The organism is Endozoicomonas sp. 2B-B, from assembly GCF_053470045.1.
In genome coordinates, this window is record NZ_JBLZMU010000001.1 from 1,570,857 (window position 1) to 1,801,542 (window position 230,686).

Consider the following 230,686-nt stretch of genomic DNA (forward strand, 5'->3'; position numbering starts at 1 on the left):
ACCAGATACCACGGCGGGCAAGAAACCTGTAAAGTGAATGTGCTCGGGGAGGATGGTCAGCAGCGGTTATGTGGGCAGCTCTGCAAGAATGCCAGAGCACTGGCATACCACAAAATTAAATACCACGGCAAGCAAGAAACCTGTAAAGTGAACGTCTTCAGGGAGGATGGTCAGCAGCGGCCATGCGGGCAGCTCTGCATGAATGCTCAAGCCCTGTCGAGACACAAAAGCAGATGCCACACCGGGGAGCAAACCTGTGACTCAACCAAGATAGGGGAGGATGGCCAGCAGCGACCCTGCGGGAAGGTCTGTAAAAGTGCTGCTGCCTTGTCGGATCACAAAAGTAAATACCACTGCGGGCAGCAAAGCTGTAAAGTGAGCCTGGTTGGGGAGGATGGTCAGCAGCAGCCATGCGGGAAAGTCTGCAAGAATGCCAAAGCTCTGTTGAGACACAAAAGAAACGCCCACAGAGAGCAACAACACTGTAAACTGACCATAATCGAGGATGGCCAGCAGCAGTCGTCAGGGGAGGTCTGCAAAAAACCTGAAGTTCTATCAGATCACGAAAGAAAAGGTCGAAAACGCAAGCCTGCTGATCTGGTCGAGGACGATGAACTCAGTCCTCCGAGAGGTAAAGTGAATAAGTTTAATTACCAGTGGAAGCTGACGGACTAATACCTGTCAACGCCCCGGGAGCTTATCGGGCTTAAGCGTCCTCTATACAGAGTCGCCCGCGCTATTCCCGTTCAGACTCCCAGGGGGGACAGGAGTATGATGTTTGAGCGTTTTAGCAGAAGCCAGGTTTATTTCCCTGATCTATCCTTCCTCTCTGTAAACCGGAATGCAGAGATAGAATTATTAAACACCCACCCTTTGCGACGCTGCTGTCACTGCTACTGTCGTTGTCTGTCATCTGTCAGGCCGGATCGTTGACAAGACGTTTTATTGTCGAGCTTGAACAGGATGCAGGCTCCCCAAAACAAAACTCTTCTGTAAAACGTGACTGGCATACGTTGTCGGGCAACCCATCAGATGTTGCCCACATAAACGACTATGAAGAACCATATTTGCCACCTGATAAAAGACGACATAGTTCATCTTGTTATGGAATGGAAAAGACCAGCATTGAGTCGATTTCGTGGCAATGGCTTTACGCTTCGAATCTGCTGATTGCTTATGGACTGTTCGTTACCACAAAAGTGACCCTCATGAGTGACGAGCCTTATTTATGGCTGCCTTTGGAAGTGCCTGTCGCTGTTGCCTGGCTTTTTAAAAACTATTGGAACCCTGATATACGGCTGTTTAGCCCAATTGAACAACAGGCGACATCTTTGTTGATACGCTGGGGGGAACGGCTTGCAACCATCATCACTGTGTTTGGTTCTGGAGAGAACTCACCACAATACCAGTCGTCAGAATCATCCAGCCAGCAAGCCACAAAAGCCACACTGCCGTCTATAAGCTCTTTTATCAGGCCCCTGAATAATGACTATAGCGGCGGAAATGGAGGCGATCAGCAACACCAGCACACCCTGGGTTTAAATTGTTTTATTCATCCCTGTCATGGCTTTTGTCAATTGCAGCCCCTGTCCGATAGCAGCAGGCCCGCTGAATGGCCACTGAATACCATGGAAAGCTCATGCGTTCACCAGACTACTGGACACTGCTCAAGTTGTATGAGGCATTTTGATCCTGAATATGCTGCGGAGTTCCGTCAAAACCCTCTTATCAATACATTGCATGAACTTTCTGACATTCAGCTCCTATTGGATTCTGATCCACTATTTGGTGGCAGTGATGGTAACCTCACAGACTTAATCCATGATGCCATTGACGCTCCCGGGTCACTCAATGATGATGTGCCAATGCTCGGGCATCTGTCTTCCATTGCCGATGATATTGCGGTCATTAATGGGTCACTCGATCTAGAGCATCTTTTCAAAGAAGACGAGCAGGCCTTTACGCTTAGCCCTTCAGAAATACAACAAACCACCGCTGAGTCATCCGAATTGGCGCAAAGCCAACCTCATCTTTCCCGGACAGGCGCAGTAAAGGCTAAAGCCGAAAGAGCTCAAAAAGCCTGTGAGGTGACCGTGGTCGGGGAGGACGGCCAGCAGCGGCCATGCGGGAAGTTCTTTAAGAGTGATGGAGCCCTGGCGAATCACAAGAGCAAATACCATACCGGGCAAAAAGTCTGTGGTCAGAGCGTGGTCGGGGAGGATGGCCAGCAGCGACCATGCGGTAAGGTCCTTAAGAACATTAAAGCCCTCTGGGGCCACAAAAGTAAATGCCACAGCGGGCAACAAACCTGTAAAGTGATCGTGTTCGTGGAGGGTGGTCAGCAGCGGCCATGCGGGTGGCTCTGCAAGAATGCCAGTGCACTGAATTATCACAAAACTAAATACCACAGCGTGCAACAAACCTGTGAAGTGACTGTAGTCGGGGAGGATGGTCAGCAGCGACCATGCGGGAAGGTCTGTAAGAATGCTGGAGTCCTGTCGAGCCATAAAAGTGAATACCACAGAGGGCAACAAATCTGTAAAGTGACCGTGGTCGGGGAGGATGGTCAACAGCGGCCATGCGGGAAGCTCTGCAAGAATGTTAAGACCCTGTCGAATCACAAAAACACATGGCACACCGGGCAAAAAACCTGTGTCTTGATTATGGTCGGGGAGGATGGTCAGCAGCGACCATGCGGGAAGGTCTGTAAGAATACCGTAGCCCTGTTAGACCACAAAAGTAATTACCACAGCGGGCAAGAAGCCTGTAAAGTGAACCTGCTCGGGGATGATGGTCAGCAGCGGCCATGCGGGCGGCTCTGCAAGAATGCCAGAGCACTGAGATATCACAAAATTAAACACCACAGCAGGCAAGAATCCTGTACAGTGAACGTGTTCAGGGAGGATGGTCAGCAGCGACCATGCGGGCAGCTCTGCATCAATGCTCATGCCCTGTCGATCCACAAAAGCATATGCCACACCGGGGAACAAACCTGTGACTCAACCGTGATAGGGAAGGATGGCCAGCAGCGACCATGCAGGAAAGTCTGCAAGAATGCTAAAGCCCTGTCGAATCACAAAACAAAAGTCCACAGCAAGCAACAACACTGGCAGCTAACCGTAATCGAGGATGGTCGACAGACGGTCTGCAAAAAACCTCAAGTTCTATCAAATCACAAAAGAAGAGATCGAAAACGCAAGCATCCTGTGGGCGAGGACGATGAACTCAGTCCTCCTGCAGATAAAGTGAATAAGTGTGATTACCAGGGGAAGCTGACGGACTGATATCTATCAACGCTCCGGGAGCTTATCGGACTTAAGTGTCCTCTGCACGGGGTCGCCTGGACGGGGTCGCCTGGATGCGCTATTTTTTGTCAGACTGCCAGTAAGCATAGGAGCAGGATTTTTGAGGCTTTTGACAGAAAACATATTTATTTTCTTGATCTATCCTTCCTCTCTGTAAACCGGAATGCAGAGATAGAATTATTAAACACTCACCCTTTGCGGCACTGTTGGCACTGCTACTGTCGTTGTCTGTCATCTGTCAGGCCGGATCGTTGACAAGACGCTTAATTGTCGAGCTTGAACGGGATGCAGACTCGCCAAAACAAAACTTTTCTATAAAGCGTGACTGGCGTACGTTGTCGGGCAACCCACCAGATGTTGCCCACATAAACGACTATTCAGAACCAGATTTGCCACCTGTTAAAAAACGACACAGTTTATATGGTTATGTCATAGAAAAGACCATCATTGAGTCGATTTCGTGGCAATGGCTTTACGCTTCGAATCTGTTGATTGCTTACGAACTGTTCGTTACCACAAAGGTGGCTCCCATGAGCGCCGCCCTTTATTTATGGCTGTCTTTGGAAGTGTCTGTCGCTGTTGCCTTGCTTTTAAAAAACTATTGGAGGCGCGATACACGGCTGTTTAGCCCGATTGAACAACAGGCGGCATCTATTATGCTGACACGTTGGGAGTACCGGTTTGCAACCATCACCGCAGTGTTTGGCTCTGGAGAGAACTCACTACAATACCAGTCGTCAGAATCATCCAGTCAGCAAGCCCCAAAAGCCACCCTAACGCTTATAAGCTCTTTTATTAACCCTCTGAATGATGACTATAGCGGCGGAAACGGAGGCGATCAGCAACACCTGCACACTTTGGGTTTAAATTGTTTCATTCATCCCTGTTATGGCTTTTGTCAATTGCAACCCTTATCCTTCGGTAAGCCCGCTGAATGGCCCCTGAATACCCTGAAAAGCTCATGCGTCCACCTGGCTACTGGACACTGCCCAGGTTGCATGAAGCATTTTGATCCTGCATATGTTGAGGAGTCCTGTCAAAATCCTTTTTTCAATACATTGCATGATCTTTCTGATATTCACCTCCCGCTCGAGCTTGAGCCAACATTTGAAGGCATTGATGATCACCTTACAGGCTTAGTCCAGAATACCATTGACGCTAACGGGTTACTCAATGATGATGTGCCAACGCCCGGGCATCTGTCTTCCAGTGCTGATGATTTTGCGATCATTAATAGGTCACTCGATCTACAGCGTCTTCCTAAAGAAGATGAGCCTGCCTTTAAGCTTAAACATTCAGAAACACAACAAACCACCTCTAAGTCATCCCGATTGGATCAGAGCCTACCTCATCTTTCCCGGACAGACGCAGCGCAAGCTAAAGCTGACAGCGCCCAGAAAACCTGTGAAGTGATCGTGTCAGGGAAGGACGGCCAGCAGCGGCCATGCGGGAAGGTCTTTAAGAGTGTTCGAGCTCTGGGGAATCACAAAAGCAAGTGCCACACCGGGCAAAAAGTCTGCGGTCTGAGCGTGGTCGGGAAAGACGGTGAGCAGCGGCCATGCGGGATGGTCTTCAAGAATGTTGGATCACTGGAGAATCACAAAAGCAGATACCACACGGGGCAAAAAACCTGTGACCTGACCGTGGTCGGGGAGGACGGCCAGCAGCGGCCATGCGAGAAGGTCTATAAGAATGCTCGAGCCCTGTGGAGTCACAAAAGCAAATGCCACACCGGGCAAAAAGTCTGTGATCTGATCGAAGTCCGCAAGGACGGCCAGCAGCGGCCATGCGGGATGGTCTTCAAGAATGCTGGATCACTGGAGAATCACAAAAGCAGATACCACACGGGGCAAAAAACCTGTGACCTGACCGTTGTCGAGGAGGACGGCCAGCAGCGGCCGTGCGGGATGGTTAGCAAGAATGCTGGCGCCCTGGCGAATCACAAAATCAAATGCCACACCGGGCAAAAAGTCTGTGATCTGACCAAAGTCGCGAAGGACGGCCAGCAGCGGCCATGTGGAAAGCTTTGCCAGAATGCTAAAGCCCTGGCGGATCACAAAGGTAAATACCACAGAGGGCAAAAAGCTTGTGCAATGATCGTGGTCGGGGAGGATGGTCAGCGGCGACAATGCGGGAAACCCTTCATGAATGCTAACAGCCTGTTATATCACAAAAGAAGAGAACACTCCGGGCAACGAACCTGTGAAGTGATCGTGTTCGGGGAGGATGGCCAGCAGCTGTCGTCTGGGACGGCCTGCAAAAAACCTCAAACCCTTTCCTGCAACAAAAGAAGAGATCGAAAACGCAAGCCTGCTTTGGGCGAGAACGATGAACTCAGTCCTCCGGGAGGTAAAGTGAATAAGCGTGATTATCAGGGGAAGATGACGGACTGATACCTGAACGCCTCTGGAGCTTATCGGGCTTAAGCGTCCTCTGTGGTCGCCTGGATGGGGTCGCCTAGATGGGGTCGCCTAGATGGGGTCGCCTGGATGCGCTATTCCCAGTCATACTCCCAAGGGGCACAGGAGTATGATTTTTGAGCGTTTTGGCAGAAAACATGTTTATTTTCTTGATCTATCCTTCCTTTCTGTAAACCGGAATGCAGAGATAGAATTATTAAGCACTCACCCTTTGCGGCACTGCTCTTACTGCTATTGTCAATATCTGTCATCTGTCAGGCCGGATCATTGACAAGACTTTTTATTGTCGAGCTTGAATGGGGTGCTGACTCCCCAAAACAAAACTTTTCTATAACACGTGACTGGCGTACGTTTTCGGCCACCCCATCAGATATTGCCCACATAACCGACAATGCAGAACCAGATTTGCCACCTGATAAAAAACGACATAGTTCATCTGGTTATGGAATAGAAAAGACCATCATTGAGTCGATTTCGTGGCAATGGCTTTACGCTTCGAATCTGCTGATTGCTTACGAACTGTTTGTTACCACAAAAGTGACCCCCATGAGTGGCGAGCCTTATTTATGGCTGCCTTCGGAAGTGCCCTTCGCTGTTGGCTGGCTTTTAAAAAACTATTGGAAGCCCGATACACAGCTGTTTAGCCTAATTGAACAACAGGCGACATCTATGTTGACACGGGGGGATCACCGGTTTGCAACCATCACCGCAGTGTTTGGCTCCACAGAGAACTCACCAGGATACCAGTCGTCAGAATCATCCAGTCAGCCAGCCCCAAAAGCCACACTGTCGCTTATGAGCTCTTTTATTAGCCCCCTGAATAATGACTATAACGGGGGAAACGGAGGCCATCAGCAACAGCTGCACACTTTGGGTTTAAATTGTTTCGTCCATCCCTGTCATGGCTTTTGTCGATTGTACACCGTATCCGGTAGCAGTGAGCCTGCTGAATGGCCCCGGAATACCCTGGAAAGCGCATGCGTTCACGTGGCCATTGGATACTGTTCAAGTTGCATGAGGCATTTTGATCCAGCATATGCTGGGGAGTCCCGTCAAAACCCTCTTTTCAAAACATTGAATGATCTTTCTGACATTCAGCTCCCATTCGATTCTGATCCACTATTTGATGGTCACCTTACAGGCTTAATCCAGAATACCATTGACGCTACCGGGTCACTCAATGATGATGTGCCAATGGTCGGGCACTTGTCTTCTATTGCTGATGATTTTGCGGTCATTAATAGGTCGCTCGATCAACAGCGTCTTCTGAAAGAAGACGAGGTTGCCTTTACGCTTAACCCTTTAGAGACACAACAAACCACCTCCAAGTCATCCCAATTGGATCGCCAACCTCATCTTTCCCGAACAGGTGCAGTAAAAGCCAAAGCCGACACTAGTCAAAAAACCTGTGAGTTGACCGTGGTCGGACAGGACGGCCTGCAACGGCCGTGTGGCATGGTCTACAAGAATGCCAGATACCTGGCGAATCACAAAAGCAAATGCCACACCGGGCAAAAAGTCTGTGAGCTGACCCTGGTTGGGGAGGACGGCCAGCAGCGGCCATGCAGGAAGGTCTTTAAGAGTGCCGGAGCCCTGTCGAATCACAAAAGCAAATACCACCGCGGTCAAAAAAACTGTTACCTGGAAGTGGTCGGGGAGGACGGCCAGCAGCGGCCATGCGGGAAGATCTTCAAGAACGCAGGAGCCTTATCGAATCACAAAAAAAGTGGAGAACACTCAGGGCAACGAATCTGTGAAGTGATCCTGGTCGGGGAGGATGGCCAGCAGCGGCCATGCGGGAAGCCCGCCAAGAGTGTTAGAGCTCTGTCGGATCACAAAAATAAATACCACAGAGGGCAACGGACCTGCGAAGTGATCGTGTTCGGAGAGGATGGCCAGCAGCGGCCGTGCGGTGAGCTCTTCGAGAATGCCAGAACCCTGATAGATCACAAAAGAGAAGAACACTCCGTGCTACAAACCTGTGAGGTGATGGTGGCCGGGGAGGATGGTCAGCTGCAGCCATGCGGGAAACTCTGCAAGAATTCTATAGTCCTGGCAAACCACAGAAGAGGAAAACACTCCGGGCAACAAACTTGTAAAGTGATCGTGTTCGGGGAGGATGGTCAACAGCGGCCATGCGGGAAGCTCTACAAGAATGCTAAAGCCCTATCGGATCACAAAAGTAAATACCACAGAGGGCAACAAACCTGTGAAGTGATCATGTTTGCTGAGGATGGCCAGCAGCGACCATGCGGGAAGGTCTTCAAGAGCGCTGGAGCCCTGTCGGATCACAAAAGAAAATACCACAGCGGGCAACAAAGCTGCAAAGTGATGGTATTCGGGGAGGATGGCCAGCAGCGATCATGCGGGAAGGTCTATAAGAGTGCTCTAGCCTTGTCAGAACACAAAAGCAAATACCACAGCGGGCTACGAAGCTGTAAAGTGATCGTGGTCGGTGCGGACGGTCAGCAGCAGCCATGCGGGAAACTCTGCAAGAATGCCAGAGTCATGTGGCATCACAAAAGAAAGGCCCACAAAGAGAAACAAAACCGTAACCTGACCTTAATCGAGGATGGCCAGCAACGGTCGTCCGGGTCCGCCTGCAAAAAACCTCAAACCCTGTCGTATCACAAAAGAAGAGATCGAAAACGCCAGCCTGCTTTGGGCGAGGACGCTGAACTCAGTCCTCCGGGAGGTAAAGTGAGTAAGCGTGATTATCAGGGGAAGCTGACGGATTGATACCTGAACGCCCCTGGAGCTTATCGGGCTTAAGCGTCCTCTGTGGTCGCCTGGATGGGGTCGCCTGGATGCGCTATTCCCAGTCATACTCCCAAGGGGCACAGGAGTATGATTTTTGAGCGTTTTGGCAGAAAACATGTTTATTTTCTTGATCTATCCTTCCTTTCTGTAAACCGGAATGCAGAGATAGAATTATTAAGCACTCACCCTTTGCAGCACTGCTGTCACTGCTACTGTCGTTGTCTGTTATCTGTCAGGCCGGATCGTTGACAAGACGCTTTATTGTAGAGTTTGAACGAGATGCAGGCTCCCCAAAACAAAACTTTTCTATAAAACCCGACTGGCATACGTTGTCGGCCAACCCATCAGATATTGCCCACACAAACGACTATGCAGAAGCAGATTTGCCACCTGATAAAAAACGACATAGTTCATCTGGTTATGGAACAGAAAAGACCATCATTGAGTCGATTTCCTGGCAATGGCTTTATGCTTCGAATCTGCTGATTGCTTACGAACTGTTCGTTACCACAAAAGTGGCTCCCATGAACACCGACCCTTATTTATGGCTGCCTTTGGAAGCGCTTGTCGCGTTTGCCTGGCTTTTAAAAAACTATTGGAGGCCTGATATGCGGCTGTCTGGCCCGATCGAACAACAGGCAACATCTATGATGACACGGGTGGATCACCGGTTTGCAACCATCACCGCAGTGTTTGGCTCCACAGAGAACTCACCAGGATACCAGTCGTCAGAATCATCCAGTCAGCCAGCCTCAAAAGCCACCCTGCCGTCTATAAGCTCTTTTATTAGACCCCTGAATAATGACTATAACGGGGGAAACGGAGGCCATCAGCAACAGCTGCACACTTTGGGTTTAAATTGTTTCGTCTATCCCTGTCATGGCTTTTGTCAATTGTACACCGTATCCGGTAGCAGTGAGCCTGCTGAATGGCCCCGGAATACCCTGGAAAGCGCATGCGTTCACGTCGCTATTGGATACTGTTCAAGTTGCATGAGGCATTTTGATAAAGCATATGCTGGGGATTCCAGTCAAAACCCTCTTTTCAAAACATTGAATGATCTTTCTGACATTCAGCTCCCATTCGATTCTGATCCACTATTTGATGGTCAACTTACAGGCTTAATCCAGAATACCATTGACGCTACCGGGTCACTCAATGGTGATGTGCCAATGGTCGGGCACTTGTCTTCTATTGCTGATGATTTTGCGGTCATTAATAAGTCACTCGATCTACAGCGTTTTCTCAAAGAAGACGAGGTTGCCTTTACGCTTAGCCCTTCAGAAACACAACAAACCACCTCTAAGTCGTCCCTATTGAATCAGAAACCATTTCATCTTTTCCGGACAGGTACAGCAGAAGCTAAAGCCGACAGCGGTCAAGAAACCTGTGAGGTGGTCGTGGTCGGTAAGGACGGCCAACAGCGGCCATGCCGGAGGGGCTTTAAGAGTGCCAGAGCTCTGTCGGATCACAAACGCAAATACCACACCAGTCAAAGAATCTGTAGCCTGACCGTGGTCGGGGAGGACGGCCAGCAGCGGCCATGCGGGAAGGTCTTGAAGAGTACTGGAGCCCTGGCAAATCACAAAAGCTCATACCACACCGGGCAAAAAGTCTGTGACCTGACCGAAGTCGGGGAGGGCGGCCAGCAGCGGCCATGCGGAAAGCTTTGCAAGAATGCTAAAGCCCTGACGGATCACAAAAGTAAATACCACACTGGGCAACGAACCTGTGAAGAGATCGTTTTCGGGGAGGGCAGTCAGCAGCGGCCATGCGGAAAGCTTTGCAAGAATGCTAAAGCCCTGATAGATCACAAAAGTAAATACCACAGAGGGCAACAAACCTGTGAAGTGATTGTGTTCGGGAAGGATGTTCGGCAGGGGCCATGCGGGAAAATCTGCAAGAATGCTATAATCCTGGCAAATCACAAAAGAAGAGAACACTCCGGGCAACGAACCTGTACAGTGATCGTGGGTGGGGAGGGTGGTCAGCAGCGGCCATGCGGAAGGGTCTTCAAGAGCGCTGCTGCCCTGTCGGATCACAAAAGCAAATACCACAGCGGGAAACAAACCTGTAAAGTGATCGTGTTCGGGGTGGATGGTCAGAGGCGGCCATGCGGGAAGCTCTGCAAGAATGCTAAGGCCCTGATGTATCACAAAAAAACATACCACAGCCGACAACGAACCAGCAATGTGATCGTAGTCGGGGCGGATGGTCAGCAGCAGCCATGGGGGAGAGACTGCAAGAATGCTAAAGCTCTGTTGAATCACAAAAGAAACGACCAGAGCGAGCAACAAAACCCTAAAGTAACTGTTGGCCAGCAACGACCATACGCGACGGTCTGCTACTATCCACGATGTCTGTCGGATTACAAAAGGAGAGGTCGAAAACGCAAGTCTGCTGATCTGGACTAGGACGATGATCTCAGTCCTTCTGCAGATAAAGTGAATAAGTGTGATTACCAGAGGAAGCTGACGGACTGATACCTGTCAGCGCCCCGGGAGCTTATCGGCTTTAAGCGTCACCTATGCGGGGTCGGCCTGGACGGGGTCGCCTAGACGCGCTATTCCGAGTAAGATTCCCAATGGGCACAGGAGTATGATGTCTGAGCGTTTATGCAGAAACCAGGTTTATTTTCCTGATCTATTCTTCCTCTCTGTAAACCGGAATGCAGAGATAGAATTATTAAACACTCACTCTTTGCGGCATTGCTGTTACTGCTACTGTCGTTGTCTGTCATCTGTCCGGCAGGATCGTTGACAAGACGTTTTATTGTCGAGCTTGAACAGGATGGAGGTTCACCAAAACAAAACTTTTCTATAAAACCTGGCGGGCATACGTTGTTGGGCAACCCATCAGATATTGCCCACATAAACGACTATGAACAACCAGATTTGCTACCTGATAAAAAACGACATAGATCACCTGATTATGGAATAGAAAAGACCATCATCGAGTCAATTTCGTGGCAGTGGCTTTACGCTTCGAATCTGCTGATTGCTTACAAACTGTTCGTGACCACAAAAGTGGGACCCAAGATCGCAACTCCTTATTTATGGCTTCCTTTAGAAGTACTTGTCGCTGTTGCCTGGTTTTTAAAAAACTATTGCAAGCCCGATACACGGCTGTTTAGCAAGATTGAACAACAGGTGACATCTATAATGACAGTGGGGGATCATCCGTTTGTAACCATCACTGCAGTGTATGGCTCCGGAGAGAGCTCACCGCAATATCAGTCGTCAGAACCATCCGGCCAGCCAGCCTCAAAAGCCACCCTGCCATCTATAAGCTCTTTTATTAGACCCCTGAATAATGACTACGACGGTGGCAACGGAGGCGATCAGCAACACCTGCACACTTTGGGTTTAAATTGTTTCATTCATCCTTGTCATGGATTTTGTCAATTGCTCCCCTTGTCCGAGAGCAGTGAGCCCGCTGAATGGCCCCTGAATACTCTGGCAAGCTCATGCGTTCACCTGGCTACCGGACACTGCTCAAGTTGCATGAGGCATTTTGATCCTGCATATGCTTTGGAGTCCCATCAAAACCCTTTTTTCAATACATTGCATGATCTTTCTGACATTCAGTTCCCGTTCGAGTCCGAGCTACCCTTTGATGGCATTGATGGTCACCTTATAGACTTGATCCAGAATGCCATTGACGCTAACCGGTCACTCAATGATGATGTGCCAATGCCCGGGCATCTGTTTTCTATTGCTGATGATTTTTCGGTCGTTAATGGGTCACTTGATCTACAGCGTCTTCTCAAAGAAGACGAGCTTACCTTTACGCTTAACCCTTCAGAGACAGAGCAAAGCATCTCCAGATCATCCCAATTGGATCGCCAACCTCATCTTTCCCGAACAGGCGCAGTACAAGCTAAAACCGACACTAGTCAAAAAACCTGTGAGTTGACCGTGGTCGGGCAGAACGGCCAGCAACGACCGTGTGGGACAGTCTACAAGAACGCCAGATCCCTGGCGAATCACAAAAGCAAATGCCACACCGGGCAAAAAGTCTGTCAGATGACCGTGGTCGGGGAGGAAGGCCAGCAGCGGCCATGCGAGAAGGTCTTTAAGAATGCCAGAGCCCTGTCGAATCACAAAAGCAAATACCACCGCGGTCAAAAAACCTGTTACCTGAGAGTGGTCGGGGAGGACAGCCAGCAGCGGCCATGCGAGAAGGTCTTCAAGAGCCCTGGAGCCTTATCGAATCACAAAAGTAGAGAACACTCCGGGCAACGAACCTGTGAAGTGATCCTGATCGGCGAGGATGGCCAGCAGCGGTCATGCGGGAAGCTCGCCAAGAGTGCTAAAGCCCTGTCGGATCACAAAAGTAAATACCACAGAGGGCAACAAGCCTGTGAAGTGATCATGTTTGCTGAGGATGGCCAGCAGCGACCATGCGGGAAGGTCTGTAAGAGTGCTGGAGCCCTGTCGGATCACAAAAGTAAATACCACAGAGGGCAACAAACCTGTGAAGTGATCGTGGTCGGGGAGGATGGTCAGCAGCGGCCATGCGGGAAGCTCTGCAAGAATGCTAAAGCCCTGTCGAATCACAAAAGTAAAAACCACAGAGGGCAACAAACCTGTGAAGTGACTGTGGTAGGGGCGGATAGTCAGCAGCGGCCATGCAGGAAAGTCTGCAAGAACGCTAAAGCCCTGTCGGATCACAAAAGAAGAGATCGAAAACGCAAGCCTGCTGATCTGGACGAGGAACTCAGTCCTCCGGGAAATAAAGTGAATAAGTGTGATTACCAGGAGAAGCTGGCGGACTAATACCTTTCAACGTCCTGGCAGCCGCCTTTTTGGTCAGGTTATCAGCGACCTGACAAGTTGATCAGGTAAGAAAGAGACTTTGAACGTCTCTTCAAGTGGTCATTTGCCTTCCAGATTGGTCGAACGCTGGCTTCACCGCCATCGCTGACAGCAGTCATGGAACGAGTACTCCAACGAGTGGCATTATCAGTTTTACCTTCTGCCGCCAGGAGTATGATTTTTGAGCGTTTTGACAGAAAACAGGCTTGTTTTCTTGATCTATCCTTCCTCTCTGTAAACCGGAATGCAAGGATAGAATTATTAAACACTCACTCTTTGTGGCACTGCTGTTACTGCTGCTGTCGTTGTCTGTCATCTGTCAGGCCGGATCGTTGACAAGACGTTTTATTGTCGAGCTTGAACAGGATGCAGGTTCCCCAAAACAAAACTTTTCTATAAAATCTGACTGGCATACGTTGTCGGGCAACCCATCAGATATTGCCCGTATAAACGACTACGAACAATCATATTTGCCACCTTGTAAAAAGCGAAATAGGTCACCTGGTTGTGGAATAGAAAAAACCATCATTGAGTCGATTTCGTGGCAATGGCTTTACGCTACAAATCTGCTTATTGCTTACGAAATGAGCGTGACCACAAAAGTGGCAACCAGAATCACCACTCCTTATTTATCGCTTCCTTCAGAAGTGCTTGTCGCTGTTGCCTGGTTTTTAAAAAACTATTGGAATCCCGATACACGACTGTTTGGCATGATTGAACAACAGGTGACATCTATAATGACAGAGGGTGATCACCGGTTTGCAACCATCACTGCAGCGTTTGGCTCCGGAGAGAACTCACCGCAATATCAGTCGTCAGAATCATCCAGCCAGCCAGCCCCAAAAGCCACTCTGCCACTTATGAGCTCTTTTATCAGCCCTCTGAATAATGACTATAACGGCGGAAACGGAGGCGACCAGCAACACCTGCACACTTTGGGTTTAAATTGTTTCGTCCATCCCTGTTATGGCTTTTGTCAATTGCACCCCTTATCTGGTAGCAGTGAGCCTGCTGAATGGCCCCTGAATACCCTGAAAAGCTCATGCCCTCACTTGGCTACCGGACACTGCTCAGGTTGCATGGGGCATTTTGATCCTGCAAAAGCTATGGAGTCCCGTCAAAACCCTCTTTTCAGAACATTCAATGATTTTTCTGACATTCAGCTTCCATTCGATTCTGGTCCACAATTTGATGACATTGATGGTCATTTTGCAGACTTAATCCAGAATGCCATTGACGCTACTGAGTCAATCGATGATGATGTGCAAATGCTCGGGTATTTGTCTTCCATTGCCGATGATTTAACGGCCACTAATGGGTCACTTGATCTGCAGCGTCTTCTTGGAAAACACGAACTTGCCTTTACGCTTAATTCTTCAGAAACACAGCAAACCACCTTTAAGTCATCCCAGTTGGATCAAAGTCAAGCTCATCTTTCCCTGACAGGCGCACTACAAGCTAAAGCCGACAGTGGTCAAAAAATCTGTGAGTTGACCGTGGTCCTGAAGGGCGGCGAGCAGCAGCCATGTGGTAAGGTCTTTAAGAATGCCATAAGCCTGTCGAGTCATAAAAGACGATGCCACACCGGGCCAAAAGTCTGTGACCTGACCGTGATGAGGGAGGACGGCCAGCAGGGGCCATGCGGGATGGTCTACAAGAATGCTGGATCCCTGGTGAATCACAAACGCACATTCCACACCGGGCAAAAAACCTGTGATCAGATCGAAGTCGGGGAGGACGGCCAGCAGCGGCGATGCGGAAAGATTTGCAAGAATGCTGGCGCCCTGTCGGATCACAAAAGTAAATACCACAAAGGGCAAAAAACCTGTGAAGTGATCGTATTCGGGGAGGACGGTCAGCAGCGGCCATGCGGGAAGCTCTTCATGAATACTAACTGCCTGGAATATCACAAAAGAGAAGAACACTCCGGGGAACGAACCTGTGATGTGGTTGTGGTTGCGGAGGACGGCCAGCAGCGGTCATGTGGGAGGCTCTTCACAAATACAAAAAAACTGAGGTATCACAAAAGACAAGAACACTCCAGAAAACGAGCCTGTAAAGTGGTCGTGGTCGGGGAGGAGGGTCAGTTGCGGCCATGCAGCAATCACTGCAAGAATGCTGTAGCCGTGTCAAAGCACAAAAGAAGTTACCACAGCGGGCAACAAACCTGTGAAGTGCTAGTGGTCGGGGAGGATGGTCGGCAGCGGCCATGCGGGAAGCTCTGCAACAATGCCAGAGCCTTGGTGAACCATAAAAGAGGAAAACACTCCGGGCAAAAAACTTGTGAGATAATCATGTTTGAGGAGGATGACGGGCAGCGACGATGCGGGAAGGTCTGTAAGAGTGCCGGAGCTCTGTCAGACCATAAAAGAAACTACCACAGCGGGCAAGTCTGTGAGGTGATTGTGTTCGGGGAGGATGGTCAGCTGCGGCCATGCGGGACGTTCTGCAAGAATCACAGGGCCCTTATATATCACAAAAGCAAATGCCACAGCGAGCAGCGAATCTGTGCGATCCTGGTCGGAGAGGATGGTCAGCAGCGGCTATGCGGGCAGCTCAGCAAGAATGCTAAAGCTCTGTCGATACACAAAAGCACATGCCACAGCGGCGAAAAAATCTGTGACTCAACCGTGACCGGGGAGGATGGCCAGCAGCAGTCATGCAGGAAGGTCTTTAAGAGTGCGATAGCCCTGACGAGTCACAAAAATAAATGCCACACCGGACAGAAAAGCTGTGACGTGACTGTGGTCTGCGCTGATGGTCAGCAGCAGCCATGCGGGAAAGTCTATAAGAATGCTCAAAGCTTGTGGTCTCACAAAAGAAGTGCCCACAAGAAGCAACAAGACCCTAACCCAGGCGTAATCGAGGATGGCCAGCAACGAGCGTCCGTGATGGTCTGCAAAAAACCTCAAGACCTGTCGGATCACAACAGAAGAGATCGAAAACGCAAACCTGCTGATCTCGACGAGGATGGTGAACTCATTCCTGCAGCAGATAAAGTGAATAAATGTGATTATCAGGAGAAGCTGACGGACTGATACCTATCAAGGCCCCGGGGGCTTATTGAACTTAGGCGTCCTCGCTAGGAGCCTGACCGAGAATAGACTGCCCTTCGCGGCAACTGCTCCTGCGTTGCTCTAGCTCCTGCATCCATGCAGTCGTGCGGCGGCAGCAAATTGGTCTGAAAATCCGCTTTTGTTCGTCAAATAGCTCGCTATTCTCCTCACAAAACCAAATTTTCATCCTCAATTTTCTGCCGTCCTCGCTACGGGGTCGCCTAGACGGGCGCTATTCTCGGTCAGCCTCCTAGGAGCCTGACCGAGAATAGTCTGCCCTACTGCGGCGGCAGCAAATTGGTCTGAAAATCCGCTTTTGTTCGTCAAATAGCTCGCTATTCTCCTCACAAAACCGAATTTTCATCCTCAATTTTCTGCCGTCCTCGCTACGGGCGCTATTCTCGGTCTAATGGGATGGTCCGCCCCTCCTAAACGGCTTCAAATGAGCCAAAATGGAGTTAACCATTTAAACAGGATTAACCGGAGCGAACCACCCATGACTATTTCAGTACTTGGTATCGATATTGGCAAGAACAACTTTCACCTGTTTGGTGTTGATGAGCAGGGTAGCAAAGTCATCAGAAAGAAGTCGTCCAGGAAGAACCTTCTAGAGTACGTGGCAAATCTGGAGCCATGCATTATCGCTATGGAAGCTTGTGGTGGTGCTCACTATTTGGCTCGGTTATTCAAGAACTATGAGCATACTGTCAAGCTGATTTCACCTCAATTTGTCAAGCCTTATGTCAAGACCAACAAAAATGACTACAACGATGCTGAAGCGATTGCAGAAGCAGCTTCACGGCCCAGCATGCGTTTTGTACCTGTTAAAACGTCAGAGCAGCAGGCCTGGCAACTTCTGCACCGCTATCGTCAACAAGCGGTTGATCAGAGAACTGCCCTGGTTAACCAGATCCGGGGGTCACTATTGGAAGAAGGTATTGTAGTTGCCCAGGGTATTGGTAAAGTTCGTGCACAGCTTCCACGAATTCTGGAAGATGCTGAAAATGGACTCCATTCGCTGACTCGTGAGCTGCTACATGGTTTATCAGAAGAGTTGGCCAGTCTTGACAAGCGTATTCAACAGTATGACCAGAAAATTCAGGAGCTAGCAAAAAACGACGACGAATGTCGTCGAATGATGACTATGCCGGGTATCGGAGCCATCACTGCCACAGCATTGAAGGCAGCCATTGGTGATGCGACGTATTTTAAATCTGGTCGACACCTTGCCGCATGGATGGGATTAGTTCCAAGACAGCATTCCACAGGCGGTAAGTCAGTCCTGCTGGGCATCAGTAAACGGGGTGATAAATACCTGCGCACATTATTGATACACGGCGCACGTTCGGTACTCCACTGCCTCAAAAATAAGGATGACCGCTGTAAAAAATGGGTTAGCCAACTTAATGAGCGCAGCAATCACAACGTTGCCGCCGTTGGTCTGGCTAATAAAATGGCTCGGATTGTCTGGGTCATCATGACCCGAAATGAAGTTTACAAGGCTGCATAATGAAGTAAAGGCGGCAGCGGCAAAGTAAAGCATAAGCTTAATCAAAGGGGACCCCCCCGCAGATTGCGATGAGCATGTACAGTTGATGGCAAACAGGTAAAAACCGGCAACCTGAAACCTGATAGGAGCCTTGACCCTTGAGGCCGTCGGACTGATAAGGCCAGGTTGCGCGGATACCCATCAGGGCCAGAGGGTTAGACCTCATGAATAGGCCGTATATATGATTGCAGTTATCTTTGTTTGCTAATTAACAAAACAGGCTCTTGCAAAACGGGGCGGACCATATAAGGCTCCTAGGGGGTCGCCCGGACGCGCTATTCTCTGTCGGTCTCCTGGTTGAGCGCCGTAAAAACGCAAAAAAGCACATCGTTAAGTATGTAAAGATCCCATGCCCTGCAGGGCAAATTCTGTCAGAATGGCGCACTTCTTCGACTATGCTTTTTCCAGCTGTGACTAACGAATTGGCGAAAACTATGTACGTGGCAGACACTCCTCCGGAAACGGTTGATGATGTAGAACGCATTCTCCTGGTGGATGACAACCCTACCAACTTGCAGGTGCTGCTGCAGACCCTCAGTGGACGAGGCTACAAGCTTCTTATTGCGAAAAACGGTGAAAGTGCTGTGAGGATTGCTCACAAGGCCAAGCCAGCGCTGGTTTTGCTGGATATCATGATGCCAGGCATGGACGGCTATGAAGTGTGCCGTCAGCTGAAAGAAGATCCGGCTACCAGCAATATTACCGTGATTTTTCTATCAGCCCTTGATGACACCAAGGACAAGGTTCGAGGTTTGGAAACGGGTGCCGTTGACTTTATCTCCAAACCTTTTCAGGCCGAAGAAGTGATTGCCCGGGTAGAAACCCAGCTCAAGATACATCGACTGGAGCAGGCGCTTTCTGCCCGCAATCGACAGCTTGAAGCTGACAAGGCCCGTATTCTGGAAAGCATGAACGAAGGTATCTTTGGTCTGGACAGCAGGGGGCGAATCACCTTTGCCAATGCAGCCGCTTCCATTATGACGGGCTGGCCCATGGACACCCTCATCAGTCGTAGCCTGATTGAACTGATGCTGGATGAAGCCGGAGAGGAAGCACGCAGTCTGCATCTGGCTCCTATTCAGGAGGCATTGAGTAAAGGGGTCAGCATAAGGGTGGACGATGCACTCTTCTGGCATAAAGAGGGCTCATCATTCCCGGTCAGTTATTCATGCACTCCCATTATGGAAGAGGGACAGCCCAGCGGTGCCGTGGTGGTCTTTACTGACATCAGCAGCAAAAAGCTTGGACAGGCAGCGTTGCAGAAGGCTCTGGACGAACTGGAGACCCAGAAGGAAAAACTGACCCATGTTTCCCGTTTGAGTATCATGGGAGAGATGGCCGCAGGTTTTGCCCATGAAGTGAACCAGCCTCTGACCGCAATTTCCAACTACGCTCAGGTAGCCAAGCGCATGATGGTCAGGCTGGAACATAAAGACGACGATGTTTACGATTCACTTTATGAGGCTATGGACAAAATTAATATTCAGGCCCGTCGTGCCGGTGAGATCATTGCCCGCATTCGCTCATTTGTTAAAAAGCCTGATCACGTTCTGGGTTGTGTCGATCCGATCAAGCTGATTAGCGATACCGTCAAGCTGGCTGAGGTGGATGCTCGAAATAACAGTATGGAAATTCATACTGAGGTGGCTCAGAACCTGCCAGAGGTGAAAGTGGACCCGGTGCAGATTCAGCAGGTGGCTTTGAACCTGATTCGCAATGGTATGGAAGCCATGAGAGATCAGGACACCCGGGACATAGGTGTCTGGGTTAAGGCAGAGCAGATCGATGATCGGTTCGTCAAGGTATCCGTCATTGACCGGGGTTATGGACTGGCTGCTGATGCAGAAGAAAAACTGTTCACGCCTTTCTACACCACCAAGTCAGATGGTATGGGGATCGGTCTGACCGTTTGCCACTCGATTATTCAATCACATGGTGGACGACTGACGTTCAATCGTCACCCTGAGGGCGGCACTATTTTTGAGTTTACAATGCCGATTGCCTGACTCCCCTCGCTCCATCTCTTAAATGGCAACCAAATGATGGGTGAGCAGGAGGAGAATATGAGCCTTCGGTCGGGCAATTATGCGAGAGGACTTCATAATAAATGCAGTTATCATCGAAACATACAAAAATATAACCTCCGATCAAGGGGGAAACATACGACGGTATGCAATAGTGTCGGCCATCGGGATATGACCGGGTCCATAGATATTTACCAGTTTCTTTCTGAATATGTCGAAGGATATAGTGTTTTTCCCTCACTTGATGAAAGACCCCCAGTTCACATAAGACTGTATCTGGTAAAGCAGGTTGTATAAATAGTGCAAATAATATGAGAATAGTTTTGATACTTCATACTCCCTCTGTCTGAAGCCATCAAGATAGCAGACATTTGCACTGCGACAACTCGTTGGGAGAGCTTCACAACTCTGCTTTTCCCACACCTCAGGCTATGGGATCACGTAGCATCCTGATTCCAATCAATTTGCATTCAGGATTAAAGCTGCTTCGATCGCACTTAGCAGCAAAGGCTATGCTATCGGGCGACGCTGGGTAAAATTCAGAAAGTTTGCTGTCCAGGGGTACTTTGCTGTCCAGAGGTACTTTGCTGTCCAGAGGTACTTTGCTGTCCAGAGGTACTATGCAGGCATAGCAGCATTCCTGTATAACCGTCGGCAGGTTATAATGCCCGGCTGAACAAGGAGCACGCAGTGACTGAACAGGTAACAGAGTACATGCATGAACTGGGCAAAAAGGCCCGGGAAGCCAGTGCACAACTAGCCAAAGCGGATACTGGCCTGAAAAACAGAGCTCTGCTGGCGATCGCCACTGAGCTGGAAGCAACTCGACCGCTACTGCGTGAAGCTAACGCTGTGGACCTGGAAAACGGGCGGGGGCGAGGGCTGGATGCAGCATTGCTGGATCGCCTGGAACTGACAGATGCCCGCATTGATACCATGATCGAGAACCTGAATCAGGTGGCTTCGTTGCCTGATCCAGTGGGTACGATTGATGACCTCAAATATGTACCCAGTGGTATTCAGGTGGGTAAAATGCGAGTCCCTTTGGGGGTTATAGGCATTATCTATGAGTCTCGACCCAACGTAACCATTGAGGCTGCCAGTCTCTGTCTGAAATCCGGTAATGCTGTGATTCTGCGTGGAGGCAGTGAGTCAATTGCTTCTAACAAGGCGATTGCCCAATGCATTCAGAAGGGCCTGGTATCGGCTGGCTTGCCAGAAGCAGCGGTTCAGGTGGTAGAGACCACTGACCGTGAAGCAGTGGGAACTCTGATCAGTATGCCCGAATATGTAGATGTCATCGTTCCAAGGGGTGGCAAAGGTCTGATCGAACGTATCAGTCGTGATGCCAGGGTGCCTGTTATCAAGCATCTGGATGGCATTTGCCATGTTTATATTGATGATCTGGCAGATCGGGAGAAAGCACTGGCCATTGCTGTGAATGCCAAAACCCACCGCTATGGTGTATGCAATGCCATGGAGACCCTGCTGATAAACAGGGCTGTTGCGGCCGATATACTGCCGGAACTGGCTCAGCGCTTGCGGAAATTGGGGGTTGAGCTCAGAGGCTGTGCAGAGGTTTGTGACGAGGTTCCGGATGCTTTGGCCGCCACCGAAGAAGACTGGCAGACAGAGTATCTGGCACCGGTGCTATCCATTAAGTTGGTCGCTGATATGAATGAAGCTATCGAGCATATTAATCGCTATGGCTCTCATCATACCGATGCGATCATCACCGAGAGTTATACCCGGGGCCGGGACTTCCTGAGAGAAGTAGACTCCAGCTCTGTTATGATCAATGCCTCTACCCGGTTTGCGGACGGCTTTGAGTATGGGCTGGGTGCTGAGATTGGTATTTCAACGGACAAAATTCATGCCCGTGGTCCTGTGGGGCTGGAGGGGCTGACATCCCGGAAATATGTAGTATTAGGCGATGGTCATATCCGGAAATAACGAATTGCCATCACTCAAGGTGGCGGTTAATTATGGTACATAATAATCACTGGTTAGGTACTTAGGTACTTAATCAGCAAACAATTATGACAAAAGCCTGTACAATTCATGGTCAGGCTTTTGGTTTTTTATCGAGTTCTAAAGAGATATATGCAATCTGAACAACTGAAGCAACTGGTCATTGATGCTATTGAAGAAATGAAAGGTAACGACATTACCTCTCTTGATGTTTCCGGGCTGACCAGCGTGACCGATTACATGATTATCGCCAGCGGTACTTCCAACCGTCATGTGAAGTCTGTAGCAGACAATGTAATCGATAAGTGCAAGCAAAATGGTGTTCGTCCACTGGGTACAGAAGGCCAGGAGAAATCCGAATGGGTTTTGGTCGACATGGGTGACGTTGTAGTGCATGTTATGATGCCAGCTACCCGTGCATTCTATGATCTTGAACGCCTCTGGGAGGCCAGCGAGGAGCAGCGGGCTACAGAGCAGTCCTGATGCGTGTTCGTCTGATCTCCGTTGGCTCGAAAATGCCACCCTGGGTTGATGAGGGCTACAGGGAATACAGTCGTCGCCTGGGTTCTGACCTCAAACTGGATCTGATTGAGATTCCGTTGAACCGGCGCGGCAAGGGTGCTGACATCAGTCGCCTGCAGGAAAAAGAAGCTGGACAAATGCTGAGTACAGTCGGCCAGGGTGACCTGATAGTGACCATGGAAATCACAGGGAAGCCCTGGTCGACGGATAAACTGGCAGACAATATGGGAGGGTGGATGCATTCTGGCCGAAATGTCAGCCTCATGGTCGGAGGGCCAGAAGGGCTTCATCCCAGTGTGATGGCCCGGGCCGATCTCAGATGGTCGTTATCGCCATTGACGTTACCTCACCCCCTGGTCAGGGTCGTTGTTGCTGAACAGGTCTATCGTGCCTGGAGTATCCTCAAGAATCACCCCTATCATAAATAGACAGTTATACAGATGCCGGTGAATACCTTAAAGGACCACAAAGCAGAGCAACGGATTGTCAGCATTCGAGTCTGGTTAGCACTGGTCTTCACGATCCTTTTAGTCATGGTGCTGATTTCCAGACTTTTCTATCTGCAGGTGGTTCAATACGATGAACTGGCCACCCAGTCGGAAGAAAACCGTGTTCTTTTGCAGACAGTGCCTCCGGTTCGGGGACTGATCTATGACCGAAATAACCGATTGCTGGCAACCAACCGCTCCAGTCAGACACTGGCTATTGTTCGGGAGCGCGTAGAAGATCTTGATCAGCTGCTCGACGAGATTGCCCGGTTAATTACTGTTACCGAGACTGAGCGCAGTCGTTTCCTGCAGCAGATAAAACGACGCAGGCCTTTTGAATCGGTCCCCCTCAAATTTCGGCTGAACGACGAGCAGGTTGCGCTGATTGCTGTAAACCAGTTTCGCCTGCCGGGTGTCGAGATTAATGCCGAACTGGTTCGTGAATACCCTGAAAGCGACGCTTTCGCCCATAGTGTCGGTTATGTGGGGCGAATCAACGAGCGTGAGTTAAAAAACCTCGATCCGGCTCTCTATAACGGCACATACACTGTCGGTAAGATCGGTCTGGAACGTTTTTATGAGCCTGTACTCTTAGGTAAGCCGGGCTACCAGGAAGTTGAAGTCAATGCCCGTGGTCGGGTGACCAGGGTTCTGAACCGGGTTAATCCCATCCCTGGCAAAGATTTGCAGCTGTTTATTGATACCGATCTGCAAAATGCAGCTATTCAGGCAATGCAGGGAAGAAGGGGGTCCGTGGTGGCTCTGGATCCCAAAACTGGTGGTGTCATGGCTATGGTCAGTAATCCGGCGTTCGATCCCAATCTGTTTGTGACCGGAATCGATTACGCTACTTTCAATGATCTGAATACGGACATCGAAAAGCCGCTCTATAATCGTGCGACATTGGGTGAGTACCCGCCGGCTTCCACGATCAAGCCTCTGGTAGCTCTGGGTCTGCTGGACAATAACGTGGTGGATAAGAATGACAAAATCTATGACAAAGGTTGGTTCCAACTTCCGGGCAGTGAGCACCGTTTCCGTAACTGGAACCGTAAGGGTGACGGCTGGATTGATCTGAATCGGGCAATCCTGCGTTCCAACGATACTTTTTTCTACAAGGTGGCTGAAAAAATGGGGATTGACCGTCTCCATGATTTTCTCAGCCAGTTCGGGATGGGGCGCAGTAGCGGTATTGACATTCATGAAGAAAGAGCAGGTTTGCTGCCTTCAACAGAGTGGAAACAAGGCGCTTATGGTCAGCCCTGGTATCCCGGGGAAACGGTGATTGCCATCATTGGCCAGGGCTACATGCTGACGACTCCCATGCAATTAGCAGAACTGGTTACCCTGATTGCCAACCGGGGGAAACATGTTGAGCCTCGTCTGGTGAAAGAAGACATTCCGGAATTGCAAAGCCCCGAATGGGGGGACGACATTGAGCTGGATGACCAGCATTGGGGGTTGGTCATCAATGCTATGGAAAAAGTGGTCAGTTACAATCGGGGCACGGCTTACTGGCGAATTGGTCGTGGCCTGAAGTATCGAATGGCAGGAAAAACAGGTACTGCCCAAGTGGTCAGTATTCCTCAGGGTGAAGAATATGATGCTGAGAAACTCAAGGAATTCGAGCGGGACCATAGTCTTTTTGTGGCCTTTGCGCCTGTTGAAGATCCCCAGATAGCGATGGCTGTGGTATTGGAGAACAATAATGGTGCTGCCAACATAGCCCGGGAGGTGATGGACTTTTATCTCCTTCCCAAACTCGCCAGGGCCGAACAGGAGAAAACCAGTGCTGAAAACAAGGGGACCGCACAATGACCGGCCAGGATTTTGTTCGTCAGCTGAATGAAGGACAGGGCTTTCACAGGGCACCGGACTGGTCAGAGCGTCTGCATATCGACTTTATGCTGACAGGGTTTGTGGTCATTGTTTGTGGAGCCGGTCTGTTCGTTCTATACAGTGCCAGTGGACAGGATATGAGCATTGTTATTCGACAGGCCGTCTATATGCTCATTGGTTTTGTTGGAATGATCATCATTGCCCAGGTTTCACCCCGACTGCTGATGCGGTTGTCACCATGGATATATGTTGGCGGTGTCATTCTCTTGGTCGCTGTGCTGTTTCTGGGCATTCATTCCAAGGGCGCACAGCGTTGGATTCAATTGCCTTTCATACGGTTTCAGCCCTCAGAAATCATCAAGCTGATTATGCCGATTGTGGTGGCGAGTTATCTTTCGAAACGACAGTTGCCACCTTCTCTAAAAGATATTGCGCTGGTACTGATTCTGATTGGTATTCCGGTCGTGTTGATTGCCAGGCAGCCCGACCTGGGGACCTCCCTGCTGATTGGTGCTTCAGGTCTGTTTATATTATTGCTGGCCGGGTTGAGGAAACGGCTGATTTTTTCTGCCATTATGCTGGCTGTTCCTTCTGTTTGGGGCTTCTGGCACTTTGTCATGCTCAATTATCAGAAGCAGCGGGTATTAACCTTTCTCAATCCCCAGAGTGATCCCTGGGGTGCGGGCTGGAATATTATCCAGTCAAAAATTGCCATAGGATCGGGTGGGCTATACGGCAAGGGCTGGCTTTTGGGAACTCAGTCGCATCTGGATTTTCTGCCGGAAAGTCATACTGATTTTATTATTGCAGTGCTGGCAGAAGAGTTCGGCCTGATGGGATGTCTGGTTCTTCTGGCATTATACGCACTGATTATTGGTCGAGGCCTGTTTATAACGCTCAAGGCTCAGACTCTGTTTGGCAGACTGCTCGCAGGTAGTATTACACTGACGTTTTTTGTCTACATCTTCGTTAATATTGGTATGGTGAGCGGCCTGCTCCCCGTGGTCGGGGTACCTCTGCCTCTGGTCAGCCGGGGAGGGACCTCGCTGGCTACTCTGATGGCTGGCTTTGGTCTGTTGATGTCGATACACACTCATAAAACATTTCTGGGGCAAAGTCGATAATCACAGAGAAAGCTTTTTTCCATAAGTTATGCCAGTTGTGCTTTCTAACTCCCGTGATGAGCATGGAGATTGTTATGCAGGCTTGCTGGCTCTGTTTTACGTTAGATGCTGTTTGCATGAGCTATAATGAGAATCGACCCGTTTTTCGTAGGGTCTGGAATGTTCGTCATGCGACCACTTCAGTCTAAGGGCATCCTGCGGGCAATGACTATTGCCGGTCAGGTCAATGTCCTTCACAAAACTCTTTCTCCCTTATCAGACTCTGACAGGCAGGAAGACTCTCCGGTGAGTCCCTGCCGCAGGGAGCGGTATCTTAAGATCCTTTCAATCTCACGGGAGAGTTCCTTATATCGGTTTTTCTGCACTGAGAAAACGACATTTAACTTAAACTGCGCCGGTATGCTAGTTGTCTCTTCATGACTGCTGTAGAGTAGAGGTTATCCCGTATGAAGTTATATCAGCTAACGACATTCACTTGAGTAGTAGCAGGGAGGGTTTATGGCCTTAAGAATGGTAAAAGAATTTTTAGGACTGCCGACATTTCGACTCATGACGGCGGGCATATTATTCAGCGGCTGTCTTCTTTCAGGATCGGTAACGGCCGGTGCTGAAAAGGTGGTCGATAATCAGCCTGACTATGCACTTCAACCGGAGGTGAAGGCGTTCATTGATGATCTGGTGAAGAACGAACAGTTTTCCCGTAAGGAACTGCAAGACATTCTGGGTAAGGCAAACAAGTCTGAAAGAGTGCTTGAGTTGATCAGCAGACCTGCCGAGAAACGTCTGGAGTGGAAAGACTACCGGAAAATTTTCATGACCCCGGAGCGAGTAGACCTTGGCGTGGACTTCTGGGAGGCTCACGAGAAAACACTCTCAAGAGTTGAAAAAGAGTATGGTGTGCCTGCAGATGTTATAGTCGCCATTATCGGAGTAGAGACATACTATGGTCGACAGACCGGTGGGTTTAAGGTTCTTGATGCTCTTTCTACCCTGAGTTTTGATTACCCTCCGCGAAGCAAGTTTTTCACACAGCAGCTGAAGGAGTTTCTGATTCTGACCCGTGAGCAGGAGCTGGATGCTTCAGACCTGACCGGCTCTTATGCCGGAGCCATGGGTATACCCCAGTTTATGCCCTCCAGTTACAGGGCTTATGCAGTAGATTATACCGGAGATGGTCAGTCCAACATCTGGAAGCATGAAGAAGATGCAATTGCCAGCGTTGCTAACTATCTCCGGGAAAACGGCTGGAAAGTTGGCAAGCCTATTGTCAGTAAAGCTAAGGTTACCGGAACCAAATATGAGAAAGCTGTGTCTGATTCGGTCAGACCGCAAAAAACTCTAAAGCAGCTTGAAGGTTCTGGCTGGCATCCTGAAGCTCTTTTACCAGAGACCGCCAAGGCAGCTGCTATCAAGCTTGAAGGTGACAAGGGGCCGGAGTACTGGCTGGGGATGCATAATTTTTATGTCATCACGACTTATAACCGCAGCAAGCTTTATGCAATGGCGGTTTATCAGCTAGCAAGTGATGTAAAAACAGGCTATATAACATCAGCGTCAAAGTCTGCGAAGACATTAGCAGGAAAGCAGTCTGAATAGTCTGATCCTCCCGGTTCATCAGTGAAGGTACCGTTTTTATGCCCGAGTCATAAAAACGGTATTCTTTTTTGCCTCGCGGGTATTCATTCAGGCTCCTGATCTCAGGCAGAATAACGTAAAAGCACCCTATTTTATGAAATCGATAATCAGAGCAAGATCTATAGCAGGAAGCCTTCTGGGACTCACCTTTCTCCTCTTAAACGGTTGTGTCACCGTTGAGGACGGGCCTCCCACCGAGAAAAGGGATGTCAGTCAGATTCCTGATGCGATTCCTGTCACCCATGATGGTCAGTTCAAGGATTCTTCCTATGAACTCAATGATGTGACCTATACCCCTATGAAGAGTGCCAAAGGCTATCAGGAAAAGGGCAAGGCCTCATGGTATGGCACCAAGTTTCATGGCAAGCAGACGGCTAACGGTGAAGTTTACGATCTCTACGGTATGACTGCGGCACACAAGACTTTGCCCCTGCCTTCCTATGTCAAGGTCACTAACAGTCACAATGGCAAGTCGGTTGTACTTCGGGTCAATGATCGCGGACCATTCCACGGCGATCGGATTATAGACCTCTCTTATGCTGCTGCCGTTAAGCTGGGGTTCGCCAAGAAAGGAGTGACTGATGTGTTGGTAGAGGGGATAGATGTCAGGTCTCTTGCTGCCGCCAAAGGCAATGAAGCGGTTAGCGGGAGCGGTAATAATCAACTGCTCTTTGTACAACTGGCTGCGCTGAAGAATTATCACTATGCCCAGATATTGCGTCGACAGGTGGCTGAGACCATAGGCAGTGATATCAGAGTGGTGAAAGGGGAAGAGGAGCCTGATCCTTTTTACCGTGTCAGGATTGGGCCGGTGCAAACGATTGAGCATCTTGAAGAACTGCTTGAGAAGCTGGATGAAGGCGATTTTGACGTGCCTTACCTGATTTATGAAGAGGTTACTGAGGCTTCCGGGAAGTAGTTTGAGTCAGTCTTTTTAGTCGGCCAGACCGATATGCCAGCGTGACCTGACAGACTTTCACTGATCAGGCAATGAGCACATTACATTCTATTTTCAATGCTTCTCTTAAACTCCTTAGTCGGTAACATTATAATGGCCGACAACTGTGAATTTCAGAGCTAATTTCTATAATGATCAAACGATTAAATCCTGTCCGAGCCAACCATGAGCGATTGAAAAGGTTAGCCGGATGGGTGTCCATGCTATTTATTCTGGCGACCGGCGCTGCTCGTGCTGAAGTCGCTGCCCTGATTCCTGCGGCACCCAAGATTGCTGCCAACAGTTTTATATTGATGGATGCCGACAGCGGTGAGATCCTGGCCTCCGAGAATGCGGATGACCCTGTTCACCCTGCCAGCCTGACCAAAATGATGACTGCTTACATTGCCGAGGTTGAGCTGGCGTCAGGCAATATTCATCGTGATGATGAAGTGCTGATCAGCGAAAAAGCCTGGAAAATGGGCGGCTCAACCATGTTCATTGAGGTGGGTGAGCGGGTTCCGGTACAGGAGCTGTTGAAAGGTATTATTATCGTCTCCGGTAACGACGCCAGTGTCGCCATCGCTGAACATGTTGCCGGCAGTGAAGACGCCTTTGCCGAGCTGATGAACAGTACCGCCGAGCGACTGGGGATGATTAACTCCAATTTTGTCAATGCATCGGGCTGGCCTGCGCCTGATCACTATTCCTCTGCAAGGGATCTTGCGATACTGTCTCGTCATATCGTCAAGGATTACCCTGAGTATTACGAGCTTTATGCTGAGAAGTATTATCAATACGGTACCAACAAAAAAACCGGTAAGCCATTGCGTCGTCAGCCTAACCGAAACCGTCTGTTATGGACTAACCCTAATGTTGATGGTCTGAAAACAGGGCACATTGAGGCCAGTGGTTTTGGTCTGGCAGCTACCGCAAAGCGCGATGGGCGTCGTCTGATTACTGTTATTCTGGGTGCCAGAGGTGAGAAGCAGCGTGCTGCGGAGGCACAGAAACTGCTGACCTATGGTTTCCGTTTCTTCGAAAATGTTGATGTTAAAAAAGGTGGCGTAACCCTTGAAACTGTGAAGGTCTGGAAAGGCACACAAGATCAGGTAGACGTCGCCATCGACAAGGATCTGATTGTCACAGTGCCCAGGCATACGGGTAAGAAGCTGAAAGCGACTCTGAATATTGATCCAATTGTTGAAGCCCCTGTTGAAGCTGGCCAGCAGCTGGGTACACTGAAAGTGACTATCGATGATGAAATTATCAAAGAAGTCCCTCTCAGAGCAGAGACTGCGATAGAGCGTGGTGGCTTCTTCAAACGTCTGTGGGATAGTATCGTGCTGTTCTTTAAAGGACTGTCCTGAACATTCAGTGGCAGCAGTGAGTGAAATGCCCGTACCTTCAGGCTCGCAGAATCTGAAGGTATTTCATTTATCATCAGTGTAAAAAATGACCGATCAAGAAGCGCCAAAAATTGAATTTCCCTGCGATTACGAGATCCGTATTGTGGGTAATGCCGCTGTCGATTTTCAGAAGGTTGTCTGCGCTATCGTCAAGCAGCATGCACCGGATTACGATGGCAACTTCCGGCTGAAAGAGAGTCGAACTGGCAAATACACCTCGGTTATGGTGACTATTCGGGCCACCGGAGAATCTCAGCTGAAAGCGATCTTCGAAGATTTGAAAGCGACCGGCCGGGTGCAAATGGTACTTTGATGAAACTGAACATCCGCTACTTGGGCAGGCAGCCTTATGAGCCAGTATTCGAGGCCATGAAAGCATTCTCCGAACAGAGAGATGAGCAGACGGTTGATGAGTTCTGGTTTGTCGAGCACGACCCTGTCTTTACTCAGGGTCAGGCCGGCAAGCCAGAACATGTTCTGGCACCCGGAGATATTCCTGTGCTCCAGGTGGACCGTGGAGGTCAGGTCACTTATCACGGTCCGGGTCAGCTGGTGGTCTACTTGCTGATGGATGTTCGCCGCTCAGGCAGTGGTCCCAGGCAGGTGGTGTCAGCTATTGAGAGGGCCATCATCAAAGTACTGTCAAGCTATGGTATAGAATCCTGTGCCAGACCTGACGCTCCTGGCGTTTACATTGATGGAGCAAAAATTGCCGCCCTGGGGCTGCGATTCAGGCAGATGAAAAGTTATCATGGACTGAGTTTCAATCTGGATATGGATCTGGAGCCGTTTACCCGTATCAACCCCTGCGGTTACAAGGATCTGCAGGTCGCCCAGCTCAGGGAATTTCAAAATCCTGTGCAATGGAATGAAGTGAGCAATCGCTTACTTGAGTGCCTTATGGAGGAACTTGGGTATAATGAGGCTCAGACAGTAAAGGAAGCAACAGAGTTTGATCTGGCTTAGGAGCCTGTCTTCAATTCAAGAGAGTGAGCGGCTTTACCAGTTTCGCCGTAAAGCCTCGCCCAATGCGGGCGGGGATATAAGGCGGGAACGCGTAGAGCGTTCCGGTTGAGTGTTTGTAGGTAAACTGCTACCTTTTGTCCTGTCTCTTGTAGACCTACCGTCGGGCAGACGGGATGTTAAGTCTGTGGAGTTTGTGTGAGACTTGGGGAGCATGGGGCTAGGCGCCCCCGTTGATTCGCCATCGTAAAAGCTCCCACTGTGGAACTTTTATGCGATAACCAAGCCTGTTCCCTGAGCAACGAACTATGAAACAGAAACGTTCTTGAGCGATCAAGAACCCTCGCCCGATAGGGCGGGGAGTGTCAGAAACCGGTACAACCGACCAACATGACTGGGACTCTATGACCGATAACAACCTGATTCCAACCGTCCAGATTCCGGCTGTTACTATTCAGAGTGGCGAGAAGTTCGTCAATGAAAAAGGCATTACCGCCATCAAGAATGGCATCAAAGCCAGCAATCGCTCCGATGAAGCAGTTCAGCCTTTTATGCGCAAGCCGGAGTGGTTGAGAATCAAGCCCAGTTACGGCAGTAAGTTCAAAGAAGTCCAGGGGACGGTTCATGAGCACAAGCTGAGTACCGTTTGTGAAGAAGCCATGTGCCCCAACATTAATGAATGCTGGAGTTCCGGTACCGCTACTATCATGCTGATGGGCGATGTCTGTACCCGTGCCTGTCGCTTCTGTGCGGTGAATACTGGTAACCCCAAAGGCTGGCTGGATAAAGATGAGCCAGACCATACGGCCAACAGCGTAAAATTAATGAACCTGAAATACCTGGTTCTGACCTCTGTTAACCGTGATGATCTGGAAGATGGCGGTGCCGGTCACTATGCCGCCGTCGTAAAACGTGTAAAGGAAGTTAATCCTGAAACCGACGTTGAAGCACTGACACCGGATTTTCTCGGTATCCTGGCGGATGTGGAAACAGTGGTCGACAGTGGTATTGCCGTTTTTGCTCAAAATGTTGAAACCGTTAAACGACTGACACATCCTGTTCGTGACCCGCGTGCCAGCTACGAGCAGACGCTCAATGTTCTGGCCCACTCCAAAAAATATCGTCCAGACGTACTCACTAAAACCAGTCTGATGCTGGGTCTGGGTGAAACCGAGGAAGAGATAATTGAGACAATGGATGATCTCAGGGCCATTGATTGCGATATCCTGACCCTGGGGCAGTACCTTCAGCCCACCAAAAACCATTTACCCATTGAGCGTTACGTGACCCCTCAAGAGTTTGAGAAATATCGTCAGTGGGGCCTGGAAAGAGGTTTTGTTGAAGTCGTAGCCGGTGCCCTGGTACGTTCGAGCTATCGTGCTGAGCAGGTGTTGCAGAAGAATAATGTCGGTCTGGGCTCATGAGTGACAGCAAATAATCACTTATTCATTTCCTGGTTCAGTGATTTTCAACGTGCTATCGCCACGGATGGTCAACACGTTATCGAATGAGCGTAAAACCCCAAGATGGGTATTCTTCCGTTTCATTGGATAATGTGGTTCGTGTGAACCGTCGATTTCGATTAATCTCAAAACACAATGATGCACTACACTAGGTTCCCTATAGACGTCTCACAAGGAACCATGGAAATGATTAATTTTCGGCGTTGTTTTGCTTTTTTAATCCCTCCTCTATTTTTCTTAGAGACTCTTAACCTGCAAGCTCAGATCACCACTCAATCTACAACCGCTGTTCCTACAACCTCTATTCCTGCCCCCCCGCTAACGGTACTATGCGATTCTCTTAAAGGTCAGACGACAGGGGTTCAGGAGCGGCTAAACGATTATAGAGACCTTTTTAGCGGACGACAGTGCATTGTTCTCAGTACCAACTCTTCAGAGAATTTAGGTAAGTTTATAAATGAGGTTCCAAAGAACACCGTTATATTGCTCTCTTCCGAAACTGCTTCTGGCGCAACGCTTTCTCCATCCGTTATTACCCCCTCATCAGGTAAAATTCAGGTTGTATATCTAATTGACAGTAAAATAGTTTTGAAGGATGGTCAGGACATCATCGGGGCTCCAAATGAAGGTTACGAAATCGTCATCTCGCCTGATGAAAGTTATACAGATTCATATATGATCACGCTCGGGTCCCTTAAGTACTTTAGTTTCGATGAAACAATGGACAGCCGTATAAGACACATTACTTTCCAGCCAACTGCACCTAATGGCCGCAATCCAATTGGTACTATTATTACAGCACGTTGTATTAACCGGAGACTGTTTGTAGAAGACAACGTATTCAATCTCAATTGCCAGAACGGAGTTAGAATTGATTGCAGACTTCCTCTGGATGCATCTGTCGATTTTAGGCACCAGGGTCCGAGCCTGAGTTTTGACAATAACATGGTGACTGGTTATACCATCGAATCACGGCGCCGCGACTGTATTCCCAATGGAGGGCTATTTGTTAAACTTCCCGCCATCAATAAACGGTTCATGGCGATCGGTGTTTACGGGAACAAATTCCAGCGCAAGATGGGGTGGGTGGCTGAGTTACATATTGGACCGGGAAGCAGTATCGATATCTCTGGAAACGAGATCGACATTGACAATACAGGTGAAATTGTGTTCAAAACTGTGTCGCCGGGATATAAAAAAGAACAGTTTGGTTTCTCTCTTGTCGGTCATTCGGATACCAATGAAGAACCTCCTTTTTATGCACTCACGCGCAATCAGATCCGGGTAAAAAATACAGCTTTAGATATCAAAGGAATCGTTAAGCTTGCCCTTGCTTGCAACCACTTTCAGGCAGTCAAACTCTGGCGACAAGAGCAGCATGAATACAGCATTAAAAGCGCAGATACACTCCTTTGGGCATATAATTGCGAAAGCTTCGTGAATCCAGGCAATGCAACTACCGGCCCACTCACATTTTCCCAGCATGTGAATATCGCATTGAATACCTGGGCACCCATCGAGAATTCTAGAACCAGTGCTTTAAGTGGACTGACCAACTTCGAGGGGCAATTCTTCTTTAACTCATCAGACTGCCTGTATTTCCCGACACCCATCGAGAATTCCACAGCCGTTGCTTTAGTTGGAATGGCCAACTTCGAGGGTCAATTCTACTTTAACTCATCAGCCTGCCCGACAGTCTATTCGTCCTCTGTTACTCCTTCCGGGCAGGCCTCCACTTCATCAGCAGGTGTCATGACGACTTTGTTGGGTGTCATGACCAGTCTTCGCGTTTCTTTATGGGTGTAGATTAGTTAAGGGCCAAGTTCCGCCAACGAGTGCACCAACAGTAAAACCAGCAAAATGAGAAGCAGCAAGGTAGCTATAACTTCCAAAAGCTACAGGACAACAGGCAAAGCCAATAGCCGCACCTGCCAACCCGAAAGGTCTTAAGTCAGCCAAGCTATTTCCCGCTCCAAAAGCAGATCCAGTTACAATAGCTGTACTTACACCAGCAGCCAAAGCAGAGTCAACAGCAACAGTCCCAGCCAAACCAGTGCCGAGGCTAATAGCGCCGAAGGCACCAATAAAGGTTGCTGCAGTAAGAGCAGAGCTAGCAGCACTAATAAAAGTATAATTAGCAATTTGAGAAATTTTTCTGATAACCCGTTCATGCAATGGACGAGCAGGAGGCATATTCTCAAGAATAAATGACGGCTCTTCAAATCTACAAATAGGACATTTCTTAGATTGGTCAAACCATTGAGCAATGCATTTTCTTCCAAAGACATGAGTCTCATGACACGAGAGAAATACTTTATCATGACATCGAAGATTTTCAGTATCATTTTCATTAAAAGTCCCGAAACAGATTTGACATACATCCGTAACATTCATCTTCATAAAATAAACTCCATTTTTGTTGATTGGTTAATGATTAGATAAAAAACCGGGAGAAAAGTTCACCAAATTTTATGACCTATCCTGTGACAAGCTATTATTTACCTGCGGTTGACAGAGATATTCAAAAGTTGATTCAGCAAGTTAGAGCAAACGATCAGTCCTTCATTGATAGTTCAGTGATTTTTGCCGTGTCATCGTCATGGATGGTCAACACATGGCCATCGGCGCTAAAGATGGCTGTCCTGATCCCTTCGCGATGAGAAATGGCGGCTTTTATTTTCCATGATCCATCGCTTACCAGGCCACAAATTTTCACCGTTTTATGGTTACCGGCAGCGACCAGATGGCGGTCATCGAGGCTAAAGGTTGCTAATATGACATCACCATAGGCATGTGAAATAATGGCTTTTTCTTCCCAGGATCCATTGTCCTTATGGCCATATATTTTTACCTTGCTATCTTCACCTCTGGTGATCACATGGCGGCCATCGACGCTAAAGGTTGCTGATATAATTTTCAAATAGTGGGAGATGATCATTTTTTCTTCCCACGATCCATCGTCCTTCTGGCCATAGATTTTTGCCACTCTGTCTATACTGCGGGTGACCACAGAGCGGCTATCGGAGTTGAAGGTGGCTGAGAAGACCCAATCATCGTGGTAAATAGTGGCTTTTTCTTCCCATGATCCATCGTCCTTCTTGCTGTAGATTATCGCTCTGCGATCGTCACTGGAGGTCACCAAGTGGCGGTTATCGGCGCTGAATGTCGCTGAGTTGATGTCTTTATTATGGGAAATGATGGCTTTTTCTTCCCATGAACCATCGGCCTTGAGGCCATAGATTTTCACCTTGTGATCGATACTGCGGGTCACCACATGGCGATCATCGTCGCTGAAGGCGGCGGATTGGACCCATTTATCATGGGAAATAATGGCTTTTTCTATCCATGAACCGTCGTTCTTCTTGCTATAGATTTTCGCCTTGCCATCAAAACTGGCGGTCACAACATGGCTGCCATCGGTGCTGAAGGTGGCTGATTGGAGCGATTTATCATGGGAAATAGTGACTTCTTTTACCCATGAGCCATCGTCCTTCTTGCCATAAATTTTCGCCTTGTTATTTTTAGTGGTGATCACTACAAAGCGGCCATCGGTGCTGAAGCTGGCTGAGCAGAGCGAGTCGTCGTGGGAAATAGTCACTTCTTCCCATGATCGTTCGTCCTTCTGGCCATAAATTATCGCCTTGTCATCTCTATAGACAGCCACCACATAGCGGCCATCGGCACTGAAGGTGACCGATTTGAAACAGTAATCATGGAAGATAGTGCCTTTCTCTTCCCATGATCCATCGCTCTCCTGGCCATAGATTTTCCATGTTCCGGAGTCACAGGCGATCACCAGGTGGCGTCCATCGTCGCTGAAGGTAGCTGAGTTCTCTCGACTGCTACAGGGGATGCTCGCTTTAGTCTCTAATTTAAATGCCTTACATTGACACATCAGTTTAGTGAGAGTGGAAAAAAACAGAGCAGGAAAATAAATACTCGCCTGGCGATCCATGATTGACTTAACTAATGCCTCATCCTTTGTAAAACGCTGCAACCATTTCTGGAGTTCATCTTTATCTTTTGTAGTGACAATTTTCTTTAGTCGAGCCTGGTGTGATGAAGCCAACCGGCGATAACATGCCCTTGCCATTGCATCATCATTTTTGAGCCTGTTGTTAATGGATGAATTTACCCGTGTTAACAGGGCAATATCACGAGCCTGCAAATAAGTAAAAATTTTGGATTGTATATCCTCGGGTAAATCGAGCAATAATGAAAACTCATTCTTGTCACGTGCAATGACGTTCCTGCCCATAGTGGTACAACTTGGTCTATCTGATGGTGGTTGACCTGGTTTTGATGAGGGTGGAGTACTTCTAACGTAATTGTTATTCAGGCAATCCATAGTTTGTTTTCCATCGTTGTTATTTATCCCTGATTGGCGAGGATATTCACAATTGATTCTGCAGCTTAGAGTCGGTTTTAGTAGGAAAGTTCACAGGATTGATCTAATCGTTACCAATAAGAAAACAGGACTTTGTTTTGGGAAAATGATCAGTCATTCATCCATCCATAGCTCACTGATTTTTGCCATGTTATTGCCATGGATGGTCAACACATGACCTTCGGCGCTAAAGATGGCTCGTCTGATCCCTCTGCGATGATAAATGGTGGCTTTTTTTTGCCATGGTCCATCGCTTACCTGGCCATAAATTTTCGCCATTTTATCGCTACCAACAGTGACCAAATGGCGGCCATCGACGCTCAAGTTTGCTGATATGACATCATCGTGGGTAATGATAGCTTTTTCTGCCCAGGAGCCATTGTCCTGATGGCCATAGATTTTCACTTTGCTATCTCCACCGCGGGTGATCAAATGGCGGCTATCGAAGGTAAAGGTTGCTGAACAAATATACAAATAATGGGGGATTGTCGTTTTTTCTTCCCATAAGCCATCGTCTTTCAGACCATAGATTTTCGCCTTTTTATCTTTACTGTGGGTGACCACAGAGCGGCTATCAGGGCTGAAGGTGGCTGACCAGACACAATCATCATGGTTAATAGTGGCTTTTTCTTCCCATGATCCATCGTCCTTCTTGCCAAAGATGATCGCCCTGCCATCCTTACTGGCGGTGACCACACAGCGGCTATTGGGGCTGAAGCTGGCTGAACAGACTCCATCATCATGATAAATGATGGCTTTTTCTTCCCATGAACCATCGGCCTCCAGGCCATGGATTTTCACCTCGTTATCGGCACTGCGTGTCACCACATGGCGGCCATCGGCGCTGAAGGTGGCTGAGTCGACCCGGTTATCATGGAAAATAATGGCTTTTTCTGCCCATGACCCATCGTTCTGCTTGCCATAGATTTTCGCTCTGCCATCAAAACTGGCGGTCATCACATAGTGGCCATCGGCGCTAAAGGTGACTGAGCTTAAAAAATTATTGTGGCGAATGATGGCTTTTTCTAACCATGACCCATCGGTTAACCGGCCATAAATTGTTGCCTTGCCATCTTTACTGGCGGTCACTGCATAGTGACCATCGGCGCTGAAGGTGGCTAAGCGTAACGAATCGTCGTTGGAAATAGTTTCTTCTTCCCATGATTGTTCGTTCTTCTTGCCATAAATTTTCGCCTTGCCAACTATGGTGGTGGTCACTACATAGCGGCCATCGGCACTGAAGGTGGCAGATCTTACATAGTCATCATGGGAGATAGTGCCTTTTGCTTCCCATGATCCATTGCTCTCCTGACCATAGATTTTCCATGTTTTAAAGTCACAGGCGATCACTAAGTGGCGGCCATCGTCACTGAAGATAGCTGAGTTCTGTTGACTGCTACAGCGGATGTTGGCTTTAGTCTCTAATTTAAATGCCTTACATTGACACATCAGTTTAGTGAGAGTGGAAAAAAACAGAGCAGGAAAATAAATACTCGCCTGGCGATCCATGATTGACTTAACTAATGCCTCATCCTTTGTAAAACGCTTTAACCATTTCTGGAGTTCATCTTTATCTTTTGTAGCGACAATTGTCTCTAGTCGAGCCTGGTGTGATGAAGCCAACCGGCGATACCACGCCCTTGCCATTGCAGCATCATTTATGAGCCTGTTGTTAATGTCTGAATTTGCCCGTGTTAATTGGGTAATGTCATGAGCCCGCAAACAGGTGAAAATTTTGGATTGTATTCCCGGGGGCAAATCGAGCAATAATGAAAACTCATTCTTGTCACGTACAAAGACGTTCCTGCCCATAGTGGTACCAGTTGGTGTATTTGATGGAGGTTGAACTGATGTTGATGAGCGTGGAGCAGTTTCAGGGGAATTGTTATTTATGCAATCCATAGTTCGTTTTCCATCGTTGTTATTTATCCCTGATTGGCAAGAGTATTCAAAATTGATTCTGCAGCTTAGACTCGGTTTTAGTAGGAAAGTTCACACTATTGATCTAATCCTCAGTGGGGTCTGGAAAGAGGGTTTGTTGAATTCCTGGCGGGTGCTCTGGTGCGCTCAAGTTATCCTGCTGAGCGTTGCAGAAGAATAATGCAGATCTTGGCTAATGAGTGACAGCAAACAATTAGTCATTCATCTGTAGTTCAGTGATTTTCAACGTTCCATCACCATGGATGGTCAACACATGGCCGTCTGTGCTGAAGGTGGCTGATTCGATGGAACTATGATGGGAAATGATGGCTTTTTGTTCCCAGGTCCCATCACTCTGTCGGCCATAAATTATCGCAGTGCCATCTCTACTGGCGGTGATCACATGTTGGCTATCGGGGCTGAAGGTGGCTGAAAAGATCCAATCATTATGGTCAATGGCGTCTTTTTCTTCCCATGATCCATCGTCCTTTTTGCCGTAAATTATCGCTATGCCATCGTCACTGGAGGTCACCAAATAGCGGCTATCAGGGCTGAATGTGGCTGAGTTGACCGTATCATCATGGGAAAAGATGGCTTTTTCTTCCCATGAACCATCGTCCTCCAGGCCATAGATTGTCACAATGTGATCGTCACTGATCGTCCTCACATGGCGACCATCGGGGCTGAAGATGGCTGACCTGACACAATCGTCATGGGGAATAATAGCTTTCTCTATCCAGGATCCATCGTTATTCTTGCCATAGATTTTTGCATTGCCATCAAAGCTGGCGGTCACCACATAGCGGCCATTGGTGCTGAAGGTGGCCGATGCTACTAACATATCGTGGGTAATGATGGCTTTTTCTGTCCACAAGCCATCGTCCCCCTGGCCATAAATTTTTGCCGTGCCATCTCCACTGGCGGTCACCACGTAGCGGCCATCGGTGCTGAAGGTGGCTGATTTGACCCATTTATTATGGGAAATAATGGTTTTTTCTTCCCATGATCCTTCGTCTGTCTTGCCATAGATTTTCGCCTTGCCGTCTCCACCGGCGGTCACTACATAGCAACTATCGACGCTGAAGCTGGTTGAGCAGACCCATTCATCATGAGAAATAGTGGCTTTTTCTTTCCATGATCCTTCGTCATTCTTGCCATAGATTTTCGCCTTGCCGTCTTTACTCCAACTCGCGACATAGCAGCTGTCCGGGCTGAAGGTGGCTGAATTGACCCAGTTATCATGGGAAATAGTGGCTTTTTCTTCCCATGATTGTTCGTCCTTCTGGCCATAAATTTTCGTCTTGAAATCGTCAGCAGCGGTTACTACATGGCGGCCATCGGCACTGAAGGTGACCGAACTGAGACGGTTATCATGACAGATAGTGCCTTTTGCTTCCCATGATCCATCGCTCTTCTGGCCATAGATTTCCACCGTTTTACAATCCCTGACGCTCACCAGATGGCGACCATCGGTACTGAAGGTAGCTGAGCCGGTCTCGCCATAACAGGGGATCTCGCTATAACAGGGAAGGGTGGCTTTTGTCTCTAATGCAAATGTTTTACATTGAGTCATCAGTTTTGTGAGAGTGAAATAGAATAGGACAGGAAAGTGAATACTCGCCTGGTGATCCATGATTGACTTAACCAGTGCTTCATCCTTTGTAAAACGCTTTAACCATTTCTGGAGTGCATCTTTATCTTTTGCAGCGACAATTGTCTTTAGTAGAGTCTGGTGTGATGAAGCAAAATGGCGATACCATGCCTTTGCCATTGCAGCATCATTTTTGAGCCCGTTGTTAGTTTGTGAATTTGCCCGTGTTAATTGGGTAATATCATGAGCGCGCAAATAGGTGAAAATTCTGGATTGTACTTCCGGGGGCAAATCGAGCAATAATGAAAACTCACTCTTGTCACGTACAATGACGTTCTTGCCCATAGTGGTACCACTTGATGTATCTGACGGAGGTTGACCTGATGCTGATGAGGGTGGAGTAATATCACAGGAATTTTTATTTATGCAATCCATTGTTCGTTTCTCTTTCTCCGTAGATAGTGTTTAACCTTGAATAGCGAGGATATTTAATATTGATTCTGTGATTTTGACTCGGTTTTAGTATTAAAGTTCACTATCTATCTCTGAACATGCAATGTGAAGTTTGATTTAAAAATCGGGACTACTGAAATGTGAGTTTTTCTAAGATATCAGCAGGCATTAGCCGCACAAAGCAAGATCGAAGCTAATCAGAAATTTTGGTATGGCCAACGAAATCTTCCACCTGATGCACCTTCGGTACACGGCTGAATGGAACAGCGAACCATCATTCATTCATTCATACTTAGTTCAGTGATATTCGCCGCATGATTGTAGATCAACACCAGGGCATTGGCGGTGGGGTTGGATGTTCGGTCGATGGTCAATACCAGGCCATCGTTGCTGAAGGTGGATAACAGGACAGTACCTTGATGTGAAAGGGTGGCTTTTTCTACCCATGATCCATCGCAGTTCTGACCATAAATTTTCGCCTTGCCATCGAAACCGGCAGTAACCACATGGCGGCCATCGACGCTAAAGGTGGCTGATCTAATACTATCGCCATGGGAGATGATGGCTTTTTCTTGCCATGTTCCATCGTACTTCAGACCGTAGATTTTCAACGTGTGATCTTCACTGCGGGTGATCACATGGCGGCTATCAGCGCTGAAGTTAGCTGATACGATCCAGTGTTCATGAGAAATGATGGCTTCTTCTTCCCATGAACCATTGTCTTTCTGGCCATAGATTTTCGCCTTGCCATCGAAACTGCCAGTCAACACATGGCGGCTATCGGGGCTGAAGGTGGCTGAGTTGACCCATTTATCATGGGAAATAGTGGCTTTTACTTCCCATGATCCATTGTCAGTCAGGCCATGGATTCTCACCTTGTGATCGCTACTGGCAGTCAATATGAAGCCGTCATTGGCGCTGAAGGCTGCTGAGTAGAACCAGCTGTTATAGAAAATAGTGGCTTTTTCTTCCCATGACCCATCATCCAGGCCATAGATTTTCACCTTTTTATCTCCGGAGCGGGTGAACACGTAGCGGCCACTTGCGCTGAAGTCAGCAGAGTGGACCTGGTCATCGTGAGAAATAATGACTTCTTCTGCCCATGACCCATCGTCCCTCAGACCATAGATTTTCGCCTTGCCATCTTCACTGGCCGTCACTAGATAGCGATTGTCGGCACTGAAGGTGGCTGAGTTGACCCAGTGACCATGGGAAATAGTCGCTTTTTCTTCCCATGATCCATCGTCCTTCTGGCCATAAATTTTCGCCTTCTTATCGTAACTGGCGGTCGCTACATAGCAATTGTCGGCGCTAAAGGCGGCTGATTTGATAAAGCGATGATGGATAATAGTCGCTTTTTCTTCCCATAATCCATCGTCATTCTTGCCACAGATTATCGCCTTGTAATCGTTATTGACGGTCAACAGGTAGCGACAATTGGCGCTGAAGGTGGACGATATGACGTAGTCATCATGGGAGATAGTGCCTTTTGGTTGCCATGACCCATCGTCCTTTTGGCTGAAGATTTTCATCCATGTGTCGTCAGTATGAGCCAATACATGGCGGCCATCGGCGCTGATGACAGCTGATTTTAACCCACCATCACAGATGAGGCTGGCTTTTGTCTCTAATTTAAATGTTTTACATTGAGACATCAGATTAGTGAGGCTGAAAAAGAACAGAGCAGGAAAATAAATACTCGCCTGGCGATCCATGATTGACTTCACTAATGCCTCATCCTTTGTAAAGCGCTGCAACCATTTCTGGAGTTCATCTTTATCTTTTGCAGTGACGATTGTCTTTAGTAGAGCCTGATGTGATGAAGCAAACCGGCGATACCACGCCCTTGCCATTGTGGCATCATTTTTGAGCCTGTTGTTAATGGATGAATTTGTCTGTGTTAAATGGGCAACATCACGAGCCTGTAAATAAGTAAAAATTTTGGATTGCATATGCTCGGGTAAATCGAGCAATAATGAAAACTCATTGTCATCACGTACAATGACGTCCTTGCCCATAATGGTACCCATTGGGGTCACTGATGGCGGTTGTTCAGGTGTTGATGAGGATGGCGCACTTCTAAAGGATTTGTTATCTATGCGATCCATTGTGTGTTTTCCATAGTTGTTATTTATCCCTGATTGGCAAGGGTATTCAAAATTGATTCTGCAGCTTAGAGTCGGTTTTAGTAGGAAAGTTCACACTATTGATCTAATCGTAACGAACAGAAAATCAGGACTTTGATCCGGAAAAATGATCAATCAGTAGAAAGTGGGTTTCTGTCTTTCAGCAGGTGCAGAATGGCCTTCCGGGTCAATAGCTGTAATCCACCAAAAACCATTTATCCATTGAACTAACAAGTGATAGCAAACCATCAATCATTCATACTCAGTTCAGTGATGTTAGTCTTGAAATCGATGGTTAAGACAAGTCCATCGGCGCTGAAGGTGGCTGATTGGACAGTACTTTGATGGGAAATGGTGGCTTTTTCTTGCCATGATCCATCGCAGTTCTGACCATAAACTTTCGCCTTTTGATCGAAACTGGCAGTGACCACATGGCGGCCATCGATGCTAAAGGTTGCTGATCTGATATCCCTGCCATGGGAGATGATGGCTTTTTCTTGCCATGATCCATCGTTCTTCAGGCCGTAGATTTTCACCTTGTTATCTTCACTGAGGGTGATCACATGGCGGCTATCAGCGCTGAAGTTAGCTGATACGATCCAGTGTTCATGAGAAATGATGGTTTTTTCTTCCCATGATCCATTGTCTTTCTGGCCATAGATTTTCGCCTTGCCATCGTGACTGCCAGTCAACACATGACGGCTATCCGGGCTGAAGGTGGCTGAGTTGACCCGGTAATCATGGGAAATAGTTGCTTTTACTTCCCATGATCCATTGTCAGTCAGGTCATGGATTCTGACCTTGTGATCGCAACTGGCAGTCAATATATAGCGGTCATTGGCGCTGATGGCTGCTGAGCGGAAGTGGCAATCATGGAAAATAGTGGCTTTTTCTTCCCATAACCCATCGGCCTTCAGGCCATAGATTTTCAGCTTTTTATCTCTGCCGTTGGTGAACACATAGCGGCCACTTGCGCTGAAGGTAACCGAGAGGACTCGGTCGTCATGGGAAATAATGGTTTTTTCTGTCCATGACCCATCGTCCTCCCGGCCATAAATTTTCGCCTTGCCATCTTTACTGGCAGTCACTACATAGCGGCTATCGGCGCTGAAGGTTGCCGAATCGACGTGACAATCGTGATGAATGATGGCTTTTTCTACCCATGATCCATCGTCAATCAGGCCATAAATTTTCGCCTTATGATCGAAACTGGCGGTCACTACGTAGCGATTGTCGGCACTGAAGGTGGCTGAGTTGACCCAGTTATCATGGGTAATAGTCGCTTTTTCTTCCCATGATCCATCGTCCTTCTTGCCATAGATTTTCGCCTCGCCATCTTTACCGGCGGTCACCATGAAGCGGCTATCAGCGCTGAAGGTGAAGGATCGGATATGGTCATCATGGGAGATAGTGCTTTTTCGTTGCCATGAACCATCGTCCTTTTGGCCGAAGATTCTCAAAGTGCTCTTCTCAACTTCTCTTATCACCAGATGGTCGCCATCGGGGCTGAAGGCAGCTGAGTTCATCCCATGACTAAGGAGGCTGGCTTTTGTCTCTAATTTAAATGTTTTACATTGAGACATCAGATTAGTGAGACTGAAAAAGAACAGAGCGGGAAAGTGAATACTGGCTTGGCGATCCATGACTGACTCCACCAATGCTTCATCCTTTGTAAAACGCTTTAACCATTTCTGGAGTTCATCTTTATCTTTTGTGGTGACGATTGTTTTTAGTAGAGTCTGGTGTGATGAGGCAAACCGGCGATACCACGCCCTTGCCATTGCAGCATCATTTTTGAGCCTGTTGTTAATGCATGAATTTGCCCGTGTTAAATGGGCAATATCACGAGCCTGCAAATAAGTAAAAATTTTGGATTGCATATCCTCAGGTAGATCGAGCAATAATGAAAACTCATTCTTGTCACGTTCAATGACGTTCTTGCCCATAATGGTACCCATTGGTGCAACTGATGGAGGTTGTTCAAGTGTCGATGAGGTTGGCGTGCTTCCAAGGGATTTGTTATCTATGTGATCCATTGTTCGTTTTCCATAGTTGTTATTTATCCCTGGTTGGCAAGGGTATTCAAAATTGATTCTGCAGCTTAGAGTTGGTTTTAGTAGGAAAGTTCACATAAGTACTCAACCATACGAAATCATATTTTCTGACTTCTTGTTCAGGCACTCGCGGCAACTGCTCCTGCGTTGCTCTAGCTCCTGCATCCATGCAGTCGTGATGCGTTGCAACTCTGGTCATATAGCTTGCTATGTTCCCGTCTTGTTCACAGATTTGTTAATCGCACTGACTTCAATGTTATGAACTTACGTTCCAAAACCGACTCAAAACTATTGAATCAATTTTAAATATTCTTGCTAGGAGCCTGACCGAGAATAGCGCCCGTAGCGAGGACGGCAGAAAATTGAGGATGAAAATTCGGTTTTGTGAGGAGAATAGCGAGCTATTTGACGAACAAAAGCGGATTTTCAGACCAATTTGCTGCCGCCGCAGTAGGGCAGACTATTCTCGGTCAGGCTGCTAGGTGAGAACGAAGCTAACTAAAGAGATATTAAATATGAATAATGTAGATAACAATTCCGGCATTGTTGCTTTATTTTCACCAAAGCCTGAGAAGCAATCACCAGAGGCTGTCTGCTTCGGAAGAACTACAACGGCATCTGGCAAAATTGATTCTTCATCGAGGCGTGCCGTCAACGGAGGTGATCCTGATCACTCAAGTCAGAGGTTGGGAGCGGTTGCCAGCACCAGCACATCACTCGAACAGAGAATAGTGTCTAGCCAGGAGAGCACCGAAATAGACGCAGCAAACAAAAAAGCCCGGGAAACTGTGAAAAAAATCATAAATTACTTAGATAATTTGAAACAAGAATATCTAATTAATAAAGATAGGTGTAGTAGAAATACAGCTCCTGCTCAGGATATCCAAGTACTTGAGAATGTCATCCAATTACTTGGATATCTTGAACCTCGCAATATTTCAAAAAGTCAAAAAATTAATGATGGGACGTGCAGTTCTCAACTATTTAATTCTTATTATGATGTTAGTTATGAGGGTGAGGTGCTATTTTCTGTTACCAATACTCTTAAAGATAATCGAGATGGCTTTTCTGGTGCAAGTTGGTCTCTGGCTACTGAAACCACACCCTTATTTGATGAACTCTATTATGCTCCTGGTGCCCCCGGTTATCAATCTGCAAAAACTGAATTTAAGGCATTACAGACCAAATCGTTACTTAATGATCCAATGCTCTCAGTTATTGAGAATCATGAATCAAAAGAGGCGACATTTAGTGTGAAACAGAGAGTATTCATTGACTCTTGACTTGCCCGCGCTGTGGATGAACAACAAACGGTCATCGGCGCTGAGGGTCGCTGATCGGATAATACCAGGATGGGAAATGCTGGCTTTTTCTTCCCATGATCCATCGCTCTTATGACCATAAATGTTCACTGTTCCATCGTAACCGACAGTGACCACATAGCGGCCATCGACACTAAAGGCTGCTAATCTGATACCCCTATCATGGGAGATGATGGCTTTTTCTCTCCATGATCCATCGATCTCCAGGCCATGGATTTTCACCGTTAAATCTTTACTGCAGGTGATGACATGATGGCAATCGGGGCTGAATGTCGCATAGTAGACACTTTTGTTATGGGAAATGATGGCCTTTTCTTCCCATGAACCATTGTCCTTCTTGCCATAGATTTTCGCTTTGTTATCCAAACTGGCGATCACCAGATGGCGGTTATCGGCGCTGAATTTGGGTAAGTAGCCGCTTTTTATATGGGAAATGGTGGCTTTTTCTTGCCATTGTCCGTCTTTATTCTGGCCAGAGATTATCGCCTTGCTATCGTTACTGGAGGTTATTAAACAGCGATTATCGGGGCTGAATGTGACTGTCTTGACCTTTGCATTGTGGGAAATGATGGCTGTTTCTTCCCATGATCCATCGGCATCCAGTCTATGGATTTTTGTACTGCCATTTTTTCTGGTGATCACCACATGGCGGCTATCAGAGCTGAAGGTGGCTGAGGCAAAATGGGGAATAATGGCTATTTCCAGCCATGACCCATCGTTCTTCCTGCCATAGATTTTCGCTTTGCTATCCAGGCTGGCGCTTACCACGTAGCGGCTATCGGGGCTGAATCTGGCTGTGCAGAGAATGTCATCATGGGGAATGATGGCTTTTTCTGCCCAAGACCCATCGTCACTCTGGCCGAAGATTTTTGCCCTGTGATCCCAACTGCAGGTTACTACACAGCGACCATCTTTGCTGAAGGTGGCAAAATCGACCTCATCATCATGAGAAATAGTGGCTTTTTCTTCCCATGATCGTTCGTCCTTCTTGCCATAGATTTTCGCTTTGCCGTCGTTACTGTAGGTCAACACATGGCAGCTATCGGGGCTGAAGGTGGCTGAGCGGACCCAGTATCTGTGGGAAATAGTGGCTTTTTCTTCCCATGATTGTTCGTTTTTCTTGCCATAAATTTTCGCCTTGCCATCCATGCCAGCGGTCACTACATAGTGGCTATTGGGACTGAAGGAGACTGATCTGACTTCCCTGTCATGGGAGATAGTGCCTTTTGCTACCCATGATTCATCGCTCTCCTTGCCATAGATTTTACAGGTTTTGGAGTCACAGGCGGTCACCAGGCGGCGTCCATCGGCGCTGAAGGAAGCTAAGTCCTCTGAAGTGTAGGGGATGGTGGTTTTAGACTCTAATTTAAATGTTTTACATTGACACGTCAGTTTATTAAGAGTGGAAAAGAACAAAGCAGGAAAGTGAATACTTGCCTGGCGATCCATGATGGAATTGATTAATGCTTCATCCTTTGTAAAACGCTGCAACCATTTCTGGAGTTCATCTTTATCTTTTGTAGCGACGATTGTCTTTAGACAAGTCTGGTATGATGAAGCCAACTGGCGATACCACGCCATTGCCATTCCATCATCATTTTCGAGCCTTTTGTTAATGGATGAATTTACCCGTCTTAAATGGGCAATATCACGAGCCTGCAAATAAGTAAAAATTTTGGATTGTATGTCATCGGGTAAATCGAGCAATAATGAAAACTCTTTCTTGTCACGTTCAATGACGTTCTTGCCCATAGCGGTACCACTTGGAGTATCTGATGGTGATTGACCCGGTGTTGATGGGCGTGGAGTAATACTGCAGGAGCTGCTATTTGAGCAATCCATAGTTTCTTTTCCATGGTTGTTATTTATCCCTGGTTGGCAAGGATATTCAAAATTGAGTCTGCAGCTTGGACTGGGTTTCAGTGTAAAAGTTCACAATAATCTTTAGCGCAACAGGGAGTTAGAAAGTTCGATTACTATCAGCAATCATTCATACTTAGTTCAGTGATGCTCGCCGTGTCCTTGCCATGGATGGTCAACAATTGGTCATCGGCGCTGAGGGTGGCTGATCGGATAATATCAGGATGGGAAATGCTGACTTTTTCTTCCCATAATCCATCGCTGTTCTGACCAACAATTTTCACTGTTCCAGTGAAACTGGTAGCGATCAAATGGCGGCTATCGACACTAAAGGTTGCTAATGTAATAAAACTATCATGGGAGATGATGGCTTTTTCTCTCCATGATCCATCGATCTTCAGGCCATAGATTTTCATCATGAGATCATTACTGCAGGTGATGACATGACGGCTATCGGGGCTGAATTTGGCAAAGTAGACATTTCTGTTATGGGAAATGATGGCTTTTTCTTCCCATGATCCATCGTCCTTCTCGCCATAGATTTTCGCTTTGTGATCTAAATTGGCGGTCACCACATGGCGGCTATCGGCGCTGAATTTGGCTGAGCACTCCCTTAGGTAACCGGAAATTGATTCAAGAAACTCCCAGGCTGTTGTACCAGCTGAGCAGTGACTCAGGTAATCGGAAATGATGGCTTTTTCTTGCCATGATCCGTTTTTATCCTGGCCAGAGATTATCGCCTTGTCATCGTCACCAGAGGTCATTAAACAGCGACTATCGGGACTGAATTTGACTGACTTGACCTTTCCATTATGGGAAATGATGGCTTCTTCTTCCCATGATCCATCAGCATCCAGTCTATAGATCTGTGCACTGCCATTATCTCTGGTGATCACCACATGGCGACTATCGGAGCTGAAGGTGACTGAGACAAAATGGGAAACAATGGCCTTTTCCAGCCATGACCCATCGTCTGTCTGGCCATAGATTTTCGCTGTCCTATCCAGGCTGGCGGTCACCACATAGCGGCCATCGGGGCTGAAGGTGGCTGTGTGGACATCGTCATCATGTGGAATGATGGCTTTTTCTGTCCATGACCCATCGTCACTCTGGCCATAGATTTTTGCCCTTTGATCCCAACTGGTGGTTACCAGATAGCGACCATCTTTGCTGAAGGTGGCAAAACTGACACTGGCATCATGGGAAATAGTGGCTTTTTCTTCCCATGAACGTTCGTCCTTCTTGCCATAGATTTTCGCTTTGCCGTCGTCACTGTAGGTCAACACATAGCGGCTATCGGGGCTGAAGGTGGCTGATTTGACCCATTTATCATGGGAAATAGTGGCTTTTTCTTCCCATGATCGTTCGTCCTTCTTGCCATAAACTTTCGCCTTGCCATCCGTACTAGTGGTCACTACGTAGCAGCTATTGGCACTGAAGGTGACTGATCTGACAATCTGATTATGGGAGATAGTGCCTTTTGCTTGCCATGTTCCATCGCTCTCCTGACCATAGATTTTACAGGTCTCATAGTCACATTCGATCACCAGGTGGCGTCCATCGGCACTGAAGGCAGCTAAGTGGTCTCTGGTAATACAGGGGACGGTGGCTTTAGTCTCTAATTTAAATGTTTTACATTGACACATCAGTTTAGTGAGAGTGGAAAAGAACAAAGCAGGAAAGTGAATACTTGCCTGACGATCCATGATTGACTTGATTAATGCCTCATCCTTTGTAAAACGCTGCAACCATTTCTGGAGTTCATTTTTATCTTTTGTAGCAACAATTGTCTTTAGACGAGTCTGGTGTGATGAAGCCAGCCGACGATACCATGCCCTTGCCATTGCATCATTATTTTCGAGCCTGTTGTTAATGGATGAATTTACCCGTGTTAAATGGGCAATATCGCGAGCCTGCAAATAAGTAAAAATTTTGGATTGTATATCCTCGGGTAAATCAAGCAATAATGAAAACTCTTTCTTGTCACGTTCAATGACGTTCTTGCCCATAGCGGTACTACTTGGAGTATCTGATGGAGGTTGGTCTGCTGTTGATGAGCGTGGAGTAATATTGCAGGAGCTGCTATTTAAGCAATCCATAGTTTGTTTTCCATGGTTGTTATTTATCCCTGGTTGGCAAGGATATTCAAAATTGAGTCTGCAGCTTAGAGTCGGTTTTAGTAGGAAAGTTTACAATAAGTACCTAACCAGTTGGTTTCGCATATTCTGGACGGCGGCTTTTTCCACCCTTCTGCGTTCCAACTCTGGTTGCGTAGCTATGGCTACGCGCCCGTCGTTGCGCCTTGAAGGATGAAAAAATCCACTCGCCAGAATATGCGAAACCAACTGGCCAGGTACTTAACAACTCGCTTCGTGCAGGAACGAGTTGTAATTATGCGACAACTTCTAACCACAGGATTGACAGCAAACAATCAGTCATCCATCCATCCGCAGTTCAGTGATTTTCGCTGTGTTATCGCCATGGATGGTCAACACATGGCTATTGATGCTGAAGGTGGCTGATACGAGTCCACCAGGATGGGAACTGGTGGCTTTTTCTTCCCATGATCCATCGCTGTTCTGACCATAAATTTTCACTGTTCTATCGAAACTGGCAGTGACAACATGGCGGCCATCGACACTAAAGGTGGCTAATCTAATATCGTCACCATTGGAGATGATGGCTTTTTCTTTCCATGATCCATTGATCGTCAGGCCATGGATTTTCACCGTGTTATCTATACCGCAGGTGATGACATGACGGCTATCGGGGCTGAATGTGGCACAGTAAACACCCATGTTATGGGAAATGATGGCTTTTTCTTCCCATGATCCATCGTCTTTCTTGCAATAGATTTTCGCTTTGCCATCTAAACTGGCGGTCACCACATGGCGGCTATCGGCGCTGAATTTGGCTGACCAGATGCTATTGTCATGGGTAATGACGGCTTTTTCTTTCCATGATCCGTCTTTATCCTGGCCAGAGATTATCACCTTGACATTGTCAGTGAAGATCATTAAACAGCGACTATCGGGGCTGAATTTGTCTAAGTTAACCTTTCCATTGTGGGGAATGATGGCTTTTTCTTCCCATGATCCATCGGCATCCAGTCTATAGATTTTTGCACTGCCATTTTTTCTGGTGATCAACACATGGCCACTATCGGAGCTGAATTGGACTGAGACAAAATGGGGAATAATGGCTTTTTCCAGCCATGACCCGTCGTTCTTCTTGCCATAGATTTTCGCTTTGCTATCCAGGCTGGTGGTTATCACATAGCAGCTATCGGGGCTGAAGGTGGCTGTGTAGACAGTGTCATCATGTTGAATGATGGCTTTTTCTGCCCATGACCCATCGTCACTCTGGCCATAGATTTTTGCCCTGTGATCGCGACCGGTGGTTACTACACAGCGACCATCTTTGCTGAAGGTGGCAAAATGGACCTTATCATCATGGGAAATAGTGGCTTTTTCTTCCCATGATCGTTCGTCCTTCTTGCCATAGATTTTCGCTTTGCCGTCGTCACTGTAGGTCAACACATGGCGGCTATCGGGGCTGAAGGTGGCTGATTTGACCCGGTGATCATGGGAAATAGTGGCTTTTTCTTCCCATGATTGTTCGTCCTTCTTGCCATAAATTTTCGCCTTGCCATCCATGCCAGCGGTCACTATATAGCGGCTATTGGCACTGAAGGTGACTGATCTGACTTTCTCGTCATGGGAGATAGTGCCTTTTGCCAGCCATGATTCATCGCTCTCCTGATCATAGATTTTACAGGTTTTAGAGTCACAGGCGATCACCAGGTGGCGTCCATCGGCGCTGAAGGAAGCTAAGTCCTTTAAAGTATTACAGGGGATGGTGGCTTTAGTCTCTAATTTAAATGCTTTACATTGACACATCAGTTTAGTGAGAGTGGAAAAGAACAAAGCAGGGAAGTGAATACTTTCCTGACGATCCATGATGGACTTGATTAATGCCTCATCCTTTGTAAAACGCTTTAACCATTTCTGGAGTTCATCTTTTTCTTTTGAAGTGACGATTGTCTCTAGACGAGTCTGGTGTGATGCAGCCAACTGGCGATACCACGCCCTTGCCATGGCATCATCATTTTCGAGCCTGTTGTTAATGGATGAATTTACCCGTCTTAAATGGGCAATATCACGAGCCTGCAAATAAGTGAAAATTTTGGATTGTATATCCTCGGGTAAATCGAGCAATAATGAAAACTCATTCTTGTCATGCGCAATGACTTCCCTGCCTGCGTTGGTTCCACTTGGTGTATCTGATGGAGGTTGGTCTGCTGTTGATGAGCGTGGAGTAATATTGCAGGAGCTGCTATTTGGGCAATGCATAGTTCGTTTTCCATGGTTGATATTTATCCCTGGTTAGCAAGGATATTCAAAATTGAGTCTGCAGCTTAGAGTCAGTTTTAGTAGGAAAGTTCACAATAAGTTATTGAGAGTCATGAATCAAAAGAGGCGACACATAATAGCCTGAAACAGGGAGTATTCATTCATTCCTAGTTCAGTGATTATCGCCGTGCACGCGCTATGGGTGGTCAACAAACGGTCATCGGTGCAGAGGATGGCTGATCCGACAAAACCAGGATGGGAACTGGTGGCTTTTTCTTCCCATGATCCATCGCTATTTTGACCATAAATGTTCACTGTTCCATCGTAACCGACAGTGACCACATAGCGGCCATCGGCACTAAAGGTTGCTAAGCTAATACCCTTATCATGGGAGATGATGGCTTTTTCTCTCCATGATCCATCAATCTTCAGGCCATGGATTTTCACCGTTAAATCTTCACTGCAGGTGATGACATGACGGCAATCCGGGCTGAATTCGGCAAAGTAGACATTTTTGCTATGGGAAATGATGGCTTTTTCTTGCCATGATCCATCGTCCTTCTTGCCATAGATTTTCGCTTTGTAATTTAAACTGGCGATCACCAGATGGCGGCTATCGGCGCTGAATTTGGCTGAGCAGTCACTCAGGTAATCGGAGATGCTGGCTTTTTCTTGCCATGATCCGTCTTTATCCTGGCCAGAGATTATCACCTTGTCATCGTCACTGGAGGTTATTAAACAGCGATTATCGGGGCTGAATTTGACTGAGTTGACCTCTGCATTGTGGGAAATGATGGCTTTTTCTTCCCATGATCCATCAGCATCAAGTCTATAGATTTTTGCAATGCCATTTCTTCTGGTGATCACCACATGGCGACTATCGGAGCTGAAAGTGACTGAGACACAACAGGAAATAATGGTTTTTTCCAGCCATAAACCATCGTTCTTCTTGCCATAGATTTTTGCCTTGCCATCCATGCTTTCGGTCACCACATAGCGGCTATCGGGGCTGAAGGTGGCATAGTAGACTGTTTCGTTATGGGAAATGATGGCTTTTTCTGCCCATGACCCATCGTCACTCTGGCCATAGATTTTTGCCCTGTGATCGCAGCTGGTGGTTACTACACAGCGACCATCTTTGCTGAAGGTGGCAAAATGGACCTCATCATCATGGGAAATAGTGGCTTTTTCTTCCCATGATCGTTCGTCCTTTTTGCCATAGATTTTCGCTTTGCCGTCATCACTGTAGGTCAACACATGGCGGCTATCGGGGCTGAAGGTGGCTGAGCGGACCCAGTGACTGTGGCAAATAGTGGCTTTTTCTTCCCATGATCGTTCGTCCTTCTTGCCATAAATTTTCGCCTTGCCATCCATACCAGCGGTCACTACATAACGGCTATTGGCACTGAAGGTGACAAATCTGACTTGCCTGTCATGGGAGATAGTGCCTTTTGCTACCCACGATTCATCGCTCTCCTTGCCATAGATTTTACAGGTTCTGGAGTCACAGGCGATCACCAGGTGGCGTCCATCGGCGCTGAAGGAAGCTAAGTCCTCTAAAGTGTCACAGGGGAAGGTGGTTTTAGTCTCTAATTTAAATGTTTTACATTGACACGTCAGTTTAGTAAGAGTGGAAAAGAACAAAGCAGGAAAGTGAATACTTTCCTGGCGGTCCATGATTGACTTGATTAATGCTTCATCCTTTGTAAAACGCTTTAACCATTTCTGGAGTTCATCTTTATCTTTTGTAGCGACAATTGTCTCTAGACGAGTCCGGTGTGATGGAGCCAACTGGCGATACCACGCCCTTGCTATGGCATCATCATTTTCGAGCCTGTTGTTAATGGATGAATTTACCCGTCTTAAATGGGCAATATCACGAGCCTGCAAATAAGTGAAAATTCTGGATTGTATATCCTCGGGTAAATCGAGCAATAATGAAAACTCTTTCTTGTCATGCGCAATGACTTCCCTGCCTGCGTTGGTTCCACTTGGTGTATCTGATGGAGGTTGGTCTGTTGTTGATGAGCGTGGGGTAATATTGCAGGAGCTGCTATTTGAGCAATGCATAGTTCGTTTTCCATGGTTGATATTTATCCCTGGTTGGCAAGGATATTCAAAATTGAGTCTGCAGCTTAGAGTCGGTTTTAGTGGGAAAGTTCACAATAATCTTTAGCGCAACAGGGAGTTAGAAAGTTTGATTGGTATAATGTGGGTCTGGGCCAGTAACAGCAATCATTCATTCATACTTAGTTCAGTGATTCTCGCCTTGCCCGTGTCATGGGTGGTCAACAAACGGTCATCGGCGCTGAGGATGGCTGATTCGATACGACCAGAATGTGAACTGGTGGCTTTTTCTTCCCATGATCCATCGCTGTTCTGACCATAAATGTTCACTGTCCCTTCGAGACTGACAGTGACCACATGGCGGCCATCGGCACTAAAGGTTGCTATTGTAATGCCCCTATCATAGGAAATGTTGGCTTTTTCTCTCCATGATCCATCGATCTCCAGGCCATGGATTTTTACCGTTAAATCTTCACTGCAGCTGATGGCATGGCGGCAATCGGGGCTGAATGAGGCATAGTAGACACTTTCGTCATGGGAAATGATAGCTTTTTCTTCCCATGATCCATCGTCCTTCTTACCATGGATTTTCGCTTTGAAATCTAAACTGGCGGTCACCAGATGGTGGCTATCGGCGCTGAATTTGGCTGAGCAGTCACTCAGGTAATCGGAAATGATGGCTTTTTCTTGCCATGATCCGTCTTCATCCTGGCCAGAGATTATCGCTTTGCCATCGTCACTGGAGGTTATTAAACAGCGACTATCGGGGCTGAATGTGACTGAGTTGACCTCTGCATTGTGGGAAATGATGGCTTTTTCTTGCCATGATCCATCGGCATCCAGTCTATAGATTTTTGCACTGCCATTTCTTCTGGTGATCACCACATGGCGACTATCGGAGCTGAAAGTGACTGAGACACAACAGGAAATAATGGTTTTTTCCAGCCATAAACCATCGTTCTTCTTGCCATAGATTTTTGCCTTGCCATCCATGCTTTCGGTCACCACATAGCGGCTATCGGGGCTGAAGGTGGCATAGTAGACTGTTTCGTTATGGGAAATGATGGCTTTTTCTGCCCATGACCCATCGTCACTCTGGCCATAGATTTTTGCCCTGTGATCGCAGCTGGTGGTTACTACACAGCGACCATCTTTGCTGAAGGTGGCAAAATGGACCTCATCATCATGGGAAATAGTGGCTTTTTCTTCCCATGATCGTTCGTCCTTTTTGCCATAGATTTTCGCTTTGCCGTCATCACTGTAGGTCAACACATGGCGGCTATCGGGGCTGAAGGTGGCTGAGCGGACCCAGTGACTGTGGCAAATAGTGGCTTTTTCTTCCCATGATCGTTCGTCCTTCTTGCCATAAATTTTCGCCTTGCCATCCATACCAGCGGTCACTACATAACGGCTATTGGCACTGGAGGTGACAAATCTGACTTGCCTGTCATGGGAGATAGTGCCTTTTGCTACCCACGATTCATCGCTCTCCTTGCCATAGATTTTACAGGTTCTGGAGTCACAGGCGATCACCAGGTGGCGTCCATCGGCGCTGAAGGAAGCTAAGTCTTTTAAAGTATTACAGGGGATGCTGGCTTTAGTCTCTAATTTAAATGTTTTACATTGACACGTCAGTTTCGTGAGAGTGGAAAAGAACAAAGCAGGAAAGTGAATACTTTCCTGGCGATCCATGATTGACTTGATTAATGCTTCATCCTTTGTAAAACGCTTCAACCATTTCTGGAGTTCATCTTTATCTTTTGTAGCGACAATTGTCTCTAGACGAGTCCGGTGTGATGGAGCCAACTGGCGATACCACGCCCTTGCTATAGCATCATCATTTTCGAGCCTGTTGTTAATGGATGAATTTACCCGTCTTAAATGGGCAATATCACGAGCCTGCAAATAAGTAAAAATTTTGGATTGTATATCCTCGGGTAAATCGAGCAATAATGAAAACTCATTCTTGTCACGTACAATAACGTTCTTGCCCGTAATGGTACCTCTTGGTGTATCTGATGGAGATTGACCTGGTGTTGATGGGCGTGGAGTAATATTGCAGAAGCTGCTATTTGAGCAATCCATAGTTCCTTTTCCATGGTTGTTATTTATCCCTGGTTGGCAAGGATATTCAAAATTGATTCTGCAGCTTAGAGTCGGTTTTAGTCTGAAAGTTCACACTATTGATATATGCGTAACCAATAAGAAAACAGGGCTTTGATCCGCGAAATATTCATTCATCCACCCACCCATCCATCTTTAGTTCCGTGATTTTCGCCGTGTTATCGGTATGGATGGTCAACACATGGCCATCGGCGCTGAAGATGGCTGACCTGATCCTGCAACCATGGGAAATGGTGGCTTTTTTTTGCCATGATCCATCACTTACCTGACCATAAATTCCCGATGTTTTTTCGTCACTGGCAGTGACCACATGGCGGCCATCGAAGCTAAAGACTGCTGATCTGATTCCCAAACCATGGGAAATGGCCGTTTTTTCTTGCCATGATCCATCGTCCTTCAGGCCGTTGATTTTCACCTTTCTATCATAACTGCGGGTCATCACATGGCGGCTATCGACGCTAAAGGCTGTTGATTTGATTTCCAAATAGTGGGAAATGGTCTTTTTTTGTTTCCATGATACATCGTCCTTCTGGCTATAGATTTTCGCTTTGCCATGGAAACAGGAGGTGATTAGATGGCGGCTATCGGGGCTGAAGGTAGCTGAATTGACCTGATCATCATTAGAAGTGGTGGCTTGTCTTTTCCACGATCCATCGTCCTTCTGGCCATAGATTTTCACCCTGCCATCACAGGTGCAGGTCATCATACGTCGGCTATCGGGGCTGAAGGTGGCTGATCTGATGCTATACCCATGGTATTTGCTGGCTTTTTCTTTCCATGATCCATCGGCCTCCAGACCATAGATTTTCGTCTTACAATCTTCACTGCAGGTCACCACATGGCAGCTATCGGGGCTGAAAGTGGCTGACCGGACCCAATCATTATGACAGAGAGTGGCTTTTTCTTCCCATGAACCACCGGCCTCCAGGCCATAGATTTTCACCTTGTTATCGGCACTGCGGTTCAATACATGGCGGCCATCGGCGCTGATCTTGGCTGAGTATAAGGAGTTGTCTCGGGAAATAGTCGCTTCTTCCCATGATCGTTCGTCCTTCTTACCATAAATTTTCGTCTTGCACTTTCTACTGGTTGTCACTACGTAACGGCCATCAGCACTAAAGGTGACCGATTTGACACCGGAACCATGGCAGATAGTGCCTTTTGCTTGCCATGTTCCATCGCTCTCCTGACCATAGATTTGAAAGGTTCTGGAGTCACAGGCGATCACCAGGTGGCGGCCATCGGCGCTGAAGGCAGCTAAGTCCTTTGAACTGCTACAGGGCCCGCTGTGTCAGGATAGTTGTCCCGCTCACTGATTAACCAATAAAAGCTAGACAGTGGGCGATGGACGTTGAATATGCCTCGTTTTTCAGAGGAACGTAAATCAGCTGTTTTGAAAAAACTGTTACCACCACACAATCGCTCTGTGCCGGATGTTGCCAGAGAGGAAGGTATCAGCGAACAAACCCTGTATAATTGGCGTAAAAAACTACGGGACAAAGGATTACCTGTGCCAGGGAACGAACAAAAATCAGAACAATGGTCTGCTGAAAGCAAGTTTGCCGTGGTCGTCGAAACCGCTGCTTTGTCAGAAACAGAGTTAAGTGAATACTGCCGTAAAAAAGGGCTTTATCCTCAACAAGTCAAGGAGTGGAAGCACGCTTGTATTTCAGGTGCTGTTCAGGCTTCTCAGCGTGCAGACCAGGAAAGCAAGCAATTAAAACAAGAGCGTAAGCGCAATCAGAGCCTTGAAAAAGAGCTTCGCCGTAAAGACAAGGCGTTGGCAGAAGCTGCAGCCCTGCTGGTGCTATCAAAAAAGCTCGATGCCTTCTACGGGATAGACAGCGAGGACAACTGACACCTGTCGATAAGCGCCGCCAACTGCTGACATGGTTTGATGAGGCTATAGCAAACGGCGCTTCTCGCTGGAAGGCTGCTGAACAATTGGAAATATCCCTGAAAACACTGAATCGCTGGCGCGATGACAATGGTGCAGTGTTAACGGACAAACGCCCGGATGCCTTGCGCCCGGTACCCTCTAACAAACTGACTGAGGAAGAGGAGCAACGTATTCTGACTATCAGTAATGAAGATGAGTATGCGAGCCTGCCACCATCGCAGATCGTGCCAGCCCTTGCAGACAAGGGAGTATACGTTGCTTCTGAATCTAGCTTTTACCGTGTGTTGAAAAAGTATGGTCAGTTGCACCACCGCGGTCGTTCAAGAAAGCGATCGAAAAGCAACAAGCCGACAACCTATGTTGCTACTGGCCCTAACCAGGTCTGGTGTTGGGACATCAGTTACATACCTTCCAGGGTACGCGGCCAGTTCTGGTACCTCTACCTGATACTGGACGTTTACAGTCGTAAGATTGTTGGTTGGGAGATTCATAGCCGTGAGTCTGGTGAGTTAGCCAGTGAACTGATTAACCGGACAATGGTGGCTGAAAAATGCACTAAAACACCGCTTGTACTGCACTCAGACAATGGGGCTCCAATGACGTCGAGTACCTTTAAGGCCAAGCTTGAGGAATTGGGCATTATTCCCTCTCATAGTCGCCCAAGGGTGAGTAACGATAACGCATTTGCAGAATCGATCTTTAAAACGGTGAAGTACTGTCCTCAGTGGCCATCTCAAGGTTTTCTGACGTTAGAACACAGTCGACAGTGGATGCTGAAGTTTGAGCGCTTTTATAACAATGAACACCGCCATAGCTCAATCCGCTTTGTGACACCTGCGCAACGGCATGAGAAAAGAGATCAGGAAATCCTGAATCACCGGAAACAGGTGTATACCAAAGCGCGAGAAGCTAATCCAACGCGCTGGTCAGGAGTTATCAGAAACTGGGAGCCTGTAGGTGCGGTTGCACTGAATCCTGAGCGGTTGTCTGAAGCAAGAATTAACGAGAAAAAGGCAGCCTAAAATTCAGTTTTCGGGACAACTATCTTGAAAAACTCCGGTCCTAGATTATTGTTTCTGGGGGATTCAAGGATGGGGGATTCAAAGGGATTCAAAGACACCCATATATAAATGTGGATGCCCCCGGATTCATGGGAGAAATTTATGGGTGTCTTAGATTACTCCTTTTTTTCCTATCCAGAGAAACCCACATATAAATGTGGGTGTCCTAGTTTATTATACAAGGATAGTAGCATTATTGATACTATATTCAAACTGTTAAACACTCCATAGACATGAATAGACCCTTTGGGTCCTGGTGTGGGTGCCCATATTTTTTCTCAAGTTAGTGAGTTCGGCTTTTGAGGGGAGGGGTATGTATTTCCAAACAGCGTGCGGCTACGAGTCAGAAATTTTGTGGGTGTCTTAGATTACTCGTTCTCTATGTGGAAAATGACTTCCTCGAAAGACTGATCCCGTTCGCGGATCAGCTGCTGATTCTTCTGAGGGTTCCAGTTAAAGCGTTTCATCAGAGAAGTATAGCGAATGTGTGCCTTTTGTCATCAAATAAAGCAGGCAATAGTGATTCAATAGTTCGGCTTTCTGGGGGATTCAAGGATGGGGGATTCAAAGACACCCATGCAAGATTCAAGGACACCCATATATAAATGTGGGTGTCCTAGATTATTGTTTCCTAGATTATTGTTCTTAGAGATAAATGTGGGTGTCTTAGATCACTTGGGGGATTCAAGGACATCCACATATAAGTGTGGGTGTCCCAGATTATTGCCAGTTTAATAAATATGGGTGTCCCAGATTATTGCTTTTTTTCCTATCCAGAGAAACCCACATATAAATGTGGGTGTCTTAAATTACTCGCTCCCATTTTGAGAAACCCACAAATAAATGTGGGTGTCCCAGATTATTTTTAGATTACTTTTTTTAGGGTTTCCCAGATTATTGTATTTGTGGGAGATAAATATGGGTGTCCTAGATTATTTTCCTATCCAGAGAAACCCACATATAAATGTGGGTGTCCTAGTTTATTGTTAGATCACTTGGGGGATTCAAGGACATCCACATATAAGTGTGGGTGTCCCAGATTATTGTTTCTCAGATTATTTTCTTCCCAAAGACACCCATATATAAATGTGGGTGTCTTAAATTATTTGCCCACAAATAAATGTGGGTGTCCTAGTTTATTTTTTGTGGGTGTCCCAGATTACTTCTCCTTAATTCACTCGGCAATTAGCAGGCACTAAATCATCCTCTATTGGATTGTTACCATCAGCATCACCTGACTGGCAAACCCAAACACCGGCAGCAGATCGGAAAAGTGTTATAGCGTTTCCGTTTACATCAGGAGTACCACTAGTAAAAGAATAAACAATTGCACCAGCACCATCTTCAGCAGGGGCCGACTCGTCTACATCAGTTGTGGAAGGGTCATCGGGAGTAGCGGTGGATGGAACTAATGTGATATTTCCATTACTTGGCTGATTCACTCCAATATCTGCAGGAGTACCAGTGACAACACCATTTTCCATGACCCAGTTTTCCACACCTACTTTATTTGCAGCGATCGCACTGAGAGCAGTACTAACCAAAGCACGGCTTTGATATGCCTGATACTGCGGAATAGCCACAGCCGCCAAAATCCCAATAATCGCCACAACGATCATCAATTCAATCAGCGTAAAACCACTTTGTTGTTTTTTCATTATTCCTAGCCCCCTGAGGACATACATTTTTATTATTCATTATTAAGCCACTAGGGTACGCAAGCACCCGCCAAAAACGACACACGGCCACCCTGGCTTGCTCAGTCTACCCACTGCACCCGACAGTGACGCTTCCATAAATACTCTTTCATCCAGTCCATTGTCTGATGGGCAGAATACGATGAAAAAATAACCACTCATGGCTGTAATGTCTTCCTGACTGCTCGCTGAGAGCTTTTTGATGCAAAACTTTCTGTCCTGAGACCCTGTGCGAAAGCGGTACATCAACCTTATCCAACTGCAGAGACCGCACACAGATAAGGGAACATCCTTAGAGCATTACGATATATCCCAGAAAGAAAAAAGCAACCTTTTTCTGGTGTATTTGTGTTGTTTTGGCCAACTTTTTCAGCTTGACAAAAAACACGGTTTCTGACGTTTAGTTGCCTGACAAAAGACAGCCCCTGAGCCACACAGGATTCTGGCAAAAAGAAGGGTTTCAACTATAGTTCCTCCCACTATCAGTTTAAGGCCAACAAGGAGCCCACCTGTGCAAAATGCCCTGTTTAAAGAACTCAAAAGAATGGGTATGAACGAAGATATAGCCTTGGAGTTCGTCAGTAGAGAGCTTCCTCAAAACCTCGCCACCAAAGAAGATATTCTGGTGCTTCAGGAAAGCATCCTGCAAGTCAAACTTGATACAGAACGTAGTATTGCCTCATTACGAGAAGAGATGCACGTCGGTGATAATAAACTTCAGGCTGAATTCGTAAGTCTACGGGAAGTAATGCATACCGATCAGAATAAACTACAGGCTGATTTTGTAAACCTGCGAGAAGAAACTCATCAATCCATCCACGAGCTGCGCATGGACAATAAGGACATCCGGGCCGAAATGAAAGAAATGAGAGCTGAGATTCGCAGTGAACTGGCCGTACTGAGCCGACAGTTCTGGATTACTTTTGGAGGTCTGATTACTACTATTGTTAGTGTCTTTCTGATCAACTATTACTTTCACATGCCATAGTGCACTGAGCCAATAAGATGCCAAAAAATACCTGCATTACCCTTGGAGAACACTTCGACAATTTTATCTCAAGGCTAGTCGATAGTGGTCGTTATGCCTCAGCCAGCGAAGTCATCAGGGATGCGTTGCGGCTGCTTGAAAACCAGAACAAAAAGCTGGAAACCCTCCGGCAGCTCTTGATAGAAGGCGAAGAAAGTGGACATGCAGACTACCAACCAAGACTGGGGGATGACGCAGAGCGTTTTGCTGAAGATGTCAGAATGGCTCGTTCTAACGACTCATTACCAGATTCATCATGGGACTGATCGATGTCACTTAAATGCTGGTTGCCGAACAATCCCCCCACAAAAAAGCCTGTTAAAAGGGAGGCTATTGTAGAAAGTCTGCTGGCCAGAAATCAGCACTCATAGCTTGGTCGTAAGTCCAGGGACAAGTCGAAGGAAACGTCTCAATAGTCAACCCTGTCTCTTTGGTCGCCTCAATCAGTGCATACCGGTAGGCTCTTTCCATGGCTGCCGGGATTCTGGGTTTAAGGCTGGGGTTATCGTTAATGTGATCCGAGAGTTCTGCCCTTTGGCCTATAATCGTATACCGCCAGCTATTGGATTGCAGACCCGGTTGATATTGCCACTTCAGCAAATGCATCAAGAGAATCTTCAAACGACTGACTAGCTCTCGATGCAGGTTTTTCCCCATAGCTTCTATTTCCAGTGCAATATTCTTGATATCGGCTTCATCCAAATTCCCGGACCTGAGCAAATCAAGCTGTTGATTGACCCATCCGTAAAAGTCAGAGTCGTAAAGTGGCTCGCCCATCAGATATCCCTCCTGCCAAAGTAGCTATTATAGTCATTCATTCTGAATTCAGTGCGTCTTAACCTCAAACCACTTCCAACCCCGAAGCCTTAAAATGGGCAAACACCTTCATGCCAATTTTCAGCGCCAAGCGATCCACCGACTTTCGTGTCACCAGGGCCATTAATGTCTGCTCACCCAGACTTAATGTGATTAACTGGTGCCAGTCGTCTCTTGTTTGTATTGAATCAATCACCACCGGCAAACGATTCAAAACACTGGTGTCGCAAAAATCTTCCAGGACAATACTTACTTCATGGGCAGGAACAATCATTCGCACTCTGGCCCCTAACGCCAAACCTGACTCGTGAACGTGCAGCGTATAGCCTTCCGCACTCAGAACGGTAAGCCCATAGTCTTTATCATGATCAACCACTTCTGCTTCCAGCATGGATAACAGCGGCTCATGCTGATCATCTACGGCTAATGCGCTGTTTAACAGAGTCTGACTCTGATCTTTGCCGGTCACAGTGCCCCGGTGCAGTAATAACACCTTATCTGTCAGGCGAGCCACCTCTTCTCTTGAATGACTGACCATGATGATGGGGATATTAAAATCCCGGTGAATACTTCTTAAGCAGGGCAATATCGTTGCCTTGGAATCCCAATCCAGAGAGGCCAGAGGCTCATCCATTAACAGCACCTGTGGCGCATTCAACAAAGTACGGGCAATGGCTACACGCTGTTTTTCTCCGCCGGACAAGGTTTCAACGCCGCGACTTAACAAGTGACCAATGCCTGATTGCTCGACGACTGCTGCAAAGGTTAATCCCTGTCGATCAGTGTTTGAGCGCTTCATGGAAAACTGCAGGTTACCCAGAACGCTCAAGTGTGGAAATAAACGGGCTTCCTGAAAGATGTAACCTATCCCACGTTGTTCCGGGGGTACAAAAATACCCTGTTCGCTGTCCATCCAGACCTGTTCATTAAACTGAATCCGACCCTGCACCTGTTTTTCCAGACCGGCAATGGCTCTGAGCAGCGAGGTTTTGCCACAGCCCGAAGCACCCATGATGCCCCAGACTGCATTGAGCTTCAGGGAGCTATTGATGGAAAGATCAAATCGATCCCGGGGCAGTTGAATATCCAGTTTCAACATCAATGGTTACTCACTCCAGACACCTGTCGCTTGTCAATGCTATAGAGGGCTACCAGCATCACAAGAGCAAAGGTTAACAAACCCGCTGCCATAGCGTGAGCCTGATCCAGCTGTTGGGTTTCCACCGCATCGTATAAAGCAATGGACAATACCTGGGTTTCGCCGGGAATATTGCCGCCAATCATCAGCACCACACCAAACTCGCCCACAGTATGAGCAAACCCCATACAGGCAGCCAGCAAAAGTGCTCTGAGGGAATTAGGCAGAACCACATTCATAAACCGGTCAAGCCGACTGGCACCCAGCATTGAGGCGGCTTCAAGCAGACCATAATCCAGCTGCTCAAACGCTCTTTGCAGAGGTTGTACGACAAATGGCAACGAATACAGTACAGAAGCAACCACCAGCCCTGAAAAACTGAATGCGAGGGTAGAACCGGTTAGATCAACCCACCACTGGCCCAGAATATTGTCTGGCGAGAAGGCGATTAACAGATAAAAACCGAGTACCGTCGGCGGAAGCACCAGTGGCAAACCCACAAAAGCTTCTATCAATGGCCGAAAACGACTTTTCATATTGGCCAGCTTCCAGGCCAGAGGGACCCCCACCAGCATTAATAGCAGCGTCGTCGTCAGAGCCAGTTTAATAGTCAGCCAGATGGCTGTGGTCAGCATTATTTCGCCCTATCCTTGATGGCTCGAAAATAGCCATGCTCAGCAATATATTTCTGGGACGAGACAGACAACACAAACGCCGAAAACGCCTGAGCTATCTTTTTATGCTCTGTCCTTTTCAGTATCACCATATCCTGACGAACGGGATCATAAAGCCTGTCCGGCACATAGGTGATTTGCTTCAGCTCTTCACCCGTCAGCTGAGATAAGGCAACCAGTCCCATATCAACATTACCGCTGGCAACAAACTGCCAGGTCTGCTGAATGTTAGCGCCCTGAACCAGCCGCCCCTGATAACTCTGCCATAACCCCAATTTTTCAAGAGATTGTTTTGCCGCCAGTCCGTAGGGAGCGGTTGCGGGGTTGGCAATAGCCAGTCTTCCCTGCCAGTCTTTGAGCTGCTCAATGGAAGAGGGTTTTTTATGTTCTGTTCGATGCCACAGAACCAGACGTCCATAGGCGTATGTTCTGCGGCTGTCTGGCAGCACCCTGCCATTGCTTTCCAGCTTCAGGGGTCGGGCTTGATCGGCTGAGAAAAAAAGATCAAAAGGAGCACCGTGCATAATCTGGTGATAGAGCACGCCGGTCGACGCTGAAGAGATACTGACCCTGTGGCCGGTCTGACGCATAAACTGTTCAGCCAGATGTTCCAGCACAGGTTTAAAATTGGCCGATACCGCCACTCGAAGATTGGCGGCGGTTGCGCCTATGCTCAACAACAGTGTCAGCATACCCAGCCAATACTTCACAAGGATTCCTGTCCCCAGCGTTTGGCTGACTGTTCATCGGACTCTCTGGCATCGACCCAGCGATCACCTTCTGGCGTGGTTTCCTTTTTCCAGAAAGGAGCGCGGGTTTTCAGGTAGTCCATAACAAACTCACAGATCTCAAAGGCTGCTTTGCGGTGGGCACTGGCCACACCGACAAAAACAATTCTGTCGCCCGGCTGAAGCTGTCCGACCCGGTGAATTACTTTAATGGCTTGCAGTGGCCAACGTTCTGCGGCTTCATCAATAATTTCCTGGAGCGTCTTCTCGGTCATACCCGGATAATGTTCCAGGTACAGCCCTCCCACATCATCCCCAAGGTTTTCATCCCGCACCAGTCCGGTGAAAGTCACCAGCGCCCCGGTACCGGTGTTGCCACTGAGCTGATCCTGTTCATAGCCCGGATCAAAGTCGTCTTTCTGTATCGAGATCATGATCACCCTCCGGTGACGGGGGGAAAGAAAGCAATTTCGTCGCCTTCTTTTATTTCAAAATCCTTGCGGGTCATGGTCTGGTTCAAAGCCACCAGAGTGCGTGAGTCATTGACGACTTCCTGCCAGTCTTGCCCCTTTGCAGAGAGCAGACTTCGGAGTGCAGAAAGATTCTCTGGAATCTCTGCCAGCTCCAGTCTGTCTGTACCCAGCTTTTCCCGGTAGCTGGCAAAAAAAAGAACCTTAATCACCGGATTTACTCTCCTCTGGAAAAAGTCTGCTACTTTGAGAGTTCTACTCAATAACGTTCTACTAAAACAAGGCTGTATTTATGTCACCCATCGAAGCCAGACTCGACATACTGGAAATACAACATAAAAACCTGGACGCCGACGTGCATAGCCTCGCAAAGGTCTGTGCAGAAATCAAAAATATCGCTCTGACCAATCAGAGTGATATCACCGGATTAAAGCTTGATGTCGCAGACGTTATCAACGACATTGCTGATGTTAAAAATGATGTTGGGTCGGTTAAGGAACATGTCAATGCCTTAACCGCTGCAACCCATGCCGGCTTTATGAGAACCGACAAACGCTTTGATGAGATGGACGCCAGATTCACCGAGCGTATGGATCAAACGGATAAAACAATTAATCAAATGAACACTGAGCTCAATGAACGTATGGATCATATGGACTCAAAATTCACCAAGCGCATGGACCAGATGGACTCAAAATTCACAAAACGCATGGACCAGATGGACTCAAAATTCACCGAACGCATGGACCAGATGGATTCAAAGTTCGCCGAACGCATGGAGCAGATGGATGCCAAGTTCACTGAACGCTTTGAACAACTGGAATTATTAATCCGGCAACGACAACCCGTTAACTAAAAACCGCAAAACCAGTGGCAGCTTCCTATGTTGCCACAGCCATCTACCCTGCTTTGTAGTGGCCGCCCTTGCCACCGCTTTTCTCAAGCACCCGCACACCTTCAATGCACATATCCTTATCCACCGCCTTGCACATGTCGTAGATTGTCAAAGCCGCCATTGAAGCTGCTGCCAGTGCTTCCATTTCAACACCGGTTTTACCGCTCAGGCGACAGCAGGTCTCAATACGTATGCGGTTTTGCTCTGGCTCAAGTTCAAATTCTACGCCAATGAAGTTAAGCATTAACGGATGACACAGAGGGATCAGGTTGCCACACTGTTTGGCAGCCTGAATACCGGCAATGCGTGCTACCGCCAGAACATCGCCTTTCTTGAGACCATTGTCGGCTACCAGTGCCAGCGTTTCCGGCTTCATCACCACGAAACCTTCTGCCCTGGCTTCACGCCGGGTGACATTTTTGTCACCCACGTCCACCATGCTGGCCTTGCCCTCGTCGTTGGTATGGGTGAGCGACATCAGCCTTCAACCTTTTTGAGTTGCTCGACAAAGTTGCAGGGGCGGTGACGACGGTCCAACTGCTCTCTGATAATACCTTCCCAGGCAGTCTTGCAGGCGTTGTTAGAACCCGGCATCACAAAAATGATGGTGCTATTGGCCAGGCCGGCAACGGTTCTCGACTGAATGGTGGAGGTGCCCACCTGCTCATAGGAGAGTTGCCGGAACAGCTCGCCATAACCGTCTACCTCTTTGTCAAAAATGGGGAGTAAGGCTTCCGGTGTACTGTCACGGCCCGAAAAACCTGTGCCGCCGGTCACCAGAACGACCTGAACATGGTCTGAGGCGATCCAGCGGGATACGACTTCACGAATCTTGTAGATATCGTCTTTGACAATGGCTTTGTCAGCCAATTTATGACCGGTGGCAGTCAGATGATCCACCAACAGTTGGCCGGAGGTATCTGTTTCCTCTGTGCGGGTATCAGAAACAGTCAGAACCGCAATATTCAGGGGTACTAATTCAGTTGCTTGCTTATGAGCCATCATGTCTCCGTTAATACCGTTAATCATTTCTCAAGCTTTCCCCGCTCATGGCTTTCAGGGCACGATGCCACTCATCGGGGGTGTTGGTGTTCTGGAAATGCACTGCCATTGGGGCAGGAAGCGGGACAGCCACACCCTGCAGACGATCAAACAGCCGTCCAAGTGAATAGTCTTTGTGATCCTGACTGCTCAGCGCACTATTGACGGCACTTCGTAGCTGGCTGTCGACAGGCAGAATAAGTGGCAGGGAAAAGGTTTCAAAGATAACCGCCCTGCCCAGCTCAGCTGCAGATAATACCAGCTTCCTGCAGGCTTCCGGTGGCAATAGAGGCATATCCACCGGTACCACTAAAAGGTTCACACCATCGGATAGAATGTCAATGGCCGCATGAACACCGCCAAGAGGCCCCCGGCCAGGTATTTTATCCACCAGCGCCCTGCTGCCAAACTGGTTACCACTGAGCAGTACTTTATCGATACCCGACTCATACAGCAGATTTTGCATATGTTGAAACAGCGGAATGTTCTGCCAGAGCAGACGAGCCTTGTCCTGCCCCATTCGGGAAGACTGGCCACCCGCCAGCACCAGTCCGATAGTTTGGGTCATATTCAGGCACCCTGACCATAAAACGTTTTGTCAGATGAACGGGTTGAGGATTCTACCAGTCTGTCCTGTAGAGGTTAAGGCTGAAAAGTTGCATAAGTACCTAACCAGTAACCAAAAATGACTGGTCGTTTAAATCTGCTCTTTACCGACCCGATTCCGTGCCGCTAATTAAATTGATGGATTCCATCCTGCAGACTCCCGGGAGCGAAAAAAGTCTTTCCCGGTCAATCAGGGAAGCATCAGAGACTGACATGCCCAGCATAGAAGAACACATAAGCCATCATCTGGGGCTCATCGACCAGGCTACTCAGGAAGGGCGGGCCTGTCGTGTCGCTATGGACAGGGATGGCCGACCAGTTGTAGAGACCTCCCCAAAAGAGTTTCTGAAGCAAGGCCCCTGGAAACTGTTACACCGGAGAAACAGAGAGGCTGAAAGAACGCTCAGGGAAATGATCATCGACGTTATTCGCAAGCCTGAGACTAGCTTATCTCTGCGAAAACAGGTCTTCGAAGGCGCCAAAGCCGGTCGATACGTCTTTTTTTCGGAAAGGGAAGCCAAAGTAATAGAAGAAAACGCAGCACTGATGTTACGCCCTGACCGAAAAAAAGAACCCGTTACCAGCAAACCTCTGCCAAAAAGAAAAGTCAAACTGGTGGATGCCATGAACTTCAAAGGACGGATCAGAGAGGTGTCCGGCAACCCGAAGAGGCACCGGTTTCCCGATGCCATGAAATGCAGTGGCCCTGCCAGAGAGGTTAAAAAAAGGACACCTCCGGAAATCCCTGCTATTCCCTTTACGCCACCGACCATTATTGTTACTCCACCCGCTGAAGAGGCCCAACAGCCCGGTGAATCAACATCGATAGACTTCGAAGCAACGCCTGTGCTTCAGCAGCCGTCAGAAACCACAGACTCTTCGCCCATCAACGGCGGCATCCCCTACATACCGACACCGGTGGAAGTGCCGGAAGACCCGCCTGAGGCCCCGGTTTCCCCAATATCAAGACCTATCACTCTGGTCCCAATGGATTCGCTTGAACGCCCGGTGATTTTTCCGAAAGTGCCCCGGCTTATGCTCGAAGAGGCTCGAAAAGAGCTGGAGACAAAGCTGCCTGCAATCAATCTTGCCGACGCAGATCAGTTTCTTTGGTTGTACTACACCTGTGTGTTTCTCGAAGAACACACATCCGACGACTCGGATGAATTAAAAGCGCAGCTGGAGCAAAGCTTTGCCGCTGCCGGTCTGTCTAATCAATACAGAAAACGACAAACCGAACAAATGTGGCAGGCGGTTCGCATGCTGAAAGCCGACTTGTCGCCCGAAGCGTTCACTGAATGCACGGATGAGATCAGTCAAATCAGCAGCCCCATGCGTTTCAGCCTTACCCAGCATCTGGTCAGGGATATCAATCAACTCGGTTTTCGAAAACTGCCCTACCCCAACGGCGATCCGGCTAAAAGAATCGATGCATTTCAGCTGGAGTTTCTCGAGCAGGTTAAAGATACCGACGAATTAATGGAAGAGCTGGGCTTTGAAATCGAAGATCCCGATGAAAGTGACCACCCCCTGGAAGCCAGGGCAAAGCTGGTGGATGTCAGGGCACAGCTAGAGAACGAATTATTAACCTACAGCACCGAGCACGAGTCCTTTGCTCAGTTGGTTGACCAGCTGGAAGAGGTTGATCCTGCTGAAATCAGAAAGAAAATCGAAGATGAAATAACACTCACCGGGGAAGAATTACAGGCCATTATCGCAGCCAAAAAGCAGAAACTGGAAATAGCGCAGCGGCTGGGAAAAAAGTGGGGAGACTCCCTGCTGCTGGACGGACGTAACTGGCCAGACAGCTATTCCAGGCAAACGTTATCGAAACTTTATGATCTTGCCAGTCTGGACAGCCCGGCCATTAACGCCACTCTTACTGGCTGGATTCTGGATAAACATCAGCAGGCGGAATACCATCCACAAGTTATCATTGATGGTTCCGGCATCCATGGACTGCTGGCGGCGTTGACACAGGTTGAAGCTGGCGCCAATGTTACCCTGTTATTGAACCCGGAACCCGTCTTTGCTGCCAACGAGACAGTCCGGCTCGACCCACAATGGATGGAAGCATTACGCTTTCATCTCGGTGCACAGTTTGACCTGCTGTTTACAAGCCTGCCAGACCCTGAACACCATTCTCCACAAAACACTGACAGCAGCTCAGGTCTGCTGCACCCGGACGGTTTTGGAGAAATTTCAGCGGGCACCCTGCATCAGGCTCTCTGGAACCAGGTCCTTGAGATGGCCGGGCCTGATGCGTCGCCCCTTAAAATGGTCGCCAATGCCCGGGTCGTCGATATTGAAGCGCCTGATCAGCAAAATACAAAACATCTTGTTCATCTGGAACATCAGAGCGAACAGGGCAGCCACAGGAACAAAGTCCCTGTGGACCTCCTGATCAATGCCCGGGCAGAGCCTGACGCGCCCAGCGCCGAATATCTGGCAACAGAAACCGTCGATGATAAAGCCCATAAGGCCGGGACTGACGGGCAAGCCAGGCCGCCAAAGCGTTTAGCCTGTCGGTGTGCATTTTCATTGCCCCTGGCTTCCGCTCTCAATGAAACTGCCCTAAGGAGCCCTTTCTACACGACGGTCACCGACTCGTCATTCAGCCGGTCTTTGGCCAAAAACATGCAGGAGAGACTGGGTCATATGGCGCCTGTCCTTCCCGGTATCAGAGAGAACATGCTCAACAGAATCCAGCTCAACCTGATCGAAAGGAAGGAAGATTTCGACAACAACAGCCAATATACAATCACTGGCGAATTGGAAAAGCTCTGCCTCTCACTTAAGAATGAACCTGTACCGTTGAAAATCTTTCACACTGAAAACCGGCACGTCATCCAGATTGACATGGAGCTACCTGCCCAACTGTGCCAGTTTCTTGAAATTGCCGATGCCTACCTGCAACACAATGACGCAACTACCCAAGAGGCAGCAGCCATTCGTCAGCAGATTCTGGCGGCCTGGTTTGAAACGGTGGTGCATACAGAATTGCCTGAACGGGGCATCCAACCGGAACACCTGAGACTGGATTCCCTGTCTACTTTTGCACCGGAAAAGACAGCTCTTGATCCCGCCGTTGAGACCCTTGAGGCTGATAACAGCGTGCTCACCATAACGGCCATTGGCCCTGCAGCCGTCAAAAACCCAATGTCTCCCGAAGCTAACCAGACCTCGGCCAGAGAACATATCTTCCAGTGTCAGGCGTTGACTGAAAAACTGTCGGAGCACTACAGCCCGGAGGGTCATCTTAAGGACGCTGAAAACCTGCTGGAAGACGCAGAAGATATGGCACAAAAGTACTTATTACTGCAAAAATTCGTTTTTGAAGACGATTAATCCTGCAAGAACTTCATCCTTTATTAGACTTTAAGGTTCCTCTCCTACGAACACTAATAATTGAATGAGGTTGTATCATGTCCAGCCATCTGGAAAACACTACAGCATTGAAACAATGGACTGCAAGACTGGCTGTTCCCCTGTCGTTCTGTGCACTCCTTCTGGTGATCTCTTTGCCTCTTGAAGGTTTGACCGCTTATGGCCAGATTATGCTGGGCATTCTGGTTTTGGCGGTCATTCTCTGGGTAACAGAAGCTTTGGCTTACCCTATCAGTGCCCTGCTTATTGCTGCACTGGTTACCCTCCTGACAGGCATTGTCCCCAGCAGTGAAACCGGTGCAGTCCTGGGTACCAGTAAAGCACTGGGACTGGCGATGAAAGGCTTTTCATCGCCCAGCATCATTGTTATAGCCGGTGCACTGATCATGGCTGCCGCAATGCAGTCCACAGAGCTGGACAAACGTATCGCCCTGACCATTCTGTCACGCATTCGCCCCAGCCCCGGCGCTATTATTGCTGGCTGCCTTCTGGTCGGCGTGGTGTTTTCGTTTATGATTCCTTCACCCACTGGGCGTACGGCCGTTCAGGTTCCTATTCTGGCAGGGGTGATCGCGACACTGGGTCTGGACCCCAAAAGCCGTCTGGCGGCGGTATTGATTATGGGGGCCGCCCAGGTCAGCACAATATGGAACGTTGGTGTCATGACAGCCACCGGCCACAATGTGGCGGGCCTTGAGTTGATGCATGAACACACGGGCTTCACCATGACCTGGATTCAATGGTTGATCCATGCCGGTCCCTGGTCGGCCCTGATGACGGTAATCCTGTATTTTATTTTGAAAATGGAGGTCAAGGGACACGCTTTGAAAGACGACATCGGCCAATGCCTGGACACCTCTTCCGACCCCTGGACCTCCCAACAGAAAAAGCTGGCACTTTTTACCGTTCTCCTGATCAGCCTCTGGGTGACCGAGGGCACGTTTCACCACATTACTGTTCCAGCCACCATGTTATTGATGTCCGTTTGTCTGCTGCTGCCCGGAATTGGGGTCTTTGAGAGCTGGAAAGATATTGAGAAACGCATTCCCTGGGGCGTCATCGTCATGTTTGGCGTCAGCATCAGTCTCGGTCAGCAACTGGTGAGTACAGGCGCTGCTGCCTGGCTGGCAGAACGCTGTTTTTCATCCATGGAAATTCACACCATGTCGTTGGCCCTGCTGGTGTTCGTGATGACATTGTTTACTGTGGTCATGCATTTGGGCTTTGCCTCGGCAATGAGCCTGACCGTAGCATTGCTGCCGGTATTCCTGGCTTTTGCCGACACCCTGCCAGACAGCATGATACATAACGCCATGGGGCTGGTGCTCATACAACTGTTTGCCGTGAGCTTTGGTATGATTCTGCCGGTGAACTCACCCCAGAACATGGTGGCCTATTCAACAGGCACCTTCCAGGCAAAAACATTTGCCCGGATCGGTTTGCTGCTGACTCTGGCCAGTCTGTTGACCTTTGTACTCTTCTCAATGACCTGGTGGCAGTGGACCGGACTCTTGTCTCCGACCCATTAGCCAAAACAGGATAGAGTGTGAAGCCACCTATATCTTAAGTCGAAGATTTGCGGTAAGTTTCACACTCTCATACCAGCCGATTTCCAGCCTATGTCTTCACCAGCCCAAGAACCTTTCTGGCGCACCAAAAGCCTGAAAGCCATGACCCGTAATGAATGGGAGTCTCTTTGTGACGGCTGCGGGCGCTGTTGTCTGAACAAACTCATTGATGACAACACCGGCGAGATTCATGCCGTCGCGGTTTCCTGTAAATTACTGGATCTCACAACGGGTCGATGTCAAAACTACAAACATCGCCGCAAGTTTGTGCCCGACTGTATTATGCTCACCCCCGGAACCATGCAGGAACATCTCCCATGGCTGCCCGACAGCTGTGCATATCGGTTATTGCATGAGGGCTATGATCTACCTGAATGGCACCCTTTGATTTCGGGTGATCCGGATTCAGTTCACAAGGCTGGTTTTTCAGTAAAAGGAAAACCTGTCGCATCCGAAGAAGACGTGCCAGACCCTTCGGATTGGTTTGATTACATTATTCGCACCGGATGACAGATAACTCCTGACTATCAGGCTTTCCCCATAAAGGCACCCATAATCTCGCGAGCCTCGTCCGACTGAAGTCGTTCAGCAAAAAGAGCGCCTTCATCGGTCAGTCTTTTCTCGACATCACTGCGGTAGGACTGTTTAAGCAGTTTTTTGGTGTATCTCAGTGCTTCTTTTGGCTTGGCGGCCAACTCTTCAGCCCTGGCCAGGGCATGTTCAAAGATATGATCAGTATCAACCGCTTCGTTGGCTATACCGTAATCCCGGGCCGTTTCTGCATCAAAAAAGTCCCCCAGCATAAGCAGTTCTGCGGCACGCTGATGCCCCATCACCTGAGGCAGCAGAAGGCTGGAAGCCGCCTCCGGGACCAGGGCCAGGTTGACAAACGGTAATCTCAGCTTGGCGTTTTTAGCAATATAAACCAGGTCGCTGTGCAACAGCATCGTAACACCAACACCGACAGCGACACCGCTGACCGCTGCCACCAAGGGCTTTTCCAAAGCAACCAGTTGACGAAGGAACGTCATTACAGGGGAGTCGAGACCCAGACCCTGTTTCAGAAAGTCACCCAGATCATTGCCTGCCGTAAAGGCATCGGTGTATCCCTGAATCAGAACAACACGAACAGCATCATTCTTATCTGCATCGGCCAGTGCTTTGGCCATATCGGCATACATAGCACTGGTCAGGGCATTCTTTTTTTCCGGCCTGTTCATGGTCACAATCAAGACCGAACCATTTTGCTCAAGCACTACATTATTTTCAGACAAATTCATCACCTTTGAGAGTTGTTTTCTTATTTTCCTGAGTTCACTAATTTGAACATTAACCGCAGTCAGTCTCTGTAAATTGAGACCCGTATCTCGACCCAATTATTCTTTCCCAAGCTCCGCAAGGGAATGTATACCCCCTGAAATCCGGGCTCTAAAATCTGTGGTAAGGTATGGGTTCCCACGCTTGGGTCCAGAGAGTTAAAAGCATGGGAGCCAGAGAAACTATAGACCAACGCCTCGACCCATCCTTAATAATGGTAAGGAAAACGAGAAAAGTCCCTGGATCTCTTTTCCAGAAAAGCATCACGTCCTTCCCTGGCTTCTTCCGTGCCATAGGCCAGCCGGGTCGCTTCGCCGGCAAACAACTGCTGGCCAACCATACCATCATCAGTCATGTTTAAGCCAAATTTCATCATGCGAACAGCTGTTGGTGATTTCTCGCCGATCGTGCCTGCCCATTGCAGGGCCACTTCTTCCAGCGTTGCGTGAGGCACTACTTTATTGACCATACCCATTTCAAAGGCCTCCTGAGCGGAGTAATCCAATCCCAGGAAAAAGATTTCGCGGGCCCGTTTTTGTCCGACCATTTTGGCCAGATAGGCTGAGCCATACCCCGAATCAAAGCTGGCTACATCCAGATCAGTCTGTTTGAAAACGGCGTGTTCTGCCGAAGCCAGTGTCAGGTCGCAGACAACATGCAGGCTGTGTCCACCTCCTGCGGCCCACCCGGGCACTACCGCCATCACCACCTTGGGCATAAACCGGATCAGTCGCTGCACTTCAAGAATGTGCAAACGCCCCAGACGGGCATGATCCTGCGCATCCTGAGGTATTCCCTCATACTTGTAGCCGTCTTTGCCACGCATACGCTGGTCGCCTCCGGAGCAGAAAGCCCAACCTCCATCTTTCGGGGATGGACCGTTGCCCGTCAGAATCACAACGCCTATATTGCTGGAGGTTCTCGCATGTTCGAGCGCCCGGAACAGTTCATCCACTGTCTGGGGTCGAAAAGCATTTCGACACTCGGGCCGGTTAAAAGCAATTCTCACGGTTCCCTGATGTCTGGCTCTGTGATAAGTAATGTCTTCAAATTCAAAGCCATCCACTTCCTGCCAATGTTCCGGATTAAAAATTTCAGAAACCATAGGACCTCCCGAGACACACAGGCCGTAGCGACAAAAGATTTTAGCGAACAATTGTCGCATAACAGCCAGACAGTGCCAGTACATAATCCATAAAAAAGCCGTGATTCAGAAGCCTTGCGGATTGACTGAAGCATAGCCCTGTCTAAAAGTTATGAAAAACCTTTACCATGGGTTGGTGTCTGTCAATAAGGCAATATCCAGGAGAGTTTTTCATAAAAATCGGATATGATCTGCGAATATTGCACAATACATAAAAGCCTGACCCACTCAAGAGCCTCAGGATATAACAGAAAAAATACTCATGGAGTTATAACAATGGCCACGGTGCAAGAAATCTTTGATGAAATGCCCAACCGTTTTGATGCCATTGCCGCAGTAGGGCAAAAACTGATTTTTCAGTTTGATATTACGGACGGGGATAGCTATCACATCACCATCAATGACGGCACTTGTCGTGTGGTCAAGGGCGCCAGTAATGACCCCAGTGTCACCTTAATCACAGACACTGAATCTTTTGTCGGTATCATGACCGGTAAACTGGATGGCATGCAGGCCTTCATGGCTGGCAAGGTTCGCACTGAAGGCAATATGATGCTGGCTACCAGGCTCAACGACTTTTTTCGCAACGAATGACCTTCTCCGGAGTTAATGGCCTCTCGACCTGTTGGAAATCAGCAGGTCTCTCCCTCTCTATCGGCACTTCTGTTTGATTGGTATCATAGTACCCAATTTCGCATAAGTAGCTATTTTCAATTCCTTAGCAATCGTGAGTGCAGTTTATGAGTGATCAGTCTCTGGTTTCGGACTTTAAACAGGCCATGCAGGAACTGGCAGCCTCCGTCAACGTCATTACTTCACAACATGACGGATCAAGAAACGGTCTTACGGCCACAGCCGTATGCTCTTTATCCATGGAACCGGCTTCCATGCTGGCTTGTATCCATGAAGACGTACAGACACTGGCAGAAATCAGAGCCAGCGGTTATTTCTGTATCAATGTTCTGAGCGCAGACCAGCAAAATGTATCTGATGTATTTGCCGGCAGTTCAGGTGCCAGAGGCGAGCAGCGATTCCTGGAAGCAGGAGACTGGACAACGTCTCAATACGGAGCACCCATGCTGGATGAAGCTTTGGCCAGCGTCGTCTGTGAACTGCAGGAAATCAATAAGTCCGGTACCCATCATATTTGTATTGGCCATGTTCGCGAAGTTCGCCTGAACCGGGGCTCATTGCCACTGGTTTATGCCCGGCAACAATACAGCACTCTGACCGATCTGTCTGAAGCAGAAAGAGCTGCCTGAATATGAGAATTCTCACGATAGCAACGCCATCTATCCTGATAGAAATCCACCCACAAAAACATAAAAGTCCATGAGCCGTATTCAACATACTCTCGCAGCGATCGACAAGCTGCATGAACAAGACCCTGAAACCTTCGAAGGTAAAGCCAAAGAACTGATCTATGCAGAGAATATGTCTGCATGGCTCCATAAGTTAAGCCCGGATGCTTCTGAAGAATTGCAGATTGCTGTTCGCAGCCAGCATCTCTGCCGTTGGGAAATTCCGCGCTCAGAATTCCCGATGGATCGCCCCGGATACCTTAAATGGCGAACCGAACTGGGCAAGCTGCACGCCCGAAAAGCAATAGCGATCATGCAGGAGAATGGTTACAGTGAAGAGAGTTGCAAGCAGACCGAAAGTATCATTCGCAAACTTGGCATCAAACGCAATGCCGAAGCACAGACCCTTGAAGACTGCGCCTGTCTGGTATTTATTGAAACCGACTTTCTGAACTTTGCCGGGAAGCACCCGGAGGATAAAGTTATTCGAATTGTCCAGAAGACCTGGGTCAAAATGTCAGAACAGGCTCACCGGGAAGCCCTTGCACTGGCTCTGCCTGCTGAAGCAGTGAGCCTGATTCAGAAAGCTCTGACTTAGAAAGGATTTCAATGAGCATACGTCTTGGCAAGTTTATTCGGGAAGCCTTCTTCACGCTGCTAATCGGTGTTGCAGTCATGACGGCATACAACGTCTATCTGCAAAAAGATATGCCTTCAGGCAAGGCTCCAGAGCTGCGTGCAATCCCCATAAACGGAGAAGCAGTCGACCTTTACACACTGTCTGAGGAAAAGCCCGTCCTGCTTTATTTCTGGGCCAGCTGGTGCCGGGTCTGTCACTGGGTCAGCCCTGCGGTGAGTGATTTGTCAGAAGAGTATCAGGTCGTTAGCGTGGCCCTGGCCTCGGGCAACAATGAGAGAGTAGCGCGATACCTTAATGCTAAAGATTTGCACTTTTCTGTCATTAATGATCCGCAGGGCTCTGTCAGCAGAGCCTGGAATGTCAGCGTGACGCCGTCTATTTTCATCATCAGAAACGGTGAAATCAAAACCATTACAACAGGCTACACCAGCAAGGCAGGAATGCTGGCAAGGTTGTGGATAAATCAATAGCTTATCTAAGCATTTGGTAATTACCTTTGATCCAAAATCACGGTTTCAGGATAATGGCTGTTTAGAATGACTCGTTTCTCAGCCATGAAATACCTACGATACCTGACAATAGGAACCTTGCTCCTCCTGATGTCGGGTTGTACCACGCAGAACAACTTATCGTCACCAGAAGTTTCTCTGCCAGCGGCCTTTTCTCAATCCGGCAATGAAGCCAGGTACAGCCTCTGGTGGCAAAGCTTCAATGACCCCCAGCTCAATACTCTTATTGAAAAAGCACTGACCGATAATTTCAGTCTGAAAGCGGCAACGGACAGGCTTCGTCAGGCTGAAGCCGCTGCCAGACAATCTGGAGCAGCATCACTTCCCAATGTTGATGCGACCTTCGCAGGCAGCCGAACCCGTCAGTCTTCCAATAATATGGAGCAATTTCAGATCGGATTGATGGCCAGTTATGAAATTGATCTCTGGTCACGCCTGACAGCCAATGAAGCCTCTGCAGAATTCGATTTTCTCGCCAGCCGAGAAGCACTGGCCATTGCAACAATAACATTGTCGTCTGAAGTAGCCCGTCACTGGTATGAATTGGTCACCCAGCAAACTCTGATCAAACTCTATCACCAGCAGATTGAAAATCTGACCCGTCAGCTGTCAGTGATTGAACTGCGATTCCGATACGGTCAGACACAGGCAGAAGACCTGCTGCAACAGCAACAGCTTCTGGAAAATCTTAAGGCTAAAAAACTCGCCGCCGGGCATCAGAAGCAACTGACCTCCCGACAGTTGGCGCTTCTGATTGGGACAAGCACTCTGCCCTCAATCGATATTCCGGAAACCCCGGAGCTGAAACCTCTTCCTGCTACCGGCTTGCCAGCTGACCTACTGAGTCGTCGCCCGGATCTGAAACAGGCCTGGTTTAATGTCGAGCGTCAAAACCAGCAATTAATAATGGCCGAAGCCAACCGGCTACCTCAGATCAATCTCACGGCCTCAGTGTTATCCACCAGCTCAAACTTCTCTTCTCTGATGAATGATTGGGCAGCCAATCTGGCGGCCGGACTGATAGGCCCACTCTTTGACGGCGGGATGCGTAAAGCTGAAGTCGATCGTCGACAAGCTGCTTTAAGCGAATCTCTGAACACTTACTCTCAAGCAGTTCTCGAAGCCTTTACGGAAGTAGAAACCACACTGACTCGCGAACAGTCCGTGCACCAGCACCTAGAGAGTATTGACAAACAATTGTCGTTAGCTTTGAAGGCAGAACAGTTCAAACTCACCCGATATCAGAATGGTGACAGCACTTTTCTTGAAGTGTTAACCGCACAAAACAGCAGACTGGATCTGGAACAACAGAAACTGATTAGCAAGGGCAATCTTCTGGCCGCGCGAATTCAACTTTACCGAGCTCTGGCAGGTGATCTGAACATAGAAAAGCTCGTCCGGCATGGAAGCATGGCAAGCACTGAACAAGACAAGGCTCTGCTCACACACTGATATGAAAATGAATCCCCCCATCCAACACCTGAAAAAACCTGCTGCTCCTCTATTGATCCTTGTTATCTCGGTTATTGCAGCATGGTTGCTGATGACGACCTCCCCCAAAGCCGGTCGTGCCGAACCCGGGAAAAAAGCCCAAATGGTGGAAACGGTTACCGTTGAACAACAAACCGTCAACATTCGTGTCAGGGGTCTGGGTACCGTTATCCCCAGTCAGCGGGTCACTCTTTATCCTGAGATCAGTGGCAGGGTCGACGGTATCCTTGATGGTCTGGTGCCCGGCTCCCGTGTCAGGAAAGGTGAGCTGCTTGTGGCTCTGGATCAGGATGAATATCAGATTCTTGTTCGGGAACAGGAAGCCGCTGTCGCTCAGGCATGGTCGGAATTGAAGCTGGAGCAGGGACAGCAGAATATCGCCCGGCAGGAGTACGAACTGACAGGCAATACGCTCTCTCCGGAAGAAGAAGCCCTGGTCCTTCGGCAACCTCAACTGGAAGCCGCCAAAGCAGCCTTAAGTCAGGCTCAGGCGAATCTGGATCAGGCAAAACTGAACCTTGGAAGAACACACATAACAGCTCCGTTTGATAGCCAGATCATCAGCAACACTATTCACCCCGGCAGTCAGGTTAACAACAGCACCGCTTTGATGGTGCTGATCTCTACTGACCGCTTCTGGATCGAAATGGAAGTGCCTGCCGGTCAATTGCAATGGCTGAATTTTGCCAACGAAGACCCTGCCGGTAGTGCGGTGAAAATCACCAGCCCGGATTGGGGTACGGAGTCCCGTCAGGGAACACTGATCTCCGTATCTCCGGAACTGAACGACGGTTCTCTGATGGCAAAAGTCATTATTGAGATTGAGGACCCGCTGGCTCAACGAGAAGAGAATAACGATAAACCTCCCGTCATGATTAATGACCTGCTCCGAGCAGAGATCCTGGGCAAAAAAGTGGACAATGCCTTTGTCGTGCCTGAAGCACTGATAAGAAACAGCCATCAGGTCTGGCTGTTAACCCGGGATAACAGTCTTGAGATTCGTACCCTCTCACCTGTATACCGTGATTCCGAAAAAGCGATCCTGCTTTCTGGTCTTGAAGATGGTGACCAACTGGTCAGCTCCTCGCTGATTGCCCCTGTCGATGGCCTGCCCTTGCGAAGAACTGAAAAGCCTTTTGTTGCAGGTAAGCAGCCATGAACGAAAATAAAGGCGCTATCGCGTGGATGGCCCGTGACAAAATCACTCCGAATCTCCTGATGCTCTTTCTGATTATCGGCGGCCTGTTTGTCACCTGGGGCATCAAGAAAGAAATTATGCCGGAATTCAATGTTGATCGGATCGAGGTCGCTGTCAGTTATTCGGGAGCAACACCCGAAGAGATCGATCTGGGTATTGTACTGCCTGTTGAAAATGCCATCCGGGGCATTGAAGGCATTGATGAGATCAACTCAACTTCGGTTTCAGGCTCAGCCTCAATCACCGTCAAAGTAATGGAAGGGTATGATGCCAACCAGATGCTTCAGGAAATTGATCAGGCAGTAAACCGGCTCACCACGCTGCCGGAAGAATCTGAAAAACCAAGGATATCCGTCAAGAGTCGTAAAAGAGAAGTCATGGAAATCATGATCTACGGTGATGTCGACAAGCGGATTTTGCGTACTCTGGCAGAAAACGTTCGCGACCGTTTACTGCAAGACCCCGGACTCACCCAGATTGAGCTGGATATGGAACCAGGGCATGAGATTCAGATCAGTATCGATCAAGATCAGCTTCAACGTTATGAATTGACTCTGGGAGAGGTCTCCGAAGCTATCAGTCAACAGGCATTCGATCAAACTTCCGGAGAAATTAACGCTATCGGGGGCGACATCAGTGTAAGGGTTCAGGAACGTCGTGAACAGGTTGACACTTTTCGTGATGTTCCGATCAAATCAATGACCAGTGGCAGCACCCTGAAACTGGGAGACATTGCCACACTCAGCCATGAATTCGACGATGACGGAATGGAAGCACGTTATAACGGTCAGCTGGCAGCCGGACTGACTGTTTACCGTGTAGGAGAACAAACGCCCATCGGTGTATCGGATACCGTAAGAAATATTCTGCCTGAGATAAGGGCGGAACTGCCTCCCGGAGTGAGCATCGATATCACCGATGATGACTCGGTAAACTTCAAAAACCAGATGAACCTGCTTTTGAAAAATGCATTCCTGGGGCTGCTACTGGTGCTGGTTCTTCTAAGCCTGTTTCTGGAGTACCGCCTGGCCTTCTGGGTCACCATGGGGATTCCGACATCCTTTCTTGGAGCAATGCTATTACTGCCCGGAATGGATGTTTCCATCAACATTATTTCCATGTTTGCCTTTATCATCGCCCTTGGAATTGTGGTGGATGATGCCATTATTGCCGGTGAAAACATCTATCATCGTCGTCAGGAAGGAATGAGTTTTTCCAGAGCAGCTATTCTTGGCGCCAGAGACGTCGCCGTACCACTGACGTTCAGTATCCTGACCAATATGGTAGCCTTTCTCCCGATTCTGACCCTGCCCGGAATGCTGGGTAAGCTACAGCAGGCCACTCCGCTGGTGGTCATCAGCGTATTCGCTATTTCATGGATCGAGGCCCTTTTTATTCTCCCTGCCCATCTGGGGCAAACGAAAGACAGGCCAAAAGGTAAAGCAGGTCAATGGCTGGACAGCGTTCAACAAAGTGCTAACAAACGTCTAATGTCGTTTATAAACACAAGATACAAGCCAGCACTAAACAGCATTCTTAATCATAAATACCTGTCACTTTCCGTTGCCCTGGCTATTGTAGTGCTGGTTGGAGCATGGCAAGCCAGCGGCAGGCTGGGCTTTTATCTGATGCCCAGAACCGATGCCAGCTTTGTCAGGGTCATCGCGACCCTCCCATACGGTAGTCCAGACAGTAAAATCAGGGAAACTCTGGCAATCATTGAAGCTGGCGCTCAGAAGCTGGCCCGGGAAAATGGCGGCGATAAACTGGTTAGCGGCCTTACAACCATCATTGAGAACGAGGTGATCAGAGTTTCTCTGAACCTGACGGCTCCTGATGTACGTCCAATCAATACGGCTGAAGTTGCCAGACTCTGGAGGAAAGCCAATGGTGAAATGAACGGCCTGCTGAGTATCACTTACACAACGACGGGTCATGGACCGGGAGGTGATCCTGCCCTGACCGTTGAACTGAGCCACAGCGACACTGAAGTTCTTAGTCAGGCCAGTAAATTCCTCTCACGGCAACTGCAACAGTTTAGCGGAGTCACAGATATCTCCAGTAGTTTTGCCAGTGGTAATCCTCAGCTGGATATCCGTATCAGTCAGGAAGGCATGGCACTGGGACTCACTGCTGATGATATTTCAAAGCAGTTGCGCAATGCTCTCTTTGGAGTCACTGCTATAAAACAACAGGAAGGAAGAAACGAAGTTTCGGTAAAAGTCATGTTGAACGAAGCACTGAGACAGAGTGAAGCCGACCTTCTCAACATGATGATTCGTAATGACGACGGCAACTATATTCCTCTGACTCGTGTCGCAACCGTAGACCATAGCATTGCACCATCAACTGTCATCCGCAGGGATGGTAACAGAACCGTTGATATTACCGCAGAAGTGAACCCCAGAGGCTCTACACCTCAGATCATCAGCTCTTTGCAAAAAAATGTGTTTGACGAGCTTTTGGCAAAGTATCCGGGACTGCAAATCGACCTGGGAGGAGACCAGAAACGTGCGGCAAAAAGCATGAGCGCACTGCTGAAGTCGAGCCTGCTGGCCATGCTTCTGATCTACGCTCTGCTGGCTATACCTTTTCAGAGCTTTACCCAGCCGCTGCTGGTCATGGCAGCTATTCCCTTTGGACTGGTAGGTGCTTTCCTGGGTCATATGATACTGGGTTACACCCTGAGTATGATCAGTTTTATGGGCGTTATAGCACTCTGTGGTGTTGTAGTGAACGACAGCCTTATTCTACTCACTACTTACAACAAGCACAGAAAAGATGGTAAAGATTGGCGAGAAGCGATTAATAAGGCCGCAACCCGACGATTCCGCCCCATTATCCTGACGACACTGACCACTTTTGGCGGCTTAGCTCCGATGATTTTCGAAACATCCCGTGAAGCTCAAATGCTCATCCCCATGGCGATCTCCCTGGGCTTTGGTATTCTCTTTGCCACATTTATCACTCTGGCCATCATTCCCTGTCTGATTGGCGTTGGGCACGATATCAAAAGCCGGTTTAAGTGGGAGGCAGGGCAAGCTTATTGATGTGAACCGGAACAATGCCTTAGGTCTCTGAACCAAAAATCGCCATTTCTTGTGGCTTTCCTGGTCTATCCTTCCTCCCTGTAAACCGGAAGGCAAGGATAGGATGATTAAACATTCACGCTTTGCAACACTGCTGTTGCTTTCGCTGTCTGTCATCGGTCAGGCCAAGGCGTTGACAAGACGTTTTATTGTCGAGCTTCAACCTGATTCAGGTTCTCCTTACCAGAGCTTTTCTAGTCTCAAACAAATTTTGGTATTTCTCACGCAAATGATTATTGCGTTTTGAAAAATGATCCATAACAGTATTGCCTTGGTTGTCTTTGATGTGCATTAGCTTAAAAAATGTTTCAAGACCCAGTTTTTGAATTAAAAGATCACCGATTTTGTTATTGATATATTTACAGGAAAAGAAATTGTGCAGCGGTGTGCAGCCGTTATTGTCTTTAAGCTCAAATAACTCAACCAGCAGGAGAGCATCTGCATTTGGTTGACATAGCCGATTCATAATATGCTCTTGTAATGTTTGTGAATCAATACAACCAGATAGTAATGTTGAATTGTCGGCTGCCAAGAATAGTAAATGTAAAGGAGTTGAGCCATCGTTTTTCATACGACCTTGCAAAAACAGGCTTAATTCATAGTTTTCATCCAGCCAATTGACGGTATTAATGATATCATTCAGTTCTGTATCTTCAGATTCAATAAGTCTGGGCTCAAACAGAATATGCAATAGATTTCTACCGGTCGCAGGATTTATTTGTTCAAGAAAGGCTTTGCCCGAATCACCCAGGGCATAAACTATGTTTTTCAGGATTTCTTTATAGACAAACAGATGTAAAACATTATAATGACCATCCTGTAAAGAGAAGAAGAACTCCTTTACTTTCTCCTCACTCATCATGCTTACTATTCCCTGGAATATCTGCATATTCAAACAGGCTAGCATTTCCCGCTGTTCACTGCTATCAGGATAGAACTTGAATTTCTCAGGACATTTCCATTTGCGGTAAGCTATGACGTATCGACTCAGGGCTGTGGTTATTGGGCATTGTTCACCTTGCTGTGGACTTGTAGCCCATTTGGAAAAAGTATCTTTATTGACTGCATTCTTCTGCAATGTAATCACGTGAAGAAGGTTTTCCGGCAAGGATTTTTTATTATAGAGAGTTTGTTCAAGTATATAGATTAAAGATTCTGTGCATTGGGATGGAGTTTTCTGACTGAAAAAATGTTCAATATCCGCCTCTGTTTTCCTGGAGATACTCACAAAAAAACATTTGGGATCGTTCGATAGATCGTGTTTTAATTTTTTATCACTTATTTGGCTGAAATAATATTCTGCATCAACAAAACGTTTGGCAGCTAAGGCATGATAGTACAATTCAGCAGCAAATGAATTTTGCAAGGCCTTGTTACTGGTGTTCATGATCCTGTATTTGAAGTAATCCCACCGCTCCCTAACATCAAGCATATACTGCAACAGGGTTGCCTGATGTTTGGCTTTGTAAAGCAGCAGTTTAATTCTTAATTCTGGATCCGCAATCTGCTTCCAGAGAAATTCAGCCAATTTCATTTTACTCCTGTTCATGGCCTCTACAATCGGAGTTTGCTCTTGCTGCCGTGTGATGTTCTGATGATCAGTACCGTCGATTGTCTGATCCCAAATACGTCGATCACCAGCAATGATCAGAATCCGGTGGTAAGCGATCATATCCTGCAGCATGTACTCTATACCTTCTTCAATTTCTCTATGAGAATCAGCAGAGTTGAGAAGCCACTGTTTAAAGAAGGAATGGCCTTCCAATGTGCTGATCGACAGCACCTTAAACCTCAGTGATTGATCGTGGATAGTCATGCAGAGAGAGGCAACTTTATCAAGCTTGTTAAGCTCAAGGCACTTTTGTATCAGTGAATGGCCCGTTTCCGATTGCACGGTACAAAGCCTGGCTTTTTGAACATCATCCAATTCTTCAGTCAGTATCAATACCAATTCATCAGAATGGAGTCGTTTGCCTGTGCAGGCCCATAGTAAAGCAGACTCATTGGATTTTCCGGTAAATTGGATAGCGTCAAAGCGTTCCTGCGGGTTCAGCTTACATAACAGTTGTTGAATACGGTGAAAGTATTTTTCAGTCCTTAGCTGGAGGGCTCCACCGGGCCTTGCTCTGTCATTGCACATGAACTGTAGTATGCTTTGATCAAGGTCGGGACTCCCCTTCAGGAGTTTTACAATCAATTCCCTGTTTTCATCAAAGACGGTGTCAAACAGATGGGTACTTTTATTATAGAGACAGGCAAATGCAAGGGGAGGAGCAAGGTCATTTGTGGGTTGGGTGAGCATCTCCAAAAGGATTTGTCTATCTATTTTCTCTTCCAGCTTCTTGAGTAATGGTTTATCCATAACACAGCATATCAGATGTAAAAACGTTTTGTTGTCATCGTATGGTTCTAACAGTGCATGCTGTAGTTCTTCCGAAGACAGTCGGTCAAATAAAACCTGGAAAAAAATATGGCCTGCCTTTTCGGAAACGACGGCCAATTCAATAAGTGAATTCGTAGGTTCAGATCTTACCCAGATTTGAGAGGGTCGGGTAACAGTGAACAGACTTTGAATCTGAGCATCACTGAGAGCATTTACCTGGGCTTCGATCTCCTGGTGTTTTTTTTGCTCCAGGGATTGATAAATACGCTCGAATTCAGTGCCCCATGGAATCATTTCGCAGGGCTTATCGGCATCTGAGTTGATAAAGGGTTCAAGTGTAGTGACCGATCGAGCATTAATGTTACTTTCAGTGGGGAATGCTGCAACCAGGGTTAAAGATGGCGGCTTGGAGGAGTGCGGATCATCTGGGTCCAAAACATCCAGTTGCCTTTTAAAGCTTATAGATAAACTGCTCCCTTTGGGTTCAGTGTCCGAATTAACGGGTAGCGGGCTTGGGTTCGGGCGAATATTCATTAAAAATTTACCTCCTGATTGTTACACATACTTTAATCTGGAGATCGTAAACTTAAGTCTCCCTCAGTATCGCTGTGCAGCATGAAATTATAATTTTTAGGTTGATTGGTTCGTAATTTCTTGTGCTTTGACTCTTGACAATGAGAAAGGTTCAATGACAAGAACAAAAAAATATCTCCATAAACGTCTGGGGAGTCACTTATCGTTCAACGGATTCTTGTTAGTCTGGCTATCATGAATGTCTTGAACTTTCATGCTAAAACCGAATCTAACCCTCAGAAACAATTTTGGGTATCCCTGCCAACCAAAGTTAAAATTATGGAGAAACGAGCCATGAATTTCATAAGAAACCTTTCCTGTTTTGGTGGCTCACTCTCATCAACTCCGAATCAATCTCGATCAGGTACATCATCTGGTACCACTCTGGGTAGGAACGTTATTCAAGGTAACAAGAACAAGCCTTTAATGTTGCTCGATCTGCCCCCGGACATACAATCCGAAATTTCTACTTATTTGAAGGATTATGACGTTGCCAAATTAACACGGACACATTCCTACCTTAACAGCACACTCAAAAATGATACGGCAATGGCAAAGGCATGGTATCGCCAGTTTCCTTCATCCCATCAGGCTCTGCTGAAGAGAATCGTCGCTGCAAAAGATAAAAATCAACTTGAGGTTTGGTTGAGGCGCTTTACAAAAGACGAGGCATTAATCAAGTCAGTCATGGGTCGCCAGAAGAGTATTTGTTTTCCTGCTGTGTTTTTTTCCACTCTCACTAAACTGATGTCTGAATGTAAAATATTTAAATTAGAGAGAAGAGCCACCCTCCCCGATAGTGCTGATGTGAAATCGGCCAGCTTCAGCCCCGATGGTAGCCATGTAATCACCTGCAGTAAAGATAACAGGGTGAAAGTTTATGGCCGTAAGGACGATGGTTCATTGGAAGAAAAAGTTACTATCACTCATGAAGACACCGTCAACTCAGCCACCTTCAGCCCCGATAGTCACCATGTGTTGACCATAAGTGACGATAAAACTGTGAAAATCTGTGGTCAGAAGGACGATGGATCATGGGAAAAAAAAGTCACTATTTCCCATGAAGAAAGGGTCAGGTCAGCCAGCTTCAGCCCCGATAGCCGACAGATGGTGACTGCCAGTGATGATTGCAAGGCGATCATTTATGGCCCCAAAGACGATGGCTCATGGGAAGAAAAAGTCATTATTCAACACGATGATACAGTCATGTCAGCCAGCTTCAGCCCCGATAGCCGCCACCTGGTGACCCGCAGTGATAACAAGGTGAAAATCTATTATCAGAAGGATGATGGGTCATGGGTAGAAAAATTCACTGTATCTCACGACAGCTATATCTTCTCAGCCAACTTCAGTGCCGATGGCCGCTATTTGGTGACTGCTGGTATCGATGACAGGGTGAAAATCCATGGCCTGGTGGCCGATGGTTCCTGGGAAAAAAAAATCGCCATCCGTAATAAAGGCATCAAATCAGCAACACTGAGCGCAGACAATCGCCATTTGGTGATCAACTGTCACGATGGCAGGGCGATAATCTATGGCCATAAGGAGAATGGATCATGGGAACGAAAAGGCTTCATTGCCCATAAACATGTCAATTCAGTCACCTTCAGCCCCGATAGCCGACATTTGCTGACCTACTGTAAAAATGGCAAGGCGAAAATTTATGGCCAGAAGGACAATGGATCCTGGGAAAAAAAAGCCGTCATTCGCGATAAAGATACTTTCTTCTCAGCCAAATTCAGCGCCGATAGCCGCCATGTAATCACCTGCAGTGGAGATAACACGGTGAAACTCTATGGCCGAAAGGTCAATGGATCCTGGAAAGAAAAAACCACCATTTCCCATGATGGTCTTGTCACATCAGCAAGCTTTAGCGTCAATGGCCGCCACCTGGTCACTGTCAGTAACGATGGAATAGCGAAGATTTATGGCCAGGGGAACTATGGATCATGGAAAGAAAAAGGCATCATTTCCCGCCTTAGTCCGATCCGGGCAGCCACCTTCAGCGTCGATGACCATGTGCTGATCACAAGTGACAGCGTACAAATCACTGAATTACGGATGAATAGCTTAATGTTTGCGGACACTCATTAGCTCAGAGCCACATTATTTTGCTGCAACACATGTTAAATGAGACGGCAAAAATCACTGAACTTCAGATAAATAAATGATTGTTTGCTGTCACTGGTAAATTGCTCTACAGATGACGACCATTATCGATCTCGGTATAAAAATCCATGGCCTGGAAGCCGGTGGAGCATGGGAACAAAAAGCCATCTTTTCCGATATGCATATCCTTTTCCAGGAAGGCGTTTTTATTGAGTCTGTGTTTTTCACTATAACCAGCAAAATCTTTGTTCAGCGTGCCAATCACGTCCCCTTCCCGAGTTAATTTCAGTGTGAGGATATCCCCGGAGTGACTGTCTTCCTCGGTATTTGCGCCCTTGCCTGTGCCTGTGCCTGTGCCTGTTATCTAAATATAGTGTTATATTTAGTCTAAATAATGATTTAATTTGAATCTAAATAAGGTGATTTTATGTTGCAGAGAGTGCTTTGTGGGTTCACGACTTCTATTAGCAAGTTCAAAACCAATCCGGGCAATGCCATAGCGGAAGCCCGGGGAGAGGCAATCGCAGTGACCTCGAATAATGAGGTTCAGTTCTATGCTGTACCGGCTGAGCTGTTTGAGGAAATGACCGCATTTTGCGAGTATGCTCAACGTGGCACTTCTGAGTTGAGGAGTGTTCCTGGTCGTTTTACTACAACCGATGAGATGGTTGAGCAGATGACTGAAAAGTTGAGAACCAGGTCAGATGATGACTTGGGGGACTTTGTTGAGTGCGAAAACAAAACATAAAAGCCAGCGATAACCAACTGATTTGAAATCCTGGAAGATGATCAGAATCATCGAGGAAAGAAAGAAAGAAGGGATGGGAAAGGACGTTTTAATCCCTCTGAGGCTCAATTCGATCGATTGAGTGAAAAAACAAAAAAAGTACTAACTACCAATAAAAAGTAGGGTTGTAATGGCAAAAGCAAGGCTGTTTCAGAGTCAATTGATCATCGATACGATTAGTAAGGAAGAGGCTGATGATCTATTAAACGACTTCAGGCTTTACAAGGAAAAGGGGGTGCTTCCGACCACCTTTGGACGAAACGCCCCTTACAACCACACCCATCATAGATCCTATCTGGAGCTCCAGCACATACATATCCGCCGGGATGGGAAACATTTTCCGGTGAGTTTGGTTCAGTTTCAGAGAAAGTCAGGCCATGTACTATGACATTTTACAGGCTCCTGAAGATTAATGACTGATTGCTTGCCGTTAATCCTGTGATTAGAAGTTGTCCAGAGAGCATGAGAACAATGTGAACTTTCACACTAAAACCGAGTCTAAGCTGCAGAATCAATTTTGAATCTCCTTGACAACCAGGGATAAAAAAATAACCACGAAAAACGAATTATGGATTGCATAAATAACCATTCCGGTATTGGTGATAAACTTCCATCAAGACCAGATCAATCTCCACCAGAGACGCCAAGTGGTAGCACTGCGGGTAGGAAAGTCACTGTACACGACAAGAATGAGTTTTCATTATTGCTGTATTTGCCCCCAGGACTACAGTCCAAAATTTTCACCTATTTGCGAGTTCATGATATTACCCAATTAACACGGGCAAATTCACGCATTAACAACAGGCTCAAAAATGATGCGGCAATGGCGAGGGCATGGTATCGCCGGTTTGCTTCATCACACCAGACTCTTTTAAAGACAATCGTCGCTAAAAAAGATAAAGATGAACTCCAGAAATGGTTGCAGCGCTTTACAAAGGATGAGGCATTAGTCAAGTCAGTCACGGATCGCCAAGAAAGTATTTATTTTCCTGCGCTGTTCTTTTTCACTCTCACTAAACTGATGTCTCAATGCAAAACATTTAAATCAGAGACAGCCATCCTCCCCGATAATAGCAAGTTGTGCACGGCTACTATCAGCCCCGATGGCCGCCACGTGGTGACCGCCATTGACAATAAAACGCTGAAAATCTATGGCCAGATGGACGATGGATCATGGAAAGAAAAAAGCACTGTCTCCCATAATAACAATGTATTCACAGTCACTTTCAGCCCCGATAGTTGCCATGTGGTGACCGCCAGTGTTGGTGGTGAGGTGAAAATTTATGGTCAGAATAACGATGGCTCATGGGTAGAAAAAGCCACTGTATCCCATGACAAATTTGTTTTCTCAGCTATCTTCAGCACCGATGGTCGCCATCTGGTGACCGCCAGTAGTGATAACAAGGCAAAAATTTATAGCCACAAGGACGATGGATCATGGTCAGAAAAAGCCATTATTCGCTACGATGAGCCAGTCATATCAGCCACCTTCAGCAATGATAACTGCCATGTGGTGACCACCAGTTTATTCGGCCAGTGGAAAATCTATAGCCAGCAGAACGATGGATCATGGACAGAAAAAGCCGTTAACCACGATGATTCAGTCAGATCAACCACCTTCAGCGCCGATGGCTGCTATTTGGTGACGACCACTATCCATCACGGTGCAAAAATCCATGGCCTGGAGGCCAATGGAGCATGGAGACAAAAAGCCATCTTTTCCGATATGCATAGGGTCAACTCAGCCATACTCAGCGACGATAGTCGCCATTTGGTGACCTCCAGTTACGATGGCAGGGCGATAATCTACAGCAAGAAAGACGATGGATTATGGAGAAAAAAAGCCATTATTTACCATGATCATCGTGTCGATTCAGCCACCTTCAGCCCCGATAGCCGCCATATGGTGACCGCCAGTTGGGATTGCACGGCGAAAATCTACGGCCTGAAGGACAATGAATCATGGGAAGAAAAAGCCATCATTTCCCATAACAGTTTTGTCTACTCAGCCACCTTCAGCCCCGATAGTCGCCATGTGATTACCCGCAGTCAAGATAACACGGTGAAAATCTATGACCAGAGTATCAATGGTTCCTGGGAAGAAAAAGCTACCATTTCCCATCTCAGGAGAGTCACATCAGCCACCTTTAGCATCGATAGCCGCCTTGTGATCACCGGCAGTGACGATGGCACGACAAAAATTTTTGGCCAGCAGAGTGATGGAACCTGGGAAGAAAAAGCCACCATTTCCCTCAATATTCCCATCGGATCAGCCACCTACAGCATCGATGGCCATGTGTTGACCGTCCATGGCTTTAACACAGTGAAAATCACTGAGCTACAGATGAATGAATGACTGATTGTTTGCCGACAATCCTGTGATTAGGTACCTAACCAGTTGGTTTCACATATTCTGGACGGCGGCTTTTTCCATCCTTCTGCGTCCCAACTCTGGTTGCGAAGCTATTGCTACGCGCCCGTCGTTGCGCCTTGAAGGATGAAAAAATCCACTCGCCAGAATATGCGAAACCAACTGGCCAGATACTTAGAAGTTGTCCTGAGAGCATGAAAACAATGTGTACTTTCTTACTAAAACCGACTCTAAGCTGCAGAATTAATTTTGAATATCCTTGCCAATCAGAGATAAATAAGAACAACGGTAAAAACAAACTATGGACTGCATAAATAGTAAATCTGGTATAGGTGATCGACTTTTATCAACACCAGATCAACCTGAATCAGGGTCACCAAGTGGTACAATCCAGCACCACTCGATGTTTTAAATGAAATATTAAACAGTAAAAATGTTCCAATACTTTATGGCTTCGATAGTTGCCACACCCATCCTATGCTTGTCACACCTATAGGTATAGAGGCTTCGATAGATTTTGATGAGGAAACATTTGAACTCAAAAGTCCTTGGATATCTTCCTGAAAGAAAAGTACAGGCAGAAAAATTTGAGGACATCTTCAAAAATCACAACCTGACCGCACATGAACCTTTTATTGTGGTAGACGAATAAATGTTTCGATTATTTTCAGGCTATTTACGTTATGTAAGTCATCATCCAGAGGTGCTTTAATAAGTTCTTTTGCTCTGTTTATTTGCTCATTCAGTGTACTTTCCAGCTGCTCTTTTGGATTTCTTTCATCAAGATAATGTATTCCAGCTCTTGTACACTCAAGCTTTTGGGCATTAGATATATCCATTTCATTTCTAAGAAGCAGGGGGGCTTTGGCTGCAGGCAATAAAATATTAAAGGTGTTGTCATTTTCTTTCCCTACAGTGATGGAGTGCCAGTTAAAACCAGGCTTTTTATTGATATGGTTCAGTCTGGCGTCAGATTTTTCTAGCATCTGTTCCTCTTTCAAGTATTGCCCCCTGTAATAGGCGTCGAGATACAGCTGACCATTCGCTGACACGTCTCTGAATGTATAGGAATCCACAGGGTAATCCAAATAATGCTCATTGGAATGGAAATAGGGCGAATGAATCAAACGTCTATTTATCTGGTCTATTTCTTCTAATGGCTTCAGTAGTCTTACATCGAGGTCTAATGCACAAGAATGCCTGAAATCATAAAAAATAGATGCTTTAATAATGTCGCTGACGTATGCTGGGTTTTCAACTTGATCATTGAAAGTTCTTACAAAACTAAAAAAGAATTCGTCGTGTTCAACATTCTCAGGATAAAAAGCTGCCTGTATTTTATCTGATTCCGTCTGCAGATTGTAGATTAGACTGTGACCATCATCGTACAGTTCTGCAATAGCCTCTATCTGATGTTCAGGTATATCATGTGCATTCAGGAAGAGTACTCGAAGGGTATCTTCTGGGTTGAGTCGTTTATCCTCCATGATATTGACAAAGGTCAGGGGGCTAACAACTTTTGAGCCAATAATTACGCGCACCAGCAAAAACTTCTCTGTGCGATTTTTGAGTCTATCGTAAGAAAAAGGCGTGTAGTTGATATCACCAAAGCTTTTTGATGTAAATAAAGCGAAGAGAAAAATGATGGTTGCCAGTGTTTTGGTTTTCATCATTTGTGAACTACTCGTCCCTAAGAGGGTGTCGCAAAACTCTCTCCTCATTCTCGTCATTCCCGCGAAGGCAGGAATGTCGGGAGTCAACTCGTTCCCACGCTAGAGAGAGTTTTGCGACACCCTCTATCAGGCGAGGCTTCTGACTTCAAAGGCTACAGCCAGTCCATAGCGACCGGACTTATGCATAGGCCTCCATCAGCAGTAACTGGGTGCCCCTCGGTTATTTGTTGGTCTTTTGTTTGGTTTGCCGCTGCCTTAACGGGTCACTCAGGTATGAGCTCATCTGGTTCTTCAAGGGCGGTTGGGCAGTTAGCTCTGCCTTAATTTTTCGTCCATTGCTTGGTTTTCGTCACCGGGTGCCCTTGCTGGGGCAGACCTGGAATGAATATAAATGGCTATGTACAAATACTCAAGCGGAAAGCTCTGCGTTCCCGTCTTATATCCACGCCCGATTGGGAGAGAGATCAGGTCAGCCACCTTCAGCGCCGATGGCCATGTGTTGACCATCCATGGCGGTAACAGGGCGATGATCACCGAACTATGGATGATTGACCGATCGTTTACTGTCACTCATTAGCCCAAACCCTCATATTCTTCTGCAACATCTGACCAATAAGCCAGATATATTCGATTCCATATGGCTGAATACTTATTGGTCATTTTTCCCGGATCAAAACCCTGCTTTTTTGTTAGTCAGGCTTACATCAATGTCTTGAACTCTCGAAATAAAACCGACTCTAAATTGCACAATCAATTTTAAATACCAACCCAATTCAAATAATAACTATGGGGAAACAAGTCATGAATTTTATAAAAAGCCTTTCCTGTTTTGGTGGCTCACTTTCATCAACAGCGGATCAATCTCGATCAGAAAGAAGAAGTGGTACCGCTATGAATAGGAACGTCACTATACATAACAGGAAAAAGCCTTCACCATTGCTCAGATTGCCCGAGGAACTTCAATCCAAAATTTTTACTTATTTGCAGGCTCATGATATTGCCAAATTGGCGCAGGTAAATTCACACATTAACATCACTATCAAAAAGGGTGATTTAATAGCAAAGGCATGGTATCGCCAGTTTGCTTTATCACACCAGACGCTACTAAAGACACCCCTCACTTCAAAAGACAAAAATCAACTCGAGGGTTGGTTGAGGCGCTTTACAAAGGATGAGGCATTAATCAAATCAATCATGGATCGCCAAGAGAGCATTTATTTTCCTGTTTTGTTCCTTTCCACCATCACTAAACTGATGTCTGAATGTAAAAGATTTAAATTAGAGACAAAAGCGACATTCTCCGTTAATGGTTATTTGGACTTCTCTAAATTCAGCCCCGATGGCCACCATGTGATAATCCCTACTGACAATAAAACAGTGAAAATCTATGGCAAGAAGGACGATGGATCATGGGAAGAAAAAATCACTATCTCTCATGATGACTGGGTCAAGTCAGTCACTTTCAGCGCCAATAGCCGCCATGTGGTGACCGCAAGTAGCGATAAAACCGCAAAAATTTATGACCTGAGGACCGATGGATCATGGTTAGAAAAAGCCATTTTTTCCCATGATGACTCCGTCATATCAGCCGTCTTCAGCGCCAATGATCGCTATTTAGTGACCACCAGTTATGATGGCAAGGCGAAAATTTATGGCCAGATGGACGATGGTTCATGGGTAGAAAAAGCCACCATTTCCCATGACGACCGTGTCGACTCAGCCAAATTCAGCGCCGATGGCCTCCATGTGGTGACCGCCAGTAAAGATCGCAGGGCGAAAATCTACGGCAAGCAGGACGATGGGGCATGGATAGAAAAAGCTATTATTTTCCACGATAAACCTGTCAAGTCAGCCAAATTCGGTGCCGATAGCCGCCATTTGCTGACTGTCAGTAACGATCACATGTTAAAAATCCATGGCCTGAAGGCCGATGGATCATGGGAACAAACAAACATCATTCCTCATTTTCATAATCTCAACTCAGCCAAATTCAGCAACGATAGTCGCCATTTGGTGACCTGCAGTGACGATCGCACGGCGAAAATCTATGGTAAGAAGGACGATGGATCATGGTGGATAAAAACCATCATTTCCCATGAGCATATTGTCGACTTAGCCTCCTTCAGCCCCGATAGCAGCCATGTGCTGACCTGCAGTGACGATGGCAAGGCGAAAATCTATGGCCAGAAGGACGATGGGTCATGGGAAGTAGAAGCTGTCATTTCCGAAATGGAATGGCCCCTGACAGCCAAATTCGGCCAGGATGGCCGCCATGTGTTCATCCGCAGCGGAGATTATACGTTGAAAATATATGGTCAGAAGACTAATGGAGGCTGGGAAGAAAAAACCAGTTTTTCCCATAAGCGTCAAATTAATCAAGTAGGCGTTAGCCGCGATAGCCGCCATTTGGTTACCGCCGGTAGCGATGGAATGATGAAAATTTATGGCCAGGGGAGCCATGGAACATGGAAAGAAAAAGCCACCATTACCCACCACCGTCAGGAGATCAGATTCGCCAACTTCAGCGCCGATGGCCATGTATTGACCGTCCATGATGATAACACGGCAAAAATCACTGAACTGAAGATGAGTGAATGATTGCTGTCACTCATTAGCCCAGATCCACATTTTTCTTCTGCAACGCCTGCCCGGCACGGTAGAGCGCACCAGAACACTGGCCAGGACTTCGACAAAACGTCTTGCCAGACGCCACTGAAATGTGCTGAAAGACAGAAACCCATTTTTTACTTAGTGCTCATTTTTCCCGGATCAAAACCCTGCTTTTTTGTCAGTCAGGCTTACATCAATGTCTTGAACTCTCGTAATAAAACCGACTCTAAATTGCACAGTCAATTTTAAATACCAACCCAATTTAAATAATAACTATGGGGAAGCAAGCCATGAATTTCATAAAAAGCCTTTCCTGTTTTGGTGGCTCACTTTCATCAACAGCGGATCAGTCTCGATCAGAAAGAAGAAGTGGTACCGCTATGAATAGGAACGTCACTATACATAACAGGAAAAAGCCTTCACCATTGCTCAGATTGCCCGAGGAACTTCAATCCAAAATCTGTACTTATTTGCAGGCTCATGATATTGCCAAATTGGCGCAGGTAAATTCACACATTAACATCACTATCAAAAATGCTGATTTAATAGCAAAGGCATGGTATCGCCAGTTTGCTTTATCACACCAGACGCTACTAAAGACACCCCTCACTTCAAAAGACAAAAATCAACTCGAGGGTTGGTTGAGGCGCTTTACAAAGGATGAGGCATTAATCAAATCAATCATGGATCGCCAAGAGAGCAAGTATTTTCCTGTTTTGTTCGTTTCCACTGTCACTAAACTGATGTCTGAATGTGAAACATTTAAATTAGAGACAAAAGCCACATTCCCCGCTTTTGGTAAATCGGACTTGTTTAAGTTCAGCCCCGATGGCCACCATGTCATAATCCCTATTGACAAAGGAAAAGTGAAAATCTACGGCAAGAAGGACGGTGGATCATGGGAAGAAAAAATCACTATCTCTCATGATGACTGGGTCAGGTCGGTCACTTTCAGCGCCAATAGCCGCCATGTGGTGACCACAAGTGACGATAAAACCGCAAAAATTTATGACCTGAGTACCGATGGATCATGGGTAGAAAAAGCCACTATTTCCCATGATAAATCTGTCTTTAAAGCCAGCTTCAGCCCCGGTGACCGCTATGTCGTGACTGCCAGTATAGATGAGAAGGCGAAAATTTATGGCAAGCAGGACGATGGTTCATGGGTAGAAAAAGCCATCATTTCCCATGACGACTTTGAAAACTCAGCCGAATTCAGCGCCGATGGCCTCTATGTGGTGGCCATTGAACATCGCAGAGCAATAATCTATGGCAAGCAGGACGATGGGTCATGGGTAAAAAAAGCTATTATTTCCCATTACAAACGTCTCAGGTCAGCCAAATTCAGCGCCGATAGCCGCCATCTGATGACCGTCAGTCAAGATCACATGGTAAAAATCAATGGCCTCAAGGCCGATGGATCATGGCAACAAACAAACGTTATTCCCCATTTTCATAAGCTCAACTCAGCCAAATTCAGCAACGATAGCCGCCATTTGGTGACCTGCAGTAACGATGGCACCGCGACAATCTACGGCAAGCAGGACGATGGATCATGGCGGATAGAAATCATCATTTCCCATGAGGATAGAGTCTTCTCAGCCACCTTCAGTCCCGATAGCCGTCGCGTGTTGACCTGCGGTGACGATGACAAGGTGAAAATCTTTAGCCAAGAGGTCAATGGATCATGGAAAGTAGAAGCTGTCATTTCCCGAATAGAAAGGTTCTTCTTTGCCAAATTCAGCCATGACAGCCGCCATGTGTTCATCCATAGCGGAGATTACACGGTGAAAATATGTGGCCAGAAGGCTAATGGAAGCTGGGAAGAAAAAGCCAGTTTTTCCCACAGGCTACAAATTAATTCAATAGAATTTAGCCCCGATAACCGCCATTTGGTTACCTCCAGTACCGATGGCACGGCAAAAATTTATGGCCAGACAAGCCATGGAACATGGAAAGAGAAAGCCACCATCATTTCCGAGCAATTTCACGAGATCAAACTCGCCATCTTCAGCGCCGATGGCCATGTATTGACCGTCCATGAAGATAACACGGCAAAAATAACTGAACTTCGGATGAATCAGTTAATGACTGACTGATTGTTTGTTGTCACTCATTAGCCCAGATCCACATTTTTCTTCTGCAATTCCTGCCCGGCAGCTTATACCAATCGTGTTTTCCCGTGTTGAGCGTGGAGATTTGAGCCTTATGACAAGGCGACAATCGCCAACCCAAAGCTGACGGGCGCACAGTATGTGCGTCCCTGTTGAGCGTGTTGTTAGGTGGCGTGGTTATTGGCGCGAGAGTAAGACTTGGAGCATTTCTTTGATAGCGGCAATATCAGAACCTTGCTGGTCAAAACGCTTATCTTGCTGGTCAAAACGCTTATCTTGCTGGTCAAAACGCTTATCTTGCTGGTCAAATCTCTGGTGCATCTCACCACGGGTTTGACCAAGGCCGTCAATTACGTCAGCCAGGGTGTTACGGATATTATTAATCTCTGTCGTCTGAGGTTTGGGTTTGGGTTTGGGTTTCACACTCATGGGTTACTCCTTGATAAAATGTCGAAGAAGATCAGCATAGCAGAGACTGGCACAAAGACACCTAAGACAGGATTAAGGCTCAGATCTTCAGCGCACCAGGGAGTTAGAAAGTTCGATTAGTATTAAGCCCCTTTGAGTTATCAGAAGCCGAGACAGCTCCGGGCTCTGAGTCGACTTTGACTCCCTCTGAGACTTCTCCTGCATTTACATCCGGGCAAAGAAAAGCTTTATAGGTGGCCCTCACCATATGTTTGAACAAATCATTGTCAGGCAAATTAACTGGATAAAGCCTACCTCTCTCATTATTCAGGTAGCAGTTGATCACAGAAATAACGTGACGTTCCTGATCACTGGCATAAGCCATCACTTCGTCATCTTGATTCAGAAGAAAAACAAAGATCATATTGTCTTCTTTGATAAGAACAGCAAGGAAACAGCCTCCCTTAGGATTAGGAAGCGTCAGAACGTATTCATTCTTTTCCAAAGTCCGGATACTATACCTTGGCCAAGTGTACGCTCTCATCCAGCCAAAAAAGATCAAACCTAACACGACATTCTGTCGAATGGCAGACTGTGCCTGAGTCAATAGCTGCCGAAATTTATCTATCCTGCTATCATCTGGATCGTCGGGGACGAACGTGTCCATGTTGCTTTCAAAATAACAGTCATTGAAGGATGTAGTTGTTGTGACTGGTTGCTCGCCGGCAGGTTCATCAACCACTGAAGTCTGCTGCTGGACAAGGCTAAAATCGTCCTGCTGATTAACCCGTTCACAATCAGACTGATTTCCCCCATCTGAAGCAGGAGCAATAACCACTTCATTAAAAAAGCCACTCGTGGAAGACTCTAACAAAGCCATTTTGCTTGTTGAAGGTCCATCAAAAGCAACAGCCTTTGTCCCGGGACCCAGCTTCAGACTGGAAGCTGGTGGTAGCTCTTCACACTGGCAAGTATTCTCAGTGGATAAATACACCACTTTGGGCTTGGGGTCCTTACCTCTGGAACTTGGGGTATTAGCCGCCAGCCCTCTTTTTCTTATTCTTGCCTGGGCGATCTCCCTTTTTTCCCTGAACTGCCTGTGACATCGATAACATCGACAATCACAGTCATCAAGATGACGGTTACACTGCTTACACCTTTGACGACCCGATTCATCCGTTACTATTTTATCTTTCCCGTCGCCGTTACATCCATGACTGTAGAAGACTCCAGGCAACAAAAATACAAACAACAGCACACTCAAACCCGCTCTAAGCATAAACCCTCCTGAACCAAACCGTTCAGGCAGACTAGTTAATTAATTCAGATTCGTCATCTTGAATTCCATTGCTTTTAGCCTTTCTGTAGCCGGAACTGTTCAATAAAGAACCCTGACCCGATTCCCCTCTGAATCACGCTCTGTAATATCTCTGTTGGTCGCTTTCCAGCGTCCTCCCTCATAAGGGAATTTTGTTCCTTTCCACCATCACCAAACTGATGTCTGAATGTAAAACGTTTGAATCAGAGGCAAAAGTCACCCTCCCCCTTAATGCTGGGTTAGACTTCTGAGCCTTAAGACAGGGCGACAATCGCCAACGCAGGATTAAGTACCTAACCAGTTGGTTTCGCATATTCTGGACGGCGGCTTTTTCCATCCTTCTGCGTTCCAACTCTGGTTGCGTAGCTATGGCTACGCGCCCGTCGTTGCGCCTTGAAGGATGAAAAAATCCACTCACCAGAATATGCGAAACCAACTGGCCAGGTACTTAAGGCTCAAATTTTCAGCGCACCAGGGAGTTAGAAATTTCGATTGATATTAGCCCCGTTGAGTTATCAGAAGCCAAAACAACTCCAGACTCTGAGTCGCCTTTGACTCCCTCTGAGACTTCTCCTGCTTTTTCATCAATGTAACGAAAAGCTTTAAAGGTGGCCCTCACCATATGTTTGAACAAATCATTGTCAGGCAAATCAACTGGATAAAGCTTACCTCTCTCCTTATTCAGATAGCAGTTGATCGCAAAAATAACGTGGCTTTCTTCATTACTGGCATAGCCCATCACTTCGTCATCTTGATTCAGAAGAAAAACAAAGATCATATTGTCTTCTTTGATAAGAACAGCAAGGAAAAAGCCTCCCTGAGGATTAGGAAGCGTCAGAACGTATTCATTCTCTTCCAAAGTCCGGATATTGCGCCGGGGCCAAGTGTACTCTCTCATCCAGCCAAAAAGGATCAACCCTAACACGACATTCTGTCGAATGGCAGACTGTACCTGAGTTAATAGCTGCCGAAATTGATGTACCTTGCTATCTGGATCGTCGAAGACGAACGCTTCCATGCTGCTTTCCAAATAACAGTCATTGAAGGATGAAGTTGTTGTGTCTGGTTGCTCGTTGGCAGGTTCATCAACCAATGAAGTCTGCTGCTGGACAAGGCTAAAATCATACTGCTGATTAACCCATTCATAATCAAACTGATTTCTCCCATCTGGAGCAGGCGCAATAAGCACTTCATTGAAAAAGCCACTCGCGGACGACTCTAACAAAGCCATTTTGCTTGTTGAAGGTCCATCAAAAGCAACAGACTTTATCCTGGGACCCAGCTTCAGACTGGAAGCGGGTGGTAGCTCTTCACACTGGCAAGTATTCTCAGTGGATAAATACACCACTTTGGGCTTGGGGTCCTTACCTCTGGAACTTGGGGTATTAGCCGCCTGCCCTCTTTTTCTTATTCTTGCCTGGGCGATTTCCCTTTTTTCCCTGAACTGCCTGTGACATCGATAACATCGACAATCGCAGTCATCAAGATTACGGTCACACTGCTTACACCTTTGACGACCCGATTCATCCGTTACTATTTTATCTTTCCCGTGGCCGTTACATCCATGACTATAGAAGACTCCAGACAACAAAAATACAAACAACAGCACACTCAAACCCGCTCTGAGCATAAACCCTCCTGAACCAGACCGTTCAGGCAGACTAGTTAATTAACTCAGATTCGTCCTCCCTCATAAGGGAATTTTGTTCCTTTCCGCCATCACCAAACTGATGTTTGAATGTAAAACGTTTGAATTAGAGGCAAAAGTCACCCTCCCGCTTGATGCTGGGTTAGACTTCTGTAAATTCAGCCCCGATGACCACCATGTGATGATCCCTGATGACAATATCTGGTTCGTACAAGCCAGATTTACGAGTTTCCAGTTAAACGCTATTTTTTTCGAAACATGAATCAATGAACTCTGAGGTCGTCTAATGAAGAATTATCTCTTTGTAATAATGCTCGGATATGCATGTGTTTTCTCGGACATTGTTCATTCCAATGACCACTCCGATCAGGAGTACTATAGCTATATTTGGGGTTCATATAACGCTGATGCTTTTGTGGCAAATATAATTGCATTGTACGGAACTGGACTTGTAGTTATTGCGATAACCCCAGTCATATGCGTAAGTGCTCTTGCGGGATGTTGTTTTTGCTCTGGTTCACTTCATGTCAGAGCGTTGAAAGGCGCTGCAATACCGGGAGCCCTCGCAGCATTGGTATATTCAGCCTTGGGGGCTGACATGTGGTATAACTGGCGTATGGGTAATGTAGTCGGGGGGTCTGGGCCGTGAAATTCTATGGCAAGAAGGACGGTGGATTATGGTAAGAAAAAGCCACTATTTGCCATGATAAATACACCCTGGTTCCCATGCTTTCAGGCCCTGTGGGTCCCAGCGTGGGAACGAGTTGATACTGTGCAAATCACTCAACTAAAGATGAAAGACAAAAACCCGCTTGCTACTGATTGATCACTTTCCCAGATCAAAGCCCCGTTTTCTTGTTGGTTACGATTAGATCAATCTTTTGAACTTTCACACTAAAACCGAGTCCAAGCTGCAGAATCAATTTTGAATATCCTTGCCTGCCGGGGATAAATAATAGCAGCGGAAAAACAAACTATGGATTGCATAAATAGCAATGCTCGCACTGGTGGTCCACTTTCATCAACAACAGATGAATCTCGAACAGGAACGCCAAGTGGCACCTCTGCGAGTAGAGACGTCATTGAATGTGACAAGAATGAGTTTTCATTATTGCTCGATTTGCCCGAGAATATACAATCCAAAATTTTCACTTATTTGCAGGTTCGTGATATTACCCAGTTAACACGGGCTAATTCAAACATTAACAACAGGCTCAAAAATGATGATGCCATGGCAAGGGCATGGTATCGCCAGTTTGCTTCATCACACCAGGCTCTGCTGGAGACAATTGTCGCGACAAAAGATAAACAGGAACTCCAGAAATGGTTGCTGCGTTTTACAAAGGATGGGGCTTTAGTCAAGTCAATCATGGATCGCCAAACGAGTGTTTATTTTCCTGCTCTGTTCTTTTTCACTCTCAACAAACTGATGTCTGAATGTAAAACATTTAAATTAGAGACAAAAGCCAGCCTTCCCTGTCATGGCAAGACAAACTCCGCTACCTTGAGTGCCGATGGCCGTCATCTGCTGAGCGTCAGGAATGATAAAAAAACGGTGGATATTTATGGCCACAAGAACGATGGATCATGGGAAACAAAAGGCACTATCTCCCATTATATGAGTGTCGTATCGATCACCTTCAGTGCCGATAGCCACTATGCAGTCACCACTGGAATGGATGGCAAGGCGAAAATTTATGGCAAGAAGGACGAACGATCATGGGAAGAAAAAGCCACTGTTTCCCATGATCAGTGGGTCATATCAGCCACCTTCAGCACCGATAGCCGCCATGTGGCGACCTGTAGTAATGACGGCAGGGCGAAAATCTACGGCAGAAAGGACGAACGATCTTGGGAAGAGAAGGCCACTATTTGCCATGATAAATTCGTCAACTCAGCCACCTTCAGCGTCGATGGTCGCTATGTAGTGACCACCAGTGGAGATCACAGGGCGAAAATCTATGGCCAGAGGGACGATGGGTCATGGGTAGAAAAAGCCACTATTTTCCATGACAACCGAGTCTGCTCAGCCACCTTCAGCCCCGATGGTCGTTATCTGGTGACCACCAGTTTTGATGGCAAAGTGAAAATTTGCGATCAGGAGGACGATGGGTCATGGCTGGAAAAAACCATTATTTCCTATGACGACTTTGTTGACTCAGCCCCCTTCAGCTCCACCTTCAGCTCCGATAGTCGCCATCTGGTGACCATCGCAGGTAGCAAGGCAAGTATTTATAGCCTGGAGGCCGATGGATCATGGGAAGAAAAAGTCACTATTTCCTATGATAAGTGGATCAACTCAGCCACCTTCAGCTCCGATAGCCGCCATATGGTAATCGCCAGTGATGATGGCAGAGCAATAATCTATGGCCAGAACCAAGAAGGATCATGGGAAGAAAAAGTCACCATTTCCCATAACCTGAGTGTCTGCTCAGCGACATTCAGCGCCGATGGCCGCCATGTGGTGACCGCCAGTTTAGATCGCAAAGCGAAAATCTATGGCCAGAAGGACGATGGATCATGGGAAGAAAAAGCCATCATTTCCCATGACGGTTTTGTCGACTCAGCCATATTCAGCCCCGATAGCCGCCATGTGATCACCCTCGGTCAGGATAACACGGTGAAAATCTATGGTCGGAAGATCAATGGATACTGGGGAGAAAAAGCGACCATATCCCACCTTAGGAAAGTTAATTCAGCAACCTTTAGCATCGATGGCCACCATGTGATCACCGCCAGTGCCGATGGAACCGCGAGAATTTATGGTCGGCAGAGTGATGGTTCCTGGGAACAAAAAGCCATCATTTCCCATCATAGTGCGATCGTGTCAGCCAGATTCAGCGCCGATGGCCATGTGTTGACCATTCATGGCGATAACACGCTGAAAATCACTGAGCTGCAGATGAATGAATAAATCCGACTCAAAGCTGCAAAATCAATTTTGAATATCCCTGCCAGCCAGGCATAAATAATAACTATGGAAAATGAGTTATGAATTGCATAAAGAGTCATTCCGGTATTGGTGGTCCACTTTCATCAACAACAGATGAATCTCGACCAGGAACGCCAAGTGGTATCTCTGCGGGCAGAGACGTCATTGAATGTGACAAGAATGAGTTTTCATTATTGCTCCATTTGCCCCCGGGAATAGAATCCAGAATTTTTACCTATTTGCGGGCTCATGATATTACCCAGTTAACACGGGTAAATGTACACATTAACAACAGGCTCAAAAATGATGCTGCAATAGCAAGGGCATGGTATCGCCAGTTTGCATCATCACACCAGGCTCTGCTAAAGACAATCGTTACTACAAAAGATAAAGATGAACTCCAGAAATGGTTAAAGCGTTTCACAGAAGATGAGGCATTAATCAAGTCAATCATGGATCGCCAGGCAAGTATTCACTTTCCTGCTTTGTTCTTTTCCACTCTCACCAAACTGATGTCTGAATGTAAAACATTTAAATTAGAGACAAAAGCCAGCCTCCCCTGTAATGGTGGGATCGATTCCTCTACCTTCAGTGCCGATGGCTGCTATCTGGCGAACAACAGGAATTATAAAACGGTGGAAATCTATGGCCGGGAGAGCAATGAATCCTGGGAGGCAAAAGGCACCATCTGCCACTATGATCGTGTCACATCGGTCACCTTCAGTGTTGACGACCGCTTTGTGGTGACCGCCAGCTTCGATGGCAAGGCGAAAATCTACGGCAGGAAGGATGAACAATCATGGGAAGAAAAAGCCACTATTTCCCATGATGAGTGCGTCACATCAGCCACCTTCAGCGCTGATGGTCGCAATGTGGTGACCGCCGGCATCGACAACAAAGTGAAAATCTATGGCATCAAGAATGATGGTTCGTGGGAAGAAAAGGCCATTATTACCCACGAAGACCCTGTTGAATCAGCCAGCTTCAGTGCCGATGGTCGCTATGTGGTGACGACCAGTGACGATCGCAAGGTAAAAATCTACGGCCTGGAGGCCGATGGATCATGGGAAGAAAAAGCCATCATTACCCACAATGGAGAGGTCAACTCAGCCACATTCAGCTCCGATAGCCGCTATTTGGTGACCGCTGGTGATGATGGCAGGGCAGTAATCTATGGCCTGAATAAAGACGGATCATGGACAGAAAAAACCACCATTTCTCATGATGGTTGTATCTACTCAGCCCTCTTCAGCCCCGATAGCCGCCAGGTGGTGACCTGCAGTGAAGATTTCACGGCGAAAATCTATGACTTGAAGGACGATGGGTCATGGGAAGAAAAAGCCATCCTTTCCCATGAGAATACGGTCTACTCAGCCACATTCGGCCCCGATAGCCGCTATGTGGTCACCCACGATGAAGATTGCACGGCGAAAATCTATGGCCAGAAGCTCAATGGATCCTGGGAAGAAAAAACCACCATTTCCCATGATGGGAATATTATGTCAACAACTTTTAGCGTCGATGGCCGCCACGTGATCACCGCCAGTGCAGATGGCACGGCGAAGATTTATGGCCAGACAAGCGATGGGTCATGGCAAGAAAAAGCCATCATTTCCCATAATGCCGGGATCCTGTCAGCCGCCTTCAGCGCCGATGGTCTGGTGTTGACCATCCATGCCGATGGAATGGTGAAAATCACTGAACTAAAGATGAATGAATGAGTCTTTGCTGTCTCTCATTAACCGAGATCCGCATTAAGTACTCAGCCATACGGAATCGAATATTTCTGGCTTATTGGGCAGGTGCTCTGCAAGGTTGAGTACTTATTCTTCTGCAACACCTGCCCGACAGGATAGCCCCCGGTGTCAAGGTAGATGTTGCCTCTTTTGATTCATGACTCTCAATAACTGAGAGCGGACAATGCCTGCCAGCCAACTAACCGAAATTGAACAAATATTGTGAACTTTCACACTGAAACCCACTCTAAGCTGCAGAATCAATTTTAAATATCCTTGCCAACCAGGGATAAATAACAACCATGGAAAACGAACTATGGATTGCTCAAATATCAGCTCCTGCAATATTACCCCACGCTCAACAACACCACGTCAGTCACCACCTGATACACCAAGTGGTACCACTATGGGCAAGAACGTCATTGTACGTCAGAAGAATGAGTTTTCATTATTGCTCGATTTGCCAGAGAATATACAATCCAAAATTTTCACTTATTTGCAGGTTCGTGATATTACCCAGTTAACACGGGCAAATTCAAACATTAACAACAGGCTCAAAAATGATGATGCCATGGCAAGGGCATGGTATCGCCAGTTTGCTTCATCACACCAAACTCTCCTAGAGACAATTGTCGCAACAAAAGATAAAGAGGAACTCCAGAAATGGTTGCTGCGTTTTACAAAGGATGAGGCATTAGTCAAGTCAATCACGGATCGCCAACCAAGTGTTTATTTTCCTGCCCTGTTCTTTTTCACTCTCAACAAACTGATGTCTCAATGTAAAACATTTAAATTAGAGACAAAAGCCAGCCTCCCCTGTGATGGCAGGTCCAACTCCGCTGCCTTCAGTGCCGATGGCCGCCACCTGCTGAGCTTCAGGAATGATAAAACGGTGGATATATATGGCCACAAGAGCGATGGATCATGGGAAGCAAAAGGCTCTATCTCCCATTATGACCGTATCAGATTGGTCACCTTCAGTGACGATAGCTGCTATGTAGTGACCGCTGGAGTGGATGGCAAGGCGAAAATTTATGGCATTAAGGACGAACAATCATGGGAAGAAAAAGCCACTGTTTCCCATGATCAGTGGGTCATATCCGCTACCTTCAGCACCGATAGCCGCCATGTGGCGACCTGTAGTAAAGACGGCAAGGCGAAAATCTATGGCAAGAAAGACGATGGATCATGGGAAGAAAAAGCCATTATTTCCCATGATAAATGGGTCAGCTCAGTCACCTTCAGCGTCGATGGTCGCTATCTGGCGACCACCAGTGGAGATCGCAGGGCGAAAATCTATGGCCAGAGGGACGATGGGTCATGGGCAGAAAAAGCCATCATTCCCCACGATTTTATAGTCCATTCGGCCACCTTCAGCGCCGATGGTTACTCTCTGGTGACCACCACCCTGAAAGGCAAAGCGATAATTTGCGGCAAGAATAACGATGGATCGTGGGTAGAAAAAGCCATTATTTCCCATGACAAGTTTGTGCACTCAGTCTCCTTCAGCACCAATAGCCGCTATCTGGTGACGACCGGTTACGATAGCAAGGTGAAAATCCATGGTCTGGAGGCTGATGGATCATGGGAAGAAAAAGCCATCATTTCCCATGATAAAGAGGTCAAATCAGTTACCTTCAGCTCCGATAGCCGCCATTTGGTGACCGCCAGTAATGATGGCAGAGCGATAATCTATGGCCAGAACGAAGAAAGATCATGGGAAGAAAAAGTCACCATTTTCCATTACCTGGGTGTATGCTCAGCCACATTCAGCGCCGATAACCGCTATGTGGTGACCGCCAGTTTAGATCGCAAAGCGAAAATCTATGGCAAGAAGGACGATGGATCATGGGAAGAAATAGCCATCATTTCCCATAACAGAAGTGTTGACTCAGCCACATTCAGCCCCGATAGCCGCCATGTGATCACCCTCAGTAATGATAACACCGTGAAAATCTATGGCCGGAAGATCAATGGGTGCTGGGGAGAAAAAGCTATCATATCCCACCTTATGAAAATTAAATCAGCAACCTTTAGCATTGATGGCCACCATGTGATCACCGCCAGTGCCGATGGAACCGCGAAAATTTATGGCCGGCAGAGTGATGGATCCTGGGAAGAAAAAGCCATCATTTCCCATCATAGTGCGATCGTGTCAGCCAGATTTAGCACTGATGGCTATCTATTGACCACTCATGGCGATAAAACAGTGAAAATCACTGAACTGCAGATGAATGAATGATTATTTGCTGTCAATCTAGCCGAGATCCACATTATTCTTTTGCAACACCTGCCCGGCACGATAGCGACAGAAACCCGTTTTTTACTTATTGATCATTTTCCCGGATCAAAGACCTGTTTCTCTACAGGGGTGCAATTTCGCAACGAATCTTGATATAAAAGGGAGACTGGGTACTCGCCAGCAGGTATAACTGCAAGCTTATTAACTCACTTTACATACAGATCCTGACCCATCAATTTCTCCCACGAGAGTTGGGCCACTCTCTCAAAATGTTCTTTTTTTGCACCTCGAACAATTGGATAGCGTGCGAACAGATTTATTTTTCCTGGCTGAGGCCGTTCATATCCAGTAAATCAATATTCATTTTCATCCACAGCAGAGTAGCAGCCAGGTTTACATTGTGGCAGGCTCCATCATTGAGGGTTAACAAGCCTCGGGTTTCATCAATCACCTGGTTCACTTCCTTTTGGCGTTCTTCAGGAAAGCTCTCCAGCAAACGTTTTAGATTCAGCCGTCCCTGGGTCAGATGTGCAAACCTCAGGGGAAACTGACGCAACTGATACACTTTAACCAAACCTGGTGCCAACCCCGATTTCTGCCAGGTTTGGAGTTCCATAAGAATCATGGAGTCCAGGTGATGCTTATCAATGGCAGGTTTATCTACTGTTTCGATAAAGTCCTTACTTTCCCCATTGACTAACAATCGTCCCAGTTGTTCACCCCCCCCTAAATAAATTGTTTGCAAAAAAAACTTCAACATATTGTCTTTAGCTAGGGGTTCTTTGTCTACATAATAACCGTTACGAGCCAACATGGGGGATTCCAACAATGTTACCAGATCGTGCAACGCGAACGACTCACAACCAAAGCCACTGAGTTGACGACCAGGCAGAAAGAAAAACCGGGAGTCAGTAAAGCCGTGATATTTTATCGCCAGTGTTATCGCTAAACCGACAAAATGCGACAGGGGTGAATAAAGCTGTTCTTTTTTGTAGCGCTTAAAAGCGCTCAGACTATCAACAAAAAAAAACCGATAATGCCCTTTACTATTTTTCCTGATAGAAAAAACATTAACGTGACCTGTTGTATCCTGAAAAATATAGTTTTTTGGCTCTTCTGTTGCCATTAATGGCAGTTGGGTTATAAATAAAGCAACCAACTGGCGAAGACACTGTTGTATGCCAAGATAAGTATGCATGAGCCTTAAAACATTAGAATTAGCGGCATCAAGAAGCCTGTCAACTAACTCGTAGTTGGGCAGACCTTCAGGTAACTCAAGCTTAGGAAGCACTGCTTTGGCAAATATTCTGATTAAATTTGCTGGCAATTTCTTAAACCCCGGATGCTTAATTAAAACATGCGTTATTTCACCTTCTTCCAGCTTTTCGGGAAAATAAAGCTTAAGTAGGTTAAGAACCCCTTTCCAACGGTATTCTGCACTCTCCAGATAACCTTTCTCTTCTAAAATATCGGGGTTTTCCCTATACAATGCTTCCAATTCTGCATAAAAGTCATCAATGTTGTTTTTCTGATCCTTCGTTTTCAATGACTTTTCAGCAGCCTTAACTATTTCTTTCAGTTTTTCAAGGTGCCTGACATGACTCTCATTGTTTCCGGAAGCCGATGCTGCCCCGGAGTCTGATGAACCTGAAGAGCCAGAACTGCCCTGCCCTTTAGTCATTTGTTTTTTACTTTGTCGCTTTTGCTGCGGTGGCGGAGATTTACCGTCAGTTTTAGATTGTTCCTTGTTTTCGTTGCCATAACGGTTCAATTCGAATGGATAACCTGTAAACACAGCTCCTTTATCCGGTTGTAGCCCTCCCCCTTCAGAGACAGGCAAACTGATTATCGAACTTTTTTTCCCCTTTTGTAACAGCAGCAGTGGAACATTCCTGGACTTAGGTAGACGAATGGGATCAGATAAAAAAGAGGAAAAAATCGCATCGACATCATTACCTGAGACCAATGATAAAGCGAAAGGCATTGCAGCCCGACTGTCGAACGAAAAAAAGATGATGGCCAAAATAGAAACACAAGACATACTATTCATAGTGAAAATTCATAGTGAAAAGCTCAAGCCCTATTAGGGATGTAGCATAGAAATAAAAAGATCAGTCTAGACAAAAAACTCAGATTTAACTGACATTGAGGTAATTTCTTTGGCTACCTCTGGCGCATGAGCTCATTATATACGACAAAAATTGTCTGTATATTAAGTAAGCCGTATATGAAACATTCGACGTATTTTCAGAACTGACTGAAGTTGGGCAGATAAGTTAGATGTGAGTGTTGATTTCGTGCTCGGGGCTCTGACATCATTTTATCGCCTGTTTCAGATGACTCACTGCAGGCAACGTAATTTGGAACGACTCGATTATGCTAAAACTGATACTTAATGGCAGGCAAAGAATATAACCGGTATTTATATGAGAACTTGTTCCAGACATATTACAGCAATAATAATCATGATAAGTGCCACTTTTGCTCCCTCAACGTCAGCCATAAAAGTGTATAAGAAAGAAGGAAGAATCCTGGTGTTAAGGGATGTACCAATTAGTCAGGTATTTACTCCACAGGTAATGATGGCCCCAGCAGTGTACAATTCATCAGTGTTTAAAATGACATCCACAAAGTGTTTAAAATGACATCCACAATAGACTGTTAGGAGTTTTTATGTAGTGTTAATTAGGTCGCACTACATTAGAGTCGGTTTTAGCATGAAAGTTCAAACATTGATGTCAGTGAAACTAACAGTCATTCATCCATCCTTAGTTCAGTGATTTTCGCCGACTGATCTTCATGAATGGTTAACACATGGCCATCGACGCTTAGGGTGGCTGACACGATCCCTCCAGGATAGGAAATGGTGGCTTTTTTTTGCCATGACCCATCGCTTACCTGACCGTAAACAATAGCAAGATGAAAATCTGACAGCGCCAATAAACTAAAAAATGGATGTCTAAACTGATGATAAATAAATTCCGACGCATTATCGTTATGGGCAGTGACCAAATGGCTGCCATCGGCGCTGAAGGATGCTGATCTAATATACATACCATTGGAAACGGTGGTTTTTTCTTCCCAGGATCCATTAACCTTGCGGCCATAGATTTTCACCTTCCTGTCTTCACCGTGGGTCATCACATGGCGGCTGTCGGCGCTAAAGGTTGCTGATTTGATTGGCATATGATGGGAAATGGTAGCTCTCTCTTCCCATGATCCATTATCGTTCAGGCCATAGATTTTCGCCTTTTTATCTCTACTGCGGGTGATCACACAGCGGTTATCGGGGCTGAAGGTGGTTGAGTAGACCCGATCATCATGAGAAATGGTGGCTTTTTCGTTCCATGATCCGTCTTCCTGACCATAGATTATCGACCTGCCATCTTGACCGGAGGTTACCATATGGCGGCTATCGGCGCTGAATGTGGCAGAGTAGAAACGATCCTCATTGGAAAAGATGTTTTTTTCTTCCCATGTCCCATCGTCCTCCAGGCCACAGATTTTCATCCTGTTACCTTCACAGCAGGTGATTATATGTCGGCTATCGGCGCTGAATTTGGCTGACCAGACTGAATTGTCATGGGAAATGATGGCTTTTACTATCCATGACCCATCGTTCATTTTGCCATAGATTTTCGCTGTGTGATCCAGACTGGTGGTCACCACATAAAGACTATCGTCGCTGAAGGTGGCTGATGTTAAAAAGTCGTGGCTAATAATGGCTTCTTCTGCCCATGACTCATCGTCCCCCTGGCCATAGATTTTCGCCTTGCCATCGTGACTGGCGGTCAGTACATATCGACCGTTGGTGCTGAAGGTAGCTGATATGAGAGGCTTATGATGGCTAATAGTGGTTTTTTCTTCCCATGATCGTTCGTCCTTCTTGCCATAGATTCTCGCCTTGCGATCTTCACTGGCGGTCACTACATGGTGGCCATCGTTGCTGAGCATGAATGATATGACACGACCATTATGGGTGATAGTGCCTTTCGCTTGCCATGAACCATCGGTCTCCCGACCAAAGATTATCACCGTTTAACTATCACTGACGCTCACCAGATAGTGGCCATCGGCACTTAAGGTAGCAGAGTTCATCCTGCCGTTATTGAGGAGGGAGGCTTTTGTCTCAAATATAAATGTTTTGCATTCAATCATCAGTTTAGTGAGAGTGAAAGAGAACAGAGCAGGAAAGTCAATACTCCCATGACGATCCATGACTGACTTGACTAATGCCTTATCCATTGTAAACCGGCTCAACCAATTCCCGAGTTGATCCTTATCTTTTTCAGTGACGATTGTTTTTATCAGAGCCTGGCGTGATGAAGCAAACTGGCGATACCATGCCCTTGCCATTGAATTATCATTTTTGAGCGTCTTGTTCATGTATGAATTTGCCCGTATTAAATTGGCAATATCACGGGTCTGCAAATGACTATAAATTTTGGATTGTATTTCAAAGGGCAAATTGAGCAATAATGAAAGCTTATTCTTGTCACGTACAATGACGTCCCTACCCATAGTGGTAGCAATGGGTGTCTCTGATTGAGAGTGATCGGGGGTTGGTGAGAGTGGCCCACCAAGGCAAGAATGGTTATTTATGCGGTCCATAGTTCGTTTCTTAAAAGTTGTTATTTCCGCTGGTTGCAGTGATATCCAAAATTGATTCTGCAGATTAGAGTCGTTTGTAACATGAAAGTTCATAACATTGATGTCAGTGAAACTAACAGGAAAACAGGACTTTGATTCGGGAAAATGATCAATAAGTACTCAACTATGCGAAATCATATTTTCTGACTTATTGGGCAGGCACTCGCGGCAACTGCTCCTGCGTTGCTCTAGCTCCTGCATCCATGCAGTCGTGATGCGTTGCAACTCTGGTCACATAGCTTGCTATGTTCCCGTCGTTGCGCCTTGCAGAGCACCTGCCCAATAAGCCAGAAATATTCGATTCCGTATGGCTGAGTACTCCCCCCCGGCAAAGGCATCTGTGCTCTGGTAATTCATTTTGCTTCCCTTCTGTTATTTGCCTACAGTGGTAGGTCAATGGAGGTATTTTTATGAATAGCTTATATAACACTGATTATCATCAATGGCTGAGTCAGCAAGTAACCCTGTTGAAAACTCAAAACTTTAATCAGTTGGATTTAGAAAACCTGATTGAGGATTTAGAGTTGAGCCTTAAGCAAGACCTTCGCGAGTTGGAGAACCGCTTGTCAACTTTGATAACTCATCTTCTTAAATGTAATTACCAGACCAGTGCACTAAGGGAGTCTACAGCGACAGATAGAGTCCTTAAAGGTTGGATGGAAACCATAGTTAGATCAAGAATTAAGATTAATAAACTGGTGAAAGAGAATCCTAGTTTAACGTCAAGGATCAAAGACTCCCTTAAACAAGCATATGTTGATGGTAAAAAAGGAGCCATCAAAGAAATGAATATTTATGTCCATAAAAAACTCGACAACAATAGCTTTCCTGACGAATGCCCCTGGAGCTATGAGCAAATAATGACTGAAGACTGGTATCCACTCAACGGTGTTTGAGTGGTAGGGCAATGGAGGTGATTTATGGAAAACTTGTACGACACTGCTTACCACCAATGGCTGAGCCAACAGCGGGATCTGCTTGCCAAATGACATTTTGACGGGCTTGACACAGAGAATTTGTTGGGGGAGCTAGAGCTGGGCAATGAACAACCCCGCCAGGGGGCGGGGTATCCTTGGTGCAAACTCAAAACATTGCAAGCTGATGATCTGAGTGAAGTTTGTCGTACTCATTTCCCTGATTCTTCACATAATTCGCTATAATCTGCTCATCACCATGCTTTCCGACAGTGCTTGCAAAGTACCCATCAGTCCAAAATTCGCCGCCCATAATGGTTTTGCAACGCCCTCAGAGCGTAGGAACGAGTTGTTAGAGTTTTGCAACAGCCTCGAAGCAAGTTGTTATTGTGAACTTTCTCACGAAATCCGACTCAAAGCTACAGAATCAATTTTGAATATCCCTGCCAGTGAGGGAGAAATAATAACTATGGAAAACGAGTTATGGATTGCCTAAAGAGTCATTCCAGTATTGGTGATGCACTTTCATCAACACCCGTTCAATCTCAATCAGGGACACCAAGTGGAATCAGCACGCGCAGGGACGTATTTGTTCGTGACAAGAATGAGCTTTCATTATTGCTCGATTTATCCTTTGAAATACAATCCAAAATTTATACTTATTTGCAGACTCGTGATATTGCCCGTTTAACACAGGTGAATTCATGCATTTACAACACGCTCAAAAAAGATGCATCAATGATAAAGGCGTGGTATCGCCAGATTGCTCCATCACACCAGGCTCTGATAAAGACAATCTTTATGGCAAAAGATAAAAATCAACTCGAAGGTTGGTTAAGCCGTTTCACAAAGGATAAGGCATTAGTCAAGTCGATCATGGATCGCCAAACGAGTATTTATTTTCCTGCTCTGTTCTATTCCACTCTCACTAAACTGATGTCTCAATGTAAAACATTCGAATTAGAGACAAAAGCCAACCTCCCAGGTAATGGTAAGCTGAACTCAGCCAGCTTCAGCGCCGATGGCCGCTGTATGGCGATCGCCAGTGATAATGATACGCTGGAAATCTATGGCCGGGAGAGCGATGGATCCTGGACAGAAAAAGGCACTGTCCTCCATTATGGCAGTATCATATCGTCCACCTTCAGCGCCAATGGCCGCTATGTAGTGACCGCCAGTAAGGATGGCGAGGCGAAAATCTATGGCAAGAAGGACGATGGATCATGGGAAGAAAAAGCCACTATTTCCCATAATAACTGGGTCAACTCAGCAACCTTCAGCAACGATAGTCGCTATGTAATAACCGCCAGTGGCGATGGCAAGGCGAAAATTTACGGCCAGAGGGACGATGGGTCATGGGTAGAAAAAGCCATTATTTTCCATTATCAAGATGTCAAATCAGCCACCTTCAGCCCCGATAGCCGCCATGTGTTGACCCGCAGCAGTGATGGCGAAGCGAAAATCTATAGCCAGAGGGTCGATGGATCATGGGAAGAAAAAGCCATTATTTCCCACGACGACTGGGCCTTCTCAGCTGGCTTCTGCGCTGATAGTCGCCATGTGATCACCCGCGGCGAAAATAACAAGGTAAAAATCTTTAGCATCGAGGCCGACGGGTCATGGCAAGAAAAAGCCACTATTTCCCATGATTGCTGGGTCCTCTCAGCCGCTATCAGCGCCAATGGCCGCTATGTGGTGACCACCAGTCGCGATCACACTGTGAAAATCCATAGCCTGGAGGACGATGGATCATCGGAAGAAAAAGCCATCTTTTCCCATGAGAATCGTGTCAATTCAGCCTGCTTCAGCCCCGATAGCCGCCATGTGGTGAGCCACAGTTACGATGGCAAGGCGAAAATCTATGGCCAGAAAGACAATGGATCATGGGAAGTAAAAGCCATCATTTCCCATGATGACAGAGTCTGGTTAGCCACATTCAGCGCCGATAGTTGCTATCTAATCACCTGCGGTGAAGATAACAAGGCGAAAATCTATGGCCGGAAGGGCGATGGATCATGGCAAGAAAAAGCCATCATCTCTCATGACAAGGATATAAGATCAGCAACCTTTAGCGTCGATAGCCACCATGTGGTCACCGCCAGTATTGATAAAACGGCGAAAATTTATGGCCAGGTAAGCGATAGATCCTGGCAAGAAAAAGCCACCATTTCCCATCCTGGTAGTATCAGATCAGCTATCTTCAGCGCCGATGGCCTTGTGTTGACCATCCATGGCGTTAACACAGCAAAAATCACTGAACTACGGATGGATGTATGACTGATTATTTGCTGTCAATCTTGTGGTTAGAAGTTGTCACATAATTACAACTCGTTCCTACACGAAGCGAGTTGTTATTGTGAACTTTCATACTAAAACCGACTCTAAACTGCGGAATCAATTTTAAATATCCTTGCGGGATAAACAATAACAATGGAAAACGAGTTATGGATTGCATAAAGAGTAATTCTGGTATTAGTGATGCACTTGCAACAACACCCGTTCAATCTCAATCAGGGACACAAATTGGAATCAGCACGCGCAGGGAGGTATTTGTTCGTGACAAGAATGAGCTCTCATTATTGCTTGATTTACCCATTGAAATACAATCCAAAATTTATAGCTATTTGCAGACTCGTGATATTGCCCGTTTAACACAGGTGAATTCATGCATTTACAACACGCTTAAAAAAGATGCATCAATGATAAGGGCGTGGTATCGCCAGATTGCTTCATCACGCCAGGCCATTACGGGAATAATCCTCACTGCAAAAAATAAAGATCAACTCGAGAATTGGTTGAGCCGATTTACAAAGGATAAGGCATTAGTCAAGTCAATCATGGATCGCCAGGCGTGTTTTTATTTTCCTGCTTTGTTCTTTTCCAATCTCACTAAACTGATGTGTCAATGTAAAGCATTTAAATTAGAGACTAAAGCCACCATCCCCTGCCATAGTTCAGAGGACTTAGCTTCCTTCAGCGCCGATGGACGCCACCTGGTGATCGCCTTTGACTCTGAAACCTGTAAAATCTATGGCCAGCAGAGCGATGAATCATGGGTAGCAAAAGGCACTATCTCCCATGATAGGCAAGTCAAATTTGTCACCTTCAGTGCCAATAGCCACTATGTAGTGACCGCTGGTATGGATGGCAAGGCGAAAATTTATGGCAAGAAGGACGAACGATCATGGGAAGAAAAAGCCACTATTTGCCACAGTTACTGGATCCGCACAGCCACCTTCAGCCCCGATAGCCGCCATGTGTTGACCTACAGTAACGACGGCAAAGCAAAAATCTACGGCAAGAAGGACGAACGATCATGGGAAGAAAAAGCCACTATTTCCCATGATAATTGGGTCGATTTTGCCACCTTCAGCAAAGATGGTCGCTATGTAGTAACCACCAGTTGGGATCACAGGGCAAAAATCTATGGCCAGAGTGACGATGGGTCATGGGCAGAAAAAGCCGTCATTCCACATGATGACATTTACTCAGCCACCTTTAGCCCCGATAGCCGCTATGTGGTGACTGAAGGCTTGGGCAGCAAAGCGAAAATCTATGATAAGAAGAACGATGGGTCATGGCTGGAAAAAGCCATTATTTCCCATTGTGTCTCAGTCACTTTCAGCTCCGATAGTTGCCATGTGGTGATCACCAGAAGAAATGGCAGTGCAAAAATCTATAGACTGGATGCCGATGGATCATGGCAAGAAAAAGCCATCATTTCCCACAATGCAGAGGTCAACTCAGTCACATTCAGCCCCGATAGTCGCTGTTTAATAACCTCCAGTGACGATGGCAAGGCGATAATCTCTGGCCAGGATGAAGACGGATCATGGCAAGAAAAAGCCATCATTTCCGATTACCTGAGTGACTGCTCAGCCAAATTCAGCGCCGATAGCCACCATCTGGTGACCGCCAGTCTAGATTTCAAAGCGAAAATCTATGGTAAGAAGGACGATGGATCATGGGAAGAAAAAGCTATCATTTCCCATAACGAAAGTGTCTACTATGCCTCATTCAGCCCCGATTGCCGCCATGCCATCAGCTGCAGTGAAGATTTAACGGTAAAAATCCATGGCCTGGAGATCGATGGATCATGGAGAGAAAAAGCCAACATTTCCTATGATAGGGGCATTACAATAGCAACCTTTAGTGCCGATGGCCGCCATGTGGTCACTGTCAGTCTCGAAGGGACAGTGAACATTTATGGTCAGAACAGCAATGGATCATGGGAAGAAAAAGCCAGTATTTCCCATCCTGGTACTATCCGATCAGCCACCCTTAGCGCCGATGACCATTTGTTGACCATCCATGGCACGGACACGGCGAACATCACTGAACTAAGTATGAATGATTGCCGTTACTAGGAGCCTGACCGAGAATAGCGCCCGTAGCGAGGACGGCAGAAAATTGAGGATGAAAATTCGGTTTTGTGAGGAGAATAGCGAGCTATTTGACGAACAAAAGCGGATTTTCAGACCAATTTGCTGCCGCCGCAGTAGGGCAGACTATTCTCGGTCAGGCTCCTAGTCCAGCCATACCAATCGAACTTTCTAACTCCCTGTTGCGCTAAAGATTATTGTGAACTTTCCTACTAAAACCGACTCTAAGCTGCAGAATCAATTTTGAATATCCTCGCCAACCAGGGATAAATAACAACCATGGAAAACGAACTATGGATTGCTCAAATAGCAGCTTCTGCAACATTACTCCACGCTCATCAACAGTAGACCAACCTCCATCAGATACTCCAATTGATACCATTATGGGCAAGAACGTCATTGAACGTGACAAGAATGAGTTTTCATTATTGCTCGATTTACCCGAAGCTATACAATCCAAAATTTTTACTTATTTGCAGGCTCGTGATATTGCCCATTTAGCACGGGCAAATTCATGCCTTAACAACAGGCTCAAAAATGATGATGCAATGGCAAGGGCGTGGTATCGCCGGTTGACTTCATCACACCAGACTCGTCTAAAGACAATTGTCACTACAAAGGATAAAGATGAACTCCAGAAATGGTTAAAGTGTTTTACAAAGAATGAAGCATTAATCAAGTCAATCATGGATCGCCAGGCAAGTATTCACTTTCCTGCTTTGTTTTTTTCCACTCTCACTAAATTAGAGACTAAAGCCAGAATCCCCTGTAGTGGTTCAAAGAACTCAGCTAAATTGAGCACCGATGGACGCCACCTGGTGATCGCCTGTGACTCCAGAACCTTTAAAATCTATGGCCAGGAGAGCGATGAATCATGGGTAGCAAAAGGCACTATCTCCCATGATAAGGAAATCAGATCAGTCACCTTCAGTGCCAATAGCCGCTATGTAGTGACCGCTGGTATGGATGGCAAGGCGAAAATTTATGGCAAGAAGGACGAACGATCATGGGAAGAAAAAGCCACTATTTCTCACAGATACTGGGTCCGCTCAGCCACCTTCAGCCCCGATAGCCGCCATGTGTTGACCTTCAGTAACGACGGCAAGGCGAAAATCTATGGCAAGAAGGACGAACGATCATGGGAAGAAAAAGCCACTATTTCCCATGATGATGAGGTCCATCATGCCACCTTCAGCAAAGATGGTCACTATGTAGTAACCACCAGTTGGGATCACAGGGCAAAAATCTATGGCCAGAGTGACGATGGGTCATGGGCAGAAAAAGCCATCATTCCACATGATGACATTCTCTACACAGCCACCTTCAGCCCCGATAGCCGCTATGTGGTGACCGCCAGTCTGGATCACAGGGCAAAAATCCATGGCCAGAAGGACGATGGGTCGTGGCTGGAAAAAGCCATTATTTCCCATTTTGACTCAGTCACCTTCAGCTCCGATAGTCGCCATGTGGTGATCACCAGAACAAATGGCAGTGCAAAAATCCATAGACTGAATGCCGATGGATCATGGGAAGAAAAAGCCATCATTTCCCTCAATGGAGGGGTCAACCCAGCCAAATTCAGCCCCGATAATCGCTATTTAATGACCTCCTGTAACAATAACAAGGCGATAATCTATGGCCAGGATAAAGACGGATCATGGAAAGAAAAAGCCACCATTTTCGATTACCTAAGGAATTACTCAGCCAAATTCAGCGCCGATAGCCGCCATCTGGTGACCGCCAGTTTATATAACAAAGCGAAAATCTATGGCAAGAAGGACGATGAATCATGGGAAGAAAAAGCCATCATTTCCCATAACAAAAGTGTCTACTATGCCACATTCAGCCCCGATTGCCGTCATGTCATCACCTGCAGTAAAGATTTAACGGTAAAAATCCATGGCCTGGAGATCGATGGATCATGGAGAGAAAAAGCAATCATCTCCCATGATGAGGGTATTCGCTTAGCAGCCTTTAGTGTCGATGGCCGCTATGTGGTCACTGTCGGTTACGATGGAACGGTGAACATTTATGCTCAGAACAGCGATGGATCATGGGAAGAAAACGCCAGCATTTCCCATCCTGGTATTATCCAGTCAGCCACCCTCAGCGCCGATGACCGTTTGTTGACCATCCATAGCGCGGGCATGGCGAGAATCATCAACATTGTGATTTAGCTGCATAAGTTGAGGCGACATCTACCTTGAAAGTTACCGGCACGGACACGGCGAACATCACTGAACTAAGTATGAATGATTGCCGTTACTAGCCCAGCCATACCAATCGAACTTTCTAACTCCCTGTTGCGCTAAAGATTATTGTGAACTTTCCTACTAAAACCGACTCTAAGCTGCAGAATCAATTTTGAATATCCTCGCCAACCAGGGATAAATAACAACAATGGAATAACAAACAATGGATTGCATAAATAACAATTCCTGTATTGATGATCGACTTTCATCAAAACCAGATCAATCTCAAACAGAGCCGCCAAGTGGTACCTATGCAGGCTGGGAAGTCGTTGAACGTGACAAGAATGAGTTTTCATTATTGCTCGATTTGCCTGAGGATATACAATCCAGAATTTTCACTTATTTGCAGGCTCGTGATATTGCCCAGTTAACACAGGTAAATTCATCCATTAACAACAGGCTCAAAAATGATGATGCAATGCCAAGGGCATGGTATCGCCGGTTGGCTTCATCACACCAGACTCTTCTAAAGACAATTGTCGCAACAAAAGATAAAGATGAACTCCGGAAATGGTTGCAGCGTTTTACAAAGGATGAGGCATTAATCAAGTCAATCATGAACCGCCAGGCAAGTATTCACTTTCCTGCTTTGTTCTTTTCCACTCTCACTAAACGGATGTATCAATGTAAAGCATTTAAATTAGAGACTAAAGCCACCATCCCCTATGAAAGTTCAACGCACTATGCTGCCTTCAGCGCCGATGGACGCCACCTGGTGATCTCCCGTGTCCCCAAAACCTGCACAATCTATGGCCAGGAGAGCGATGGATCATGGGTAGCAAAAGGCACTATCTCCCATAATAACTATGTCAGATCAGTCACCTTCAGTGCCAATAGCCACTATGTAGTGACCGCTGGTATGGATGGCGAGGCGAAAATTTATGGCAAGAAAGACAATCGATCATGGGAAGAAAAAGCCACTATTTCCCATAATCGCTGGGTCCGCTCAGCCACCTTCAGCCCCGATAGCCGCCATGTGTTGACCTGCAGTAACGACGCCAAGGCGAAAATCTATGGCCTGACGGACGATGGTTCATGGGAAGTAGAAGCCATCATTTCCCATAACGAAGAGATCTACTTAGCCACCTTCAGCATCGATAGTCACTATGTAGTAACCGCCAGTGCAGACGGCAAGTCGAAGATCTATGGCAGGAAAGACGAACGATCATGGCAAGAAGAAGCCACTATTTCCCACGATGACTGGGCCAAATCAGCCAACTTCAGCACCGATGGCCGCTATGTGGTATCCGTCTGTGGAAATGGCACGGCGAAAATTTATGCCAAGAAGGACGATGGATCATGGGAAGAAAAAGCCATTATTTCCCATTTTGTCTCAGCCATCTTCAGCTCCGATAATCGCCATGTGGTGACCACCAGAAGAAATGGCAGTGCAAAAATCCATAGACTTGATGCCGATGGACCATGGAAAGAAAAAGCCATCATTTCCCACAATGGAGAGGTCAACTCAGCCACATTCAGCCCCGATAGTCGCTATTTAATGACCACCAGTGACGATGGCAAGGCGATAATCTATGGCCAGGATAAAGACGGATCATGGAAAGAAAAGGCTACCATTTCCCATTACCTAAGTGTCTGTTCAGCCAAATTCAGCGCCGATAGCCGACATGTGATGACCGCCAGTTTAGATGGCATAGCGAAAATCTATGGCAAAAAGGACGATGGACCATGGGAAGAGAAAGCCAGCATTTCCCATAAAGAAAGTCTCTACTCTGCCAGATTCAGCCCCGATAGCCGTCATCTCATCACCTGCAGTCCTGATTACACGGTGAAAATCCATGGCTTGGAGATTGATGGATCATGGAGAGAAAAAGCCATCATCTCCCATCGAAGGGTTATTACATTAGCAACCTTCACTGTCGATGGCCGCCATGTGGTCACTGTCAGTTACGTTGGAACAGTGAAAATTTTTGGCCAGAACAGCGATGGATCATGGAAAGAAAAAGCTACCATTTCCCATCTTGGTGATATCCGATCAGCCACCCTCAGCACTGATGACCATTTGCTGACCATCCACAACGCAACGGCGAGCATCACTGAACTAAGTTTGAATGAATGATTGCTGTTACTAGCCCAGCCTCACATTATTATTCTGCAACACCTGCCAGGCATGATAGTTCGAACGAACCGGAACACCGGCCACGACTTCAACAATTTACTGGATCAAAGTCCTGTTTTAAGCACCTAACCAGTTACTTATTATTGGTTACGCTTACATCAATATTGTGAACTTTCCTACTAAAACCGACTCTAAGCTGCAGAATCAATTTTGAATATCCTTGCCAACCAGAGATAAATATTAACTAAGGAAAAAGAACAATGGATTGCATAAATAACAACTCCTGTATTGATGATCGACTTTCATCAAAACCAGAGCAATCTCAAACAGAGCTGCCAAGTAGTACCTATGCAGGCCGGGGAGTCATTGAACGTGACAAGAATGAGTTTTCATTATTGCTCGATTTACCCGAGGATATACAATCCAGAATTTTTACTTATTTGCAGGCTCGTGATATTGCCCATTTAACACGGGCAAATTCATCCATTAACAACAGACTCAAAAATGATGATGCCATGGCAAGGGCGTGTTATCGCCAGTTGGCTTCATCACACCAGACTCTTCTAAAAACAATTGTCGCTACAAAAGATAAAGATGAACTCCGGAAATGGTTGCAGCGTTTTACAAAAGATGAGGCATTAATCAAGTCCATCATGGATCGCCAGGCAAGTATTCACTTTCCTGCTCTGTTCTTTTCCACTCTCACTAAGCTGATGTGTCAATGTAAAGCGTTTAAATTAGAGACTAAAGCCAGCATCCCCTCGGAGTTTTTCAAGATAGTTGTCCCGAAAACTGAATTTTAGGCTGCCTTTTTCTCGTTAATTCTTGCTTCAGACAACCGCTCAGGATTCAGTGCAACCGCACCTACAGGCTCCCAGTTTCTGATAACTCCTGACCAGCGCGTTGGATTAGCTTCTCGCGCTTTGGTATACACCTGTTTCCGGTGATTCAGGATTTCCTGATCTCTTTTCTCATGCCGTTGCGCAGGTGTCACAAAGCGGATTGAGCTATGGCGGTGTTCATTGTTATAAAAGCGCTCAAACTTCAGCATCCACTGTCGACTGTGTTCTAACGTCAGAAAACCTTGAGATGGCCACTGAGGACAGTACTTCACCGTTTTAAAGATCGATTCTGCAAATGCGTTATCGTTACTCACCCTTGGGCGACTATGAGAGGGAATAATGCCCAATTCCTCAAGCTTGGCCTTAAAGGTACTCGACGTCATTGGAGCCCCATTGTCTGAGTGCAGTACAAGCGGTGTTTTAGTGCATTTTTCAGCCACCATTGTCCGGTTAATCAGTTCACTGGCTAACTCACCAGACTCACGGCTATGAATCTCCCAACCAACAATCTTACGACTGTAAACGTCCAGTATCAGGTAGAGGTACCAGAACTGGCCGCGTACCCTGGAAGGTATGTAACTGATGTCCCAACACCAGACCTGGTTAGGGCCAGTAGCAACATAGGTTGTCGGCTTGTTGCTTTTCGATCGCTTTCTTGAACGACCGCGGTGGTGCAACTGACCATACTTTTTCAACACACGGTAAAAGCTAGATTCAGAAGCAACGTATACTCCCTTGTCTGCAAGGGCTGGCACGATCTGCGATGGTGGCAGGCTCGCATACTCATCTTCATTACTGATAGTCAGAATACGTTGCTCCTCTTCCTCAGTCAGTTTGTTAGAGGGTACCGGGCGCAAGGCATCCGGGCGTTTGTCCGTTAACACTGCACCATTGTCATCGCGCCAGCGATTCAGTGTTTTCAGGGATATTTCCAATTGTTCAGCAGCCTTCCAGCGAGAAGCGCCGTTTGCTATAGCCTCATCAAACCATGTCAGCAGTTGGCGGCGCTTATCGACAGGTGTCAGTTGTCCTCGCTGTCTATCCCGTAGAAGGCATCGAGCTTTTTTGATAGCACCAGCAGGGCTGCAGCTTCTGCCAACGCCTTGTCTTTACGGCGAAGCTCTTTTTCAAGGCTCTGATTGCGCTTACGCTCTTGTTTTAATTGCTTGCTTTCCTGGTCTGCACGCTGAGAAGCCTGAACAGCACCTGAAATACAAGCGTGCTTCCACTCCTTGACTTGTTGAGGATAAAGCCCTTTTTTACGGCAGTATTCACTTAACTCTGTTTCTGACAAAGCAGCGGTTTCGACGACCACGGCAAACTTGCTTTCAGCAGACCATTGTTCTGATTTTTGTTCGTTCCCTGGCACAGGTAATCCTTTGTCCCGTAGTTTTTTACGCCAATTATACAGGGTTTGTTCGCTGATACCTTCCTCTCTGGCAACATCCGGCACAGAGCGATTGTGTGGTGGTAACAGTTTTTTCAAAACAGCTGATTTACGTTCCTCTGAAAAACGAGGCATATTCAACGTCCATCGCCCACTGTCTAGCTTTTATTGGTTAATCAGTGAGCGGGACAACTATCCTGACACAGCGGGGGACACCCACAATAATCTGGGAAAAATAATCTGGGTAGAATAATCTGGGACACCCAAATAATTTAAGACACCCACATTTATATATGGGTGTCTTTGAATCCCCCATCCTTGAATCCCCCAGAAAGTCGAATAAACTAGGACACCCATATTTATATGTGGGTTTCTCTGGATAGGAAAAAATAATCTGGGAGTAATCTAGGACACCCATAAATTTCTCCCATGAATCCGGGGGCATCCACATTTATATACAGCGAGTAATTTAAGACACCCACATTTATATATGGGTGTCTTTGAATCCCCCATCCTTGAATCCCCCAGAAAGTCGAACTATTGAATCACTATTGCCTGCTTTATTTGATGACAAAAGGCACACATTCGCTATACTTCTCTGATGAAACGCTTTAACTGGAACCCTCAGAAGAATCAGCAGCTGATCCGCGAACGGGATCAGTCTTTCGAGGAAGTCATTTTCCACATAGAGAACGAGTAATCTAAGACATCCACAAAATTTCTGACTCGTAGCCGCACGCTGTTTGGAAATACATACCCCTCCCCTCAAAAGCCGAACTCACTAACTTGAGAAAAAATATGGGCACCCACACCAGGACCCAAAGGGTCTATTCATGTCTATGGAGTGTTTAACAGTTTGAATATAGTATCAATAATGCTACTATCCTTGTATGACTAATATCACTGAAATTCTCAGTCAGATGAGAAGTAATCCCAAAGGCGTGAGGTTCAGAGACCTTTGCAAAGTCTGTGAATCATACTTTGGTGCACCAAGGCAGTCAGGATCAAGTCATAAGGTGTATAAAACACCTTGGGTTGGTGACCCAAGAGTGAATATTCAAAATAACAAGGGCAAAGCTAAACCTTACCAGGTAAGGCAGGTGTTACAGGCGATCGAACGCATAGAGGGTGATAAAAATGGATAGGAAAATTGATCGTTATACATACCGGGTAACCTGGTCTGAAGAGGATCAGGAATATGTTGGCTTATGTGCTGAATTTCCTGGCTTGAGCTGGCTTGAAGAAACGCAAGTAGGTGCTTTATCAGGAATCCAGAATTTAGTTCTGGAAACCGTAGATGAAATGAAAAATGCAAATGAAGAGATACCGCAACCTTTTTCAACCAGAGACTATAGCGGGAAAGTATTGTTAAGAATTACTCCAGAAACGCATCGTTTGTTAGTTATTCAGGCAGCCGAATCAGGTGTAAGCTTGAATCGTTATATAGCCAGTAGATTGCACTGAGTAAAAAAATAAACTGGGAGAGTAATTTAGGACACCCACATTCATATATGGGTGTCCTTGAATACTTGAATACCCATTGAATCCCCCTGAAAGTCGAACTATTGAATCTCTGTTGCCTGCTTTATTTGATGACAAAGGTAATCTAAGACACCCACATTTATATATGGGTGTCCTTGAATCTCCCATCCTTGAATCCCCCAGAAAGCCGAACTATTGAATCACTATTGCCTGCTTTATTTGATGACAAAAGGCACACATTCGCTATACTTCTCTGATGAAACGCTTTAACTGGAACCCTCAGAAGAATCAGCAGCTGATCCGCGAACGGGATCAGTCTTTCGAGGAAGTCATTTTCCACATAGAGAATGGTGGCCTGCTGGATGACATCGTCCATCCTAATCCGCAAGCGTATCCGCATCAGCGGATCTTTGTGGTGAATGTACAGGGTTACGTCTGGCTGGTGCCCTACGTGGAAAGTGAGCAGGAGATCTTTTTGAAAACACTGATTCCCAGCCGCAAATTTACCCGTGACTATTTGGGAGAACGATCATGAAAAAAACAACATTGGATAACGAGGAGCAAACGTTGCTCAATGCCCTTGAACAGGGTGAGTATGAGTCTGTGATGACCCCTGAGCGCAAGACGACGCTGGAAGCCATGGCCAGTGAGACGTTTAAAAAGGATAAGCGTATTAATATCCGCATTTCCCAACATGACCTGATGGCGATTAAGTCACGGGCCCAGCGGGAAGGGATTCCATACCAGACACTGGTGTCCAGTATTATTCATAAGTATTTGTCAGGGGCTTTGCGGGATGTCTGACAAGAAACCAATAAATGAGACATCCACAGATAATCTGGGACACCCATATTTATCTCTAACCAAAGTAATCAAAGACACCCATATTTATATACGGGTGTCTTTGAATCGAAGAAAGGCAAGAAATGCGACGCCCACGAAATTTCCTCAAGGGAGAAATAGGTAACCCATAATATTTCTGGCAATGACTGCTATGCCTCATCGACATAATCTCTTTGTTCAATCCAGAAATGGATTGAACAAATTAACCCCTGTATCCACAAAATCCGGGGTGTTTCTTGTGACTACTGTCAGGCCATAAACAAGGGCTGTTGCTGCAATTTGTTTGTCAATTGCGTTTTCATGGCGGGGTACTCTGAGTTTTCCCCAAATCTGTGCTTCGGTGCTACCAAAGTCAAGAATATGATCTCGATAATCATCTACCAGATGATTTAGCCATAGCTCTAACTGCTTTGCCTGAATGGAGTCATTTCGATGACGGATTTTTTCAACGCCTCTACGGAGCTCACCTATGGAGATAACACTAAGGTAGAGCTTTAATGATTTTTTTTGTGCTGTGTTGAAAAAAAGCTGAACGCCCTGATTTGCACTGTTTCTTTTTCTTAATTCACTGATGACATTGGTATCAATTAAATACATCACGATCACCGTTATCATTGATACGTTCGAAGTCCGTATCTGAGCCGACATCTGGAATGTTTTTCAGTGCTTCAGTGAAGCTTTTTTTCTTGGGATGAAGGAGAGCTGCTTCCAGAATTCTTCGATGCTCAGCTTCTGCACTTCTCCCGTGTTTTCCTGCCCGAGCTTTGAGGGCATCAACTATTTCCTCATCAATATTGCGCACTATCAGGTTAGCCATTAGAGTCATCCAGATGTATTCAATTCGTAAATGATAGCATTGATATCAGAGATGGACGATAATAAAGGTAAAAAAGTAATCAAGAACGAGCAATCTGAGACACCCATAAATTTCTCCCATGAATCCGGGGGCAAGAAAGAACAGGACACCCACAAAATTTCTGACTTAAAGGTTTTGCCAGAGCCTCAGAGCCTGGGAACGAGTTGAAGAAAAAAGCGTGTTTCTGAGTTTTCCTTATGCAAGGGCGGGTGTCAGTTCATGGAATAGGATAAGTGTCCCGATCCACATCAAAAGGCTTGCGTTTTCGATGTATTCTTTTGTGATTCAAGAGGTTTTTTGAATTTTTGAAGACCTTCCTGCACGGCTGCGGTTGGCCATCATGTCCGATCACGGCCACGTCACAGATTTGTTGCCCGGCGTGGTATTTGGTTTTGTGATCCGACAGGGCTTTAGCATTATTGCAGACCTTCGCGCATGGTAGCAGCTGGCCATTATCTTCGATTATGGTTTTATCACAGATTTTTTGCCCGCTGTGATCTCTTCTTTTGTGATTCGACAAGGCATCAGGGTTCTTGCAGACTTTCCCGCAATGCCGTTTCTGACCATCTTCCCCAACCATGTTTACTTTACAGGTTTGTAGCCCGCAGTGCTCTCTTCTTATGTGATACGACAGAGTTGGAACATTTCTGCAGATTGTCCCGCACTGCCGCAGCTGGCCATCATCCCCGATCACGTTTTTCATACAGGTTTGTTGCCTGCTGTGATAGCTGCCTTTGTGATTCGACAGGGCTATAGCATTCTGGCAGACCTTCCCGCACGGCACTGGCTGGCCGTTCTTTCCAGCCACCGATACGTTACAGGTTTTTCGCCCGCTGTGGAATTTGCTTTTGTGTTCCGTCAGGGCTATAGCATTCTTGCAGACCTTCCCGCATGGCCGCTGATTTCCGTCCTCCCCGATATAGGTTATGGAACAGGTTTTCTGAGCGGTGTGGTATCGACTTTTATGCACCGTCAAAGATCGAGCATTGCTGCAGATTATTCCACATGGCTGCGGCTGGCCACCTTTCCCGATTATGGTTACAGCACAGGTTTTTTGCCCGCTGTGGACAATGCTTTTGTGATTTTCCAGGCCTCTGGCATTCTGGAAGACCTTTCCGCATGGCTGCGACTCTTTATCCTCTGTAATCACCATCAAATCACAGGTCTTTTGGCCGCTATGGAATCTGCTTTTATGAGACTTTAGTGCTCGTTTATTCTTGTAGACCTTCCCGCATTGTCGCAGCTGGCCATCCTTCCCGAACACTATCACGTTGCAGGTTGCTTGTCTGGAAGGGCCGTTTGTATCAGCCAGATGGGGGCATGATATTTGTCCGGGTCTTGCTTCTTTGTGGTCTGTTGAACTTTCTCTAGAATCTGGGGTTGCGTTGTAGGACGCATCGGAAGATTGTCGGAATTGACAAACGTCACTGCAGGGAAAAATGAAACAATTTAGACCCAAAGTGTGCGAGTGTTGTTGAGGGAATCCGTTATTCTCGCCAGAGTCAGAATACAGTAGATTGATGAAATAGTCTTTAGGGTAGCTGTCGGTACGTAGGCCCTGCTGGCCGGATGATTCTGATGGTCGGCCTTGTTGTTCATGTTCAGAGCCAGGCATCGCAGCGGTTATCGCAAGCAGGTGACTTTGATTCGTTTCATGTTGTTCAATCGGGTTAAACAGCAATGAATCCGGGTTCCAATTGCTTTTTAAAAGCAGGCCGACGGTTATAAATGCTTCTACAGGTATCCATAAATAAGGCTTTAAACATAGAGAGATATCTCTACTGGTCAGGAGCAGTTCGTAGGTAACCAGCAGGTTTGTGGTGTAAAGCCATTGCCAGGAAATCGACTCAACGAGGGTCGTTTTTACCCTATAACTGTCAGGTTTGTGTCGTTTGTTATCAGGCGGTAAATCCGCTTCTGCGCAGCCATTTATGTCGGCAATGTCTGGCAGGCTGCCCGACAATGTGCCTTGGTCAATCTTTATAGAAAAGTTCTGGTTTGGAAAATCTGCATTCTGTTCAAGTTCAATAATAAAACGCCTTGTTAGCGGTTTCGCTAGACAGATGACAGACAACGACAGTAACAGCAGTGTTGCAAAGAGTGAGTGTTTAATAATTCTACCCTTGCCTTCTGGTTTACAGATAAGAAGGATAGATTAGTGTGAGAGAGACCCATAAAATTTTTTACTTGTTCCCAAAGAAATCAGGGCATCCAAAAAATTTCCGACTTGTACTTGCAACCTGTTTGGAAACACATCACCCCCCTCGAAAGCCGAGCTTCGTAACTTGAGATAACGTATGGACTCCCACGTTGTGACCCAGAGGGTTTAAAAGCAAGGGGCCAGAGTTCTACGTCAGTCTGTGGAGTCTGGAAACAAGGTGTCAATGTGTAAAACCGTCCTGCCCTTACTGAAAGACAGAAACTTTGTTAGTTGCACTTAACAGCTTGCTATGAACTTTTATGCTAAAAACGCCTCTAAGTTATTAGGAGTAATTTTGTAAGCTCTTGCTAATCGAGGAAAAATACTTATCAGGGAGATAACCGACATGGATGGCATAAATAAAAATTCCGACACAGTTTTTTCAAACTCACCACCACCCAAGCGCGCCCGAAGAGGGAAATTACCCACTGGTTTCATTATGGGTAAAGAAGTTACTGTATATAATGAAAGTTCTCCGCATTGTCTCAATTTGCCCTCAGCAACCTATGCAGGGCAATCAATCGAACTACAGGAAAAGTCACCGTTTTTTCAAAGTACTTCAGATGAGACAGCCTGTGCTTTTTCAAGGCCTGTTTCACTTTATAGTGAGCGAGATAGTAGACTGTTATCCGATGTTTTAAGAGTACTGGGTGTCGACAAAAAATATATGCCTGACAGGGTTCTTGCAAAAAAAAGCGACACATTTTCATTAGCATTAGAATTGAGTTTGGGTGAACTGGAAGAAGAAACGATAAGCAGCGTAACGTCTTTAGTTCTTCAAAAAAACTTCGATCTGAAAAGCTATTCAGAATCTACTATTTTTTCACCTGATGATCAGGATGGATATAAGAACTACCTCAATAATGACCCAAAGCATGATTACGTGTTTTTTCATAAGCTTAAAGTTTCGGATGATAGCGAAGAGGAAAGTATTCATGATTTTGTTATTGTTAGGGGAGCTGAAAAATTTCACTTACTACAGTCAGTTTCTGGAGCATTCACTCTTGAACAATGGATTACTGGTGACTCTTCAATGATAAACAATCAAGCAAAAGAATTTAAAGAAGATTGTGATTTGAGTTTATTTCAGTGCGAAAAAAAATCTTCCCCTTCATCCGCTAAAAAAATGCAAAGAATCTACAAGGAATTTGAAAAAATAAAATCGTCATTCGGTAGAGTTATAAAAACATCAAATAATAAAGCCTGTTCTAAATCTATATTTGGCCAGAAGTTTGTGCCTACATTGTTTTCAGCTTTAAAAAATTCGGATGACCGACCATATTTTAGAATGTTCTCATCTTCAAGGAGATATTTGGGAGTTAAAAAAGAAGATAAGATTACTCTTGAAGTCTATAGGGGGAAAATATAAAGAGAAACTGAGGGAATTTGGATGCTCACAAAATGTCTTGATGATTTTGCTGCCCTGTGTTAAAGATGAACTGGAAGTCCTGATTGGCATTATTTCTTTTTCTGCCTCGTCAGCAAAATCTGTGTGGCATTTCTGGTTCGGGCAGGTTGCCCAGTGCATGATATAAAGCGATTTCTGCACATCTATAGGTTCTGAAACCATACGATTTTCTCGTAGTGAGTTTTATCTTGGTGTTCAGACCTTCCACAATTCCGCTGGAAAATGCTTTTTTTGCCCTGAACCAATTCAGGATCAGTGGCCTGTGCCGCCGAACAGTTTTAGCTACTTTCTTCATCGGCTCTATCTTTGACCGCATGACTCTTGTACACCACCGGTCCAGATACTTTCCTGCCCAGTGTGGTGATATGTAACCCCAGAACACTTGAAACTCCTCTCTGAGCAGATAGCCCCTGACACTTTTGAGATTATACTGAAGCACTGTATTTAACTTGATCTCTTCTTTCTCGGTCAGGTTTTCCTTCCGTTTCAGCAGACACCAACGGGTCTTTTTCAAAACAGGCTCATAGCCATCAGCCTGAAGCTGTTTGTGTTCTGATGCCCTGACCTCATCGATGGCCTTGTTCAGCATGGCCACAATGTGAAATCGATCCAGAATATGCAGCGCCTGATTGGCAAACTCGGCGATCGCCTTTACATAGGGCTTCCACATGTCAGAGCAGACATACCTCAGTTGCTGACTACGCTCAGGGCCAAAAAAGAAGAAAAAGTTTCTAGTTGTGGCTTCAGTACGATCCTGACCAACCCATAATAGCCGGGTGCAACTGCGATCAATCTGATAAACCACTGTCAGGTATTTATGTCCGACCTGGTAAGCCACTTCATTAATGGAAAATAGGACACCCATAGAATGGTGGAATGGAAAACGCATGGAAAATAGGACACCCATAGAAAGAGAAGGAAAATAATAGCGAGAAATTAGGACACCCACATAAGGAAGGAAAAAGAAAAATAAGACACCCATAAAATTTCTTGACCAGAAGCCAATACATAGCCAATTAGGAAATTAGGACACCCAAGAAGGAAGAAATTAAAAGAAATTAAGACGCTCACAAAATTTCTTAACCAAGAGAAATTAGGACACCCATAGAAATAGAAAATAGGACACCATAGAAGGAAAATAAGACACCCATAAAATTTCTTGACCAGAAGCCAATACATAGCCCGTCACGCATAAAAAATACCTGATCGGATCAAACTTGGGATGACCCTAAACTCGATAAAACAAGGAAATACAACTTATTAGGTTTATAAAATATGCAGAATCCCATCTCACCAAATCTATTCGGTAAGAATGTGGCGTATAAGGCAAAAGATGAATCAACCAGGCTGAAATAACTGGCCACAACAATATAACCCCTGAAGCCAACGTTGACCTGTACTGATCGCATATGCCTTCATGGCCTTCAGTCGTCCGACTGCACGATAAAATCGATTGTTTCTGCTCATGGTTTTTAGCCATTCGTCACCATCTATTTCTAGTCTTGCCAAGATAGGAGGTGAGCTTTCCGCTATAGAACCTTTCTTATCTTTTCTGACCGCTCTTCCACTCCAGTCTACCAGCTCCAGATAATCATGAAGAATGTATGGCAATGTTTTATTCGGGTCTTGCTCCTGGTTCTGAAAAGGCTTCAACATGAACGGCTGCCTGCTATCTGTTGCTTCGGTAGTTTTTTCAATGCGTTTTTGGATAGAGGTATAGTCGGATTGCTCTGGTGTTGAGGCAAGTTTTGCCCTGATAGGGTTAAGGTCAACATAAGCCATACAGGTCAGTAAAGCGGCTTCATCCAGTAACGCCTGACTTTTAAAACGTCCTTCCCAGAATCGGCCCTTACAACCATCTTCCCTGTTGGCTTCACGGGCAAGATGTTCGTTCAAGCAACGCATAAACCAGCTGATACTTTTCAAACGGCTACGATACTCAGCCACATATTCATCGATACGGCTGAGCTCCGAGCTGCTGAGCTTTGCATTGCTCAAATGGCGTTGGATCAATAATGGACCTGTGAAAAGGGTAGTCCATCGCCGCAGTATTTCATCTCGATTCCACTTGTCAGACTCATTGATGTTGATGTGTAGTACCAGGTGATAGTGATTAGACATCACAGCATAAGCACAGACTTCGATAGCAAAGACAGAGGTCAATGTACGCAGACGGTCGACCACCCACTGCCTGCGATGCTCAAAACTATTCCCGGTCAGATGATCCTCACCACACAAGTAAGCCCTGCGGACGCACCGAGACACACAGTGGTAATAGGGTGTCGAACCTGAATCAATCAGGTTGCTGCGGGCTTGAGTCATGAGATCTCCTATTGCTATGGTGGGTAAAAATCGTAAACATGAGAAAAATAGCTTAACCAGTCGATTGGTCAAATATATGGATGTCCTTTTTGTTTTTTTTTGTTTTTCCTCTTGTTGTGTCCTTTTTGTTGTGGTGCCTTCCTCTCTCTCTTTGGATGTCCTTTTTGTTCTGTCAAATATATGGGTGTCCTTTTTGTTCTCTTCAAATATATGGGTGTCTTTTTTGTTCTCTTTCTTTGTTCGTCAAATATATGGGTGTTTTTTTTGTTCTCTTGTTGTGTCCTTTTTGTTGTGGTGCCTTCCTCTCTCTCTTTGGATGTCCTTTTTGTTCTTTTTGTTCTCTCTCTTTGTTCTCTTCTCTTTTTAAAGTTACCGAGGCTACTCTTGTCCGGCTCATAGCCGATATACGATGATTATGTCCACATAAATTCAGTGCTCATGCTCACGTTCATTCATCAGTCTCACCATAAAAGCGCAGTGTTTCTTATAATGACGCTGACACTACTGGCAATGTGGTCGGCTCTTCAAATCTGGGATTTCGGACTGTCCAGCTACAACTTCAGGCGAGTTGTTCAAGTTGTTTTTCTTTCTGTTGCCTCTGGGTTGTTTATGGTTTGCTATCAGTCCCTGAATGGCTTTGCTTATTTGCCCGTTCTGGCCAGAGTCTTGATCTTCCTTGGCTTAGGGTTTGGATCATGCTCGGCATTAATGAGTGAGTATCCGTTAAAAGGCATTCAGGAGGTTGGGCTCTATGGTTTACTGATGATGAGCACTTTACTCCTGGCCAAAAGTATTGATGAGAGAAAGCTGGCAGGCATTATCAGTGTCATTGGTATGGCTATAGGGCTTTATGGTTTTGGCTACCTGTTTCACTATGCCGTTTATTTACAATATCCGCCTGAGTCCTGGATGCACACGATTTATGGATTTACTAACCCCAGGATTTTGAATCATGCGCAGAACTGGCTGATTCCACTTTTGGCTTTACTGCCCCTTTTGTCGAAAAGCAAGGGGTCACTGGTTCACAGGCTAAGCTGGATTCCCTTGATGATTATGTATTTTTTCATTTTTTTATCACAGAGCCGAGGCATCCTTCTGTCTTTGGTTATGAGTGGAATAGCTATTTACTTTTGTTTCCAGAAAGTAATAACACCCATTATTCGAGTTCATACAAAAGCATTGATGGTTGGGTTGATCGCTTATACGGTTTTTATCTGGCTCATTCCTTATTTATTGGGGCATGGAGTCAATGGATTCAGACCACTCTCAGCGGCATTGAAAACCTATGATCGTGTTGAGCTTTGGATCACTGCCTGGCAACTGGCATTAGATAATCCCCTGTTTGGGGTGGGGCCTCAGCATTTTATTCTTTCATCAGACAATGGACTGGGATCGCCCCATAATATTGTTTTGCAATGGCTTTCTGAGTGGGGGACGCTGGCTACATTGTGCTTTGTTATCGTCATGCTTTGGGGTGGCGTTTCTTACCTGATGCGGCTGAAAAAAAGGTTAGAGAGAGGATCATTGTCGGGGCAGCAAACCTATATCCAGATATCGGCCTTTTGGGCTATTCTGAGTGCGGTGCTTCATGCCCAGATCAGTGGTGTATTTATCACGCCTGTGAGTCAGATGATGATGTTGCTGGTAGTGGGCTATTGTCTGTATGCTCACGATAAGGACAGAGTGAAGGTCATTGCTGAAGTTAAGGATTACGAACTGAGTGTTTCAAAGCTGTTGGCTTCAATGCTTATCTTGTTGTCTATTACCTTCTTTAGCATTTTCTACGTTGAGTTTATTCAGGGAACCTACCCAGTTTCAATTCCCTTTGAATCCATGGCCCCACGTTTCTGGCAGAATGGAGCCTTTCACCTTGTTAATTAATATGGATTTCTCTGGCTACCAGTTGTGGATTCAGTAGGCCCTGGTAGGAAAAATACTCCTGAGTCCGCCCTTTCTGATAACTGACTTCGTAGAGCATGAAGAAAGGAAACCCACCTTCCCGGGTCATTTGTCTGAAATCTGCGTGCCAGCCAACAAAGGTGTGATTCTGATATTCTCCCAGTTCACTGCCTAATAAGGGTCTGAAATTGTCTTTTCCCACGCCTGTGGTTTTGAGTGTGTGGTGCCCCGATTGAATGATCAGCATCAGCTCTGAGTCTTGCCCCTGCTCAAAATAACGATCCACTTCACCTTGGTAGACATGTTGAAGACTGACAGCGCCGGTGATCGCAGTGGATGTCAGTATCAGCACAACAGTAATGACCCGGGCAACAAGAGAGAGTTTTTTATTGGCGAAAAGGGTGAGATTTTTCATGGCAGCTGCCCCTGAAGAAAAGCCTGTATAAGGCTTATCGGGCCACATCTGAAAATCACGAGAAATCAGCGGTTTTAAAAACGAAAGGTAAGTCCTAAAGCTCTGGTCATGAGCGCCGACATCTTGCTAGAGACTGACCTGTGGGGCCCAGTGTATTGGCGGAGGGCAGCTATTCAATGATCGAGGATAACGAGATGAAAACATGGATGTCCAGGATGCTGGGTTTCACGCTGATCGAACTGATGATCGTAGTGGCGATCATTGGTATTCTGGCGGCAGTGGCGATTCCCCAGTACCAGAATTATACCCGTAATGCGACAATAAACGCCGCGTTGAGTGAAGCCAGCCAGTACAAGACGGCTGTAGGTATTTGTGCTCAAACCAATCCTATCGCTAATTGTGATGCTGGTTCGTCTGGTACTGGTATTCCTGCTGCAAGAAACACTATTACTTCTGTAGTGGATGGAGTTATCACCATAACGCCAGGTGGGGCTTTTGCTTCACAGACTTTAACGTACACTCCTGATGCAACAGGCACTGTATGGACTCTTACATGTAATGGTGGTGGTACATTGTGCAGCAATGATTCTTTAACTACTACACCAGATTACTCGCCCTAGAACTTTACTGACGTAGTTTCTTCGAAGGCTGGATTTAATTCCGGCCTTTTTTCTGTTTGGTAAATCTATGAGGGTGACCTGAGATTGAAGGCCAGAAGAAGAATCAGGGCTGTCTGAACCATTCAATAGAGTCCCTGATGCTTGGAGTATTCAAATAGCTTTTAGCCCTCTGAGCCTGCTTAACGGACATCAAAACCACAGCCGCCATTTCCTCTGGCGTGGCATCAAGAATTTTGTCCCAGCTTTCAAAATGGCTTGCCAGCTTTCTGGAACGGGTTTCTCCCAGCTGTGGAATGCTCAGGGCTCTTATCTGGGACTTTAGAGAAATCCTATGAAGTGTGTTGAGTACTGATAGCAGCTGTTTCGATGAATGTTCATTCAAGCCAGCCTGTTTCAGGTCAGACTCAGACACTTTGAAACTATCTGGAAAGCGGTCAATGGCCTTATTTGCCATCAGCTTTTTTATCAGTGGCTCGTGCAAAAAGGGAATATCCAGACTTATCCCCAGCCATTTCAATCTTTCAGTAAACTGTTCTTCACAGCCCGGCTTTAACTCAAGGCAGGAGAAGGCATTGTATCTTTTCGGGTCTGGAAACATTGGTCGGGTGCGATGCTCCGGCCTCAGAACAACCTGACCAAAAACCGGTCTAGCAGCGCCTTTCAGTTGCACAGAAATCTGGTCACCAATAGCGATATCCTTCTCAGACAGGTTTTTGATGCTGCCCAGTGATACCTGCCGAACAGTTTCCCCTCCGATCGCTATCGGTTCCAGCTGAAGTACCGGGGTGATCTGGCCGGTACGTCCCACTCTGAAATCAACGCCTTTAACTGTGGTTATCGCACTGTCGGAAGGGAATTTCCAGGCAATGGCCCAGGCTGGATTCTGGCTCTCCCAGCCCAGTTTTTTACGAAGCTCGAGGTTATCCAGTTTCAGAACGATACCGTCCATAAGGAAGGGCTCCATATCGCTGCGTTTATTATAGGTATCACGAATTTTTTCTATCTCTTTCAGAGTATTACCCCGTTGGGTATGCTCGGCAGGTAGCTCAAAACCATAGCCGTACAGGGTATTAATCACCGTCTTGTCGCTATCAAAAGGGCTGTTGACCCAGCGCCATGGGAAAAATTCGATACTGCCCAGTGACGAAACATCCAGTTCTTTGCGGCTGATATGGCCGGAGACATAATGACGGGCACTGCTATAAACGGAATTTTTGACGGTCTCATTCAGGCGGGCAAAGAGTTCTCCGTGCAGGACAATATCGTTATATTCCGTAATCAGCGCTTTCGGGATCATGGGCATGTGTTTGACGGCATCAAGAATATTCTGCCCTCTGTCGCCTGTGCCCCGGGTAGAAGCGGCGACCAGTTTGCCGTTCTGATAAACCAGCTCAACCGCAACACCGTCAATCTTGGGTTGAACCAGAATGATTTCCTTACCGGCTTGTTTGAGAAATTTTTTGATATCATCAATGTCCCGGGCCTTTTTCAAGCTACCCATAAAGGCGCGATGGTCAACGTCTCCCTCGATATTCTCCTCAGCAACAGGGGGAAGTGTCAGTTCCGGAAAACACTTTATCAGAGATTGCAGTTGCGCTTTCAGCGCATCGTATTCATGGTCGGTGAGCACGGGAGAGTGTTTGTTGTAGTAAAGGTCATCGTTATGTCTGATCTCTTTTTGCAGAGCAACGATCTGCTTTTCAGCCTGCTCGGAGGTCCAGCTTGGACAGGCGCTCCATACAGTGATTGGAATGAGCAGGAGAAAAAGCGAAAAAAGGTGTTTCATGATCAGTTTTCCGGGGAGGGGGACGTCTTTAATTGATCGGCCAGATAAGACGAAACTGATCGAAATGGGGCATTAAAGCCCCATTAAAGTTAAGGGTTGTATCCATCCGGATTGTCGGACTGCCAGCGCCAGGCGTCGGTCACCATTTCTTCAAGCCCCCGCTCTGCTTTCCAACCCAGCTCATTCAGAGCTTTGTCGGTATTGGCATAGCAGGCGGCAATGTCACCGGAACGGCGAGCCGTGATCTCGTAAGGTACATTTTGGCCAGACGCTTTTTCAAACGCCGCAACTATTTCCAGAACACTGTAGCCTTTGCCCAGGCCGAGGTTCCAGGTATGTACGCCTTTGGTCGTACGAAGTTTTTCTATGGCTTTGACATGACCCACTGACAAATCCACCACGTGGATATAATCACGAACTCCGGTGCCGTCGATGGTGGGGTAGTCGTTACCAAAAACTCTTAATTTTTCCAGCTTTCCAATGGCCACCTGAGTCACGTAGGGCATCAGGTTGTTAGGGGTGTCATTAGGATCTTCGCCAATGCGACCAGAAGAATGAGCACCTGCCGGATTAAAGTAACGAAGCAGGGCAATGCTCCAGTCAGTATCCGATTTGAAGAGATCTTCCAGTACTTCTTCCACCATCAGTTTCGAGCGGCCGTAAGGGTTAGTGGCACTCAGCGGAAAATCTTCTGTGATCGGCAGACTGGCAGGATCACCATAAACGGTCGCTGACGAGCTGAAGACAATGCGTTTTACATTGGCTGCCTGCATGGCCTGGCAGAGTACAAGGGTGCCGTAGACATTGTTTTCATAGTAATCGAGAGGGATTTCGCAAGACTCCCCTACGGCTTTCAACCCCGCAAAGTGAATAACGGCTTCAAAATCGTGTTGCTGAAAGAGGGCGTCCAGCAAAGCTCGATCGCGGATGTCGCCGTTGACAAACGCCAGTGTTTTGCCGGTAATCTCCTGAACCCGGCTCAGAGATTCTTCGCTGCTGTTGCTGAGGTTATCCAGAACCACTATTTCGTAGTTGTCGTTTAATAATTCCAGACAGGTATGGCTACCGATATAGCCTGCACCTCCTGTGACCAGAATTTTACTCATGGTTTTGGCTTCCTGTTCAGATCTCTGTGGTATCAACCAGTCTCATGGACAGATCAATGGATTGAATATCTTTGGTGAGTGTTCCGATGGAAATAAAGTCGACTCCGGTCGCTGCAATTACCGGCAGGCGCTCATCGGTAATACCCCCGGAAGCTTCCAGCCCGGGTTGAGGTGCTGGCAGGGAGTTGTTCAGTTCGACGGTTTCACGCAGTGCGTCCAGAGGGAAGTTGTCCAACATAATGATGTCGGCACCAGCGCTTCTTGCCCGCTGGAACTCTTCCATGTTTTCGACCTCAACTTCCACAGGCTTGCCCGGAGCCATGGCGCGGGCGGTGCTGACTGCCTGCTCAATCCCGCCACAGGCGGCAATATGGTTCTCCTTGATCAGGAAGGCATCATAAAGCCCGATCCGGTGATTGTGACATCCGCCTGCCATGACGGCGTACTTTTGGGCGAGGCGAAGACCGGGCAGGGTTTTACGGGTGTCCAGCAGTTTAACGCCCGTCGCTTTGACCAGATTGGCGTAGTAAGAACAGCGGGTAGCAGTGCCGGAAAGGGTCTGAAGAAAGTTCATGGCTGTACGTTCACCGGTTAACAGGCTTCTGGCAGGACCTTCCATAAAAACCAGAACCTGATCCGCTCCCACCTGTTCACCTTCCTGAACCTGCCAGTCCAGAGTCACCGATGGGTCAATCTGCCTGAATACTTCATCAAACCAGGGGCGTCCCGCAATAACCGCAGGTTCACGACAGAGGATGCGTGCTTTGGCCATTTGCCCGGCAGGAATGAGGGAGGCCGTAATATCACCTGAGCCGATGTCTTCTTCCAGGGCATTGCGAACATTGTGCTGGATGGTGTCGGTCAGGTCGGAAGCGAGATTGTCTCGGGGCTGCATGTTGACTCTACTAATATATGGCCGGAAATCATGAAGAATTGGCGGGGATTATAAACAAATCGTTGTCTCATGTCTTTGTTCTTGCCGACTGTACCAGCTTGACATGATCTATACTCGGGGGTCATGTTCAGAACACGCAGAAGACCAAAGATATGTACATTATCAAGCCCTTTAAGTGTGCTCTTCTTGCCCTGACCATGTCCTGCTCTCAGGTATGGGGCGAGACCAGACAAATTAATTCCTACATAGCCCTGAAGGGCGCTCTTGAACAGGGAGAGGTCCCTGTTATCGGTGTGATTGATTTTGGACAGTGTACTCATAAGCTCAAGAAACTTAAGCATCATTCTCATCAGGCGGTACAGAGTTTCCATGGAAAAGAGGTCACTATTTTTAAACGAAACACCATCAATGAAGATGGCTCGATAATGATGTTAACGAGCTATAAACTGAACTCCTATTTAATGGCCGAAGTCAGGGATGCCAGACCTCTGCCAGACTGGATAGACTGGCCAGCCTGGATGGAGTGGCAAAGTGCCTACACCCTCTCCAGAGAAAATAATAAAGAATTTAATATCTGGTTTATTGCCTCGGATGCAAAAACCGGAGAGACCCTCAAAACCGATCACTTCACTTGTCCATTTGGATCAGCCATTAAGTTATGGCGTACACCTCACTCTTGAATTGACTTGTCGCTGATGCCTTGACGTTATTTTTTGGCTAACGGATGTTGAGTTCTGCCAGCTCTCTCATCAGTGTCCGATTGGCAGGCGCCTCCGCGCCCAGCTTTTCAGCCTGCTCGATCAGATAACCGTTAATAAACGCCAGCTCGGTTTTTCGACCCTGTCGGGCATCCATGCAGGTAGAAGAGCGGTTCATTGCGGTATCCCGGCAGACTTGCCTGACCAGCTCAAGAAGGTTTTCTGAACCGGGAATGCCGGCCGCTTGCCTCACCTGTGTCACTTCTTCAGCCAATGCTGCTAAACGTTGTTGACGCTCTTCAGTGTCCAGCAGTTGTCCATTCCTGCAATCATACAAGGCAGTAAGACCGTTGATGGCACAATTGACTGCCAGTTTATCCCAGAGCTTTTCTTCAATCTGATGGGTAAACTGAATGTCAACTGGCAGCTTTTCCAGAGCGCCTTTTAATCCTTGCCAAACAGCATTCTCAGGCTTCTGACCAACAGGACCCACCCAGGTTGATCCACGACCGGCATGACAGACATGCAGAACGTCTTTCATCCATGCCCCTTCTGTTGTCGATGCGGCCCATACGGTTTGTGAACTGAAATGTTGTGCTATTGCTTGTTGGCTGCCCATACCGTTCTGGATTAATAGTATCTGGCACTGGTCTGATAAGTGATCAGCGAGTGAAAGAACGGCCGGTTCAGCATCCTGTGCCTTTGTGCAGACCAATAAATGGGTTATCGAGTCAGTGAGAGATTCGGAAGAATCCAGTTTGATAGGGAAGTGTTGACTGACTCCATCCAGTTCATCAATGGCCAGAACAGGCTGGGTAACGTTGAGTGAGTGCAAGCTCTGTTCCCGAACAAGCAGGGTAGCTTTCATGTCCGCCCTGAGGAACTGAGCTGTCCACAGGCAGCCCATACTGCCAGCACCGATGATATGCCAGGTCACTTCTTGGCTCACTCTGGTTGAGATAATCCGGGCGAGTTTAAACAGTCAATGGTGATATGTGAATATTGAGTGCTGCCAGCGGTGTAAGATTGGTCTCTATTTGTTCTCGACCATTCAATTTTTCTCCACCTATCTACAGTTTTTTCAATTCAAAATTGAAAATAATAAGCATTAAAAATGAACTTTCTTGATTCATTCAAGTCAGAGATTGTATGTAAACATTATTTATGAACCAGGGGGAATGATATGGACGTTTCGAATAATACCGCAGGAGTGACTAGCACCGGTGCATACAATAGGGTGTCTGAGGCTAACGCTGCTTCCACCAGTACATCATCAAAAAGCACTGTTACCACCGTTAATCCCCATAAGCAATTGCAACACGCCCATGAACACCCTGCAGCAGGCCATTCCAGAGCGGGTTGCTCCCTGGTTTTCAGGACGATATCTCAGGCGGCTAGCTCAATTACCCAAAGAGTCACCTGCACCCTGAAAAGGACATCGCGTGTTATTGGGTTGGCTTGCAGTGGTGGCGCTACTATGGCGAAGGTTCTCTGTTATCGTTCTCCTGAACCAATTGCTCAGTTTTTCCATAAAAATGGCGGACTGTGGGGCAAAATAGGCCAATACGTAGCGGCAAAACAAGCACCGGCTGAGTATTTCAAATCACATCAAGATCTTTATAACTACACGACTAACATGGTAAAAGTCGCGAGCCAGTGCTCGGCAGGCAAGGTTGATCCTGAGGTAATCAGGAAAGTTATCGAGCGCAATGTGGCTAATGCCGGACTGCTTTCTGAAGATGCCATGCCGGAACGATCAGGCACAGCTGATAATGACGGCAGTAGCCAGTTCATGGCTAACAGTGCTGTTTCAGCAGCACCTGTCCGGCATGTTAAAACACTCGGGCGTGGGAGTATTTGCCAGGTCGATCAGTTTAATATTGGTGGACGAGATTTTGCTGTTAAATATTTATCACCAGAGTTGGCAGAAAAAATTAATATTGATGTTTCGTTGGTGAACAGCCTGGTTTCTTTCTTTTATGACTGGGGTTTTATCTCAGAGATGTACTTTGACGACATTTGCAGTGCATTCAAGAGTTTTAGTAATGAGTGTGACTTATCACGGGAACTTAAGTTTACCGAAAAAGCGTCTGAGGCCTTAAAAAATTTGACAGAAACCAAGCGCTACCATGTAGCTACCGACTCAGGCCATCAGGTGCCGGTTCAGTTCAGGGTACCTGAGGTGTCTGTACCCTTATCCAGCCCTGATGCCCTTGTGATGGAGTATATTGATGGCTGTTCTCTTGATCGTACAGACGCGTTAAGGGAGAGGCTCGCTTCATGGCAGCCGGACTGGAAAGAGGGTGGAAGGCTAACTGAAACGGAAATAAATACTATTATTGTCGGCATTCATAAACTTGTGCTAGAAGCTTATTTGGATTTATTCAGTGAATCCTTTTTTTTAAATACTGACCCCCAAACGGGTAATTTCATGGTGAAACTGGAGAGTGATCGTATCAGTATTTATTGTATTGATCACGCCAACAGTACTGGCAATAACGATATTTTGCGCATGATGAAAGACCCTGTTTATTATTCACTTCTTGCAGGACTGTTCTTGTTGTTTCATAACCGTGCTAACGGGAATGGCCTGATTGAAGAGGAAAATATCCCAAGCTCGATGGATACAACCGACGAAGTTGACATCCGGGCTCTGGTTTGCACGGCAATATCCCCGGAAGCGCAGGAATCTATAGAAACATTTATTGAAACTTATCGTAGGGGCTTTGGACCGGATATCATACCCCCCATTGATGAATTACAACAATTTCAGAGAGAAGCTAGCGTTGGAGAAATTTGCAGTCAGATTTATCATTGGTTAAAAGACATCTCGGACGATTCTGATACGGAGGGGCCTGTCCAATCAGAGGCTGCGTTTGTGGAGCTATTGACGCGATTTTTGATCCGGCTTGCCATGGAACATGTGGAGCAAGATGTGCAGAAGGCTGACATTACAGCCTTGCACAAAATTGTCGCTGTTCCTTTTGACAAATTTGCTCAAAGTCTGGGTTTTCAGATCAGTCCGAACAATCCCATATTACTGCGGGTTGGGTGGCAATTGTCTGCATATCGCCAGTATATAGGGCAACTGGAGTCGCTAATGGATAACTGGGAGTATTATCGAGAATAGCGAGCTATTTGACGAACAAAAGCGGGTTTTCAGACCAATTTACTGCCGCCACGACTTAGAAGACACTCTCGCTATTATCGTGAACCACCTCCAGAAATAATAACCACACCACCCGACAACAGTATTGTTGGTGCTGGCTTTGCCAGCCAGTCATGTTTGTGAACTGAAATGTTGTGCTATCGCCTGTTGCCTACCCATAGCGTTCTGGATTAATAGTATCAGGCACGGGTCTGATAAGTGATCAGCGACTGAAAGAACAGCCGATTCAGCATCCTGCGCTTTTGTGTAGACCAATAAATGATAAGCATTAAAAATGAACTTTTTTGATTCATTCAAGTCAAAGCTGTATGTAAACAATATGGATGAACCAAGGAGTTGATATGGACGTTTCGAATAATACCGCAGGAGTGACCAGCACTGGTGCATACAATAGGGTGTTTGAGGCTAACGCTTCCACCAGTGCATCAAAAAGCACTGTCACCGCCATTAATCCCCATAAGCAATTGCAACCCGCGCATGAGCACCCTGCAGCAGGTCACTCCAGAGCGGGTGACTCCCTGGTTTTCAGGACGATATCTCAGGCGGCTGGCTCAATAACACAGAGAGTCACCCGCACCCTCAAGAGGACATCACGTGTTCTTGGAGTGGCTGCCAGTTGCGGCGCTGCAGTGGCGAAGAAAGTCTGTTTACGTTCTCCTGAAGCAATTGCTCAGTTTTACCATGAAAATGGTGGGCTATGCGGCAAAATAGGCCAATACCTGGCAGCAACTCAAGCACCGGCTGAGTGTTTTAAATCAGATCAAAAGGTTTATAACTATGTGACTGACATAGTGAAATCCGCAAGTCAGTATTCGGCAGGCAAGGTTGATCCTGAGGTAATCAGGAAAGTTGTCGAGCGCAATGTGGCTAATGCCGGATTGCGTTCTGACAGGCTGCTTTCTGAAGGTGCCATGCAGGAACGATCAGGCGCAGCTGATAATGACAGCAGTAGCCAGGTCATGGCTAACACTGCCGTTTCAGCAGCAACTGTCCGGCATGTTGAAACACTTGGGCGTGGGACTATTTGCCAGGTCGATCAGTTTAATATTGATGGACAAGACTTTGCTGTTAAATATTTATCACCAGAATTGGCAGAAAAAATTAACACTGATGTTTCGATAATGACCGGTCTGTTTTCTAACCTTAATAACTCGGGTTTTATGTCAGAGAAGGACTTTGACGACTTTTCCAGGGCATTCAAGAGTTTTAGTAATGAGTGTGATTTATCACGGGAACTTAAGTTTACCGAAAAAGCGTCTGTGACATTAAAAGATTTGACAGAAAGCAATGAGTACCGCGTAAGTACCGGTTCAGGCCATCAGGTGCCAGTTCAGTTCAGGGTACCTGAGGTGGCTGTATCGTTATCCAGCCCTGATGCCCTTGTGATGGAGTATATTGATGGCTGTTCTCTCGATCGTACAGACGCATTAAGGGAGAGGCTCGCTTCATGGCAGCCGGACTGGAAAGAGGGTGGAAGGTTAAGTGAAGTGGAAATAAAGACTATTATCGTCGGCATTCATAAACATGTGCTATCGGTTTATTTGGATTCAGTCAGTGAATCCTGTTTTTTAAACACCGATTTTCAATCGGGTAATTTCATGATGAAACTGGAGAGCGATCGTATCAGTATTTATTGTATTGATCACGCTAACAGTAGTGCCAATAACGATATTTTGCGCATAGTAAAAGATACTGTTTATTATTCACTTATTATTGGACTGTTCTTGCTTTTTCATAGCCGTGCTACCGGGAATGGTCTGGTTGAGGAGCAAGATACCCCCAGCCCAACGGATACAACCGACGAAGTTGATGTCCGGGATCTGGTTTACACGCCAATATCTCCGGAAATGCTGGAATCTTTAGAAGAATTTATTGAACCTTTTCGTAGCGGCTTTGGACGGGATATCATACCCCCCATTGATGAATTACAACAATTTCAGAGAGAAGCTACCGTTGGAGCAGTTTGCAGTCAGATTTATCATTGGTTAAAAAACATCTCGGATGACTCTAATACGAAGGGGCCTGTCCAATCAGAGGCTGCGTTTGTAGAGCTATTGTCGCGATTTATGATCAGACTTGCCATGGAGCATGTGGAGCAAGATATGCAGAATGCTGGCAAAGCGACCTTGAACAAAGTCGTCGGTGTTCCTTTTGACAAATTGGTTAAAAGTCTCGGTTTCCAGATCAGACCGATCGATCCCATGGTAATGCGGACTGGGTGGCAATTATCTGCATATCGTCAGTATATAGGGTATCTGGAGTGGCTATTGGATAAATTGGAGCCTGACAGAGAATAGCGCCCGTCCGGGCGGCCATATATTCAGTGGTTGCAATAATAAAGACCTGACCTGAATGGGTAAGTATTTTTGTGACACCCTCGACAACGCGGGGAGTATCTCTGAATAGTTGCAATGATTATTGCAGGCTGGCTCTGATCTTTTTAATGGTGATAAACAATTTGTCTGGATTATCAATAAAAGGTGCGAAACCAAATTTCTCATAAAAAGCGGCCACGCCGGATTTGGCGTCCACGACAACCAATGGGAACCCGACGGTATCGCTGGCCTGTAGTAATTTATGCAAAGCGTCAACTAACAACCACTCTCCATAACCCTGCCCGGAGTAGTCTTTGTTGATGGCTAAGCGGGCAATCAGCCCAGCAGAACCGGCGCTGCTGTGTTTTTTTTGCAGTCTGGCAGGCAGAGCCTGCAAATCCAGTGGAATCATAGTCAGCGTGTAGTACCCGATAATGGTTTCGGGACAATCTGAGTCCTCCAGCACAAAGGTTCGGGTATTGTCGTTCCATGCCTGTTGCCTCGCCATCATTTGAAGATAATTGTTCAGGGCAGAGATACCGCAATCAAAGCCTTGACGGTCGTGTTTGCTCTTATCGAGAATTACAGTTTTCATTTATTCTCAGTCTTTTTATAACGCTGGGCTGCCTGCTTGAGTCGAGGGTTGGGTTTTAAATCTTTATCCAGAGCCTGCACAAGCAAAAGAGCATCTTGCTGGCTCAGTTTCAGGGATCGCTCCCTGTCCATGATTTGTCTGGCCTTCTCAATAGCAGCGGACAGTACAAAGGAATTAATGCTGGAAACACCGATAATAGCCGCAGCCTCAGCCAGTAGCTCTTTTGTATCGGTATCAATACGGGCGGTGATTCTGGGGAGTGTTGTTGCCATAAATCCTCCTTGTTATGTGTCAAAATGGCACATAAAGTATTGTTCAATCTTTTTTGAAAATCAAACTTATGTGCAGAAATTACTTTATGTTCTGCACCGGGCAACCAGCCTGACCAACTCAAGGAGGTTTCTGGAACTGGAAATACCGGAGAATCGCCTCACCTCTGGCTCCAGGTGTTGGTCTCTATTTGTTCTCGATCATTCAATTTTCCTTGACCTGTCTGTAGCGTTATAGCTTAAAGTTCCTTCTTATTGATGGTTTAAGAATGCATCAGGTTTAAATGGTTAACAAAAGATACGAATGATCACGAATCTTACATGATCGACTTCATGAAAGTTTATGAAACGCCGGAACGCTGGGGGACCAGGCAGTGAAAAAGACACGCTGAAAGCATTATCACTGGTGCCCGAAGCTCCTGCTGATATTCTGGAGATTGGTTGTGGCAAAGGCCTGTCAACCAGCGTTTTGATAGACAATACCGAAGCAAACATTACTGCCATAGATAATGAACCGTCAGCACTGGCTCGATTAAAAGAGCGTTTTGAGAAGCAGGATATTTCCGGACGGCTTTCCAGCGTTTGCGTGAGCATGACTGAATTACCCTTTGAGAGTGAGAGCTTTGATCTTATCTGGTCGGAAGGCAGTGCCTATATCATGGGGGTCCAAAAAGCCCTGACGCAATGGCAGTCATTACTGCGGCCCGGTGGCTTTTTGGTGGTAAGCGACCTGGTATGGCTAACTGATAATCCGGTCCGGGAAGCGATGGCCTATTGGCAGCAAGACTGCCCTGATATGCAGACGATCAGCAATCGTCTCAAGCAAATGGACGCTGTCGGATATGATCTGGTCGATCATTTTTCTCTATGCCGGGAGTGCGTGGGATAACTAATCCGAACCACTGAAAAAACGAATCCATGATTTGTCTCCTGCCATGCCTGACTCATTTCTGCACACGGAACCTCATAAAAAACTAGTCCACATACAGCAAGGTATCCTGTTCAGAACAGTCGACCCTACCTTCGCTCCAGTTTTGATAAAACGTAAGTATGTGGCCAGGATTCGCAAAAACCGTAATATAAGGCAGATCAGCATAAGGTTTATACCATCTGAATCGAGCCTTTACAGAAGGCTTATCATCCCGTGTGACAAAAAAGTCCTGATAGGATTGATGCAGATTTGCTTTCCAATGCACCGCGACGTAATCCGGTGGGCAACTCGTTTCTAAATCAACATCGGCGACGTCTTCCGACAAATGCGCCACACCTGGATAGTATACGCCATACATGCCCTGACTCTCACCACCAGCTCGAATGGTATAACTATGCCTCTCTGATTTAGGTGTGCCTGGATAGTGTGCAAAATAGATGTAAGCATCTTCCGCTAATGTACTAAATGAGCATAAGGCAATGACTGCAAACAAGAAACCGCGATTAATGTATATCATCTGTAAGAACCCACTATCTAGACCACAAATAATCGTCAGTAGCACACAAAACGTTCATTCCGACACAATGCCATTATCTGGATAAATTGGATTATAAAAACGATGCCATTCATCCATTATTCAACTTTGTGGCAACACAGATTTTGAACGCTTAGGCAAGATTGTGTTACCACAAAGCATGGCTGGTTGCACTCAGGAAGCTAAGTCGTGTCCTCGCGACCACCAAAGCTGATATGCTCTACTTGGCGCATCAAGTAAGCTGGAGATCCACCGCACAGTGCAAATCATCATTCTTTATCTTCGTCATCTTAGTACGTTTCACAGATGCCCAACAGAATATCTATATGGATTCCCCTGCATCCTGATTTTCATCGACAGGCAGAGGTATACTTACACCTCTCGACGAGTCTATCCTCAAGACCCCAGGCCTTTCCAAGTCTCACCCAGGCGGCCCCACACGAACTCCGCAGGCTTAATTGATGGTTTAAGAATGCATCAAATTTAAATGGTTAACAAAAGATATGAATGATCACGAATCTTACATGATCGACTTCATGAAAGTTTATGAGACCCTCGAGCGCTGGGGGCCAGGCAGTGAAAAAGACACGCTGAAAGCATTATCACTGGTGCCCGAAGCCCCTGCTGATATTCTGGAGATTGGTTGTGGCAAAGGCCTGTCAACCAGAGTGTTGATAGACAATACCGAAGCACACATCACTGCCATAGATAATGAAGCGTCAGCACTGGCTCGATTAAAAGAGCGTTTTGAGAAGCAGGATATTTCCGGACGGCTTTCCAGCGTTTGCGTGAGCATGACTGAATTGCCCTTTGAGAGTGAAAGCTTTGATCTTATCTGGTCGGAAGGCAGTGCCTATATCATGGGGGTCCAAAAAGCCCTGACGCAATGGCAGTCATTACTGCGGCCCGGTGGCTTCATGGTGGTAAGCGACCTGGTATGGCTAACTGATAATCCGGACCAGGAAGCGATGGCCTATTGGCAGCAAGACTACCCTGATATGGAGACGATCAGCACTCGTCTCAAGCAAATGGACGCTGTCGGATATGATATAGTCGACCATTTTTCTCTAAGCCGGGAGTCCTGGGATAACTACTCCGAACCACTGAAAAAACGAATCCATGACTTGTCACCTGCCATGCCTGACTCATTAGCGCTGAAGAATATTGAGACTGAGCTGGAAATCTACAGAAAATTCCTGGGACAGTTCGGTTATCAAATGTTTGTTCTTGGCAAACGTGATTAAATGGACGTCTATACTTCTCCTGACGTTCCAATGTCGTGGAGAGTATTTATGGCACACATCTATAAAATCCTGGAAGTGGTAGGCAGCTCGACTGTCAGCAGCGATGACGCTATTCGCAATGCTATTGCCACTGCCAGTGTCACTCTTAATCACCTGGGCTGGTACGAAGTGGTGGAGCATCGGGGCCATGTTGAGGATGGTGAGATTGCACACTTTCAGGTAACCGTCAGAATTGGTTTCAGGTTGGAAGACCGTGGTCAATCATCCTGATTGCCATACCCTGTTCAACCTAAGCTTGCCATTCAACAGGGATTCTCGGATACAATAGTCGTCAACGTTTAAAATTTGTTGATTGGGGAATCCCTCATGCCTTCATTTGATATTGTTTCAGAAGTGGATATGCACGAGTTGACCAATGCGGTCGATCAGGCGAACCGTGAGCTGACCACCCGTTATGATTTCAGAGGGGTTGAAGCCAGCTTTGAAAAAAGCGGTGAAAACCAGATTGTGATGACGGCCGATGCTGACTTCCAGCTGCTGCAAATGGTTGAAATGCTGAAAACCAAAATGGTCAAGCGGGGCATTGATGTTAAATGTCTGGAAGTGAAAGATCATTATGGTTCTGGCAAACAGGTCAAACAGGATGTCATAGTTCGTCAGGGGCTGGATAAAGAGCAAGCCAAAAAAATCGTCAAGATAATCAAGGATGCCAAGCTCAAGGTACAGCCAGCCATTCAGGGTGAGCAGGTTCGCGTTACGGGTAAGAAGCGTGATGATCTTCAGACCGCTATTGCATTGTTGAGAGAAGCGGATACCGAGATGCCTCTGCAGTACAACAACTTCAGAGACTGATTCTGGCAGGAGGGGCTTGCCTCTCCTGTTAACCGGCATCCGGTAAATCAACATCGAGACAAAAAATATTCCCCGGCATGTTCAGGTGTGCTTTTATTAAACTTTCCCGATAGTTCTATAAAATAAATTTGCCAGATTCGACCACTGGAAGACGTTAACGGTATGTTATTATCAGGGCACCTTTCTATGAGTTCAACGAAGAACTCGCTGACATCTGTGAAGAGCAAACCCGGAGGAGCAGAATGCAACTAATGGACTCTTCTTCCCGTTCCTGGGGAGAGGCATGGAAAAGCTTCAGGCATCCAAGGGTCATCAGTGTTCTGTTTCTTGGTTTTTCAGCCGGCCTTCCCATATTACTCATATTCAGCAGCCTTTCTATCTGGCTCAGGGAGGCGGGTGTTGAGCGCAGCATGGTGACCTTCTTTAGCTGGGCTGCCCTGGGTTACTCCTTCAAGTTTGTCTGGGCCCCTCTGGTAGACAGGGTCCCTCTGCCATGGTTGACAAAAAGTCTCGGGCGTCGCAGAGCCTGGCTATTACTCGCCCAGTTCGCGGTGATGGCTGCTCTTTTATTTATGGCGAGTCATGATCCTGTCTATGGATTGACCTGGGTTGCAGTGGGGGCTGTGATGCTGGGATTCTCATCTGCTACACAGGATATAGTGATTGATGCCTACCGGATAGAAGCTGCAGAGAGCGATCTTCAGGCCATGATGTCTTCCGCCTACATTGCGGGCTACAGAGTCGGCATGCTGGTGGCCGGGGCTGGCAGTCTGGCACTGGCCAGCTGGTTTTCAGGGGGTGATGAATCCGTTTATCACTACCAGGCCTGGGCTTCTGTCTATCGCTGTATGGCTGCGTTCATGCTGGTAGGGGTTGTCACCACCTTGTTGATTCCAGAGCCTGAAAACAATCAGTCTGCCTTCTCTCAGGATTATGGCACCAGTGACTATGTTCGTTTTCTGGGGTTGTTTGTAGTAGCGGCAGGGGCTTTTGTTGCAGGTTTTACATTAACTCCCGAGATCTCTTCCCAGTTGAAAACAATGTTGGTTGATGGCGGTGTTTCAGTTCATGTTGCAGGGTTCTTTTCTGAATCTTTCCGATTGCTGTTCAGTGTGGCTCTGGGTGGTGGGGCTGCCTGGTTGATGATCAGTCTGAACGTAGCGCCCAAGGGGATGGTCAGAGAAACCTATGTGGCTCCTTTTGCTGATTTCTTTGCGCGTTACGGAAAACTGGCGATCTATATTTTGCTGCTGGTAGGCACCTATCGGATTGCCGATATTGTTATGGGGGCAGTGGCTAATGTGTTCTACAAGGACATGGGTTACAGCAAGGAACAGATAGCAGCTGTTACCAAAACCTTTGGTCTGTTAATGACCATTGCCGGTGGTTTTCTGGGGGGATTGTTAGCCCTTCGCTACGGGGTGATGAAAATTCTCTGGATCGGTGGGCTATTGGCTGCTATCAGTAACCTGCTGTTTTCCCTGCTGGCTCAAATGGAACCTGAAACCTGGATTCTGGCTGTGGTCATCGCAACTGACAATCTCAGTGCAGGTATTGCCTCTGCTGCCTTTGTTGCTTTCCTCTCCGGTTTGACGAATCGTGCATTCACAGCGATGCAGTACGCAGTCTTCAGTTCGCTGATGTCGCTTGTACCGAAACTATTGGCGGGGTACTCCGGTAGCGTGGTGGATGCAGTGAACTATCCTGTCTTTTTTGCAGGCTCCGCTATTCTTGGTTTGCCGGTGCTGCTGTTAATCAGTTACGTGCAGAGGCTTATGGAGCAATCTGAGGAAGCTGCACGCGATTGACACCAGGCGGGCTAAAAGCCCGCTAGCGTTTGATCTCGGCAATGAGTTTTGCCCGCCATTGTTCTTTTTCCTGCTCAGGAAGCTTGCCGAGAGAATCCCTGCAAATATGCATCATTGCCTGGAGAATGGTCTCGGGTTGATAGTTAAGGTTTTCCAACTGGCGAATAATTTCAATCGCCAGAGCAATGTCTTCCGGGTGCTGATCCTGATCGTTCAAACTTTAATCTCCACTCCATTGATATAGCTTCAGATTGACCTTGCCATTAAGAAAAGTAATACCTTCTGACTCAAGCAAGGATTGCTGTTGCTGATACTTGGCGCTGGTTTCCGGAAACGAAATCTGTCCCTTGCTATTGATGACCCTGTGCCAGGGAAGTCCGGAACCTGAAGGCAGTTGCTTCATAATATTACCCACTACCCGGGCATAGCCCGGAGCACCGACCATGTTGGCCAGTTGTCCATAAGTGACCACCTTACCCCCGGGTATTTTGGTCAGGATGAGCCAGATATCGGATGGACTGAACGGTGCTTGCAAGCCTGGTCTCCAGAGTGATTGGAAAACTAGTCGAGGGATAGATATTACCAGCCAAGCATATCTTAATCTGTTGGCCATTTGTCGTGAAAAGTTTTTCAGTGTTCCCCGACGAAGCACCTAAAGATGGCAAGACAAACGATGATTCTGCCTTTTTGTTGGTTCCAGGCACCCGTTTGTAGAGGCAAAACTGATGCCTATAGCGGCTTTCCCTCTTGTTAAGCTTTCATTAATTTGGAACTCTTGTCCCCCTTATAAAGCATTAAGACATCGATTCATCGAGGGGTATTCATGGGGCTCCAGTGTTTCAGGGGCATTGGCCGTTTTCCTGGGTTACGCAAAGTCTGGGTACTACTTCTTTCCTGCATGGCAGCGATGGCCCATGGGGATAAGATATGGATGGAAAATGGAGATGTAATCAGTGGCAAAATCATGGGGCTGGAAGCGGGTAAACTGACTGTTTCTACCCGGTATGCTGGAGATATTTCCATCAATTGGCGTCATGTTCGTTCTCTTGAAACCGATCAGCCCGTCTGGATTGGTTTGATTGGTGAGAAAGAGGCTCAGCAGCGTCAGTTAAAGAGCAATGGCGACCAACTGGTGGTTGTGGATCCCGATGGTTTTGAGCGGAGCTTCTCGGCCGCCTGGCCAGTAGCAGAAATTCGCCGTGAACAACCCGTACTGGCTTCTAACTGGGACATTGCAGGCAAAGTCAACTTTGGGTTGGACAGTGATCAGGGTGAGGACAATGAAACCACCTTCACGCTCAGTGGCAATCTCGATATCAATGACGAGTGGAACAAGAACAGTTTTAAGTGGGACATTGAAATAGAGAAAGAAGAAGACTCAGACTCTTCCACCAAAGAGTGGGAGCTGGGGTATGCGTACAGTCGCTATTTCACTGAACACTGGTTTGTCCAGGGCTCTCTGGAGCAGGAGTACGACTCCGCGGAAGATCTGAGATCAAGACTGACCCTGGGAGGGTCGGTAGGTTACCGCTTCAGGGAAACGGTCAAAGAAACCTTGATTACCACTGTCGGCCTGACCCATCTCTGGGAAGATTATCAGCTGGAAGATAACCAAAAAAACCTGGCCGTGACAACTGGGCTGGTGTACCGGAAGAAGCTCATTGATAACCTTGAGTATTACTTTAACAGTAAGCTGTTTTACCGTCTGAACTCAGGTCAGCAGTGGTTGTTTGATGGGGAGCATGGTTTGAGGGTGGGGTTATCTGAAAGTCTTTCTTTAAACCTGATGCATTATCTGGATTACGACAGTATTCCAACAGAGGGTGCTGACAAAACCTCCAGTCAGATCAAGGTGGGCATTGGTTATTCCTGGTAGAGAGGGTGGAGGCTGGCCGCAGAGGCAAATAGCTTCTGCGGCGACCCATCAGAGGCGTAAACCTCCATCCAGTTCCAATACACGACCATTGAAGTAGTCGTTTTCAAAAATGAAGGCGACAGTTGCCGCAATCTCTTCAGGCTTGCCCATACGTCCAGCCGGAATACCTGCAGTCATTTTGGCGCGGGCTTCAGGCTTCATGCCCAGCGTCATTTCAGTCTCAATCATGCCCGGTGCAATTGCAGCGCTCCTGATGCCAAAACGAGCCAGTTCCCTGGCCCAGGATACTGTCATGGCGACGACACCGGCTTTAGCGGCGGAGTAGTTGGTTTGTCCAAAGTTGCCTGAGCGGGAAATGCTGGCAATGTTCAGAATCAATCCTTTGCTGCCTGAATCAATCATGCTGGCCGCCACCTCACGACCACAAAGAAAAACACCCGTGAGATTGACGTCAATGACTGACTGCCATTTTGCCAATGAGAGCTTGTCAGTGACCTTGCCGTCTTTTGCCCTGATCAGTAAGCCGTCACGCAGGATGCCTGCATTATTGATAAGACCATTGAGCGGGCCCAGTTTCTCTCTGGCAAGCCTGACACTGTTTTCTACTTGCTGCTCATTGGCGACATTGGTGGGCAGGGCAATGGTTTTTGCTCCCAGCTCAGAGCATTCTTTTAACGCCTGATCCAGGGCTTCGCTTTCAAGATCTATCAGTCCAAGGCCAGCGCCTTTTTTTGCCAGATGCAGCGCCATGGCCTTGCCCAGACCTCGGGCAGCGCCGGTAATCAGGATGTTGCTTCGTTCAAGATTCATTCTACTGTTCTTCTGCGTCTGAAAACCACTTAGTGATTGTAACGGAACACAACGAATTCTCTATAAACGGCTCTGTTATGCGGAGCAGCCATTAGAACGAGCTGCTTTGTCAGAGTTCTTCCTGATCAGCCATGGATGTAGCGATATCTTTCACTGTCAGAAGCGCTTTTGTGGATAAGGAGCCTCTCTGGAACTCTGAGCCCGCAACCTGGCCTTAGTTCAATGACGACACCATCGATCAAATTACTCTGGCATATAGCGCCCAAACTCCTTAGCCGGAGGTTCGGGAATATTACCAGCAGCGTCAGGGTTTAAAATCGGGTATTGGGCCAGCACTTTTCTGATTTTGGATTGCAATTCGCCAACCTCTCTTTGGTCTGATGCGCTTTGTTCCCGAATTTCTGCGTACTCTCTGGCTATTGGCCCGCGATGGACGAAAAGGTAGGGTTTGACAGGAAAGTTTCGGAGTATGATTTTAACTCTCTTTAATTCATCCTCACTTAAGACAGGTCTGAGTGCATCAAGCAGTTGTCGTTGGGAAAGGAATGAATAGTCCTGATTCTCCCTGCTGACAAACCTTTCTAACTCCACACCAGCCCTGTAAAGATGAGCCGGGTTATCTCCACGCAGGACATTTCTCCGATAACTGCGGCCAGACGACAGCAAGCCATCGACATAACCTTTCAAATGCCCCGCCATACTATTAGCTTCTTCCCGGAACTCGGCCAAGCGATTCTCATAGGCTTTCTGTGAATGTTTTTTGTATCTTGCTTTCTCCTCCGATAGAAGGGGCTTAAGTTCCAACATCTTTTTCTGATGTTGAGCAATCAGCTCTTTGAGAACCGTGATTTCTTGAAAGTCTCTGTGAAGCTCATGCCTCACCCCGTCCCGGGCAGCTTCTATACACTCTTTGGCCAATGGCTTCAGACTGCTGGCAAGCATGCTCAACCCTACGAAAGCTGTTGCTGCTCCGACGGCGGCACCGCAGACCCATGGATGTCTCTGAACGGTATCTTCCAGCACGGCAACAGCGCGATCGGCCAGACCTGTGCCGGTTGGCACAGTGACAGGGGGCCAGTTCTTTACCAAAGCATCCAGGGAAACCGCTCCTGCAGAAGCAGTCCCCGCCACGAGTGCTAAGCTGGGTAATAATTTTGTCCTGGTTCCCTCCATCGGATCATACCAGGAAAAAACTTTCCTGATATTTCTAAACACCCCCTCCTCAGAGGCATTGGCTGATGTGGAAGCAGGCTGTCCCATTGACAGGCTCTGAGCCATTGGATTACCGATCTGCATGACGAAATTCCTGTAAGTTAAATTGAGGTAAATGGGCTGATTTAAGTGCGTTACCAGCCATCCTGAGCATTCAGACCTCAATGCTCGAACAAAGTTCCAACGTTAACAGTCTGCGGTATTGTTCAATGATTGCATGTCTGCCTGGTGATTAGCGGCTAACAGCGCATGAAAATCTTATTGATAATCACTCTCATTAATATATAATCGCCGAAAAATACCTGAAACAGGTGTCTTAATATTCAGCCATAGTTGATTCCAGCTATAGGTTGATCAGCAGTATTCTACATATCGAAATATACCCGCTGGATTTGGAAAATTTTCAAAGGCAGTGGTTATAAGTGGTATGTTTTATGATATGAAAATTCAGGGGGAAACAGATGGAACCCAAGGTTCAGGCAGCACACGACGCACGCAACTTACTTTTGAATGAGTACCACGGTATTTTGTCGACTCACTCTGATGATGTGCCCGGATACCCGTTTGGTTCTGTTATGCCATACTGCCTGGACGGGCAGGGCAACCCGATCATCCTGATCAGTGATCTTGCTCAGCACACCAAAAACATTGAAGCCAACCCCAAGGTTTCTTTGATCATTACCCAGAGCGGTGTAGACGATATCCATAAAGCTGGTCGTCTGACCTGGATGGGTGATGCAGAAAAGATTACAACGGACAGTGAAGAATTGAAGGAGTTGGAGCAACGTTACTACTCTTTCTTCCCACCTTCTGCCCATTATCACAAAACCCATGGTTTTGACTTCTACCGAATTCATCTAAAGCGTGCTCGTTTCATCGGTGGTTTTGGTCAGATTTTCTGGGTAAAAAATGAGCTGATGACTCGTGAAAACCCATTTTACGGCAGCGTAGAAAAGGGCATGGTCAAGCATATGAACGAAGATCATGTCGAGGCGATGGTGAAGTACTGCAAAGCTGCTGATATTGATCTTCCGGAAGGTGTTGAGCCAAAGATGGCAGGTATTGATGCCACTGGCATGCACCTGCTACTGAAAGACAGGCTGGTTCGTATTCCTTTCCCGACAGAAGTGGATGAGCCAATGGCAGTACGCAAGACTCTGGTTGAGATGGCTAAAGTGGCCTGATAACAGGCTTTGCTTTTAGCAAAAAGCCCCGACGTGTTCGGGGCTTTTTGCGTCTAAACTCTTGAAGTTTGCACAATTAACATTATATAAGAAGCACCATTGTCTCTGGAGGCTTCTATGCGCTTCCCCGTTTGGATTTTTTTACTGCTCCCTGCTCTTGAACTGGTCGTGCTGATCAAGGTAGGTAGTTATATTGGCGCACTTAATACACTGGCTCTGGTTATCCTGGGTATGGTGGCAGGTATGGCGGTCATCCGTCGTCAGGGTTTTCGTACCATGCTCAAGGCCCGAGAGAAAATGAATCGTGGCGAGAAGCCTGCACTGGAATTGCTGAAAGGTTTTGTAACCGCCCTGGGCGGGGTGTTGCTGATGGTTCCCGGCTTTATCACCGATTTTATCGGGCTGGTTCTGCTCATTCCCCCGGTGCGCAGTATGCTGGTAAGACGAATGATCAAAAATGGTCGCTGGCAGGCGTCATCCAGCACGTTTGAGGGTGAATACTACCGTGAAGACGTCGACACTAACCGGGGGATTCACCAGACCCTTGAGGGTGAGTTCAAGCGCGAAGATGAAAAAAAATCTTAGTACCCCCTTGAAAAGACAAAAGCCACCCCTACCTACTTAGTACCGATAATTGGGTTCGGTTCTGGCGATGCAAGTCAGACCGTTTTACAAGAGTTGATTGCTGATTTTTCGGCATAAACAGTTGGAGAGATACATCGATGAAAATCCGTCCGTTGCGTGATCGCGTGGTCGTTCGTCGTGAAGAAGAAACCACTACCTCTGCTGGCGGTATCGTGTTGCCAGGTTCTGCTACTGAAAAGCCAAACCAGGGTGTGGTAGTGGCTGTCGGTGACGGCGTATTTCTGGAGAACGGTGAAAAGCGTCCTGTGGGTGTGAGCGTCGGCGACAAAGTCATTTTTGGTAAGTACGCTGGTTCTGACACCGTGAAGATTGACGGTGAAGAGCTGATCATCGTATCCGAGAGCGAAATCTACGCTGTTCTGGAAGACTGATCCCGGAACCCCGATTTCATAGCAACTGTTTTAAATTTCCAAAGGATTACCCATCATGGCAGCAAAACAGGTTAAGTTCGGCGACGAAGCTCGCAAACAAATGCTGGAAGGCGTCAACATTCTGGCCGACGCTGTAAAAGCGACTTTGGGTCCAAAAGGCCGTAACGTTCTGCTGGAAAAGTCTTTCGGCGCTCCAACCATCACTAAAGATGGTGTATCTGTAGCCAAGGAAATCGAGCTGGCTGACAAATTCCAGAACATGGGTGCTCAGCTGGTTAAGGAAGTCGCATCCCAGGCCAACGACCAGGCGGGTGATGGTACGACCACTGCAACTGTACTGGCGCAGTCTATTCTGAACGAAGGTCTGAAGTACGTAGCTGCCGGCATGAATCCAATGGATCTCAAGCGTGGCATCGACAAGGCGGTAGCGGCTGTTGTTGAACAACTGAAAGCTATGGCCACACCTTGCGAAGACAGCAAGTCCATCGCTCAGGTAGGCACTATCTCCGCTAACTCCGATGAGCTGGTGGGTCAGATCATCGCTGAAGCCATGGAGAAAGTAGGCAAGGAAGGTGTTATCACCGTTGAAGAAGGTTCCGGTCTGGAAAATGAACTGGACGTAGTAGAAGGTATGCAGTTCGATCGTGGCTACCTCTCTCCTTACTTCATCAACAACCAGGAAAGCATGTCTGCTGAACTGGAAAATCCTTTCATCCTGCTGGTTGACAAAAAGATCTCCAACATTCGTGATCTGCTGCCAGTACTGGAAAACGTAGCCAAAGCTGGCAAGCCTCTGCTGATCATCGCTGAAGATGTTGAAGGCGAAGCTCTGGCCACTCTGGTTGTAAATAACATGCGTGGCATTGTTAAGGTAGCTGCTGTTAAAGCGCCTGGCTTCGGTGACCGTCGCAAAGCCATGCTGCAGGACATAGCGATCCTGACCGGTGGTACTGTTATTTCTGAAGAGGTGGGTCTGTCTCTGGAAGCCGCTTCTCTGGAAGACCTGGGTTCTGCCAAGCGTATAGCCATCACCAAGGAAGACACCACCCTTGTTGATGGTGCTGGCAACCAGGCTGATATCATTTCCCGTGTTGAGCAGATCCGTGCCGAGATCGAAAACTCCTCCTCCGACTACGACAAGGAAAAACTGCAAGAGCGTGTTGCCAAGCTGGCTGGCGGTGTTGCTGTGGTCAAGGTTGGCGCTGCGACCGAAGTGGAAATGAAAGAGAAAAAGGCTCGTGTAGAAGACGCTCTGCACGCTACCCGCGCAGCCGTGGAAGAAGGCGTAGTAGCTGGTGGTGGTGTTGCTCTGGTTCGCGCGCTCTCCAAGATCTCTGTTGAAACGGCGAATGCTGAGCAGAAAGCCGGTGTTGAGCTGATTCTGCGCGCTCTTGAAGGTCCAATCCGTCAGATTGCTTCCAACTCCGGTGATGAAGCTTCTGTTGTTGTTGATAAGGTTAAATCCGGCGAAGGCAACTTCGGTTACAATGCTGCTACCGGCGAGTACGGCGACATGATCGAAATGGGTATTCTGGACCCTGCTAAAGTAACCCGTTCTGCCCTGCAGGCGGCTGCTTCTGTTGCAGGTCTGATGATCACTACTGAAGCCATGGTTGCTGATGAGCCCGCTGACGCTGCTGCTCCTGCTATGCCTGACATGGGCGGCATGGGTGGTATGGGCGGTATGGGTGGCATGATGTAGTCATCCTCCCGAAGCTCTGCTTCTCCCAAAAGGCTGCTTCTGTTTCAGGAGTGGCCTTTTTTGATGATCATATTCCCCATCGTTTGCGGTGATCTGCTTGCAGAAATCACTTCATACCGACTCCATTGTTGCTGACAAAGTGCTCCTCAAGCTCGAATCTAAGGGTGAAAAAAAAAGTTGATATGAAGGAACCTTTTAGAACTTTCAGAATCAAACATTATATGGACAACAGACATTGACCCTTAAGGAGAGTTTCCAACTCAACCAGGAATGAACTTTGCCGATGACTCTGGTCATGGCGATTAACAGGAAAGGAGCAGCATATGAGCAGTGGCATGGAAATTACAGGAAGTGGTAGGCGTCTTCAAATACCGACTGGAAGTCCTGGCGGCAGCGACCCCTTATCAAATGACGGGAATTCATCAACTCATAATATCAGTGGTCCTGTTAATCCTGAGCGACAGCTCGGGCAGCTTCAGCCAAAAATGACGCCTGATACGCCTTTAAGCGAAAGAAGAATAGATCCTTCAAGCCCCGAAAATATACTGGGGCTGAGGCCCGGTGAAGAACCACCGGAACAACCGGAACAACCGGAACAACCGGCACCACCGGCACCACCTGTACCACCTGTACCACCGGCACCACCTGTACCACCGGCGCCACCGGCACCACCGGCACCACCAACGGTACCACCGGCACCACCGGCACCACCGGTACCACCAGTACCACCTGTACCACCGGCACCACCGGCACCACCGGCACCACCGGCACCCGAGACTCCCGAAGAAAAAGCCTTCAGGGAGTTCAGAGAGCTTGAAACCATGACTAAGGATCAACTCATTGCCAGGCAGAAGGAGAAGCTGAATGAAGCAGCTCCGATCTCCAATCGCTATGAGGAGTTTTCCTTATTAAATCGAGCCAAGGGGGCTCTGGATAATCCAAAGAATGCTCCAAAAGATCTCAAAGTGACCATTGCCTTTCCAGGTGAGGAGCCCGTTACCCTCATTCCATGGGACGACCAGCTTACGGAGCGAGCTGATTTTCATAAACTTTGGGATACCGCTAGAAAGGTGCTGGCAGAACATGAGATTGCAAACTTTGCCAATTACAATTCTGAACATGAAAATGAAAAATTGGAAATCATTAAAAACAGTATCAAAGTGATCGCTGATAAACTGGGCGACAACACTCATCAGGAAGGTGAGTACGATTACGATAACGATTGGGAAAAGCATTGGAAGGAAGTACGCCATAAGCCTGTGAGACTGGAGGCTTTTGAAGGTTTGAACCGCTCCAATAGCCCCGTAGTAATTACCGAAGGTCCGCCTGAGTCAGCCCAGTAAAGGCCGGAAAGAATGTCAAACAGCAGGAAAGATAAAAGGGAAGCATGGCTTCCCTTCTTTTCTAGCAGCCTGTCGGACTTAAGCGTCCGTAGCGAGGATTGCAAGAAATTGAGGATAAAAATCTCTGTTTCTGAGGAGAATAGCGAGCTATTTGACGAAGAAACAGGGATTTTTAGACCAATTTATTGCAACCGCACGACTGCATGGATGCAGGAGCTAGAGCAACGCAGGAGCAGTTGCCGTGTAGGACAGTCTTAAGTCCGACAGGCTGCTAGTCCTTCAAAATGTTCTTAGTACAGGCTGTGCAAAAAACAGAGCGTATGAAGTTTTCTGATATTGTTTTATCTTCCAGTGATCCTGAACAAATCAAACATTCCTGACGTCCTTCTGTGGCTCCCTCAATTGCTCCTGCTTCCAGCGTTGTTCCATTGTTGGAACCTTGATTTTCTGAACGCCAGCCAGAATCAAAATTACGGGAAGAACCGGTATCCTGGAGAGAATGGTCCGACAGATTGCCGGGAATGCCTGAATGTGAATAGATTTCTTTAGCTAATAAACGCGAGGGTGTGAAGTTAATGTCAAGACCCAGAATATTGTATGCAAACTCTCGCATGCCTTGATAGCTATGCGAAAACTCGGGTACAGAAGCAAAGGGTCCTTGGCGTAGGAGCGAAATAGCATTGAAGCAGTTGCCCAAAATTCCAGTGGGCATGAATTTTTTCAACAGTGCTTCCAGCGTCTCTGGCCAGCTCCAATGAAAATTCGTGCACATTGTAGAAGCTCTTGCCATAGTGCATAGCCCGATTAAAAGTGCTGTTTCAGTGTCCAGGTTTGCTGCTTTGAGCTGATTGGCAAAGCCTTGCGCAGAATAATATTCGCTGATATTGCCAGACAGCAGTGAATTGGAAAATGCCGGATAGTAGCTGTTTCGGGTGAGACGTCTAATCAGAACATCAGAATGATGTAAGAAGGTATTCATGGTAAGAACATAAGGACCAAGAAAAGTAAAATACATCAGGGCTAAACTGTTATCAATATTGATATGATGAGACAGGAATTCTGGTGAATCTGGATTGAAAATAGTGTAATAGGGGTTAGTCCCGTCAGCGTTGGTTTGATTATAAAACAATGGATCAAAAAGGCTTTTTGCCATTGCCTGTATTAGCTCCTGATCTTCCGGGCTGTTTTCCGTGGTCGTATTTACAGTGAATATACGAAATATAAGCCTTAGTATTTTCTGAATGCGCCCATGCCGATGTTGAGAATCCCCAATGTTGACATAGTTAAAGTAAAAGCTTGACAGATTTCTAAAGTCTTGCTCATTAAGCAAAAAATCATTATGTATTTCCAGTCGATCATCTCCAGATACATCGTCAGCCGTTAAATTCAGTCTGAAAAAGCCAATACGAATATTTTCAAAGGGACTCACGATCGAATTATCTGCGCCCTCTTGTTGTTCTTTCGAAGGCGGATTCCAGCTCTTTTTAAAATACTGGCGAAACTCTTCAAGGCCATAGGTATCTTTTGCCAGCCCCTGCTGAAAGAAGCAAAAAAACACCGAAAACAAAAGCACCTTAAAGGTGCGCGCCAAGATCATGACTTTGCCTTCATTAGCTAAAACAACCTCACTAGAATAGTTACAAACAAGTCTGCCGTTGGTTTTTTTTCTGTAAAGCTTGAATCCAGCATCTATCAAACACCGAGAAATGCAGCACTTGACAGGATATACCTAGCAGAGAAACTAGCTTCAACTTTTCTTGGTTTGATACGTGGAAAATGAAAACTCTAAGTTTTACCGATCCAGGGAGCTTTAAATGATTGAAGTCATTCTGAGTATGCTGAAAGACAGAAACTTTGTCAGTTGCGCTTAAAAACATATTATGAACTTTTATTTTAAAAGCGTGTCGAACTTACAGCGTCAATTTCGAATGTCTTTTCTAATTGACTTTTTCTAATTGAGGATAAATACGAGGTGTGGAGCAACCACCCATGGATCGAATAAATAACAACTCTGATATTTCTCTCTCAACAACGCCTGAGCAATCTATATCGGCCCGATTACCAACGGGTCTGGGTGTCAGTGCAGGCAGGAAAATTACTGTAGCGGACAAGGATGAACGTTCACTACTCAATTTGCCCAGCCTGACACAATTGAAAATTATTGGCTGTTTGAGACTTAAAGATATTGCCCGTTTAAAGCAGGTGTGCAGCTACTTTCGTGAGCTTATTAAAGGAGAAGATATTCTGGCAAAGGCCTGGTATCGCCGCTTTTCTTCAACTCATCAGTCGTTACTAAAGACAGTTATCTCCGCAAAAAATGATGAACAACTCAGCCGTTGGGTGGGGCATTTTACGAATAATCAAGTGTTAACCCGATCACTTATAAAACACCGAAAGAATGCTTATTTTCCTGCTCTGGTCTTTTTCAACAACACTGATTTAATGTCGCAATGCAAAACGTTCAGTTTAGAGACGAAAGCGACTATTTCCCATAGACGCCCTATCAGATCGGCCACTTTCAGTACCGATGGCCTCCACCTGGTAACTGCCAGTGATGATGGCACGGCAAAAATCTATGACCAGGAGGACAATGGAAAATGGCAAGAAAAAGCCATCATTTCCCATGATGACAGGGTCAGATCAGCCACCTTCAGCGACGATGGCCGACAAGTGGTGACCATCAGTGACAATGAAACCGCAAAAATCATCGTTTGCGAGGCTAATGGAAGATGGGAAGAAAAAGCCATCGTTCACCATGATGACTACATCACCGCAGCTAACTTTAGCCCTAACGGCTGCCATCTGATCACCCATGACGACTACATAGCAAAAATCTATGGTCATGATGACGATGGATTATGGGAAGAAAAAGCCATCATTGTCCATGGTTGCGTTATTAATTCAGCCTCCTTCAGTGCCGATGGACACCATGTGGTGACTGCCAGCGACGATAACACAGCGAAAATCTATAGTCTGGAGTCCGATGGATTATGGATAGAAAAAGCCAGAATTACTCATGACGACATTGTCGTCTCAGCTACTTTAAGCGCCGATAGTCGCCATGTGCTGACCGCCAGTTATGATGGCACTGCGAAAATCTACGGCCGGGAGGCGGGCGGAACATGGGAAGAACAAGCCACCATTTTCCATGAAGAAGGTATCGATATAGCCACCATTAGCGCCGATGGACACCACCTGGTTACCGTCAGTCACAATTACAGTGTGAAAATCCACGGCTATGAGGACGATGGAACATGGAAAGAAAAAGTCACTATTATCAATAGTGATGTGGTCAAAACAGCCTCTTTCAGCCCCGATGACTGCCATCTTTTGATCACCCGTGAAGATGGCGTGGCTATAATCTATGGCCATAAGGCGGGTGCGGGTGGTTTATGGGAAGAAAAAGCCATTTTGTACCATGGTGGCTATGGCCACGCCAATTTCACCTTCAGCGCTGATAGCCGTCATATGGTTACTGCCACTCACGATTGCAGGGTGATAATTTATGGCCTTGATGACGATGGATTGTGGAAAATAAAATCAGAAATTCGTCATAATCGTCCGGTCAGTTCAGTCACCTTCAGTGCCGATGGCCGCCATCTGGTGACTCCCAGTAAAGATAACACGGCGAAAATTATTGGCCAGGCAACTGATGGATCATGGGTAGAAAAAGCCACTATTTCCCATTGGGATTGGGTCATATCAGCCACCTTCAGCAACGACGTCAGCCATCTGGTTACCGTCGGTGGCGATCACAAGGTGAATATCATTCAACTACAGATGCATGATTGATGGTTTGCTTTTACCCTTATTCATCAGTCCTATGCACTTTCCTCAAAGAGCGGGTAGATCGAGCCTGAGTTAATCAAGCCGAGTAGCAGCTCCCGTGTTTCATTATCTACGACAGAGCACCAATGATCGGATGCAAGTTGAGAGTTCTGACACAACTGTTGAGCCAGGTTCGTTGCGCTTGCAGAGTGACATACATAGGCGACACCATCAGCAAACAGTGTCAGGGAATTTCTTTCTTCCCTGAAAGCGAGCCTTGAGCCCTCATTAAGCACCAGATCAACTCCTGCAGCCTCTTCCTTAAAGGTTTCCCAATTTTGCCAGGGCTCTTCGACAGGCTGCTCGTGTTTGGGTTGAGTCATCATCTCTCCAAACCAGTCTGCCAGCATTGTACGATCTTCTATATGCTCTTTCAGGATTGTCTGCAGACGATCCAGGGCTTTTTCATCAATCTCGCCTTTGCGTTCGGGCAAAGTCTGGTCGGGGTCTGAATAGCGAAGACTTTCTGACAGCTGATCGGCGATAAAGTCAGTAAACTGTATTAGAATTTCGCGATGACTGGGAGCCCGGAAGCCTACTGAAATAGTCATGCATTCGCCTTCGGCAGCGCCATGATGACCGACACCGGGTGGCAGATAGAGTATATCACCCGGTTCAAGGACATAATCTTCCTGAACTTCAAACTCTGACAGGATATGAAGGTCAGTGTTTTCCAGTTTTGGTGAGCTGGCATCGTAGACCGGGCCGACTTGCCAGCGCCTTTTGCCTTCGGCCTGAATCAGGAAAACATCAAAATGATCGTAGTGAGGACCCACTGAACCCCCATCGGTTGCATAGCTGATCATGATGTCTTCAAGGCGCCAGGAGGGTAGAAAGTCAAAGTAATCCAGCAGCGAGTGAACATCGGGAACCCAGTGATCCACAGCCTGAACCAGAAGTGTCCAGTGACTGGGAGGCAGACAGGTAAAGTCAGATTCACTAAAAGGTCCTCGTCTCAGTTCCCACGGAGTTTCTCCCTTCTCCAGAACAATGCGGGACTCAACTTCTTCTTCCAGAGCCAGACCCGCCAGCTCATCGGCTGAGAGAGGCGACTGAAAATCCGCTATGGCCTGGCGAATCAGCAGGGGTTTCTTTTGCCAATAGCCCTGCAGGAAAGCCTCTGCAGAGAGGGGACCCAGAATAGACTGTCTCATTGAATTTCATCGGAATGTAAATAAACGACGCAAGGTTAGCATAAAGTGGTCTTATTAACAGACTTGGTTGTAGGATAAGGGGTTCTCAGTCGTCATAGTGATAGAACCATTTTCTTATCTTTAAGGAATGAAAATGATTCACAGTAAAGGAGAATTAGCATGAAAGTTTACGGAGCAATCCTTTCTCCCATGGTCCGAAAGGTTATAGCAGCCCTGGAAATGAAGGGACTGGATTTTGAGTTGGACCTCGTCATTCCATTTAATACCCCGGAGGGTTTTGAAAAAATCAGTCCACTGAAAAAAATTCCTGCCCTGCAGGATGGTGAAGTTACCCTGGCCGACTCCTCCATCATCTGTGAGTATCTGGAAGATCGCTATCCGGAAATTGCTTTGTATCCCACCGATCCGGCCCACAAAGCCAAAGCCCGCTGGTATGAGGAATACGCTGATACCGTTTTGATGAAAGTGATTGCTGAAGGTTTGTTCTTCGAACGGGTGGTGAAGCCAATGATGGGGATGGAAACGGACGAAGACAAAGTACAGCAAAACCTTAAAGACAACATGCCCAGGACACTGGCCTATCTGGAAAGTGTTGTTCCGGAACAAGGTTTTCTCTTGGGTGAATCGTTGATGATGGCTGATATTGGCATCGGTTCCTGTTTTATCAATGCCGGTTATGCCGGATTCGAACCTGACCCCTCAGAATATCCGGCCTTTGCCGCCTATCTCCATAGGGTCAAGGCGCATCCGGCTTTGCAGAAAAGAATGAAGGAAGATGCGAGGTTGTTGAATTAATCAAAAAAAACGGAAAATAATGTTGGATACTGGAAAACAGTTGTCATCCATTTCTGTTTAGAAGATCCAAACTCAGAAGGCTAGGAGCTTATATGGTCCGCCCCGTTTTGCAAGAGCCTGTTTTGTTAATTAGCAAACAAAGATAACTGCAATCATATATACGGCCTATTCATGAGGTCTAACCCTCTGGCCCTGATGGGTATCCGCGCAACCTGGCCTTATCAGTCCGACGGCCTCAAGGGTCAAGGCTCCTATCAGGTTTCAGGTTGCCGGTTTTTACCTGTTTGCCATCAACTGTACATGCTCATCGCAATCTGCGGGGGGGTCCCCTTTGATTAAGCTTATGCTTTACTTTGCCGCTGCCGCCTTTACTTCATTATGCAGCCTTGTAAACTTCATTTCGGGTCATGATGACCCAGACAATCCGAGCCATTTTATTAGCCAGACCAACGGCGGCAACGTTGTGATTGCTGCGCTCATTAAGTTGGCTAACCCATTTTTTACAGCGGTCATCCTTATTTTTGAGGCAGTGGAGTACCGAACGTGCGCCGTGTATCAATAATGTGCGCAGGTATTTATCACCCCGTTTACTGATGCCCAGCAGGACTGACTTACCGCCTGTGGAATGCTGTCTTGGAACTAATCCCATCCATGCGGCAAGGTGTCGACCAGATTTAAAATACGTCGCATCACCAATGGCTGCCTTCAATGCTGTGGCAGTGATGGCTCCGATACCCGGCATAGTCATCATTCGACGACATTCGTCGTCGTTTTTTGCTAGCTCCTGAATTTTCTGGTCATACTGTTGAATACGCTTGTCAAGACTGGCCAACTCTTCTGATAAACCATGTAGCAGCTCACGAGTCAGCGAATGGAGTCCATTTTCAGCATCTTCCAGAATTCGTGGAAGCTGTGCACGAACTTTACCAATACCCTGGGCAACTACAATACCTTCTTCCAATAGTGACCCCCGGATCTGGTTAACCAGGGCAGTTCTCTGATCAACCGCTTGTTGACGATAGCGGTGCAGAAGTTGCCAGGCCTGCTGCTCTGACGTTTTAACAGGTACAAAACGCATGCTGGGCCGTGAAGCTGCTTCTGCAATCGCTTCAGCATCGTTGTAGTCATTTTTGTTGGTCTTGACATAAGGCTTGACAAATTGAGGTGAAATCAGCTTGACAGTATGCTCATAGTTCTTGAATAACCGAGCCAAATAGTGAGCACCACCACAAGCTTCCATAGCGATAATGCATGGCTCCAGATTTGCCACGTACTCTAGAAGGTTCTTCCTGGACGACTTCTTTCTGATGACTTTGCTACCCTGCTCATCAACACCAAACAGGTGAAAGTTGTTCTTGCCAATATCGATACCAAGTACTGAAATAGTCATGGGTGGTTCGCTCCGGTTAATCCTGTTTAAATGGTTAACTCCATTTTGGCTCATTTGAAGCCGTTTAGGAGGGGCGGACCATCCCATTAGTCCGAGAATAGACTGCCCTACGCGGCAACTGCTCCTGCGTTGCTCTAGCTCCTGCATCCATGCAGTCGTGCGGCGGCAGCAAATTGGTCTGAAAATCCGCTTTTGTTCGTCAAATAGCTCGCTATTCTCCTCACAAAACCGAATTTTCATCCTCAATTTTCTGTCGTCCTCGCTACGGGCGCTATTCTCGGACAAGCTCCTAGGAGCCTGACCGAGAATAGGCTTATCTGTTATGATAAGCCTTAAACCAACTCCGATGATGCCAGATGTCACCACCACCAAAATTCAAGGACAGCCCTGTTGAGTTTGACCAGCATCTGCTGTTCCCAACCAACATTTTCGACCTGCTTCCCAAAGACCATGATTGTTTCGTTTATGAAAGCATTTTTCAGAACATCGATACGTCTGAGGTTGAAAAAAAATATCACCACCTTGGTCAGCACGCTTACCCTCCAAAGCTCATTGTCGCTATTCTGATCTACGCCTATAGCCATGGTGTTTTCAGCTCCCGTCAGATTGAGCGACGGTGTCGACAAGATCTGGCGTTCATGTATATCTCACAAATGAACTGCCCAAATTTCAGGGTTCTGGGAGATTTTCGTAAGGAAAATCTGTCGTTTTTTCATGACTGCTTCAAACAGTCCGTCAAACTGGCCATGGAGCTCAAAATGGCATCACTGGGCCATATCAGCCTGGATGGCTCCAAGTTCAAAGCCAACAGCTCAAAGCACAAGGCCATGACCTACGGAAGGCTCAAGGCTAAAGAGGCAGAACTCAGTGCAGAAGTGGATGAGCTGATCAAAAAAGCCAGTCAGTGCGACCAGGAAGAAGACGACGCCTACAAAGCAAGCAACGGCTACAGCATTCCTGAAGACCTCCAGTTTAAAGAGGAGCGTCTGAAAAAAATCAAAGCGGCCAAAGAAGCCCTTGAAGAACGCGAAAAAGCCCTGAACCCTGATGAGCCTATTGACGACAAAAGGCAGATAAGCTTTGCAGACCATGATGCCCGGATCATGAGCAAGAAAAGTTACTGTGAGTACAGCTACAATGCTCAAATCACCGTAGATGCTGATAATCAGATCATCGTCGGCCAGCACATCAGCCAGCAAGCCAATGATGTTCAGGAGGCAGAGCCTGCTTTGGAAGCACTGTCTGAGACAACCGATGGTGCTGTTGTGGATAAGGTGAGCATGGATAATGGTTATTTCTCAGGGCCAAACCTGCATGTGCTGGATAAGCATGAAATAGATGGCTACATAGCCACCGACAGAAAAGAGAAGCCAGCAGATACCCAGCTTAAGGACTCTGAGCGTAAGTTTGTCAAAGCAGATTTTGACTACGATGCAGAAATGGATGTGTTTATCTGTCCGGCTGGGGAGAAGCTGATAACTAACCCAGACAGCAAGGCCAAGAGGCAGAGTTACCGGGCGAACAAGGACGCATGCAGGAAGTGTGTTTACCGTTCACAATGCAGTGGCTCAAAAAAGGATGCTGGCAGGGTCATCCGCACAGACAAGTTTGAGCCCGCGCGGCAACGTATGAACAAGAAAATGGAGACAGCCAGTGCGAAAGCAATCTATGAGCGTCGTAAGGTCATTGCAGAGCCACCGTTTGGTCATATAAAAAACTCAGGGTTCAGGAGTTTTAGCCTTCGTGGTAAAGAGAAGGTAGAAGCAGAGTTCTCACTGGTATGCACGGCACACAATTTCAAAAAATTTGTGAAGGCCGCTTCAACGGGATCAATCCGTCTTGAGAATTTAAAAGGGGTTAAAAAAGCGGCATAAAGGCTGTGAAAAGGCCTAAATTTGCAAAAATGAGCAAAATTACACCAAAAATTGGATGTTTTTTGCTCATCCTGAAATTTTAGAGAGCCTCTGGGGATCTAGTTACGCCATTCTCGGTCAGGCTCCTAGTGGCGAAAATTATTGCTGCCGGTGGTAAAAAAGTAAGGCTGAGCTGCGTTATTGTTACCCGGCTGAAAAGCCTTACTCCAATCACGCCGAAGATGAGCGTGCGATCCTGGGTTATCAATTCAAGGGGTTTCCTCTAATTGACGCTATTCTGCTTTTGCTGAAAGACAGAAACTATTGTCAGTTTCACTTGAAAACCCGTAATGAACTTTTATTTCAACTCCGAGTCTAACCCGTGGCATCAATTTTAAATGTTCTTTTTAATTGAGGGTAAATGCTAACCATTGAGTAAGCGAGCATGAATGGAGTAAATAACGATTCAAATATTGTTGGTTCACTTTCACCAACACCTGATCAATCTACATCGATGCCAGAACCAACGGGTGTCAGCACCGGCAGGAAAATTACTGTATGTGACAAGGGTGAACTTTCGCTACTCAAGTTGCCCAGCTTGGTACAATTGAAAATTATTGGCTGTTTGAGACTTAAAGATATTGCCCGTTTAAAACAGGTGTGTACTTACTTTCGAGAGGTTATTAAAGAAGAAGACCTTCTGGCAAAGGCATGGTATCGCCGCTTTTCTTCAGCACACCAGTCTCTACTAAAGACAGTCGTCAGCGCAAAAAACGATGAACAACTCAGCGCTTGGCTGGGGCAGTTTACGAATAATCAAGTGTTAACCCAGTCACTTATAAAACGCCGAAAGAATGCTTATTTTCCTGCTCTGGTCTTTTTCAACAACACTGATTTAATGTCGCAACGCAAAATACTTAATTTAGAGGCTAAAGTCACTTTTTCCCATTGGATGGGTGTCAACTCGGCCACTTTCAGCAGCGATGGCCTCCACTTGGTGACTGCCAGTAATGATGGCACGGCGAGAATCTATGACCAGGAGGACAATGGATCATGGCAAGAAAAAGCCATCATTTCCCATTATGGCGCGGTCAGATCAGCTACCTTCAGTGACGATGGCCGCCACGTGGTGACCACCAGTGACGATAAAACCACAAAAATCTTCGGTTGGGAGGCTAATGGAAGATGGGAAGAAAAAGCTATCTTTCGTCATAATGACTGCATCAACTCGGCTAACTTCAGCCCTGATGGCCGCCATCTGATGATCACCAGTGACGACGACATTGCAAAAATCTATGGTCATGATGAGGATGGATTATGGGAAGAAAAAGTCATCATTTCCCATGATAACAAGATCGTTTCAGCCGTCTTTAGCTCCGACGGCCGTCTCGTGGTGACCGCCAGTTACGACCACAGGGCGAAAATCTACGGCTATGAGGATGATGGTTCATGGAAAGAAAAAGCCAGAATTACTCATGATGACTGTGTCATCTCGGCTAATTTAAGCGACGATGGTCGCCGTGTGCTGACCGCCAGTTGGGATGGCACTGCGAAAATATACGGCCAGGAGGCGGGTGGAACATGGCAAGAACAAGCCAACATTTACAATGAAGACGGTGTCATTTTAGCTACCATTAGCGCCGATGGATACCATGTGGTTACCGTCAGTAACGATTACAGTGTGAAAATCCATGGCTATGAGGACGATGGAATATGGAAAGAAAAAGTCACTATTTTTCATAGAGATGTGGTCAATACAGCCTCTTTCAGCCCCGATGGCTGCCATCTGGTCACCACCAGTGACGATGGCACGGCGATAATCTGTGGCCAGAAGGCGGGTGCGGGTGGATTGTGGGAAGAAAAAGCCATCATCGACCATGGCGGCTATGACTACGTCAATTCAGCCACCTTCAGCGCCGATAGCCGTCATATGGTTTCTGCCGGTTACGATGGCAGAGTGATGATTTATGGCCATGACGACGATGGTTTGTGGAAAAAAAAGTCCGAAATTGAACATGACGATCCGGTCACCTCAGCTACCTTCAGTGCCGATGGCCGCCATCTGGTGACTACCAGTTACGACAACATGGCGAAAATCATCGGCCAGGAAACTGATGAATCATGGGTAGAAAAAGCCGCGATTTACCAACGGGAGTCGGAAATATCAGCCACTTTCAGCAACGACGTTAGCCATCTGGTTACCGTCAGCTACCATGACAGGGTGCAAATCATTAAACTATTCATCGATTGATTGTTTGCTTGCTCGGTACTCCGGTCACCCCGAAGATGAGCGTGCGATCCGGGCTTATCCATCTGAGTGACGTTGCTCTGCGTGTGCTGAAAGACAGAAACTTTTGTTAGTTTCACTTAACAACCTGTTATGAACTTTTATTTCATCACCGATTCTAACCCATGGCATCAATTTTAAATGTTCTTTTTAATTGAGGGTAAATACCAGGAGTAACAGAGCATGAATGGAGTCAATAACAACTCCAATATTGTCGGTTCACTTTCGCCAAGACCTGATCAATCTACATCGATGCCAGCACCAAAGGGTGTCAGTACAGGCAGGAAAATTACTGTATGTGACGAGGATGAACTCTCACTAGTCAATTTGCCCAGCTTGGCACAATTGAAAATTATTGGCTGTTTGAAACTTAAAGATATTGCCCGTTTAAAACAGGTGTGTACCCACTTTCGAGAGGTTATTAAAGAAGAAGACATTCTGGCAAAGGCATGGTATCGCCGTTTTTCTTCTGCACACCAGTCCCTGCTAAAGACAGTCGTCACTGCAAAAAATGTTCAGCAACTCAGTGGTTGGCTGGGGCAGTTTACGAATAATCAGGCGTTAATCAAGTCACTCATTGAACGCCGAAACCATGCTTATTTTCCTGCGCTGCTCTTTTTCAACAACACTGATTTAATGTCGCAACGCAAAACGTTTAATTTAGAGACTAAAGTCACTATTTCCCATAGAAGCGATGTCAACTCGGCCACTTTCAGCACCGATGGCCTCCACTTGGTGACAGCCAGTTATGATGGCACGGCGAGAATCTACGACCAGGAGGACAATGGATCATGGCAAAAAAAAGCCATCATTTCCCATGATGACTTGGTCAGATCAGCCACCTTCAGCACCGATGGCCGCCACGTGATGACCATCGGTTGCGATCACAAGGTGAAAATCTATGGCCGTGATGACGATGGATCATGGCAAGCAAAAGCCATCATTTCCCATGATGCCCGTGTTGAATCAGCCACCTTCAGCACAGATGGTTGCTATTTGGTGACCGCCAGCCACGATGGCACGGCGAAAATCTATGGCCATGAGGACGATGGATCATGGAAAGAAAAAGCGATCATTTGCCATGGTGAATATGTTAATTCGGCCAACTTCAGCACCGATAGCCACCATGTCGTGACCACCGGTGACGATGGCACGGCGAAAATCTATGGCCATGAGGACGATGGATCATGGAAAGAAAAAGCGATCATTTCCCATCTTGAAGAGGTCCATTCAGCCAGCTTCAGCCCAGATGATCAGCATATAGTGACTGCCAGCAGCGACTACACACTGAAGATCCTTAGCAAGGAGGGCGATGGGTCATGGGTAGAGAAAGCCGCAATTTATCATGATAACTGGGCCTGCTCAGCTACCTTCAGCGCCGATAGTACCCACCTTGTGACCACCAGTTATGATTGCACGGCGAAAATCTGCAGCCTGAAGGAGGATGGAACATGGGAAGAAAAAGTAACCACTAGCCATTTTGAGTCTGACGTTTCAGCCACCTTCAGCTCCGATGGTCGCTATTTGCTGACCGCCAGTTACGATAACACGGTGACAATCTTTGCTCTTGAGGATGGAGTATGGAGAGAAAAAGTCGCTATTCCCCATGAAAGTGACCTCAGATCAGCCGCCTTAAGCGCCGATGGCCGCCACCTGGTAACCGCCAGTGAAGATGGCAAGGTGAAAATTTATGGTCGTGAGGACGATGGATCATGGAAAGAAAAAAACACTATTTCCCATGCTGACGATGTCAATTCAGCCACCTTCAGTTCCGATGGCCGCCATTTGGTGACTGCCAGCAAAGATTACACGGCGAAAATTATTGGCCAGGAGGCCGATGGATCATGGCTGGAAAAAGCCACTATTTCCCATAAGTATTGGGTCATGTCAGCCACCTTCAGTAATGACGGCGGCCATGTGGTTACCGTTGGTAGCGATCGCAAGGTAAAAATTACACAACTACTGATGCATGATTGTTTGCTTTCACTTTTATTCACCAGTCCCCCGCATCTTCATCAAAGATACAGCCTCGAGTAGCCGCTCCCATATTTTATTGTCCACGACAGTGCACCCATTGATCGTATTTCATTAATCCTGTCACCCCGAAGATGAGCGTGCGATCCGGGCTTATCCATTCAAGAGGTTTCATTTGAGTGACGCTATTCTGCGTGTGCTGAAAGACAGAAATTTTTGTTAGTTTCACTTAACAACTTGTTAAGAACTTTTACTTTAAAACAGAATCCAATGCTAAATATAAAATCGAATGTTTTTTCTGATTGAGGATAAATACAAACTATCAAACCAGGGAGTGGCAAAGCATGAATACAATAGAAAAGTACTACTCAATCACCACCGTTTCAGGTTTACCAGATCCAGATGAACCTCAATCGAAGCGAGCAAAAACCAGTGTCAGTGAGGGTAGGGAAATTACTGCCTTTGAGAATGGTAAACCTCCTCTACTCAATGCTTCCCGCTCGACACAATTAAATATTATTGGCCGTCTGGGGCTTAAAGATATTGCCCGTTTGAAACAGTCATGTACCCACTTTCGAGAGCTTATTAAACAAGAAGATATCCTGGCAAAGGAATGGTATCGACGTTTTTCTCCAGCTCAACAGTCTCTGATGAAGACAGTTATCAAGGCAAGAAGTGATGAGCAACTCAGAGGTTGGGTGGGGCAATTTACGAATAATCAGGCGTTAATCGAGTCACTTGTTAAGCGTCGAAAAGAGGAATGTTTTCCTGCTCTGTTATTTTTCAATAACACTGATCTGATGTCGAAGTGCAGAACATTCAATGTCGATAAAAAAGTCACTATTTCCCATAAAGCCTTTATCAATTCAGCGACTTTCAGTAAAGACGGTCTCCACGTGGTGACTGCCAGTGACGATGGCACCGCGAAAATCTACGACAAGGAGGACGACGGGTCATGGAAAGAAAACGCCACCATTTCCCATGATAAATCGGTTATGTCAGCCACCTTCAGCGCCGATGGCCTGCACGTGGTGACCATCGGTGAAGATAACAAGGTGAAAATCTATGGCCGTAATGATGATGGATCATGGGAAGCAAAGGCCACTATTTGCCATGATGCCTATGTCAAATCAGCCACCTTCAGCGCCGATGGCCGCAATTTGATAACTGCCAGTGACGATGGCACGGCGAAAATCTATGGCTATGAGAAGGATGGATCATGGAAAGCAAAAGCTATCATTCCCCATAATGAATTTGTCAGCTCAGCCACCTTCAGTAACGATGGCCGCCATGTGGTAACTGCCAGTGGCGATCACACAGTGAAGATCCACAGTAGGGAGAACGATGGGTCATGGCTGGAAACCGGCATAATTTATCATAATGACTTGATCAGCTCGGTTAAGATCAACGCCGATGCTACCCGTGTGATGACCGCCAGTTATGATGGCACGGCAAAAATCTACGGTCTGGAGGAAGGTGGAATATGGGAAGAAAAAGCCGCCTTGCATTATTACGATATTGATTCAGCTGCCTTCAACGCTGATGGCAGCTATCTGGTGACCGTCAGCAACAATTACACGGTGAGAATCTATGGCCTTGAAGACGATGGATCATTGGAATTTAAAACCGGTATTCGTCATAAAAATAAGGTCAAATCAGCCGCCTTCAGTGCCGATGGCAGCCATGTGGTGACCGCCAGTTATGATGGCACGGCGAAAATCTATGGTAAGAAGGCGGATGATGGGTCATGGGAAAAGAAAGCCACTATTTACCATGGAGGCGATGTCAATTCAGCTACATTCAGTCCCGATGGCCGCTATGTGGTGACCGCCAGTGACGATGGCAAGGTGAAAATTTATGGCCGTGAGGACGATGGATCATGGAAAGAAAAAACCACCATTTGCCACAATAGTCGAGTCTATTCGGCCACATTCAGTTCTGATGGTTACCATATCGTCACCGCCAGTAAAGATAAAACGGCGAAAATTATTGGCTTGGGAGCTGATGGACACTGGGTAGAAAAAGCCACAATTTCCCATAGGGGACTGGTCTCATCAGCCGCCTTCAGTGACGACTGTAGCCATGTGCTTACCACCGCCGCCAACGGTGGCTATCACAAGGCGAAAATTACTGAGCTGCGGATAAATGAATAATTAAGTACTCAACCATACGAAATCATATTTTCTGACTTATTGTTCAGGCACTCTGACTGCGTTGCAACTCTGGTCACATAGCTTGCTATGTTCCCGTCGTTGCGCCTTGCAGAGCACCTGCCCAATAAGCCAGAAATATTCGATTCCGTATGGCTGAGTACTTAATTGTTTGCCTTTACCGTGTGCTGAAAGGCAGAAACTGTTGTTAGTTCCACTTAACACCCTGTTATGAACTTTTACTTTAAAACAGAATCCAACCCTTAGTTTCAATTTTGGATGTTCTTCCTGATTGAAGATAAACATAAACTATCAAACTAAGGATTGACCAAGCATGGAATCAATATGCAACAACGCAAAAGCTGACTTTTCATATTTACCAAAACCTCCTCAATCTATATCGGAGCATGCACCAACGGGTGCCAGTGGGGGTAGGGAAATCACTGTATCTGTGAGCAGTGAACCTCAGCTACTCAATTTGTCTCGCCCCACACCATTAAATATTATTGGTTATTTGGGACTTAAAGATGTTACCCGTTTGAAACAGGTATCTAGCCAATTTCAAGAGCTTGTTAAACAAGAAGATATTCTGGCAAAGGAATGGTACCACCGTTTTTCTTCAGCACACCAGTCTCTACTGAAGACAACCATCGTCGCAAGAAGTGATCAGCAACTCAGTGCCTGGCTGGGGCAATTTACGAATAATCAGGCGCTAATCCAGTCACTTGTTAAACGTCGGGAAGAGGCTTGTTTTCCTGCTCTGCTCTTTTTCAACAATGCCGATCTAATGTCGCAGTGTGAAACATTTAATGTCGATAAAAAAGTCACTATTTACCATGAGGCCTTAATCAATTCAGCGACTTTCAGTAAAGATGGTCTCCACGTGGTGACTGCCAGTGACGATGGCAGGGCGAAAATTTATGACAAGGAGTCCGACGGATCATGGAAAGAAAAAGCCACCATTTTCAATGATGATGGCGTCGAATCGGCTTCCTTTAGCGACGATGGTCGCCACCTGGTGACCATCGGTGATGATGAAGAGGTGAAAATCTGTAGCCGGAATGACGATGGTTCATGGGAAGAGAAGGCCGCCATTTCCAATGATTCCCGCGTAGAGTCAGCCACCTTCAGTGCCGATGGCCGCTATCTGGTCATTGCCAGTGATGATGGCACGGCAAAAATCTATGGCTATGAGGATGATGGATCATGGAAAGCAAAAGCTACCATTTTTCATGATGCATGGGTTAATTCAGCCACTTTCAGCGCCAATAGCTCTCATTTAGTGACCGCCAGTGGCGATCACACAGCGAAGATCTACAGCAAGATGGGCGATGGACTATGGGTGGAAAAAGCCACAATTGATCATGATGACTGGGTCAGCTCAGCTACCTTCAGCCCCGATAGCACCCATGTGGTGACCGCCAGTTATGATGGCACGTCAAAAATATACGGCCAGAAGGAGGGGGGAACCTGGGAAGAAGAAGCCAAAATTTACCATGTTGATGATGTCGATTCAGCTACCTTCAGCGCTGATAGCAGCCATCTGGTGACCGTCAGCAATTGTACGGTGAAAATCTATGGTCATGAGGATGACGGGCCATGGAAAGAAAAAGCCATTATTTTACATAAGGAAGTAGTCAACTCAGCCACCTTCAGCGCTGATTGCAATCATTTGGTGACCGCCAGTGTTGATGGCAAGGCGAAAATCTTCGGCCAGGATGAGGATGGAACATGGGAGAAAAAAACCACCATTTACCATAAGAACGAAGTCAATTCAGCCAGCTTTAGTGCCGATGGCCTTTACCTGGTGACCGCCGGTGACGATGGAAAGGTGAAAATTTATGGCCATGACAATGATGGAGTATGGGAAAAATTAGCCACCTTTTCCCACAAAGCAGGGGTCAACTCAGCCACCTTCGGTCCCGATGGCTGTCATCTGATAACTGCCAGCAGAGATTCAACGTCGAAAATTATTGGCCTGAGGGCTGATGGATCATGGGTAGAAAAAGCCACAATTTCCCTTGGGTGGGGGGTTGAATCAGCCACCTTCAGTAACGACTGCGGCCATGTGCTTACCACCGCCAGCAGTGGCTATACCGGTGGCTATAACAAGGTGAAAATTTTTGAACTACGGAAAATGAATAATTGATTGCTTGCTTTCATTCTCCAATATCCCCGACGTTACTTCAAATTGCCCAGCATTCTGGCTATGGCCGCTTCGGCTCTGGCCAGTCGTGTTTCATTGCTCAGTCCGGGAACAATCGTGCCCTGGGCTACCACTTTCCACAGGGCGTCGCCGGTATTGGCCCGAATCAGAGCAATGGCTATGGTCAGTTTTTCCTGACCCGGCTCAGTGACCAGTCCCGGCGTTGTGCCAAAGAATTGAATCAGTTCTGCGTCGGAGACGATGGAATCGGAAGCAATGCCATAGCGAACAATCAATGAATTCTGAGGGATCTGGTCAGGATCGATAGTCATTTTCGCTGACAGCTGTTTGGCTATCTCGAATTCTATTGTTTGATAAGCACTCTCACGGCTGGGGAACATCGGGTCCGCTTCTTCGGGGATAATGGGCTCGAACATCAGACCATCAAAATCGGCTAAAGAGAATCGATGCAGAGGCGAAGAAGTAATCGACAGGGGGGCGACCTGGGGATTTTTCTGAGGAGCCGTCAGGCTTACGCAACCTGTAAGGACTATGGAAATAAGCGCCACCATGGCAAGCGACATTGTTCTCATTTTTTTCTCCCATGAAATGGATGAGCTGATTCTATCACTTGCGGAGATAAAATCAGCTCCGGGCCTTTACACCTGTTGGAACTGATAAATAGACCCCAGTTTCAGAAGGCCGGTTAACTCATCCAGTGCTGTGCGAGACTCAATCAGAAGTTCAGGATCGGCAAGATCGGCTTCAGTCAGCCTGTCGCGGTAATGCTTTTCAACCCAGTGGCAGAGTGTTACATAGAGAGTGTCGTTTATCAGGCAGGCCTGGTTGGTGGCAGCCAGTTCCTCAGAAGTCAGCACAACTCTCAGGCGCAGGCAGGCAGGTCCACCGCCATTATTCATACTTTGACGCAGGTCGAACACTTTGATGTCATTGATGGGATTATCAGACGCAACCAGCCCTTCCAGATAGGTTGCAACCTGTCGATCGCTCTGGCAATCAGAGGGAACCACAATAGTCATATCACGATCGGAAGTGCTGAGCAGCTGGCTGTTGAACAGGTAACTTTTCACTGCCGTTTCCAATCTGATCTGACTTTCAGGCACTTCAATAATGCAGAAGTCATCCCGGCCATAGGCATTTTTCAGGTCGTTATAGACTTGAGCCTGGTTCAGGAAAGCTTTCTCGTGACAGAGCAGGACGTTGCGATTCCCCACAGCAATAACATCATTATGGAAAACTCCCTGATCAATGACTTCGGGGTTTTGTTGTGCAAATACAGTACGACTGGTATTGAGTTGATGGATGCGGGCAACAGCCTGTGAGGCTTCCAGACTCTGTCGAGCTGGAAACTTTGTCGGAGCTGGCCGGGCGTCATCAAAGCTGTAACGGCCATAAACAAAGAACTCTACCCCTTCGTCTCCATAGTTCTGACAGAAACGGGTATGGTTGGCTGCACCCTCATCACCGAAGTGAGAGCTACTGACAAGTGCAGGATGATGCGTAAAATGTTCCTCGCTGGAGAAAACGGCTTTTAGAATTCTGCCTGTTATCTCATGCTCAATGGAGCGGTGAAACTTGCTGCACAGGTTTGCAGGTGTAAAGTGCACGGTGCCAGAGGTTGTATCGGCGCTGGGTGATACGCTAGCGGCATTAGCGGTCCACATGGTGGATGCAGAACTGCATGCGGCAAGAATTTTGGGCACCTGTCGTGAGGCTTCGGCAAGCACTTGTTCATCACTGCCGCTAAAACCAAGCTTGCGTAGTGTATAAACGTCTGGTCTTTCCTGGGGTGCCAGCACTCCCTGTACTAAACCCATGTCGTGCAATGCCTTCATTTTCGCCAGACCCTGTAAAGCAGCCTGTTTGGGATTGGAAGGCGCTGACTGATGATGGGTTGAGGCGATATTGCCCAGAGACAGGCCAGCATAGTTATGGGTTGGACCTACCAGGCCATCAAAATTGGCTTCAACAGTTTTATTCATATCTCTTCTATTCCGATCTCGGAGCCAGCGTTATTAAAGCTTTAAACCCGGGGCCAGTTTTTCCGGGAGTGACAGGCTCTCAGCTTCCACACTGGCTACCGGGTAAGCACAGTAATCAGCGGCAAAGTAGGCACTGGGGCGGTGGTTACCACTGTCGCCAATACCACCAAATGGCGCAGCACTGCTGGCTCCGGTGATGGGCTTGTTCCAGTTGACGATTCCGGCCCGGGAGCGGTGCAGGAACTGTTCATAGTCTTGACGACTGTCACTGAAAATGCCTGCGGAGAGTCCATAGCGGGTGTTATTGGCCTGTTCAATGGCTTCGTCGAGCTGGTCGTAACGAATTACCTGCAACAGAGGGCCAAAGTATTCTTCATCAGGCAGCTCTTTAATGGCGGTAACATCAATAATGCCGGGTGACAGTAAACCGGTGCCTTTCTTCAATTTTTGGCTCGTCAGCAGTGATTGACCACGCAGCTGCTGCAGGTGTGTCTGAGCTTGAAGAATAGCGTCCGCCGCCGCTTCTGAAATAACGGCTCCCATGAAGGGCTGGTCTGCATCATTCCATTGACCCACTTTGATGTTGCCAGCGGCTTCGACCAGCTGATCAATAAAACTATTACCCCATTCTGAGGCAGGAACGAACAAGCGCCTGGAGCAAGTACAGCGCTGACCGGCAGTAATAAACGCTGACTGAATAGCGTCGTGTATCGCTGCTTTGTGGTCTTTAACTTCAGTAATAATTAATGGATTATTGCCACCCATCTCAAGAGCCAGAATTTTGCCTGGCTGGCCACCAAACTGCTGGTGGATCAGTCTTCCGGTATTGGAGCTGCCGGTGAAGAACAGACCGTCAATGCCTTTGTGCCTGGCCAGAGCCATACCCGTTTCTTTTTCGCCCTGAACCATGTTCAACACGCCTTCCGGCAGCCCGGCCTGCTGCCAGAGTTTAATGGTTTCTTCCGCTGTGGCCGGGGTCAGTTCGCTGGGTTTGAAGACAACCGTATTGCCCGCCAGCAGGGCCGGAACAATGTGCCCATTGGGCAAGTGTCCCGGAAAATTGTAGGGGCCAAAAACCGCGACGACACCATGAGGCTTGTGTCGTATAAAAGCGCGGGCTCCGGGCATGGTGTTTTCTGTCGTTCCGGTGCGCTCATTACAGGCTTTGATAGAAATTTCAATCTTGCCTTTCATGGCCGCTGCTTCAGTTCTGGATTCCCAGAGGGGTTTACCCGTCTCCATGGCAATGGTTCTGGCCAGCAAGTCAGCATTTTCTTCAACCTGTGCGGCAAACTTGCGCACCCGTTTAATGCGGTCTTCCAGAGTGCGTGCAGCCCATTCCGGCTGGACTTTTCGGGCTGCTGAAATGGCCTGATCAACCTGGGAGGGTTGAGCAGCAGAACCACTCCAGATGATTTCACCACTGGCTGGATTCAGGGAATGAAATGTCTGCCCCTCACCCTGAAGCCATTGTCCTTTTATAAATAGAGAACCTTTCATAATGTAACTCCGTTAGTGAGCCATGGGCTGTTTATCAATAACTGCTTCTTAACGATGACTTCGTTGTGGGTTGAAAAGTGGCACGACTCTGAGTTCATCGCCGTCCCTTACATTCAGTGCCTGAGCTTGTTTCTGGCTGATGTTGACGAACTCCAGTCCTTCAAAAGACAATTGTCCGGCGATGCAGCGAAAGTCACGGAAGTGACTGTTGGCCATCAGCCAGACCGTTTCATCGGTATCCAGGTGGTCATGGACTTTGATCCGGTAGCGACGGGAATCCCTGATCGCCCGGATGTCTTTAAGCTGAGTTTCCAGCACCGGGCCACCATCAAAAATGTCGATATAACCGGTGTATCGGAACCCTTCGCCCTCCAGTAGTTTTCTGGCCGGTACGGTATCCTCATGAGTCTGGCCAATGACACTTTGGGCTTTTGCCGGTAACAGGTTGCTATAAATGGGGTTGCGTGGCATCAGCTCGGCGATAAAGGATTTACCACGGGCGACCTGTTGATCAGCCTCGACAAAGTCCACGGCAAAGAATTGTCTGCCCAGGGCTTCCCAAAAAGGAGATTCACCCTCTTCATCGGAAAAACCACGAAGCTCAGCAATGACGCTTTCGTCAAAGCGAGGCTCATGAGCGGCCATGAAAAGAAAGCGGCATTTGGACAACAGGTGTCCATTACTGGATTTGCGGTATTGCGGTGTCAGGAACAGAGTGCAAAGTTCTGAGTGACCTGTGTAGTCACTACAAAGTGTCAGGGTCTTGATACGGGTATAGACATGCAGTTCTCTGGAGGCATGTACCTGAGTGTTGACCTTATAGTTGTACCAGGGATCTTTAAGGCCCACAGCGGACTCAATGCCGCAGACACCAACGACCTCTGCTGTTTCCATGTCTTCCATGACGAACAGGTAGTAAGCTTCTTCCAGAGGTTTTTCAGCCCTGAAGGAGTTGACTGCCCATTCGAGCTTTTTCTGAACCATCTCAGGGTCAGGTTGCAGGGACGAGAAACCCACGCCGGTTATCTGGGCAATCTGCCAGAGTGCGTCGTGATCCTGTTCGGTGATGGGTCTGATTATCATCATAAGAAAACGTCACTGAATAGTTGTTGTTTTTGATTATATTGAGTTGAACAGAGCAGCCTGAGAAAAAATCTGCACTGCCGCTTTTGCCTTCTTCAATAACTGAACAACTCCAGATTATTGGGTTGACCGGGTGTCAGTGCTTGCAAAAATTTTGTCAGCAGAAGCGGCTACAAACCCCTGATAGAGTTTGCCGTCGGGCAGAGGGTAGCGCTTGGCAAACTCATAAAAGCAGCCGGGGATTTCCCGGTCACCATCGGAGAAGCTGACGTTGACTTTACCGGCCATAGTGGATGACTGCTCCAGAAGCACTTCGGGAGAGCCTTTCACCAGACCGCCGCTTTCATTCAGTATGAAACCATTGTCCTGCAGCATCTGGTTCAGAACCTGGATGTCATCATGGGATTGCAGGTGATTAATGGAGACAGTGAAGTGGTTGGGACGGTATCCGAGGGCTGCTACCCAGGCAGCGTATTCACTTTCCTGTAATAGCAGGTCATAGTCTTGCTGACTGACCGTCCAGGGGCGTCCTGAAAAACAGAAATCATCCTGAAGAACAGACGTTTCAGCGACCTGGTTGACCAGGCTGTGGATAACTTGCTGAGCTTCAATGGACAGCGCCTCAACCAGCAGCTCACTGATAAACACTTTTGGCAGGGTGTCGTCGGGATGCTGGAAGTGTTTGGCTACCAGTTTTCTGCCGGGAAACTCATAGTCGCCGCCGACAACATAACCTGCATCGAGAAAAGGGCGTGCTACTTTTTCGAGGCTAACCCTGTCCAGATTGTACGTTCGCAGTGCAATGTGATCATTGATCACATTGCCATCATTTTGAGCAGCAAAGAGGTTATGGATTGTCCGGGCGTCGGGGGTCAGTTCCAGATAATTCTGCCACATGGCTTCCAGAAGGGTTTTGATCGTGTTTGTTTTGGCTTCTGTCATTGCCTGTATCCTCTAACTTTATAAGTCCAAGGTCTTTTAATAGCTCACTGCCACTCTGACGGGGTCTCCGCCATCCAGTTGCAGCAGATCCGTTTCTTTCTGTGTCAGGGTTGGGGCTTCAGGGTTGAAAGCCGTGCTGATGCATCGAAAAGACTGGGCCGATGTATTGGCTACAAGGTAATCGTTGTTTTGTGTATAAACTGTTTCTCGTTCAGCCGATGTTGTGGACAGATCCGGTTGATGGATCTGGCTGTCACGGAGAGTGGTTAGCCGGTCGGTTCCTGCTTCCAGAGTGGGGCCAGCATCAAAAATATCCACATACCCCTGATAGCTGAAGCCTTCCCGTTCAAGAATGTTAAACACCGGCTCCCGGTCGGGTCTGGGTTCACCAATGACTGCTCTTGCCTGCTTCGGCAGCAGGCGTGTGTAAATCGGATAACGGGGCATCAGGTCAGCAATAAAGTTCTTTTCCTCAAGGCCGGTCAGATAATTGGCTTTGGACATCGCCATTGGGAAAAAGTGAGCGCCCAGACTGTTCCAGAACGCTGAGTGATTGTTTTCATCAACAACGCCCTGAATTTCTGCCAGAACACGGTCAGCAAAACGGTCTCTGTGTTCAGCTATGAACAGCAGCCTGGCACGGCTCAGCAACTGAAGATTAGACCAGCTGTCGTGTTGTTGAGAGATAAAAAGAGTGCAAAGGCTGGTGTAACCCGTGTAGTCCTGGCAGAGCTTTAAAACCGTCATCCGGTTGATGGTTTGCAGTGTCTCGGAGGCATGAACTTCTTCGTCGACACGGAAGTTATAGAAAGGCGCCGAAAGACCTGTCGTGGCGATAATGCCAGATATGCCAAGAATCTCACCCGTCTCCTGATCTTCCAGAACAAAGTGGTAGCTTTCTTCTCCGGCATCTTCAACGTCCTGACTGAGGGAGTCCCGGGTTTTGCAGATCAATTCTGCCAGATGATCACGATTTGCAGGCAGGGTGGTCATTGAGCCTCTGGCGCTGTTGGCCAGTGTTTCCAGAGCACTGAGGTCTTGATAATCAACAGGTCTGACGACTTTCATGGTCGGGACCCTTTATTCTTGAGCCAGGCGTTTCCGGTACCCAGGGCTTCATTACAGGCCAAGGTCATTAGCAGGGCCGCACTCAATTTGGCTCTGGGTACCAGACTACTGATTTTCAGGTACTCCTGTTCACTGTGGATATGCCCACCCTGAACACCCAGGGTATCAATATTGGGAATGTCGGCTGAGGCTAGGTTGTTGCCGTCGCAGCAGCCGCCGGTTGGCTTTACATCAAGAGTCAGCCCCAGGGCGTGACCACACTGTCTGGCCAGCTCAAACAGTTGCAGATTGGCCGGAGTGAGTACCTTAGGCTTTCTGCTAAAGCCACCGTGAAGTTCCAGACGGATACCGTTGCGACTGCTGATCTCATTGACAATCATTTGCAGTTCCTTAAGGCACCACTGCTCATCTTCCGGTCTCTCCAGACGTATATTGAAACGACTTATGCATTGGTCCGGAACAATATTGGTTGCGCCACCACCGTGAATATAGCCGGGATTAAATGTGACGCCTTCCCGCTTTCCGTTCAGGTCATCCATAGCTGAGACAAAGTCGCACAGGGCACGAATAGCATTTCTTCCCAGATGATGTTCCCTGCCAGCGTGGGCTGCTTTGCCGTAGCAGACAGCAGTGAAGTTTCCGCTGCCCTTGCGTTGACCCGCGAAGCTGCCATCCGGGAAGCAGGGTTCGTAAATCATGCCCAGATCTACACGGCTGGCGGCGTCTTTTATTAACGCAGCAGAACCCGGTGAACCTATTTCTTCATCCGGGTTAAAGAGAATTTCCCAGCCAATTTGATCTGCCCATGGGCTTGCTTCCAGAATTTTGAGTGCATTCAGCATCACAATGATGCCGCCTTTCAAATCGGTGACACCCGGACCATTGATAGTATCTTCATCAAGTTGGACAACCTTCTGGAAAGAGCTGTCTTTTGGGAACACCGTGTCCATATGGCCGCACAGGAAAACCTGCAGGGGAGCCCCGGGGCGCTTACGGATTCTCAGGGCCTTGCCCAAGGTGTGTTGAATCACTTCCCCCTGGTCATTAATTACTTCATAAGGTTCCAGGTCAATGACTTCCTGTTTTCCACCCAGAGGTGCAGTCATTTGTCTGAGGCGTTCCATCACCTGATTAACGCCCGTGGCATTGAGGCTGCCAGAGTTGATTTCTGCCAGCTCAATGGTGTGCTGAAGCATTTCTGCCTGAAGGCTGTCCAGACGGGTTAGCAGGGATTGTAGCGGGGCAAGAAGGTCGGACATGAAACACCATTTTCAGAGATGTTTTTTGTTGAAATGCACACTAATGCGGCATTCTCTTCTGATTAAAGAGGGGCACCGGCCAGAAGCAAGAGACCGGTGCAGTGGTTAATTATGAATTGACTACCTTGGCAATTGCCCGTTCCAGTGCTGCCATACCTTCACGGATATCTTCATCCGGGATGATCAGTGAGGGGGCCATTCTCAGCACATTCGGGCCAGCAACCAGCATCATCAGACCTTCTTCAGCAGCAGCCGCCAGAAAGTCTTTGGCTTTGCCGTGCCAGTTTTCGGTCAGCTCTGCACCCATCAGCAAGCCTTTGCCACGAACTTCCCTGAAGATGCCATAGGTTTTGTTAATGCGTTCCAGCTCGCTTCGAAAGAGTTCGTGTTTGCTGCTGACATTGGCCAGAACCTGATCGTTGTGGATCAGGTTGATGGTTTCAAGAGCGACAGCGCAGGCCAGCGGGTTACCGCCATAGGTGCTGCCGTGGCTGCCAAAGCCGAAGCTTTTGGCCACCTCGTCGGTGGTCAGCATGGCAGCCACAGGGAAGCCACCGCCCAGTGATTTGGCTGTGGTCAGAATGTCTGGAATGACACCGGTGGTCATGTAAGTATAAAACTCACCGGAACGGCCTACACCGGTTTGCACTTCATCCAAAACCATCAGAGCTTTGTGTTCATCACATAGTGCTCTTACGCCCTTCAGGAACTCTGGGTCCGCCGGGATTACCCCACCTTCACCCTGGATCGGTTCCAGAACGACCGCACAGGTCTTGTCTGAAATGGCTGCTTTCAGGGCTTCCAGATCGTTGTAGGGTAGATGAGTCACACCGGCGGGGACCGGCGCATAACCTTCACAGTAACTTGGCTGGCCTCCCACTGTTACAGCAAACAGGCTGCGACCGTGGAAGGAGCTTTTGAAGGATATGATTTCATGCTTTTCAGGGCCAACATGATCAAAAGAATATTTTCTGGCCAGTTTGAAGGCTGCTTCGTTGGCTTCGGTGCCCGAGTTACAGAAGAATACTTTATCGGCAAAGGAGATCTCGGTCAGGCGCTGGGCCAGAGCCAGAGCAGGCTCATTGGTGTAAACATTACTCATATGCCAGAGCTTTTCACTCTGTTCCTTGAGAGTCTTGACCAGCCGAGGGTGGCAGTGGCCAAGAGCATTAACGGCAATACCCCCTGCGAAATCGATGTATTCACGGCCTTCCTGATCCCAGACTCGTGAACCTTTTCCGCGAACGGGAATCATCGCCTGTGGTGCGTAGTTAGGCACCATGACTTCATCGAAGGTCGCTCTGTTAACGGAGTATTCGCTCATTTCTTGTCCTCGGTGTACATGGTTTTTATAGAGTGAGCGTCTTTCAACAGGGTACAGACTGAAATGCGCTGCTTCCGATCATGGCTGATTTATCAAGAACTTATTTATTGTTTTGGCCGCTTGCCTATCCACTATAGATCAAAGTCGGATCGAACAGTTTACACCAGGCGACCTGAAGTTTTCTCTGAGGATCATTTGCTGAGAAACTTTTTTTCTGAACGGCTCTGCTATTTTTTACCTTCATGTTCCCATCACAGTGATATGAGTTTATGGAGTACACAGAAGAGATAGCAAGGGCTTATGCCGAAGAGAAAAACCACCTCGGATTTATGATCCGCAGAGACCTGCCTGGAATCCTGGCTAAATACGTTAAAGTGGGAGCCCGGGCGCTGGACTATGGTTGCGGTGCAGGATTGATGATTCCGCTATTAAAAGATGCCGGGTTTGATGTAGAGGGTATGGATATTTCAGACAGTATGCTCCATCAGGCTATAAAGGATCATCAGAACACGGTATTTACCCGCATTCATTCCGCAGCTATTCCTCGTCCCGATGCGTCTTATGATTTGGTGATGTTGTCTTATGTTCTGGTTGAAATAGACTCTTTATCTGAAATGGAGGCGGTGATCCGCGAAGTGAAAAGGGTATTAAAGCCCGATGGTGCGGCGATAGTGATTGTCAGTTCAGAGCAAAAGTTCAAGGGCAACTGGTTGACGATCGATAATGACTTCCCTCAAAACAGGGAGCTTACCAGTGGCTGTCGAGTTAAATGTTCTGTGGCGGATTCGGGGGTGGTCTTTGAAGATTTTTTCTGGACTGATGAGGACTACCGCTCAGTATTCTCTCTGTCGAATTTGAACCTGCTGGCGTTTAGTCAGCCTCTGGGGACGGCAGATGACGGGATGCCTTGGAAGGACGAGCTTCATTCACCTTTGTTCAGTATTTACATTTTGGGGCATTGACTGGCCATTGTCATGATCTGAGCTGCAAGGCTTATTTCTGTACTGAAAGAAGATGCCTTTAGTTGTTATGATGAATTTTTCAGAGTCTGGCTTCTGTCCATAGAGATATCATCAGGCACGCTTTACGAGTATTTTTTCCCTATGAAGAATAATTCTTTTTTCGGTTCCGGAGATTGCAGCGCAGAAAGGAGCTATGGGTGAGTAAGCCTTGCAAAGTCGGTTTTCTTTTATATCCCGACTTCTCTTTGCTGGGGTTGTCTTCAGCCCTGGAAGTGCTGAGAGCAGTTAATCAGGCGACCGGACAGTGCGTTTATGAGAGTGCTGTCATTGCAGAATCAACGGTCACGAGTAACCTGGGTCTTTCCATTGAGCCCTCTCAGTCGGCGTTGGAATTCATGGATGTGGTGATTCTGGTCGCTTCAAAAACAGGTGTTCAGATTCCTTCTGCCGCATTGTCCGAGGCATCTGTTTTGGGCGGGATTGGCAAAGGCGCCAACCTGTTGGCGAGTGCAGGCCTTCTTGATGGTTATCGTGCTCGACTGGAAGGGGCCGCTGATGCCCTTCAGGAACTCTATCCCCGGGTGGTGTTGAGCCAGACGACTTTTGAACTGGACCGAAACAGAATGACCTGTGGCGCAGGCACGGCTGCTATGGATATGACGCTCTCTCTGGTCGCCCGGGAGCAGGGGGGTTATCTTGCTGCCAGTGTATCGGAATTATTGGTGAGGGATCGTCTTGGTGGGCCGGGGACTTCTTCTTTTGTCGCGCCCCCCGTCAGAAAGCAGCAGCCACAGATTGAGGAAGCAACACAGTTGATGGCTGCCAATATAGAAGAGCCACTGGGTGCCGATGAACTGGCTTCTCTGGTGGGTATTTCCCGTAGACAGTTGGAACGACTGTTTCGAAAATATCTGGATACTGTGCCTTCCAGGCACTACTTGAAGCTCAGGCTTGAATGCGCCAGAAAGCTGCTCAGGGAGACTGACAGGCCGGTAGTGGATGTGGGGGTTGCTTGTGGCTTCTCTAATGCTTCACATTTCAGCACGGCGTATAAAAACCATTTTGATCTGACGCCCAGGGAAGAGCGGCAATCGTAAGTTAGCCTTCTAAAGTAGTCAGCGCACCACCGGAGCAAGATATCAATACAGGCTGAAAACCTGCCTGCCGTCGATAAAAGTCATCAGGACCTCGTGATTTTTGTTCATAACCGCTATGGATGCACGCTTACCGACCTTAATGCTGCCCAGTTCGTCCTGCAGGCCGAGCAAAGTCGCTGGTGTCAGAGAAGCCATGTGAACAGCGCTCAGAGGGTCTACAGCCACTTTTTCGATCATGTTGGCGACGGCACGATTCAGTGTCAGGGTGCTTCCTGCCAGAGCACCCGATTCGGTTCTGGCAACACCGTCTTTGACATGAACTGTCAACAGTCCCAGCTGGTATTCCCCGTCGCTCAATCCACCTGCACAGATGCAATCGGTGATCAAAGCGGTTTTATCAGCCCCTTTGAGACGGTAAACCAGGTCCATCACTATGGGGTCAACATGAACTCCGTCTGCTATCAATTCTGCATAGATATCCCGGTGGTGCAGAACAGCACCGGCGGTACCGGGTTGACGATGATGCAATCCGAGCATCTGGTTAAAAATATGAACGCCGCCCACGGCTCCCGCTGCAAAGGCTTTCTTGCAGACATCGTAAGTAGCGCCTGTGTGTCCAATCATGACGCGGACATTCTTGCTGGTCAGGTATTCAATTGCTTCAATGCCGCCCTCAATTTCAGGGGCCAGAGCCAGTGAGCGAAGGGTGCCACCCGATGCTGCCAGCAACTCGTCGAGTCTTTCTTTTGTGGGCTTCAGGAAGTAGCTGCTTTCATGGGCGCCTTTGAAACGTTCGGAAAAAAATAGGGCTTCACTGTAGGAACCCAGCACTTCTGCACCCTCAACGCCCTGCTCGATACAGTGCTTAACGTTTCTCAGGGCCGCGAGGTTTCTTTCCCAGGTATCAGTAACGGTGGTGGCAAGAAAGCCTACGACACCTTTAGCAGCAATGGTTTTTGAGATGGTGTTAATGGCTTCGTGGCTGGCATCCATGACGTCAAAGCCACCGCTGCCATGAATATGCAGATCAATGAGGCCGGGGACAATTTGACTGTCTCCCAGATCCGTGATCTCCGCGCCTTCTTCAGGCACACAGTCAATAGCGGCAATACGGCCGTCCGTTATTTTTAGAAAACTGTCCTGAAGAATGCCTTCTTCAGTGAAGATCTTTTTTGCCTTCAGATAAAAAGTCGTCATGTCTCAGACCTGTCAGCAGGAAAATGACCATGATTGTACCATGACGCTAAACGGGCTCCGTAGGGTTATGATTACCTATGCTCAGGTGAGAATGCTCAGGAGCAGTGAGGTGATCATCGGTTCTCACCGGGGTGAGCTGACCCTGAGGATTTCTTCACGCACTTCGGTGAGCGCTTCCCGAAAGCTGCCATCGTATTGCTGCAATTTTTCGATGACCTCAGGCAGCATGTCCTTTAACATGCGTCCCGGATGTTCAGGCAGGGTTTCTGGCATCTGGCTTAATACCTGGTTCATTCTGCCTTCTGCCTGAATGACGATGGATTTCAGACGTTCAAACTCCAACCCCTGACTCTCCAGACTGACTTTTCTGCCAGAGCGCGACAGCGCCAGCTTATCAAGCATTGCCTGAAGCTTGATGTCGTGGTTTCCCAACATCCCTTCAATATGCTGAAGGCCAGCCAGGTAGGCTGACGCGCTTGCTTTTCCGACGGGCGCAACAGGGGTTGCTTTGACGGCATCAGAAGCTTCTGTTAAGGCCACTTCTGGCTGTTTACCCTGAGCCATGTCTGCCCTGTAGGGACTGATAGCGGCAATCTGCCCCAGGAGTTCATGGATGACGGCGTAATTGAATTGCAACATCTCTTCCATGTGGCTTTTCAGGTCTTGAAAAGTGAATTTTACTTCTTCTTCAACCTGTTGCTCAGCGGAAAGGCCCAATTCAGGATCTTGTCGAGGGCTTGAGGGGGAAATGGGGCGATTATTGACGTCTTCGATGGCCATAAGAAATCCGTTTCTGTTGATCGATAGATCTAATTTTAGTCCGACTTAAGACAGCTTTGGCTTGAAAGCATAAGTCTGACCCGTCAAAGACGCCTCCTGAATCAGGGGTATTTATTTTTCCGCGACAGCTCCTTTGTTAAATCCTTCAAAAGCCACAACCCGGACTGAGTGATTCGGGGTACGGGCTTTCAGGGTGGTTGCAATGTGTTCTGCCAGAAGTTCCACGGTACTGTCAGTATCAATCAGGTAGCAGCGGTCTTCTGCCAGAGTCAGCTCGAAGTAGCCCTGGTCTGAGGTATAGCCAAAGCGAAAGTGATCCCGCCTGCCTATGGTCACTTTTTCCAGCAGGTCTTCACGGGTGGCGATGTAGATATCTTTCCAGTTTTCGGCCCAGTCTGCTTCGAGCGTCGGGTCGCGCTTTCCGTCCAGGTAGATGTGGATAGGAGAACGGTGGCCATGGGCAATTCGCTGGCAGTCGCCCAGATGTTTTTTCAGGCCGTGGCTGTAGTGGTAGAAAGCACCGGAAAACTGTTCAGGATAAATATCCAGTTCAACACCGATGACGTTGTCTGGCAGTTCATCCAGCAAGGTTTTTTCGAGAAAGGGGGTCAGAGCTTCAGGGGTTATTTCCTGAGCATTGACCAGTAAAATTGCAGGGGCGGGAGCCTTGCATTCGATGACATCACCGGTACTGGTCTGCATGTTGACAGAAAGGCATTCCTCGCTCTCTGTTTTGACGGTTATTGCTCCGTGAGAAGCAGGTACAAGCAGGCGGTGGTCGGCAAGGATGTCCAGAGAAGCCTTGATCTGCTTTTTGACATGGCCGAAGTCAAAGACCATGCCCTGTTCATCCAGATCGCCCCGAAGCACGACATCGACCAGCCAGGTTTCCCCTACAACCCCGCGTTCCGGAGAAAGGTAACTGAAATCAAGTGTGGTGAGTTGATTGACGAACAGTGCGGTCATTGGTTTCTGGTTCTACTGTGATTGAAGAAAACGGGGTGAAGAAAAATAATGAGTTAAAGAGCAATTGTAACTCATTTCTCGAGGCGATTCAGTGCCCGGCTAAATTCTGTGGAATGGATTTTCATTTGGCCGCCCAGTGAATTGTTGCGGGGATTTGGCTTATTATTCACCGCATCCTGAACACCTGAAAACCTTGGAGTCCATTTTGGATCGAACCATCACACAATCTGATCTTGAGTTTGATGCCCGGCATATCTGGCACCCTTATGGGACAACACCCAGCCAGTATAAACTGTTTGCCGTTGAAAGTGCTTCAGGGGTCAGGCTCCGCTTGAGTGATGGCAGAGAAGTGATTGACGGGATGTCCTCCTGGTGGTGTACGGTCCACGGCTATAATCATCCGTTTATGAATCAGGCCATTAAGGATCAGGTCGATTCAATGTCCCATGTCATGTTCGGTGGGTTGACCCATAAGCCCGCCATTGAACTGTCTCGCAGACTGGTTGAGTTGACACCCGAACCGATCAAAACCGTATTTTTTGCGGATTCAGGTTCAGTCGCTGTAGAAGTAGCCATCAAGATGGCCATGCAGTATTGGCAATGCAGGGGCGAGATTAACAAGAACAAGTTGCTGACATTTAAAGGCGGATACTTCGGCGATACGACCGGGGGCATGGCAGTCTGTGACCCTGATAATGGTATGCACCATCTGTTTACCGGCATTCTGCCTGAACATCATTTCGTGCCCCGTCCCGGCTGCGGCTTCGATGAGACACTTGAAGACCATCATATAGAACCTTTTCGCTCTGAACTGGAGTCCCTGAATCATCAGGTGGCCGCCATTATTATTGAGCCTATCGTTCAGGGGGCTGGTGGAATGCATTTCTACTCCCCCGACTTTCTGAGAAAAGTCAGAGCACTCTGTGATGAGCATGAAGTCTTGCTCATTCATGATGAGATTGCCACGGGTTTTGGTCGAACCGGGAAAATGTTTGCCTGTGAACACGCCGATGTTATCCCGGATATCATGTGTGTAGGTAAAGCCCTTACCGGTGGCTATATGACGTTATCAGCTGTGATGTGCACCGAAGAAGTCAGTAAGGCCATCTGTGACACTGGTCCGATCATGCACGGACCTACTTTCATGGCTAATCCTCTGGCTTGTGCAGCCGGTGTGGCGAGCATGGATATTTTATCTTCAGGTGAGTGGGTCAATCAGGTGGCTAACATAGAGAAAAAATTATGGGCTGGTCTCTCTCCCTGTAATGAGCTTGGAGCGGTGGCTAACGTACGGGTTCTGGGAGCTATTGGTGTGGTTGAATTGAGACAGCCGGTGGTGATGTCTGAAATTCAACCCCGTTTCCCAGAACAGGGGGTATGGGTCAGACCTTTCGGTAAACTGGTTTATGTTATGCCACCTTATGTCATTTCAGATGAAGATCTGGATACTCTGTGCAAAGCCATTTGTAGGGTTGTTGAGTCCATCCGTTAACGAACACCGTCTCGCGAGAGTGCGAATCGCAATTAATGGCTGAGCAGGATGCGCTGAGGGATTTGTTGATTGGCGTGCCAGTGCTCAAAAAAGATTCATGGGCTCTGCAGGGGTTGTCTACAATTCTACGTGCTATCCGGCTCGGATAGTCGGTTATAGAGTTCCGGTGGCCCTCGTTCGGGCTTCCGGGCTGGCACTTCCCAAGGCTGCTGCTGGAGGTTTAGTTATGGCTCTCCGTTTTGATCTGCCTGATCTGCTGGAAGACTTTGACGAAGAACAGGGCTCTTGTGACGCAGAACCCTGCTATCCCTACCCGATATTTGGCGGGTTGCCAGAAGAAGTCGTCATGAGGCGAGTGACCGTTTGTAATTCATTGGTCAGGCTGAATCTGCGAGGTGCTCCCGTCAATACGCGGTTGAGTATTTCTTTGAGTCAGGGTCGTGGGCGAATGAAGGTGCTGGTAAGACTTCCCTGAGATTGGAGTTGGAGTTTGGCACACCAGGCACTTCGAACGTAAGCTGGCGAATAAGATTCCCCGATATGTGATAATCTCCGCGTCAAAGCCCTGTCAAAGAGTGTCCGTTCAACAGCCACTCTCTTTTCTGAATATCGATCTGGCTTTGCTGAAAACAAAAAGGTTGGAAGAAATCAAATCTTATTCGCAGGTTCCCTAGAATGACCGAGCAATATCCATCACTGATCAAAGAAACATTTCCTGTGGGGCCTTTGCAGTGTAACTGCACCATCATTGGTGACCCCATTACCAGGAAAGCCATCGTCATCGACCCCGGTGGTGATCCTGATGTGATTCTTGCCAAGTTGGAGAGTCACGGACTAAAATCAGTAGCGTTGATTCATACTCATGCTCACTTAGATCACTTCCTGGCTAGTGGTGAAATCAAGAAAAAGACTGGTGCTTCCATTCATCTTCACAAAGAAGATAAGTTCCTCTGGGATAATCTCGAAACTCAGTGTCGTATGTTTGGTGTGCCCTATAACCCTGTTCCAGATCCTGACTTCTGGCTGAATGATGATCAGGAGCTTCCTTGCTGTGGGGGGGTGGCGATGCATACTCCCGGACATACCCCTGGGTCCACGTGTTTCCACTTTGTGAAAGAGAATCTGTTGATCGCTGGAGACACCCTGTTCCGCCGATCAATTGGTAGAACGGATCTTTGGGGTGGTGACTTCAAAGCAATAGAGAAGTCCATTCGTGATCGTCTGTACACTTTGGATGAGGAAACCACTGTAGTTACAGGTCATGGTCCGGATACCTGTATTGGCGAAGAAATCCGGGAAAACAGCATTATTCGCGGTTAGGAGAAGTGAACATGTTAATGCAGCTGAAAAGAATGTCATTGGTCGTTGCCGCCGCTGCGGTCATAGCGGGTTGTCATACGACCAATCCATACACTGGTGAGAAGGAAGTCAGTAAAACCACTGCATACGGTGGCATTGGTGCAGTTACCGGTGCTGTCATTGGCGGTTTGGTCGGTGGCGGCGAAGGGGCTCTGGAGGGCGCTGCGATTGGTGCTGCAGCCGGAGCTGGCTATGGTTATTACACGGACAGGCAGGAAGCAGCGCTCAGAAAAGAGTTGCTGGGAACCGGTGTTCAGGTACAACGGGATGGAGATAACCTCAAGTTAATCATGCCCTCTAACATCACATTTGATACCAATAAGTCAGCGATCAAGTCCAGTTTCTATCCTGTTCTGGGTTCTGTTGCCAAAGTTGTCAAGGAGTTCGACAAGAATCTGGTTGACATAGTTGGCTATACCGACAGCACCGGGACTAACAAGATTAACCTGCCTCTCTCCGAGGATCGGGCCAGGAGTGTGGCGGATTATCTGATATATCAAGGGGTTTCCGGGTCACGCGTTACCTATTCTGGTGCGGGAGCCTCAGATCCTATTGGCAATAACAACACCATGCAGGGTCGTGCGCTGAACAGAAGGGTAGAGATAAATTTGATACCGGATCCCAAACATCAATAAATATTGAAAAGCCAGCCAGTGTGCCGAAACTGTTCTGAGATAAGCGTTCGTCGGCCTCACTGGCTCCTTTACGGGCTGGCAGACAGATTATCCTGCCATCGTTTGGCTCGTCTCATAGTGTGAGGCTTCCGTGGCTGCTTGTTCTTGCTTGGGTATTACTCGATAGCTTCTGCTTTCTTTCTGGCTGGTGGGGCAGGGATGGGAGCCACGAGAACAAAAGATGCAGCAGTCCCCTCTCTGGGGAGTCATCAGGTTTTTACAGCTTCTGCATTCATAAAGATAAACGCAAGCATCCAGTGGCATGGTTTCAGTTTCGGAATGGCCGCAGCAGTTACAGGTAACCGTTGACTCGGTATTAAGATGAAGTTTCATTGTCAATTTCTCTGCTTTTGTTATTTTCTTCAGGGCGTAATAATCCAATGTCGACACAGTTTCTCCTTACTTGAATGATTGTTCATAAATGTTAAGCAAGAAGTGTGACAATTATGTGTTGCCTCGAATGATTAAGAGATTATTCGCGGTCGTGTTCAGGAAGATGTGTAGCAGGATAAACAAACGACAGTGAGATGAGATATTTGATTTGCATAAATGACGGGAGAGACATTTTGTCTCCCCCGAACAAAAGGCAGAGTCAGGCTTTTTCGGCAGCAGCCTGAATAGCGGTGAGGGCAATGGTGTAGACAATATCGTCCACCAGAGCACCGCGGGAGAGGTCGTTGACCGGCTTGTTCAGACCCTGAAGCATTGGACCTACACTGATGACATTGGCACTACGCTGTACAGCTTTGTAGGTAGTATTGCCCGTATTGAGGTCCGGGAATACGAAGACAGTTGCACGACCAGCAACGTCTGAGTCGGGCGCCTTGCTCTTGGCAACAGATTCGACGGACGCAGCGTCGTACTGCAGTGGACCGTCAACCACCAGATCAGGGCGCTTCTCACGAACCAGCTGGGTAGCATCGCGAACACGCTCAACGTCTGCACCAATGCCGGAAGAGCCTGTAGAGTAGCTGATCATCGCGATGCGCGGCTCAATGCCAAAGGCTCTGGCGGAGTCGGCACTCTGAATGGCAATGTTAGCCAAAGCTTCTGCGTCAGGGTTTGGATTAACGGCGCAGTCACCGTACACCAGAACCTGATCAGGCAGCAACATAAAGAAGATGGAAGATACCAGTCCACCGGCGTCTTTTTTCGGCTTGATCAGCTGGAAAGCCGGACGGATGGTGTTGGCCGTAGTGTGGACAGCGCCGGAAACCAGGCCATCCACTTCGTCCGTGGCCAGCATCATGGTACCCAGAACAACGGTATCTTCCAGCTGAGCTTCTGCCATAGGAGCATTCAGGCCTTTATGCTTGCGCAGTTCGACCATGGGCTCAATGTAACGCTGACTGATACTCCTGGGGTCCATAATAATCAGCCCTTCTGGCAGATCAAAACCGTTGTCACGAGCGACCTGTTCAATAACTTCGCGATTACCCAGCAGGATACACTCGGCAATGCCGCGTTCCTGACAGATGATGGCAGCCTGAATGGTTCTTGGCTCATCACCTTCTGGCAGAACAATGCGTTTGCGAGCTGCTTTTGCCTGTTGCACCAGACTGTAGCGAAATGCCGGAGGCGAAAGACGACGCTCTGTCAGACCTCCGCAGTGCTGCTTGAACCAGTTGTTATTAAGATTCTCGGCGATGGTGTTCATCACTTTTTCAATACGCTCTATGTCGTCCAGAGGCAGCTCGTCGCTCATGCGATCCAGACGGGTAGCGGTCGTATAAGAGTCATCTTCAGTCATCAGGACTGGCAGACCGGTAGAGAATGCTTTGGCACAGAGCTCCTGAACAGCCTTGGACATTCTGATTCCGCTGGTGAGTAGCAGTCCGGGCAGGGGAACACCGTTGGAGGCTGCCATAGAGGTTGCCAGAACAATATCATCACGGTCACCGGCAGTAATGATCAGATTACCAGGCTTCAGGTATTGGATCATGTTACTGGGAGTTCTGGCACTCAGTGTGTAGGAATTAACACGACGCTGGGCAATGTCACCTTCGTTAATGACTTCACAACCCAGATGGCGGGCAATGTCCAGAGTGCGGTGTGAACTCAGCTGTGGATCGTAGCTGATGTAACCCAGGGGCAAGAAGCTCTTGCGAGTAAACTCGGGCAAGGGTCTGAATTGTTGATCTTCAGTCAGTTGCTCAACCAGCTCTTTATCCAGTTTGTTCAGGATATAACCGATGACACTGGGGTTTTTGATGCCACCAAAACTGTCGGCAGCAATTTCCAGTTTATCTGCAACATCTTCCAGAGAGTCCTTGCCTTTTTCTGAAACCAGAATGATATCGGCGTTCAATGTTCTAGCCATATCGCTGTTAAGGCGGTTGGCATAAGGCATGTCACGGGTGGGAACCAAGCCTTCGACCACGACCACTTCAGCCCCTTCGGAAGCATCGTCGAATAGAGCGACAATCTCTTCCATAATCTCATCACCTTTATTGTCTCCCAGCAGGTTTTCAACCCTTTGGGTGGTAATCGGTGTCGGTGGCTCATGGTCCATAATACGCTGAGCCAGTCGTGTAGAACGCTCAGGTCCTTTATCCGTCGTATGCAACTGGGCAATGGGCTTAAAGAATTTTACCCTCAGGCCCAGAGTGTCGAGTGCCCGCACCAGACCCAGGGAGACTGAAGTCAGGCCGACTCCATATCGGGTTGGGGCCAGAAAAAACGTACGCATAATGCAGCTCCAGAAATGTTCGCAAGCAAGTCAAACCTGGGGTCTTCAGGCAGACCCCAGGTTGAATGAGGCGATCAGGGCCTGAGTGTCACGGGAAATCATTAGCTCTTCGTTGGTGGTCACGACCATTGCAATCGTTGAGCCTTCCTCGGTAATAACACCGCTTCTGCCCCGGAAAGTTTCATCATTGAGCTTGTTGTCCACCTTGAAGCCGAAAATGCTCAGGCGTTCAATAACGTTCTTGCGAATGACGCTGGAGTTCTCTCCGATACCGCCAGTGAATACCAGGGCATCAATCTTACCCATGGCGGCAGCAAAACCCGCTACTTTTTCAGCCAGAACATGGCAGAAAACGTCCAGGGTCAGTTGCGCACGTTCATTGCCTTGAGCTGCAGCGTCTTCAATAACACGACAGTCGCTGTCCATTTCAGACAGGCCCAGAAGACCGCTCTTCTTATTCAGCAGGTCGGTGGCTTCTTCCAGGGTGTAGCCCAGAGTTTTGTTCAGGAAGTTGAAGAGGTTGGGGTCAACATCACCGGAACGGGTGCCCATAACCAGACCTTCCAGAGGTGTCAGGCCCATAGTGGTATCAATGGACTTGCCATTCTTGATCGCACAGGCAGAGGCTCCGTTACCCAGATGAGCTACCACGAGATTGCTGTCATTGATATCCAGACCCAGCATGTCGGCAGCAGCCTGACCGACATAGCGATAGCTGGTTCCATGAAAGCCGTAACGACGAACACCGTGTTCTTTGTACAGGCTGTATGGAATCGGGTAGAGGTAAGCTTCGGCTGGCATGGTCTGATGGAATGCAGTGTCAAAAACAACAACATTGGGCAGGCCCGGGAAAATTTTCTGGGCGGCACGGATACCTGCAAGGTTGGCTGGGCTATGCAGAGGAGCCAGCTTGGTGCCGTCTTCAATCGCCTGCAGAACCTCATCTGTGACCAGACAGGACTTGGAGAACTTCTCTCCACCGTGAACAACGCGGTGACCAATGGCGGAGATGCCTTCTACCAGACCTTCTTCACGCAGGAGGCCCATGAGTGCTTCCAAAGCTGCTTCGTGTGCAGCCAGTCCGAGCGCCTGAGAGCCTTTCTCGCCCTTGACCTTCCAGCGCAGAACCGCTTCGCTGCTGTCCAGGCGTTCAGCGATGCCGTTGATTTTCTCTTCTTCCGTTGTCGGGTTAATCACTGCGAATTTGAGGGATGAGCTGCCGCAGTTGATGACCAGAATGCTGTCTTTGCTCATTGAAATAGTACCTAGCAGAATACTTGCAATGGGAGGCTGACCGATTGACTCCGGTCAGTCTCCTGAAGGGGTATGTGTCAACAGTAGTTTGACTCTGTGTGCCGAAGCACCCTGAGTTCAATACTGAAGGAACTGTTTGCATCATGGTGGCCCGCAGGACAGATATTCGAAAACCAGGGATGAATAAAAATGCTTTGCAATTCACCAGACGAATATCGGCTCATAATACGGGCAACGTTATAAAAGTTTCGATTATAACCATTGATGCAGGTCAGTGGACTGCGTAAAGATGCGTATTCAGATACTATTTTTGAATGCCTCTATCGGAATTTCTACAGTCCGGGGAAAGGTATTCCGCAGATAGGAAAATCATATCGTTAGAATCTGTTCAGGGCACAAAGGTAATTTAGCCTTTTATCCCGGATACTCAAGCCCCGTCCATTTCTTGGTCGCTTCAGGCAACATCTGAATCCAGGTCACCAGTTGTTCCTGATAGAGATAAGCGCCAGCGACTCCAACAAGCATCAATGAGATGGGAAGATAAATGCCCAGTGCACGTGTCAGATTGGCTGGTGGTAACGGCGGCTCCCCATAGTTGTTTTTTCCTTCTGTGCCCGGCCCGATACTGAGCCAGAAAAGCAGCAGAATATTGACCACTGGAATGACCAGAAACAGCCACAGCCAGCCGCTTCGATCCATATCGTGAAGTCGGGTAATGACCAGATAAAGTGTAAGCATGATTGCCAGACTGTGAATGCCCAGAACCATTGACACAGTCTGCTGAATAGTCAGGGCTGCTCCAATCAGCATTGGTAAATAATCAGGGAGCAGGAAGGCAACAGCTTCTACAGCTACGACCAGCCAACTCATGGCCAGGTAGCGGGTTCGTCCGATGCGTCTTATCAGCCGCAATGGCTCATTACTATTTTGTCGGGGTGCTCTGGACAGCGGGGTCTCGGCAAAGATAGATGAGCCGTTTTCTTCAGTGGGTGGTAATGTTTTTGAGCCATCCAGGGTCATAATCCGGCATTGTCCACCGGCCTTTCTAATGGCTTCTTCGTATTTGCGGGCTTCTTTCCTGGTGACAGGCTTTCGAACCGCGTAGGGCTTGCCTGAAAAAAGGCGGTCAATGCGCTGCGCATCGGCATTGAACAAACGGGCCAGATTATTTTTGACTTCAGCTTCGGAAAAGCCAGGAAGAATCTGCCCTTTGAATATGACTTTATAATCTTTGCGCTTCATAACTGGATCCCCCGAGCTTTGGAAACACCTGTTCGGGGTGTAACCACTCAGGGCGTCTTATCGGCAGATATGCCGGAAACGCAAGGTTGTTAATCCTTAGAAGGGACGGACTACAACCAGAATTACAATAGCCACCAGAAGCAGAACCGGCACTTCATTAAAAATACGGTAGAATTTGTCTGACTTAGTGTTGGCATCATTGGCAAACTTTTTCAGGAACGCGCCACACATGTGGTGATAGCCAATCAGCAGAACCACCAATGCCAGCTTGGCGTGCATCCAGCCACTGCTCATATAATAGGACGGGTTGAAACGGAGTAACCAGATACCCAGCACCAGAGTGGCGATCATGGACGGCAGGGCAATCCCACGGTAAAGCTTGCGCTCCATGATCTTGAATCGTTCATTACTGACCTGATCTTCGCTCATGGCGTGATAAACAAAGAGTCTTGGCAGGTAGAAAAGGGCTGCAAACCAACAGACCATGGCGATAATATGAAAGGCTTTAACCCAGAGCATGCGCGAGATCCTTGATTTTTGATTACTGATAGCGGATAGAGAGTAGCGGAAAAGACGCCAGAGTTCGATATCCGGGTGAAAGGGTGAGTGAATTTCTGAGTATTGTAAACCGGCTAGGTTGTGTTCTGAGCGTTGTTTTGTTGAAACCCTGCTGTTAGAGTGACTCGCAAGAGACCAATAAAATACCGAGGGGCGCCCGGTTACTGCTGATGGAGGCTTCTGTGTAAGTCCAGTCGCTATAGGCTGGCTGTAGCCTGTGAAGTCAGAAGCCTCGCCTGACAAGGCGGGGGGTGTCACAAAGAATATTTGCAGAAGCGAGTCTTGAAAGAGCTTTTATAAATATTTATTCTATTATTTTAAATAAATATTCTATTTTTAAGGCGTCGTATCCATGATCAAAGCAGGCATTGTTGGTGGTACCGGCTATACCGGAGCAGAGTTGCTGCGTCTTTTGGCGATTCATCCCGACGTTGAAGTAACGGTGATTACTTCAAGAAAAGAGGCAGGCAAGCCCGTCAGTGAGCTATATCCAGGTCTAAGAGGCAAGATGGATATTGTCTATTCACAGCCAGACGATGATGTCCTGGCCACCTGTGATCTTGTTTTCTTCGCAACGCCCAACGGAATTGCCATGAATTCCGTGCCCAAACTGTTGGACAAAGGTGTGAAAGTCGTGGATCTGGCTGCTGATTTTCGTCTGGCCAGCGCTACTGACTGGAAGCAATGGTACGGTATTGATCATGCCTGTCCCGAACTGCTGGCAGAAGCGGTCTATGGTTTGCCAGAAATGAATCGGGAGTCCATTAAAACTGCGCAGTTGGTGGCTAATCCGGGCTGTTATCCGACAGCTGCACAGCTGGGTCTGTTGCCATTGATGGAAAATGCTCTGGTAGAAGGCAATGTTATTATAGATGCCAAGTCAGGAGTCAGCGGCGCTGGTCGTGAAGCCAAAGTGGCCAGTTTGTTGTGCGAAGTTTCGGAGTCATTCAAGGCCTACGGTGTGCCAGGCCACAGACACCTGCCAGAAATCAGACAGGGAATAGGCAGAATGGGGGGGCAGGGTTACAGGGGCGAGCTGATTTTTGTGCCCCACCTTGTCCCCATGATCAGGGGGATTCATGCAACGTCCTATGTTTCGGTAAAAGATCACTCCATTGATCTTCAGGCGTTGTATGAAAACAAGTTCAGTCATGAACCTTTTGTTGATGTTTTGCCTGCAGGCAGTCATCCGGAAACCCGTTCAGTCAAATCCTGTAATCAGTGCCGCATTTCCGTTCATCGTCCTCTGGACGGCGATACCGTAGTTATTCTGTCGGTCATAGATAATCTGGTGAAGGGGGCGGCAGGTCAGGCCATTCAGAACATGAATATCATGTGTGAACTGAATGAAACAGTAGGCCTTGATGCGCCTGCTTTGATGCCTTGATATTTTTTTGTGAGCCTGTTCGGGTTATCGATGCTCCATCCTTGCCTGGCAGGTTGCAAAGACTGAGCGTTATTTTTGGTCAAAGGGCACTTCAGCTTGAGGGGTAGACATCAAAAGAGCAGGTATACTGGGTAATGGCTTCTTCAAGTCTTTCATGCGTCGGCACTGCCCGGTTCGCAAATCATTACGACTTTTGTAATTTCGCTTAGAATAATTGTGCTAGTATCCTGCAACCTTTAATGATCTACCGACTGATCTGGCATATCCATGGAAAAACTGTTTGAAAGGCTGCTCTATTCTGCCCGTTGGCTTCTTGCGCCAATTTACATCGGCTTGAGTCTTGTCCTGATCGCTTTATTGATTGAGTTTTTTCAGAGTGTTACTAACCTGCTGCTCGACGTTTCTAATATGAATGAGACGCAGGTAATACTCAAGGTGCTTACGCTAGTTGATTTAGCTCTGGTTGGGGGCCTAATCGTTATGGTTATGTATGCCGGTTATGAAAATTTTGTCTCTAAAATAGACCTGGATGAGAGTTCTGAGAAGCTCAGCTGGCTAGGTAAAATGGATACCAGCTCACTTAAGGCCAAGGTTGCTGCCTCCATTGTAGCCATCTCCTCAATCCACTTGCTCAAAATGTTTATGAATACGGTTAACATCCCAAATGACAAGTTGATGTGGGCGGCGCTGATACATCTGACCTTTGTTGCCTCAGCGTTCTTTATGGGCCTGCTCGATCTCCTGCTTTACAGAAAAGAGAAAGAAATTAATACCTCGCTTTAACGCTCTCTTACTCAGAGGTTAATCGTGTTCTCAGGCTGACTCATTCCGGTGAGCCAGTTATGACTGATATTCTTTCTATTCTTGTATTCTTAACCTGTCCAATGCCTGAAGTATGGACTGATGGAGCGTGCACCAGAAGACCTTGCTGTGATACTGGTGGCTCAGGACAGCGTTCTGGATTTGCAGATTATTCCCGGGCCTTGGTGTTATGACAGTTGTTCCAGCAGATCCGGTCTTATTCTGGCCATTTTATAGGTGCTGCTGTACTGGCCTCTGCGGAAGCAGTCAAAGCGCGACGTCCCTTCAATTTCAAACCCGTACTTTTTATACAGGGCGATTGCCTGTTTGTTTTCTGTGAAAACACCCAGTTCAATGCGAACAATATTCAGCCAGTGATCACAAAGCTGTATCATCTCGTCAACCAGTTCTGATCCTATTCCCTGTCCCTGAAAATCAGGATGTACGCTGATGCCAAAAGTAGCGACGTGTTTTTTACGTGGCTTGCTGGACATAAGAATGCCGAGATGACCTGCAACCTTGCCATTTACCTCCGCAATCAGTTGAACGGATTCATTGCTTCGGGATTGGAACAGCTGTTTCCAGTGGTCGGAGTGGTTATAGGGGATCTGGGAGGTGTTTTCTGCCAAATCCTCATATTCAAACATTTCTGCAATGTGGGGTAAGTCTCTGTCTTCCTGATGTCGTATTTTTATTTTCATGATCACTACTTCTCTGCTATAACTTCAAAACTGCAGTATTCTCTACCCAAATGTTCGATGCAAGTTATATGGCTGGGTGCTTTTCTCGAGGTGGCTGGTGTGAGCCTGGGTGTGGGAATAAGTAGCAAAATTCAACAAAACTGTCTGTCTGGGAATTTTGGTATCTGTTTTACAAGGTTGCATACCCTCTGATAGCGGTCTTCCAGTCGCAGGTTTTGGTGCGGAATAAGGAATCAAGGTAACGGTTATGAGAAATAATCATGCAGGTTGTCTCTATATCAATGTTGCCGGGGTTGTATCTGCTGATTTTCACGATATCTTTAATCGTGTTGTACTCATTGCTTCTGTAGCTATTTGAGATACAATTAGCTTAGCTTTAAGTTATGCCTTATATTTATGTCTTGCGTTTCGAAGTTCCATAGTTGTAGATCTTCCTGATAAATCATAAGTAGTAGCGACGCTTTCAGCTAAGCGGTCATGTTGTGTGACCACCCTATTTTTGTTCAATTTCAGGAATTGATTATGTCTGCTTCTACCGGAACAGTTAAATGGTTCAACGAGTCCAAAGGTTACGGCTTTATCAGCCAGGACTCTGGTCCGGACGTATTTGCTCACTTCAGAGCTATCGTCGGTACTGGTTTCAAAACTCTGGTCGAAGGCCAGCGTGTTAAGTTCGAGGTGACTCAGGGCGCCAAAGGCCCTCAGGCTGAGAACATTGAAGTAATCGACTGATTACTCTTCACGACCTTTTGGGCAGTGAACAAAAAAGGCAGCGCTTTGCGCTGCCTTTTTTCGTCTAGACGAACTCTTTGATGATTTTGGCTACCAGCATGATCAAAATCAGTATGATGGCTATTTTTGACAGTTTTGACTGTTTCTCCCGACTCATGGGTTTGCCGAACCGCTGTGTTGCCATGACCACTACGGCCAGCGCAATAAAGAGTAGAAACAGTATCTTCAATAATTCCATGGTTATCATTCACTGATGGGTATCGAGCTCGTCTGCCCGCCTGAGAGTCTGGTAACCTGCCCAGACTCTGGTCATGGTTGTCAGGATACAGATTACAGCAAAAAATGCAGCCAGAATCGGGAAATACTGGGGAAACAGGCAGAAGAGCACAAAAATGGCAATGGTCTCTGTACCTTCTGCCAGACCATTCAGGTAATAGAAGGATTTGTTGCTAAAGTCAGGGTCTGAGAGACCTCTCTTCTGAGCCATAATCGCATAGCCCAGAAAGCTGGAGCCCGTTCCGACGAAAGTAAAGATCAGCAGGCTGGCCATCAGGGCATTTTTTTCAGGATCGGCAAAGGCAAAGCCAAGCACGATGGCCGAATAAAAGATGAAGTCCAGGGTTATATCCAGATAGCCACCGGCATCTGAGGTTTGTGTTATTCTTGCCAGAGCACCATCGAGCCCATCCATCAGACGATTGCAAAGAATGGCAACCAGAGCAGGCAAATAGAGCTCAAATGCCAGCAATGGCAGGGCTGTTAATCCGACCAGGAAACCAGTCAGAGTAATCTGGTCAGCCCGGACACCTGCTTTTTTCAGTGGGCGGGCAAGAAGATTCAGAGGCGATCTGATCCAGAGAGAAGTCCAGCGGTCAAGCATCAGGGTTTCAGGCAGTCTTTAGTCACAGCCGGTTATCATACCCTGATCGTGCCATAGGAGTCGAAACGTTACTGTTTTAAGCTGCCGGTAAAGTGGCTTTTGCATAGTCCAGCGGATTCTATTTGTAAGTATCTGATTAGGTGCTTATATAAGTACCTAACCAGTTGGTTTCGCATATTCTGGACGGCGGCTTTTTCCATCCTTCTGCGTTCCAACTCTGGTTGCGTAGCTATGGCTACGCGCCCGTCGTTGCGCCTTGAAGGATGAAAAAATCCACTCGCCAGAATATGCGAAACCAACTGGCCAGGTACTTAACATTAGGTTGTCGGGAGCTTGCCGGGATTGTCCCTGAAAGCATAAATTTTGCCCGGAAAGTTCATTATGCCGCTTTTTTATCAGGATAAATGAGATGCCAGATTCTCTTTCTATCAAGCCGCCGGGTAGTATGAAGGTGGTGCGTGATGATCCCGCCAGAGAGCGCAAGATCAGGCTTTTTCTGGTATTGGCCTTTGTTCTGGCTATGGGACTTTCTTATTATCTTGGGGGACGGATTTCCGATACCGAGGCAGCCATACTGAGGCAGGAAAGCTTAGATCTAAGGAATCAGTTGCAAGACTTGTTGGGGGTAGAGGAGTCTCTCAGGCAGAAATTGGTTATTCTGGAAAGAACCAGTAAGGTGGACCGCGAGGCGGCAAACAGCATTCGTAGTGTTATACGGGATCTGGAAGATGAAAAAGCTCTGCTGAGCAAGGATCTAGCATTTTACAAGAGTATTCTTGCTCCGGAAGACAGTGCTGAAGGCATCAGGCTCTATGCATTTGATCTGCTGCAGGGTGAGGAGAAAAATCAGTATCGCTTCAGAATGGTGGTCTCTCAGGTGGCCAGAGACAACCCGTTTCTCAAAGGAACTCTGAATGTCTCTGTCAAAGGGGTGAAAGATGGTAAGAAAGAGTCTCTGTCCCTGATGGAACTGGCCGGAATGGAAAAGTCCCAGGCACTTGGGTTCCGTTATTTTCAGTCTTTCCCTGAAAACCGTGACTATATCAATCTGACGCTTCCCGACGGGTTCAAGCCCGAGAAAGTGATGGTCAGCATTAAAGTCAAAAGTGGTGCAGTGCGAAGCCTGACCAATATTCTGGACTGGCAGGAAGAGCTGGAAGGCGATGTGAAAAACGGACTGACCGAAAGTGGTTAAGTCGCCTGAGTAGTTGACTGCTTTACTGGGTTACTTGGATAATGGACGCAGCATATTAATACAGTTATACGTGCAGAGACCGTAAGAGCAGGACTCTGAGAGTATACAGAGATAGGGTTTGCCTGTGGCGATCAGGTAGCACGGGAGGATAAATGAGCGCAGTAGTTGAAACGGTAATGCCGGACCCGATCGAACTGACGGATAATGCCGCTGAGAAAGTCAATCGGCTCATGGAAGATGAAGATAACAAGTGCCTGAGGCTTCGTGTCTATGTCACTGGTGGTGGATGTTCGGGCTTTCAGTATGGTTTCAAGTTTGATGATCAACTGGCAGACGACGATACTCTGGTCAGAAAGCAGGGAGCTGAAATGGTCGTGGATTCACTGAGCTACCAGTATCTGGTCGGTGCTGAGGTCGATTACGAAGAGGGACTGGAAGGCTCCCGATTCCTGGTGAAAAATCCTAATGCAACCGCCACGTGTGGCTGCGGTTCTTCTTTTTCTATCTGAATACTCTTTTTGCCGGGCGCCAGCGCCCGGATATTCCTATTAAGTAGCTGCTCATGCCCTCATCCTTTCAGCCCTGCCATTTGTTTGGCCAGCAGGGCAATGCTGTCAGACAAGTACTCTCTGAAGCGTCAGTAGTCCGTAACTTGAAAGTCGTCGTAACGCGTTGAATTCAGAGGCTATTATACTGATAGGTATATTAATGCATATATGGATGGTGTGTGATGGCAGATCTCTCAGGTCCTCAGGGAAGCGATGGGCCCTTATATTCGTCTTCACCTGTTAAGAATAACTGGAAAACTACCGTCAAAGCACTGCTGGGAGGCATACTGAGAAAAATCAGAAAAGCTGGCCCCCATGGGCTTCCTTCCTTGAAGACTGAGCAAGCGAAAAGTAAGCAATCAGATCCTAGGCCTCCTACAGACCTGAAGTCGAGAGTGGCAGCGAAAGCTGAAAGCAAGATTTTCATTCAGGTACTCCCTCTGCAGGGTCAATCCATTTCGGCCCCCATTCCAACGCCTGGATCTCCAGAGAGCCCCTCTTCAGTGAGCGGCCAACAGGAGCGGAGTGGGAATGAAGTTGAATCGAATCGACGCAGCAATAAGAAGGCGCCACCAGTGGCACCCAGAAGAAGTAAATCATTACCCAGGCATCCTCCTCAGGTTAAAGAGCCGACCGATGAGCTTGTTCAGAGCAAGCAACAAGAGCAACCAGATGTGAAAGAAAGGCCAGTACCTACCCCTCGGACGAGAAGAAAAAACAGCGGGGACTTGAGCGGCTCTCTGAGTAGAGCTCCGCAGCCAAAACCACGTAACCAGGGCAAAGAGGCACTTGCCGGAAATGAAAAGCCTGGACAGGCTAATATCTATGATGTACCCGGTAGACTAAAAAAAGAACCAGAATACGATGTCCCTGCTAACCGGAAGAGAAGCACTGAATATGATGTACCCGGTAATCTGAAAACAAAACAGGAATATAATGTGCCTGCTAATCGCAAGCAAAGCCCTGAATATGATGTACCTGCAAATCTGAAAGCAAAACCAGAATATGATGTGCCTGTTAATCGGATGAAAAGTACAGACTATGATATACCCAGAGACCTGAAAGTATCTTCAGATTACGATGTCCCCAAAAGTTTGAACTTCAAATCATCACCCCAGCATGCAAGTGATCCGGAAAGAGTCCGTTCGGATTCCATAGACCCATCTACTGGCGAAAATATATACCAATCGATTAATGATGAGGAGTTTGAGCTGGAGATGCTTGAATTAGAGCTGGAGTTGGAAGATGTCTCTCAGAATCTCGGTGATGCTTACGACTTTCAACCACTGTTCAATGATTCTGTTTGGCTTGATGAGCAAATGTTTTCTCTGATTAAAACCTTTAAGCGTCAGAGACCCCCGAAGTCAAATCTACTCAAGTGGGCGGCTCACATGAAACAGGAACGATCACTGATGCAACTGTATAGCAATGGTTTTGATAAGTTTAGAAAGTCTATTCGGTCTTTAATGAGTAAAGGGTTAACCTCTATTCAGGACAGGGACAAGTTGAGAAGTAGTGTCGATAAAATTAACAAAATTCTTACTCCGGCATTAATCGCCGAATACGGTGCTGAAGAAGCCAGAAAACGACTCTTGAAAGTTCCGGAAGGTTGATAGAAATCACGATTTTTCTTCAGCCTTAGTCTGGTCGAACAATTTTATCCATTGTCAGCGGTATTTATCAAGCCGGGAATATAGCCCCAAGGACCCGTTCGCCAGCAGCTCCTGTCACGGCAGGAAGGTTGCCAGGCTTTCCTGACAGTGTCTGTCTGGCCAGCCAGGCAAAGGCTACTGCTTCTACCCATTCAGGTGCTATGCCCAGAGAGGTTGTGGTTGCAACGGACAAAGGGTCAAGCTCATCTTCAATCAGTTTCATCAATTGCTTATTGTTGGCACCCCCACCACAAACCAGAAGTTCTTTGGCTGACGGAGCGTATTGGCAGATATCCAGGGCAATGGTTTTTGCTGTCAGTAAAGTGAGTGTGGCCGCCACGTTTTGAGGTTGCAGGCCAGAAAAATTTCTCAGGTGAGACTCCAGCCAGCCCGGGTTGAAGCGTTCCCTGCCAGTGCTCTTGGGCGGCACTTCAGAAAAGTAGCTGTCATTCAGCATCGCATTCAGCAGTTGGTCATCCACGCTTCCTGATGAGGCCCATTGGCCATTGGCATCAAATTTCTGGTTGAGGTGCTGTTGGCACCAATAATCGATCAGAACGTTACCCGGACCGGTGTCAAAGCCTATGACAGCTTTCTTATGGTCTGCAGGTAACAAGCTGATATTGGACATACCGCCAATATTCAATATGACTCTGTCCAATACAGGGTTGCTGAAAACAGCGTGATGGAAGGCAGGAACAAGGGGAGCTCCCTGTCCACCTGCCGCAACATCTCGACGTCTGAAGTCGGCGACAACAGTAATCCCTGATAGTTCAGCAATCAGACCAGGGTCACCAATCTGCAGAGTGAAACCTTTTTCCGGGCGGTGGCGGATCGTTTGTCCATGGCTGCCAATGGCAGAAATCTGGTTTGAATCAACATTGGCCTGTTCCAGGAGTCGCCTGACGGCATCAGCCGATTCCCGGGCAAAAGCGGGCTCAGCCAGCGCCATTCGTTCAATTTCATCAGGACCAGGTAGTGTCAGGGCAAGAAGCTGTTCTCTGAGATTTTCAGGGAGCGGATGGGATAATGCCTGCAGCTGTCGACAGTTTCCTGATGGTGAGTGCCTGGATATCGAGTCCTCAAATTCAACCAGAACTGCGTCAATGGCATCAAGGCTGGTGCCTGACATCAGGCCGATAAAGTATTCAGGCATATCTCTGATAATCCATCATGCCCTCCCTGGAGGCTATCGTTGTTATTTCGACTCTTTCTCGTTTCTGGCCAGCATAGTTGTACCGTGCTTTTCCAGCTGGGCCATGGTTTTATTGGCAAAAGCCATAAAACGTGCCTTCTCGGCTTTGGGGATCGGTGAGGCATTAGGCAGCTTGACGGTAACGGGGTTTCTGTGAACACCATTGACCCGGAACTCGTAATGAAGGTGCGGGCCTGTAGCCCAGCCAGTCTGGCCCACATAGCCAATGGTCTGTCCCTGTTTAACCTGGCTACCTTTCTTGAATCTTTTATTTACACGACTCTGGTGGGCATAAACGGTAACAATATTATGAGGGTGCTGGATAAAGACAACATTGCCAAAACCATTCTTCCAGCCAATAAATTGAATCTTACCATCACCCGCTGCCTTGATGGGAGTGCCAGTGGGCGCTGCATAGTCTGTCCCGTTGTGAGGGCGCTTGGTTTTGAAAATTGGATGAAGGCGGTTAGGATTAAAGCTTGAACTGATCCGGGTGAAGTTCACAGGCGTTCGCAGGAATGCCTTTTTCATACTTTTGCCATCCGGAGAGTAGTAATTGCTGTCACCATGACTGCTGGTGTAACGAATGGCGGTAAAGGCTTCACCCTGGTTAATAAATGTTGCTGCGAGTATATTGCCATCACCCAGCTTCTCGTTATCCAAATATTTTTCTTCGTACATTACGTTGAAACTGTCACCGCTGCGAATATCCAGCGCGAAATCAATGTCCCAACCAAATATGCCCGCCAGCTCCATGGTCATCTTCTCGCTCAGACCAGCACTCTGGCTCGCCAGGAAAAGAGAGTTTTTGATTGAGGCTTGAGCAAAGGCAATACGCACTTCAGGCTCGAGGATTATCTTCTTACCGACGTAGCCATTCCCCTGTCTTTCATAGAGGATGCTTTCAAGTTTATTCTGGACATAGCGCAGCCGGGTCAGAACTCCTTTGCTGTTGACCCGGTATTCAAACGCCTGTCCGGGGAGGATATCGGTCAGGTTTTTGCCCAGTTTCGGAGTTCTGGAGACTTCATAGACAGTTTTGGCACTCAAACCCATATCATCAAACAAAGTTGAGAGATTATCGCCGGACTCGATAGTGATACTTCTTCGGGGGCCTAGAGCAGCTTCTTCCTTGGCCAGTCGCTCGGCTTTTTCTCTGGCCTCACGTTGCTCTCCCGTCTCTTCAGGAACCGTTTCTTCAGGCGCAGCTTTCTCCTCAAGAGCCAGTTCCTTTAGTTTTTCTTTGGGGGATGAAGATTGAAATTCGTCAATAAGCAGTTCGGTTTCTGAGCGTTTGGCCTCAACTTGTGGAGATGGCAGCAAGCCAATAACAGTCATCACCGTAGCTGCGACACCGGTTACCAGTAACAGGTGTCTTTTAGGAAAACTCTTGATGCCGCCGGGTTGCTTGCGCGTGGCACCTCTGGGGGGAAGTTTGGTCATTGCACGTATTTACTGTTGAATTACTGTTTCAGGTGCCTGCCACTTTTATGGTTCGGATCAGACAGTATTTCAAATAGCTCGTAGCTGTTTGGTTAAAGTTTTGTGAAGAATATATATGAATTATATATCTAAACGCTACATAATGAATTGATATATAGCCATAAACGAATTGTAAATGTTTTGTCGGCGGGCGTCAGGAAACCGACTCTGGCCCAAAACTCTATATATTATTAGTTGAAAGCTACCGATCTGCCCTGTTCTGTTTGTGGTTTTTTCTAAAGTAAGGTAACTAAACCGCTCTCTAAGTTAATTAATGTAATTAAACCGATTTTTCCGGCTTTGTTCTTAAGTCGTTTTATTGTACTTTTACCCGCTAAATTGAGTCTACAGCTGCCTCGGCAGTGTTTAATTCATGAGGCTGAGCCGTGATGGTTTCGCTCAGTCTCGTTGACTTCATAGCAGGATAGGTAAATGTCTGAGAGTCAAAATCCGCTTCTGAAAGATCTGCAGGCCCGCCAGCTTATCGCGCAGACCACTGCCGTGGAAGAGCTGGACGCTCATCTGAGTGAACAGCCAAGGGTTCTTTATTGCGGCTTCGATCCGACTGCAGACAGTCTGCATCTGGGACATCTGGTTCCTTTGCTGGTCCTGAAACGTTTCCAGATGGCAGGGCACAGGCCTATTGCGTTGGTGGGTGGTGCAACGGGTCTGATAGGAGATCCCAGTTTCAAAGCGGCCGAGCGACAGCTGAATACACCTGATGTTGTGGCAGGCTGGGTTGACAAGATCAAGAAACAGGTCAGCCAGTTTATCGACTTTGACTGCGGTGAGAATGCCGCTTTAGTGGTCAACAATCTGGAGTGGACTGGTGAGATGACTGCTCTGGATTTTTTGCGAGACGTCGGTAAACATTTCTCCGTCAATGCCATGATCAACAAAGAATCCGTTCAGCAGCGACTGAATCGTGAAGGTTCCGGCATCTCTTTCACCGAGTTCTCCTACGCCCTCCTTCAGGGAATGGACTTCGCTGAGCTGAATCGTCGTTATGACTGCACTCTTCAGGTGGGTGGCAGTGACCAGTGGGGTAACATTGTGGGTGGCATTGATCTGTCCCGTCGTCAGAATCAAGCCAGAACCTTTGGCCTGACTGTGCCCCTGATCACCAAGTCCGATGGTACCAAGTTTGGTAAAACCGAGGGCGGTGCGGTCTGGCTGGATCCTTCCAGGACTTCCCAGTACGCTTTCTATCAGTTCTGGATGAATACTGCGGACGCTGACGTTTACCGTTTTATGAGCTTTTTTACCTTCCTGTCACAGGAAGAGATTGAAGCGATCAAGCAAGAAGACCAAGTGCGTGAAGGTCGTCCCCAGGCCCAGCAGGTTCTTGCCAGAAAGGTCACCCTTCTGGTGCATGGTGAAGAGGGTCTGCAAGCTGCAGAACGTATTACGGAAGCTCTGTTCTCGGGAGAGATCAGCAATTTATCTGAAACGGATCTTGAACAGTTGAAGCTGGATGGGCTGCCCAGTGCAACCATCAAACGTGATCAATTGGAAGGTAATCCCATGACCCAGCTGTTTGCAGAGGTTGGCATGGTGAAAAGCGGTAAGCAGGTAAAGGATGCGCTGGGTCGTAATGCGGTATTCTTCAATGGAGCAGCTCGCGGTGCTGCCGACAACATGAACCTGCCTGGGTGCTTTGCTGAAGAAAATGCCATGTATGGACGGTTCTTCCTGGTGAAACTGGGTAAGAAAAATCACTTCCTTTTTGAAGTGACCTAAAGGCTTGTAGCTGGCTCCCAACTCTTTGAAGACATCTCCAAGGCTCTGTTAAGTTCAGAGCCTCTGTAAAGCTTTTCATGAGGGAATCTTTGTGGAATGGCCTGCAAGACGTTTCTGGGTCATCGTTGGCACGGTACAATGGCAATTTCCGATACTGTCTTCATATAGTCAGGGCGGGTAACCTAAGCCATATTGTGTTCTGACCTGGAGCAGCTTTTGCTTTATGCTTCAGTGTCACTCACTCAGGAATTCTTCATGCATCCTCAAGCCGGTAAAATCGCCACAGATGATATGCTGACCAAGATTCCCCGTCTGGTCAGCGAGTATTACACTATTCAGCCCGACCCATTGAACCCCACGCAGCGAGTCGAGTTTGGTACTTCAGGACACAGGGGGACTTCTTTCAAGGCCTCTTTTAACGAAACTCATATCCTTGCTATCACACAGGCGATCTGCGAATACCGTCGCGAGCATAATATTACCGGACCCATGTTTGTTGGCATGGATACCCATGCCCTGTCAGAACCTGCATTGATCAGCGCCATTCAGGTGCTGGCAGCCAACGGTATAAAGGCTCGAATCCAGGAAGGCAGAGGTTATACACCAACTCCGGTCATTTCTCATGCCATCGTCTCCTACAACCGGGATCATCAGGACAGGGCGGACGGTGTTGTCATCACGCCTTCCCATAACCCTCCTGAAGACGGTGGTTTCAAATACAATCCTCCCCATGGAGGTCCGGCCGGTTCTGAAGTCACCAATTGGGTTCAGGATCGAGCTAATCAACTCATTGCTCAGGGGCTGGAAGGTGTTAAACAGATGTCGCTTAATGAGGCGCTGGAATCCGGCTTTATTACTGAATACGACTATGTCACACCTTATGTTGATGATCTGGAAAATGTCATTGATATGGAGGCTATTCGCAGGGCGGGTGTAAAAATAGGTGTTGATCCACTGGGTGGCTCCGGCCTTCACTATTGGGAGCCTATTGCCAGGCGTTACGGGCTTGATATTGAGCTGGTCAGCAAGAAAGTTGATCCTACTTTCTCCTTTATGCATGTTGATAAAGACGGCAAGATTCGTATGGATTGTTCTTCAGCCTATTCCATGGCAGGGCTGATTGAATTGAGGGATCGCTTTGATATTGCTTTTGGTAACGATCCAGACTTTGATCGCCATGGTATTGTGACTCGTGAACATGGTCTGCTGAACCCCAATCATTATTTGGCGGTGGCGATCAATTACCTGTACAACCACCGTGAGCAATGGTCGGGCAATGCCAAAATTGGCAAGACTCTGGTGTCCAGCGCCATGATTGATCATGTAGCAAAAGGTTTAGGCAGAGAAGTGGCGGAAGTGCCTGTCGGATTCAAGTGGTTTGTCGATGGTCTGGCTTCTGGCGAGCTGGCCTTTGGAGGCGAAGAAAGTGCCGGTGCTGCTTTCCTGCGGCGTGATGGGCTCACCTGGTGCACAGACAAGGATGGTTTTATCCTGGCTCTTCTTGCTGCTGAGATTATTGCCGTTACAGGTAAAGACCCGGGTGAACATTACCAGGAGCTGACAGACCGCTATGGCTCTCCGGTTTATGAACGACTGCAGGCTCCTGCTTCCGATGAGCAGAAGAAAGTACTCTCAGCCATGAGCCCGGATAGGCTTAAAGCTGATACTTTGGCGGGTGATCCCATTACTGCCAAAATAACCCATGCTCCTGCAAACGGCGCCGCCATCGGTGGTCTTAAGGTCGTTACTGAAAAAGGCTGGTTTGCTGCCAGACCTTCTGGCACTGAAGCAGTTTATAAGATCTATACCGAAAGTTTTGTCGGTCCTGACCACCTTAAGCAAATTCAGGAAGAAGCCAAAGCTATGGTTTCGGAAGTTTTTGTTACCGGCTAGGCGTTTTTCGACAGTCTCTCAGACTCCCTTCCCGTGGGCTTCTGCGGGAGGGAGATCTCGGAAATCTGGAATCTAATAATCATGTTCATGAATAAATTCCTGATATCAGGAGAGTTGCAAGGACTTTTTTATGGCTAAATGCCAGAGAAGTAAAATGAACTTGAAGCGATGGCAGGCTAGCTAGTAAGCTTTTACGGCAAAGAATTCAGCAGCAATAAGCTGAAAAAGACTGATAATAAAAGTGACTTATATGACAGAGTTCGACTACATCATTGTGGGAGGTGGCTCTGCAGGCTGTGTTCTGGCTAACCGCCTGTCTGAGAATCCTGACCATCAGGTCTGCCTGGTAGAAGCAGGAGGCAGCGACAAGTCTCCCTTGATTTATATACCTGCCGGAGCCGCAATTACTGTGCCCCATGGCTTTCACAACTGGCAGCTGAATGCCGAGGCTCAGTCCACCATGAATAACCGGGATATATACTGTCCCCGGGGAAAAACCCTTGGAGGGAGCAGTTCCATCAATGCCATGCTGTATATCAGAGGGCAAAAAGAAGATTACGATCAATGGGCTGCTCTGGGGAATGAAGGTTGGTCTTTCAATGATGTCTTGCCTTATTTTCTAAAATCCCAGAATCAGGAAAGAGGTGCTTCTGAACTTCATGGCATCGGTGGCCCGCTGAATGTTGCAGACCCCAGAAGTCAACACTGCTTGAGTGAAGCTTTTATTAAAGGTGCGATAGAAGTCGGAGAAAAAAACAATCCGGACTTTAATGGTGCCGATCAGGAAGGTGTAGGCTGGTATCAGGTGACACAGAAAGAGGGTCAAAGATGCAGTTCAGCGGCTGCTTATCTGCACCCTGTCATGGATAGACCCAATTTGACGGTTATGACCAAAAGTCATACTGCCAGGGTTATCCTTGAAGGCAAAAAGGCTATTGGGATTGAAATTGTTCGAGGCGTTACCAGAAGGAAACTCTTTGCTCGAAAAGAAGTCATTCTTTCAGCTGGAGCTTATGGTTCTCCGCAGATTATGCTGCTTTCAGGCATCGGAGCCGGAGATAAACTGGCTCCCCACAATATTGACTGTTTGCATGAACTGCCAGGTGTTGGTGAAAACCTTCAGGAGCATCCTGATGTTCTGGTTGTCGCCAATGACAAGACTGCATCATCAATGGCTTTTGCCAGGCCGATGGGAATGGGCAGGGTTATCAGGGATGCAGTGAAATACATCTATAAAAGAGAAGGTTTCCTGACAAGTAGCCTTGCAGAGTCGGGCGGATTTATAAAATCCTCTCCGGAAGTTGAAAGGCCTGATCTGCAATTGCATTTTATTCCAGCGGCTATGGAAGATCATGGTCGTAAACTTTCAAGATATCTGCAGTACGGGTTTTCGATTCATGTATGTATCCTCAGGCCTGATAGCCGAGGTCGTGTATCCCTTAACAGTGCATCCCCCACGGATAATCCCGAGATTCAACTGAATCTTCTGGAAAAACAGGCCGACATGGACTGTCTGGTGAGAGGGATCAAAAGAGTGAGACAGATTATTCAGTCGTCTGAGTTGTCCCGCTACGCTGGAGAGGAGTATCTGCCAGGCTCGGATGTACAGGACGATGATGAGCTTGAGTCTTATATAAGAAATAATGCCAATCACATTTATCATCCGGTGGGTACTTGCAAAATGGGAGCTGATGACATGGCTGTAGTCGACACTCGTCTGAAAGTTCACGGGCTCGAAGGGTTGCGGGTGGTTGACGCCTCAATCATGCCAACTCTGATCAGCGGGAATACCAATGCGCCTGCAATGATGATCGCTGAAAAAGCAGCGGACATGATTCTTGACAAAAATCAGCCAAAAATTCATTTTGAAAAAGTGACGGAAACAGAAAAGACGCAGTCCAGGATTTCTGTTTATTCCTCTTGAGCGAGCCGTGTAGCGGGTAAAACACACAGCTCAAAACACACAGTATTTTTCTGCCTTGATCATCAGAGCACTCAGCGAGCATTTTCCCAAATACCGGGCATCTGCTACCTGATGAACAGGTGCATTTTATTACAAATCCCTGTCAGACTAATGTCACCCTTTCTCTTTGACGAGGCAAAGTTTCGGGTGACATCGTCTCTGGACTCTGGAGCCAGGCTGACACCAACTGTCAGGCTGGCAGGGATTCTTCCCGGGAAGTCTGTGTGCTCTGGTCTGCGCTTTCTCCACCACCAGGAACGACACGAGTGGCTATCAGCCCCTTGGGTCCCTGACCAATTTCAAATTGCACAAGCTGCCCGGCTTTCAGCGTCTTGAAGCCGTCCATTTCGATAACGGAGTAATGTATGAGTACGTCTTGATTTTCAGTGGCTTCCTGGGCCTGGATGAATCCATATCCCTTAGGATTGTTAAACCACTTTACTGTACCTTCCAGCATAGCTTCCATTTCCTTCTTGGTCGCTTCCATACAGCGCGATTCCTACATTATTAACATTGAAGGAACTGCCGGGAAACAGCAACCCTTGTTGTTTTATTTTTAGTCACATTTCTGTTCTGCGTCGTCCATATCACAGAGCTCTTTTTTGGTGATGTCTCCTCGGCTAGAAAGCTTTCATGCCAAGAATACAGCCTACATTTCCATATAGAGCTAAACCTATTATAAGACCATATTGACGCGAGATAACAGCCCATTTTGATATTCAGGAATAGATAAGACAGTATTTTTGAGAATTAATTATGCTGCAGAGGATTTGTGAACTTTATATGGTTTTTTTTGGGTGGCCCCTGGACGACTGGTAACTCTCTCATCCAGGACCATTCAATCCAGGAACCGTCGTAGTTTTTTATCCTGCTGTATCCCAGTATCTCGGAAAGAACAAAAAGGGTATGAGCCGAACGGACTCCGGACTGACAGTAAACAACGATCTCTTTATCAGGTGTGATACCCGCTGACAGAAACAAATGTCTTAATCGTTCTTTGTCGAGGAATCCATTTTCATTGACAGTTTGCTTGTATTCAAACCAGATACTTCCGGGAATCCGGCCATGGCGATAGGCTCCTGACTTTATGGTTTTACCGGTGAATTCATCCAAACTTCTGACATCCACCAGTAGGGCGACGTTCTCTTTTTTTGCTTGAATCGACTTTACCTGTTCCATCTCAGCAAGCCATTGAGGATGAGGTGTCCCCGTGAACTGGTAATTGGATCGTTCAGGTGTTTGAGGCGATTTGAAATTCAGCTTTTTTTTGTGCTTTTCCCAGACCGACAGGCCTCCATCAAGGATAGAGACCTGATCATGACCATAGAGTTTCAGTAACCACCAGAGACGGGCTGCATTCATGCCTTGCTGATCATCGTAGAGAACAATCTCCGTTTTTGGAGTAGCACCCAGTCGGCTTAATAGTTCGGACAGTTTCTCTCTGCTGGCTCTCATTCCGGAGTAGGGATAATCATCTGCGTCAGCCTGAAAAGCCGGGCGCCAGATATTGTGAGCACCGGGAATATGACCCAGCAGGAAGCGAAACTTGGGGCGTACATCCAGAAGCAGCAGGTTACTGGCCTGCCGGATCTTTTGCTCCAGGTCGTCAAGGCTGAGCACCGCGTTTGCATGGACTGGCACTGACATCACAACAGACAACACTAAAATCAGAAGAGTCATAGGCTTCTTTCGGGCCGATAAAATTCTCGTGAGGTTTAGCTTCAATCGGAACCATTGAACTCCATGGAGCCTGAGGCGGGCAGGGGGAACTGCGCCATAAATCGTTGATCGATCCAGTTTTTCCAAAGCCATATTAAACGCCCTCTGGTACTGAACCAGCCTCTTGATGCAATGGCTCGACCATCTGCACAGCTTAGCAGAGAAAGAAATTGTTTCTGTGGACGGTAGGGTTCCAACGTTTTTTTCTCGAGGATGTTACAAATATTTTGAAACAGGGTCGGAGCCTGTCGAACCGCATAAACTCCCGACTTGGCCTGTCTGGAGTGAGTGAATTCTGCGACATCACCAGAAGCGAAGACATTGTCATGGCTGACGGATTGCAGCATGGGATTAACGTGGATAAATCCCTCTGGACTGGTTGCAAGCGAGCTTTCAGAAGGCCAACGAGCGGGAGCTGCCGATGTAGCCAGTATCAGGGCATCATATGGCAGGCGGTCATTTTGATCACTGATCAGGGTTTTATCTTTGACTTCGGTTACCCGAAAATGAGTGTGTATTTTAATAGGCTTTCGTTCAATTTCCTCTTTGGCCATTTTTTGAACTTTCGGCGGATAGCCCTTCAGAATACCCTGAGCTGTGACAATATGTATTTTGAGGGAGTGAAGATGCTTGAAGCGTTGGTGAAGGGCCATTGCTACCTCAACACCTGCAGCCCCGGCACCCATAATGGCCAGAGTAAAACTTTCATTCTGCTTAATATGTTCGGGCAAAGGCTGTCCTAACCAGGATAAAAAAGGCCTGATAGGCTTTATAGTGATGCTGTCTTTTGTATCAATGACACGAGCTTGTGTAGAGCCTGTATTGATGGAGAGTATGTCGTACCCCAGTCGGTCACCATTCAAAAAAATCAATTCATTCGCTTTGGTATCTACCCCCGAGATAGTCGCTTTAAGGAATCTGCATTTTGATTCATGGGCCAGCAACTCAAGATCAATGTGGGACTGCTCAGCACTATATTGTCCTGAAATGACACCAGGAAGCATGCCTGAATAAGGGGTATAGCGACTGGCAGAAACCAGAATAAAATGAGCGGGAGGCGTTTGCTTCTTCTGAAGCCTTTTCAGGAACAGTGCATGGGCATGGCCTCCTCCGGCCAGAACAACTGTAGGCTTAATGGTATTAGTCATACTGCTCTCTCAATTGTTGGATTTACCACTTTATCTGCCGTCAGGAACGCTCTTACTATGATTTTACTTTTTTCTGCCGATGCTGTCCGGATGGATCTTTAAAAAAAGGGTACTTCCAAACGTCCGGAAAACGTTTTGGCATGCTTCATAGTCTAAACTGTCATGACTTCGTGGCAGCGATAAATGAGCGGTTTGAGATGGATATCCTACTATCCGATGGAATAACAAAGCTGGTTCGCGATGCCAGTGATACTTGTGAAGAGTGAAGTAAAAGGAAAAGGATCAAGCAAAGAATAACGCAAAATACTTCTCTCAGCTCATGGCTGTTGATGATGGAGGTGTGTCTCTGGTGTCTGGAAAATTATCCCTTTTGCCACTGACCATGCTGGTAACAGGAAATATGATGGGTGCCGGTATTTTTCTGTTACCTTCATCTCTGGCCAGCTATGGTTCAATCACTCTTCTGGGGTGGATTGTTACGGTTATTGGCGCGGTAATGCTATCTCTGGTTTTTGTTCGATTGAGGTCAGATTGTAAACAGGGTTCCGGTCTCTATGCTTATATCAGGGGAGGACTGGGACGTTATATCGGGTCACAGGTTGTTTATGGATACTGGGCTGCCATATGGATTGGCAACATTGCGGTGGCTCTGAGTGGTGTGGCCTATCTCAGTTATTTCTTTCCTGTGCTCGATGGTCCCTGGGAAACCGCCCTGGCTGCCATTGCTGTCATCTGGATCCTCAGTGTGATCAATTTGACCGATATTCGTCTTTTAGGTCGTCTCCAGATCATTACGGCTTCCTGCATGCTGGTGCCTGTGATTATTGTCAGTACTCTGGGCTGGAGTCAGTTCGAAACGGTAAACATCATTAACTCCTTTAATGTGACCGGACAACCGTCCAGTCATATCTTGTCTGAATCCATCACGTTGACGCTCTGGTCTTTTATAGGTCTGGAATCAGCCTGTAACCTTGCATGTCACGCCAAAAATCCGAGGCGGGATGTCCCCTGTGCGACATTATTAGGCACTCTGCTGGCTGCTCTTTTCTATATTCTGAGCACCACGGCAATGATGGGTATTGTACCTAACGATATTCTGCAAAGCAGTGCTGCACCTTTCTCCGTAACAGCCAGCTATTTGCTGGGTGACCGGGTCGGTGAACTGGTCAGTGCCATGGCTGTTATTGCCTGTTTTGGCAGCCTTAATGGCTGGATTCTTATGCATTCCCAGATAGCCATAACGGCCTCTTCGGAAGGACTTTTACCTAAAGCATTCAGGGTGTTGAATCGTTATGGATCACCTTGGAAAGGCCTGTTAATCACCGCCATTCTGATGTCCATAATGCTTCTGTTAACGGTGGAGCCTACAGTTCAAAAGCATTTTGAGTCTATCGTACTGATTGCGGTTTACATTATGTTGCTGACTTATTTCTGTGCCTGTCTTTCCTGCTTCCAGATTCAGCGGAGAAAACCCGGAGGGATTACTTCAGGCTGGTTTATTATCATTCTTCTGGCGTCCGGTTACTGTCTTCTCGGTTTCAGTGGGGCTGGCTATATGGTTTTTTTATACGGTACGGTGTTGATTGTCTTTGGTGGTGCAGTTTACCGGTATCAGCATCGGGGTAACAAAAAACCGGATCCTCTGGAGGACCCGGCTAATGGATAAAGAGGTTGTTTGAGCTTTTTCAGGCTGCCTCGGTCTCTTCATTTTTTTCCTGTCTGGGCAGACCGTAAATGGTTTTTACACCACCCCACTCATCAACAGACTCCATATGCACATCAAAGCCCCACAGTCTGTGGATATGTTTGATGATTTCACGAGTACTGTCAGAATCTACCGGGCGACCCCGGTGCATGAAGTGGCGCATGGTAATGGAGCGGTCACCGCGGGTGTTTACGCTGTATACCTGAATGTTGGGTTCACGGTTGCCCAGATTGTACTGTGCGGCAAGAGATTCCCTCACCTTTCGGTAGCCGGAGTCGTCATGAATGGCGCTGACTTCAAGATATGGGTTGATTTCATTATCGTCGATGCAGAACAGCTTCAGATCTCTCATCACCTTGGGTGAAAGATACTGCATGATGAAACTTTCATCCTTAAAGTTCTTCATGGCGAAGTGAACGGCTTCCAGCCAATCCGAACCGGCCAGATCAGGGAACCAGCGACGATCTTCTTCTGTCGGGTTTTCACAGATCCGGCGGATGTCCTGAAACATCGCAAAGCCCAGAGCGTATGGATTTATGCCACTGTAACGGGGGTCATCAAAATCAGGCTGGAACACCACGCTGGAGTGCGAATGTAGGAACTCCATGATGAAGCCTTCTGTAATGTGACCCTCGTTGTACATTTCGTGCATCAGGTGGTAGTGCCAGAAGGTTGCCCAACCTTCGTTCATGACCTGAGTCTGACGCTGAGGATAGAAGTATTGAGCCACCTTGCGAACGATCCGTATGAGTTCTCGTTGCCAGGTATCCAGTAGAGGGGCGTTTTTCTCTATGAAATAGAGAATGTTCTCTTCCGGATCTCTTGGATAGCGCTCAGTCTGCTTTACTTCATTCTCTTCACGAAGAGGAATGGTTCGCCACAAGTCATTCAGGTTGCGCTGAATGTATTCTTCACGCTCTTTGATTCGCGCTTTCTCTTCCTCTGGTGAAATAGGACGAGGGCGCTCATAGCGATTGACACCCTGATTCATTAGAGCGTGACAGGCATCGAGCAGCTCTTCCACTGCGTCAACACCGTGCTTTTCTTCGCACTCTGCAATGTAGTTTTTAGCGAACAGCAGGTAGTCAATAATGGAGTCTGCATCTGTCCACTGCCGGAACAAATAGTTACCCTTGAAGAAAGAATTGTGTCCGTAACATGCGTGTGCGATAACCAGTGCCTGCATAGGCATGGTGTTTTCTTCCATCAGATAGGCAATACAAGGATTGGAGTTGATCACAATCTCATAGGCCAGACCCATTTGTCCGCGCTGGTAGTTTTGCTGGTTACTGAGAAACTGCTTACCGAAGCTCCAGTGGTTGTACATGAGTGGCATACCCACAGAAGCATAAGCATCGAGCATCTGTTCGGAACTGATGACTTCTATCTGGTTGGGGTAGGTGTCCAGTTGATAGCGTGCTGCCAACTTTGCCAGTTCTCTGTCGTATTCTTCCAGCAGTGCAAAAGTCCACTCTGAGCCTGTGGAAATAGGCTCTGCACGACGTGGTGGCTTCTGAACACTGGCAGCTTCGGAGGAAGGCCCTGCTGTATGCGGATTAATGTCCTGCTCATAGCGTTCCCTGTCAGGCATTTTGACCCTCCTTCTTTTCGAACAGTTTGCGGAACACCGGATAGATCTCTCCAGCATGTCGTATCTGCTGCATGGCAAAATGACCTTCGTGGTTCTTTTCGATGGTTTTGTATTCATGCCACAGGTTCTGGTGGTGACGATCAGTAATTTCTACATAGGAGTAGTACTGAGTCAGCGGCAACAGTTTGTCGACAATAATATTACGGCACTTGGCAGAGTCTGCTTCCCAGTTATCGCCGTCAGACGCCTGGGCTACATAGATGTTCCACTCACCGGGGGAATATCTCTCAGTCACTATTTCGTCTGTCAGTGTCAGTGCTGAGGATACAACGGTGCCACCGGTTTCCCGGGCATAGAAGAAGTCGTGCTCGTTACACTCACGGGCTTCACTGTGGTGACGAATGAAAACAACTTCAATTTTTTCGTAATTGCGCTCCAGGAACAGGTAGAGCAGCAGGAAAAAGCGCTTGGCAATGTCCTTGATTTCACGGGTCATAGAGCCCGACACGTCCATAACACAGAACATGACCGCCTTGCTTGAAGGCTGCGGCACTTTTACCAGGTTGTTGAACTTAAGATCGAACTCGTCGATAAAGGGCAGACGCTTGAGTTTTTTGTTCAGCTCAGCAATCTGATCCATCAGCTTTTTTCTCAGAACTTCATCGTTGCTTTCCGGGCTTACTTCCATTTCACGCAGTTGACGCTTCAGGGCGCGAATTTCTTTCCTTTCTTTACCGGATAGAGCAATTCGACGGGCGTGGGCTGCTCTCAGGGAGCGAACTACGTTCAACCTGTCAGGAGAGCCCGCAGTCGTATAACCTGCTCTTTTCAGTTTAAAGTCGGTGGAATCCCTGAGTTCTTTGCGAACCAGATTGGGCAGCTCGAGATCTTCAAAGAGATATTCCAGGAACTCTTCACGGTTAATGGAAAAAATGAAATCGTCTTCACCGGAACCGCTGTTGCTGGCCTCGCCTTCACCGCTGCCCTGACCAGCTCCGCCCTGAGGGCGCTGGAAACGATCGCCGGCAGTGAATTCTTTGTTGCCCGGATGAACCTGTTCCACACGGCCACCGCGACCATGATGAAAAACCGGTTCTGACACGTCTTTTCTGGGAATGCTGATGTCACTGCCGCTGTCAACGTCAGTAATAGAGCGTTGATCGACAGCATCCTGAACTGCCTCTTTTACCAGACCTTTATAGCGCCTCAGGAAACGCTGACGGTTGACCGTACTTTTCTTTTTCGCATTGAGGCGCCGGTCAATTATTATGCTCATAGGACGCTCTCCTTGGGTGCTTAGCCCTGGCTGCTTGTTCTATCCAGAACTATTTTCCTGGTGCCATGGCCATGTCGTTCTTTGAACAATGACCATTTTTCCTGATTAAACAAGATGCACAAGCGCCCGCAAAGGCGCTGTGGTGATTAATCAAGAACGCTGCCATGGGCCGCAAATGGGCTCATGACTTACTGTGACTTACGAACCCGAATGTACCACTCGGACAGCAGGCGAACCTGTTTTTCTGTATATCCATACTCAACCATGCGCTTAACAAAGTCTGCGTGTTTGCGTTGGTCTTCGTTCGAGCCTTTGGCATTAAAGGAGATCACTGGCAGCAGATCTTCTGTGTTGGAGAACATCTTCTTCTCGATCACCGCACGCATTTTCTCGTAGCTCAACCAGCTTGGGTTCTTGCCTTCGTGGTTGGCCCGGGCACGCAGAACAAAGTTAACCACTTCGTTACGGAAGTCTTTCGGGTTCGCGATGCCAGCAGGCTTCTCGATTTTTTCCAGCTCGTCATTCAGGGCGCTGCGGTCCAGAATGTGTCCGGTATCGGGATCACGAAATTCCTGATCCTGAATCCAGAAATCAGCGTAAGTGATGTAGCGATCAAAGATGTTCTGCCCATAATCGGAGTAGGACTCCAGGTATGCGGTCTGAATTTCCTTACCCAGGAACTCAACATATTTGGGTGTCAGATATTCCTTGATGAAGCGCATGTAGCGATCAGTCAATTCATCCGGGAACTGCTGCTGTTCAATTTGCTGTTCCAGAACGTACATCAGGTGCACAGGGTTGGCTGCGACTTCGGTGGAGTCAAAGTTGAAGACCTTGGACAGAATCTTGAACGCAAAGCGGGTAGAGAGTCCGTCCATGCCTTCGTCAACACCGGCTGAATCTTTATACTCCTGCAGAGGCTTGGCGTTAGGGTCGGTGTCCTTCAGGTTCTCACCGTTATAGACCCGCATCTTGGAGTAAACGGAAGAGTTCTCGGGCTCTTTGATGCGGGACAGAACAGAGAACTGGGCCAGCATTTTCAAAGTGTCAGGTGCACAGGGCGAATCTTTCAGAGAGCTGTGTTCAAGCAGTTTTTCGTAGATACCCACTTCTTCATTGATGCGTGTGCAGTAAGGAACCTTAACGATGTTGACACGATCAATAAATGCTTCGTTGGTCTTGTTGTTACGGAAGGTCTGCCACTCGGATTCGTTGGAGTGCGCCAGCAAGATACCTTCAAAAGGAATGGCCCCCATACCTTCTGTAGAGTTGTAGTTACCTTCCTGAGTGGCAGTCAACAGTGGGTGTAGAACCTTTACAGGTGCCTTGAACATCTCCACGAATTCCATCACACCCTGGTTGGCACGGCACAGTGCGCCAGAGAAACTGTAGGCATCCGGATCGTCCTGAGAGAATTCTTCCAATTGACGGATATCTACTTTGCCAACCAGGCTGGAAATGTCCTGGTTGTTCTCATCACCTGGCTCAGTCTTGGCAATAGCCACCTGATTTAAACGACTAGGGTAGACTTTAACAACACGGAATCTGGAAATATCGCCACCAAATTCGTGCAGGCGTTTAACCGCCCAGGGAGACATGATGTATTTCAGGTAGCGGCCGGGAATGCCGTATTCTTCGGTTAGAATCCTGCCGTCTTCGTCGGGATTAAACAGACCCAGTGGTGATTCAAATACGGGCGAGCCCTTGATGGCATAGAATGGTTTCAGTTCCATCAAAGCTTTGAGACGCTCAGCAAGAGAGGACTTACCGCCACCTACCGGACCCAGCAAATAAAGAATCTGTTTCTTCTCTTCCAGACCCTGTGCAGCATGTTTAAAGTAAGAAACAATCTGTTCGATCGCTTCTTCCATGCCATAGAACTCTTCAAAAGCAGGATAGCGCTTGATCAACTTATTGGAAAAAATACGACTCAGACGTGGGTCACGAGACGTATCGATAATGTCTGCTTCGCCAATGGCTGACAGCATTCTCTCTGCCGCATTGGCATAAGCACCAGGGGTGCTCTTGCATAGGTCGAGGTATTCCTGAAGGCTCATCTCCTCTTGCTGAGTTGATTCATACCTTTCCTGATAGTGAGAAAAAATAGACATATCCGGCTCCCCCTCGCCACGACCTCCATGATCATAGGCGTACTTATTTTATTGTTGGTCTGGGCACTGTAATTTGAACGCGAATTGTTACTGCGATTCACACGACACTGTAACTTTATAAGTGCTCTGTGTGTGTTGGTCACAGTAAATGTTATAGAGACTATCCGTATAAATGTCTACTTCTTTTCGGACTTTTTCTTGTCTGGGTAGAGGAGGGTAACTTGTTGATAAAAAAGGAAAAATATAATTTTCGAGAGAGTTAGCCAATCTATCTTATAGGGGTTTTCAGACAGTCACCAGTGAAAAATTTTGAACGTTGAAGTTGTAAGGAGAGCCGTCGTTCAGGAGTTTGATCTTGAGCACTCTTTACCTCAAGATGGGCAGTAAATACTAAGATCAAGGCTATTGGCAATATGACTAATCATTTTCATGGCTCGAACACTGTTGCCAGCCTCATCCAGTGGTGGTGAGAATCCGGCAATGGCCATCTTTCCGGGAACAACAGCCACTACGCCACCACCAACACCGCTCTTATCTGGCAAACCCACCAGAAATGCCCAGTCCCCATTGATAATTGCCAGTGTAAAAACTGTGAACTTCTTAACACTGACTTCGGGAGATGAATTGTCAGCCGTAAGGTGTTTACCCCATTCCACACATTGTTACCCCAGGAGGGGTTGTTACCCTGGGAGGGGAGAGTCGTCTGGTAAAAAAGTCAGGCTAGCCTGAGCAGAGGTGAGTCATTTGGACTTGAAGCCAGTGTGGTTATAGCTGGATGAATCCCCTTCGTTACCCGAATTTTCTACAGGATGATTCTCAAAGTAATCAAGGCAACGTCTGAGGTCATCAATCAGTAAGTCTGACAGATCCCGACTGAAACCATGACGAACGAGAATCCTCATGATAA

Annotated in this window: 182 protein-coding genes and 1 pseudogene (2 of these 183 only partly in view); 98 read left to right on the forward strand and 85 right to left on the reverse strand. The window is 47.3% G+C overall.

The annotated features are described in order from the left end of the window. The 21 genes from ACOMHB_RS06290 to ACOMHB_RS06390 form a co-directional block, all read left to right on the forward strand. Positions 1-675: the 3' portion of a hypothetical protein gene (locus ACOMHB_RS06290; RefSeq protein WP_448215936.1), read on the forward strand. The gene continues 2,607 nt to the left of window position 1, outside the view; the window shows 675 of its 3,282 coding nt (coding positions 2,608-3,282); its start codon lies off the left edge, out of view; its stop codon occupies positions 673-675. A 254-nt stretch (positions 676-929) separates the two neighbouring features. Beyond that, positions 930-3,284: a hypothetical protein gene (locus tag ACOMHB_RS06295; protein ID WP_448215937.1), complete on the forward strand. Its 2,355-nt coding sequence runs from the start codon at positions 930-932 to the stop codon at positions 3,282-3,284. Between the two features lie 272 nt (positions 3,285-3,556). Beyond that, entirely contained in the window at positions 3,557-5,698 is a 2,142-nt protein-coding gene (locus tag ACOMHB_RS06300) for a hypothetical protein (RefSeq protein ID WP_448215938.1), read from the forward strand. Between the two features lie 294 nt (positions 5,699-5,992). Continuing rightward, positions 5,993-8,464 carry a hypothetical protein gene (locus ACOMHB_RS06305; RefSeq protein WP_448215939.1) on the forward strand — a complete coding sequence of 824 codons (2,472 nt, stop codon included), beginning with the start codon at positions 5,993-5,995 and terminating at the stop codon, positions 8,462-8,464. A gap of 266 nt (positions 8,465-8,730) precedes the next feature. After that, positions 8,731-10,899 (forward strand): hypothetical protein, encoded by a 2,169-nt coding sequence (locus ACOMHB_RS06310; protein ID WP_448215940.1) that lies wholly within the window; start codon positions 8,731-8,733, stop codon positions 10,897-10,899. Positions 10,900-11,241: 342 nt separating this feature from the next. Then, positions 11,242-13,263, forward strand: a complete 2,022-nt coding sequence (locus tag ACOMHB_RS06315) for a hypothetical protein (protein ID WP_448215941.1) — start codon at positions 11,242-11,244, stop codon at positions 13,261-13,263. A 317-nt stretch (positions 13,264-13,580) separates the two neighbouring features. Next, on the forward strand, positions 13,581-16,340 hold the full coding sequence (locus ACOMHB_RS06320) for a hypothetical protein (protein ID WP_448215942.1): 2,760 nt from the start codon (positions 13,581-13,583) through the stop codon (positions 16,338-16,340). Positions 16,341-16,854: 514 nt separating this feature from the next. After that, positions 16,855-17,868, forward strand: coding sequence for an IS110 family RNA-guided transposase (locus tag ACOMHB_RS06325; protein WP_448215063.1), 1,014 nt, complete (start codon positions 16,855-16,857; stop codon positions 17,866-17,868). 434 nt (positions 17,869-18,302) lie between these two features. Beyond that, positions 18,303-19,913, forward strand: a complete 1,611-nt coding sequence (locus ACOMHB_RS06330) for an ATP-binding response regulator (protein ID WP_448215943.1) — start codon at positions 18,303-18,305, stop codon at positions 19,911-19,913. A 708-nt stretch (positions 19,914-20,621) separates the two neighbouring features. Next, positions 20,622-21,884, forward strand: a complete 1,263-nt coding sequence (locus tag ACOMHB_RS06335) for a glutamate-5-semialdehyde dehydrogenase (protein WP_448215944.1) — start codon at positions 20,622-20,624, stop codon at positions 21,882-21,884. 150 nt (positions 21,885-22,034) lie between these two features. Further along, complete coding sequence (rsfS, locus tag ACOMHB_RS06340; RefSeq protein WP_422137175.1) at positions 22,035-22,385, forward strand: ribosome silencing factor; 351 nt, start codon at positions 22,035-22,037, stop codon at positions 22,383-22,385. Continuing rightward, a complete protein-coding gene (gene rlmH / locus ACOMHB_RS06345; protein ID WP_422132481.1) occupies positions 22,385-22,852 on the forward strand; it encodes a 23S rRNA (pseudouridine(1915)-N(3))-methyltransferase RlmH in 468 nt (155 codons plus the stop codon). Before rsfS ends, rlmH begins: the two co-directional genes overlap by 1 nt. 12 nt (positions 22,853-22,864) lie before the next feature. After that, positions 22,865-24,730 carry a penicillin-binding protein 2 gene (gene mrdA / locus ACOMHB_RS06350; protein ID WP_422132482.1) on the forward strand — a complete coding sequence of 622 codons (1,866 nt, stop codon included), beginning with the start codon at positions 22,865-22,867 and terminating at the stop codon, positions 24,728-24,730. Next, positions 24,727-25,875, forward strand: a complete 1,149-nt coding sequence (gene rodA / locus ACOMHB_RS06355) for a rod shape-determining protein RodA (RefSeq protein WP_422132483.1) — start codon at positions 24,727-24,729, stop codon at positions 25,873-25,875. Before mrdA ends, rodA begins: the two co-directional genes overlap by 4 nt. A 498-nt stretch (positions 25,876-26,373) precedes the next feature. Beyond that, entirely contained in the window at positions 26,374-27,471 is a 1,098-nt protein-coding gene (mltB, locus tag ACOMHB_RS06360) for a lytic murein transglycosylase B (protein ID WP_422132484.1), read from the forward strand. Between the two features lie 133 nt (positions 27,472-27,604). Beyond that, positions 27,605-28,429, forward strand: coding sequence for a septal ring lytic transglycosylase RlpA family protein (locus ACOMHB_RS06365; protein WP_448215945.1), 825 nt, complete (start codon positions 27,605-27,607; stop codon positions 28,427-28,429). Between the two features lie 239 nt (positions 28,430-28,668). Further along, positions 28,669-29,817, forward strand: coding sequence for a D-alanyl-D-alanine carboxypeptidase family protein (locus tag ACOMHB_RS06370; RefSeq protein ID WP_448215946.1), 1,149 nt, complete (start codon positions 28,669-28,671; stop codon positions 29,815-29,817). A gap of 85 nt (positions 29,818-29,902) precedes the next feature. Beyond that, positions 29,903-30,169, forward strand: coding sequence for an HP0495 family protein (locus ACOMHB_RS06375; RefSeq protein WP_422132487.1), 267 nt, complete (start codon positions 29,903-29,905; stop codon positions 30,167-30,169). Further along, positions 30,169-30,822, forward strand: coding sequence for a lipoyl(octanoyl) transferase LipB (gene lipB, locus ACOMHB_RS06380; protein ID WP_448215947.1), 654 nt, complete (start codon positions 30,169-30,171; stop codon positions 30,820-30,822). The genes ACOMHB_RS06375 and lipB overlap by 1 nt, the downstream gene beginning before the upstream one ends. Before the next feature lie 401 nt (positions 30,823-31,223). Next, complete coding sequence (gene lipA / locus ACOMHB_RS06385; protein ID WP_448218609.1) at positions 31,224-32,243, forward strand: lipoyl synthase; 1,020 nt, start codon at positions 31,224-31,226, stop codon at positions 32,241-32,243. A gap of 225 nt (positions 32,244-32,468) precedes the next feature. Beyond that, on the forward strand, positions 32,469-34,088 hold the full coding sequence (locus ACOMHB_RS06390; RefSeq protein ID WP_448215948.1) for a hypothetical protein: 1,620 nt from the start codon (positions 32,469-32,471) through the stop codon (positions 34,086-34,088). On the opposite strand, the gene ACOMHB_RS06395 is transcribed toward ACOMHB_RS06390, so the two are convergent. The 6 genes from ACOMHB_RS06395 to ACOMHB_RS06420 form a co-directional block, all read right to left on the reverse strand. Then, entirely contained in the window at positions 34,077-34,682 is a 606-nt protein-coding gene (locus ACOMHB_RS06395; protein WP_448215949.1) for an RING finger domain-containing protein, read from the reverse strand. The genes ACOMHB_RS06390 and ACOMHB_RS06395 overlap by 12 nt on opposite strands. Before the next feature lie 154 nt (positions 34,683-34,836). Then, a complete protein-coding gene (locus ACOMHB_RS06400; protein WP_448215950.1) occupies positions 34,837-36,540 on the reverse strand; it encodes an F-box/WD repeat-containing protein in 1,704 nt (567 codons plus the stop codon). A 243-nt stretch (positions 36,541-36,783) separates the two neighbouring features. Beyond that, positions 36,784-38,481 carry a WD40 repeat domain-containing protein gene (locus ACOMHB_RS06405; protein ID WP_448215951.1) on the reverse strand — a complete coding sequence of 566 codons (1,698 nt, stop codon included), beginning with the start codon at positions 38,479-38,481 and terminating at the stop codon, positions 36,784-36,786. A 322-nt stretch (positions 38,482-38,803) separates the two neighbouring features. Next, positions 38,804-40,615 carry a WD40 repeat domain-containing protein gene (locus ACOMHB_RS06410; RefSeq protein ID WP_448215952.1) on the reverse strand — a complete coding sequence of 604 codons (1,812 nt, stop codon included), beginning with the start codon at positions 40,613-40,615 and terminating at the stop codon, positions 38,804-38,806. A 296-nt stretch (positions 40,616-40,911) separates the two neighbouring features. Beyond that, positions 40,912-42,741 carry an F-box/WD repeat-containing protein gene (locus ACOMHB_RS06415; RefSeq protein ID WP_448215953.1) on the reverse strand — a complete coding sequence of 610 codons (1,830 nt, stop codon included), beginning with the start codon at positions 42,739-42,741 and terminating at the stop codon, positions 40,912-40,914. Positions 42,742-43,007: 266 nt separating this feature from the next. Next, a complete protein-coding gene (locus tag ACOMHB_RS06420) occupies positions 43,008-44,795 on the reverse strand; it encodes a WD40 repeat domain-containing protein (protein ID WP_448215954.1) in 1,788 nt (595 codons plus the stop codon). Positions 44,796-45,328: 533 nt separating this feature from the next. Here ACOMHB_RS06420 and ACOMHB_RS06425 point away from each other — a divergent pair. Continuing rightward, on the forward strand, positions 45,329-46,096 hold the full coding sequence (locus ACOMHB_RS06425) for a hypothetical protein (protein ID WP_448215955.1): 768 nt from the start codon (positions 45,329-45,331) through the stop codon (positions 46,094-46,096). Here the strand turns inward: ACOMHB_RS06425 and ACOMHB_RS06430 are convergent. From ACOMHB_RS06430 to ACOMHB_RS06455, 6 genes are all read right to left on the reverse strand, one after another. Next, positions 46,046-47,977, reverse strand: a complete 1,932-nt coding sequence (locus ACOMHB_RS06430) for an F-box/WD repeat-containing protein (RefSeq protein WP_448215956.1) — start codon at positions 47,975-47,977, stop codon at positions 46,046-46,048. The two genes, ACOMHB_RS06425 and ACOMHB_RS06430, sit on opposite strands and share 51 nt — an antisense overlap. 137 nt (positions 47,978-48,114) lie before the next feature. After that, entirely contained in the window at positions 48,115-50,094 is a 1,980-nt protein-coding gene (locus ACOMHB_RS06435; protein ID WP_448215957.1) for a hypothetical protein, read from the reverse strand. Positions 50,095-50,430: 336 nt separating this feature from the next. Beyond that, on the reverse strand, positions 50,431-52,347 hold the full coding sequence (locus ACOMHB_RS06440) for an F-box/WD repeat-containing protein (RefSeq protein ID WP_448215958.1): 1,917 nt from the start codon (positions 52,345-52,347) through the stop codon (positions 50,431-50,433). Positions 52,348-52,464: 117 nt separating this feature from the next. Beyond that, positions 52,465-54,417 (reverse strand): F-box/WD repeat-containing protein, encoded by a 1,953-nt coding sequence (locus ACOMHB_RS06445; protein ID WP_448215959.1) that lies wholly within the window; start codon positions 54,415-54,417, stop codon positions 52,465-52,467. 165 nt (positions 54,418-54,582) lie between these two features. After that, on the reverse strand, positions 54,583-56,499 hold the full coding sequence (locus ACOMHB_RS06450) for an F-box/WD repeat-containing protein (RefSeq protein WP_448215960.1): 1,917 nt from the start codon (positions 56,497-56,499) through the stop codon (positions 54,583-54,585). Between the two features lie 148 nt (positions 56,500-56,647). Beyond that, positions 56,648-57,766: a WD40 repeat domain-containing protein gene (locus ACOMHB_RS06455; protein WP_448215961.1), complete on the reverse strand. Its 1,119-nt coding sequence runs from the start codon at positions 57,764-57,766 to the stop codon at positions 56,648-56,650. A 129-nt stretch (positions 57,767-57,895) separates the two neighbouring features. On the opposite strand from ACOMHB_RS06455, the gene ACOMHB_RS06460 reads away from it, so the two are divergent. Then, positions 57,896-59,460, forward strand: a protein-coding gene (locus ACOMHB_RS06460) for an IS3 family transposase (RefSeq protein WP_448215008.1) whose coding sequence is annotated in 2 segments (ribosomal slippage) — positions 57,896-58,349 and positions 58,349-59,460 — 1,566 coding nt in all. Because the reading frame shifts where the segments join, the coding sequence is not laid out codon by codon here. A gap of 1,208 nt (positions 59,461-60,668) precedes the next feature. On the opposite strand, the gene ACOMHB_RS06465 is transcribed toward ACOMHB_RS06460, so the two are convergent. Next, positions 60,669-61,157 carry a pilin gene (locus ACOMHB_RS06465; RefSeq protein ID WP_448215962.1) on the reverse strand — a complete coding sequence of 163 codons (489 nt, stop codon included), beginning with the start codon at positions 61,155-61,157 and terminating at the stop codon, positions 60,669-60,671. A 550-nt stretch (positions 61,158-61,707) separates the two neighbouring features. Between ACOMHB_RS06465 and ACOMHB_RS06470 the strand changes: the two genes are divergently transcribed. Both ACOMHB_RS06470 and ACOMHB_RS06475 read left to right on the forward strand, forming a co-directional pair. Further along, positions 61,708-62,184 carry a hypothetical protein gene (locus tag ACOMHB_RS06470; RefSeq protein ID WP_448215963.1) on the forward strand — a complete coding sequence of 159 codons (477 nt, stop codon included), beginning with the start codon at positions 61,708-61,710 and terminating at the stop codon, positions 62,182-62,184. A 17-nt stretch (positions 62,185-62,201) separates the two neighbouring features. After that, positions 62,202-62,489, forward strand: coding sequence for a type II toxin-antitoxin system ParD family antitoxin (locus tag ACOMHB_RS06475; protein WP_448215964.1), 288 nt, complete (start codon positions 62,202-62,204; stop codon positions 62,487-62,489). 64 nt (positions 62,490-62,553) lie between these two features. On the opposite strand, the gene ACOMHB_RS06480 is transcribed toward ACOMHB_RS06475, so the two are convergent. From ACOMHB_RS06480 to moaD, 6 genes are all read right to left on the reverse strand, one after another. Then, positions 62,554-63,000 carry a DUF29 domain-containing protein gene (locus ACOMHB_RS06480; protein ID WP_422132552.1) on the reverse strand — a complete coding sequence of 149 codons (447 nt, stop codon included), beginning with the start codon at positions 62,998-63,000 and terminating at the stop codon, positions 62,554-62,556. 64 nt (positions 63,001-63,064) lie between these two features. Beyond that, positions 63,065-64,138 (reverse strand): molybdenum ABC transporter ATP-binding protein, encoded by a 1,074-nt coding sequence (gene modC / locus ACOMHB_RS06485; RefSeq protein WP_448215965.1) that lies wholly within the window; start codon positions 64,136-64,138, stop codon positions 63,065-63,067. Continuing rightward, positions 64,138-64,812 (reverse strand): molybdate ABC transporter permease subunit, encoded by a 675-nt coding sequence (modB, locus tag ACOMHB_RS06490; RefSeq protein ID WP_422132550.1) that lies wholly within the window; start codon positions 64,810-64,812, stop codon positions 64,138-64,140. Before modB ends, modC begins: the two co-directional genes overlap by 1 nt. Next, positions 64,812-65,561, reverse strand: coding sequence for a molybdate ABC transporter substrate-binding protein (gene modA / locus ACOMHB_RS06495; RefSeq protein ID WP_448215966.1), 750 nt, complete (start codon positions 65,559-65,561; stop codon positions 64,812-64,814). The genes modB and modA overlap by 1 nt, the downstream gene beginning before the upstream one ends. Continuing rightward, positions 65,558-66,013, reverse strand: a complete 456-nt coding sequence (gene moaE / locus ACOMHB_RS06500; protein ID WP_448215967.1) for a molybdopterin synthase catalytic subunit MoaE — start codon at positions 66,011-66,013, stop codon at positions 65,558-65,560. Before moaE ends, modA begins: the two co-directional genes overlap by 4 nt. A 2-nt stretch (positions 66,014-66,015) precedes the next feature. Beyond that, a complete protein-coding gene (gene moaD / locus ACOMHB_RS06505; RefSeq protein ID WP_422132547.1) occupies positions 66,016-66,261 on the reverse strand; it encodes a molybdopterin converting factor subunit 1 in 246 nt (81 codons plus the stop codon). An 80-nt stretch (positions 66,262-66,341) separates the two neighbouring features. Between moaD and ACOMHB_RS06510 the strand changes: the two genes are divergently transcribed. After that, entirely contained in the window at positions 66,342-66,905 is a 564-nt protein-coding gene (locus ACOMHB_RS06510) for an MYG1 family protein (protein WP_448215968.1), read from the forward strand. A 43-nt stretch (positions 66,906-66,948) separates the two neighbouring features. Here the strand turns inward: ACOMHB_RS06510 and moaC are convergent, their stop codons facing one another. The 3 genes from moaC to mobA are packed head-to-tail and all read right to left on the reverse strand — an operon-like array spanning position 66,949 to position 68,553. Continuing rightward, positions 66,949-67,425: a cyclic pyranopterin monophosphate synthase MoaC gene (gene moaC / locus ACOMHB_RS06515; RefSeq protein WP_448218610.1), complete on the reverse strand. Its 477-nt coding sequence runs from the start codon at positions 67,423-67,425 to the stop codon at positions 66,949-66,951. Beyond that, entirely contained in the window at positions 67,422-67,946 is a 525-nt protein-coding gene (moaB, locus tag ACOMHB_RS06520; protein ID WP_448218611.1) for a molybdenum cofactor biosynthesis protein B, read from the reverse strand. Before moaB ends, moaC begins: the two co-directional genes overlap by 4 nt. 19 nt (positions 67,947-67,965) lie before the next feature. After that, positions 67,966-68,553 (reverse strand): molybdenum cofactor guanylyltransferase, encoded by a 588-nt coding sequence (gene mobA / locus ACOMHB_RS06525; protein WP_448215969.1) that lies wholly within the window; start codon positions 68,551-68,553, stop codon positions 67,966-67,968. 176 nt (positions 68,554-68,729) lie between these two features. Between mobA and ACOMHB_RS06530 the strand changes: the two genes are divergently transcribed. The 3 genes from ACOMHB_RS06530 (at position 68,730) to ACOMHB_RS06540 (ending at position 74,056) form a co-directional block, all read left to right on the forward strand. Beyond that, positions 68,730-71,939 carry a hypothetical protein gene (locus tag ACOMHB_RS06530; RefSeq protein ID WP_448215970.1) on the forward strand — a complete coding sequence of 1,070 codons (3,210 nt, stop codon included), beginning with the start codon at positions 68,730-68,732 and terminating at the stop codon, positions 71,937-71,939. A gap of 77 nt (positions 71,940-72,016) precedes the next feature. Continuing rightward, a complete protein-coding gene (locus ACOMHB_RS06535; RefSeq protein ID WP_422132543.1) occupies positions 72,017-73,507 on the forward strand; it encodes an SLC13 family permease in 1,491 nt (496 codons plus the stop codon). 90 nt (positions 73,508-73,597) lie between these two features. Beyond that, positions 73,598-74,056: a YcgN family cysteine cluster protein gene (locus tag ACOMHB_RS06540; RefSeq protein ID WP_448215971.1), complete on the forward strand. Its 459-nt coding sequence runs from the start codon at positions 73,598-73,600 to the stop codon at positions 74,054-74,056. Positions 74,057-74,073: 17 nt separating this feature from the next. On the opposite strand, the gene ACOMHB_RS06545 is transcribed toward ACOMHB_RS06540, so the two are convergent. Next, a complete protein-coding gene (locus ACOMHB_RS06545; protein ID WP_422137226.1) occupies positions 74,074-74,820 on the reverse strand; it encodes an enoyl-CoA hydratase-related protein in 747 nt (248 codons plus the stop codon). Between the two features lie 251 nt (positions 74,821-75,071). Continuing rightward, on the reverse strand, positions 75,072-75,968 hold the full coding sequence (locus ACOMHB_RS06550) for a 1,4-dihydroxy-2-naphthoyl-CoA synthase (protein WP_448215972.1): 897 nt from the start codon (positions 75,966-75,968) through the stop codon (positions 75,072-75,074). 225 nt (positions 75,969-76,193) lie between these two features. On the opposite strand from ACOMHB_RS06550, the gene ACOMHB_RS06555 reads away from it, so the two are divergent. The 7 genes from ACOMHB_RS06555 (at position 76,194) to ACOMHB_RS06585 (ending at position 84,196) form a co-directional block, all read left to right on the forward strand. After that, positions 76,194-76,601, forward strand: a complete 408-nt coding sequence (locus ACOMHB_RS06555) for an SCP2 sterol-binding domain-containing protein (protein ID WP_448215973.1) — start codon at positions 76,194-76,196, stop codon at positions 76,599-76,601. A gap of 146 nt (positions 76,602-76,747) precedes the next feature. After that, positions 76,748-77,269, forward strand: coding sequence for a flavin reductase family protein (locus tag ACOMHB_RS06560; protein ID WP_422137223.1), 522 nt, complete (start codon positions 76,748-76,750; stop codon positions 77,267-77,269). A 70-nt stretch (positions 77,270-77,339) separates the two neighbouring features. Then, positions 77,340-77,906, forward strand: coding sequence for a DUF4202 domain-containing protein (locus ACOMHB_RS06565; protein WP_448215974.1), 567 nt, complete (start codon positions 77,340-77,342; stop codon positions 77,904-77,906). A gap of 11 nt (positions 77,907-77,917) precedes the next feature. Then, a complete protein-coding gene (locus tag ACOMHB_RS06570) occupies positions 77,918-78,418 on the forward strand; it encodes a protein disulfide oxidoreductase (RefSeq protein WP_422132536.1) in 501 nt (166 codons plus the stop codon). A gap of 66 nt (positions 78,419-78,484) precedes the next feature. Further along, positions 78,485-79,909: an efflux transporter outer membrane subunit gene (locus tag ACOMHB_RS06575; protein WP_422132535.1), complete on the forward strand. Its 1,425-nt coding sequence runs from the start codon at positions 78,485-78,487 to the stop codon at positions 79,907-79,909. 7 nt (positions 79,910-79,916) lie between these two features. Then, positions 79,917-81,107 carry an efflux RND transporter periplasmic adaptor subunit gene (locus tag ACOMHB_RS06580; RefSeq protein ID WP_422137219.1) on the forward strand — a complete coding sequence of 397 codons (1,191 nt, stop codon included), beginning with the start codon at positions 79,917-79,919 and terminating at the stop codon, positions 81,105-81,107. Continuing rightward, a complete protein-coding gene (locus tag ACOMHB_RS06585) occupies positions 81,104-84,196 on the forward strand; it encodes an efflux RND transporter permease subunit (RefSeq protein WP_448215975.1) in 3,093 nt (1,030 codons plus the stop codon). Before ACOMHB_RS06580 ends, ACOMHB_RS06585 begins: the two co-directional genes overlap by 4 nt. A 208-nt stretch (positions 84,197-84,404) precedes the next feature. On the opposite strand, the gene ACOMHB_RS06590 is transcribed toward ACOMHB_RS06585, so the two are convergent. Beyond that, entirely contained in the window at positions 84,405-86,180 is a 1,776-nt protein-coding gene (locus tag ACOMHB_RS06590; RefSeq protein WP_448215976.1) for a hypothetical protein, read from the reverse strand. Positions 86,181-87,485: 1,305 nt separating this feature from the next. Here ACOMHB_RS06590 and ACOMHB_RS06595 point away from each other — a divergent pair. From ACOMHB_RS06595 to ACOMHB_RS06620, 6 genes are all read left to right on the forward strand, one after another. Continuing rightward, positions 87,486-89,285 (forward strand): F-box/WD repeat-containing protein, encoded by a 1,800-nt coding sequence (locus ACOMHB_RS06595; RefSeq protein WP_448215977.1) that lies wholly within the window; start codon positions 87,486-87,488, stop codon positions 89,283-89,285. 109 nt (positions 89,286-89,394) lie between these two features. Further along, positions 89,395-89,583: a hypothetical protein gene (locus ACOMHB_RS06600; protein ID WP_448215978.1), complete on the forward strand. Its 189-nt coding sequence runs from the start codon at positions 89,395-89,397 to the stop codon at positions 89,581-89,583. A gap of 144 nt (positions 89,584-89,727) precedes the next feature. After that, positions 89,728-90,048, forward strand: coding sequence for a type II toxin-antitoxin system Phd/YefM family antitoxin (locus ACOMHB_RS06605; protein WP_448215979.1), 321 nt, complete (start codon positions 89,728-89,730; stop codon positions 90,046-90,048). 169 nt (positions 90,049-90,217) lie between these two features. Continuing rightward, positions 90,218-90,475, forward strand: coding sequence for a type II toxin-antitoxin system YafO family toxin (locus ACOMHB_RS06610; protein ID WP_448215980.1), 258 nt, complete (start codon positions 90,218-90,220; stop codon positions 90,473-90,475). A 180-nt stretch (positions 90,476-90,655) separates the two neighbouring features. Beyond that, entirely contained in the window at positions 90,656-92,443 is a 1,788-nt protein-coding gene (locus ACOMHB_RS06615; protein ID WP_448215981.1) for a WD40 repeat domain-containing protein, read from the forward strand. A gap of 381 nt (positions 92,444-92,824) precedes the next feature. Continuing rightward, entirely contained in the window at positions 92,825-93,022 is a 198-nt protein-coding gene (locus ACOMHB_RS06620) for a hypothetical protein (protein ID WP_448218612.1), read from the forward strand. A 68-nt stretch (positions 93,023-93,090) separates the two neighbouring features. On the opposite strand, the gene ACOMHB_RS06625 is transcribed toward ACOMHB_RS06620, so the two are convergent. Beyond that, positions 93,091-94,131 (reverse strand): hypothetical protein, encoded by a 1,041-nt coding sequence (locus ACOMHB_RS06625; RefSeq protein ID WP_448215982.1) that lies wholly within the window; start codon positions 94,129-94,131, stop codon positions 93,091-93,093. Positions 94,132-94,522: 391 nt separating this feature from the next. On the opposite strand from ACOMHB_RS06625, the gene ACOMHB_RS06630 reads away from it, so the two are divergent. From ACOMHB_RS06630 to ACOMHB_RS06640, 3 genes are all read left to right on the forward strand, one after another. After that, the gene (locus tag ACOMHB_RS06630) at positions 94,523-94,708 is read left to right on the forward strand and encodes a hypothetical protein (RefSeq protein ID WP_448215983.1); all 186 of its coding nucleotides are present in this window, start codon (positions 94,523-94,525) and stop codon (positions 94,706-94,708) included. A 224-nt stretch (positions 94,709-94,932) separates the two neighbouring features. Then, the gene (locus ACOMHB_RS06635; RefSeq protein WP_448215984.1) at positions 94,933-96,729 is read left to right on the forward strand and encodes an F-box/WD repeat-containing protein; all 1,797 of its coding nucleotides are present in this window, start codon (positions 94,933-94,935) and stop codon (positions 96,727-96,729) included. A gap of 302 nt (positions 96,730-97,031) precedes the next feature. Continuing rightward, positions 97,032-98,840: an F-box/WD repeat-containing protein gene (locus tag ACOMHB_RS06640; RefSeq protein WP_448215985.1), complete on the forward strand. Its 1,809-nt coding sequence runs from the start codon at positions 97,032-97,034 to the stop codon at positions 98,838-98,840. Between the two features lie 192 nt (positions 98,841-99,032). Here the strand turns inward: ACOMHB_RS06640 and ACOMHB_RS06645 are convergent, their stop codons facing one another. The 3 genes from ACOMHB_RS06645 to ACOMHB_RS06655 all read right to left on the reverse strand — a co-directional run bounded on the left by ACOMHB_RS06645 (position 99,033) and on the right by ACOMHB_RS06655 (position 102,211). Further along, positions 99,033-99,284 carry a hypothetical protein gene (locus ACOMHB_RS06645; RefSeq protein WP_448215986.1) on the reverse strand — a complete coding sequence of 84 codons (252 nt, stop codon included), beginning with the start codon at positions 99,282-99,284 and terminating at the stop codon, positions 99,033-99,035. Between the two features lie 103 nt (positions 99,285-99,387). Continuing rightward, positions 99,388-100,542: a hypothetical protein gene (locus ACOMHB_RS06650; RefSeq protein ID WP_448215987.1), complete on the reverse strand. Its 1,155-nt coding sequence runs from the start codon at positions 100,540-100,542 to the stop codon at positions 99,388-99,390. Positions 100,543-101,044: 502 nt separating this feature from the next. Beyond that, positions 101,045-102,211 carry a hypothetical protein gene (locus ACOMHB_RS06655; protein ID WP_448215988.1) on the reverse strand — a complete coding sequence of 389 codons (1,167 nt, stop codon included), beginning with the start codon at positions 102,209-102,211 and terminating at the stop codon, positions 101,045-101,047. Between the two features lie 994 nt (positions 102,212-103,205). Here ACOMHB_RS06655 and ACOMHB_RS06660 point away from each other — a divergent pair. The 3 genes from ACOMHB_RS06660 (at position 103,206) to ACOMHB_RS06670 (ending at position 109,139) form a co-directional block, all read left to right on the forward strand. After that, positions 103,206-105,143, forward strand: coding sequence for a WD40 repeat domain-containing protein (locus ACOMHB_RS06660; RefSeq protein WP_448215989.1), 1,938 nt, complete (start codon positions 103,206-103,208; stop codon positions 105,141-105,143). A gap of 77 nt (positions 105,144-105,220) precedes the next feature. Further along, entirely contained in the window at positions 105,221-106,882 is a 1,662-nt protein-coding gene (locus ACOMHB_RS06665) for a WD40 repeat domain-containing protein (RefSeq protein WP_448215990.1), read from the forward strand. Between the two features lie 331 nt (positions 106,883-107,213). Further along, positions 107,214-109,139, forward strand: coding sequence for a WD40 repeat domain-containing protein (locus tag ACOMHB_RS06670; RefSeq protein ID WP_448215991.1), 1,926 nt, complete (start codon positions 107,214-107,216; stop codon positions 109,137-109,139). A 316-nt stretch (positions 109,140-109,455) separates the two neighbouring features. Here ACOMHB_RS06670 and ACOMHB_RS06675 read toward each other — a convergent pair whose 3' ends face one another. The 3 genes from ACOMHB_RS06675 to ACOMHB_RS06685 all read right to left on the reverse strand — a co-directional run bounded on the left by ACOMHB_RS06675 (position 109,456) and on the right by ACOMHB_RS06685 (position 113,750). Continuing rightward, a complete protein-coding gene (locus ACOMHB_RS06675; protein ID WP_448215992.1) occupies positions 109,456-111,189 on the reverse strand; it encodes a hypothetical protein in 1,734 nt (577 codons plus the stop codon). A 704-nt stretch (positions 111,190-111,893) separates the two neighbouring features. Next, positions 111,894-113,174, reverse strand: coding sequence for a WD40 repeat domain-containing protein (locus ACOMHB_RS06680; protein WP_448215993.1), 1,281 nt, complete (start codon positions 113,172-113,174; stop codon positions 111,894-111,896). 3 nt (positions 113,175-113,177) lie between these two features. Next, positions 113,178-113,750, reverse strand: a complete 573-nt coding sequence (locus ACOMHB_RS06685; protein ID WP_448215994.1) for a hypothetical protein — start codon at positions 113,748-113,750, stop codon at positions 113,178-113,180. Positions 113,751-114,199: 449 nt separating this feature from the next. On the opposite strand from ACOMHB_RS06685, the gene ACOMHB_RS06690 reads away from it, so the two are divergent. Next, positions 114,200-114,685 carry a DUF29 domain-containing protein gene (locus ACOMHB_RS06690; RefSeq protein ID WP_422132512.1) on the forward strand — a complete coding sequence of 162 codons (486 nt, stop codon included), beginning with the start codon at positions 114,200-114,202 and terminating at the stop codon, positions 114,683-114,685. A gap of 187 nt (positions 114,686-114,872) precedes the next feature. Here ACOMHB_RS06690 and ACOMHB_RS06695 read toward each other — a convergent pair. Next, a pseudogene (locus ACOMHB_RS06695) lies at positions 114,873-115,025 on the reverse strand (transposase); the annotation flags it as partial. 161 nt (positions 115,026-115,186) lie between these two features. Between ACOMHB_RS06695 and ACOMHB_RS06700 the strand changes: the two are divergent. From ACOMHB_RS06700 to ACOMHB_RS06720, 5 genes are all read left to right on the forward strand, one after another. Continuing rightward, the gene (locus ACOMHB_RS06700) at positions 115,187-116,980 is read left to right on the forward strand and encodes a WD40 repeat domain-containing protein (RefSeq protein ID WP_448215995.1); all 1,794 of its coding nucleotides are present in this window, start codon (positions 115,187-115,189) and stop codon (positions 116,978-116,980) included. 167 nt (positions 116,981-117,147) lie between these two features. Continuing rightward, the gene (locus ACOMHB_RS06705; RefSeq protein ID WP_448215996.1) at positions 117,148-119,070 is read left to right on the forward strand and encodes a hypothetical protein; all 1,923 of its coding nucleotides are present in this window, start codon (positions 117,148-117,150) and stop codon (positions 119,068-119,070) included. A 308-nt stretch (positions 119,071-119,378) separates the two neighbouring features. After that, positions 119,379-121,262 (forward strand): WD40 repeat domain-containing protein, encoded by a 1,884-nt coding sequence (locus tag ACOMHB_RS06710; protein ID WP_448215997.1) that lies wholly within the window; start codon positions 119,379-119,381, stop codon positions 121,260-121,262. Between the two features lie 238 nt (positions 121,263-121,500). Beyond that, a complete protein-coding gene (locus ACOMHB_RS06715) occupies positions 121,501-123,414 on the forward strand; it encodes an F-box protein (RefSeq protein ID WP_448215998.1) in 1,914 nt (637 codons plus the stop codon). Positions 123,415-123,674: 260 nt separating this feature from the next. Then, on the forward strand, positions 123,675-124,217 hold the full coding sequence (locus ACOMHB_RS06720) for an F-box protein (protein WP_448215999.1): 543 nt from the start codon (positions 123,675-123,677) through the stop codon (positions 124,215-124,217). Here ACOMHB_RS06720 and ACOMHB_RS06725 read toward each other — a convergent pair. Then, positions 124,214-125,778 (reverse strand): IS3 family transposase gene (locus ACOMHB_RS06725; RefSeq protein ID WP_448215008.1). Its coding sequence is split into 2 segments (ribosomal slippage): positions 124,214-125,325 and positions 125,325-125,778, totalling 1,566 coding nucleotides; the frame shifts between segments, so codons are not numbered across the junction. The two genes, ACOMHB_RS06720 and ACOMHB_RS06725, sit on opposite strands and share 4 nt — an antisense overlap. Positions 125,779-126,780: 1,002 nt before the next feature. Here ACOMHB_RS06725 and ACOMHB_RS06730 point away from each other — a divergent pair. The 3 genes from ACOMHB_RS06730 to ACOMHB_RS06740 all read left to right on the forward strand — a co-directional run bounded on the left by ACOMHB_RS06730 (position 126,781) and on the right by ACOMHB_RS06740 (position 127,929). Further along, positions 126,781-127,107, forward strand: a complete 327-nt coding sequence (locus ACOMHB_RS06730) for a type II toxin-antitoxin system HicB family antitoxin (RefSeq protein ID WP_422137239.1) — start codon at positions 126,781-126,783, stop codon at positions 127,105-127,107. Between the two features lie 274 nt (positions 127,108-127,381). Then, positions 127,382-127,660 (forward strand): BrnT family toxin, encoded by a 279-nt coding sequence (locus tag ACOMHB_RS06735; protein ID WP_448216000.1) that lies wholly within the window; start codon positions 127,382-127,384, stop codon positions 127,658-127,660. Beyond that, positions 127,657-127,929, forward strand: a complete 273-nt coding sequence (locus ACOMHB_RS06740; RefSeq protein ID WP_317143018.1) for a CopG family antitoxin — start codon at positions 127,657-127,659, stop codon at positions 127,927-127,929. The genes ACOMHB_RS06735 and ACOMHB_RS06740 overlap by 4 nt, the downstream gene beginning before the upstream one ends. Positions 127,930-128,145: 216 nt before the next feature. Here the strand turns inward: ACOMHB_RS06740 and ACOMHB_RS06745 are convergent, their stop codons facing one another. The 3 genes from ACOMHB_RS06745 to ACOMHB_RS06755 form a co-directional block, all read right to left on the reverse strand. Then, a complete protein-coding gene (locus tag ACOMHB_RS06745) occupies positions 128,146-128,565 on the reverse strand; it encodes a type II toxin-antitoxin system VapC family toxin (RefSeq protein WP_448216001.1) in 420 nt (139 codons plus the stop codon). After that, positions 128,552-128,785, reverse strand: a complete 234-nt coding sequence (locus ACOMHB_RS06750) for a FitA-like ribbon-helix-helix domain-containing protein (RefSeq protein ID WP_448216002.1) — start codon at positions 128,783-128,785, stop codon at positions 128,552-128,554. Before ACOMHB_RS06750 ends, ACOMHB_RS06745 begins: the two co-directional genes overlap by 14 nt. A 256-nt stretch (positions 128,786-129,041) precedes the next feature. Next, positions 129,042-130,898 (reverse strand): hypothetical protein, encoded by a 1,857-nt coding sequence (locus ACOMHB_RS06755; protein ID WP_448216003.1) that lies wholly within the window; start codon positions 130,896-130,898, stop codon positions 129,042-129,044. A 472-nt stretch (positions 130,899-131,370) separates the two neighbouring features. Between ACOMHB_RS06755 and ACOMHB_RS06760 the strand changes: the two genes are divergently transcribed. Beyond that, on the forward strand, positions 131,371-132,393 hold the full coding sequence (locus tag ACOMHB_RS06760; protein WP_448216004.1) for a hypothetical protein: 1,023 nt from the start codon (positions 131,371-131,373) through the stop codon (positions 132,391-132,393). A 109-nt stretch (positions 132,394-132,502) separates the two neighbouring features. Here ACOMHB_RS06760 and ACOMHB_RS06765 read toward each other — a convergent pair whose 3' ends face one another. Further along, the gene (locus ACOMHB_RS06765; RefSeq protein WP_448216005.1) at positions 132,503-133,321 is read right to left on the reverse strand and encodes an ISL3 family transposase; all 819 of its coding nucleotides are present in this window, start codon (positions 133,319-133,321) and stop codon (positions 132,503-132,505) included. A 449-nt stretch (positions 133,322-133,770) separates the two neighbouring features. After that, the gene (locus tag ACOMHB_RS06770; RefSeq protein WP_448216006.1) at positions 133,771-134,754 is read right to left on the reverse strand and encodes a transposase; all 984 of its coding nucleotides are present in this window, start codon (positions 134,752-134,754) and stop codon (positions 133,771-133,773) included. Positions 134,755-135,363: 609 nt separating this feature from the next. Here ACOMHB_RS06770 and ACOMHB_RS06775 point away from each other — a divergent pair. After that, positions 135,364-136,635, forward strand: coding sequence for an O-antigen ligase family protein (locus ACOMHB_RS06775; RefSeq protein ID WP_448216007.1), 1,272 nt, complete (start codon positions 135,364-135,366; stop codon positions 136,633-136,635). Here ACOMHB_RS06775 and ACOMHB_RS06780 read toward each other — a convergent pair. Then, entirely contained in the window at positions 136,628-137,068 is a 441-nt protein-coding gene (locus ACOMHB_RS06780) for a hypothetical protein (RefSeq protein ID WP_448216008.1), read from the reverse strand. The two genes, ACOMHB_RS06775 and ACOMHB_RS06780, sit on opposite strands and share 8 nt — an antisense overlap. Before the next feature lie 176 nt (positions 137,069-137,244). Between ACOMHB_RS06780 and ACOMHB_RS06785 the strand changes: the two genes are divergently transcribed. Further along, positions 137,245-137,688, forward strand: coding sequence for a pilin (locus ACOMHB_RS06785; protein ID WP_448216009.1), 444 nt, complete (start codon positions 137,245-137,247; stop codon positions 137,686-137,688). A 103-nt stretch (positions 137,689-137,791) separates the two neighbouring features. Here the strand turns inward: ACOMHB_RS06785 and ACOMHB_RS06790 are convergent, their stop codons facing one another. The 3 genes from ACOMHB_RS06790 to nadC all read right to left on the reverse strand — a co-directional run bounded on the left by ACOMHB_RS06790 (position 137,792) and on the right by nadC (position 141,475). After that, positions 137,792-139,474 (reverse strand): helix-hairpin-helix domain-containing protein, encoded by a 1,683-nt coding sequence (locus ACOMHB_RS06790; protein WP_448216010.1) that lies wholly within the window; start codon positions 139,472-139,474, stop codon positions 137,792-137,794. A gap of 89 nt (positions 139,475-139,563) precedes the next feature. Beyond that, entirely contained in the window at positions 139,564-140,580 is a 1,017-nt protein-coding gene (gene galE / locus ACOMHB_RS06795) for a UDP-glucose 4-epimerase GalE (protein WP_448216011.1), read from the reverse strand. 16 nt (positions 140,581-140,596) lie between these two features. Next, on the reverse strand, positions 140,597-141,475 hold the full coding sequence (gene nadC, locus ACOMHB_RS06800; RefSeq protein WP_448216012.1) for a carboxylating nicotinate-nucleotide diphosphorylase: 879 nt from the start codon (positions 141,473-141,475) through the stop codon (positions 140,597-140,599). A gap of 152 nt (positions 141,476-141,627) precedes the next feature. On the opposite strand from nadC, the gene ACOMHB_RS06805 reads away from it, so the two are divergent. Then, a complete protein-coding gene (locus ACOMHB_RS06805; RefSeq protein WP_448216013.1) occupies positions 141,628-142,155 on the forward strand; it encodes a hypothetical protein in 528 nt (175 codons plus the stop codon). Positions 142,156-142,192: 37 nt separating this feature from the next. Here ACOMHB_RS06805 and ACOMHB_RS06810 read toward each other — a convergent pair whose 3' ends face one another. Further along, positions 142,193-143,122: a ketopantoate reductase family protein gene (locus ACOMHB_RS06810; protein WP_448216014.1), complete on the reverse strand. Its 930-nt coding sequence runs from the start codon at positions 143,120-143,122 to the stop codon at positions 142,193-142,195. A gap of 234 nt (positions 143,123-143,356) precedes the next feature. On the opposite strand from ACOMHB_RS06810, the gene ACOMHB_RS06815 reads away from it, so the two are divergent. Then, positions 143,357-145,303 (forward strand): AarF/UbiB family protein, encoded by a 1,947-nt coding sequence (locus tag ACOMHB_RS06815; RefSeq protein ID WP_448216015.1) that lies wholly within the window; start codon positions 143,357-143,359, stop codon positions 145,301-145,303. Between the two features lie 150 nt (positions 145,304-145,453). Here the strand turns inward: ACOMHB_RS06815 and ACOMHB_RS06820 are convergent, their stop codons facing one another. Continuing rightward, entirely contained in the window at positions 145,454-145,729 is a 276-nt protein-coding gene (locus ACOMHB_RS06820; RefSeq protein ID WP_448216016.1) for a 2-dehydropantoate 2-reductase N-terminal domain-containing protein, read from the reverse strand. On the opposite strand from ACOMHB_RS06820, the gene ACOMHB_RS06825 reads away from it, so the two are divergent. After that, on the forward strand, positions 145,684-147,639 hold the full coding sequence (locus ACOMHB_RS06825) for an AarF/UbiB family protein (RefSeq protein ID WP_448216017.1): 1,956 nt from the start codon (positions 145,684-145,686) through the stop codon (positions 147,637-147,639). The two genes, ACOMHB_RS06820 and ACOMHB_RS06825, sit on opposite strands and share 46 nt — an antisense overlap. A 118-nt stretch (positions 147,640-147,757) precedes the next feature. Here the strand turns inward: ACOMHB_RS06825 and ACOMHB_RS06830 are convergent, their stop codons facing one another. Together ACOMHB_RS06830 and ACOMHB_RS06835 are read right to left on the reverse strand one after the other, a co-directional pair. Further along, entirely contained in the window at positions 147,758-148,252 is a 495-nt protein-coding gene (locus ACOMHB_RS06830) for a GNAT family N-acetyltransferase (RefSeq protein ID WP_448216018.1), read from the reverse strand. Continuing rightward, the gene (locus ACOMHB_RS06835; protein ID WP_448216019.1) at positions 148,249-148,524 is read right to left on the reverse strand and encodes a type II toxin-antitoxin system TacA family antitoxin; all 276 of its coding nucleotides are present in this window, start codon (positions 148,522-148,524) and stop codon (positions 148,249-148,251) included. Before ACOMHB_RS06835 ends, ACOMHB_RS06830 begins: the two co-directional genes overlap by 4 nt. Positions 148,525-148,864: 340 nt before the next feature. On the opposite strand from ACOMHB_RS06835, the gene ACOMHB_RS06840 reads away from it, so the two are divergent. Then, positions 148,865-149,410 carry a class I SAM-dependent methyltransferase gene (locus ACOMHB_RS06840; protein ID WP_448216020.1) on the forward strand — a complete coding sequence of 182 codons (546 nt, stop codon included), beginning with the start codon at positions 148,865-148,867 and terminating at the stop codon, positions 149,408-149,410. An 85-nt stretch (positions 149,411-149,495) separates the two neighbouring features. Here the strand turns inward: ACOMHB_RS06840 and ACOMHB_RS06845 are convergent, their stop codons facing one another. Beyond that, positions 149,496-149,969, reverse strand: coding sequence for a hypothetical protein (locus tag ACOMHB_RS06845; RefSeq protein WP_448216021.1), 474 nt, complete (start codon positions 149,967-149,969; stop codon positions 149,496-149,498). A gap of 521 nt (positions 149,970-150,490) precedes the next feature. Here ACOMHB_RS06845 and ACOMHB_RS06850 point away from each other — a divergent pair. The 4 genes from ACOMHB_RS06850 (at position 150,491) to ACOMHB_RS06865 (ending at position 153,891) form a co-directional block, all read left to right on the forward strand. Next, positions 150,491-151,231, forward strand: coding sequence for a class I SAM-dependent methyltransferase (locus ACOMHB_RS06850; protein ID WP_448216022.1), 741 nt, complete (start codon positions 150,491-150,493; stop codon positions 151,229-151,231). A gap of 48 nt (positions 151,232-151,279) precedes the next feature. Next, positions 151,280-151,501: a dodecin gene (locus ACOMHB_RS06855; RefSeq protein ID WP_317142992.1), complete on the forward strand. Its 222-nt coding sequence runs from the start codon at positions 151,280-151,282 to the stop codon at positions 151,499-151,501. A 96-nt stretch (positions 151,502-151,597) separates the two neighbouring features. Then, positions 151,598-152,083: a YajQ family cyclic di-GMP-binding protein gene (locus tag ACOMHB_RS06860; RefSeq protein WP_448216023.1), complete on the forward strand. Its 486-nt coding sequence runs from the start codon at positions 151,598-151,600 to the stop codon at positions 152,081-152,083. 242 nt (positions 152,084-152,325) lie between these two features. Next, on the forward strand, positions 152,326-153,891 hold the full coding sequence (locus tag ACOMHB_RS06865; RefSeq protein ID WP_422132582.1) for an AmpG family muropeptide MFS transporter: 1,566 nt from the start codon (positions 152,326-152,328) through the stop codon (positions 153,889-153,891). Positions 153,892-153,913: 22 nt separating this feature from the next. On the opposite strand, the gene ACOMHB_RS06870 is transcribed toward ACOMHB_RS06865, so the two are convergent. Further along, complete coding sequence (locus ACOMHB_RS06870) at positions 153,914-154,108, reverse strand: hypothetical protein (protein WP_448216024.1); 195 nt, start codon at positions 154,106-154,108, stop codon at positions 153,914-153,916. Between the two features lie 3 nt (positions 154,109-154,111). After that, complete coding sequence (locus ACOMHB_RS06875) at positions 154,112-154,426, reverse strand: MGMT family protein (protein WP_448216025.1); 315 nt, start codon at positions 154,424-154,426, stop codon at positions 154,112-154,114. A gap of 396 nt (positions 154,427-154,822) precedes the next feature. Here ACOMHB_RS06875 and ACOMHB_RS06880 point away from each other — a divergent pair, with 396 nt between their 5' ends. After that, positions 154,823-155,767 carry a DUF481 domain-containing protein gene (locus tag ACOMHB_RS06880; RefSeq protein ID WP_448216026.1) on the forward strand — a complete coding sequence of 315 codons (945 nt, stop codon included), beginning with the start codon at positions 154,823-154,825 and terminating at the stop codon, positions 155,765-155,767. Between the two features lie 48 nt (positions 155,768-155,815). On the opposite strand, the gene ACOMHB_RS06885 is transcribed toward ACOMHB_RS06880, so the two are convergent. After that, entirely contained in the window at positions 155,816-156,577 is a 762-nt protein-coding gene (locus tag ACOMHB_RS06885; protein WP_448216027.1) for an SDR family oxidoreductase, read from the reverse strand. Between the two features lie 243 nt (positions 156,578-156,820). After that, positions 156,821-157,873, reverse strand: a complete 1,053-nt coding sequence (locus tag ACOMHB_RS06890; RefSeq protein ID WP_448216028.1) for a hypothetical protein — start codon at positions 157,871-157,873, stop codon at positions 156,821-156,823. Positions 157,874-158,250: 377 nt separating this feature from the next. Between ACOMHB_RS06890 and ACOMHB_RS06895 the strand changes: the two genes are divergently transcribed. The 5 genes from ACOMHB_RS06895 to ACOMHB_RS06915 all read left to right on the forward strand — a co-directional run bounded on the left by ACOMHB_RS06895 (position 158,251) and on the right by ACOMHB_RS06915 (position 162,180). Then, a complete protein-coding gene (locus ACOMHB_RS06895; RefSeq protein ID WP_448216029.1) occupies positions 158,251-158,973 on the forward strand; it encodes a HugZ family pyridoxamine 5'-phosphate oxidase in 723 nt (240 codons plus the stop codon). Positions 158,974-159,090: 117 nt separating this feature from the next. Next, positions 159,091-159,558, forward strand: a complete 468-nt coding sequence (locus ACOMHB_RS06900; protein WP_448216030.1) for an FxsA family protein — start codon at positions 159,091-159,093, stop codon at positions 159,556-159,558. 137 nt (positions 159,559-159,695) lie between these two features. Beyond that, on the forward strand, positions 159,696-159,989 hold the full coding sequence (locus ACOMHB_RS06905) for a co-chaperone GroES (protein ID WP_448216031.1): 294 nt from the start codon (positions 159,696-159,698) through the stop codon (positions 159,987-159,989). Positions 159,990-160,044: 55 nt separating this feature from the next. Then, entirely contained in the window at positions 160,045-161,691 is a 1,647-nt protein-coding gene (gene groL, locus ACOMHB_RS06910) for a chaperonin GroEL (protein WP_422132594.1), read from the forward strand. 330 nt (positions 161,692-162,021) lie between these two features. Next, positions 162,022-162,180 carry a hypothetical protein gene (locus tag ACOMHB_RS06915; RefSeq protein WP_448216032.1) on the forward strand — a complete coding sequence of 53 codons (159 nt, stop codon included), beginning with the start codon at positions 162,022-162,024 and terminating at the stop codon, positions 162,178-162,180. Here ACOMHB_RS06915 and ACOMHB_RS06920 read toward each other — a convergent pair. Next, positions 162,167-162,514: a hypothetical protein gene (locus ACOMHB_RS06920; protein WP_448216033.1), complete on the reverse strand. Its 348-nt coding sequence runs from the start codon at positions 162,512-162,514 to the stop codon at positions 162,167-162,169. The genes ACOMHB_RS06915 and ACOMHB_RS06920 overlap by 14 nt on opposite strands. Here ACOMHB_RS06920 and ACOMHB_RS06925 point away from each other — a divergent pair. Then, a complete protein-coding gene (locus ACOMHB_RS06925) occupies positions 162,513-163,034 on the forward strand; it encodes a hypothetical protein (protein WP_448216034.1) in 522 nt (173 codons plus the stop codon). The genes ACOMHB_RS06920 and ACOMHB_RS06925 overlap by 2 nt on opposite strands. A 271-nt stretch (positions 163,035-163,305) precedes the next feature. On the opposite strand, the gene ACOMHB_RS06930 is transcribed toward ACOMHB_RS06925, so the two are convergent. Next, positions 163,306-164,730, reverse strand: coding sequence for a hypothetical protein (locus ACOMHB_RS06930; RefSeq protein WP_448216035.1), 1,425 nt, complete (start codon positions 164,728-164,730; stop codon positions 163,306-163,308). Positions 164,731-165,023: 293 nt separating this feature from the next. Here ACOMHB_RS06930 and ACOMHB_RS06935 point away from each other — a divergent pair, with 293 nt between their 5' ends. After that, complete coding sequence (locus ACOMHB_RS06935) at positions 165,024-166,826, forward strand: F-box/WD repeat-containing protein (protein ID WP_448216036.1); 1,803 nt, start codon at positions 165,024-165,026, stop codon at positions 166,824-166,826. Between the two features lie 29 nt (positions 166,827-166,855). On the opposite strand, the gene ACOMHB_RS06940 is transcribed toward ACOMHB_RS06935, so the two are convergent. Next, positions 166,856-168,016 carry a JmjC domain-containing protein gene (locus tag ACOMHB_RS06940; protein WP_448216037.1) on the reverse strand — a complete coding sequence of 387 codons (1,161 nt, stop codon included), beginning with the start codon at positions 168,014-168,016 and terminating at the stop codon, positions 166,856-166,858. A 159-nt stretch (positions 168,017-168,175) separates the two neighbouring features. Here ACOMHB_RS06940 and ACOMHB_RS06945 point away from each other — a divergent pair, with 159 nt between their 5' ends. After that, positions 168,176-168,811 (forward strand): glutathione S-transferase family protein, encoded by a 636-nt coding sequence (locus tag ACOMHB_RS06945; RefSeq protein WP_422132602.1) that lies wholly within the window; start codon positions 168,176-168,178, stop codon positions 168,809-168,811. Positions 168,812-169,187: 376 nt separating this feature from the next. Here the strand turns inward: ACOMHB_RS06945 and ACOMHB_RS06950 are convergent, their stop codons facing one another. Then, on the reverse strand, positions 169,188-170,201 hold the full coding sequence (locus tag ACOMHB_RS06950; protein WP_448215063.1) for an IS110 family RNA-guided transposase: 1,014 nt from the start codon (positions 170,199-170,201) through the stop codon (positions 169,188-169,190). A gap of 356 nt (positions 170,202-170,557) precedes the next feature. On the opposite strand from ACOMHB_RS06950, the gene ACOMHB_RS06955 reads away from it, so the two are divergent. The 5 genes from ACOMHB_RS06955 to ACOMHB_RS06975 all read left to right on the forward strand — a co-directional run bounded on the left by ACOMHB_RS06955 (position 170,558) and on the right by ACOMHB_RS06975 (position 180,614). Next, positions 170,558-172,075 carry an IS1182 family transposase gene (locus ACOMHB_RS06955; RefSeq protein WP_448216038.1) on the forward strand — a complete coding sequence of 506 codons (1,518 nt, stop codon included), beginning with the start codon at positions 170,558-170,560 and terminating at the stop codon, positions 172,073-172,075. Positions 172,076-172,499: 424 nt separating this feature from the next. Then, the gene (locus ACOMHB_RS06960) at positions 172,500-174,305 is read left to right on the forward strand and encodes an F-box/WD repeat-containing protein (protein ID WP_448216039.1); all 1,806 of its coding nucleotides are present in this window, start codon (positions 172,500-172,502) and stop codon (positions 174,303-174,305) included. Positions 174,306-174,524: 219 nt separating this feature from the next. Beyond that, on the forward strand, positions 174,525-176,378 hold the full coding sequence (locus ACOMHB_RS06965) for an F-box/WD repeat-containing protein (protein WP_448216040.1): 1,854 nt from the start codon (positions 174,525-174,527) through the stop codon (positions 176,376-176,378). A 281-nt stretch (positions 176,379-176,659) separates the two neighbouring features. Beyond that, positions 176,660-178,468 (forward strand): F-box/WD repeat-containing protein, encoded by a 1,809-nt coding sequence (locus tag ACOMHB_RS06970; RefSeq protein WP_448216041.1) that lies wholly within the window; start codon positions 176,660-176,662, stop codon positions 178,466-178,468. A 331-nt stretch (positions 178,469-178,799) separates the two neighbouring features. Further along, positions 178,800-180,614 (forward strand): F-box/WD repeat-containing protein, encoded by a 1,815-nt coding sequence (locus ACOMHB_RS06975; protein ID WP_448216042.1) that lies wholly within the window; start codon positions 178,800-178,802, stop codon positions 180,612-180,614. A 32-nt stretch (positions 180,615-180,646) separates the two neighbouring features. On the opposite strand, the gene ACOMHB_RS06980 is transcribed toward ACOMHB_RS06975, so the two are convergent. The 8 genes from ACOMHB_RS06980 to ACOMHB_RS07015 all read right to left on the reverse strand — a co-directional run bounded on the left by ACOMHB_RS06980 (position 180,647) and on the right by ACOMHB_RS07015 (position 189,790). Next, complete coding sequence (locus ACOMHB_RS06980) at positions 180,647-181,204, reverse strand: DUF4136 domain-containing protein (RefSeq protein WP_448216043.1); 558 nt, start codon at positions 181,202-181,204, stop codon at positions 180,647-180,649. A gap of 66 nt (positions 181,205-181,270) precedes the next feature. Beyond that, the gene (astB, locus tag ACOMHB_RS06985; RefSeq protein ID WP_448216044.1) at positions 181,271-182,614 is read right to left on the reverse strand and encodes an N-succinylarginine dihydrolase; all 1,344 of its coding nucleotides are present in this window, start codon (positions 182,612-182,614) and stop codon (positions 181,271-181,273) included. 33 nt (positions 182,615-182,647) lie between these two features. Beyond that, a complete protein-coding gene (gene astD, locus ACOMHB_RS06990) occupies positions 182,648-184,114 on the reverse strand; it encodes a succinylglutamate-semialdehyde dehydrogenase (protein ID WP_448216045.1) in 1,467 nt (488 codons plus the stop codon). 48 nt (positions 184,115-184,162) lie between these two features. Beyond that, positions 184,163-185,200: an arginine N-succinyltransferase gene (astA, locus tag ACOMHB_RS06995; RefSeq protein WP_448216046.1), complete on the reverse strand. Its 1,038-nt coding sequence runs from the start codon at positions 185,198-185,200 to the stop codon at positions 184,163-184,165. A 114-nt stretch (positions 185,201-185,314) separates the two neighbouring features. After that, complete coding sequence (locus ACOMHB_RS07000; protein WP_448216047.1) at positions 185,315-186,139, reverse strand: DUF1338 domain-containing protein; 825 nt, start codon at positions 186,137-186,139, stop codon at positions 185,315-185,317. A 36-nt stretch (positions 186,140-186,175) separates the two neighbouring features. After that, positions 186,176-187,207, reverse strand: coding sequence for an arginine N-succinyltransferase (locus ACOMHB_RS07005; protein ID WP_448216048.1), 1,032 nt, complete (start codon positions 187,205-187,207; stop codon positions 186,176-186,178). Then, on the reverse strand, positions 187,204-188,466 hold the full coding sequence (locus ACOMHB_RS07010; RefSeq protein ID WP_448216049.1) for a hydrolase: 1,263 nt from the start codon (positions 188,464-188,466) through the stop codon (positions 187,204-187,206). Before ACOMHB_RS07010 ends, ACOMHB_RS07005 begins: the two co-directional genes overlap by 4 nt. A gap of 109 nt (positions 188,467-188,575) precedes the next feature. Further along, positions 188,576-189,790, reverse strand: coding sequence for an aspartate aminotransferase family protein (locus tag ACOMHB_RS07015; protein WP_448216050.1), 1,215 nt, complete (start codon positions 189,788-189,790; stop codon positions 188,576-188,578). A gap of 269 nt (positions 189,791-190,059) precedes the next feature. Here ACOMHB_RS07015 and ACOMHB_RS07020 point away from each other — a divergent pair, with 269 nt between their 5' ends. Continuing rightward, positions 190,060-190,752, forward strand: coding sequence for a class I SAM-dependent methyltransferase (locus tag ACOMHB_RS07020; protein ID WP_448216051.1), 693 nt, complete (start codon positions 190,060-190,062; stop codon positions 190,750-190,752). Between the two features lie 197 nt (positions 190,753-190,949). Continuing rightward, complete coding sequence (locus tag ACOMHB_RS07025; protein WP_448216052.1) at positions 190,950-191,849, forward strand: GlxA family transcriptional regulator; 900 nt, start codon at positions 190,950-190,952, stop codon at positions 191,847-191,849. A gap of 42 nt (positions 191,850-191,891) precedes the next feature. Here ACOMHB_RS07025 and nagA read toward each other — a convergent pair whose 3' ends face one another. The 3 genes from nagA to ACOMHB_RS07040 form a co-directional block, all read right to left on the reverse strand. Next, a complete protein-coding gene (gene nagA / locus ACOMHB_RS07030; RefSeq protein ID WP_422132621.1) occupies positions 191,892-193,046 on the reverse strand; it encodes an N-acetylglucosamine-6-phosphate deacetylase in 1,155 nt (384 codons plus the stop codon). Between the two features lie 123 nt (positions 193,047-193,169). Next, positions 193,170-193,826: a hypothetical protein gene (locus ACOMHB_RS07035; RefSeq protein ID WP_422137283.1), complete on the reverse strand. Its 657-nt coding sequence runs from the start codon at positions 193,824-193,826 to the stop codon at positions 193,170-193,172. A 111-nt stretch (positions 193,827-193,937) separates the two neighbouring features. Beyond that, positions 193,938-194,792 (reverse strand): 6-carboxytetrahydropterin synthase, encoded by an 855-nt coding sequence (locus ACOMHB_RS07040; RefSeq protein WP_422137284.1) that lies wholly within the window; start codon positions 194,790-194,792, stop codon positions 193,938-193,940. Positions 194,793-194,997: 205 nt separating this feature from the next. Here ACOMHB_RS07040 and bioA point away from each other — a divergent pair, with 205 nt between their 5' ends. From bioA to ACOMHB_RS07060, 4 genes are all read left to right on the forward strand, one after another. Further along, a complete protein-coding gene (gene bioA / locus ACOMHB_RS07045) occupies positions 194,998-196,284 on the forward strand; it encodes an adenosylmethionine--8-amino-7-oxononanoate transaminase (RefSeq protein ID WP_448216053.1) in 1,287 nt (428 codons plus the stop codon). A 226-nt stretch (positions 196,285-196,510) separates the two neighbouring features. Continuing rightward, positions 196,511-196,759, forward strand: a complete 249-nt coding sequence (locus tag ACOMHB_RS07050; protein WP_448216054.1) for a hypothetical protein — start codon at positions 196,511-196,513, stop codon at positions 196,757-196,759. 200 nt (positions 196,760-196,959) lie between these two features. Beyond that, positions 196,960-197,604, forward strand: coding sequence for an MBL fold metallo-hydrolase (locus ACOMHB_RS07055; RefSeq protein WP_448216055.1), 645 nt, complete (start codon positions 196,960-196,962; stop codon positions 197,602-197,604). An 11-nt stretch (positions 197,605-197,615) separates the two neighbouring features. Beyond that, positions 197,616-198,278: a YiaD family glycine zipper/OmpA-like lipoprotein gene (locus ACOMHB_RS07060; RefSeq protein WP_422132627.1), complete on the forward strand. Its 663-nt coding sequence runs from the start codon at positions 197,616-197,618 to the stop codon at positions 198,276-198,278. An 87-nt stretch (positions 198,279-198,365) separates the two neighbouring features. Here ACOMHB_RS07060 and ACOMHB_RS07065 read toward each other — a convergent pair whose 3' ends face one another. From ACOMHB_RS07065 to hemJ, 5 genes are all read right to left on the reverse strand, one after another. Next, entirely contained in the window at positions 198,366-198,650 is a 285-nt protein-coding gene (locus ACOMHB_RS07065) for a GDCCVxC domain-containing (seleno)protein (RefSeq protein WP_422476287.1), read from the reverse strand. A 259-nt stretch (positions 198,651-198,909) separates the two neighbouring features. Next, positions 198,910-201,006: a phosphate acetyltransferase gene (gene pta / locus ACOMHB_RS07070; protein ID WP_448216056.1), complete on the reverse strand. Its 2,097-nt coding sequence runs from the start codon at positions 201,004-201,006 to the stop codon at positions 198,910-198,912. 45 nt (positions 201,007-201,051) lie between these two features. Continuing rightward, a complete protein-coding gene (locus ACOMHB_RS07075) occupies positions 201,052-202,260 on the reverse strand; it encodes an acetate kinase (RefSeq protein WP_448216057.1) in 1,209 nt (402 codons plus the stop codon). 414 nt (positions 202,261-202,674) lie between these two features. Then, positions 202,675-203,502, reverse strand: coding sequence for a DUF805 domain-containing protein (locus tag ACOMHB_RS07080; protein WP_448216058.1), 828 nt, complete (start codon positions 203,500-203,502; stop codon positions 202,675-202,677). A 96-nt stretch (positions 203,503-203,598) separates the two neighbouring features. Next, positions 203,599-204,021 (reverse strand): protoporphyrinogen oxidase HemJ, encoded by a 423-nt coding sequence (gene hemJ, locus ACOMHB_RS07085; protein WP_422132631.1) that lies wholly within the window; start codon positions 204,019-204,021, stop codon positions 203,599-203,601. Between the two features lie 391 nt (positions 204,022-204,412). Here hemJ and argC point away from each other — a divergent pair, with 391 nt between their 5' ends. Next, complete coding sequence (gene argC, locus ACOMHB_RS07090) at positions 204,413-205,447, forward strand: N-acetyl-gamma-glutamyl-phosphate reductase (protein WP_448216059.1); 1,035 nt, start codon at positions 204,413-204,415, stop codon at positions 205,445-205,447. A 267-nt stretch (positions 205,448-205,714) separates the two neighbouring features. Continuing rightward, positions 205,715-206,230, forward strand: coding sequence for a TIGR00645 family protein (locus tag ACOMHB_RS07095; RefSeq protein WP_448216060.1), 516 nt, complete (start codon positions 205,715-205,717; stop codon positions 206,228-206,230). 206 nt (positions 206,231-206,436) lie between these two features. On the opposite strand, the gene ACOMHB_RS07100 is transcribed toward ACOMHB_RS07095, so the two are convergent. Then, complete coding sequence (locus ACOMHB_RS07100) at positions 206,437-206,949, reverse strand: GNAT family N-acetyltransferase (protein WP_422132634.1); 513 nt, start codon at positions 206,947-206,949, stop codon at positions 206,437-206,439. Between the two features lie 522 nt (positions 206,950-207,471). Here ACOMHB_RS07100 and ACOMHB_RS07105 point away from each other — a divergent pair. After that, positions 207,472-207,681: a cold-shock protein gene (locus tag ACOMHB_RS07105; protein WP_034832746.1), complete on the forward strand. Its 210-nt coding sequence runs from the start codon at positions 207,472-207,474 to the stop codon at positions 207,679-207,681. Between the two features lie 64 nt (positions 207,682-207,745). On the opposite strand, the gene ACOMHB_RS07110 is transcribed toward ACOMHB_RS07105, so the two are convergent. Both ACOMHB_RS07110 and ACOMHB_RS07115 read right to left on the reverse strand, forming a co-directional pair. Further along, positions 207,746-207,919: a hypothetical protein gene (locus tag ACOMHB_RS07110; RefSeq protein WP_448216061.1), complete on the reverse strand. Its 174-nt coding sequence runs from the start codon at positions 207,917-207,919 to the stop codon at positions 207,746-207,748. A 9-nt stretch (positions 207,920-207,928) separates the two neighbouring features. After that, positions 207,929-208,561 carry a CDP-alcohol phosphatidyltransferase family protein gene (locus ACOMHB_RS07115; protein WP_448216062.1) on the reverse strand — a complete coding sequence of 211 codons (633 nt, stop codon included), beginning with the start codon at positions 208,559-208,561 and terminating at the stop codon, positions 207,929-207,931. A gap of 409 nt (positions 208,562-208,970) precedes the next feature. On the opposite strand from ACOMHB_RS07115, the gene ACOMHB_RS07120 reads away from it, so the two are divergent. The 3 genes from ACOMHB_RS07120 to ACOMHB_RS07130 all read left to right on the forward strand — a co-directional run bounded on the left by ACOMHB_RS07120 (position 208,971) and on the right by ACOMHB_RS07130 (position 211,917). Beyond that, on the forward strand, positions 208,971-209,756 hold the full coding sequence (locus ACOMHB_RS07120; RefSeq protein WP_448216063.1) for a DUF6776 family protein: 786 nt from the start codon (positions 208,971-208,973) through the stop codon (positions 209,754-209,756). A gap of 152 nt (positions 209,757-209,908) precedes the next feature. Continuing rightward, positions 209,909-210,265, forward strand: coding sequence for an iron-sulfur cluster insertion protein ErpA (gene erpA / locus ACOMHB_RS07125; RefSeq protein ID WP_422132638.1), 357 nt, complete (start codon positions 209,909-209,911; stop codon positions 210,263-210,265). Between the two features lie 221 nt (positions 210,266-210,486). Continuing rightward, positions 210,487-211,917, forward strand: a complete 1,431-nt coding sequence (locus ACOMHB_RS07130) for a hypothetical protein (protein ID WP_448216064.1) — start codon at positions 210,487-210,489, stop codon at positions 211,915-211,917. A gap of 67 nt (positions 211,918-211,984) precedes the next feature. Here ACOMHB_RS07130 and ACOMHB_RS07135 read toward each other — a convergent pair whose 3' ends face one another. Together ACOMHB_RS07135 and ACOMHB_RS07140 are read right to left on the reverse strand one after the other, a co-directional pair. Next, a complete protein-coding gene (locus ACOMHB_RS07135; RefSeq protein WP_422132640.1) occupies positions 211,985-213,112 on the reverse strand; it encodes an anhydro-N-acetylmuramic acid kinase in 1,128 nt (375 codons plus the stop codon). 42 nt (positions 213,113-213,154) lie between these two features. Next, positions 213,155-214,594, reverse strand: coding sequence for an OapA family protein (locus tag ACOMHB_RS07140; protein WP_448216065.1), 1,440 nt, complete (start codon positions 214,592-214,594; stop codon positions 213,155-213,157). Between the two features lie 471 nt (positions 214,595-215,065). Here ACOMHB_RS07140 and tyrS point away from each other — a divergent pair, with 471 nt between their 5' ends. The 3 genes from tyrS (at position 215,066) to ACOMHB_RS07155 (ending at position 220,190) form a co-directional block, all read left to right on the forward strand. Continuing rightward, complete coding sequence (gene tyrS, locus ACOMHB_RS07145; protein WP_448216066.1) at positions 215,066-216,373, forward strand: tyrosine--tRNA ligase; 1,308 nt, start codon at positions 215,066-215,068, stop codon at positions 216,371-216,373. 255 nt (positions 216,374-216,628) lie between these two features. After that, the gene (gene pgm / locus ACOMHB_RS07150) at positions 216,629-218,266 is read left to right on the forward strand and encodes a phosphoglucomutase (alpha-D-glucose-1,6-bisphosphate-dependent) (protein WP_448216067.1); all 1,638 of its coding nucleotides are present in this window, start codon (positions 216,629-216,631) and stop codon (positions 218,264-218,266) included. A gap of 250 nt (positions 218,267-218,516) precedes the next feature. After that, positions 218,517-220,190 carry a GMC family oxidoreductase gene (locus ACOMHB_RS07155; RefSeq protein WP_448216068.1) on the forward strand — a complete coding sequence of 558 codons (1,674 nt, stop codon included), beginning with the start codon at positions 218,517-218,519 and terminating at the stop codon, positions 220,188-220,190. A gap of 229 nt (positions 220,191-220,419) precedes the next feature. Here ACOMHB_RS07155 and ACOMHB_RS07160 read toward each other — a convergent pair whose 3' ends face one another. The 3 genes from ACOMHB_RS07160 to ACOMHB_RS07170 form a co-directional block, all read right to left on the reverse strand. Beyond that, positions 220,420-220,716 carry a cold shock domain-containing protein gene (locus tag ACOMHB_RS07160; RefSeq protein ID WP_422132645.1) on the reverse strand — a complete coding sequence of 99 codons (297 nt, stop codon included), beginning with the start codon at positions 220,714-220,716 and terminating at the stop codon, positions 220,420-220,422. 263 nt (positions 220,717-220,979) lie between these two features. Further along, positions 220,980-221,909 (reverse strand): sulfurtransferase, encoded by a 930-nt coding sequence (locus ACOMHB_RS07165; RefSeq protein WP_422132646.1) that lies wholly within the window; start codon positions 221,907-221,909, stop codon positions 220,980-220,982. 41 nt (positions 221,910-221,950) lie between these two features. Further along, a complete protein-coding gene (locus ACOMHB_RS07170) occupies positions 221,951-223,096 on the reverse strand; it encodes an FAD-dependent oxidoreductase (RefSeq protein WP_448216069.1) in 1,146 nt (381 codons plus the stop codon). Positions 223,097-223,445: 349 nt separating this feature from the next. Here ACOMHB_RS07170 and ACOMHB_RS07175 point away from each other — a divergent pair, with 349 nt between their 5' ends. Then, complete coding sequence (locus ACOMHB_RS07175) at positions 223,446-224,762, forward strand: amino acid permease (protein WP_422411342.1); 1,317 nt, start codon at positions 223,446-223,448, stop codon at positions 224,760-224,762. Between the two features lie 19 nt (positions 224,763-224,781). Here ACOMHB_RS07175 and ACOMHB_RS07180 read toward each other — a convergent pair whose 3' ends face one another. The 5 genes from ACOMHB_RS07180 to gad all read right to left on the reverse strand — a co-directional run. Next, a complete protein-coding gene (locus ACOMHB_RS07180) occupies positions 224,782-226,392 on the reverse strand; it encodes a SpoVR family protein (protein ID WP_448216070.1) in 1,611 nt (536 codons plus the stop codon). Then, positions 226,385-227,668: a YeaH/YhbH family protein gene (locus ACOMHB_RS07185; protein WP_448216071.1), complete on the reverse strand. Its 1,284-nt coding sequence runs from the start codon at positions 227,666-227,668 to the stop codon at positions 226,385-226,387. The genes ACOMHB_RS07180 and ACOMHB_RS07185 overlap by 8 nt, the downstream gene beginning before the upstream one ends. Before the next feature lie 188 nt (positions 227,669-227,856). Further along, on the reverse strand, positions 227,857-229,779 hold the full coding sequence (locus ACOMHB_RS07190; RefSeq protein ID WP_422132651.1) for a PrkA family serine protein kinase: 1,923 nt from the start codon (positions 229,777-229,779) through the stop codon (positions 227,857-227,859). A 371-nt stretch (positions 229,780-230,150) separates the two neighbouring features. Next, on the reverse strand, positions 230,151-230,435 hold the full coding sequence (locus ACOMHB_RS07195; protein WP_448216072.1) for a glutaminase: 285 nt from the start codon (positions 230,433-230,435) through the stop codon (positions 230,151-230,153). A gap of 84 nt (positions 230,436-230,519) precedes the next feature. Continuing rightward, on the reverse strand, positions 230,520-230,686 hold the final stretch of the coding sequence (gene gad / locus ACOMHB_RS07200) for a glutamate decarboxylase (RefSeq protein ID WP_448216073.1). 1,252 nt of this gene lie beyond the right edge of the window; 167 of the gene's 1,419 nt are visible here — the last part of the coding sequence; its start codon lies beyond the right edge, outside the window; its stop codon occupies positions 230,520-230,522.

What these genes read in the sequence shown, in the direction of transcription:
- ACOMHB_RS06750 (WP_448216002.1), bottom strand. Translation starts at nt 128,785, where the DNA reads ATGGCTAACCTGATAGTGCGCAATATTGATGAGGAAATAGTTGATGCC.
- ACOMHB_RS06950 (WP_448215063.1), bottom strand. Translation starts at nt 170,201, where the DNA reads ATGACTATTTCAGTACTTGGTATCGATATTGGCAAGAACAACTTTCAC.
- ACOMHB_RS06435 (WP_448215957.1), bottom strand. Translation starts at nt 50,094, where the DNA reads ATGGATTGCTTAAATAGCAGCTCCTGCAATATTACTCCACGCTCATCA.
- ACOMHB_RS07035 (WP_422137283.1), bottom strand. Translation starts at nt 193,826, where the DNA reads ATGGCCATCGAAGACGTCAATAATCGCCCCATTTCCCCCTCAAGCCCT.
- erpA (WP_422132638.1), top strand. Translation starts at nt 209,909, where the DNA reads ATGAGCGCAGTAGTTGAAACGGTAATGCCGGACCCGATCGAACTGACG.
- ACOMHB_RS06365 (WP_448215945.1), top strand. Translation starts at nt 27,605, where the DNA reads ATGAAATCGATAATCAGAGCAAGATCTATAGCAGGAAGCCTTCTGGGA.
- ACOMHB_RS07140 (WP_448216065.1), bottom strand. Translation starts at nt 214,594, where the DNA reads ATGACCAAACTTCCCCCCAGAGGTGCCACGCGCAAGCAACCCGGCGGC.
- ACOMHB_RS06710 (WP_448215997.1), top strand. Translation starts at nt 119,379, where the DNA reads ATGGATTGCTCAAATAGCAGCTTCTGCAACATTACTCCACGCTCATCA.
- ACOMHB_RS06785 (WP_448216009.1), top strand. Translation starts at nt 137,245, where the DNA reads ATGATCGAGGATAACGAGATGAAAACATGGATGTCCAGGATGCTGGGT.
- ACOMHB_RS06775 (WP_448216007.1), top strand. Translation starts at nt 135,364, where the DNA reads ATGGTTTGCTATCAGTCCCTGAATGGCTTTGCTTATTTGCCCGTTCTG.
- ACOMHB_RS06920 (WP_448216033.1), bottom strand. Translation starts at nt 162,514, where the DNA reads ATGGTTTCAAGCTCTCTGAACTCCCTGAAGGCTTTTTCTTCGGGAGTC.
- ACOMHB_RS06830 (WP_448216018.1), bottom strand. Translation starts at nt 148,252, where the DNA reads ATGAAAACTGTAATTCTCGATAAGAGCAAACACGACCGTCAAGGCTTT.
- ACOMHB_RS06425 (WP_448215955.1), top strand. Translation starts at nt 45,329, where the DNA reads ATGAATAATGTAGATAACAATTCCGGCATTGTTGCTTTATTTTCACCA.
- lipB (WP_448215947.1), top strand. Translation starts at nt 30,169, where the DNA reads ATGAAACTGAACATCCGCTACTTGGGCAGGCAGCCTTATGAGCCAGTA.
- ACOMHB_RS06395 (WP_448215949.1), bottom strand. Translation starts at nt 34,682, where the DNA reads ATGAAGATGAATGTTACGGATGTATGTCAAATCTGTTTCGGGACTTTT.
- rlmH (WP_422132481.1), top strand. Translation starts at nt 22,385, where the DNA reads ATGCGTGTTCGTCTGATCTCCGTTGGCTCGAAAATGCCACCCTGGGTT.
- rodA (WP_422132483.1), top strand. Translation starts at nt 24,727, where the DNA reads ATGACCGGCCAGGATTTTGTTCGTCAGCTGAATGAAGGACAGGGCTTT.
- rsfS (WP_422137175.1), top strand. Translation starts at nt 22,035, where the DNA reads ATGCAATCTGAACAACTGAAGCAACTGGTCATTGATGCTATTGAAGAA.
- ACOMHB_RS07170 (WP_448216069.1), bottom strand. Translation starts at nt 223,096, where the DNA reads ATGACTAATACCATTAAGCCTACAGTTGTTCTGGCCGGAGGAGGCCAT.
- ACOMHB_RS06415 (WP_448215953.1), bottom strand. Translation starts at nt 42,741, where the DNA reads ATGGATCGCATAGATAACAAATCCTTTAGAAGTGCGCCATCCTCATCA.
- ACOMHB_RS06925 (WP_448216034.1), top strand. Translation starts at nt 162,513, where the DNA reads ATGACTAAGGATCAACTCATTGCCAGGCAGAAGGAGAAGCTGAATGAA.
- nadC (WP_448216012.1), bottom strand. Translation starts at nt 141,475, where the DNA reads ATGCAGCCCCGAGACAATCTCGCTTCCGACCTGACCGACACCATCCAG.
- ACOMHB_RS06570 (WP_422132536.1), top strand. Translation starts at nt 77,918, where the DNA reads ATGAGCATACGTCTTGGCAAGTTTATTCGGGAAGCCTTCTTCACGCTG.
- ACOMHB_RS06770 (WP_448216006.1), bottom strand. Translation starts at nt 134,754, where the DNA reads ATGACTCAAGCCCGCAGCAACCTGATTGATTCAGGTTCGACACCCTAT.
- ACOMHB_RS07115 (WP_448216062.1), bottom strand. Translation starts at nt 208,561, where the DNA reads ATGCTTGACCGCTGGACTTCTCTCTGGATCAGATCGCCTCTGAATCTT.
- ACOMHB_RS06440 (WP_448215958.1), bottom strand. Translation starts at nt 52,347, where the DNA reads ATGCATTGCCCAAATAGCAGCTCCTGCAATATTACTCCACGCTCATCA.
- ACOMHB_RS06890 (WP_448216028.1), bottom strand. Translation starts at nt 157,873, where the DNA reads ATGCAGATCGGTAATCCAATGGCTCAGAGCCTGTCAATGGGACAGCCT.
- moaB (WP_448218611.1), bottom strand. Translation starts at nt 67,946, where the DNA reads ATGGCTCATAAGCAAGCAACTGAATTAGTACCCCTGAATATTGCGGTT.
- ACOMHB_RS06635 (WP_448215984.1), top strand. Translation starts at nt 94,933, where the DNA reads ATGAATTTTATAAAAAGCCTTTCCTGTTTTGGTGGCTCACTTTCATCA.
- ACOMHB_RS06685 (WP_448215994.1), bottom strand. Translation starts at nt 113,750, where the DNA reads ATGGACCGCATAAATAACCATTCTTGCCTTGGTGGGCCACTCTCACCA.
- ACOMHB_RS06400 (WP_448215950.1), bottom strand. Translation starts at nt 36,540, where the DNA reads ATGGGCAGGAACGTCATTGCACGTGACAAGAATGAGTTTTCATTATTG.
- ACOMHB_RS06945 (WP_422132602.1), top strand. Translation starts at nt 168,176, where the DNA reads ATGAAAGTTTACGGAGCAATCCTTTCTCCCATGGTCCGAAAGGTTATA.
- ACOMHB_RS06645 (WP_448215986.1), bottom strand. Translation starts at nt 99,284, where the DNA reads ATGAGTGTGAAACCCAAACCCAAACCCAAACCTCAGACGACAGAGATT.
- ACOMHB_RS06655 (WP_448215988.1), bottom strand. Translation starts at nt 102,211, where the DNA reads ATGCTCAGAGCGGGTTTGAGTGTGCTGTTGTTTGTATTTTTGTTGTCT.
- ACOMHB_RS06375 (WP_422132487.1), top strand. Translation starts at nt 29,903, where the DNA reads ATGACCGATCAAGAAGCGCCAAAAATTGAATTTCCCTGCGATTACGAG.
- astB (WP_448216044.1), bottom strand. Translation starts at nt 182,614, where the DNA reads ATGAATAAAACTGTTGAAGCCAATTTTGATGGCCTGGTAGGTCCAACC.
- ACOMHB_RS07095 (WP_448216060.1), top strand. Translation starts at nt 205,715, where the DNA reads ATGGAAAAACTGTTTGAAAGGCTGCTCTATTCTGCCCGTTGGCTTCTT.
- ACOMHB_RS06580 (WP_422137219.1), top strand. Translation starts at nt 79,917, where the DNA reads ATGAATCCCCCCATCCAACACCTGAAAAAACCTGCTGCTCCTCTATTG.
- ACOMHB_RS06625 (WP_448215982.1), bottom strand. Translation starts at nt 94,131, where the DNA reads ATGATGAAAACCAAAACACTGGCAACCATCATTTTTCTCTTCGCTTTA.
- ACOMHB_RS06595 (WP_448215977.1), top strand. Translation starts at nt 87,486, where the DNA reads ATGAATTTCATAAGAAACCTTTCCTGTTTTGGTGGCTCACTCTCATCA.
- astD (WP_448216045.1), bottom strand. Translation starts at nt 184,114, where the DNA reads ATGAAAGGTTCTCTATTTATAAAAGGACAATGGCTTCAGGGTGAGGGG.
- ACOMHB_RS06735 (WP_448216000.1), top strand. Translation starts at nt 127,382, where the DNA reads ATGAAACGCTTTAACTGGAACCCTCAGAAGAATCAGCAGCTGATCCGC.
- ACOMHB_RS07180 (WP_448216070.1), bottom strand. Translation starts at nt 226,392, where the DNA reads ATGCCTGACAGGGAACGCTATGAGCAGGACATTAATCCGCATACAGCA.
- mrdA (WP_422132482.1), top strand. Translation starts at nt 22,865, where the DNA reads ATGCCGGTGAATACCTTAAAGGACCACAAAGCAGAGCAACGGATTGTC.
- ACOMHB_RS06560 (WP_422137223.1), top strand. Translation starts at nt 76,748, where the DNA reads ATGAGTGATCAGTCTCTGGTTTCGGACTTTAAACAGGCCATGCAGGAA.
- ACOMHB_RS06330 (WP_448215943.1), top strand. Translation starts at nt 18,303, where the DNA reads ATGCTTTTTCCAGCTGTGACTAACGAATTGGCGAAAACTATGTACGTG.
- ACOMHB_RS06530 (WP_448215970.1), top strand. Translation starts at nt 68,730, where the DNA reads ATGGATTCCATCCTGCAGACTCCCGGGAGCGAAAAAAGTCTTTCCCGG.
- ACOMHB_RS06820 (WP_448216016.1), bottom strand. Translation starts at nt 145,729, where the DNA reads ATGCACCAGTGCTGGTCACTCCTGCGGTATTATTCGAAACGTCCATAT.
- ACOMHB_RS06675 (WP_448215992.1), bottom strand. Translation starts at nt 111,189, where the DNA reads ATGAATAGTATGTCTTGTGTTTCTATTTTGGCCATCATCTTTTTTTCG.
- ACOMHB_RS06325 (WP_448215063.1), top strand. Translation starts at nt 16,855, where the DNA reads ATGACTATTTCAGTACTTGGTATCGATATTGGCAAGAACAACTTTCAC.
- ACOMHB_RS06665 (WP_448215990.1), top strand. Translation starts at nt 105,221, where the DNA reads ATGAATTGCATAAAGAGTCATTCCGGTATTGGTGGTCCACTTTCATCA.
- ACOMHB_RS06550 (WP_448215972.1), bottom strand. Translation starts at nt 75,968, where the DNA reads ATGGTTTCTGAAATTTTTAATCCGGAACATTGGCAGGAAGTGGATGGC.
- ACOMHB_RS06885 (WP_448216027.1), bottom strand. Translation starts at nt 156,577, where the DNA reads ATGAATCTTGAACGAAGCAACATCCTGATTACCGGCGCTGCCCGAGGT.
- ACOMHB_RS06935 (WP_448216036.1), top strand. Translation starts at nt 165,024, where the DNA reads ATGGATCGAATAAATAACAACTCTGATATTTCTCTCTCAACAACGCCT.
- ACOMHB_RS07120 (WP_448216063.1), top strand. Translation starts at nt 208,971, where the DNA reads ATGCCAGATTCTCTTTCTATCAAGCCGCCGGGTAGTATGAAGGTGGTG.
- ACOMHB_RS07000 (WP_448216047.1), bottom strand. Translation starts at nt 186,139, where the DNA reads ATGACAGAAGCCAAAACAAACACGATCAAAACCCTTCTGGAAGCCATG.
- ACOMHB_RS06940 (WP_448216037.1), bottom strand. Translation starts at nt 168,016, where the DNA reads ATGAGACAGTCTATTCTGGGTCCCCTCTCTGCAGAGGCTTTCCTGCAG.
- moaE (WP_448215967.1), bottom strand. Translation starts at nt 66,013, where the DNA reads ATGATCTCGATACAGAAAGACGACTTTGATCCGGGCTATGAACAGGAT.
- ACOMHB_RS07020 (WP_448216051.1), top strand. Translation starts at nt 190,060, where the DNA reads ATGGAGTACACAGAAGAGATAGCAAGGGCTTATGCCGAAGAGAAAAAC.
- ACOMHB_RS06640 (WP_448215985.1), top strand. Translation starts at nt 97,032, where the DNA reads ATGAATTTCATAAAAAGCCTTTCCTGTTTTGGTGGCTCACTTTCATCA.
- ACOMHB_RS06450 (WP_448215960.1), bottom strand. Translation starts at nt 56,499, where the DNA reads ATGGATTGCTCAAATAGCAGCTTCTGCAATATTACTCCACGCCCATCA.
- ACOMHB_RS06390 (WP_448215948.1), top strand. Translation starts at nt 32,469, where the DNA reads ATGATTAATTTTCGGCGTTGTTTTGCTTTTTTAATCCCTCCTCTATTT.
- ACOMHB_RS06905 (WP_448216031.1), top strand. Translation starts at nt 159,696, where the DNA reads ATGAAAATCCGTCCGTTGCGTGATCGCGTGGTCGTTCGTCGTGAAGAA.
- groL (WP_422132594.1), top strand. Translation starts at nt 160,045, where the DNA reads ATGGCAGCAAAACAGGTTAAGTTCGGCGACGAAGCTCGCAAACAAATG.
- ACOMHB_RS06840 (WP_448216020.1), top strand. Translation starts at nt 148,865, where the DNA reads ATGAAACGCCGGAACGCTGGGGGACCAGGCAGTGAAAAAGACACGCTG.
- ACOMHB_RS06765 (WP_448216005.1), bottom strand. Translation starts at nt 133,321, where the DNA reads ATGCGTTTTCCATTCCACCATTCTATGGGTGTCCTATTTTCCATTAAT.
- ACOMHB_RS06865 (WP_422132582.1), top strand. Translation starts at nt 152,326, where the DNA reads ATGCAACTAATGGACTCTTCTTCCCGTTCCTGGGGAGAGGCATGGAAA.
- ACOMHB_RS06465 (WP_448215962.1), bottom strand. Translation starts at nt 61,157, where the DNA reads ATGAAAAAACAACAAAGTGGTTTTACGCTGATTGAATTGATGATCGTT.
- ACOMHB_RS06745 (WP_448216001.1), bottom strand. Translation starts at nt 128,565, where the DNA reads ATGTATTTAATTGATACCAATGTCATCAGTGAATTAAGAAAAAGAAAC.
- ACOMHB_RS06815 (WP_448216015.1), top strand. Translation starts at nt 143,357, where the DNA reads ATGGACGTTTCGAATAATACCGCAGGAGTGACTAGCACCGGTGCATAC.
- ACOMHB_RS07190 (WP_422132651.1), bottom strand. Translation starts at nt 229,779, where the DNA reads ATGTCTATTTTTTCTCACTATCAGGAAAGGTATGAATCAACTCAGCAA.
- ACOMHB_RS06855 (WP_317142992.1), top strand. Translation starts at nt 151,280, where the DNA reads ATGGCACACATCTATAAAATCCTGGAAGTGGTAGGCAGCTCGACTGTC.
- hemJ (WP_422132631.1), bottom strand. Translation starts at nt 204,021, where the DNA reads ATGCTCTGGGTTAAAGCCTTTCATATTATCGCCATGGTCTGTTGGTTT.
- galE (WP_448216011.1), bottom strand. Translation starts at nt 140,580, where the DNA reads ATGAGTAAAATTCTGGTCACAGGAGGTGCAGGCTATATCGGTAGCCAT.
- nagA (WP_422132621.1), bottom strand. Translation starts at nt 193,046, where the DNA reads ATGACGACTTTTTATCTGAAGGCAAAAAAGATCTTCACTGAAGAAGGC.
- ACOMHB_RS06700 (WP_448215995.1), top strand. Translation starts at nt 115,187, where the DNA reads ATGGATTGCCTAAAGAGTCATTCCAGTATTGGTGATGCACTTTCATCA.
- ACOMHB_RS06510 (WP_448215968.1), top strand. Translation starts at nt 66,342, where the DNA reads ATGTCACCCATCGAAGCCAGACTCGACATACTGGAAATACAACATAAA.
- ACOMHB_RS06480 (WP_422132552.1), bottom strand. Translation starts at nt 63,000, where the DNA reads ATGGGCGAGCCACTTTACGACTCTGACTTTTACGGATGGGTCAATCAA.
- mobA (WP_448215969.1), bottom strand. Translation starts at nt 68,553, where the DNA reads ATGACCCAAACTATCGGACTGGTGCTGGCGGGTGGCCAGTCTTCCCGA.
- ACOMHB_RS06845 (WP_448216021.1), bottom strand. Translation starts at nt 149,969, where the DNA reads ATGATATACATTAATCGCGGTTTCTTGTTTGCAGTCATTGCCTTATGC.
- ACOMHB_RS06610 (WP_448215980.1), top strand. Translation starts at nt 90,218, where the DNA reads ATGGCAAAAGCAAGGCTGTTTCAGAGTCAATTGATCATCGATACGATT.
- ACOMHB_RS06960 (WP_448216039.1), top strand. Translation starts at nt 172,500, where the DNA reads ATGAATGGAGTAAATAACGATTCAAATATTGTTGGTTCACTTTCACCA.
- modB (WP_422132550.1), bottom strand. Translation starts at nt 64,812, where the DNA reads ATGCTGACCACAGCCATCTGGCTGACTATTAAACTGGCTCTGACGACG.
- ACOMHB_RS06965 (WP_448216040.1), top strand. Translation starts at nt 174,525, where the DNA reads ATGAATGGAGTCAATAACAACTCCAATATTGTCGGTTCACTTTCGCCA.
- ACOMHB_RS06410 (WP_448215952.1), bottom strand. Translation starts at nt 40,615, where the DNA reads ATGGATTGCATAAATAAAAATTCCTGTGATATTACTCCACCCTCATCA.
- ACOMHB_RS06740 (WP_317143018.1), top strand. Translation starts at nt 127,657, where the DNA reads ATGAAAAAAACAACATTGGATAACGAGGAGCAAACGTTGCTCAATGCC.
- ACOMHB_RS07050 (WP_448216054.1), top strand. Translation starts at nt 196,511, where the DNA reads ATGGCTCTCCGTTTTGATCTGCCTGATCTGCTGGAAGACTTTGACGAA.
- ACOMHB_RS06660 (WP_448215989.1), top strand. Translation starts at nt 103,206, where the DNA reads ATGGATTGCATAAATAGCAATGCTCGCACTGGTGGTCCACTTTCATCA.
- ACOMHB_RS06430 (WP_448215956.1), bottom strand. Translation starts at nt 47,977, where the DNA reads ATGGATTGCTCAAATAGCAGCTCCTGCAGTATTACTCCACGCCCATCA.
- ACOMHB_RS06555 (WP_448215973.1), top strand. Translation starts at nt 76,194, where the DNA reads ATGATCTGCGAATATTGCACAATACATAAAAGCCTGACCCACTCAAGA.
- ACOMHB_RS07065 (WP_422476287.1), bottom strand. Translation starts at nt 198,650, where the DNA reads ATGAAACTTCATCTTAATACCGAGTCAACGGTTACCTGTAACTGCTGC.
- ACOMHB_RS07080 (WP_448216058.1), bottom strand. Translation starts at nt 203,502, where the DNA reads ATGAAGCGCAAAGATTATAAAGTCATATTCAAAGGGCAGATTCTTCCT.
- ACOMHB_RS06860 (WP_448216023.1), top strand. Translation starts at nt 151,598, where the DNA reads ATGCCTTCATTTGATATTGTTTCAGAAGTGGATATGCACGAGTTGACC.
- ACOMHB_RS06615 (WP_448215981.1), top strand. Translation starts at nt 90,656, where the DNA reads ATGGATTGCATAAATAACCATTCCGGTATTGGTGATAAACTTCCATCA.
- ACOMHB_RS06630 (WP_448215983.1), top strand. Translation starts at nt 94,523, where the DNA reads ATGGCTATGTACAAATACTCAAGCGGAAAGCTCTGCGTTCCCGTCTTA.
- tyrS (WP_448216066.1), top strand. Translation starts at nt 215,066, where the DNA reads ATGTCTGAGAGTCAAAATCCGCTTCTGAAAGATCTGCAGGCCCGCCAG.
- ACOMHB_RS06970 (WP_448216041.1), top strand. Translation starts at nt 176,660, where the DNA reads ATGAATACAATAGAAAAGTACTACTCAATCACCACCGTTTCAGGTTTA.
- ACOMHB_RS07185 (WP_448216071.1), bottom strand. Translation starts at nt 227,668, where the DNA reads ATGAGCATAATAATTGACCGGCGCCTCAATGCGAAAAAGAAAAGTACG.
- ACOMHB_RS06475 (WP_448215964.1), top strand. Translation starts at nt 62,202, where the DNA reads ATGCCAAAAAATACCTGCATTACCCTTGGAGAACACTTCGACAATTTT.
- ACOMHB_RS06420 (WP_448215954.1), bottom strand. Translation starts at nt 44,795, where the DNA reads ATGGATCACATAGATAACAAATCCCTTGGAAGCACGCCAACCTCATCG.
- ACOMHB_RS07075 (WP_448216057.1), bottom strand. Translation starts at nt 202,260, where the DNA reads ATGAGCAAAGACAGCATTCTGGTCATCAACTGCGGCAGCTCATCCCTC.
- ACOMHB_RS07165 (WP_422132646.1), bottom strand. Translation starts at nt 221,909, where the DNA reads ATGACTCTTCTGATTTTAGTGTTGTCTGTTGTGATGTCAGTGCCAGTC.
- ACOMHB_RS07040 (WP_422137284.1), bottom strand. Translation starts at nt 194,792, where the DNA reads ATGACCGCACTGTTCGTCAATCAACTCACCACACTTGATTTCAGTTAC.
- ACOMHB_RS07130 (WP_448216064.1), top strand. Translation starts at nt 210,487, where the DNA reads ATGGCAGATCTCTCAGGTCCTCAGGGAAGCGATGGGCCCTTATATTCG.
- ACOMHB_RS07105 (WP_034832746.1), top strand. Translation starts at nt 207,472, where the DNA reads ATGTCTGCTTCTACCGGAACAGTTAAATGGTTCAACGAGTCCAAAGGT.
- argC (WP_448216059.1), top strand. Translation starts at nt 204,413, where the DNA reads ATGATCAAAGCAGGCATTGTTGGTGGTACCGGCTATACCGGAGCAGAG.
- ACOMHB_RS07160 (WP_422132645.1), bottom strand. Translation starts at nt 220,716, where the DNA reads ATGGAAGCGACCAAGAAGGAAATGGAAGCTATGCTGGAAGGTACAGTA.
- ACOMHB_RS06715 (WP_448215998.1), top strand. Translation starts at nt 121,501, where the DNA reads ATGGATTGCATAAATAACAATTCCTGTATTGATGATCGACTTTCATCA.
- pta (WP_448216056.1), bottom strand. Translation starts at nt 201,006, where the DNA reads ATGCGTACGTTTTTTCTGGCCCCAACCCGATATGGAGTCGGCCTGACT.
- ACOMHB_RS07135 (WP_422132640.1), bottom strand. Translation starts at nt 213,112, where the DNA reads ATGCCTGAATACTTTATCGGCCTGATGTCAGGCACCAGCCTTGATGCC.
- ACOMHB_RS07155 (WP_448216068.1), top strand. Translation starts at nt 218,517, where the DNA reads ATGACAGAGTTCGACTACATCATTGTGGGAGGTGGCTCTGCAGGCTGT.
- modC (WP_448215965.1), bottom strand. Translation starts at nt 64,138, where the DNA reads ATGTTGAAACTGGATATTCAACTGCCCCGGGATCGATTTGATCTTTCC.
- pgm (WP_448216067.1), top strand. Translation starts at nt 216,629, where the DNA reads ATGCATCCTCAAGCCGGTAAAATCGCCACAGATGATATGCTGACCAAG.
- ACOMHB_RS06540 (WP_448215971.1), top strand. Translation starts at nt 73,598, where the DNA reads ATGTCTTCACCAGCCCAAGAACCTTTCTGGCGCACCAAAAGCCTGAAA.
- ACOMHB_RS06880 (WP_448216026.1), top strand. Translation starts at nt 154,823, where the DNA reads ATGGAAAATGGAGATGTAATCAGTGGCAAAATCATGGGGCTGGAAGCG.
- mltB (WP_422132484.1), top strand. Translation starts at nt 26,374, where the DNA reads ATGGCCTTAAGAATGGTAAAAGAATTTTTAGGACTGCCGACATTTCGA.
- ACOMHB_RS07100 (WP_422132634.1), bottom strand. Translation starts at nt 206,949, where the DNA reads ATGAAAATAAAAATACGACATCAGGAAGACAGAGACTTACCCCACATT.
- ACOMHB_RS06895 (WP_448216029.1), top strand. Translation starts at nt 158,251, where the DNA reads ATGGAACCCAAGGTTCAGGCAGCACACGACGCACGCAACTTACTTTTG.
- ACOMHB_RS06805 (WP_448216013.1), top strand. Translation starts at nt 141,628, where the DNA reads ATGTACATTATCAAGCCCTTTAAGTGTGCTCTTCTTGCCCTGACCATG.
- ACOMHB_RS06980 (WP_448216043.1), bottom strand. Translation starts at nt 181,204, where the DNA reads ATGAGAACAATGTCGCTTGCCATGGTGGCGCTTATTTCCATAGTCCTT.
- ACOMHB_RS06670 (WP_448215991.1), top strand. Translation starts at nt 107,214, where the DNA reads ATGGATTGCTCAAATATCAGCTCCTGCAATATTACCCCACGCTCAACA.
- ACOMHB_RS06780 (WP_448216008.1), bottom strand. Translation starts at nt 137,068, where the DNA reads ATGAAAAATCTCACCCTTTTCGCCAATAAAAAACTCTCTCTTGTTGCC.
- ACOMHB_RS07055 (WP_448216055.1), top strand. Translation starts at nt 196,960, where the DNA reads ATGACCGAGCAATATCCATCACTGATCAAAGAAACATTTCCTGTGGGG.
- ACOMHB_RS06600 (WP_448215978.1), top strand. Translation starts at nt 89,395, where the DNA reads ATGACGACCATTATCGATCTCGGTATAAAAATCCATGGCCTGGAAGCC.
- ACOMHB_RS06370 (WP_448215946.1), top strand. Translation starts at nt 28,669, where the DNA reads ATGCTATTTATTCTGGCGACCGGCGCTGCTCGTGCTGAAGTCGCTGCC.
- ACOMHB_RS06790 (WP_448216010.1), bottom strand. Translation starts at nt 139,474, where the DNA reads ATGAAACACCTTTTTTCGCTTTTTCTCCTGCTCATTCCAATCACTGTA.
- ACOMHB_RS07110 (WP_448216061.1), bottom strand. Translation starts at nt 207,919, where the DNA reads ATGGAATTATTGAAGATACTGTTTCTACTCTTTATTGCGCTGGCCGTA.
- ACOMHB_RS06445 (WP_448215959.1), bottom strand. Translation starts at nt 54,417, where the DNA reads ATGCATTGCTCAAATAGCAGCTCCTGCAATATTACCCCACGCTCATCA.
- ACOMHB_RS06605 (WP_448215979.1), top strand. Translation starts at nt 89,728, where the DNA reads ATGTTGCAGAGAGTGCTTTGTGGGTTCACGACTTCTATTAGCAAGTTC.
- ACOMHB_RS06825 (WP_448216017.1), top strand. Translation starts at nt 145,684, where the DNA reads ATGGACGTTTCGAATAATACCGCAGGAGTGACCAGCACTGGTGCATAC.
- ACOMHB_RS06405 (WP_448215951.1), bottom strand. Translation starts at nt 38,481, where the DNA reads ATGGGCAGGAACGTCTTTGTACGTGACAAGAATGAGTTTTCATTATTG.
- ACOMHB_RS07060 (WP_422132627.1), top strand. Translation starts at nt 197,616, where the DNA reads ATGTTAATGCAGCTGAAAAGAATGTCATTGGTCGTTGCCGCCGCTGCG.
- ACOMHB_RS06585 (WP_448215975.1), top strand. Translation starts at nt 81,104, where the DNA reads ATGAACGAAAATAAAGGCGCTATCGCGTGGATGGCCCGTGACAAAATC.
- ACOMHB_RS06850 (WP_448216022.1), top strand. Translation starts at nt 150,491, where the DNA reads ATGAATGATCACGAATCTTACATGATCGACTTCATGAAAGTTTATGAG.
- astA (WP_448216046.1), bottom strand. Translation starts at nt 185,200, where the DNA reads ATGATGATAATCAGACCCATCACCGAACAGGATCACGACGCACTCTGG.
- ACOMHB_RS06565 (WP_448215974.1), top strand. Translation starts at nt 77,340, where the DNA reads ATGAGCCGTATTCAACATACTCTCGCAGCGATCGACAAGCTGCATGAA.
- ACOMHB_RS07015 (WP_448216050.1), bottom strand. Translation starts at nt 189,790, where the DNA reads ATGAGCGAATACTCCGTTAACAGAGCGACCTTCGATGAAGTCATGGTG.
- ACOMHB_RS06835 (WP_448216019.1), bottom strand. Translation starts at nt 148,524, where the DNA reads ATGGCAACAACACTCCCCAGAATCACCGCCCGTATTGATACCGATACA.
- ACOMHB_RS06730 (WP_422137239.1), top strand. Translation starts at nt 126,781, where the DNA reads ATGGATAGGAAAATTGATCGTTATACATACCGGGTAACCTGGTCTGAA.
- ACOMHB_RS06705 (WP_448215996.1), top strand. Translation starts at nt 117,148, where the DNA reads ATGGATTGCATAAAGAGTAATTCTGGTATTAGTGATGCACTTGCAACA.
- ACOMHB_RS07005 (WP_448216048.1), bottom strand. Translation starts at nt 187,207, where the DNA reads ATGAAAGTCGTCAGACCTGTTGATTATCAAGACCTCAGTGCTCTGGAA.
- ACOMHB_RS06690 (WP_422132512.1), top strand. Translation starts at nt 114,200, where the DNA reads ATGAATAGCTTATATAACACTGATTATCATCAATGGCTGAGTCAGCAA.
- ACOMHB_RS06900 (WP_448216030.1), top strand. Translation starts at nt 159,091, where the DNA reads ATGCGCTTCCCCGTTTGGATTTTTTTACTGCTCCCTGCTCTTGAACTG.
- ACOMHB_RS07010 (WP_448216049.1), bottom strand. Translation starts at nt 188,466, where the DNA reads ATGTCCGACCTTCTTGCCCCGCTACAATCCCTGCTAACCCGTCTGGAC.
- ACOMHB_RS06535 (WP_422132543.1), top strand. Translation starts at nt 72,017, where the DNA reads ATGTCCAGCCATCTGGAAAACACTACAGCATTGAAACAATGGACTGCA.
- ACOMHB_RS06575 (WP_422132535.1), top strand. Translation starts at nt 78,485, where the DNA reads ATGACTCGTTTCTCAGCCATGAAATACCTACGATACCTGACAATAGGA.
- ACOMHB_RS06720 (WP_448215999.1), top strand. Translation starts at nt 123,675, where the DNA reads ATGGATTGCATAAATAACAACTCCTGTATTGATGATCGACTTTCATCA.
- ACOMHB_RS06955 (WP_448216038.1), top strand. Translation starts at nt 170,558, where the DNA reads ATGTCACCACCACCAAAATTCAAGGACAGCCCTGTTGAGTTTGACCAG.
- ACOMHB_RS06975 (WP_448216042.1), top strand. Translation starts at nt 178,800, where the DNA reads ATGGAATCAATATGCAACAACGCAAAAGCTGACTTTTCATATTTACCA.
- lipA (WP_448218609.1), top strand. Translation starts at nt 31,224, where the DNA reads ATGACCGATAACAACCTGATTCCAACCGTCCAGATTCCGGCTGTTACT.
- ACOMHB_RS06760 (WP_448216004.1), top strand. Translation starts at nt 131,371, where the DNA reads ATGGATGGCATAAATAAAAATTCCGACACAGTTTTTTCAAACTCACCA.
- ACOMHB_RS06650 (WP_448215987.1), bottom strand. Translation starts at nt 100,542, where the DNA reads ATGCTTAGAGCGGGTTTGAGTGTGCTGTTGTTTGTATTTTTGTTGCCT.